Annotated in this window: 206 protein-coding genes, 7 pseudogenes, 2 riboswitches and 1 other annotated feature (2 of these 216 cut by a window edge); of the genes and pseudogenes, 178 read left to right on the plus strand and 35 right to left on the minus strand. The window is 38.5% G+C overall.

All coding sequences use genetic code 11. The features are described 5' to 3' along the window. On the minus strand, nucleotides 1–158 hold the 5' portion of the coding sequence (locus tag IGI52_RS02585; protein WP_438780384.1) for a tyrosine-type recombinase/integrase. 817 nt of this gene lie to the left of the window's left edge; 158 of the gene's 975 nt are visible here — the first part of the coding sequence; the start codon lies at nucleotides 156–158; its stop codon lies off the left edge, out of view. 470 nt (nucleotides 159–628) lie between these two features. Further along, nucleotides 629–1,752, minus strand: a pseudogene (locus IGI52_RS02590) (IS4 family transposase). A 131-nt stretch (nucleotides 1,753–1,883) separates the two neighbouring features. On the opposite strand from IGI52_RS02590, the pseudogene IGI52_RS02595 reads away from it, so the two are divergent. Beyond that, nucleotides 1,884–2,159: pseudogene (locus tag IGI52_RS02595) on the plus strand (IS110 family transposase); the annotation flags it as partial. A gap of 134 nt (nucleotides 2,160–2,293) precedes the next feature. Here IGI52_RS02595 and IGI52_RS02600 read toward each other — a convergent pair. Next, nucleotides 2,294–3,481: an IS110 family transposase gene (locus IGI52_RS02600; RefSeq protein ID WP_438780385.1), complete on the minus strand. Its 1,188-nt coding sequence runs from the start codon at nucleotides 3,479–3,481 to the stop codon at nucleotides 2,294–2,296. Nucleotides 3,482–3,783: 302 nt separating this feature from the next. On the opposite strand from IGI52_RS02600, the gene IGI52_RS02605 reads away from it, so the two are divergent. After that, nucleotides 3,784–4,758, plus strand: a complete 975-nt coding sequence (locus IGI52_RS02605) for an IS110 family transposase (protein ID WP_438782219.1) — start codon at nucleotides 3,784–3,786, stop codon at nucleotides 4,756–4,758. A gap of 104 nt (nucleotides 4,759–4,862) precedes the next feature. Here the strand turns inward: IGI52_RS02605 and IGI52_RS02610 are convergent. Beyond that, nucleotides 4,863–5,060: pseudogene (locus IGI52_RS02610) on the minus strand (tyrosine-type recombinase/integrase); the annotation flags it as partial. Nucleotides 5,061–5,258: 198 nt separating this feature from the next. On the opposite strand from IGI52_RS02610, the pseudogene IGI52_RS02615 reads away from it, so the two are divergent. The 10 genes and pseudogenes from IGI52_RS02615 (at nucleotide 5,259) to IGI52_RS02660 (ending at nucleotide 16,166) form a co-directional block, all read left to right on the plus strand. Further along, nucleotides 5,259–6,224 (plus strand): annotated as a pseudogene (locus tag IGI52_RS02615) (aldo/keto reductase). Between the two features lie 1,807 nt (nucleotides 6,225–8,031). Then, nucleotides 8,032–8,295: pseudogene (locus tag IGI52_RS02620) on the plus strand (transposase); the annotation flags it as partial. Nucleotides 8,296–9,759: 1,464 nt separating this feature from the next. Next, nucleotides 9,760–11,616: a BglG family transcription antiterminator gene (locus IGI52_RS02625; protein WP_438780386.1), complete on the plus strand. Its 1,857-nt coding sequence runs from the start codon at nucleotides 9,760–9,762 to the stop codon at nucleotides 11,614–11,616. A 63-nt stretch (nucleotides 11,617–11,679) separates the two neighbouring features. Beyond that, nucleotides 11,680–12,015: a PTS lactose/cellobiose transporter subunit IIA gene (locus IGI52_RS02630; protein WP_438780387.1), complete on the plus strand. Its 336-nt coding sequence runs from the start codon at nucleotides 11,680–11,682 to the stop codon at nucleotides 12,013–12,015. Continuing rightward, nucleotides 12,012–12,305 (plus strand): PTS sugar transporter subunit IIB, encoded by a 294-nt coding sequence (locus IGI52_RS02635; protein ID WP_438780388.1) that lies wholly within the window; start codon nucleotides 12,012–12,014, stop codon nucleotides 12,303–12,305. The genes IGI52_RS02630 and IGI52_RS02635 overlap by 4 nt, the downstream gene beginning before the upstream one ends. A 27-nt stretch (nucleotides 12,306–12,332) precedes the next feature. Then, nucleotides 12,333–12,458 carry a hypothetical protein gene (locus tag IGI52_RS02640; RefSeq protein WP_438780389.1) on the plus strand — a complete coding sequence of 42 codons (126 nt, stop codon included), beginning with the start codon at nucleotides 12,333–12,335 and terminating at the stop codon, nucleotides 12,456–12,458. A 32-nt stretch (nucleotides 12,459–12,490) separates the two neighbouring features. Then, nucleotides 12,491–13,609 (plus strand): PTS sugar transporter subunit IIC, encoded by a 1,119-nt coding sequence (locus IGI52_RS02645; RefSeq protein ID WP_438782220.1) that lies wholly within the window; start codon nucleotides 12,491–12,493, stop codon nucleotides 13,607–13,609. A 43-nt stretch (nucleotides 13,610–13,652) separates the two neighbouring features. After that, nucleotides 13,653–14,693, plus strand: coding sequence for a tyrosine-protein phosphatase (locus tag IGI52_RS02650; RefSeq protein ID WP_438780390.1), 1,041 nt, complete (start codon nucleotides 13,653–13,655; stop codon nucleotides 14,691–14,693). Nucleotides 14,694–14,715: 22 nt separating this feature from the next. Then, nucleotides 14,716–14,976 (plus strand): family 1 glycosylhydrolase, encoded by a 261-nt coding sequence (locus IGI52_RS02655; RefSeq protein ID WP_438780391.1) that lies wholly within the window; start codon nucleotides 14,716–14,718, stop codon nucleotides 14,974–14,976. Next, nucleotides 14,973–16,166, plus strand: coding sequence for a glycoside hydrolase family 1 protein (locus tag IGI52_RS02660; protein WP_438780392.1), 1,194 nt, complete (start codon nucleotides 14,973–14,975; stop codon nucleotides 16,164–16,166). The genes IGI52_RS02655 and IGI52_RS02660 overlap by 4 nt, the downstream gene beginning before the upstream one ends. Nucleotides 16,167–16,326: 160 nt before the next feature. Here IGI52_RS02660 and IGI52_RS02665 read toward each other — a convergent pair whose 3' ends face one another. After that, nucleotides 16,327–16,884, minus strand: coding sequence for a recombinase family protein (locus tag IGI52_RS02665; protein WP_438780393.1), 558 nt, complete (start codon nucleotides 16,882–16,884; stop codon nucleotides 16,327–16,329). 182 nt (nucleotides 16,885–17,066) lie between these two features. On the opposite strand from IGI52_RS02665, the pseudogene IGI52_RS02670 reads away from it, so the two are divergent. Beyond that, a pseudogene (locus IGI52_RS02670) lies at nucleotides 17,067–17,189 on the plus strand (sigma-70 family RNA polymerase sigma factor); the annotation flags it as partial. A gap of 17 nt (nucleotides 17,190–17,206) precedes the next feature. Here the strand turns inward: IGI52_RS02670 and IGI52_RS02675 are convergent. Next, a pseudogene (locus IGI52_RS02675) lies at nucleotides 17,207–18,036 on the minus strand (transposase). Between the two features lie 351 nt (nucleotides 18,037–18,387). Here IGI52_RS02675 and IGI52_RS02680 point away from each other — a divergent pair. The 9 genes from IGI52_RS02680 (at nucleotide 18,388) to IGI52_RS02720 (ending at nucleotide 27,255) form a co-directional block, all read left to right on the plus strand. Beyond that, nucleotides 18,388–18,849, plus strand: coding sequence for a PTS sugar transporter subunit IIA (locus IGI52_RS02680; protein ID WP_438780394.1), 462 nt, complete (start codon nucleotides 18,388–18,390; stop codon nucleotides 18,847–18,849). A 119-nt stretch (nucleotides 18,850–18,968) separates the two neighbouring features. Continuing rightward, complete coding sequence (locus IGI52_RS02685) at nucleotides 18,969–19,673, plus strand: FadR/GntR family transcriptional regulator (protein ID WP_438780395.1); 705 nt, start codon at nucleotides 18,969–18,971, stop codon at nucleotides 19,671–19,673. Nucleotides 19,674–19,730: 57 nt separating this feature from the next. Further along, nucleotides 19,731–20,567 carry a transketolase gene (locus IGI52_RS02690; protein ID WP_438780396.1) on the plus strand — a complete coding sequence of 279 codons (837 nt, stop codon included), beginning with the start codon at nucleotides 19,731–19,733 and terminating at the stop codon, nucleotides 20,565–20,567. Beyond that, on the plus strand, nucleotides 20,560–21,504 hold the full coding sequence (locus IGI52_RS02695; RefSeq protein WP_438780397.1) for a transketolase family protein: 945 nt from the start codon (nucleotides 20,560–20,562) through the stop codon (nucleotides 21,502–21,504). Before IGI52_RS02690 ends, IGI52_RS02695 begins: the two co-directional genes overlap by 8 nt. After that, nucleotides 21,505–22,461, plus strand: coding sequence for a D-2-hydroxyacid dehydrogenase (locus IGI52_RS02700; protein ID WP_438780398.1), 957 nt, complete (start codon nucleotides 21,505–21,507; stop codon nucleotides 22,459–22,461). It begins immediately after the preceding gene. A 32-nt stretch (nucleotides 22,462–22,493) separates the two neighbouring features. After that, nucleotides 22,494–23,150 (plus strand): aspartate/glutamate racemase family protein, encoded by a 657-nt coding sequence (locus IGI52_RS02705; RefSeq protein ID WP_438780399.1) that lies wholly within the window; start codon nucleotides 22,494–22,496, stop codon nucleotides 23,148–23,150. Between the two features lie 15 nt (nucleotides 23,151–23,165). Then, a complete protein-coding gene (locus tag IGI52_RS02710) occupies nucleotides 23,166–24,326 on the plus strand; it encodes a glycerate kinase family protein (protein ID WP_438780400.1) in 1,161 nt (386 codons plus the stop codon). Between the two features lie 123 nt (nucleotides 24,327–24,449). After that, complete coding sequence (locus tag IGI52_RS02715) at nucleotides 24,450–25,709, plus strand: hypothetical protein (RefSeq protein ID WP_438780401.1); 1,260 nt, start codon at nucleotides 24,450–24,452, stop codon at nucleotides 25,707–25,709. Between the two features lie 112 nt (nucleotides 25,710–25,821). Further along, a complete protein-coding gene (locus IGI52_RS02720; RefSeq protein ID WP_438780402.1) occupies nucleotides 25,822–27,255 on the plus strand; it encodes a PTS transporter subunit EIIC in 1,434 nt (477 codons plus the stop codon). A gap of 171 nt (nucleotides 27,256–27,426) precedes the next feature. Here IGI52_RS02720 and IGI52_RS02725 read toward each other — a convergent pair whose 3' ends face one another. The 4 genes from IGI52_RS02725 to IGI52_RS02740 all read right to left on the minus strand — a co-directional run bounded on the left by IGI52_RS02725 (nucleotide 27,427) and on the right by IGI52_RS02740 (nucleotide 30,898). Then, nucleotides 27,427–28,257: a transposase gene (locus IGI52_RS02725; protein ID WP_438780403.1), complete on the minus strand. Its 831-nt coding sequence runs from the start codon at nucleotides 28,255–28,257 to the stop codon at nucleotides 27,427–27,429. Between the two features lie 2 nt (nucleotides 28,258–28,259). Beyond that, a complete protein-coding gene (locus tag IGI52_RS02730; protein ID WP_438780404.1) occupies nucleotides 28,260–28,766 on the minus strand; it encodes an ISL3 family transposase in 507 nt (168 codons plus the stop codon). Then, complete coding sequence (locus IGI52_RS02735) at nucleotides 28,733–29,170, minus strand: transposase family protein (RefSeq protein WP_438780405.1); 438 nt, start codon at nucleotides 29,168–29,170, stop codon at nucleotides 28,733–28,735. Before IGI52_RS02735 ends, IGI52_RS02730 begins: the two co-directional genes overlap by 34 nt. 909 nt (nucleotides 29,171–30,079) lie before the next feature. After that, nucleotides 30,080–30,898 (minus strand): IS6 family transposase, encoded by an 819-nt coding sequence (locus tag IGI52_RS02740; protein ID WP_438780406.1) that lies wholly within the window; start codon nucleotides 30,896–30,898, stop codon nucleotides 30,080–30,082. A 775-nt stretch (nucleotides 30,899–31,673) separates the two neighbouring features. On the opposite strand from IGI52_RS02740, the gene IGI52_RS02745 reads away from it, so the two are divergent. The 9 genes from IGI52_RS02745 (at nucleotide 31,674) to IGI52_RS02785 (ending at nucleotide 40,191) form a co-directional block, all read left to right on the plus strand. Continuing rightward, entirely contained in the window at nucleotides 31,674–32,693 is a 1,020-nt protein-coding gene (locus tag IGI52_RS02745; RefSeq protein WP_438780407.1) for an AraC family transcriptional regulator, read from the plus strand. Between the two features lie 258 nt (nucleotides 32,694–32,951). Beyond that, nucleotides 32,952–33,875, plus strand: coding sequence for a L(+)-tartrate dehydratase subunit alpha (gene ttdA, locus IGI52_RS02750; RefSeq protein WP_438780408.1), 924 nt, complete (start codon nucleotides 32,952–32,954; stop codon nucleotides 33,873–33,875). Further along, on the plus strand, nucleotides 33,872–34,483 hold the full coding sequence (gene ttdB, locus IGI52_RS02755) for a L(+)-tartrate dehydratase subunit beta (protein WP_438780409.1): 612 nt from the start codon (nucleotides 33,872–33,874) through the stop codon (nucleotides 34,481–34,483). Before ttdA ends, ttdB begins: the two co-directional genes overlap by 4 nt. Nucleotides 34,484–34,539: 56 nt before the next feature. Further along, nucleotides 34,540–35,808: an SLC13 family permease gene (locus IGI52_RS02760; RefSeq protein WP_438780410.1), complete on the plus strand. Its 1,269-nt coding sequence runs from the start codon at nucleotides 34,540–34,542 to the stop codon at nucleotides 35,806–35,808. A 72-nt stretch (nucleotides 35,809–35,880) separates the two neighbouring features. Continuing rightward, on the plus strand, nucleotides 35,881–37,278 hold the full coding sequence (locus tag IGI52_RS02765; RefSeq protein ID WP_438780411.1) for a pyruvate carboxylase subunit B: 1,398 nt from the start codon (nucleotides 35,881–35,883) through the stop codon (nucleotides 37,276–37,278). Nucleotides 37,279–37,286: 8 nt separating this feature from the next. Beyond that, entirely contained in the window at nucleotides 37,287–37,577 is a 291-nt protein-coding gene (locus IGI52_RS02770; RefSeq protein WP_438780412.1) for an OadG family protein, read from the plus strand. Nucleotides 37,578–37,589: 12 nt separating this feature from the next. Then, nucleotides 37,590–37,931 carry a biotin/lipoyl-containing protein gene (locus IGI52_RS02775; RefSeq protein WP_438780413.1) on the plus strand — a complete coding sequence of 114 codons (342 nt, stop codon included), beginning with the start codon at nucleotides 37,590–37,592 and terminating at the stop codon, nucleotides 37,929–37,931. Between the two features lie 15 nt (nucleotides 37,932–37,946). Then, nucleotides 37,947–39,077: a sodium ion-translocating decarboxylase subunit beta gene (locus tag IGI52_RS02780; protein ID WP_438780414.1), complete on the plus strand. Its 1,131-nt coding sequence runs from the start codon at nucleotides 37,947–37,949 to the stop codon at nucleotides 39,075–39,077. A gap of 127 nt (nucleotides 39,078–39,204) precedes the next feature. Then, complete coding sequence (locus IGI52_RS02785) at nucleotides 39,205–40,191, plus strand: aromatic acid exporter family protein (RefSeq protein WP_438780415.1); 987 nt, start codon at nucleotides 39,205–39,207, stop codon at nucleotides 40,189–40,191. Nucleotides 40,192–40,467: 276 nt separating this feature from the next. On the opposite strand, the gene IGI52_RS02790 is transcribed toward IGI52_RS02785, so the two are convergent. Both IGI52_RS02790 and IGI52_RS02795 read right to left on the minus strand, forming a co-directional pair. Beyond that, nucleotides 40,468–41,151 carry an IS630 family transposase gene (locus tag IGI52_RS02790; protein ID WP_438782221.1) on the minus strand — a complete coding sequence of 228 codons (684 nt, stop codon included), beginning with the start codon at nucleotides 41,149–41,151 and terminating at the stop codon, nucleotides 40,468–40,470. Beyond that, the gene (locus tag IGI52_RS02795; protein WP_438780416.1) at nucleotides 41,133–41,582 is read right to left on the minus strand and encodes a helix-turn-helix domain-containing protein; all 450 of its coding nucleotides are present in this window, start codon (nucleotides 41,580–41,582) and stop codon (nucleotides 41,133–41,135) included. Before IGI52_RS02795 ends, IGI52_RS02790 begins: the two co-directional genes overlap by 19 nt. A 613-nt stretch (nucleotides 41,583–42,195) precedes the next feature. Between IGI52_RS02795 and IGI52_RS02800 the strand changes: the two genes are divergently transcribed. From IGI52_RS02800 to IGI52_RS02820, 5 genes are all read left to right on the plus strand, one after another. Beyond that, the gene (locus IGI52_RS02800) at nucleotides 42,196–42,897 is read left to right on the plus strand and encodes a response regulator transcription factor (RefSeq protein WP_438780417.1); all 702 of its coding nucleotides are present in this window, start codon (nucleotides 42,196–42,198) and stop codon (nucleotides 42,895–42,897) included. After that, nucleotides 42,884–43,798 (plus strand): sensor histidine kinase, encoded by a 915-nt coding sequence (locus IGI52_RS02805; RefSeq protein WP_438780418.1) that lies wholly within the window; start codon nucleotides 42,884–42,886, stop codon nucleotides 43,796–43,798. The genes IGI52_RS02800 and IGI52_RS02805 overlap by 14 nt, the downstream gene beginning before the upstream one ends. Before the next feature lie 1,022 nt (nucleotides 43,799–44,820). Then, on the plus strand, nucleotides 44,821–45,933 hold the full coding sequence (locus tag IGI52_RS02810; protein ID WP_438780419.1) for a tyrosine-type recombinase/integrase: 1,113 nt from the start codon (nucleotides 44,821–44,823) through the stop codon (nucleotides 45,931–45,933). A gap of 517 nt (nucleotides 45,934–46,450) precedes the next feature. Beyond that, a complete protein-coding gene (locus tag IGI52_RS02815; protein WP_438780420.1) occupies nucleotides 46,451–47,128 on the plus strand; it encodes a WxL domain-containing protein in 678 nt (225 codons plus the stop codon). Between the two features lie 67 nt (nucleotides 47,129–47,195). Then, nucleotides 47,196–48,284 carry a DUF916 and DUF3324 domain-containing protein gene (locus tag IGI52_RS02820; RefSeq protein ID WP_438780421.1) on the plus strand — a complete coding sequence of 363 codons (1,089 nt, stop codon included), beginning with the start codon at nucleotides 47,196–47,198 and terminating at the stop codon, nucleotides 48,282–48,284. 148 nt (nucleotides 48,285–48,432) lie between these two features. Here the strand turns inward: IGI52_RS02820 and IGI52_RS02825 are convergent, their stop codons facing one another. Then, nucleotides 48,433–49,683 carry an IS110 family transposase gene (locus IGI52_RS02825; RefSeq protein ID WP_002346915.1) on the minus strand — a complete coding sequence of 417 codons (1,251 nt, stop codon included), beginning with the start codon at nucleotides 49,681–49,683 and terminating at the stop codon, nucleotides 48,433–48,435. Nucleotides 49,684–50,079: 396 nt separating this feature from the next. Between IGI52_RS02825 and IGI52_RS02830 the strand changes: the two genes are divergently transcribed. From IGI52_RS02830 to recQ, 40 genes are all read left to right on the plus strand, one after another. Then, nucleotides 50,080–50,427, plus strand: coding sequence for an LPXTG cell wall anchor domain-containing protein (locus IGI52_RS02830; RefSeq protein ID WP_438780422.1), 348 nt, complete (start codon nucleotides 50,080–50,082; stop codon nucleotides 50,425–50,427). Continuing rightward, nucleotides 50,411–55,117 (plus strand): hypothetical protein, encoded by a 4,707-nt coding sequence (locus IGI52_RS02835; RefSeq protein WP_438780423.1) that lies wholly within the window; start codon nucleotides 50,411–50,413, stop codon nucleotides 55,115–55,117. The genes IGI52_RS02830 and IGI52_RS02835 overlap by 17 nt, the downstream gene beginning before the upstream one ends. Nucleotides 55,118–55,192: 75 nt before the next feature. Further along, nucleotides 55,193–55,423, plus strand: a complete 231-nt coding sequence (locus IGI52_RS02840; RefSeq protein ID WP_438780424.1) for a hypothetical protein — start codon at nucleotides 55,193–55,195, stop codon at nucleotides 55,421–55,423. Beyond that, nucleotides 55,424–56,185: a winged helix-turn-helix domain-containing protein gene (locus IGI52_RS02845; RefSeq protein WP_438780425.1), complete on the plus strand. Its 762-nt coding sequence runs from the start codon at nucleotides 55,424–55,426 to the stop codon at nucleotides 56,183–56,185. 224 nt (nucleotides 56,186–56,409) lie between these two features. Next, nucleotides 56,410–57,264, plus strand: coding sequence for a DUF6544 family protein (locus tag IGI52_RS02850; RefSeq protein ID WP_438780426.1), 855 nt, complete (start codon nucleotides 56,410–56,412; stop codon nucleotides 57,262–57,264). Nucleotides 57,265–57,281: 17 nt separating this feature from the next. Then, the gene (locus tag IGI52_RS02855; protein WP_438780427.1) at nucleotides 57,282–57,674 is read left to right on the plus strand and encodes an FMN-binding protein; all 393 of its coding nucleotides are present in this window, start codon (nucleotides 57,282–57,284) and stop codon (nucleotides 57,672–57,674) included. 245 nt (nucleotides 57,675–57,919) lie between these two features. Then, nucleotides 57,920–58,057, plus strand: a complete 138-nt coding sequence (locus IGI52_RS02860) for a hypothetical protein (protein WP_438780428.1) — start codon at nucleotides 57,920–57,922, stop codon at nucleotides 58,055–58,057. Nucleotides 58,058–58,200: 143 nt separating this feature from the next. Further along, a complete protein-coding gene (locus IGI52_RS02865) occupies nucleotides 58,201–59,313 on the plus strand; it encodes an alpha/beta fold hydrolase (RefSeq protein ID WP_438780429.1) in 1,113 nt (370 codons plus the stop codon). A gap of 129 nt (nucleotides 59,314–59,442) precedes the next feature. Beyond that, complete coding sequence (locus tag IGI52_RS02870; protein ID WP_438780430.1) at nucleotides 59,443–59,901, plus strand: MarR family winged helix-turn-helix transcriptional regulator; 459 nt, start codon at nucleotides 59,443–59,445, stop codon at nucleotides 59,899–59,901. A gap of 247 nt (nucleotides 59,902–60,148) precedes the next feature. Continuing rightward, nucleotides 60,149–60,829, plus strand: coding sequence for an ABC transporter ATP-binding protein (locus IGI52_RS02875; RefSeq protein WP_438780431.1), 681 nt, complete (start codon nucleotides 60,149–60,151; stop codon nucleotides 60,827–60,829). After that, nucleotides 60,830–62,110 (plus strand): ABC transporter permease, encoded by a 1,281-nt coding sequence (locus IGI52_RS02880; RefSeq protein WP_438780432.1) that lies wholly within the window; start codon nucleotides 60,830–60,832, stop codon nucleotides 62,108–62,110. 173 nt (nucleotides 62,111–62,283) lie between these two features. Further along, nucleotides 62,284–63,057 carry a CPBP family intramembrane glutamic endopeptidase gene (locus tag IGI52_RS02885; protein ID WP_438780433.1) on the plus strand — a complete coding sequence of 258 codons (774 nt, stop codon included), beginning with the start codon at nucleotides 62,284–62,286 and terminating at the stop codon, nucleotides 63,055–63,057. A 207-nt stretch (nucleotides 63,058–63,264) separates the two neighbouring features. Then, complete coding sequence (locus tag IGI52_RS02890) at nucleotides 63,265–63,990, plus strand: CPBP family intramembrane glutamic endopeptidase (RefSeq protein WP_438780434.1); 726 nt, start codon at nucleotides 63,265–63,267, stop codon at nucleotides 63,988–63,990. A 52-nt stretch (nucleotides 63,991–64,042) separates the two neighbouring features. Next, nucleotides 64,043–64,696, plus strand: a complete 654-nt coding sequence (locus IGI52_RS02895; RefSeq protein ID WP_438780435.1) for a nitroreductase family protein — start codon at nucleotides 64,043–64,045, stop codon at nucleotides 64,694–64,696. A 205-nt stretch (nucleotides 64,697–64,901) separates the two neighbouring features. Continuing rightward, a complete protein-coding gene (locus tag IGI52_RS02900; protein ID WP_438780436.1) occupies nucleotides 64,902–66,164 on the plus strand; it encodes an MFS transporter in 1,263 nt (420 codons plus the stop codon). Further along, the gene (locus IGI52_RS02905; protein ID WP_438780437.1) at nucleotides 66,165–66,542 is read left to right on the plus strand and encodes a hypothetical protein; all 378 of its coding nucleotides are present in this window, start codon (nucleotides 66,165–66,167) and stop codon (nucleotides 66,540–66,542) included. A gap of 45 nt (nucleotides 66,543–66,587) precedes the next feature. Next, a complete protein-coding gene (locus IGI52_RS02910) occupies nucleotides 66,588–67,430 on the plus strand; it encodes a lysostaphin resistance A-like protein (RefSeq protein WP_438780438.1) in 843 nt (280 codons plus the stop codon). A 23-nt stretch (nucleotides 67,431–67,453) separates the two neighbouring features. Then, the gene (locus tag IGI52_RS02915) at nucleotides 67,454–68,854 is read left to right on the plus strand and encodes a serine hydrolase domain-containing protein (RefSeq protein ID WP_438780439.1); all 1,401 of its coding nucleotides are present in this window, start codon (nucleotides 67,454–67,456) and stop codon (nucleotides 68,852–68,854) included. 228 nt (nucleotides 68,855–69,082) lie between these two features. Then, on the plus strand, nucleotides 69,083–69,637 hold the full coding sequence (locus tag IGI52_RS02920) for a MarR family winged helix-turn-helix transcriptional regulator (RefSeq protein WP_438780440.1): 555 nt from the start codon (nucleotides 69,083–69,085) through the stop codon (nucleotides 69,635–69,637). A gap of 114 nt (nucleotides 69,638–69,751) precedes the next feature. Next, nucleotides 69,752–70,429 (plus strand): ABC transporter ATP-binding protein, encoded by a 678-nt coding sequence (locus IGI52_RS02925; protein ID WP_438780441.1) that lies wholly within the window; start codon nucleotides 69,752–69,754, stop codon nucleotides 70,427–70,429. Nucleotides 70,430–70,431: 2 nt separating this feature from the next. Continuing rightward, nucleotides 70,432–71,709 (plus strand): ABC transporter permease, encoded by a 1,278-nt coding sequence (locus IGI52_RS02930; RefSeq protein WP_438780442.1) that lies wholly within the window; start codon nucleotides 70,432–70,434, stop codon nucleotides 71,707–71,709. Between the two features lie 209 nt (nucleotides 71,710–71,918). Further along, nucleotides 71,919–73,760 carry a serine hydrolase domain-containing protein gene (locus IGI52_RS02935; protein ID WP_438780443.1) on the plus strand — a complete coding sequence of 614 codons (1,842 nt, stop codon included), beginning with the start codon at nucleotides 71,919–71,921 and terminating at the stop codon, nucleotides 73,758–73,760. Nucleotides 73,761–73,777: 17 nt separating this feature from the next. Then, the gene (locus tag IGI52_RS02940; RefSeq protein WP_438780444.1) at nucleotides 73,778–74,542 is read left to right on the plus strand and encodes an ABC transporter ATP-binding protein; all 765 of its coding nucleotides are present in this window, start codon (nucleotides 73,778–73,780) and stop codon (nucleotides 74,540–74,542) included. Continuing rightward, on the plus strand, nucleotides 74,535–76,565 hold the full coding sequence (locus IGI52_RS02945; protein ID WP_438780445.1) for an ABC transporter permease: 2,031 nt from the start codon (nucleotides 74,535–74,537) through the stop codon (nucleotides 76,563–76,565). The genes IGI52_RS02940 and IGI52_RS02945 overlap by 8 nt, the downstream gene beginning before the upstream one ends. Before the next feature lie 83 nt (nucleotides 76,566–76,648). Then, nucleotides 76,649–78,010: a serine hydrolase gene (locus IGI52_RS02950; protein ID WP_438780446.1), complete on the plus strand. Its 1,362-nt coding sequence runs from the start codon at nucleotides 76,649–76,651 to the stop codon at nucleotides 78,008–78,010. 65 nt (nucleotides 78,011–78,075) lie between these two features. Then, the gene (locus IGI52_RS02955) at nucleotides 78,076–78,246 is read left to right on the plus strand and encodes a hypothetical protein (RefSeq protein WP_438780447.1); all 171 of its coding nucleotides are present in this window, start codon (nucleotides 78,076–78,078) and stop codon (nucleotides 78,244–78,246) included. Between the two features lie 226 nt (nucleotides 78,247–78,472). Further along, nucleotides 78,473–79,552, plus strand: a complete 1,080-nt coding sequence (locus IGI52_RS02960) for an alpha/beta fold hydrolase (RefSeq protein WP_438780448.1) — start codon at nucleotides 78,473–78,475, stop codon at nucleotides 79,550–79,552. A gap of 360 nt (nucleotides 79,553–79,912) precedes the next feature. Further along, a complete protein-coding gene (locus IGI52_RS02965; protein ID WP_438780449.1) occupies nucleotides 79,913–80,410 on the plus strand; it encodes a CPBP family intramembrane glutamic endopeptidase in 498 nt (165 codons plus the stop codon). A gap of 213 nt (nucleotides 80,411–80,623) precedes the next feature. Further along, nucleotides 80,624–81,400 (plus strand): CPBP family intramembrane glutamic endopeptidase, encoded by a 777-nt coding sequence (locus IGI52_RS02970; RefSeq protein WP_438780450.1) that lies wholly within the window; start codon nucleotides 80,624–80,626, stop codon nucleotides 81,398–81,400. A gap of 185 nt (nucleotides 81,401–81,585) precedes the next feature. Further along, nucleotides 81,586–81,834 carry a GNAT family N-acetyltransferase gene (locus tag IGI52_RS02975; RefSeq protein ID WP_438780451.1) on the plus strand — a complete coding sequence of 83 codons (249 nt, stop codon included), beginning with the start codon at nucleotides 81,586–81,588 and terminating at the stop codon, nucleotides 81,832–81,834. Between the two features lie 140 nt (nucleotides 81,835–81,974). Beyond that, nucleotides 81,975–83,054 carry a saccharopine dehydrogenase NADP-binding domain-containing protein gene (locus IGI52_RS02980; protein WP_438780452.1) on the plus strand — a complete coding sequence of 360 codons (1,080 nt, stop codon included), beginning with the start codon at nucleotides 81,975–81,977 and terminating at the stop codon, nucleotides 83,052–83,054. 112 nt (nucleotides 83,055–83,166) lie between these two features. Further along, nucleotides 83,167–83,949: a hypothetical protein gene (locus IGI52_RS02985; protein WP_438780453.1), complete on the plus strand. Its 783-nt coding sequence runs from the start codon at nucleotides 83,167–83,169 to the stop codon at nucleotides 83,947–83,949. 418 nt (nucleotides 83,950–84,367) lie between these two features. Beyond that, a complete protein-coding gene (locus IGI52_RS02990) occupies nucleotides 84,368–84,802 on the plus strand; it encodes a winged helix-turn-helix domain-containing protein (protein WP_438780454.1) in 435 nt (144 codons plus the stop codon). A 520-nt stretch (nucleotides 84,803–85,322) separates the two neighbouring features. Continuing rightward, nucleotides 85,323–86,114 carry a helix-turn-helix domain-containing protein gene (locus tag IGI52_RS02995; RefSeq protein ID WP_438780455.1) on the plus strand — a complete coding sequence of 264 codons (792 nt, stop codon included), beginning with the start codon at nucleotides 85,323–85,325 and terminating at the stop codon, nucleotides 86,112–86,114. Then, on the plus strand, nucleotides 86,038–86,463 hold the full coding sequence (locus IGI52_RS03000) for a hypothetical protein (protein WP_438780456.1): 426 nt from the start codon (nucleotides 86,038–86,040) through the stop codon (nucleotides 86,461–86,463). The genes IGI52_RS02995 and IGI52_RS03000 overlap by 77 nt, the downstream gene beginning before the upstream one ends. A 455-nt stretch (nucleotides 86,464–86,918) precedes the next feature. Continuing rightward, on the plus strand, nucleotides 86,919–87,113 hold the full coding sequence (locus IGI52_RS03005; RefSeq protein ID WP_438782222.1) for a DUF3173 family protein: 195 nt from the start codon (nucleotides 86,919–86,921) through the stop codon (nucleotides 87,111–87,113). Further along, entirely contained in the window at nucleotides 87,110–88,255 is a 1,146-nt protein-coding gene (locus tag IGI52_RS03010) for a tyrosine-type recombinase/integrase (protein WP_438780457.1), read from the plus strand. The genes IGI52_RS03005 and IGI52_RS03010 overlap by 4 nt, the downstream gene beginning before the upstream one ends. Before the next feature lie 285 nt (nucleotides 88,256–88,540). Then, nucleotides 88,541–89,986 (plus strand): IS1182-like element ISEfa7 family transposase, encoded by a 1,446-nt coding sequence (locus tag IGI52_RS03015; RefSeq protein ID WP_438780458.1) that lies wholly within the window; start codon nucleotides 88,541–88,543, stop codon nucleotides 89,984–89,986. Between the two features lie 320 nt (nucleotides 89,987–90,306). Continuing rightward, nucleotides 90,307–90,924, plus strand: coding sequence for a YitT family protein (locus tag IGI52_RS03020; RefSeq protein WP_016180078.1), 618 nt, complete (start codon nucleotides 90,307–90,309; stop codon nucleotides 90,922–90,924). Nucleotides 90,925–91,249: 325 nt separating this feature from the next. Beyond that, entirely contained in the window at nucleotides 91,250–93,001 is a 1,752-nt protein-coding gene (gene recQ, locus IGI52_RS03025; protein ID WP_438780459.1) for a DNA helicase RecQ, read from the plus strand. 59 nt (nucleotides 93,002–93,060) lie between these two features. Here the strand turns inward: recQ and IGI52_RS03030 are convergent, their stop codons facing one another. Continuing rightward, on the minus strand, nucleotides 93,061–93,333 hold the full coding sequence (locus IGI52_RS03030; RefSeq protein ID WP_048718997.1) for a hypothetical protein: 273 nt from the start codon (nucleotides 93,331–93,333) through the stop codon (nucleotides 93,061–93,063). Between the two features lie 182 nt (nucleotides 93,334–93,515). Here IGI52_RS03030 and IGI52_RS03035 point away from each other — a divergent pair, with 182 nt between their 5' ends. The 4 genes from IGI52_RS03035 to IGI52_RS03050 all read left to right on the plus strand — a co-directional run bounded on the left by IGI52_RS03035 (nucleotide 93,516) and on the right by IGI52_RS03050 (nucleotide 98,471). Further along, nucleotides 93,516–94,181, plus strand: coding sequence for a response regulator transcription factor (locus IGI52_RS03035; protein ID WP_438780460.1), 666 nt, complete (start codon nucleotides 93,516–93,518; stop codon nucleotides 94,179–94,181). Nucleotides 94,182–94,185: 4 nt separating this feature from the next. After that, on the plus strand, nucleotides 94,186–95,091 hold the full coding sequence (locus tag IGI52_RS03040; RefSeq protein WP_438780461.1) for a sensor histidine kinase: 906 nt from the start codon (nucleotides 94,186–94,188) through the stop codon (nucleotides 95,089–95,091). A 106-nt stretch (nucleotides 95,092–95,197) separates the two neighbouring features. Further along, on the plus strand, nucleotides 95,198–95,884 hold the full coding sequence (locus IGI52_RS03045) for an ABC transporter ATP-binding protein (protein ID WP_438780462.1): 687 nt from the start codon (nucleotides 95,198–95,200) through the stop codon (nucleotides 95,882–95,884). Next, nucleotides 95,871–98,471 (plus strand): ABC transporter permease, encoded by a 2,601-nt coding sequence (locus IGI52_RS03050; protein ID WP_438780463.1) that lies wholly within the window; start codon nucleotides 95,871–95,873, stop codon nucleotides 98,469–98,471. Before IGI52_RS03045 ends, IGI52_RS03050 begins: the two co-directional genes overlap by 14 nt. Before the next feature lie 63 nt (nucleotides 98,472–98,534). On the opposite strand, the gene IGI52_RS03055 is transcribed toward IGI52_RS03050, so the two are convergent. Both IGI52_RS03055 and IGI52_RS03060 read right to left on the minus strand, forming a co-directional pair. Beyond that, entirely contained in the window at nucleotides 98,535–99,878 is a 1,344-nt protein-coding gene (locus tag IGI52_RS03055; protein WP_438780464.1) for a DUF1576 domain-containing protein, read from the minus strand. 14 nt (nucleotides 99,879–99,892) lie between these two features. Beyond that, nucleotides 99,893–100,657 carry a DeoR/GlpR family DNA-binding transcription regulator gene (locus tag IGI52_RS03060; RefSeq protein ID WP_438780465.1) on the minus strand — a complete coding sequence of 255 codons (765 nt, stop codon included), beginning with the start codon at nucleotides 100,655–100,657 and terminating at the stop codon, nucleotides 99,893–99,895. A gap of 261 nt (nucleotides 100,658–100,918) precedes the next feature. Here IGI52_RS03060 and IGI52_RS03065 point away from each other — a divergent pair, with 261 nt between their 5' ends. The 5 genes from IGI52_RS03065 (at nucleotide 100,919) to IGI52_RS03085 (ending at nucleotide 105,554) form a co-directional block, all read left to right on the plus strand. Next, complete coding sequence (locus IGI52_RS03065) at nucleotides 100,919–101,419, plus strand: MarR family winged helix-turn-helix transcriptional regulator (protein WP_176674443.1); 501 nt, start codon at nucleotides 100,919–100,921, stop codon at nucleotides 101,417–101,419. Nucleotide 101,420: 1 nt separating this feature from the next. After that, on the plus strand, nucleotides 101,421–101,927 hold the full coding sequence (locus IGI52_RS03070; RefSeq protein WP_438780466.1) for a flavodoxin domain-containing protein: 507 nt from the start codon (nucleotides 101,421–101,423) through the stop codon (nucleotides 101,925–101,927). A gap of 31 nt (nucleotides 101,928–101,958) precedes the next feature. Continuing rightward, nucleotides 101,959–102,342: an FMN-binding protein gene (locus tag IGI52_RS03075; protein ID WP_438780467.1), complete on the plus strand. Its 384-nt coding sequence runs from the start codon at nucleotides 101,959–101,961 to the stop codon at nucleotides 102,340–102,342. A gap of 372 nt (nucleotides 102,343–102,714) precedes the next feature. Further along, nucleotides 102,715–104,064, plus strand: coding sequence for an MATE family efflux transporter (locus IGI52_RS03080; RefSeq protein WP_438780468.1), 1,350 nt, complete (start codon nucleotides 102,715–102,717; stop codon nucleotides 104,062–104,064). 173 nt (nucleotides 104,065–104,237) lie between these two features. Next, on the plus strand, nucleotides 104,238–105,554 hold the full coding sequence (locus IGI52_RS03085; RefSeq protein WP_438780469.1) for an ISL3 family transposase: 1,317 nt from the start codon (nucleotides 104,238–104,240) through the stop codon (nucleotides 105,552–105,554). A gap of 112 nt (nucleotides 105,555–105,666) precedes the next feature. On the opposite strand, the gene IGI52_RS03090 is transcribed toward IGI52_RS03085, so the two are convergent. Next, on the minus strand, nucleotides 105,667–106,374 hold the full coding sequence (locus IGI52_RS03090; protein ID WP_438780470.1) for a GntR family transcriptional regulator: 708 nt from the start codon (nucleotides 106,372–106,374) through the stop codon (nucleotides 105,667–105,669). A 167-nt stretch (nucleotides 106,375–106,541) separates the two neighbouring features. Between IGI52_RS03090 and IGI52_RS03095 the strand changes: the two genes are divergently transcribed. From IGI52_RS03095 to IGI52_RS03145, 11 genes are all read left to right on the plus strand, one after another. Then, nucleotides 106,542–107,525 carry a sugar isomerase gene (locus IGI52_RS03095; RefSeq protein WP_438780471.1) on the plus strand — a complete coding sequence of 328 codons (984 nt, stop codon included), beginning with the start codon at nucleotides 106,542–106,544 and terminating at the stop codon, nucleotides 107,523–107,525. Between the two features lie 416 nt (nucleotides 107,526–107,941). Beyond that, nucleotides 107,942–108,361 (plus strand): PTS sugar transporter subunit IIA, encoded by a 420-nt coding sequence (locus IGI52_RS03100; RefSeq protein ID WP_016180089.1) that lies wholly within the window; start codon nucleotides 107,942–107,944, stop codon nucleotides 108,359–108,361. Beyond that, entirely contained in the window at nucleotides 108,358–108,828 is a 471-nt protein-coding gene (locus tag IGI52_RS03105; RefSeq protein ID WP_048720553.1) for a PTS sugar transporter subunit IIB, read from the plus strand. Before IGI52_RS03100 ends, IGI52_RS03105 begins: the two co-directional genes overlap by 4 nt. Nucleotides 108,829–108,842: 14 nt before the next feature. Further along, the gene (locus tag IGI52_RS03110; protein WP_016180091.1) at nucleotides 108,843–109,631 is read left to right on the plus strand and encodes a PTS mannose/fructose/sorbose/N-acetylgalactosamine transporter subunit IIC; all 789 of its coding nucleotides are present in this window, start codon (nucleotides 108,843–108,845) and stop codon (nucleotides 109,629–109,631) included. Nucleotides 109,632–109,646: 15 nt separating this feature from the next. Beyond that, nucleotides 109,647–110,462: a PTS system mannose/fructose/sorbose family transporter subunit IID gene (locus IGI52_RS03115; RefSeq protein ID WP_016180092.1), complete on the plus strand. Its 816-nt coding sequence runs from the start codon at nucleotides 109,647–109,649 to the stop codon at nucleotides 110,460–110,462. A gap of 91 nt (nucleotides 110,463–110,553) precedes the next feature. Then, the gene (locus tag IGI52_RS03120) at nucleotides 110,554–111,531 is read left to right on the plus strand and encodes an SIS domain-containing protein (protein WP_102871310.1); all 978 of its coding nucleotides are present in this window, start codon (nucleotides 110,554–110,556) and stop codon (nucleotides 111,529–111,531) included. 135 nt (nucleotides 111,532–111,666) lie between these two features. Further along, on the plus strand, nucleotides 111,667–114,396 hold the full coding sequence (locus tag IGI52_RS03125; protein ID WP_304569764.1) for a sigma 54-interacting transcriptional regulator: 2,730 nt from the start codon (nucleotides 111,667–111,669) through the stop codon (nucleotides 114,394–114,396). A 9-nt stretch (nucleotides 114,397–114,405) separates the two neighbouring features. Next, nucleotides 114,406–115,038, plus strand: a complete 633-nt coding sequence (locus tag IGI52_RS03130) for an HAD family hydrolase (protein ID WP_438780472.1) — start codon at nucleotides 114,406–114,408, stop codon at nucleotides 115,036–115,038. Nucleotides 115,039–115,128: 90 nt separating this feature from the next. Further along, nucleotides 115,129–115,361 (plus strand) — a binding site (T-box leader). A 72-nt stretch (nucleotides 115,362–115,433) separates the two neighbouring features. Continuing rightward, nucleotides 115,434–116,249 (plus strand): MetQ/NlpA family ABC transporter substrate-binding protein, encoded by an 816-nt coding sequence (locus IGI52_RS03135; protein WP_438780473.1) that lies wholly within the window; start codon nucleotides 115,434–115,436, stop codon nucleotides 116,247–116,249. Between the two features lie 19 nt (nucleotides 116,250–116,268). Next, nucleotides 116,269–116,775: a peptide-methionine (S)-S-oxide reductase MsrA gene (msrA, locus tag IGI52_RS03140; protein WP_438780474.1), complete on the plus strand. Its 507-nt coding sequence runs from the start codon at nucleotides 116,269–116,271 to the stop codon at nucleotides 116,773–116,775. Nucleotides 116,776–116,879: 104 nt separating this feature from the next. Beyond that, nucleotides 116,880–117,287 (plus strand): SRPBCC family protein, encoded by a 408-nt coding sequence (locus tag IGI52_RS03145; protein ID WP_438780475.1) that lies wholly within the window; start codon nucleotides 116,880–116,882, stop codon nucleotides 117,285–117,287. A gap of 100 nt (nucleotides 117,288–117,387) precedes the next feature. Here the strand turns inward: IGI52_RS03145 and IGI52_RS03150 are convergent, their stop codons facing one another. Next, nucleotides 117,388–118,059 (minus strand): Crp/Fnr family transcriptional regulator, encoded by a 672-nt coding sequence (locus tag IGI52_RS03150; protein WP_438780476.1) that lies wholly within the window; start codon nucleotides 118,057–118,059, stop codon nucleotides 117,388–117,390. A gap of 325 nt (nucleotides 118,060–118,384) precedes the next feature. On the opposite strand from IGI52_RS03150, the gene nox reads away from it, so the two are divergent. The 7 genes from nox (at nucleotide 118,385) to IGI52_RS03185 (ending at nucleotide 126,270) form a co-directional block, all read left to right on the plus strand. Continuing rightward, on the plus strand, nucleotides 118,385–119,716 hold the full coding sequence (nox, locus tag IGI52_RS03155) for a H2O-forming NADH oxidase (protein ID WP_438780477.1): 1,332 nt from the start codon (nucleotides 118,385–118,387) through the stop codon (nucleotides 119,714–119,716). A 297-nt stretch (nucleotides 119,717–120,013) separates the two neighbouring features. Then, a complete protein-coding gene (locus IGI52_RS03160) occupies nucleotides 120,014–120,484 on the plus strand; it encodes a PTS sugar transporter subunit IIB (protein ID WP_438780478.1) in 471 nt (156 codons plus the stop codon). Nucleotides 120,485–120,538: 54 nt separating this feature from the next. Then, nucleotides 120,539–121,330 (plus strand): PTS mannose/fructose/sorbose/N-acetylgalactosamine transporter subunit IIC, encoded by a 792-nt coding sequence (locus IGI52_RS03165; protein ID WP_438780479.1) that lies wholly within the window; start codon nucleotides 120,539–120,541, stop codon nucleotides 121,328–121,330. Then, complete coding sequence (locus IGI52_RS03170) at nucleotides 121,320–122,153, plus strand: PTS system mannose/fructose/sorbose family transporter subunit IID (RefSeq protein WP_438780480.1); 834 nt, start codon at nucleotides 121,320–121,322, stop codon at nucleotides 122,151–122,153. Before IGI52_RS03165 ends, IGI52_RS03170 begins: the two co-directional genes overlap by 11 nt. A gap of 456 nt (nucleotides 122,154–122,609) precedes the next feature. Then, nucleotides 122,610–124,793 (plus strand): TIM-barrel domain-containing protein, encoded by a 2,184-nt coding sequence (locus IGI52_RS03175; protein WP_438780481.1) that lies wholly within the window; start codon nucleotides 122,610–122,612, stop codon nucleotides 124,791–124,793. Nucleotides 124,794–124,816: 23 nt separating this feature from the next. Further along, nucleotides 124,817–125,854 (plus strand): LacI family DNA-binding transcriptional regulator, encoded by a 1,038-nt coding sequence (locus IGI52_RS03180; RefSeq protein WP_216407544.1) that lies wholly within the window; start codon nucleotides 124,817–124,819, stop codon nucleotides 125,852–125,854. After that, nucleotides 125,851–126,270 (plus strand): PTS sugar transporter subunit IIA, encoded by a 420-nt coding sequence (locus tag IGI52_RS03185; RefSeq protein WP_216407542.1) that lies wholly within the window; start codon nucleotides 125,851–125,853, stop codon nucleotides 126,268–126,270. The genes IGI52_RS03180 and IGI52_RS03185 overlap by 4 nt, the downstream gene beginning before the upstream one ends. Nucleotides 126,271–126,422: 152 nt before the next feature. Here IGI52_RS03185 and IGI52_RS03190 read toward each other — a convergent pair whose 3' ends face one another. Further along, complete coding sequence (locus IGI52_RS03190) at nucleotides 126,423–127,697, minus strand: ISL3-like element IS1476 family transposase (protein WP_016252543.1); 1,275 nt, start codon at nucleotides 127,695–127,697, stop codon at nucleotides 126,423–126,425. A 201-nt stretch (nucleotides 127,698–127,898) separates the two neighbouring features. Between IGI52_RS03190 and IGI52_RS03195 the strand changes: the two genes are divergently transcribed. Continuing rightward, the gene (locus IGI52_RS03195) at nucleotides 127,899–128,933 is read left to right on the plus strand and encodes a lysylphosphatidylglycerol synthase transmembrane domain-containing protein (RefSeq protein ID WP_438780482.1); all 1,035 of its coding nucleotides are present in this window, start codon (nucleotides 127,899–127,901) and stop codon (nucleotides 128,931–128,933) included. 20 nt (nucleotides 128,934–128,953) lie between these two features. On the opposite strand, the gene IGI52_RS03200 is transcribed toward IGI52_RS03195, so the two are convergent. Then, nucleotides 128,954–129,964 (minus strand): zinc-binding alcohol dehydrogenase family protein, encoded by a 1,011-nt coding sequence (locus IGI52_RS03200; RefSeq protein ID WP_438780483.1) that lies wholly within the window; start codon nucleotides 129,962–129,964, stop codon nucleotides 128,954–128,956. Nucleotides 129,965–130,121: 157 nt separating this feature from the next. On the opposite strand from IGI52_RS03200, the gene clpB reads away from it, so the two are divergent. From clpB to tdcB, 6 genes are all read left to right on the plus strand, one after another. After that, complete coding sequence (gene clpB / locus IGI52_RS03205; RefSeq protein ID WP_102871181.1) at nucleotides 130,122–132,725, plus strand: ATP-dependent chaperone ClpB; 2,604 nt, start codon at nucleotides 130,122–130,124, stop codon at nucleotides 132,723–132,725. A 281-nt stretch (nucleotides 132,726–133,006) separates the two neighbouring features. Then, nucleotides 133,007–133,864 (plus strand): glucosaminidase domain-containing protein, encoded by an 858-nt coding sequence (locus IGI52_RS03210; RefSeq protein WP_016180347.1) that lies wholly within the window; start codon nucleotides 133,007–133,009, stop codon nucleotides 133,862–133,864. Nucleotides 133,865–134,150: 286 nt separating this feature from the next. After that, complete coding sequence (cysK, locus tag IGI52_RS03215; protein ID WP_137439955.1) at nucleotides 134,151–135,080, plus strand: cysteine synthase A; 930 nt, start codon at nucleotides 134,151–134,153, stop codon at nucleotides 135,078–135,080. Nucleotides 135,081–135,173: 93 nt separating this feature from the next. Next, nucleotides 135,174–135,611 (plus strand): Fur family transcriptional regulator, encoded by a 438-nt coding sequence (locus IGI52_RS03220; protein WP_016180345.1) that lies wholly within the window; start codon nucleotides 135,174–135,176, stop codon nucleotides 135,609–135,611. 335 nt (nucleotides 135,612–135,946) lie between these two features. Next, complete coding sequence (gene ald / locus IGI52_RS03225; protein WP_127979032.1) at nucleotides 135,947–137,056, plus strand: alanine dehydrogenase; 1,110 nt, start codon at nucleotides 135,947–135,949, stop codon at nucleotides 137,054–137,056. Next, nucleotides 137,056–138,063, plus strand: a complete 1,008-nt coding sequence (tdcB, locus tag IGI52_RS03230; RefSeq protein ID WP_016180343.1) for a bifunctional threonine ammonia-lyase/L-serine ammonia-lyase TdcB — start codon at nucleotides 137,056–137,058, stop codon at nucleotides 138,061–138,063. The genes ald and tdcB overlap by 1 nt, the downstream gene beginning before the upstream one ends. Before the next feature lie 88 nt (nucleotides 138,064–138,151). Here tdcB and IGI52_RS03235 read toward each other — a convergent pair whose 3' ends face one another. Further along, entirely contained in the window at nucleotides 138,152–139,069 is a 918-nt protein-coding gene (locus IGI52_RS03235) for a magnesium transporter CorA family protein (RefSeq protein WP_311855226.1), read from the minus strand. Between the two features lie 242 nt (nucleotides 139,070–139,311). Further along, nucleotides 139,312–139,409, plus strand: a riboswitch (purine riboswitch). Nucleotides 139,410–139,486: 77 nt separating this feature from the next. Here IGI52_RS03235 and IGI52_RS03240 point away from each other — a divergent pair. The 5 genes from IGI52_RS03240 to purB all read left to right on the plus strand — a co-directional run bounded on the left by IGI52_RS03240 (nucleotide 139,487) and on the right by purB (nucleotide 144,470). Continuing rightward, nucleotides 139,487–140,068 carry a xanthine phosphoribosyltransferase gene (locus tag IGI52_RS03240; RefSeq protein ID WP_016180341.1) on the plus strand — a complete coding sequence of 194 codons (582 nt, stop codon included), beginning with the start codon at nucleotides 139,487–139,489 and terminating at the stop codon, nucleotides 140,066–140,068. Nucleotide 140,069: 1 nt separating this feature from the next. Next, nucleotides 140,070–141,353, plus strand: coding sequence for a nucleobase:cation symporter-2 family protein (locus tag IGI52_RS03245; protein WP_227150782.1), 1,284 nt, complete (start codon nucleotides 140,070–140,072; stop codon nucleotides 141,351–141,353). A 145-nt stretch (nucleotides 141,354–141,498) separates the two neighbouring features. Further along, complete coding sequence (gene purE, locus IGI52_RS03250; RefSeq protein ID WP_127979034.1) at nucleotides 141,499–141,987, plus strand: 5-(carboxyamino)imidazole ribonucleotide mutase; 489 nt, start codon at nucleotides 141,499–141,501, stop codon at nucleotides 141,985–141,987. After that, a complete protein-coding gene (gene purK, locus IGI52_RS03255; protein WP_171030581.1) occupies nucleotides 141,980–143,101 on the plus strand; it encodes a 5-(carboxyamino)imidazole ribonucleotide synthase in 1,122 nt (373 codons plus the stop codon). The genes purE and purK overlap by 8 nt, the downstream gene beginning before the upstream one ends. Nucleotides 143,102–143,174: 73 nt before the next feature. Further along, complete coding sequence (purB, locus tag IGI52_RS03260) at nucleotides 143,175–144,470, plus strand: adenylosuccinate lyase (RefSeq protein ID WP_311895233.1); 1,296 nt, start codon at nucleotides 143,175–143,177, stop codon at nucleotides 144,468–144,470. A gap of 44 nt (nucleotides 144,471–144,514) precedes the next feature. Here purB and IGI52_RS03265 read toward each other — a convergent pair whose 3' ends face one another. After that, nucleotides 144,515–144,886, minus strand: coding sequence for a hypothetical protein (locus IGI52_RS03265; protein ID WP_171030582.1), 372 nt, complete (start codon nucleotides 144,884–144,886; stop codon nucleotides 144,515–144,517). 257 nt (nucleotides 144,887–145,143) lie between these two features. Between IGI52_RS03265 and purC the strand changes: the two genes are divergently transcribed. The 18 genes from purC to lpdA all read left to right on the plus strand — a co-directional run bounded on the left by purC (nucleotide 145,144) and on the right by lpdA (nucleotide 167,999). Beyond that, complete coding sequence (gene purC, locus IGI52_RS03270; protein WP_438780484.1) at nucleotides 145,144–145,860, plus strand: phosphoribosylaminoimidazolesuccinocarboxamide synthase; 717 nt, start codon at nucleotides 145,144–145,146, stop codon at nucleotides 145,858–145,860. A gap of 2 nt (nucleotides 145,861–145,862) precedes the next feature. Next, the gene (gene purS / locus IGI52_RS03275; RefSeq protein ID WP_016180334.1) at nucleotides 145,863–146,117 is read left to right on the plus strand and encodes a phosphoribosylformylglycinamidine synthase subunit PurS; all 255 of its coding nucleotides are present in this window, start codon (nucleotides 145,863–145,865) and stop codon (nucleotides 146,115–146,117) included. A 1-nt stretch (nucleotide 146,118) separates the two neighbouring features. After that, nucleotides 146,119–146,799, plus strand: coding sequence for a phosphoribosylformylglycinamidine synthase subunit PurQ (gene purQ, locus IGI52_RS03280; protein ID WP_016180333.1), 681 nt, complete (start codon nucleotides 146,119–146,121; stop codon nucleotides 146,797–146,799). Continuing rightward, nucleotides 146,799–149,018 carry a phosphoribosylformylglycinamidine synthase subunit PurL gene (gene purL / locus IGI52_RS03285; protein WP_438780485.1) on the plus strand — a complete coding sequence of 740 codons (2,220 nt, stop codon included), beginning with the start codon at nucleotides 146,799–146,801 and terminating at the stop codon, nucleotides 149,016–149,018. Before purQ ends, purL begins: the two co-directional genes overlap by 1 nt. Next, entirely contained in the window at nucleotides 149,003–150,442 is a 1,440-nt protein-coding gene (purF, locus tag IGI52_RS03290) for an amidophosphoribosyltransferase (RefSeq protein ID WP_016180331.1), read from the plus strand. The genes purL and purF overlap by 16 nt, the downstream gene beginning before the upstream one ends. 197 nt (nucleotides 150,443–150,639) lie before the next feature. Further along, nucleotides 150,640–151,683, plus strand: a complete 1,044-nt coding sequence (gene purM, locus IGI52_RS03295; protein WP_438780486.1) for a phosphoribosylformylglycinamidine cyclo-ligase — start codon at nucleotides 150,640–150,642, stop codon at nucleotides 151,681–151,683. Next, nucleotides 151,680–152,261: a phosphoribosylglycinamide formyltransferase gene (purN, locus tag IGI52_RS03300; protein WP_016180329.1), complete on the plus strand. Its 582-nt coding sequence runs from the start codon at nucleotides 151,680–151,682 to the stop codon at nucleotides 152,259–152,261. The genes purM and purN overlap by 4 nt, the downstream gene beginning before the upstream one ends. 76 nt (nucleotides 152,262–152,337) lie before the next feature. Next, nucleotides 152,338–153,870 carry a bifunctional phosphoribosylaminoimidazolecarboxamide formyltransferase/IMP cyclohydrolase gene (purH, locus tag IGI52_RS03305; RefSeq protein WP_438780487.1) on the plus strand — a complete coding sequence of 511 codons (1,533 nt, stop codon included), beginning with the start codon at nucleotides 152,338–152,340 and terminating at the stop codon, nucleotides 153,868–153,870. 15 nt (nucleotides 153,871–153,885) lie between these two features. Then, on the plus strand, nucleotides 153,886–155,136 hold the full coding sequence (gene purD, locus IGI52_RS03310; RefSeq protein WP_016180327.1) for a phosphoribosylamine--glycine ligase: 1,251 nt from the start codon (nucleotides 153,886–153,888) through the stop codon (nucleotides 155,134–155,136). A gap of 212 nt (nucleotides 155,137–155,348) precedes the next feature. After that, entirely contained in the window at nucleotides 155,349–155,777 is a 429-nt protein-coding gene (locus tag IGI52_RS03315) for a DUF3788 family protein (protein ID WP_016180326.1), read from the plus strand. Nucleotides 155,778–156,014: 237 nt separating this feature from the next. Further along, on the plus strand, nucleotides 156,015–156,992 hold the full coding sequence (guaC, locus tag IGI52_RS03320) for a GMP reductase (protein ID WP_016180325.1): 978 nt from the start codon (nucleotides 156,015–156,017) through the stop codon (nucleotides 156,990–156,992). A gap of 241 nt (nucleotides 156,993–157,233) precedes the next feature. Further along, complete coding sequence (locus IGI52_RS03325; protein WP_438780488.1) at nucleotides 157,234–158,655, plus strand: PLP-dependent aminotransferase family protein; 1,422 nt, start codon at nucleotides 157,234–157,236, stop codon at nucleotides 158,653–158,655. Beyond that, nucleotides 158,656–159,399, plus strand: a complete 744-nt coding sequence (locus IGI52_RS03330; RefSeq protein ID WP_438780489.1) for a nitroreductase family protein — start codon at nucleotides 158,656–158,658, stop codon at nucleotides 159,397–159,399. Between the two features lie 24 nt (nucleotides 159,400–159,423). Continuing rightward, nucleotides 159,424–159,589, plus strand: a riboswitch (M-box (ykoK) riboswitch). Nucleotides 159,590–159,761: 172 nt separating this feature from the next. Further along, entirely contained in the window at nucleotides 159,762–162,368 is a 2,607-nt protein-coding gene (gene mgtA, locus IGI52_RS03335) for a magnesium-translocating P-type ATPase (RefSeq protein WP_438782223.1), read from the plus strand. A 391-nt stretch (nucleotides 162,369–162,759) separates the two neighbouring features. Continuing rightward, nucleotides 162,760–163,869: a pyruvate dehydrogenase (acetyl-transferring) E1 component subunit alpha gene (pdhA, locus tag IGI52_RS03340; protein WP_016180321.1), complete on the plus strand. Its 1,110-nt coding sequence runs from the start codon at nucleotides 162,760–162,762 to the stop codon at nucleotides 163,867–163,869. Between the two features lie 2 nt (nucleotides 163,870–163,871). Then, a complete protein-coding gene (locus IGI52_RS03345) occupies nucleotides 163,872–164,849 on the plus strand; it encodes an alpha-ketoacid dehydrogenase subunit beta (protein WP_016180320.1) in 978 nt (325 codons plus the stop codon). Between the two features lie 77 nt (nucleotides 164,850–164,926). Further along, nucleotides 164,927–166,585, plus strand: coding sequence for a dihydrolipoyllysine-residue acetyltransferase (locus IGI52_RS03350; protein WP_127979045.1), 1,659 nt, complete (start codon nucleotides 164,927–164,929; stop codon nucleotides 166,583–166,585). Between the two features lie 7 nt (nucleotides 166,586–166,592). Then, nucleotides 166,593–167,999, plus strand: coding sequence for a dihydrolipoyl dehydrogenase (gene lpdA / locus IGI52_RS03355; RefSeq protein WP_438780490.1), 1,407 nt, complete (start codon nucleotides 166,593–166,595; stop codon nucleotides 167,997–167,999). A 352-nt stretch (nucleotides 168,000–168,351) separates the two neighbouring features. Here the strand turns inward: lpdA and IGI52_RS03360 are convergent, their stop codons facing one another. Beyond that, complete coding sequence (locus tag IGI52_RS03360) at nucleotides 168,352–168,987, minus strand: GPP34 family phosphoprotein (RefSeq protein WP_016180317.1); 636 nt, start codon at nucleotides 168,985–168,987, stop codon at nucleotides 168,352–168,354. 274 nt (nucleotides 168,988–169,261) lie between these two features. Here IGI52_RS03360 and IGI52_RS03365 point away from each other — a divergent pair, with 274 nt between their 5' ends. From IGI52_RS03365 to nifJ, 24 genes are all read left to right on the plus strand, one after another. Continuing rightward, nucleotides 169,262–170,122: an Rgg/GadR/MutR family transcriptional regulator gene (locus tag IGI52_RS03365; protein ID WP_016180316.1), complete on the plus strand. Its 861-nt coding sequence runs from the start codon at nucleotides 169,262–169,264 to the stop codon at nucleotides 170,120–170,122. A 292-nt stretch (nucleotides 170,123–170,414) separates the two neighbouring features. Beyond that, a complete protein-coding gene (locus tag IGI52_RS03370; RefSeq protein ID WP_137439944.1) occupies nucleotides 170,415–170,612 on the plus strand; it encodes a hypothetical protein in 198 nt (65 codons plus the stop codon). A 78-nt stretch (nucleotides 170,613–170,690) separates the two neighbouring features. After that, nucleotides 170,691–170,960, plus strand: coding sequence for a UPF0223 family protein (locus IGI52_RS03375; protein ID WP_016180314.1), 270 nt, complete (start codon nucleotides 170,691–170,693; stop codon nucleotides 170,958–170,960). A gap of 10 nt (nucleotides 170,961–170,970) precedes the next feature. Continuing rightward, nucleotides 170,971–171,735: an inositol monophosphatase family protein gene (locus tag IGI52_RS03380; RefSeq protein WP_016180313.1), complete on the plus strand. Its 765-nt coding sequence runs from the start codon at nucleotides 170,971–170,973 to the stop codon at nucleotides 171,733–171,735. Between the two features lie 112 nt (nucleotides 171,736–171,847). Next, entirely contained in the window at nucleotides 171,848–173,689 is a 1,842-nt protein-coding gene (typA, locus tag IGI52_RS03385) for a translational GTPase TypA (RefSeq protein ID WP_016180312.1), read from the plus strand. A 331-nt stretch (nucleotides 173,690–174,020) separates the two neighbouring features. Continuing rightward, complete coding sequence (locus IGI52_RS03390; RefSeq protein WP_438780491.1) at nucleotides 174,021–174,404, plus strand: hypothetical protein; 384 nt, start codon at nucleotides 174,021–174,023, stop codon at nucleotides 174,402–174,404. A 63-nt stretch (nucleotides 174,405–174,467) separates the two neighbouring features. Continuing rightward, nucleotides 174,468–175,145, plus strand: coding sequence for a DUF2922 family protein (locus IGI52_RS03395; protein WP_438780492.1), 678 nt, complete (start codon nucleotides 174,468–174,470; stop codon nucleotides 175,143–175,145). 426 nt (nucleotides 175,146–175,571) lie between these two features. Further along, a complete protein-coding gene (locus IGI52_RS03400) occupies nucleotides 175,572–175,874 on the plus strand; it encodes a DUF1507 family protein (RefSeq protein WP_016180309.1) in 303 nt (100 codons plus the stop codon). A 3-nt stretch (nucleotides 175,875–175,877) separates the two neighbouring features. Then, the gene (locus IGI52_RS03405) at nucleotides 175,878–177,068 is read left to right on the plus strand and encodes an FtsW/RodA/SpoVE family cell cycle protein (protein ID WP_016180308.1); all 1,191 of its coding nucleotides are present in this window, start codon (nucleotides 175,878–175,880) and stop codon (nucleotides 177,066–177,068) included. A gap of 5 nt (nucleotides 177,069–177,073) precedes the next feature. Then, entirely contained in the window at nucleotides 177,074–180,496 is a 3,423-nt protein-coding gene (locus tag IGI52_RS03410; RefSeq protein ID WP_438780493.1) for a pyruvate carboxylase, read from the plus strand. A 26-nt stretch (nucleotides 180,497–180,522) separates the two neighbouring features. Continuing rightward, entirely contained in the window at nucleotides 180,523–181,629 is a 1,107-nt protein-coding gene (locus IGI52_RS03415) for a CAP-associated domain-containing protein (protein WP_438780494.1), read from the plus strand. A 1-nt stretch (nucleotide 181,630) separates the two neighbouring features. Further along, the gene (locus IGI52_RS03420; protein ID WP_438780495.1) at nucleotides 181,631–182,056 is read left to right on the plus strand and encodes a YlbF family regulator; all 426 of its coding nucleotides are present in this window, start codon (nucleotides 181,631–181,633) and stop codon (nucleotides 182,054–182,056) included. Then, nucleotides 182,043–182,390, plus strand: coding sequence for a YlbG family protein (locus tag IGI52_RS03425; RefSeq protein WP_164872461.1), 348 nt, complete (start codon nucleotides 182,043–182,045; stop codon nucleotides 182,388–182,390). Before IGI52_RS03420 ends, IGI52_RS03425 begins: the two co-directional genes overlap by 14 nt. 123 nt (nucleotides 182,391–182,513) lie before the next feature. After that, nucleotides 182,514–183,068 carry a 16S rRNA (guanine(966)-N(2))-methyltransferase RsmD gene (gene rsmD / locus IGI52_RS03430; RefSeq protein WP_227150894.1) on the plus strand — a complete coding sequence of 185 codons (555 nt, stop codon included), beginning with the start codon at nucleotides 182,514–182,516 and terminating at the stop codon, nucleotides 183,066–183,068. A 1-nt stretch (nucleotide 183,069) separates the two neighbouring features. After that, complete coding sequence (coaD, locus tag IGI52_RS03435) at nucleotides 183,070–183,564, plus strand: pantetheine-phosphate adenylyltransferase (RefSeq protein WP_016180302.1); 495 nt, start codon at nucleotides 183,070–183,072, stop codon at nucleotides 183,562–183,564. Beyond that, the gene (locus IGI52_RS03440; RefSeq protein ID WP_102871206.1) at nucleotides 183,545–184,597 is read left to right on the plus strand and encodes a SepM family pheromone-processing serine protease; all 1,053 of its coding nucleotides are present in this window, start codon (nucleotides 183,545–183,547) and stop codon (nucleotides 184,595–184,597) included. The genes coaD and IGI52_RS03440 overlap by 20 nt, the downstream gene beginning before the upstream one ends. Before the next feature lie 108 nt (nucleotides 184,598–184,705). Then, the gene (locus IGI52_RS03445; RefSeq protein ID WP_438780496.1) at nucleotides 184,706–185,311 is read left to right on the plus strand and encodes a helix-hairpin-helix domain-containing protein; all 606 of its coding nucleotides are present in this window, start codon (nucleotides 184,706–184,708) and stop codon (nucleotides 185,309–185,311) included. 27 nt (nucleotides 185,312–185,338) lie between these two features. Beyond that, nucleotides 185,339–185,830 (plus strand): ComE operon protein 2, encoded by a 492-nt coding sequence (locus IGI52_RS03450; RefSeq protein WP_016180299.1) that lies wholly within the window; start codon nucleotides 185,339–185,341, stop codon nucleotides 185,828–185,830. Between the two features lie 239 nt (nucleotides 185,831–186,069). Then, on the plus strand, nucleotides 186,070–188,055 hold the full coding sequence (locus IGI52_RS03455; RefSeq protein WP_438780497.1) for a DNA internalization-related competence protein ComEC/Rec2: 1,986 nt from the start codon (nucleotides 186,070–186,072) through the stop codon (nucleotides 188,053–188,055). 82 nt (nucleotides 188,056–188,137) lie between these two features. Further along, a complete protein-coding gene (holA, locus tag IGI52_RS03460) occupies nucleotides 188,138–189,166 on the plus strand; it encodes a DNA polymerase III subunit delta (RefSeq protein WP_438780498.1) in 1,029 nt (342 codons plus the stop codon). Nucleotides 189,167–189,542: 376 nt separating this feature from the next. After that, a complete protein-coding gene (locus IGI52_RS03465) occupies nucleotides 189,543–189,992 on the plus strand; it encodes a flavodoxin (RefSeq protein WP_016180295.1) in 450 nt (149 codons plus the stop codon). Nucleotides 189,993–190,022: 30 nt separating this feature from the next. Further along, nucleotides 190,023–190,859 (plus strand): sulfide/dihydroorotate dehydrogenase-like FAD/NAD-binding protein, encoded by an 837-nt coding sequence (locus tag IGI52_RS03470; protein WP_438780499.1) that lies wholly within the window; start codon nucleotides 190,023–190,025, stop codon nucleotides 190,857–190,859. Next, nucleotides 190,852–192,261, plus strand: a complete 1,410-nt coding sequence (gene gltA / locus IGI52_RS03475; protein ID WP_016180293.1) for an NADPH-dependent glutamate synthase — start codon at nucleotides 190,852–190,854, stop codon at nucleotides 192,259–192,261. The genes IGI52_RS03470 and gltA overlap by 8 nt, the downstream gene beginning before the upstream one ends. Nucleotides 192,262–192,272: 11 nt before the next feature. Next, on the plus strand, nucleotides 192,273–195,806 hold the full coding sequence (gene nifJ, locus IGI52_RS03480; protein WP_438780500.1) for a pyruvate:ferredoxin (flavodoxin) oxidoreductase: 3,534 nt from the start codon (nucleotides 192,273–192,275) through the stop codon (nucleotides 195,804–195,806). Between the two features lie 169 nt (nucleotides 195,807–195,975). Here the strand turns inward: nifJ and rpsT are convergent, their stop codons facing one another. The 5 genes from rpsT to IGI52_RS03505 all read right to left on the minus strand — a co-directional run bounded on the left by rpsT (nucleotide 195,976) and on the right by IGI52_RS03505 (nucleotide 201,014). Further along, on the minus strand, nucleotides 195,976–196,230 hold the full coding sequence (gene rpsT / locus IGI52_RS03485; RefSeq protein WP_016180291.1) for a 30S ribosomal protein S20: 255 nt from the start codon (nucleotides 196,228–196,230) through the stop codon (nucleotides 195,976–195,978). Between the two features lie 212 nt (nucleotides 196,231–196,442). Continuing rightward, nucleotides 196,443–198,326: a heavy metal translocating P-type ATPase gene (locus tag IGI52_RS03490; RefSeq protein ID WP_438780501.1), complete on the minus strand. Its 1,884-nt coding sequence runs from the start codon at nucleotides 198,324–198,326 to the stop codon at nucleotides 196,443–196,445. 372 nt (nucleotides 198,327–198,698) lie between these two features. Next, nucleotides 198,699–199,532: an undecaprenyl-diphosphate phosphatase gene (locus IGI52_RS03495; protein ID WP_102871212.1), complete on the minus strand. Its 834-nt coding sequence runs from the start codon at nucleotides 199,530–199,532 to the stop codon at nucleotides 198,699–198,701. A 127-nt stretch (nucleotides 199,533–199,659) separates the two neighbouring features. Further along, complete coding sequence (locus IGI52_RS03500) at nucleotides 199,660–200,364, minus strand: histidine phosphatase family protein (protein WP_016180288.1); 705 nt, start codon at nucleotides 200,362–200,364, stop codon at nucleotides 199,660–199,662. 23 nt (nucleotides 200,365–200,387) lie between these two features. After that, complete coding sequence (locus IGI52_RS03505) at nucleotides 200,388–201,014, minus strand: MBL fold metallo-hydrolase (RefSeq protein WP_137439931.1); 627 nt, start codon at nucleotides 201,012–201,014, stop codon at nucleotides 200,388–200,390. A 366-nt stretch (nucleotides 201,015–201,380) separates the two neighbouring features. On the opposite strand from IGI52_RS03505, the gene IGI52_RS03510 reads away from it, so the two are divergent. Further along, nucleotides 201,381–203,723, plus strand: a complete 2,343-nt coding sequence (locus IGI52_RS03510; protein WP_016180286.1) for a helicase C-terminal domain-containing protein — start codon at nucleotides 201,381–201,383, stop codon at nucleotides 203,721–203,723. Nucleotides 203,724–203,966: 243 nt separating this feature from the next. Here IGI52_RS03510 and IGI52_RS03515 read toward each other — a convergent pair whose 3' ends face one another. Continuing rightward, a complete protein-coding gene (locus IGI52_RS03515; RefSeq protein WP_016180285.1) occupies nucleotides 203,967–204,458 on the minus strand; it encodes a YajQ family cyclic di-GMP-binding protein in 492 nt (163 codons plus the stop codon). Between the two features lie 213 nt (nucleotides 204,459–204,671). On the opposite strand from IGI52_RS03515, the gene IGI52_RS03520 reads away from it, so the two are divergent. The 6 genes from IGI52_RS03520 (at nucleotide 204,672) to IGI52_RS03545 (ending at nucleotide 207,939) form a co-directional block, all read left to right on the plus strand. Continuing rightward, nucleotides 204,672–205,571, plus strand: coding sequence for a YitT family protein (locus IGI52_RS03520; protein WP_048721417.1), 900 nt, complete (start codon nucleotides 204,672–204,674; stop codon nucleotides 205,569–205,571). A 96-nt stretch (nucleotides 205,572–205,667) separates the two neighbouring features. Beyond that, a complete protein-coding gene (locus tag IGI52_RS03525; protein ID WP_016180283.1) occupies nucleotides 205,668–206,009 on the plus strand; it encodes a metal-sulfur cluster assembly factor in 342 nt (113 codons plus the stop codon). A 71-nt stretch (nucleotides 206,010–206,080) separates the two neighbouring features. Beyond that, nucleotides 206,081–206,296, plus strand: coding sequence for a hypothetical protein (locus IGI52_RS03530; protein ID WP_016180282.1), 216 nt, complete (start codon nucleotides 206,081–206,083; stop codon nucleotides 206,294–206,296). Between the two features lie 108 nt (nucleotides 206,297–206,404). After that, nucleotides 206,405–207,322, plus strand: coding sequence for a helix-turn-helix transcriptional regulator (locus tag IGI52_RS03535; RefSeq protein WP_438780502.1), 918 nt, complete (start codon nucleotides 206,405–206,407; stop codon nucleotides 207,320–207,322). Beyond that, entirely contained in the window at nucleotides 207,322–207,621 is a 300-nt protein-coding gene (locus tag IGI52_RS03540) for a YciI family protein (protein WP_311895015.1), read from the plus strand. The genes IGI52_RS03535 and IGI52_RS03540 overlap by 1 nt, the downstream gene beginning before the upstream one ends. Nucleotides 207,622–207,636: 15 nt before the next feature. Next, a complete protein-coding gene (locus tag IGI52_RS03545; protein WP_127979061.1) occupies nucleotides 207,637–207,939 on the plus strand; it encodes a YciI family protein in 303 nt (100 codons plus the stop codon). A gap of 40 nt (nucleotides 207,940–207,979) precedes the next feature. Here the strand turns inward: IGI52_RS03545 and IGI52_RS03550 are convergent, their stop codons facing one another. Then, on the minus strand, nucleotides 207,980–208,546 hold the full coding sequence (locus IGI52_RS03550; RefSeq protein ID WP_016180278.1) for a hypothetical protein: 567 nt from the start codon (nucleotides 208,544–208,546) through the stop codon (nucleotides 207,980–207,982). A gap of 214 nt (nucleotides 208,547–208,760) precedes the next feature. Here IGI52_RS03550 and IGI52_RS03555 point away from each other — a divergent pair, with 214 nt between their 5' ends. The 6 genes from IGI52_RS03555 (at nucleotide 208,761) to IGI52_RS03580 (ending at nucleotide 214,978) form a co-directional block, all read left to right on the plus strand. Then, nucleotides 208,761–210,296 (plus strand): ABC transporter permease/substrate-binding protein, encoded by a 1,536-nt coding sequence (locus IGI52_RS03555; RefSeq protein WP_049221629.1) that lies wholly within the window; start codon nucleotides 208,761–208,763, stop codon nucleotides 210,294–210,296. Continuing rightward, nucleotides 210,297–211,253: an ABC transporter ATP-binding protein gene (locus IGI52_RS03560; RefSeq protein WP_016180276.1), complete on the plus strand. Its 957-nt coding sequence runs from the start codon at nucleotides 210,297–210,299 to the stop codon at nucleotides 211,251–211,253. A 73-nt stretch (nucleotides 211,254–211,326) separates the two neighbouring features. After that, entirely contained in the window at nucleotides 211,327–212,652 is a 1,326-nt protein-coding gene (locus IGI52_RS03565; RefSeq protein ID WP_438780503.1) for a dihydrolipoyl dehydrogenase family protein, read from the plus strand. Between the two features lie 74 nt (nucleotides 212,653–212,726). After that, a complete protein-coding gene (locus IGI52_RS03570) occupies nucleotides 212,727–213,413 on the plus strand; it encodes a hypothetical protein (protein ID WP_154059961.1) in 687 nt (228 codons plus the stop codon). A 4-nt stretch (nucleotides 213,414–213,417) separates the two neighbouring features. Next, a complete protein-coding gene (locus IGI52_RS03575) occupies nucleotides 213,418–214,329 on the plus strand; it encodes a sce7725 family protein (protein WP_438780504.1) in 912 nt (303 codons plus the stop codon). After that, nucleotides 214,319–214,978 carry a GNAT family N-acetyltransferase gene (locus IGI52_RS03580; protein WP_176674587.1) on the plus strand — a complete coding sequence of 220 codons (660 nt, stop codon included), beginning with the start codon at nucleotides 214,319–214,321 and terminating at the stop codon, nucleotides 214,976–214,978. The genes IGI52_RS03575 and IGI52_RS03580 overlap by 11 nt, the downstream gene beginning before the upstream one ends. On the opposite strand, the gene IGI52_RS03585 is transcribed toward IGI52_RS03580, so the two are convergent. Continuing rightward, complete coding sequence (locus tag IGI52_RS03585) at nucleotides 214,958–215,500, minus strand: guanylate kinase (protein ID WP_049221609.1); 543 nt, start codon at nucleotides 215,498–215,500, stop codon at nucleotides 214,958–214,960. The genes IGI52_RS03580 and IGI52_RS03585 overlap by 21 nt on opposite strands. A 65-nt stretch (nucleotides 215,501–215,565) precedes the next feature. Here IGI52_RS03585 and pbp4 point away from each other — a divergent pair, with 65 nt between their 5' ends. The 7 genes from pbp4 to IGI52_RS03620 all read left to right on the plus strand — a co-directional run bounded on the left by pbp4 (nucleotide 215,566) and on the right by IGI52_RS03620 (nucleotide 225,732). Next, complete coding sequence (pbp4, locus tag IGI52_RS03590) at nucleotides 215,566–217,593, plus strand: penicillin-binding protein PBP4(5) (protein ID WP_438780505.1); 2,028 nt, start codon at nucleotides 215,566–215,568, stop codon at nucleotides 217,591–217,593. A gap of 55 nt (nucleotides 217,594–217,648) precedes the next feature. Continuing rightward, nucleotides 217,649–217,831: a hypothetical protein gene (locus IGI52_RS03595; RefSeq protein WP_016180269.1), complete on the plus strand. Its 183-nt coding sequence runs from the start codon at nucleotides 217,649–217,651 to the stop codon at nucleotides 217,829–217,831. Between the two features lie 201 nt (nucleotides 217,832–218,032). Next, nucleotides 218,033–219,070 (plus strand): DUF1002 domain-containing protein, encoded by a 1,038-nt coding sequence (locus IGI52_RS03600; protein ID WP_016180268.1) that lies wholly within the window; start codon nucleotides 218,033–218,035, stop codon nucleotides 219,068–219,070. A gap of 219 nt (nucleotides 219,071–219,289) precedes the next feature. Next, on the plus strand, nucleotides 219,290–220,138 hold the full coding sequence (locus IGI52_RS03605) for a hypothetical protein (RefSeq protein ID WP_016180267.1): 849 nt from the start codon (nucleotides 219,290–219,292) through the stop codon (nucleotides 220,136–220,138). Beyond that, nucleotides 220,139–221,170 carry a hypothetical protein gene (locus IGI52_RS03610; RefSeq protein ID WP_438780506.1) on the plus strand — a complete coding sequence of 344 codons (1,032 nt, stop codon included), beginning with the start codon at nucleotides 220,139–220,141 and terminating at the stop codon, nucleotides 221,168–221,170. A gap of 335 nt (nucleotides 221,171–221,505) precedes the next feature. Beyond that, on the plus strand, nucleotides 221,506–223,386 hold the full coding sequence (gene asnB / locus IGI52_RS03615) for an asparagine synthase (glutamine-hydrolyzing) (RefSeq protein WP_438780507.1): 1,881 nt from the start codon (nucleotides 221,506–221,508) through the stop codon (nucleotides 223,384–223,386). 459 nt (nucleotides 223,387–223,845) lie between these two features. Beyond that, nucleotides 223,846–225,732 carry an endonuclease MutS2 gene (locus IGI52_RS03620; RefSeq protein ID WP_438780508.1) on the plus strand — a complete coding sequence of 629 codons (1,887 nt, stop codon included), beginning with the start codon at nucleotides 223,846–223,848 and terminating at the stop codon, nucleotides 225,730–225,732. Between the two features lie 39 nt (nucleotides 225,733–225,771). Here the strand turns inward: IGI52_RS03620 and IGI52_RS03625 are convergent, their stop codons facing one another. After that, nucleotides 225,772–227,871, minus strand: a complete 2,100-nt coding sequence (locus IGI52_RS03625) for an LTA synthase family protein (RefSeq protein WP_438780509.1) — start codon at nucleotides 227,869–227,871, stop codon at nucleotides 225,772–225,774. A 292-nt stretch (nucleotides 227,872–228,163) separates the two neighbouring features. Here IGI52_RS03625 and IGI52_RS03630 point away from each other — a divergent pair, with 292 nt between their 5' ends. Then, nucleotides 228,164–228,940 (plus strand): ankyrin repeat domain-containing protein, encoded by a 777-nt coding sequence (locus tag IGI52_RS03630; protein WP_438780510.1) that lies wholly within the window; start codon nucleotides 228,164–228,166, stop codon nucleotides 228,938–228,940. A gap of 404 nt (nucleotides 228,941–229,344) precedes the next feature. Here the strand turns inward: IGI52_RS03630 and IGI52_RS03635 are convergent, their stop codons facing one another. The 3 genes from IGI52_RS03635 to IGI52_RS03645 all read right to left on the minus strand — a co-directional run. Then, the gene (locus IGI52_RS03635; RefSeq protein WP_118367962.1) at nucleotides 229,345–229,542 is read right to left on the minus strand and encodes a hypothetical protein; all 198 of its coding nucleotides are present in this window, start codon (nucleotides 229,540–229,542) and stop codon (nucleotides 229,345–229,347) included. Nucleotides 229,543–229,668: 126 nt separating this feature from the next. Next, entirely contained in the window at nucleotides 229,669–230,331 is a 663-nt protein-coding gene (locus IGI52_RS03640; protein WP_438780511.1) for an HAD family hydrolase, read from the minus strand. Between the two features lie 118 nt (nucleotides 230,332–230,449). Next, on the minus strand, nucleotides 230,450–230,686 hold the end of the coding sequence (locus tag IGI52_RS03645) for a hypothetical protein (RefSeq protein ID WP_438780512.1). 381 nt of this gene lie beyond the right edge of the window; only the last 237 of its 618 coding nucleotides appear in the window; the start codon falls outside the window, past its right edge; its stop codon occupies nucleotides 230,450–230,452.

Genomic DNA, 230,686 nt, shown 5'->3' on the forward strand with positions numbered 1-230,686 from the left:
TTTGTATATTCAATATTTTTACAGCCATAACCATCGGCAAAACGATCGAATTTTGTTAAGAAATACTGATAGGTTTTGACAGAATAGCCAAGATTGACATTGAAATCCAAATATTTGGTAAGAATTACCTTAAAACAGCTTTGGAAAATAATGTTCATGATTATAATCCTGCCTTTCTACGAAAGGCACCAATGAGGTTATGAAAATCTCAAAGCACCTTTCTTTGTTTTATTTTCGTGATACGCTTTCCTTACAGGTCCCTGGTATACTACAGAACCCGAGGAGGTGAGTGGCGGGGCTGTATAGCGGCGACCCCGCATGATTATATGGTGTCGGTCATCCGTTAAGGCATCAATGAATGGCGCAAACCCGTAGCCCGTAAACTTATCTCTTCCGAAGTTGACTCGATTTCGCCGGATGACCAGTCCCTACCAAACCTGTAATTGGTTTTTAGAGAGGTATTCTCACTAGTGTTGCATAAATATTGTATTGTTATTATCAGAATATACTGACAATACCTTTCTGCTAAAATTTCCAAAAAAGGAAATGCTCACGCAAAGGATAACTTTTTCCAGAAATTTTTAGCCTTATTCAAGTGAAAACATGTGAGACGTCAACAATTCTAACTTCAGCCATCTAATTGATAGTGAGCGAACCAATATTCAGCGGGGGCAAACATGAGATAATGAAGAGAGCGTTTTAAAGCAAAAAGTGTGGCTGTTGTCCCCAGTTGGATCTTGATTAGAAATGTCAAAAGTGTTGCGATTAATGTAAGAATCACTTGATTGATAGCGCCTTGTTCCTTTTGCGAATAGATCCGTCGGATCATTATGTTTTGCTTCAAGTGTTTGAAGAAAAGCTCGATCTGCCACCGTGCTTGGTACATATCGGCGACTTCATTTGGAGAAACATCAAACCGATTAGTAACAAGACGCAAAAGCCGTTGTCCTTTGGTCAGAATCGTGACCAATCTGAAGCGCTCAGTACTGTAATTGATACCACCACCCAGAATTACTTGTTGATCACTGATGATTTGCCCATCTGCTGTTTTTTGATTTGTAACTTCAAGTTGATCTAAAACTGTGATTCTAGTATTCGACCTTGTGCGAGTCACAAAGAAGTAGCATCAGTATGTAGTCGATCTAACAATTTATAATCGAAATAGCCACGATCTACTACATACGTAGCTTCTGTCTTATCAACGAAGCATTCGAAGTGATTTCGATCATGTTCTTCTGCGTTTGAAATAGTGAATCTTTCAGGATACTGATGCTCTTTATCGAGATAACAGAGATTCAAATGAAGTTTGATGCCAGATTTTGTTTTTCGGAATTTCGCCCAAGGAAACCATGTTTTGTTCAATGGGATGGTTGTCGAATCAATGAGTTGAAGACTTGAAGTTTTTGAGCTTGGTTTTTGGCTGGAAATTTTCTGAACAAGTTGTACAAAAATTTCCATCAAGACTTCTGAATCAATCTGAGGCATCCTACGAGATAACGAGCTGTGACAAAGTCCATTCAATCCTAGTTCCTTGCAAAGTCGCGAATCCATAAAGGCTCGATCAATTTCCCAAAAGCTAGGCATTTCTTCATAGACTGCATAAAGCATGAGTTTTAATGATGTTTTGAAATCTAGTTTTTTACTGTAATGATCATATTTATTGATGCTATTGAGTGTTTCTTCTGGTAATTCAGTAAAATTTATGGAAGAAAACCATTTCTGAAACGAAGTTTCTGATTTATACTTATCCATGTGTGTTGTCCTTTTTATTGGTCTTGGATAAGTTATCCTAGATTCAGTATAAAGGACTTTTTGCATCTAGATAGCTTTAAATCAATGATTTAGTTAGAGTGGAGATCTTTGCAACACTAGTGAGGTATTCTATGTTCAAAATCTTTCGTAAAAATTGTTGTGGGCTCGATGTCCACAAAACTTGGATCTATGCTTGTATCGGTATCACTGATGCAAACAGTCGTACAGAGTATAAGCAGGCTCGCTTTTCTTCTTTTACCAAAGGGTTAAGGGATCTAGCTGGATGGCTTGCTAAATACAATTGTAGAGACGTTTGTATGGAATCTTCCGGCAAGTATTGGATTCCTGTCTTCAATATTCTTGAGGAAAGTTGTTTTGTCACTCTGTCCCACCCTAAGTACACAAAGCCTCAGAAAGACTAACTATATAGAGTCAAGTGGAAATTAGCTAAATCTAAAAAATATTTTATAACAATTAAGTCCAAAAAAAGAGCACAACAAACAGACCTTTCACTATTAGATTTTTTTTGCTTGTTTAATAGTTAATCGGAAACAATCTTATAAGGTTCATTTTTAGTCAAAATAGCATGAATCACATAACAAAGCTTTCGAGAAACAGCGCCTAAGGCTGTTAGATGATGCTTTCCCTCAGAAATTTTTTTCTGATAAAACGCGCGAAAAACAGGATCATATTGAGAAGCAACCAGAGCAGCTGAAAACAAGGCTTTTCGTAAGTAAGGAGATCCACGCTTGCTCATAACATTATGTGTTGCTTCATATTGCTCCGATTGGGACACAGAAGCGTCTATACCAGCATAAGCAACCAGTTTTTTCGGATTAGAAAATTTGTGAATATCTCCAATTTCACCAAGAATAGTTGCACCATTTATAGGACCTATTCCAGGGATGGTGAGAATAACAGAGTCTAAATCGTTCATTATGCGCTTAATTTCTTTTTCAGTTTCCTTTACTTGGCTTTCGATGAATTTCAATTGTTCAATCATGGAGCGTAATTGAAATGTAAAAGCTTCTTGAGCAAATTTCACTCCAAAGGAGTTAGAGGCTGCTTGCTTCAATTGATCTGCTTTCTCTGGCTTTATCCGGTTTCTGCTTAACTCCGCTAAGTATTGAGCCAACGTTTCAGCCGAAATTTCTTCTAGCTCTATAGGAGAACTAAACTCAAGCAATAGCTCTTTAGACGCTTTTCCGAAAACACCTTGTTTGGTAAAAATTGATGCATATTCAGGAAACACTTGATCTAGTACAGCTATGATTTTTCGTTTGAAGTCGCTTGCAGTACCTACTAAATAGGTTCGGTAACGTGAAAGTTGTTTTAACGAAAAAACATTTTCATCAGACAATACTGTTTCTACAAAGGAACCATAACGCATTAAGTCAGCTATCAAAACAGAATCAATAATATCATTTTTTCGTTTTCTGATTTCTGTTCCTTTGCGCCAGCCATCGGTTTGAAGAGGATTCACAACGTGAATCAAAAAGTTTGATTCGTGGAGGTATGAAAAGATGGAGAGCCAATAATGACCCGTAGCTTCCATGCCGACAACAAAGTCAGCAGGAGCCTCTGAATATTTTGAAAGCAGCTCAATCAGTGTGTCCGCTCCTTCAGTAGTGTTAGGGAAAGAAAAACCTTTCAGGATCACCTTATCTTCTTCACTCATTAAAGAAGTCACGTGAGTTCGCTTGCCGATATCAATTCCTAAGAAGTACATGCATTTGACCTTTCTAAAAAAATATATTGAATTGAAATCCACTCAACTGAAAAGCGTCACTACATTGTACGAGATACGGAGTAAAGCAAAAGCTTTCAACATCTAACTCATACGTAATCCACTTATCAGAGAGAGGTGCCAGTCTTTCGATTACGAGCTTCAGATCTCAAGGAAAAAACGGCATAGCCTCTCAATCCAATAACTATATTATCTCAAAATGAATGAGTTAATATCAAATCAAAATAACGATGGTTCATAGGGTTATCCAATAAAAACCGGAAGGTTAAAACCCTAACTCTAATATACAAGGAAATAAAACCGATCGTAAAGATGCCAAATGGATCTGCGATCTGTTTATGTGTGACATGATCAAGCCAAGTTTTATTCCAAGTCCTGAAATCCGTCATTTGCGAGATTTGATTCGTTATCGTTCGAAACTGACCAATATGAAAACAGGTGAGAAAAATCGTGCATTGAACTGTTTGACCGTTTCCAATCTGAAATTGGATGATGTCTTTAGTGATGTATTCGGAAAGTCCTCTAGCTCCATCATTTACTATCTGCTGGATCATCCCGGTGAAACATTCGATGTTCAACCGTTTATACATGGTCGGTGTAAAACGCCCATTGAAGAAATCCAAGCAGCAGTAGATGGCGCTGTTTCAGTTTCTCAAGCCATCAAGCTTCGCCAATGCCTTCAACACATTGACGAAATCGAAACACACATAAAAGAGCTCAATCAAGAGATTCAAGTTCTTACAGAACTCTTCTCACCCGTTTTAAACTTACTTCGCACCATACCTGGTTTTAACGCAAATCCCATGACCGCGATTGCGATCCTTTCTGAGATCGGACCAGATATGTCTGTGTTCCCAACGTCAAAGCACCTTGTTTCTTGGGCTGGTTGTTGTCCAAGAAATGATCATAGCGATAAACGGATGAAATCAACCCGAATCTCTCGTGCGGGTCATTGTCTAAAACCGCTTCTTGTACAAATTGCGAATGCACTTTTACGATCAAAGGAACACCCGGAGTTTAAACACCGTTATCACCGAATCAAAACCAGTCGTGGACATAAAAAGGCCATAATCGCACTTTGTAAGATGCTCCTGACCGCTATCTGGAACGTCTTATCAAAAGTGGAACCTTATTCTGCAGAAGGTTATCTGGAAGATAAACCTGTGAAAGAAGAAAAAGTTCTTACACAATCCCAAGCCTTGGCTCTCCTAAGGAAACGTGGCTATACGTTTGTAGACAGTCTTCCAAACTCAAGTTGATTTGATTCTTCTTGAATAAATCAGCGGCTTCCGTTAAAAAAATTCGAAAAACGGTAGTCTTATTTGGTGTGCCTTTGTTTAGGAATTATTGCGTATTTTTATTTTCAAACTTTTCCCTCCTGACTAATGTAATAGGGAGAAGTCATCTTAGGAATTGGCAAAGTAAGAATCCGAAGGGATTCTGTATCAATACTAAGGTAAATCTTTGTAGTTTCAGTAGATTGATGCCCTAAAATTGTACTGATGATTGGCAACGAAGTATCTTGCTTTAGTAGTTCAGACGCTAAGCTATGGCGGAGTGCATGAGGCCCATGCTTTTTTCTTTATACCCTTTAATTTCTGCTTTTCGTAAATTTTCAGCAACAATACTATGCAATGTTGGTGAAGTTAAATTCTCTGAATTGATAGCATGAGACAGGAAGACATATTCCGACTCTTTTTGTGGCCTCCCATACTTCAAATAATCAATAATCGCATTTCCAAAATGAGGAGCAAAAAAAATGAGATATAAAAAATTTGGAAATACTAACCTAGAAGTTTCTTCTGTAGCAGTAGGTACATGGGCAATGGGCGGCGAAAACTCTGCTGGGGGCAGTTTTGGAGAAGTCGATCGTAAAGAATCTATCGAGGCGATCCGAGCAATGTTAGATAAAGGTGTAAATATTATCGATACTGCTCCAATTTATGGGGAAGGAACGGCAGAAGAAATTGTTGGGGAAGCACTGAAAGGATATGATCGTAGCCGAATTTATCTTGCAACTAAATTTGGTTCATATATTAGTCATTTTGATGGTAAACCAGTTAGAAATAATAAATACGACGCGATTATGCGAGAAGTTGAGGACTCACTTCAACGTCTAGGAACCGATTATATTGATTTATATTTAATGCATTGGCCTGACGTGAACACCTCAATTGAGGAAACGATGGCCGCTTTAAAGGACCTGAAAAAATCCGGTAAGATCCGTTATACAGGTCTTTGTAATGCATCAAAAGACCTAATTGAAGAAGCCTTGAAATATGGGGAAGTAAATGTTATTCAACCACCTTTTTCGATGGTTAATCAATGACAAAAGGAACTGATGGAATGGGCTGAATCTAAAGGAATCGCTACTCTGACGTCTGGCTCGTTAGGAGCGGGAATTTTAGCGGGTACTATTCGTGAATTACCAAAATTTGATGAAAAAGATTTTCGTCTGACATTTTATCCGTTTTTTAAAGAACCAGCATTTTCAAAAATCATGGAACTTTTGCAAACATTAGACGTTGTTGCAGAGAAATATAAGAAACCAGTTGCTCAGGTTGCCATTAATTGGTCGACTCAAAAGAGTTTCGTAAGTACCGCATTACTAGGAGTTAGAAACGAAGAAGAGGCTAAGATTAATTGCGAGGCATTTGAATGGCAATTAGAAGAAACAGATATACAGAAAATTGATGATGAGTTGACTCGTCTTGCTATCGGTTAGATAAAATGATTACTACTTATCAGTTTTTATGAATGTTAGATGCTACACTTTCTCATGCAGGTGTTACATATGGAGATACGTTGGAGTTGATTGAACTTGCAAAGTATTATCATTTCAATCCGGTGATTAGTCTGTGCTGTTTTGTTCCAGTGATATCTTGGTAGAAGAAGGTGTAAAAGAAATCTATATGGACCTTAATATTGGTTATTCTGGATTTGAAAGGAAAGATACATCGAGAATCTACTCAGAACATTGTTACTATAAAATAAGTGATTTGTCCTGCTATTCCATTAAAATACATCATTGAGATCCCAGTGTTAACACCAAGTCTTAAGAAAACCTGTAAAGCTGTACATTTTTCTAAGCGTTAAGAACAGCTTTACGACAGTATTTTCAGGCGTTTCGCAATTCATTTTGCGAAGCGTCTTTTTTGGAATTGACACCACTGTTGATACCATTCTGATCTGCCACATTTTGAGAGAGTTTGCGATAGGCAATCTTACCGATCAGCATTTGAAGAACGTTTGGTGTATTCACTTAGGTTATGGAGACATTCATGTCGCTATTTGTTAATGTTTCTGAAATCTGTTCTAGACCAATCCAAAACTTCTTGACTAGTGTTGAACTAGTACGGATATCAAAAGTTAAGTATGTACATAGGTCATGATGTAAAAGATAAAACAATGACTGCACATTATACTATACACATTTAAGTTCAAAATACTTGAAAGAGATTGCAAAATTAATTGATGAGATTATCACACCAATTATTGAAACTGAAGTGTGACAATTCAAGAGTAAAAAAAGCCCACCGGTCTGCCCGATGAGCAAAAGATGAAAAATGAAAATATTAGGGTAATATTTTGGTATGTGTACATTTTAACAATCAGTTGTTAATAATGTCAATAGACAAATTTTTTTATAGGAAAGGAAAGAATAGAATGATACTACTTAAGTTAAGAATCTATACTCTAAAAAAAAGGAGCTCATCGGTGGGTGACCGATGAGCAAAGGAGTTAAAATGAAAAAGTGTTAGGGTTGTTTGTTGATACATTTGTATCTTAACAAGTAAGTATGAAAAAAGTGTGAATGGAGCTTGAATTGAATTTGATAAATATATAAAGATACCCGTGGTGCTAGTTGATTTAAAACTGAATAAAATAAAAAACTTTGCGATAGAATAAGCTCGAAACTACGGCGAAATGAGGGATTATTCTATGCAAAGCCGACCTAAATATATCGAAATTTACACAAATACTCAACTAATATTTTCTGAAATTTTGGAAATCTTCCAATCTCTGTACAGAAGATATGTGCCTGAGCAAATATAAAATTGAAAGAACGTTCACCTATTAAAACAACAACCGGATACCATCATTATTGCCTGTGTTATATGGGGAATGATGAATGGTTTAACCACTCAAAGAGCCATCTATCGTTCCGTGCGGAGCATTTTAGCATTAGAAAACTTCCCGGAGCGATCAAGGTTCACTCGATTGTGTGCCAACTTAACGCGAGCTATTAAACTCATTCGTTACCGTTTTGTGATGGAATAAGCAAATCCTAGAGAACAGCTTTTTACCATTATTGACAGCTTCCCAGCACTACATCCATCTAGAAATTAAAGTGACGTTTTTGGTATAATTTGGTAAAAAAGGATGGAGCGGATTTTGTCTCAAAAATGGAAGACATTCTCGACGTTTATCAACGCTCGTACGATCCATTATTACCCGTTGTCTGTATAGACGAGACAAACAGGCAACTAATCAAGTAAACGCGAGTTACCGGATTACTTGGTAAACCCGAACACATCTATTATGAATATGAAAGAAACGGAACAGCCAATGTGTTTATGATATTCGAGCCACTCGGTGGAAGACGAGAAAACACTGTGTCTGAACATCGGAAATCAGAAGATTTTGTTCATGTACTCAAACATACATCAGATACTCTTTATCCAATGGTGGCAGAAAAAATAATTCTTGTAACAGACAATTTGAACACTCATATACCAACATCACTTTATAAGACATTTCCACCGGAAGAAGCGCATCGGCAGAAATCGAAATAGGTATTTTGAGTCGACAAGTCGTTACGAAACCATTACCAGACTTAGAAAAGTTTCGGAAACAAGTTAGAATTTGGACAATTAAGCGAAATAGTGAAGCAGTGAAAGCAAATTGGCAGTTCACAACGCCAGATGCACGAATCAAATTAAAAAAGCTCTATCCCGCACTTTAAAAACTACGTGGATGGAGTACTAGTCCTGTGTGTAAACCCGTAAGAAATCGAAGCGTCAAAGTTTTTTCTGAAGTAGCTGATATTTGCTATAACTCAAATAAAAAGCAACATTTTATGGATTGAAAATATTGCCATGGTCACCCAAAGTGGATTTTCCTTAACTTATACGGTAACTAAAGCTTCCATTCACGATGTGAATATGGCTGAAATACTTGCTTTTGATTGTCCTATTGAGAAATTATTGGGGACAAAGGCTATATTAGCTTAAACATGCAAGAAAGACTGTTGAAGAAAGGGTTTAAGCTATTCACTCCGCTAAAAAGGATTGCAAAAAAATAGCGATAAAATTGATGATTTATTATTGGAACACCGCAAGGTGGTTAAAACAGTATTTTCGAGTTGGGGAATTTAGTGGTGTTAGGATGCAAAATTCTAAAAGTAGGTCTTTATTAGGATTTGAAAATCGATTAGGAAGTATTTTATTGGTCTACTATTTGATGCTTTCTAAAGCACAAAAGCGTTATGGAGGTACGCTAAAATACTCTTTAGGACGTTTCTAAAATCAACTAGCATCACGAGTAATGATTATTAGTATCTAATTTCATTGTTATATAAGCTCATTTCTTATATAGACTGATTATAACAATGATCCAAATAAAAAGGTAACACGCCTTACATGTCGGTTTTCGAGTTACCAAAGGTAATCCTTATACCGAACGACATTCATCACCCATCTATAGGGCATGGGCGACTTCTGCCTGAATTAAGTTAAAAAAGTTGAGTGTGAGAAAGAAATATTTGATTTTTCCTCAACCACGAGGATCTCCTACTTAAGAAAATAAGTGGGATTTTCTCCATTACATAAACAGACTATGCAGTAATGATACAGGGATGCACTTGAAATTGAGTGAGTTAAGCCTAGGAACATTGACTCATTATCTTCATTCACGAATACTCTGTTGAGCATGAACTTTTCTTTCTATGTACGAACCTCTATATCCCCGTAATTGATAATCACGTTACTACCATGGAAGTCTACATATCTTATTCAGATTCTTATCTGTAGCCGAAGTTATAGTGACTAACAAAGAATTTCTATTCATTCCGGTTCCTTTTTCTATTATTCAAACATTGTGCATATTATTTTGCAGATAATGTTCTTTTCTAAGATAAGTCTCTGTGAGAAAATTTAAACAGATAAGAGAATTAGTAAACCTACTTTTGCAAGATTTATTACTATTAGTAGGAATACAGTCGGCTAAAATATCCTGATTATCAAGAAAGGAGTTAAGAAATGAACGAAATACAGGATCTCCTGGAAATACTATTGAAAGTGGATATTGTTTCGGTAAAAAAACTTCAGGAGAAACTCAATTTTTCTGAGCGTAAGGTCCGTCAGCTTCTTCGGGAATTGAGAGGATACGAGAGAAGCTATTCTTTTAAGCTGGAAACAATCACAAAAAAAGGCTATACACTGCATATAATTGATAGAAAACGTTTTGATCAGTTTCTTGTTTTTCTAAGTAGTCAAAATAGCAGCAGATTTTCTGGAAAACAAGAGCGGGTTTATCTAATTGTCTACCTGTTACTGCAACATAAAAATTATGTTTCACTGCAGCAAGTTGCGGATGCTTTGGATGTCAGCCGCTCAACGATTCTTACCGATTTGACAGGAGTAGAAGCCCTCTTACAGGAATATGACATCCAATTACAATCTAAGCCCCACTACGGTGTGAAGCTATCTGGTTCTGAAATACAATTTCGCCGTCTATTCTCTAAAGTCATTTCGCTTGGAATTGGCGAACAGAATGAAGAAAGTAGCTATTTCGAGCATGCCGAACAACTTGATTTTTCGAATGTGGCGGAACAAATTAAGAGAACTCTGTTGGAAAACGAGATTATCTTAAGTGATAACGTGTGGGAATCCATTATCATTCACTTAAAAATTTTAGTATCGCGTGCGTTGAACCATAACGAAGTAACTGAGTTGAATGTGAATAAGGAGTTGATCACCTCTAAATTCTATGAAGTGGCCGAGTGTATCCTGAACATTTTAGCTCAAAATTTCGAGGTGCAATTCGCTTCTCAGGAAATTGATTTGCTTGCCTCTCAATTATATGGCAAAGCAACTTCCGAGAGTGTACCAGAGCAAAAGAAAACCGAGCAAACGGCCATGATTGTTGAGACCTTAAATAAGGTTGACGAGGAGTACTCCACCGACTTTTCAGAAGATGAATTGCTTTTGGAATACTTGCTTTTCCATATCTATCCGATGATTTTGCGTATTTCATTTGGGTTGGAGTTGAAAAATCCTGTATTACCAACTATTTCCATTCGATACGCCAATGCCTTTTTAGTAAGCTTGAGATTTATTGAATTTCATCGTGAACTAAGTCGGCATAAGCTGTCTCGTGACGAAATTGGCTATCTTGCTCTGCATTTTGCCGCCCATCAGGAGCGAAAAAACCAGCAGCGTTTAGCTGCGATTAAACGAATAATTTTAATTGAAAATTTGACACGTGGACAGTCCTTGCTGCTGACTACTAAAATACAGGCTGCCTTTCCAGCCGCTTCTATTCGAGTGCTTCACCCAATGGAAGTCAAGAATGTGCCCTTGGAAAGTGCCGATTTGATTTTGGCAACCACACCGATAGAGGCAGTCTTCGACAGTGCACCGTCCTTTATGATCAGTGAAACGCTCGCGGACAATGAGCTTCTGTCGCTGAAAAACAACATTTTATACAGTTTATTACAGGAGGAAAAACGTCAACCGGGATTACGTTCACTGTTTGATGAAACACTCTTTTTTATTGAAAAAGAGGAGCAGGACTATTTAGCAATTTTAGAAAAGTATAGCGAGCAGATGGTGCAGGCGGGGTATGCAGCAGAGAATTTTCCAGCACTGGTTTTGGAGAGAGAACGGCGTTTTACCACTATCTATGATTATGGTATCGCTGGTCCACACAGCATGAAGCAAAATGCAATCAAAAACAGTATCATGGTTATTTTGCTGCCGAAGGAAATTACTTATGAGAATAAAAAGGTTAAATGTATTTTCTTGATTAACATCAAAAGGAAACAGCTCTTTTTGTATCAAGAAATCAGTGAATTTTTGTTAAAAATAATGGAGCAAGATCTAGTGGAACAATAAGTCAGCTAACTGCTTTTGATGAATTTGACCGTTACATGAAAAAATATTGGTGAGGGATGAACGATGGAAGAAACAATTATGGAAATCATATTGAATGCCGGAAATGCGCGCAGTATGAGCCTTTTAGCAATCAAGGAAGCGCGTAAGGGAGAGTACGAAAAAGCCGATCACTATCTTAGTGAAGCGAAAAATGCAGCAAATTTGGCTCATAAAAGTCAGACTGCCTTAATTACAGAGGAAGTTTCTGGTAATCCCCAAGTCGTCTCATTATGGATGGTTCATGCACAAGATCATTTGATGACAGCCTTGGCGATTCGTGACCTAGCTATTGAAATCATTGGTTACGGCAAGGGATTAGAAGAAAGAATCAGCTATTTAGAAGGGAAGATGGAAAAATGAAGAAAATTTTATTAGCCTGCGCAGGTGGGTTTTCTACAAGTATGTTAGTCGCAAAAATGAAGGAAGCCGCTATACAAAAAAATTATAGCGTCGCAATTGATGCAGTCGCTGAAACAGATATTGAAGAGCATCTAGATGCAACGATTATCTTATTAGGTCCTCAAATTGCCCATCGTTTGGAGGATATTCGGAGTGAGGTTACGATTCCTGTTGAGGTGATTGATTCTTTAGACTATGGCATGATGAATGGCGAAAAAGTCTTAGAAATGGCATGGGACAAGATCAACTAGTGGTACCGAATTAAGGAGGAGAGATTAATGAGTTTTTCATCTATGAGTCAGAAAGTGGCGCCTAAATTAAATAAGGCCGTTACTGCATTTTCAAATAATGTACTAGTTAAAACAATTGCAGCTGGGATGGCACGATTGTTGGCTCGATTTTAACCTTGATTGCTAGTTTACCGATTGATTCTTATATGGAATTTTTGAATAATTCTGGTTTAGCTTCCTATATTAATCTAGGAAATACTATGACAAATGGTATTATTACGATTTATTTAGTCGCTGCTTTAGCATCAGAAATGGCCAAATTCTATAAGAAAAATCAGATGAATGCTATTCTTATTTCATTATTAGCCTTTTTCATCGTTACACCATTAACTGTTTTTGAGGTTGGTGAAGCACCGGTTGAAGCTTTTACTTTGCAATATCTAGGTTCCCGGGGGATGTTCGTTGGGATGATTGTTGCATTAATCACTACCAGAATCTATGTCTTAATGATTGACAAAGGAATCAAGATTAAAATGCCTAGTGCAGTGCCGCCAGTCATTTCCTCATCTTTTGAGTCTTTGATTTCTTTCATTTTGATTGCAGTTATTTTTATCAGCGTAAACTTTATTTTTTCTAAAACTGGCTACGGAGATATACATACTTGTATCTACACGATCTTACAACAACCTTTGGAGGGTGCAAGTGGTTCTTTAGCAACAATGCTGTTGATTTGCTTTATCGGTGAAGTCTTCTGGTGGTTTGGTATTCACGGAAGCAACGTTACCTCGACAATTATTGCTACCTTGTATATGCCATTAGCTATCGCTAATACTCAAGCCTTGGCAAGCGGCGAATCTTTGCCATTTATTTTAAATTCTTACTTCTTGAATATTTATAAAGGGCCTCGTCATTTAGCGCTGGCCTGCTTGTTACTATTCCTTGTTCGCAGTAAACAGCTGAAAGCTATCGGGAAAGTTTCAATTGTGCCAAGCTTCTTCGGAATAAGTGAACCAATGAAATTCGGAATTCCAATGGTCTTTCAACCATTGATCTTCCTGCCAATGTCATTAGCACCTGTCATCTGTATTGCCATCGCCTACTTCGCTACAGTCATTGGTTTTCTGCCAAGAGTGGCGGTTGATTTGCCGTGGTCAATGCCGCCGATTATCAGCGGATTTATTGCAGGCGGATTTGCAGGGATTATTGTGCAAGTCATTCAATTTATCGCAGTAATTCTGATCTACCTTCCATTCTTAAAGGCCTTAGATAAGCAAAAGGTTACGGAAGAAAACGAACGAGAAGAAAAACTGCAACCCACTGCATAACCGATGGAGCAATGCAGGAATTTGAGAAAGGAATGGAACACACATGTCTAAACTTTTGGAACAGCACGGAAAACTGCGCATTGAAGACCCTGAAATCCCAGCGAATGTTAAAGTGACGGTCTTTCGTGGCGAACAACCAACCTTAAGCACAACAGATAAGGAACGGATTGGTACCTTTTCTAGTCAAGAAATTGAATTTGAAAAAACGGCCACAGATAAATCGTTTCGTCACTACTACATTTATCAATATGGCGATGCGAAGAAGATTATCGCTTTTCGAAATCTTTCCTTACAGGGAACCTTTAATACAAGAGATTTAGGTGGCTACCAAACCAAGGAGGGACGAATCCTCAAGTGGGGGCAGCTATTTCGTTCTGATGCACTACATCAGCTGACCAGTCAGGACGTGAAATACTTTGAACGCCTTGGGCTACGGACAGTGGTTGATTTTCGTGGGAAAAATGAAATTGACAGTGCCCCAGATCGAAAGATCCCGGGTGTCAAGCACGTCTATCTCAATCCCAATGCCGAGGTCGCTGCCTTGGCAACTGGCAATCTTGTCGATGATCGGGAAAAAATCAGCAAACTTGTTGCCATTGCCAATAGTTCGGAAGGGGCAGCCTATTTTGCCGATCGCTTAGATGAAATGGTAGAGCAAATGAGGGAGTTGGTAGCTAGTCAAATCGCTCAACAACAGTATCGACGCTTTTTAGAGCTGTTGCTTGAGGAAAATGCAGTACCGCTTTTGGAGCATTGCAAAGGCGGAAAGGATCGGGCAGGTTTTGCATCAATCGTGTTTTTATTAGCTTTGGAAGTCCCTAAAGAAATCATTTTGCAAGATTATATGATGACAAAAGAAAACATGCGTGACCGCAACACAAGGCGAATGGACGAATATCGCGCCTATACCGATCATCCTGTCGTTCTGAATTACTTAAGAGGTCTAATGGACACCAAAGAAATTTATTTTGAGGCTGCTTTTGATGAGATGGAAAAGCTAGGGGGAGCAGACCACTATGTCAAACAAATCTTAGGAGTCTATGATAGCCAATGCACTAAATTAAAGGAAAAGTTTTTGTATTGATTTTAAAGATGGAGGCAATAAAATGAGTCATATTTTTCCAAAAAATTTCTTATGGGGTTCCGCTGTAGCTGCCAATCAATTGGAAGGTGCCTGGCAGGAAGGAGGAAAGGGGATTTCGCAAAATGATGTTGTACATTACCTTGAACTGTCGGACGCGACTGAAATTCCTAATTTTGATCAGCGAGATACTCTATTGTCAGGGATGAATGATCAGAAACGGTATTATCCCAACCGTTTTGGTATCGATTTTTACCAACGTACAGAGAAGATATTCAATTATTGAAAGAATTAGGGATTAACTCGTTTCGAACCTCGATTGCCTGGACGCGAATCTTCCCAAGTGGTGATGAGTTGCGACCTAATGAAGAAGGGCTGCAGTTTTACGATGATTTGTTTGACGAATTGCTGAAGAATGGTATTGAACCGATTATCACGATTTCCCATTACGAGCTTCCACTTAAGCTGGTGTTGGAATATGGTGGTTGGTTCAATAGAAAACTAATTACTTTTTTTGAGAATTTTGTACAGGCTATTTTTGAACGTTATCGTGATAAGGTGACTTACTGGATTACTTTCAATCAAATCAATTCAGGCTTAACTGACGCTTACTTGTCTTTAGGATTGATCAAAGAGGAACATCCTCAAATTGAAAAGGTTAAATTTCAAAGCTTGCATCACCAACTCGTGGCAAATGCTCGGGCAATCGAAATTGGCAAAGCAATCAATTCAGCATTCCAAATTGGCTCAATGAACTATGAAATGACTGCTTATCCCAAAACCTCTCGACCAGAAGATTTCTTGGCCTGCCTTGCTAATGATGATGCTCAGGCCTATCTATCAGACGTGATGGTTTTTGGGGAATATAGCACCTATATGAAACGGTACTTTTCTGAAAATAATATTCAGTTGGAGACACAGCCAGAAGATTTTTCATTACTAAAAAGAAACAAGATTGATTTTTTGGCATTCAGTTACTATCTGACAACCGTTCGCAGCAGCGAGATGCGAAGTCTGCTAGACAAGATCGCTTGGAACATGGGTGAAGACACACGAAATCCTTACTTGAAGACTTCTGAATGGGGCTGGCAAATCGACCCGATTGGGCTGCGAATTGTCCTCAGAAAGCTGGCAGTACGATACCGCAATCTGCCACTGTTCATTGCTGAAAACGGATTGGGTTATCGGGATACCCTTGAAAATGAGTGTGTTCAAGATGATTATCGTATCGCCTATCATCGAGAGCACATCCGCCAAATTGGTGAAGCAATCCTAGATGGTGTGCCTGTCATGGGGTATCAACCATGGTCCGGGCTTTATATCATTAGTGCCAGCACCTCTGAAATGGAGAAACGTTATGGCTTCATTTATATTGATCAAGATAATTTAGGATACGGGAGCAAAAGAAGGGTTAAAAAGAACAGTTTCTTCTGGTATCAGAAAGTTATTGAAAGTAATGGTGACAATTTGGAATAGGATAGAAGGAAATAAGTGTTTGTTATATCTGCATTGGTTCGAACGTACTTAATGTCTGCTGATTAATTAAAATATGTGATTATACCAGTTGTCATTTTCATTTTTAAATGGCGTGGTTTTTGATAGATAAACGGCATATCGATTTTAGTTGCTCGCCAATCTAGTTCCCATATCGTTGCTTATATCTCACAATCGTCGATTTATCAACTTCAAATAACCGAACAGTTTCTTTATAGGTATGTGTTTCTAAATAGTCTAGGATTTCTTTAATCTGTTGTGGGGTTTTCTTCGGTTTTCGACCGTCTCGATAATTCAGATTATGCAGCCGCTGATATTCTTTACCTTCTTGTGTTCTTTGAACAATCATATCACGTTCGAATTGAGCAAAAGCTAAAAACATATTCAACATTAAGCTGCCATTGGGGGATTTATCGATTCGCCCCATATTGAGAATATTTACCACAATATCCTTTTCTTGTAACTCTGAAATCAATGTTGTTCCCTGTTGAACGGAACGAGAAAGCCGGTCTAATTTAGTAACGATCAATTCGTCACCACCAGAAAGTACACGAATCAATTCATCTAATTTAGGACGATCGCGTTTTGTCCCAGTATATTTTTCGCTATAAATCTTTTCTGCTCCCGCATTTTTTAATAGTTCAATTTGACTAGCTAAATCTTGCTCGTTTGTCGAAACTCTGGCGTAACCATACTTCAAAATAGAACCTCCTTATGCACATATAAATTGCATACGTATTTAAGCTGATTTTATCACATGTGGCGCGCATGTGTAAAACTGTTAAGTTATGCGCATCTATTAAAAAAGCGCCATGTATGAAAGAAGAAAAACGCCATTTAAATATAAAAGTGACAGATAGTGATGAAAATCTCAGCAATAAAGAAAAAGTTTTTTTGATTGAAAAGTTTATATTAGGAAAAACAGACAAAGAAATTGGAAATACTCTAGGAATAACTAGACAAGGTATCACTAATATGAAGCATAGACTCTACTTAAAAATTTAAAAAGTCTATATTAATGTCTACTGATACTGAATAATTGCCAAATTTTCGTAAATCACAAAGTTCAATAATTTTGCCCCTAACCTTCTGAAATTCAAAGACCATATGAAAATTAGACGTAAAAAATCTGCCGTCAGTTTTGACAGATTTATGGCAATCACACTGAGCGCGATACTGGTAAGCGTCGTGTCCTTGCGTTTTGTTCGAATCAAACCCACACTAAAACAGCGTTTCAAGAGGCTGAAGCCGCGTTCCACTTCAACTCGGTCCGCATTGTCTTGATAGACGATTGTTTTATCTCGAATTTCATTTTTCTTTGAGCGTCCGAGAGCTGGACCTGAAAGCCGGATTCCTCGATCTTTACAATACGTAAGATTCTTCCGGTTCCGATAAATCTTATCTGCCAACACTCTTTTCGGATAACAGTCATGCCGATCATGATGGTGGCGGATGGCCGATACGAGTACTTCAGATTCGTTATAGGCATCAAAACTGGTGCGTTCAATTCGGGCAATTCCATTATCCATACTCAGATCAAATTTCGCACCGATTGATAGCCGGGTAGCCCAATGAAGAATTGCAGGTATGGATTTTCTTGAATTTGCAGAACGGTTTTTTCATCGCTGTAGCTGTACTCTTTTTGAATAAGCAAAGCGCCTAGTGCCATACGTAGAGGTTTCGCGACATTGCCCTTTTTATTACGAAAATTTTTAGCATAGCTTTTTTCAAGTTCCAGCCAAGGAATCCGTTCCGCTTTTTTTATCCAACGATTTTCAGGATTCATTTTTAAGCCAATTGGTTGATTAAAATCTTCGAATGCAAGTTGTGTGTGAATCTGTGGTTTATACATCATAGCCCTCCAAAAATTGATAAAAGTGCACGTTTTTTAATATTCCTTCGATAAAATTCTTGCACTTATTTTATCAAAAAGTAACGGTCAGTACTGGTATAATCACATATTTTAATTAATCAGTAGACATTATATAAATGTGTAGTCGTATTTGAGTGTTCTATTTATATACAGTCGGATGTTCTAGATTTATAAAACAAAAAATATAGAAAGCCCTTGCAAAAAATAGACAACTGTGATATCTTTACAAACGTAGGACGTCCTACAAAAAATCCAAAATAAGTATGTCCTTAGTTAATAAAAGTAAACATTATAATTGTAATTTTAATAAGTTGATTAAAGGAGAATGTTATGTTTTCAGTTTTTAAAGAGAAGAAATGCTACGTTTACAGTCCGACGGTTGGCAAATTGATGACATTGAGTGAAGTTGATGATCCTGTTTTTTCAACAGGTATGATGGGACCAGGATTTGCAATCGATCCTATTTCTGAAGAGGTATTTGCACCTATTGAAGGAAAAATAACATCTGTTTTCCCAACTAAACATGCTATTGGAATAAAAACTGCTCAAGGAATGGAAGTATTGATACATATTGGTATTGATACAGTAGACCTCAATGGTAAAGGCTTTGATGTGAAAGTGAACATTGGTGATGTAATAAGCAAAAAAACTTTACTAGTTAAAGTGGATCATGAATATTTAAAAAAAGAAGAGAAATCCCCCATTGTAATGGTTCTATTTCCAGAAAAAAAAGAAATACCTAGTCTAGATGTAGGAAATATGATGCTACATCAAGAAATTTTCTATTTCTAGTAATATGATTACTATTTTAGAAAAAACTTTAGATAAATATAGGTTATCACCATCTAAGTTGCCAAATGTGTTAGTATTGTCTAGTAACCAATACAAAAAAGTGTATAGGATGAGGATGGATGACAGAACATATTGGAAAAAAATTAAAACCTGTAACAAGGGGGACAATTGTAGATGAAATAATTGATTCGATTACGGATTCAATTATTAAAGGATACTATACAATAGGTACTAAATTGCCAAGTGAATTTAAGCTTATGGGCGAGTTAGGTGTTAGTAGGAATTCACTTAGGGAAGCAATGAAAATACTTGAGGCGATGGGGATTGTAGAGATTCGCAGAGGAGATGGGACGTATATCTGTTCACAAACTTCTCCTTCTCTGTTTGATAAAGTAATTTACAGTATTATTTATGATGCTAGTAGCAGTGAAGAATTATTGGAGTTGCGACAAGTATTAGACGAAGCAACAGTCCGGTTAGCGATTGAACAAGCTGATACAAAGGATATTGAAAAATTGCAACTTAACATAGAACAAATGAGGAGAGCTTTAAAAAACAAAGATATTGAAAGTATGCAGGCTATAGATATTCAATTTCATATGGTTTTAATTGACTCGTGTAAAAATATCTTTTTTATAAGAATAATGAAAGGTGTTTATACGATTTTTGAAAATTCTATAATGGAAAATGTAGCTGCTGAAACAATTGATTCAAAAGCAGCTGAATATCATCAAAACATATTAGATTGTATTTTGAATAAAGACTATAAGAGTGTGAGCAAAGCAGTATTTGATTCGCTTGAAACATGGAGAAAAAGGATTTGATAAAGTCCTTTTGATATTAAACGTAGGACGTCCTACGATAAAAGTGGGGGTATATTAATGGAAAAGTTAACAATAAAAGAATTAGAGGATGTAGCAGTAGAAATGAGAAAAACTGCAATTACGATGATTTACACTGCACAATCAGGGCATCCTGGAGGATCGTTATCTGCTGCAGATATTATGACCTCTTTATATTTTCATACTATGAATATTAACAGTAAGAACTATAAAAGTGAGAATAGGGATCGTTTTGTTTTATCAAAAGGGCATGTATGTCCGATTCTATATTCTACACTAATTTTAAAAAATATAATTCCCAAAGAAGAAATTTATAAATTAAGAAAAGAAGGTTCTATGCTACAAGGACATCCAGATATGAAACGATGTCCAGGTATAGATATTTCAACTGGTTCATTGGGACAAGGGATTTCTTGTGCTGTGGGTATGGCCTTGAGTGCAAAATTAACGAATAAAGACTATTATACTTACACACTTCTTGGAGATGGTGAGTGTAATGAAGGACAGGTATGGGAAGCAGCACAGACTGCAAGTAAATATGACTTAGATAATTTAGTAGTGATAGTAGATAATAATAATTTACAAAATGATGGATCTGCAGATGAAATTATGCCTACAAGAGATTTGAAAGCAAAATTCAATGCATTTGGTTTTGAAACACTTGAAGTTAATGGACATAAGATTGAAGAAATTGTTACGGCGTTAGATCATTTTAAATCAAATAAAGATGGACACCCTAAAGCATTGATTTGTAAGACAATTAAAGGAAAAGGTGTCTCGTTTATGGAAAATATTCCATCATGGCATGGTGTAGCACCAAATGATCAAGAGTATGAAATTGCAATGAAAGAATTGAAAGGTGATAAAGATGAATAGAATTCCAACAAGAGAAGCTTTAGGAGATGAAATTTTACAATTAGGAAAGGAAAATAGTGATATTTTTGTTATAGATTGTGACGTTTCTAAATCATGCAAGACACAACCATTTTCTAAAGAGCTTCCACTCCAACATATCAATGTGGGAATTGCGGAACAAAATGCTGTTGGAGTAGCTGCTGGTCTTGCAACTACAGGTAAGATTCCATTTGTTGTTACATATGCAGTTTTTGGAAGTATGAGAGCATTGGAACAAGTTCGGCAAGAAGTTTGTTACCCTAATTTAAATGTTAAAATGTTATGTTCTCATGGAGGGCTAACACCAGCAAATGATGGTGGTTCACATCAGTGTATTGAAGATTTAGGTATTATGCGAACAATTCCAAATATGACAGTAATTATGGCAGCAGATTATAATTCTGCTAGAAAGCTTATTCGAGAAGCTGCAAATACCTATGGGCCAGTGTATATGCGTTTTACACGAGATGGTGTAGATGAAATTTATGATAAAGACACCAAATTTGAAATTGGAAAAGCAAATTATCTTTATAAGGGAAAAGATGCAACAATTATTGCAAATGGTGATACTGTTGCAATTGCAAAAAAAGCAACTGAAAAACTAAAATCAGAAGGAATCAATGTTACTTTACTTGATATGCATACAATTAAACCGTTAGATAGGAAAGCCGTTGAAAAAGCAATTTTTGAGACGAATACTATTATTACGGTAGAGGATCATAATATCATTAATGGTTTGGGGTCAGCTGTTTCAGAAGTTATTGCAGAAGTTGGTAGTGGCCAAATCAGAAGAGTAGGAGTAAATGACAGATTTGGTGAGTCTGCACCGTACGAACGATTACTTGAGATGAATAATATAGCAGTAGAAGCAATTTGTGAACATGTTAAAGAGTTAGTAGAAACTAAGGCGGTGTTTTAATTGAAAATAGTTATTCTCGATGGCTATACTCTCAATCCTGGTGATCTTTCTTGGGAAGGATTTAAAGAAGTTGGTGAAGTAGAGGTTTATGATAGAACACCTGAAGAAATGATAGAACAAAGAATCGGTGATGCTGAGATTATTATTACCAATAAAACACCGATTAGTAAAAAAATTATATCAAATTGCTCTTCGATAAAGTATATTGGTGTGTTAGCAACAGGCTACGATGTTATTGATGTAAGTGCTGCTCATGAAAAAGGGATTATTGTTACCAATGTACCAACATACGGAACTGATACTGTAGCACAATTTACTTTTGGAATGATTCTAGAAATGTGCTTAAATATTGGCCTACATTCAGATAGTGTAAAAGAAGGAGAATGGCAAAATAATCAAGATTGGTGTTATTGGAAAAAGCCACTTATTGAATTGGCTGGTAAGACTATAGGAATTGTAGGTTTTGGTAGAATTGGTCAAAATGTTGGGAGTATTGCAAAATCATTTGGAATGAATGTCAATTTTTTTGATTTAAATACAATTAAAGGATTTGAAAATGAAGGTTTCACTCAAAAAACATTGAGCGAGCTATTAGAGACGTCTGATATTGTGACGTTACACTGTCCATTAACGGAAGAAACTTCTAAAATTATTAATGGAGAAACTTTATCACTAATGAAAACTACAGCATTCTTAGTAAACTGTTCTCGAGGAGGTCTTGTAGATGAATATGCTCTGAGAGATGCGCTAAATAATAATGAAATTGCTGGTGCAGCGGTTGATGTTGTTTCAACCGAACCAATCAAAGGGGATAATCCATTACTAAAGGCGCAAAATATTATTATCACACCTCATATTGCCTGGGGGACAAAGGAAGCTCGGGCGAGAATAATGGAAATGGCTAAAAATAATGTAATTAGTTATATCAATGGTAACATTCAAAATGAAATTAAATAGAATTTTTGAAAATTAAATTGGAGGAGAATAATTTGAAAAAACTTTATACTTTAAATACGGTTAATAATTTTATGGAAATGATTTACGAACCTTTTGGAGTTCCTTTTTTGAAGGACAATTCTGATGTTGATATTATCAATATCATGGATGATAGCTTATTGAAAGAAACCAGAGAATTTGGGAAGGTAACTCCAAATGTATCTGCAAAAATGCTAGCCTATGCTAAAGCAGCAGAAGCTTCAGGAGCAGATGGTATTATTACAACTTGTACTTCAGTTAATCAGGCGACTATGAACATCAAGCCATTTTTAAATATTCCCATTATTAATATTGAAGAACCTGTGGCTGAATTAGCAATTCAAAATGGCAAAAATATTGGAATTATTGGTACCATTCCTACTAGTCCTCTTGCGATGGATAGTATGATAAAAACGAAAGCAGAAGAACAAAATAAAGATATTACAATCCAGCACTATGTCGTTGAAGGTGCTTTTGATATTCTTGTAGCTGGTGATAGACAGAAACATGATGAAATGATAAATAACATGATTCAAAAAGTTCAAGAAGAAGTTGATGTCATTGCATTTTCCCAAATTTCCATGAGTTTGGTCCCACTGATGGAAACTAATGTACCTATTTATAAAATTGGAACATCAGGATTTGAAAAAATTTATAACATGATGAAATAATCAGTAGGTGATTTAGTGAATATTAGTAATATTTTGATAGCTTTAGATTCATTTAAAGGGAGTGGAAGTAGTAAAGAACTTGGCTCATATACAAAACAAGGTGTTCTTGAAATTTTACCTAATGCTAATATAAAAGTTATAGAAATCGCTGATGGTGGCGAAGGCACTTTGGATGCTATTATGAGTAAAAAAAAAGGTGATACTATTGAATTGAATGCTCATGATCTTTTTGGTGAACTTATTCCTGCTCGATTTGGATTGCTAGATGGTGAGATTGCAATTATTGAAGCAGCCCAAACCATAGGTCTTACGCTGAGAAAAGCGAATAAAGTATGTGCTCTAAAAGGATCTAGTTTTGGAGTTGGTGAGCAGATTATCCAGGCTTTAGATTATGGTGCAAAACATATATTTATTGGGCTTGGAGGAACTGCAACTAATGATGGTGGAATGGGAATGGCGAGAGCGTTAGGCGTAGAATTCTTTGATAAATTAGGAAATCCTGTCGAGGAAGGACTAGTAGGATTAAAAGATATTGCGAAGATCGATTTGGAAAAATTAGATCCTCGGATTAAAAATACTACATTCACGATTCTATCAGATGTAGAAAATCCTTTAGTTGGTAAAACAGGAGCAATTTATTTTTTTGGAGAACAGAAAGGTTTAGATATCAATCAATTGGACAAATATGATGAATGGATGTCAAGTTATGGAGGAATTTTAGAAATTGAATTTTCCTTTAATAAAAAAGAATCAATTGGAGCTGGAGCAGCTGGAGGACTAGGAGCTGCATTACAAACATTTTGTCAAGCTCAGCATAAGAATGGTATCGAAGAGATATTAAAATTAATAGATTTTGAAGAAAATGTAAAGCAAGCTGACCTAATTTTTACTGGGGAAGGTCGAATGGATGAGCAATCACTGTTTGGAAAGGCTCCGGTTGGAATTGGAAGAATTGCAAAAAAATACAATAAGCCAGTGATTGCATTAGTAGGAGGGAAAAATGGAAAGTTAGATAGTATTTATAACCAGGGAATATCTTGTGTCCTTCCAATAGTAACGCAACCGATGACTTTAGAAAAAGCAATTGAAAATACTAAAGCAGGTGTCATCGAGACAACAAAGACAGTTTTAAGATGTATTGATATTGGTTTTTTAATGGAGAAAAGTAATAGTTGATAATTACAATTACATGTGAAACTGATATTGATGAAATTTGAAATTGCGGAAAACGCTCGCAAAAAACTCGTAGTGATTATTATAATATTATACGTAGGACGTACTATGTAAAAAGGAGGAAATATGAAAACTAAATTAAAGATTAGGAATACGGATTTTTATATTAATGACGAAATTACGTACAGTGAAATTCATGATTGCAACTATAAAGGATTATTACTTAATGCAAGATTTGTCCAAGGTGTTTTTGATGATAAAGCTAATCCTGATTTTTATAATAGATTTGGAAAAAAATTTGATCCAGATACTAACGTAGAAGAACTAATTGAATCCTTAGATGAATGGTATGAATCTGGATTGCGAGCATTTACTCTTGGAATTCAGGGTGGGGGACCTTGTTTTAGTTTTAATGATACCCAATTAAGTAAAATGAGAAACAACCCTTTTTCTTCGGATGGTAAAACTATTGATATGGAGTACTTGAAGAGATTGAAAAGAGTCTTAAATTCAGCTGATGAAAAAGGAATGGTTGTAATTTTGAGTCTTTTCTATGCTTTTCAATCAAATTATTTATCTGATGATAATTCAGTTTTGGAAGCAACAAAAACTATCTGTACATGGCTTAGAGAACAAGAATACAAAAATATAATTATTGAAATTGCTAATGAGCATGATATTAAGGGCTATAATCAAAAAATATTTACTCAAGAACATGGAATAGTTCGATTGATTGAAGCAGCACAAGAAGCTTCTGGTGGGATGTATGTAGGTTGTAGTGGTACAGGGGGCTATTTTTCTGAAATTATCGCAGAAGCTTCGGATGTAGTAATTATTCATGGAAATGGCACGTCTAGAAATCGTTTGTATAACTTATTAAAATTAGCTAAGAATTCTCAGCCTAGAAAACCGATTTTAATAAATGAAGATTCTCAAGCGTTAAGTCAATTACCTGTGTGTTTGAGAGAACATGTTTCTTGGGGCTATTACAATAATATGACTAAACAAGAGCCTCCAATTAATTGGGGAATCACTAAAGGAGAAGACCAATTTTTTGCATTGAGAATGAAGGAAGCTCTAACTGGTGAAATGTTAACATTACCTATTGAAGATCAATTTTATTTACAGGGATTAGAGAGAAATAATCATATTGGGAATAAAAGATTTATCAGATTAGCTAGTTTGTATCCTGAAAAAATAAACTACGTAGAATTTTATAGAGATGACGTTTTGGTTGAACGTGCTTATGATGATCCTTTTATGATTAATTTTCATAATAATTGGAGACAAAAACCAGTCTTTGATGTTAAAGCAGGGGAAAACTGGAAAGCAAAAGTATATTTATCAGATGGAACACAACTGATTAAAGAAGTTACAGTAGAATAATTAGTTGATAATCTTATTTTAGTGAGTTATTTGTGAATAAAGTACTAATAAATAAAATATATAGAAAGGTAAAAAGTGCAAAAAAAATAAAAGGTGAGGAAGGTATCTTGATATGAAGTACGAAAAACAAATTAACAGTATTATGAAAAATCTAGGTTCTGAGGACAATATTATCTCTCTTGTACACTGTGTAACTAGATTACGTTTTACAGTAAAAAACAAAGATGCAGTTAATGTGAAAAATCTTGAAAACGTTAATGGGGTTCTTAAGGTTATTGAGGTAGGCAGTCAGATTCAAGTAGTTATTGGAACACAAGTTAAAGAAGTATTTAAAGAAGTTAAAGAATTATATCCTAATATAATTAAGAGTGATGAAATGGTTGCCGAGATCGATGATGAATCAGAAAAAAAGAAAAAAAATATTATTTCAGTTCTATTGGATACGATTTCAAGTATTTTTACTCCGTTTTTAGGGCTCATTAGTGGTGCTGGTATTTTAAAAGGGTTGTTGGCAGTTTGTATTAATGCAGGGTGGCTTATTTCTGATTCAGGAACGTATCAGATTTTGAATGCAGCAGCAGATGGTGTGTTTAAGTTCTTACCTGTGATTTTAGCATTTACAGCAGCTGAAAAATTTAAAACAGATAAGTTTGTTGCAGTTGGAGTTGCTTTAGCATTAGTATACCCTAATATGATAGAAGCATATACCAATGGAGATGCGTTATCATTTGTAGGAATTCCTGTGACATTAGTAAGCTACACTTCAACAGTAATTCCAATTATTTTAACAGTTTATGTATTATCAAAACTTGAGAAATTTTTAGAGAAAATTGTTCCTTCAATGATAAAAATATTTTTAATTCCTCTTTTATGTTTAGCGATATTGGTACCAGCTGCATTTTTAGTAATTGGGCCAGTTTCAGATTTGGTTGGTAATTCATTAGCATCTGGATATCAAATTTTAGTGGGTATTAATCCAATAATTGCGGGATGGGTTTTAGGAACAGTATGGCCATTTCTAATTATTTTAGGTGTTCACTGGGCATTTTTCCCAATTGTGTTTATGAATCTTGAAAAATATGGTCGAGATACATTCTTTACGATCGCAGGTCCTAATAATTTTGCTCAAGCAGGAGCAGCGTTTGGTGTATTTATGAAGACTAAAAATAAAGGTGTTAAGCAAATTGCTGGATCAGCATCTGTATCTGCTTTGATTGCTGGTATTACTGAACCAGCATTATATGGTATTAATCTAAAATATAAACGACCTTTCTTCATAGGAGTATTCTTTACTGGTATAGCAAGTGCTATAGTAGCATGGTCAGGCGCCGGAACTACTACTTATATTGGTACAAACTTACTTACACTTCCAGCCAGAATTGGAGTAGGTTTTGGTGGATTCTTGTTTGCTTGTGCCCTTGCATTCTTCGGAACTGCCATCACCACATATTTCTTTGGATTTAATGATGGAATGGTTAAGACTGAAGAGTTTGAAGAAATTGAAGAAATTGAAGAAGTTCAGGGAAGCGTAGTGGAATCAAACTAATTCTAAATATAATATTTCTTGAGAGGTTGTGACAAATACCTATGGCGGTTCCCGCCGCCAAACAGAATGAAAAAGAATCGACCTACAGATTATTTCCTGTCATACTAAAACTGACAGGAAATGATCTGTAGGTCGATTACTTAGTAAGCGCCGAACCGGTTCTTTCCAATTTCATGGAATTCGACGATTTTCCAATGATAAAATTTTTTTTCGTAATAAATTGAAACTGCACCGTCCATACATCTGTTTCTTTATGGTCTTTATCTTATTTACGCTACCTTCGGCTAAACCATTGTTATATTTATGAGTAATCACATATTTGACTGCTGGGAAATCATTTAAGAGACTACCCACAAACTTTAATAGAGAGACATCATCAAAATTTTCTTTTACAGAAGACATCCAGCTTTTAAAAGACTCTAGGTCTTGTTTTTTAAAACAATGACGAAATTTCCAAACTAATTCATAGAGTTGTTTGTATTTTGGATGCTGATTAAAAACTAATTCCAATAACTCACTATCAATGACGGGAACTTTCTCAATCGGTAAATAGAATAGTTTAATTAACCATTTTCGTTCCAATATTTCAATGGATTTCCCTTGATACTCTTCTTTAAAATGTTTATGAAGACGACGTTGCCGGGACATATATCCTCGAATAGCATCTACTGTTCCGGTATATCCTTTTTCAGAAATAATTTGAAAAATCTCTGAGTATGTTTTTCTTTCTTTACGAAGCGCAAGCACTTCTTTGCGATATTTTTCTAATTTACCAGGACGATCGATCCCATATTGTCCGTTGAGAGAAGAAGCATCTTTTCCTAAATATCTTACAATTGTTTGAGGCGTGTATCCTGTAATATCAGTTATTTCGGAAAGGGCAACTCCTTTTTTGGCAAGGGCTCTCACTTCATCAATTTGTTGTTGTTTTTCTTCCATTAGCTCATTATGATGTCGTTCCCAAAATATTGCTTTATCTTCCGGAATTTCCTCCTCCTTCATTTTTATATACTTGGAAATAGTTTTAGGTCGAAGCCTGTTTTCATTCGAATTTCTTGCTGTGTCATACCGTCGGTATGCAGCCGTTTTACATAAATAATTTTATCTCTTCGTGAAGCATATAGAAGAAGATCTTCAAATTTTTCATTGGAAATCTCGATTGGAATCCTTGGCGGGAAAGAGTGTCGCATGAATGTTTGAGCGAGTTCACAAAGACGAGCAACCAAATGAAATCTATCGGTGACTTGTATTGCATGAGGGAATGCTTTCTTAATCGCTGCAGAGTATGTACGAGAACCATCACGTGACACCAGCTCAACACATTTGAAGTTTTTAAGCCATTCGATCACATCCTCTTTTTCGCGAGATTCCAGCAGGTCAACAATTTTCCCAGTTTTGATATCTACCATAATTGTGCCATAACGTTGGCGTTTCTTCAGAGCGAAATCATCAATGCATATTTCAGCTACATCATAATCTACGTGAATTTTTTTTGCCCAAGATAATTGCATAGACTACTCTTTCTTACTATGATTCCCATTTCTTCAAGGTCTTTAGTCATACCTACAGAACTCCGATTTTCTGCAAAATCAACAATTAGTTTCATCAATCGTGTTGTTTTTCGTGCATTTCGTTCCCTAAAAGGGAACGTCTCAGAAAATGTTTTTTTAGAACAGTCAGGATTTTGACATTTGAATCTTCGTATAAGTAAATTTAAATAGACTGTCTTACTTTGAATCGGTAGATCTTGAATTTTAGTAGTATAAGAATCATGAATATTGATGGATTTGCAGTGACACGTGGGGCACTTTGCAGAGGTAGAAATGGAAGAAACATCAAAGGTGATTTTCTCTTTTGTTATTTGACAATCGTCAACATGTAAATTAACGTCCAATGATAAAAGTAATTCTTCCAAAGGAATACTTTTATCATGTAAGAGTAGCTACCACCAATCAAATTATACTACACTTAGTATATCGAATCCATGAATTTGAAAGAACCGTCAATATGACGCTTACCTAGTGGTGGGAAGTATTTATAGAATAACTGACAGCCTATGGCTTTGTGTCTTATATCACGCATTACTAAATGCTTTTACGCAATCGTTGATATTTGCTAATTTTCAGGAGCCTATCTTTATTACAGTATTAAACGTAGTCATCTCTAGTTTAATGGTGAAAGAAACTTCTTAAAAAGTGAGACATGTGATTACGGGTTAATAGTTAGCAGGAAGATACCACATCATGAAAAACTTCCGTATAGACATTTGAAAGGACTTTGATAAAATGCAGATTGAGAATCTTTGCAATACTAGTGAGGAAGTATGAAGAAGCAGACCAGTAATCAAAGAGACGAAAAACAAGAATAAAGTGATTTATGTTAAAGCTATCAGATTACTCAGATAGATAATCTGATAAAAATTGCTAGAAAAAATTATTCGGTTAGTTTTCAGAGGCGCTCTTAAGAAATATCTAGTAAAATAATATAATATGTATTTCGATACACTTTTGTGTTAAATTAACTGTGAATGATTTGATTAATATTTCACAATCAGGCAATTCAAAAGAATCTATGAAAAACAAGCTCAGATAAACTGGGTACGATCGAAAGTAGTCCTTGTTTGCCGAATAGCACCTGACTATCTTTCAAAATGGCTTGTGAGGTGGACAAGGGCGCCTAGTTGAACGAAAGAAATGCATGATAAAGCTCACCCTCGGCCAGCCAGTGTAAGCCATTTTTACAGATGGTCAAGCGTGCGCTTCGTCTATTCTAATTGGGCAACTCGTTACTGAAAGTATTAGGCAGCCTGCTTCTCTTTGATGAATTATTCTGAGAGCTGTAACAGCTTGATCCACTTCTGCGACATATCATCGCAGGAATTCAGATCCGGCAAAATGACTGGTACTCTGCCTTTTTCTAAGCTAGAATGTGGACGCAAGAAATTGAAAAACGTCATAAATAAGGTTACATAAGCCAGCGGACCTGCTTCAGAGTTAAAGCCGCCAAGTGGTTTGTAGGTTGCTTTAAACGTACGATTCAGTTGCTCAATGAGTTGTTTTAACGGTCGGTATTCCTTTGATACGGCATCTTTGTTGGTCAATCCGATGACTTGAATGACTTCAAAATCAATCTTATTTTGAGCATAAAAAGCTTCTGCCAATTTGTAGATCGGGTTGTCATCAACGATTAGTTTTAAGTCGTCTGGAACATGTTCAAATCGACGCACCACATCGTGGATCGTTTGGATGGCAGTTTGTGTATCTCGCTGACGATTGTATCGATGAGAGAGAATAATCTTCTTTTCAGCATCAAAGAAGAAGTAAATGTAGTGCCACTTGCTTTGAACACGAATATAGGTCTCATATCCGCAAAATTGATCAGATAATTCGTACGGATAATAGTCCGTCATCGGGCGCACGAGGTGCGCGACAGAGCGGGCGTAGTTCCGAATCGTTTGTCCAGAAATCTTCAGTTGGTGGATGTTATACAGTAATGCGGCAGTCTTTTCACCCGACAGACCGTAGTTGACGTGATAGGTCAAAATGAGGCCTAAAACATGCGGCGAATAGTCGATATTTTTCAGTTGGACGGGTGATTTGTAATTTGGCGTATCTTTGTTCTGCCAGAGAAAGTTCAAAATCACGGTAGATATAATGCATTTTAAAAAGTGTTTTGTTTTTCTTGAAGGCTTTCCGTTCTTTCTTGGATAATCCTTTCAGCCGCTTTCGATAGTACGGACACTCTGTGTTTCGGCATTTGTGAATACTAATCCCTTTGCGCTGTTTGGTCTTGATCAGAGTATTGTTACAACGGGGCATTTGAGTGTGATTTCTTTTAGAAACCGATTCTTATGATTAAACAAGGCCGAACAGACTTTACAACGATATTGGTTGTCATCCGCCTGACCGTTATTAAGATACAGAAAATCGGATGGGGTTTTGCAACGGGGACAATACCCGGTAGGATCAACTGTCTTTGAGGTTGTGTGTCGTTGGACAGGTTTCAATAGCTTGCCAGTTAAAATCCGATGTTCTTCCAGAAGTTTTTTATAGTCAACTTTTTCCGATTCGATTACTTTTGGGAGTTCATCGACAGTTAGTTTTGATAGTTTAAATTCGCGATATCCGTGGTTTTTGGTGCTTTCGAGTTCGAAAAAATCGAACTCAGTTGAAGCATAAGAGCCAAAATAATTTTTTGTTGGGTATTGATAATTTCAATCAAATCTGAATATAATGAAGATGACATTTGTACTTTCCTTTCACTGTTTGTGGGGTGTTGCTTGTCAACTTCATTCTACCAAACAGAAGGGGGATAAGTGTCTTTTTGTATCTAAAGATTGAACAATCAAGGTTGGGAAGACCTTTACCAACGAAATATTTTAATAGATTTTGAATTACGCACAATCAGGAGGTGACTGAATGGAAGTCCGAAAAAAGTATGAATTTAAAAATATAGATATTTCTTATGATCAATTGATTTATAAAGTTGGAAGTTATCACTACAATTGGCATTACGAAATCGAATTATTGTGGCTATTAACGGGTGAAATTGAAGTGAATGTTGAGGGGAATACCTTTGGTTTAGAAGAAGGAGACCTATTAATTATTAATTCTAATTGCGGACACGCCACTTTTGCTTCCGTTCCAAATAGTATAGCAATGCGGTTATATATATCGCCAGATTTTTTTTCATCACAAGGGTTAGACTTATCCAAAGGACGCTTTGAACTGAACGCTACAAAAGAAAGAAAGAATCCTTTATTCGATCATTTACGACAAGATCTGGCTAAATTACAACTTCTTTCTGAAAGTAATTCTACAAACGAATTAAGCCATAACGTACTAATTTTTAGTATTGCTGAAAAAATGACTAAGTTCTTTCTATCGAACACAAGTAAGAAAAGCACGTATACTGTTGGACAAAAGAAAGAATTTTTGGATTTCGCAATTCAATATATTGAAGATAATTTTAAATCGGATATCACACTTGAGTTACTTGCCCATCATTGCAATTACTCAACTCCTTATTTATCTAAAATGTTTAAATCAGAATTAGGTATAAATTTTTATGAGTATCTTACAAGATGTCGATTACAGCACTCCATTAGATCATTGGCGACTACTGAAAAAAAAATTGCCACTATCGCTCTCGAAAACGGCTTTAGTGATGTTAAAGCTTTAAACAAAATGTTTAAAAAACATTTTGGAACTACTCCTTCTGAGTATAGAAAACAAATTAGTCCTCATATTCAAGAGATTGATAAAACATTCAAGTCTGATTTAAATTTCGAAGAAAAAGATTTGATTGAAGAAAAACTTCTATCTTATCGTGAGTTTGCTTCCCAAAATGGTCAAAATCCGTGTGATATTTGTACAAGTAGAGAATACGAGCACAAATATAATAATTTGGTGGATAACATAAGAGGCATAATTCAATAAAAAAGGAAATTAATTTTTTCTATGTAAGGGAATCGCAAAAATGTGGTTACCCTTTTTTTAATATACTTACGTTTTGAAAGCGCAAACAAAACCTTATATATATCGTTTTTCTAATGTCTTATTTTATCTTTTCATTTGATGAATGTCTCAATGATCGTGGAAGAGAAGGTTAACTAGTATTCTTTGATTCGTTAATTAATGGATAGATAATCAATTTTTTTGAGGTCATAATAAAGAAAAAACTAGGAGGTATTAGGAATGCTTAAATATGCTTATGAAGCAAAGACGTTGTCTTCTGAAGCTCAAAAAATGCGAGATATTCTTGTTGAATATATTGCAGTCGTGGGGAGAAGACTTCCTGATGACGTAACAAAAAAATTGGACGAACTTTCAAAAATTGAAGTAGATCCATTACAACAATTGGTTTACGATACGATGAAAGAAAATCAAATGTTAGCAGAGGAATTAAATCGTCCTAGTTGCCAAGATACTGGGGCACTTCAATTCTTCATCAAAGTTGGATCGAAATTTCCACTACTTAGTGAACTGAAAGATATCTTAAAAGAAGCTGTTTATCTTGCAACGAAAAAGGCACCATTGAGACACAATGCTGTTCAAACATTTGATGAGTATAATACTGGATTAAATATCGGTACTGGATTACCAACTGTATTTACTGAAATTGATGGAGACAGTGATGATATAGAAATGTATGTGTATATGGCAGGTGGTGGCTGTAGCTTACCTGGCGCCGCAAAAGTTTTGATGCCGGGTGAAGGATATGAAGGTGTCGTCCGCTTTGTGATGGATCAAATGACTAGTTATGGAATCAATGCATGTCCTCCACTTTTAGTAGGGATTGGTATTGGAACTTCTGTGGAAACAGCATCCATGAACTCTAAACTTGCTTTGATGAGAGAAGTTGACAGCGTGAGCCCGAACGAAAATGCAGCGATGATGGAACGTTTGCTTGAGGAAGGGATTGACAATATCGGCTTAGGACCACAAGGTTTTGGAGGAAAAAAATCTGTTATGGGCGTCAACATTATCAATACTGGCCGCCACCCGTCTGTCATTGGTGTAGCTGTAAATGTGGGGTGCTGGTCGCATCGTCGTGGGAAAATCAATTTTGATCGTAATTTAAACTACGAATTACCATTACATGAAGGAGTAGAATTATGAAAGAATACCATTTAAAAACACCTATCAGTGCTGAGGATATTGAAAATATTAGAATTGGAGATATCGTTTATTTAGAAGGAACGTTGGTTACTTGCCGAGATGTTGCTCATCGACGAGTGGTTGAAGAAGGACGACCGTTACCGGTTGATGTCAAAGATAAAGCGATTCTACATGCTGGTCCAATTGTTAAAGATCATGGAAACAACGAATACGAAATGATTTCTGTAGGTCCTACAACGAGTATGCGTATGGAAAAATTTGAAGAGGAGTTCATCAAAGAGACTGGTGTTCGTTTAATCGTAGGAAAAGGCGGAATGGGACCTGGAACTGTAAAAGGTTGCAAAGAGAACAAGGCTCTACATTTAGTTTATCCAGCAGGAAATGCTGTCTATGCTGCTGAAAAAGTTGAGAGAATTGTCGATGCTCAGTGGAAAGATTTAGGAATGCCAGAAACATTGTGGGTAAACGAAGTAAAGAATTACGGTCCATTGATTGTTTCAATTGATACGGAAGGTTCCAATCTTTTTGAGAACAACAAGGTAGAATTCAACAGACGCAAAGAGGAAGAGATCGAACGAATCAGTAAACAAGTTGGGTTTATTAAATAGGGTTTGGAAGTCACATTGTTGACTTCAAATGAAATGAAGGAAAAGAGGGTAAGGATATGAGTCCTGCTATTATTACACTTTTGTTTTTATTATTTGCGATTGTGATGTTTGTAACAGAAAAAATTCCTTTGGCACTAACATCTATGATCGTTTGTATTGGGTTGATTTTGACTAAAGTACTGGATCCAAAAGAAGCTTTCAATGGATTTGTAAATACGAATGTTATTTTGTTTGTGGCAATGTTTGTAGTTGGCGGTGCACTTTTTGAAACAGGTATGGCCAACAAAATTGGCGCTGTAGTATCTAAATTTGCAAAATCCGAGAGACAATTAATTGTGGCTATCATGGTTATCACTGGTACAATGTCTGGTTTTCTTTCCAATACCGGAACCGCGGCTGTTTTAATTCCTGTAGTTATTGGTATTGCTTCTAAATCTGGTTTTTCAAGGGGACGTTTGTTGATGCCTCTAGCTTTTGCAGCTGCAATGGGTGGAAACTTATCCTTAATTGGTGCGCCAGGGAACTTAATTGCTCAATCTGCTCTGCAAGAGATGGGCATGAGTTTCGGATTTTTCGAATTTGGTTATGTAGGATTGCCAATTTTGATTATTGGTATCATCTTCTTTAGCGTAGTTGGGTATCGATTTTTGCCAAATGAAACAAGCATAGATGATGATGGAGCTTTTTCTGATGATGTTGATTATTCGCACATTCCAAAATGGAAGCAAATGTTGTCTCTAGTTATTTTGATAATGACTATTCTTGGTATGATTTTTGAAAATCAAACAGGTATTCCGTTATATGTTGCTGGCTGTGTAGGAGCGATTCTTTTAGTATTATGTCGTGTTATTACTGAAAAACAGGCATATAAAGCAATTGATATGCAAACGATTTTCCTTTTTGGTGGGACTTTGGCTTTGGCAAACGCCTTAGAGGTAACTGGTGCAGGGGAGCTGATTGCAGATGCGGTGATCGGATTGTTGGGTCAGAATGCTTCTCCATTCGCATTACTGACAGCTATCTTCTTGCTATCTGCAGTGTTGACAAACTTCATGTCAAATACTGCAACGACTGCGTTATTAGTTCCAATCAGTTTGTCTATTGCGACAGGAATGGGTGCTGATCCAAGAGCTGTATTGATGGCAACAGTTATCGGTGGTTCTTGTGCTTATGCTACACCAATCGGAATGCCTGCAAATACGATGGTTCTTTCTCCAGGTGGCTTCAAGTTCATGGATTATGTGAAAGCGGGACTGCCTTTGATCGTCGTGTCAACAATAGTAAGTCTAATTCTATTGCCGATCCTGTTCCCGTTTTATCCGTAAGAAGTTTTTTTGTTAGCCTCCTTTATCTGAAAATAAGGGAGGCTATATCTTTAAAAAAGAAAGGACTCAAAAATGAAAATCGAGATTACTGACACAATTTTGCGAGATGCACATCAAAGTTTAATGGCTACTCGTATGTCAATGGAAGACATGGAACCAGTGTTACCATTGTTAGATGAAATAGGTTATTCCTCTCTTGAGTGTTGGGGCGGAGCAACTTTTGACTCTTGTATACGTTACTTAAATGAAAATCCATGGGATCGTTTAAGAAAAATAAAACATTTAGTGCCTAACACACCTTTGCAAATGCTTGTAAGAGGACAGAATCTGCTGGGGTATCGACATTATGGCGATGATGTAGTTGAGAAATTTATAAAGCTTTCAGCGGAGAATGGGATTGATATTTTTCGAATTTTTGATGCATTGAATGACACAAGAAATCTGCAAACGGCGTTGAAAGCTGTAAAGAAAACAGGAAAAGAAGCTCAACTAGCTATTGCTTACACAATCAGTGATATTCATACCCTAGATTATTACGAATCCTTGGGAAAAGAATTAGCTGAAATGGGTGCTGATTCTATTTGTGTGAAAGATATGGCAGGAATCTTAACACCAAATAAATGTCGTAAATTAGTCAAACGTCTGAAAGAAGTAACCAATTTACCGATAATTGTTCATACACATTGTACAAGCGGAATCGCTCATCTAACCTATCAGGCTGCCATTGAGTCAGGTGCAGACCGTATTGATACAGCTCTTTCTCCGTTTAGCGAGGGAACGAGCCAACCAGCGACTGAGTCAATGGTACTAAGTTTGAAAGAAGACGCCTATGATGTATCTATTGATGTAGAAAAGATGGAAGAGGCGGCAAACTATTTTAGAGATATCAAAGATAAATATCTTGCAAACGGACTACTTGACCCAAAAATGTTGACCCCCGATCCAAGAGCACTCTTATATCAAGTGCCTGGTGGAATGCTTTCTAATATGTACTCTCAGTTGAAACAGGCTGACGCAACAGATCGTTATGAGGAAGTATTGAAGGAAGTGCCAAAAGTACGAGCCGATTTGGGCTTTCCACCTTTAGTTACCCCGTTAAGTCAGATGGTTGGTACCCAAGCAGCAATGAATGTATTGACAGGCGAGAGATATAAAATGGTTTCCAACGAGGTAAAATCTTATCTTTTAGGTGAATATGGCAAATCACCCGTTGCAATTGATGAAGCTTTCATTACATCGATAGTAAGGCAAAAAGAGCGAATTACAGATCGTCCAGCCAATCATCTTCAACCAGAATTTGAAGCATTGAAACAGGAGATTGGGGAACTTGCAAAGAATGATGAAGAAGTATTGATTTACGCGCTTTTCCCACAAGTAGGAAAAAAATTTTTAGAAGGATCAAAATCTTCAGAAGTAAATGTAAAGGATTCGAAGCAACTGATTAAAATATTTGCTTATACAAGGAGCTGATCAAATTAATGGAACATACAATTATGGATTCGCTGGGCTTAACTGTCGTAGCAATGTCGTTAGTCTTTCTTGTTTTATCTGGACTAATGTTTTTGATGCAAGTAACAGCAAGGATTGTCAATAAACCTAACGTGGTCGTAAAAGAATCGTCACTAAAAGTTTCCCAGACTACACAGCCAACTGTCATTCAATCTAATGCTAAATTAGAGCGTGTAGCGGTATTAGCTGCATTGGCTGAGGCAAGTGAAAACGAATCAGGCAAACACTATACGATTGAAAAAATCGAACGAGTTAGATAAGGAGAAGGTCAAATGAAACAATATGAAATCAGTGTAGATGGAGAAGTATATAAAGTGACATTACGAGAGATTGGAGAAGAAGAGGCTGCCCAAGTTTCAAAAACTTCAAGTGAGGCTTCACCAGCATCAATAGCTACAAGTAGTGGACAGGAAGTACCAGCACCAATGGCAGGAAACATTTTATCGGTTAATGTGAAGACTGGAGATACAGTCAACGTCGGAGATACTCTGGTTATTTTAGAGGCGATGAAGATGGAAAATGAAATCGTCTCACCGATAGATGGAGTTGTTTCAAGTATTCTTGTTCAATCAAATCAAACCGTCGAATCAGGTGAATTACTGATTGTGTTATAACAGTGGAGGGATACTATGTTAGAAATTTTTCAGCAGATGATTGAAACATCAGGATTTGCCAATCTATCATTCAACAATTTATTTATGATTGTATTAGCTTGTGTATTTTTGTATTTGGGAATAAAGAAAGAATATGAGCCTTATTTAATGGTACCTATTGCTTTTGGAATCTTGTTGGTCAACCTTCCGTTAGCAGGTTTGATGAGTGAGGCAGCTGCGAATAACCCTGGAGGATTGTTTTATTACTTGTATCAAGGTACTAACTTAGGGATTTATCCTCCTCTTATTTTCCTTTGTTTAGGAGCATCAACTGACTTTGGGCCGTTAATCGCTAATCCTAAAACGATTCTTTTAGGCGGGGCGGCACAGTTTGGTATTTTCGCCGCATTTTTCCTAGCAACAGCCTTAGGTATGACACCACAAGAATCAGGAGCAGTAGGAATTATTGGTGGAGCTGATGGTCCAACAGCCATTTTTGTTACAACAAGATTAGCTCCTCATTTGTTATCAGCAATCGCGCTTGCTGCATATTCTTATATGGCGCTAGTACCAATCATTCAGCCACCTATTATTCGTTTACTGACAACAGAAAAAGAACGAAAAATTCAAATGACTCAGTCTCGAACAGTTTCACAAACCGAGAAAATTCTTTTTCCAATTGTGACTACAATTTTCATCAGCTTAATCGTACCTAGCGCTACTACTTTGATTGGTTGTTTGATGCTAGGTAATCTGATTAAAGAGATTCGCATCGTACCTAAACTAACGGAAACTTTGACGAACTCGATGATGTATATCGTAACCATTCTTTTGGGAGTGACTGTTGGGGCAAAAGCGAATGGCGATCTATTCCTTTCACCAGTTACTTTAAAAATCATTATTTTAGGACTATTAGCATTTGCAGTTGGAACAGCTTCTGGCGTCTTATTGGGAAAAGTAATGTATAAGCTTTCTGGTGGAAAAATCAATCCTATGATTGGTGCTGCAGGAGTTTCAGCAGTTCCCATGGCTGCACGTGTTGTACAAAAAGTAGGACAACAGGAAAATCCCAATAATTACTTGTTGATGCACGCAATGGGACCAAATGTTGCAGGTGTAATAGGTTCTGCGGTAGCAGCAGGAGTATTATTGGCATTCTTTAGTTAATTATGTGCAATGTCGTTATAGAAACAGCTATCTTCGAAAATCGAGATTTTAATTTTTTGAGGTAGCTGTTTACCTACTTTAGGAAATTTCACCTGTTATGTAAATCGAGCAAAAAAAGGAGAGGAAGATGGAATTCATTCCTAAAATAAATCTAGATTACTGTAAAATGCATGCTTTGAGAACAGGAATCGGCAGCTCTCTTGCTATATTATTCGCAGAATTTTTCTCTTTAGAGTTCTCGTCTTCGGCTGGAATCATCACTCTACTTACTTTAGCATCTACAAAGACTGAAACCATTCAGTTAGGAATTAATCGGATAAGTACTTTTTTAATCACAATGCTTTTCACGCTAGTTTTTCACTTCTTTTTTGGAAATCATTGGTTTACCTTTGGAATCGTTTTGACAATTATCACCTTTATATTTAGTTTTAAGAATGTATTATCGACGTTATCTGTTAACGCTGTGTCAATAACACATTTGATGTTTCGTGATAGCATCACCCTACATGATCTATTGAATGAATTATATTTATTATTAATTGGCCTAGCAATTGCTATGATTGTTAATCAGTTTCAAGATTATTCTCGACAGAAGAAATTTTTAGAAAAATCAAAAAAAATCATCGAAAGAAGGTTTATTGATATCTTTGAAAAGATGGTTAAATACATAAAAGAAACTGAAAACAAAAGTGATATATGGGATGAGATCATTCAACTTGAAGGTGATCTAATGGAATTAACAAAAACTGCCGTTAAGTATCAACAGAATCGTTTACCGATAAAGGATGATTACTTTGTTGGCTATTTTGAAATGCGTTTGCAGCAATGCGGATTGTTACATAATCTCCATTACGAGATTAAGAATGTCAGGAATAATAAGGAAGCAATTCATATCATCAGTTTATTTGTTAATGAGATAAAAAAACATATCGAAGATCCATTTTTTTTTAGTGAACAAATCGATTATTTATCTGAGTTAATCGTTGAACTACAGGAAGAATATGTTCCATCATCAAAACAGGAATTTATCAATAAGGCACGACTGTATCATATTTTGAAAGATTTTGAGGATTTTCTCAAATTTAAAAAGAGATTCTATCAGTCAATCGAATGACAAAAAGTAATTTTTAATGCCAGTGCTAAGCAAGAATAAGAATCACTATCAATTACCTCTGCACAGGTGACTTTTACAAATAGGTGACTTTTCGGATTTCATTCAACCATTATATAATAAACAGAGTTTTCTAAGACCATATTGAGAACTTCAATTTTTGGCAACTCCAGTACGCCTACTGTAATCACTTAAATCACCCCCTCATTTTTACTACCATTCTAACACTAGCAACACAACGATGAAAAGAACCAAAAAAATACCCTCTATCAATTAAAGTCAAAATGACAGTGAAGGATAGAGCTTTTTTAATTTGATTCGTGCATCTGGCGTTGTGAACTGCCAATTTGCTTTCACTGCTTCACTATTTCGCTTAATTGTCCAAATTCTAACTTGTTTCCGAAACTTTTCTAAGTCTGGTAATGGTTTCGCAAGGGCTTGTCGACTCAAAATACCGATCTCGATTTCTGCCATGTCTAACCAACTGCCATGCTTTGGCGTATAGTGCCATTCAAATCGATTAACTAATCGATGCGCTTCTTCCGGTGGAAATGTCTTATAAAGTGATGTTGGTGTATGAGTGTTCAAATTGTCTGTTACAAGAATTATTTTTTCTGCCATTGGATAAAGAGTATCCGATGTATGTTTGAGTACATGAGCAAAATCGATTGCTTTTCGATGTTCAGACACGATGGTCTCTCGTCTTCCACCGAGTGGTTCAAATATCATAAAAACATTGGCTGTCCCGTTTCTTTCATATTCATAATCAACGTGTTCGGGTTTACCGAGTAATCCGGGAACTCGCGTTTGCTTGATTAATTGCCTGCTTGTCTCGTCAATACAGACAACCGGTAATAGTGGGTCATACGAGCGTTGATAAACATCGAGAATGTCTTCCATTTTTGAAACAAACTCCGCTCCAGCTTTAGGGATACACCATTCTTTTACGAGCCACGGCTTAATTTCGTTTTTTTCATCACATTACAAATAGTGCTATCTGTTACGTAATCCACGAGTTCCAAGCGAATAAGCTCATCAGCGATTGCTTGCATGGTCCAATGTGAATGCCCTTCTGGAGCTTTGGAACAAGCGATTCGACAAATTTGTGCTTCGATTTCTCCGGTTATTTTCCGATGACGATTTTCTTGCTTTTTCCGTCCTAGAGCAGCTTCTAATCCCTCTGTCACAAAACGTTTTGCGACACCTGCAATAGTCGCGGTAGAAGCGCCATATGCTTTTTGAATATCTTTATACGTCCAATCATTGGTGGGATAACAATCTAATTTAAGCAAGATTTGAGCGTGTCGAATGCGATAGCCTTTATCTCCAGATTGAATCATTTTTTTTAATAGCTTGCGTTCATCATCGGTCAAAGTTACTTTATATCTTGCCATAACCTGTTCCATCCTTTTTTACCAGATTATACCAAAAATATGACTTTAATTTCTAGGTGGATGGAGTACTAGAAACTCTGTTCTATAAATCTTTTAAATTGTTTTTGGCTTCTGAAGAAACTTAAGAAAGAAATAGATTAGACGATTCAACGATAGCATAGGACAAGAAGTGTTTCTTTGGCGCCCATTGGGTGAAAAAGCAGAAATCACTCATCAGTTGAAAGGAATTATCAAGGAGGAGTGTATGACGTATGAATAATCTAGGGTTATATAACAATTTTTATTTCATGGAATCAGGATTGTGTAAAACTTTTTCTGATCACTATTATGTATATCAAACCTTATTGTTTGAAGGTGGATCAACCAATGGCAACAACTTTTTAAATAAACAATGGAGTTGTAATAATAATAAAATTGTGAATTAATGTTCAGCTAATGTTGAACTAGTATTCAGGAAATAATTGTTAGTTATACTGTAAGAGAAATTTAACGAGAACAGGAGGGATAAAGTTCGGATCAACGGCTATTGCTGTTTAGTTAGTTTATTTGCCTATCATTTTTTTATGTGCTTGCTATATAATAATTCTTAATTAGACATTTAGAGGTGATAACAATGAAAAAAATACTAGTCGTTGATGACGAGATAGAAATTATAGAATTATTGAAGCTTTATCTAGAGACAGAGAAGTGCATAGTTCATGAGGCATTTGATGGGATGAAAGCATTAGAAAAGCTTGAAGACAATGATTATGACATGGTAATTGTTGATATCATTATGCCAAATATTAATGGGTTTGAGCTAATCAAAAAAATTCGAGAAGAAAAGAATATGCCCATCCTTGTTATTTCAGCATGCATTGATTCCTCTGATAAAATCTTTGGATTGGAGCTTGGCGCAGATGATTATGTTACAAAACCTTTTGATCCGATGGAAGTTGCTGCAAGAGTAAAAGTTCTATTTAGAAGAATACAAGATATTGAAGGGCGGAAAGCAATCGAAAAAAGTACTGAAGAGGAGTTTGTCGAAGTCAATCATCTTATATTGCATCTTCATTCGTGTAAAGTGACTAATAAAAATAATGAAACTTTTGATTTATCAGCTACTGAATTTAGAGTGTTAAAGAATTTCATGGAAAATCCTGGTAGGGTCTTCACGAAAGACCAAATATATCAATTTGGCTGGAAAGATTGTTTTGTTGATGACAACAGATTACGTGTCTTAATGAGTAAACTTAGAGAAAAAATTGGTCCTGAAAATATCAAAACGATTCGTGGATTAGGCTATCGAATGGAGCGATCAAATGAAAAAGCTTAGAAATTCAATTGTAAGACTATTCGTAGTTTCCTTTCTTTTGAGCTCAATAATCCTATCCGTTATTGATAGCTTTTTTACTCGGTATTCAGAGTCCATTTCTAGCGAAAGCAACATGATTTTAGCGTTGATTCTTTATCCGGTATTAGAAGGACTCGTAGTAATTCTTGTTTCATTTTTGTTCTATTTTGGTGTTACAAAGAGGATTAAAGAAGAATCGGAGAGAAATGTTAAACGACAAAGTTTTCTTTTCGCAAATATCTCCCATGATTTGAAAACACCTCTGACTAGTATTGTGGGATTTTCTAAAGCTATACAACAAGAATTAGTAACTGATTCTGAAGATATAAAGAGATTAACAGGCATCATCTATAAAAAGGCTATTTATGCTAATGAGCTTTTAGAGCTACAGTTTCAATACTCAAAACTCAATTCTTCTGATTTTGAGCTACAAATGAAAAATAATGATGTTGCAAGCTTATTGAGAGAATCATTGGCAGAAAATTACGACTTAATTGAAGAACGAAAGATTCAATTAACTGTTGAAATACCGTCCAAACCCTTTATTCAAAAATGCGATGACGTTGAAATGAAACGGGTATTCAACAATCTGATATCAAATGCATGTAAACATAATCCAGAAGGCACACATATTCTAGTTGAAGTATTAGAAGGGAAAAATGAAACGACTATCCTATTTGCTGATAATGGGAATGATATTGCATTAGAAGACAGAAAACGAATTTTCGAGCCATTTACAGCTAATTCGGAGTTACAAAAAGTGGGTCAAAGTAGCGGATTGGGTCTTGCAATAACAAAGTTAATAGTGAAAAAACATGGATATATGCTTAAGTTAACTGAGAGCGAGTCACCTTATACTAAACAATTTGAATTAACAATGTAAAAAAGAATCAAGCGGAAATACAAATATTCAAAGTGTTTTCATTTTTTTGATTAATAACTACTGTGTACCTTACTATCTTCTGATAGCTGAAAAAGTATACTCATAGTACGGAAACTATGTAATTAGATACTATTACAATTTCTACTTGAGTGCGTATCAAAGGAAACAAGGAACAAAAGACTCACTTTTTTTGAGAGTATCAATAATTGGAAATGAAAATGATGCTGACTGAGAAAATCTTTTTGGAGAACCCAAATAGGCAGAATAGAGGTTCTCCCCTTTTTCTTAGTATTTGGAAAAGAGTATCCAAGTGATTAACAGATTTCGTAAGATTTCATTCCAAGTTTGTTTAAATAGAAAAAGTTGATTTTTTAAGAATTTCGAATGGAGATTCTTAGTGCAACACTTAGGATCCTCTCGAAAAGTAAATATATACCATTGTAAGCGCTTTCTTAAGCGATGCTTATTTTTTTTGCCGATTTTACAAAAGTTCTAAACTATCAGCACAAGAAGAATTACTATGATGACTTGTGTGTCATTTTAGCAGTACTTGCATTCGGCTTAACAGGGTCAAGGTATGGCGCATTTTCTCAATACTCCATAAGCGATCAATTTTAACGAGTAAAGAAAGGTTTCAAAAGTAGATGAAAAAAGAAAACAGAAGTACTTAGTGAGACAAAGAAAAAAAGCTAAGGAGTTCCTAGCGGTGTAATGATTTCATTCTAATTGGAAAAGTAAATAAATTATGCTTTTGAAATAAAAAATTTAACTTATTTTAAGCAAAAATAAGTTAAATACCTTTTAAATAACTAGTATTCTTTTCTAATTCTCATTATGTTTCTGATTTCATTACAAATTATAAAATACTTGATTGGTAAATGCAATAATAATTTAGAATTAATTTTGTTTTTTTAGTTAATACGCGAATAGTTCTAAAAATCGATTAATTCAAACTATTTTTAATAAATTTTCCTGAGCCGTCAGCTTTGCCCGTCAAGTCAAATTGAAAGAGTGGTTATTTTATGTGCGAGACAATCAGTAAAGGAAAAAATATTTATTTAAGAAAAGACGGTCGTTGGGAAGGACGCTACGTCAAAGGTAGAAAAAACAATGGGCGTCTGAAATATGGCTATGTGTATGGAAAAAGTTATGAAGAAGTGAACAGAAAATTGATCCCATTACGGCAAGCATCTGAAAAAATGGTTTTGTTGTATGGAAAAAGCTTGATGAACTATGAAGAATGGATCAACGAATGGAAAATGGAAGTTAAAGGAACAATAAAAGCTTCTACTTTTTCCGACTACAATTACAAAATCAATAAGTACCTAATCCCATTTCTGGGTCATTTTTCTCTTTATCAGTTGAATATTGATACGATCCATGAACTGATTACCCACCTCCAAGAAGACGATCTTTCACCGAGTAGTATCAAAGTTATTGCTCGCCTTTTAAGTCAAACGCTAAGACGAGCACTACAAAAAGGATTAATTACAAGAAATCCATGTGAAGGAGTTCAGTTACCAAAGAGTACACCAAAAAAAGTTCGTGCGCTTACTTTGGAACAGCAGCAAGCCTTAGTTAAGGCTGTTAATACAATGAATAATGATAAAGGACAAGCTGTCATTCTTGGGTTGAACACAGGTATGAGAATTGGTGAGATAGCTGCATTAACTTGGAAGAATATCGATTTTCAACAGGAGATCATTCATGTGACTCAAACATGTCACCGTCTAGCTATAGAAACAAACGGGAAGTCTTGTTTGTACTATGACGCAGTAAAGAGTCTCGCTTCCCATCGTATTATTCCAATGAATCAAAGTACAAAGGAGATATTACTGAAGCTGAAAAAGAGTAGTGTCAGTCCCTTTGTCTTTTCTGTGGGAGAAAAGGGTTGTGAACCACGACTATTAACCTATCACTTTCATAAAATACGAAAACTGGCAAAAGTTGAAGGTATTCATTTTCATCAACTCCGACATACTTTTGCTACGCGTTGTTTAGAAGCCAATATTAGTGTACCTTCTGTAAGTGCGCTGTTAGGACATTCTTCTACTAAGATGACTTTGGATGTCTATTCTGATTCAATGCTGAAAGAACGAGTTTTAGCTGTTCATGCAATAGAAAAGATAGCTTGATTAGAAAAATAAGCCTTCCTTAAATTCCTTTTCAAAATCAATGAAAGAGGACTTTAGGTGAAGTCTTTTTTGTTTTTTTGATGTAAGCGCCAACTATTAACCTGTAGAGTACGCCATTTTACTTTTTTCACTAGAATCAATTATTCAAAAAAATCATTGGTAACAGAATCGATCAATTTTCAGTGCGCGTTATTTTATAAAGAGTATCATTCTACAGATAATAGTCAATCAAACCCGTCAGGGATCCATAGCCGTATCGTACCGGGCTTTTTTTTCACTATCCTATTTTTGCTTAAAACAAGAAATGTTTTGAATGATTCAAAAAAATCTCACTGAGTAATTATAACACTTCTCTGATTTTATGTAAGTTAATTAATCAAGTTCTCAAAGGAAGTAAATTTCAACAAGGTGTTGGGATAGGAGAGATTTTTTTGACAATCACTGAAACCTGCTAAAACAACTTCCTATCTAATAGGTCGTTTTTTAGAAATATAAGAGAAAAGGGAGAGAACAACAAATGAAAGGTTTAAAAGGAAAAGTATTAGTCAGTGTAGCAAGTCTATCGATGTTAGGGGTTGCGGCGTTAGGGAGTGTGAGCGCGTTTGCGAATGATATGGAGACAGGTACAACGGTCTATTTCAATGGAGATAACATTATTCAACCTCCAACTCCAAGTACATTAGAATTGAGAGCTGTACCCGGTTTTAGTGATTTTGGAGAAATGGCTGCAGCGACAAGTGGTGTACAAACAGCTACGATTACACCAACGGGTAGTGGGTTTGTCAAATTAGTTGATGATCGTACTAATGCTGACACAGATTGGTCTTTGAGTGTAAGTGCCTCTGAATTAACAAGTACAGATAATACGTTAACAACTTCAAATGGTAGCATCCGTTTAGATACATCAGGTGATGTAAGAGATTGGATTCCTGGACCTTCATCCTCACCATTGCATCCAGGGACAGTTAGTCCGGGAGCTACAGCAGTCACAGTTGCTCGTCATACTACTCCGGCTACGATTGACTTAGATTTGGCTGGCGCTTCTGAAGTCGTTGCCTCATCTACTGCAGGTGCTCGTCAAGGATTTGCAGTTCCAATCAACACCATGATGTTAAGTGTGAATGATGCCCCAGCTAGTTTCGCCGATAAAACATTCGAAGGCGTTGTTACTTGGTCGTTAAGCGATACAATTTAATTCGGATTATTTTGAAAGGGAGAAGAGATGTTTTTTCTCTTCTCCTTCGTTAATTAAGGAGTTTGCTATGAAAGTAAAATTAACAAAGTGGAAATGTCTGTTGCTTCTGCTATCAATACTAACAAATATCTTTTTTTCCGGGATAGTGTATGGGGATTCAACGGAACCTTCTGTTGGGAAAAAGGAGATTCCCCAAGCGAAAAAGCAGGAGAAGGATGAAGGAACAGGTTTTACGGTTTCTCCAGAAATTCCAGAGAATCAAGTGGATCCAATGAAAGGTTTCTTCTTTATAAAAGTGACTCCTAAAAAAGAGCAACAGTTGAAAGTGAAGATTCGAAGCACTAGCAAAGAACCACACACAGTGACTGTTCGTGTGAAAAATGCCTACACGAGTCAAAATGGACAGATTGATTACGACGGAAACAACTTCAAAAGAGATAAAACGTTGAATCATTCTCTAGAGGAAATGACCACTGTATCAGATAAAAAGGTAACAGTGAAGAATTTTGAAACGAAGGAAGTCACGATTACCTTGAAGCCACCTGCGAATTCTTTCAAAGGGATCAAAGCAGCGGCGATATGTATCATGAAAAGTGAAGAGAAAGGGAAGAAAGCAGGAATCTCTTCTTCCTTTGGCTATCGAGTGGGCTTAGTCGTCACTGAAGAAGAAAATGAAGATTTTGACTACTCCACTGCCAAATCACTCAACTTCCTAAAGGTCAAGCCAACGGTTCACCAGGGAAAGCGGGTCATCCAAGCACGGCTACAAAACCCAGAGCCAAAAATTCTCGATGATTTCTCTGTTGAGACGAAGCTTCGGGAAAAGGGCAGTGCGGAGGTTCTGCGGAAACGGACAACTAATGATATGCGAATGGCACCGAATTCTCAGTTTGACTTTGCGACGAATTGGGGACTGGATCCGATCCAACCAGGCACCTATGTCCTATCGGTGAGAGCGACTTCTAAGAATGAATCTTGGAAGTGGGAGAAGGAATTCACCATTGGCGAGGAACAGGCGAAGAAGATCAATGAAGAAGCTTCGTACACTCTGACGTATCCGAAATGGGTACCAATAGTGGTCATTTTATTAGGCGTTGTGACATTAGTCGTTATTGGCACACTCTATGTTCGCAGAAAACGCTGGGAAACAAGCTAAGTTCATAGAAAGTCTAGTGGTAATAAGTCAAGATAATTTTTCAAAAGATTTTTAAAGGTAGTTAATTTTTGAAGCGCACTGAACTAAACCCGACCAAAATTAAAAATTTTTTCGGGTACTTCCAAGGATTAGCGTCAATAACATACTGTTATTTATCTATCACGCTCCTTGGTGGCATATAGAGTTGATGGTTACGTAGTAGCGTATCCACCAGACGCGTAAATTTTCTTGCGGTTAGTACGATGGCTCGTTTGTGTTTATGCTTGGGTGTTTCAGCGTATTTTTTCTTATAATACGCATGGTACTCAGGCTCGTATCTCCTTACGGAGTTGGTGGCTTCAACTAGATAATAACGGAGATAACGATTGCCTCGTTTGGCCATAGGAGTATTTTCATACTCAGAGTTACCTGATTGGTTCTGTCGCCAATATAAACCGGCATATTTAGCCAATTTGCTTTCATCTGAAAAGCGATTGATAGGGCCAATTTCAGCGAGTATACCCGCAGCATAAACAGGACCGATTCCTGGAATACTGGTTAAACATTGATATTCAGGTAGCACAACGACTAAATCGTCAATGGCTTTGTCTAAGTCTTTAATTAACTTTTCAAGACTACGAATTTCTTTGGCTAGAACACCCAAAACAATATCTACAGAGTCCTGATGGACTTTTCCTAACCGGTAGGAACTACGTATGGCTTTAGAAATTGCCTTTGCAATTCCTTCGGGATTTTTAAAACGATACTTCCCTAGTTTTTGAATTAGGTTCGCAAACTCTTCTAATGACAGTTCGGCAAGTTGGTCCATTGTGTAATCTTCCGTCATTAGAGTTACTAATGTGGCACTTAAAACGGATCCACCTTCTGCTTTTAGTTCTTTAGAAAGCGTGTTGCATTTATAATAAATGTTTTCGATAAAGTGTTGCTTTGTACGAACCAGCTGTTTAATTAGCTGATAACGCGTTCTAGTTAAGTGTTGGAGGGCAAGGTATTCTTCCTCTTTAATGATGGAGTTGACTTGCCTTTGGATGCGAAAATAGTCAGCGATATAAAAAGCATCAATTTGATCGTTTTTGTTTTCTTCAAAAATATCACGATACTTTTTAATTTTATTTGGTTGTTCAACTGAAACCATAAGGTTCAATTGATTTAACTCAAGATCTTCTTTAAAAAACATAGCTGGATGAAAGCTATATAAAGATGTGGCCTCCATTCCAATCACTAAGCTCTCTATCTCAAATTTTTGAGAAAATTCGAGAATGTATTCTTTGATCTGGCTTGCGCCAAGTTGACTATTTCCATAAGATGCTTCTTTTAAAACAGAGCAAGTTGAATCGTCTGTCATAAAGCAAGCATCTAATTTTTCAGAACTAACGTCTAAACCGACAAATAGTTTCATGTGGAAGGACCTCCTTTCATTGATTATTCGGAAATTGCTTGGGTACTGTGGGATATCCCAGAATCACGTTGTCTAACGACAGCCTCGCATAATAGAGTTTCATTCATTAAACCTCTAAGCCACCCAATCTCTACTAGGATTGGTAGAGGTCAATGGACTCAGCTAGTGTGTTGGAGGTTATACCAACGGTTCGGGTCACAGACTTTCTGTCGCAGTAAAACTGCAGAAGGTGATAGCGTCTTCCCGTAAGTCCTTTCCAAGACTTATTATTCAGGAATATCCTACAGTATCCAAGTAGTAATCGTTATTTTATTTAAACATATTAGGAATAGCCCCTAAGGGCGATTGAAGGAATGAAAGTTTCTTCAAAATATATATTACGAGGAAGGTGGACTTATGTACAAAAAATTAGCCAAGTCACTGGTCTTCACAGGACTTCTGTGGGGAATGGCTTGGATGCCTTCATCGGTTCATGCCGATTCGATGGAGACCGGGGTCGCAGTGACCTTTACTGCTGATCCGGAAAAACAACCGCCAGCCGATGATGGTGGCAGTGGCGTATTACCTGTAACGAAAAAGGCCAGTGGCTTTGGTGTGACACCCTTGTCTAACAAACGGCTGCCTTCTACAGGGGAGGAGTATCAAGCGGTGCTGGCACAGCTAGGCTATCTGGCAGTATTGATCGCGCTGATAGCGTTCTTATTAACGAGAAGGTGGGAGAAAGCAGATGAAGAGAAACAATAAAAAAATCTTACACGGCTTACTCGCAGCGAGTCTGTTACTGAGCGCATTGGCACCAAGTCTGGTAATAGCGAGAACGATAACGTCAGAAGAACCAGCGACCAGCACCACTAGTCCGACCACTTCCAGTGCGCCTGTGGAAGCAACTTCGTCCTCTGTACCTGAGGTAAGTTCGGAAGAAGCGCCAGAAGTAAGTCCAGAAGAAGTCACCGTGGAGCAAAACTATGAGGATAGACTTTTAAAAGACACTAAGGAAGCAACGTCACCACATCCGTCTATTACTATAGAAGAAAAAAAGATAGTAGCCGACCAATTGACCCTCAAAGGAAAAATCAAAGCTGGTGGTGAAGCTACTTCTCAAACTGAACTAAAAGCACTGAACCTCCAACAAAAGAACGGCGATACTTGGGAAGCGGTCAAGGCATTTTCGTTAGAACAGGAACGGGAATATCTGCTTAATGAAGAGTCCTTGGACTTTGATTTATCAAGTCAAATAGACTCATCAGATACTGAGTATCGGATCGTCGCAGATTATGACGTGACAGCGTTGGTGGATGGGAAGCCAAGGAAGAAAGAAAAGCATAAGGGACATTTTCCAGTGGAAGAAGTGGAGCGGGTGACGATGGAGAGTACTTTAGAAGAGGATACGGATTCAGAGGAAGAAGTTTGTCTGAAAGAGACAACCATAGACTCACGAGAATCGTCAAAAGATTCATCAGAGACTGCCACTGAGGAATCAATTCAATCGACTAGGGATGCTTCTGATACTCCAACCGTAAGTATGCCCAATAGAGATGCAAATCCAGTAGTCTTGCCTCCTGCCCCCATACAAAAAATATTAGAACTGACAAGTGATACCAGAGATGTTCCAACATTGAGGAGTGGAAACCCACTTTTACGTTCGACTATTGTTGCTGGAGATGGGCAAGGCTCCTACACAATAGGCACAGATTCTACGCAGCCTTCAATGACGATCGATATCAGTAGCATTACTAATACTAGTTTTGACTTTTCACTTGGTTGGCGAGGTCGATACGATTCCACTGAGGAAAACTGGGATGCTTCACCTAAAGGCGGTCTTGCAGTTTTTGTATCCACAGAAAGCGTATGCCCATCACTACCTAATGACCTTATCTCAGCGAATCTATTCTATATTGCTTCTGACTTCGCTAATGATGGTGGTAGTAGTCATAGTGGTTCATGGGCTAATGGACTAGGCAAGGCTACTGGACTTGCTCCTGGGAGAAAGTATTATGCGCATTGTTTGTATCAAAGAGTAGCAAATGAGCAATGGTACCTTATGGGGACATATGGCAGAGTAATAACGACAGGATACCAAGAGATCTATAATGTTTCCACACCAACAGTCGATGTAGTATCGCCTACTGCTATTAGGCTGAAAAAGGGTAAGTATTGGGGAGATATTTCCCAAAACGAAAACGATGGAGAGTATCTACTGAGAAAATATGGAGGAACCTGGGATACCGTCAGAAGTAATCTAATTCATGAGAAAAAAAGGAACGGGGAGTATGGAACAGGAACTGACCCAAACAATCGCTTGCTAAACAATCTCGAACCGGGAACGAAATATGAGGCGCGTGTCAGGTTGAAAAATGCAATAGGAGCGTACACAGAAGGGGGGCTGTCCCCTATAAATGATACGCTCGTTACCCCTGTCTCTCTAAATGAGATTAGCGTAACAGAGAAGAATACCCCGACCACAGCAATTAATGCAGAGGTGAAACTTGAATCTACTTTCAATATGGGAAATGGAGAGGCACAAGCACGACCTAAGCGACTTGATGATGGCGGTGCGGAGGTAGTACTTAAGAAGGGAAGTGGTAGTTGGACGTCAGTAGATAGATCAGCTATCGCTTTCCCTTCAGATGGAAAGATAACTTTTTCCTTTAAAAATCTAGATGCAGCAGAGAGCTATACAATGCGTTACAGATTGAATAATGGCGAGTATTCTGAGTGGAAAGAATATAGCTTTAAGACCGAAGGAATTTCGCCCGTAATACACAACTCAGACGATCCAGCAAAAGCAAAACTGATAGAATTTGAGCAAGCCATAGCAACCGCCACCTCGATAAAACTGAAAGAAGGAAAATATAAAGGGAATGTGAGCCGAGACCAAGGGAAGCTGACTCTTCAATCTGGACATGTCACATCAGGAACGGAATGGAAATGGGAGACGAAAACAACCGAACTTCCGACCAACCACGGTGGGAATGGGAAATATGGTAGTTATGAGATCACGGGTCTAACGCCCGGAACAAAGTATGGGGCGCATGTGTATCTGAAGAAATGGGGACGGGAAAAAACACAAACCGCAGATACTGACTATGGTGAAAGCTCGGCGTATGCTAGCTTTGTTACGGCGAACAAGCTTGGTGATTTTACAAATAGCAATAATCCCGACTCCACGACTGTCGGAGATACTACTACCTCTGCGGAAGCATCTTTTTCGACTTCTTATGAAGCGGCTAATGGCACGACAGCAGCATCAGGAAAAGCGCATCCTAATATGATCTTTGTCCAAGTATCAACAGACGGTGGCAACGTGTGGAGTGAAGTGAAGACTACTGCTTCTGCTGGAGAACCAAAGCTAGAGACATCAACTATCGATAAAGCGAACCAGAAAATTAGTTTCAAGATCACGCAGTTGAAGTCAAGAACCAACTACATGGTTCGAGTAGCCGCTAAGACAGAAGGCGTAGTATGGACAGAGTTTCAAGAATCAGAGTTGTTCACGACTAAGGCTACTGATCCTAAGGCAGATACGCCAACTCTTGAGCAAAGCGATGCAAAGACTACAGAAATCCAAATGAACCATGGAAGATACACCGGTGATGCAAGCAAAAACCAAGGCCAACTAAATCTAAAAGTTGGTGCTGATTCTTCGAGCTGGACGACCTTAACCACAGAGTTAGGCTCCATCGTTACTAGCAGCCTATATACTGGCTATACTATTACTGGCTTAAAAGCGGGGACTAAGTATGGTGTTAATTTAAGGTTAAAAAAATGGGGTAAAACAACGACTGATCTTACTGAGAGTGATTATGGTCCATGGTCGGGCATGGGGTATTTTGTTACGCCCAACGAATTGAATGGATTTAGTAATTCGAATAAACCCGCAGAACTGGGTATTGGTTTGACAGAGACCTCTGCGACAGCTTCTTTTGAGCTGACCTATAAAGCTGCAGAAGAGTTCGCGCCAGAAGCATTGGCTAAAGCGCATCCAAAAGAAATATCTGTAGAAGTAAAAGAAGCCGGTGGTACATGGAAAATAGCGAAGCCTAATGCTCCTGCTGGTGAACCTAAATTGGAAACTTCACGAATAGATGAAGGCAGTAAGAAGATCATATTCAAAGTAACTCAGCTGAAAGCAAAGAAAGAGTACGAGGTTCGAGTAAAAGGGAAGACCGAAAACGTGGTGTGGACAGCTCTTCAAGGATCAGACAAGTTCACGACCAGAGCGGTTCGGCCGATTCTAAGTCCGCCGACTGTTGATCAAAATACAGCAACGCCAAATTCGATCGAGATGAATCCAGGATCTTATACTGGAGAAATCTATTCAGTACCGAATCAGGGGCGCGTAGCTACGGAGTCTTATAACAATGATGGAGGAGATAAAGATTGGGCTTTACCAGTGGATGATCTGAATCATAACGATGTTGCGAAAACTTACGAAGGCAGGAAGCTAACCGGTCTTACCCCAGGAACAAGATATACCGGCTGGGTCTCTTTCAAAAATTATGAAGGGGATGACTGGATAGATCGCGAATTCGCTAAGAAATTCTATACAACGAATGAGATAGAACGCAATCTACCTACTCCGAACTTAGCAGTTCCGCTCTCCAAATTTGAAGCAACAGCGGAATTTACTGGAATGAGCTATCAAGCCGCAGAGGGAAAGCCTGCTCAAGTAGCAGCACATCCGAATCGAGTGAAGGTACAAATTAGTACGGATGGCGGTACGAGCTGGGACACGCTATCAGTTGGCGGGTCGGGGCCACGATTAGACTCAGCTTCAGCTATCGAGATAGGAACAAAAAAAGTCAACTTCAAGATTCTAGGTTTGACGGAGAATACTTATTATGCTGTGAAATACAGTGTCATCAATCAAGGTGGCGAATCGCCAGTGTCTAATGTATCAGGATTTACTACTCAATCTAGGGCTGCTGGCTTCTACATCAACGAAGCATCAAATTTTGACTTTGGCACGGTGGAGTATTCAGAGAGTAACTCGACCCATCCGTTGACAGAGCCGACAGGTGAGGCGTTTGTAGACTTTGAGAATATCGATGTGAATCAGAACTGGACGTTGAGTGCCAAGATGGAGAAGCTAAAATCAACGGCGGATGCGAATTATACCTTGCCAGGTAGTAAGATCGTAATCGATAAGCAGCTGGTCGAAACCGAGGATGATGGTGCGACATGGAACCCTGCGAACAGTAGTAAGTTCAATTCGACACTGGGGATCAGTAATGGGGGGACACCCATTGAATTACCCGCAGATGGTGAGACGAGTGTGAACTTGTTCAAGACTATAGATCCTACGTATGGACAAAGGCGCTTTAGAAGTATCATGGATCGTAGTGAAATCAAGCTCGTCATCCCCGGCGGTATTGGCCGTCGAGGGGATAGCTATGAAGGGAAACTTGTCTGGCTGATGGATGATCTTCCTTAGAGGATCAAAGAAGTATGAACAGTGAGAAGGGCTTCAACTCCGTCCTTCTCACTGCTATTGAAGGGATGAAGATGAATGGAACGCTACAGCTGGATGATTATCCTCGCAGTAATCGCTGGGATTGCCTTGATCGCGTTCTTTGCCTTCTTGTTCAAGGACATGGAGCTGGCAAAGAAGAAGACCGGGCGAAGGAAAGGGCTGTTGTTGAATGGGGCACTGTTACTGATTGCAGGCATCTGTATTGTCCTGTCGATCTATCTGTACTTTGACATTCAAGAACAGCTGAGAATTTTAGGAAATATTTAGATGAAAGAAACGATAAGAAGAATGAGGAAAGAGGACGGTGAAGGAATGCGACCAATATTGATATTAACCAAGAATTTATTGGTAGAGCAGCGACTGCAGGAGGTCTTGCAGCTATTGGATTATGAAGTCTTTTGTTCAGTAGAGGTATTGAACTTTCTAAAGCATGGACACATGAACGAACAGGACCGGAAACAGGCGTTATTGAACTATCAGATGATTATCCTTAGTGAGACCCTCTCGGATCATGAGATCGAGGTTCTGTTACCACAGCTTTGTTCAAAGAAGCAGGTGGTCGTCCGAAAGTATGCGGAGGAGCCAACCGCTAAGGACAAGGAGCTACTGTCAGAGTTGGGGATTCATGAGTGGCTATTGACGGATGAATCAATTGATCAGCTGCGAGAGAAGCTTTCGATCAGCTTAGCCGATTATCAAAAGGATACGTCGAACATTGTCTTTCTGTACCGAAAAGAGAACGAAGAGAAGAGCGCTGCTCAGCTCGTCTCGCGTAGTCTCTCGAAGCGAGAATGGGCGACACTGCAATGTCTTGTGAATGCCAAAGAAAAAGTCGTATCCAGAGAGGCGCTCTGTAATCATCTATGGGGAGAAGCACCGAACAATTCTCACTTATCCCAATTATCCGTCCTAATTAAAAGGCTCAAGGATAAGTTGGAGTGTGCAGGTTTTGAGGAATCTATCACGACAGTCTGGGGCAAGGGATATCATTTCTCCAATGAGAGTATTGAAAAAGAGATGTTCATATAAATGAATCCAGCGGGGAATCATACACAAATAATTGAATAAAGTGAGATGACCAAGGAATGTGGGCATCTCCTTTTTATTCGGGTAACTTCTCTTTTTATAAAATAGGTCTTTCGGCTGATATCGAACAGAGATACCCTATGATATGATTTTTTATAGGTAACTAGTTACCTATATTGAAGAGTTGTTTCTTATCAGAACGATCACTTACTACTTTTGGAGGAGCTATGAAGAAGAAAATGCGAATATTTATTGGACTGTTACTTGTGATTATAGGTGTATTCGTTATTTACGAGAGTATCAGCTATTCACCGGTGAAAAATGAGTTTGCACAAAATAAGGAACGACTTCTTGAAAACGAAAAGCCTCGTTCACCAGGAAAGTTTTCTGAGAATGAATTGAAGAAGTACCCAGAGGCATTAAGAAAGTATTTTAGTGTTTGCGGCTTTATTGATAAGCCCAAAATGTCCTACTCTTTGGCGAAGTACAAGGATGTTGATTTTGTCTTGAATACCAAGCAAAAACCTTTGAAAACTACATACGAAAGAGTAAATGCGGGATTCCATCCGAATGTTTTAGCATTTATTGATACGAAGTTTTACGGCATTCCGTTTCAGGGGATTGATTCGTATTTCAACGAAAAAGGTTCAATGAAAGGGGTATTAGGAAAGCATTTGACTCTTTTTGATGAATCTGGTGAAGAGTTTTATACAGGAAGTTTAGTGACTTATTTATCAGAGAGCTTGCTAGTACCGACAGCTGCGCTTCAGCTATTCATTACCTGGAAGGAAATCGATGACCGAACACTTGAGGGAACCTTGAACTATTCTGGCTACGAAGTAAAAGGAATGTTCTATTTTAACGAAAATGGGGAATTGGATAAGTTTACCACAAATGATAGGGTCTCAATCGATTCATCTGGCAATCGAGTAAAAGCACCGTGGAGTGCACTTTTTTCGGATTATACTTCTGAAAATGGGATGCGACATCCAAGACATCTCAAAGCAATTTGGCATTACAAAGCTGGCGATTCTGTCTACTTTGATGGCAAAATGACGTCGCTAGAATATGGTTATAAATAGAAGATGGAGGGCAACGAATGATGAAGAAGGCACGAAAAAGAATAATCATTGTTTTAGCGACACTAATCACGATAGGTGTCTGTATTTATGGCGGCGCATACTTGTATTCGAAATGGGCAGTATCGAAAATAGAAATAGTGGAAGTCGATCTATCTAAGGTTGCGGATGGGGTGCATACAGGGTCAGCAGCTGTAACGCCTGTGAAGGTTCGCATGTCAGTCAATGTGAGGGACGGAAAAATCGAGGACATCAAGCTATTGGAACATCAAACGGGATTGGGGAAAAAAGGGAAAGCCGTTTTATCCGATATCGTAAACAAACAATCGTTGGATGTAGATACAGTCAGTGGCGCCACGCAAAGTAGCAAGACACTGATTAAAGCTGTTGAGAATGCATTATTGGAAAAATAATTTGAATAGTGAAGGGTGGCAGGCCAGCCATAAGAATGATGCAAGACAATAATAACACTAGGTGAAGAATGGATAGTCAGGAGTTTGCGGAAAACAGCTGTATGAAGAAGTCTAATGTCTGTTCTTCACAACATACCATCGGTTAGATGGGGCAGTATATATGATGCTGCAAGAAGTTGTGAAAGCCATAGCTAGTGCCGTAAGGAGCGCCACCAGCTGTGTTTGCCAATCAGGAAAACACGTCCATGCACAAGAAGACTTTTGACCAGATGGCGCAGGAACAGGTGGATTTTTTAAACGAGAGATTAGCAGGTGTTGATCAAGGGGAGTTATGGAAGTTTTGGGGATTATTACAATATTGGCTAGTACTTGGCGAAAAGTGAGCATTGGTTCGTCAGACGTAGCTCCTCTTTGACAGTTAATATTCAGTTAATGTTCACGAGACATTCCAGAAAACTTCCTAGCGTACAATTAGCTGGGAAATAAACTGTGTAGCTAATCCAGTTACACCAAGATGGAGGAAAAAATGAAGCGGATGATTTTAAAAGTTTTATTAGTTTTGCTAATTCTATTAGCTGTATTTGTTCTGGGGTTGTTGGGATATAGAGAGGTTAAGAAGCATAGTGTTCGTTCAACCAACACTGAAATTGTAAATAAAGGTGGGATTAGTGAACATCGTGAAGTGAAAATCAATGGCATGAAACAACACATCGCTATTGAGGGACAGAAAAAGGATACACCGGTTGTACTCTTCTTGCATGGCGGACCTGGAATGCCTATTCCATTTGGTGTAAGTTCGCGTGGGGCTTATACGAAGGCTACCAAGGACATTACGGCGGTTTATTGGGATCAACGAGGAGCGGGAAAATCATACGCAGATGCGAAAGCGAGTGATTTGACCATTGATCAAATGGTCGCAGACACGATTACTTTAACGAATTATCTAAGAAAAGAATTCAAACAAGAGAAAATATACTTGATGGGTGTCTCATGGGGGACGATTCCTGGGCTATTGGCAGTTTCACAAGAACCGCAATTATATCATTCCTATTTTTCGTATGCACAAGTAGTAAATCCGAAGAAGGGTGAGAGGATCGTCTACGATTGGCTATCTGGAGCTATTGATGATCCTGACCAAGAGCATTTGAAGTTTTCGGAGCAGGACCAAAAAAGGCTAAAGGAACTAGGAGCACCACCGTATAACAAAAAAGAGGATAAAGAATATTCTGAAATTATGAATCAAACACTAGGGAAAAAAGAAATGAAAACGGAAATGAGTGCTTACTTAAAGCCGTTACTATTTTCTCCGGATTATTCTCTAGTGGAAATCTATGCAACCATGATTAAAGGGCCAGAATTGTCGATGGACAATTCAAAATTGGCTGATGAAGTGAAAGAAATAGATATTCCTTCAATGGTTAAAAAAGTGGCTATTCCGATTTATTTTCTTAGTGGGCGATATGACCGAGTCATTCCAGTATCACAGGTCCGAGACTTCATGAACGATCTGGATGCGCCAAAGAAAGACCTGACCATCTTTGAGCATTCTTCCCACCAGCCATGCTTAAGGGACTTAACCAGTGTATTTAATCGAGTCAACTCTATCATCGAGGACGATCAGGATGACCGAAAGAATTAATATCTCTTGGTCATTCAGTTCGCTAGTACCAAACATATCCTTTTGCAAAAAATTTTCTGAGGCTATCTCAGGAAAAGATCACTGATGTTAAAAATAAAATAATCAAATGAAGCTTTTGTTAGGTGAATTATGGATAAACAGAATATGACTGAAAATCAGTTGCGTGAAGAGGTCTATCGTCTGTTCTTTACAACGTATCATAGATTAAGCCATCCAAGAGAAAGTGGCATATCCGTTGAACAATATATGGTGCTGCAGGAGATCGAGCGAGCTGTCGATGCGGGTGTGTCTGTACTTGACATTGTTAGACAAACAGGGATGCCGATTCGAAAAACGCGTCAAGCACTGACCGTCTTGAAGCAATACGACTGCGTGAAAAGTGTGGTATGCGCTCATGATAAAAGAGAGCGGCGAATCCATTTGACAGACGTGGGAGCCGAGTTCTTTCAGCAGCTGGTACAGGAGCAACAGGATTTTCTAAGAGAAAATTTTTCTCGTATTGATAAAGAAGAGCTTGGGCATCTTTTAAGATTATTTCAGTCGATGAATGCATCCAATACGATTTTGAGCCAAGAAGAAGAAGCCTAGAACGTCCATTTTTTGAACGAACAAATAGGGCATCCGTCTGAAGGAAGATACATCTTCGGACGGATGCCGACTATTACTATGTTATACACAATATAAGGTATAGTAGCGTATTCGAAAAGAGAGAGAAGGAGATTAATGTTGAGATAATGTTCAAAACATTTTCAAGAAAGCATTGGTTGGTACAATTTAGCTAAGTCGTAAATGATGCAATATTGTAGAAAATTAGAAAAAAGAGAAGAGGAAACATATGTCAGTTATTGAGGCAGTAAATTTAGAAAAAACCTATGGACGTGGAGACACCAGATTCGAGGCGTTAAAAAATATCAACTTGACCATTGAGGCGGGGGAATCAGTAGCGATTATTGGAAAGAGTGGTTCGGGGAAGTCAACCTTGATGCACATTCTAGCATTATTGGATCAACCAACCTCAGGTACGGTCTTGCTGAATCAGCAAGGTGTCGGAACGATCAAGAAATCAGAATTGAATCACATTCGAAATGACCGATTTGGATTTGTATTTCAACAGTTCTTCATGAATGCGAAGGATACAGTATTAAACAATGTGATGCTGCCACTAAAAATCGCTGGAGTATCTGGCGCAAAACGGAAGAAACTAGCAATGAATGCGCTACGAGCAGTAGAGCTAGATGATAAGAGTACAAACAAAGCGAGCGATTTATCAGGGGGACAGAAGCAGCGTGTTTGTATCGCGCGAGCCTTGGTAAACAATCCACAAATTTTGTTTGCGGATGAACCCACAGGAAATCTAGATTCAAACACCGGTGATAAGATCGAGAAGCTGTTGTTTGATTTGAATAAAGAAAAGGGAATCACATTGATCGTAGTGACCCATGATGATGACTTGGCGGAAAGATGTGATCGTCAGATTCGGATCAAAGACGGCGTAATTTTAGAGGGAGTGCAGTAGATGAAAGTAAAAGATGTGTTGGGTTCAGCTTGTGCGAATTTATTACGGAACAAAGGACGTACACTATTAACGATTATCGCCATTTTTATTGGGGCGTTTACGATTTCCTTAACTACAGGGGTTAAAACTGGGGCAACAAATTACATGAATAAACAAATTAGCGGCATAGGTGCGAAGGAACAAATGGCCATCCAACCATCGGGAGCAGGCGGTGGCCTCGGTCTCAGTGCAAAAGCAAAGCCGAAGAAGTTCAATCCGAAGAAAAAAGCGAATGAGTTAGTCTCTTTATCGGATAAGGATATTGAAAAAATCAAAAAAATGGACGGAATCGATAAGGTTGAGGCGTACCCAAATTTGACTACTGACTATATTGAGGGAAAAAACGGCAAAAAATTTCTTTTAACGGCAAGACCGCCGAGTGATGTTCATGTTGACTTAGAAAGAGGACGACAAGTTGCTACGAAAGGTGACGCCTATGAGATTAATTTGGCACAGGAGTATTTAAAGAGTCTGGGCTATTCATCTGCTAAGAGCGCTGTTGGCAAGACAGTCAAGGTGAGGGTGAGTGCACAGGCAAATGGAGAACAAGAAATTATTGAAGCGAAGATTGTTGGTGTACGGAATCCGAGTATCGTTCAAGGAGGTACTTCCATCATTAGTAAAGCGATGAGTGATAAGGTCGTTGAGATTAATGAGCGTGGGCTGCCGGACACTATGCAGCATCAATATGGTGCGCTGACAGCCATGATGGATAAGGGCATTAGTAAGTCTGAGGAGAAGTGTCTGAAAAAAGAATTGAGTGACAATGATTTTTCAGGGGCAACGACGGAAGATGAGATCGAGATGATCCGTAATATTATCAATGCGATTACAGGAGTTCTAACGATGTTCGGCGCGATTGCCTTACTTGCGGCAAGCTTCGGGATTATCAATACGCTCTATATGTCCGTGCAGGAACGGACAAGAGAGATTGGGCTGATGAAGGCGATGGGTCTGAGTAGCGGCAAAGTCTTCACGATATTTAGTGTAGAAGCAGCGTTAATTGGATTCTTCGGATCGCTCTTAGGCGTACTCGCGGCAGTAGGTGTGAGTAAAATTATCAATGACTTAGCTACAACATCTTTCTTAACTGGTTTAGATGGTTTCAAACTTGTGCAATTTTCTATGCTGTCTATCGGTGGCGTGGTCTTGATAATCATGTTGATCGCCTTTTTAGCTGGGACGTTACCCGCAAGACGGGCAGCGAGATTAGACCCGATTAGTTCGCTGAGGTATGAATAGAAGCATTGATAAACATCTAGCATACAATACTTTTTCAGTTCCACAGTGATTTATGCTTCGGACTACAGCTAAGAGAACGACGAGTATTGAAGAAGTACGTTAAGAGCAAAGCAGCCCAACAACAGGGAAGAAGGTTTCTTTGCTCTTACTGCTAAGAAGGGAAGTGAATGTCTATGAGAAGGAAAAAAACTGTTTTTGAACTGTCGATGGTGATCGTTTTGTATGTTCTTTTCTTAATCGGCACGGGACTTACTCAACTCTTTCCATTGAAGGAACAGGCTGTTTTGAGTTGGCTCATACTTTTTGGGATAAGTGCAGGGATTGCAATCATTTGTTACGGAATTGTCAGAACAACGAAGGTATCTAGGATGAAAATAAGGTCCGATCGAACCACCAACATTTGGCTCGCGATATTAGGAGTGATGATGGTTCTGTTCTTGCTGGTAGTGATTGATGTTTCTACGAATATCGGCACTCTTTTGAGCAGTGATTTTGATCTATTAATTACCTCTTTTCTTAGTGCAGCTTCGGCAGGCATCTTTGAGGAATTTCTGGTGAGAGTGCTGGTCTTTTCAGCGTTTTTGAAAGTCTTCGAAAAAAGTGCCTTTTCCTTGGTTTGGGCATCGGTTCTATCGTCACTCCTTTTCGGCTTGCTGCATTTTCCCAATTTGACCACACAGTCTTTGGACGCAACACTGCAACAGATTTTCTATGCGACTGTCTTAGGATTTGTATTCTCGGTTCTTCGGATTCGAAGTAACGGAATTATCTGGGCAGTACTTTTGCACTTTCTGATTGATTTTGCACCGACGATTGCCAGTAGCAGTGGCGAATCCGCTGTTTCGTGGGGATTACTACTTATTGTGTTCATCCCGATAGCGGTAGTATCCATCATTTGCCTGTTTCGATTGAACAAGAATAATACAGGCTTTGGGTTCGCGTTGTGAGGGAGAGGAGAAGGATGAATGACGATCATTGAAGCAATGGAAAATACGACTTATCAATGCAACTAATTCTGAATGATCCCTAGATATTTGAAGGAACCGTTATTAGGATTGCTATAGGCGTAGGAGTATTGCCTAGCTTATTGAATAGCGTCCTAATGAATTAAGGTTGGCACTCAAAATGAAATCTACATTGGAAGGAGCTAGAAAATGAGTAAGTTGGAGCAGGCACAGTTCAATCTTTTACAGATTATCTTACTACATTTACTACCTGGATTACCGATACTATTCTTGGTTACTTATCTTGCAAATCCTAATTGGGGAGCTGGGCTTCCGATGATTACTGCACTATATATAGGGATCACTTTTGGTGTGATTCCTATACAGTTGCTAATCATTTTTTATTTTGCAAAACGTGAGCGGAGAAAACTATCTGAGGTAATTTCTTTTACTAAGCAAGACCCCGTCTTATCGACTATTTTCTGGATCATTCTCCTTTTTATATGGTCTGGTATTATGTTCACTTTAATTTCTGAAGCTGAACAATCAATCTTGGGCTTCTACAAATACATTCCAAATTGGTTTCAATCCAACTATGAGTCGGTTCAACATAGTTCAAAAACAATTATCGTTCTGACAGCAATTATGGGACCACTCATTAACGGTCTATTAGGCCCGATTACTGAAGAAGTGTATTTCAGAGGATTTCTTTTACCAAGGATGAAGGGATTAGGGAAGGCTGCACCTATGGTTAATACGCTGCTATTTTCTCTCTATCATTTCTTTTCTCCATGGCAAAACTTCACTCGAATCTTGGCGCTTTTTCCATATGTATATGTTGTATGGAAAAAGGAGAATATCCGCATTGGTATATATGTTCATTGTTTAACTAATCTGATGGGTTCTGTTGCAGGTGCCATCTTATTACTAGGCTAAATTTGTAGGTTTTTAGAATCGGCTTGAAAATAGAAAAACGAGGAGAAAATGAATGACAATCATAGAAGCAATGGAACAGCGACATGCTGTGAGAAGGTATGAGAAGAAAGTATTGGAGGAGTCGGTAATTGAGGAACTAGAAATGGAGGTCGCTACTTGCAACGAAAAATACGACTTATCGATTCAGTTAATTCTGAATGATCCACAGGTATTTAAAGGATTCATGCCTTATTTTGTTGGGTTCCGTAATGCATCAAATTATCTTGCATTGGTAGGACGAGAAGACAGTGACACAGAGGAGTTTCTAGGGTACTGCGGACAGCATCTTGCACTAAAAGCCCAACAATTAGGGTTAAACACGGCATGGGTCGGAGCAACTTTTAGAAAAGAGAAATGTAAAGCCTTCGTCAAACCAAATGAAGCATTAATCTGTGTTATTGCCATAGGCTATGGACAGACACAAGGCGAACCGCACCAATCAAAACCACTAACTGAGCTATGCCATGTGAATCGTGAGATGCCAGATTGGTTTTGCAAAGGGATGGAAGCTGTCATGTTGGCACCAACGGCAAATAATAAACAGGATATTCTAGTGACGCTGAAGAATGAAAAGGTCATTATTACCACAGAAGAAGGTCCGTTCAAACAGGTGAATACTGGGATCGTGAAATATCATTTTGAAAAAGGAGCGGAGATGGTGTTGTGACAAACGATGAGAGGAATTTCAGGATATGACCATACTTGATTTGGGAAATAATGCTATTGATATACGAAAATCAATAAACCTTGAATGAAACACTTTTGGCAGAGACGACGTTTGATTTTTAGAATTTGTTTATTGAAGTAATTGCGGTCAGATCTCCAATCAAGAAAAAACAAAAGATCAACCAAAAGAGAAAGTAGGAAAAATGATGAGTGATAATCGTAGAAATATTCTCTATTTAATATTAGGTCAGTTCATTTCCGTATTTGGTGGAGCCATTCTGCGTTTTGCATTGTCTTTACATGTTTTAGATATAACTGGAAGGGCGGATGTTTTTGCGACTGTTTTGGCGATTTCCAATATTCCTTTGCTATTTGCACCCATCGGTGGAGTAATAGCGGATCGGTTTAATCGAAAAGTGTTAATGGTATTAATGGATGCGGGGAATGCGGTACTAGCGCTTCTTTTATTCCTAGTGGTTGGGTCAACTGAATCTATTTTAGGCATTGTCATTTTGGTCTTCATTTTATCGACCGTGGGAAGTTTGGATACACCTGTTGCGGCGGCTAGTATCCCGTTATTAGTGGAAGAGGATGAACTTGAGAAGGTGAATGGACTATCCAATGGGATTTTGCAGCTATCAAATGTTATTGCCCCGATTATTGGTGGCGTTTGTTATGGATTAGTTGGAGCAGAGATGCTTATTGCAAGTAGTGTTGTTTTCTTTCTCGTTGCAGCAGTCGTCGAAAGCTTCCTAAGAATTCCATTTGAGAAACGTGAAGGAACACCTGGAACAATGCTAGAAATTTTAACTGCGGACTTAAAAGAGGGCTTCAAAGAAGTAAAAAATAATGAGGTCATATTCAAATCAATCATTATTGCGGCGGTGGTTAACTTTGTACTGGTATCATTCTTTATTGTCGGACTTCCAATTGTCTTACGGATGACTCTACAGGTCAATGATACGTTGTATGGTGTAGGGATGGCTGTCTTTAGTCTTGCTAGTATCGTCGGAGCCATATTTGCTGGACAGCTCACGAAAAATTTGAAATTTAATAATCTATATCGTGTTTTCTTCTATTCTGCATTGATATTGTTATTCACGAATATTTTGTTGAATTTCACTGATAAGGGTATTGGATTTTTGATCATCCTTTTAATGGAGATCGTGATTGGCATGTTGCTCAGTGCTATTTCAGTCTACCTCATTTCGTTAGTTCAGAGACTTACACCTAAAGAAAACCTAGGAAAAGTAATGGCAACGATCGTAGCCGTTTCTCAATGTGCAGTACCATTAGGACAATTACTGATGGGCTTGATTTTTAGGAATACGATTGCCAGTGTCTTTGTTCCGTTACTAATCATCAGTGTATTGGTTTTCTTGGCTTCTGGCGTGTGTTTCCTGATGTTCAGAGAGACGAAGGAAAGCGATGTCTATGCGGAAAAAAATGATTTTGAAGGGGAGAGCTAAATGACCATTATGGGAATCCTATTTCTAATCGGTTCAATCGGACTAAATTTCTTATTAGTACTAGGAGCGCCATTGGGCGAATTTGCAATGGGCGGAAAATATAAGGTTCTACCTGACATGATGCGAATGATATGTATCGGAAATGTGGTTTTTGGACTGTTCGCATTGTTTATCTATCTTCATTTGACGGAAGTCATTTCTATCATTCAATCCGAAAAGCTGATCATCGTTTTTGGAAGAATTTTTTCAATCTTCTTTCTATTGAATACTGTGATGAATCTATTTTCAGAGAGCAATAAAGAGCGACTCATCATGGCACCAATATCTTTAATAGTGGCTGTCCTCTTTTTCAAGTTTTCAAAGGATTATGGGTTGTAGTAGACAGTTGACAAGTTCAACATAAAAAATCTAAGGGGGAAAATAATGAAAAAAGTATTGAGAATCGTAGCAGCTATCGTAGCTGTGTTTGGCACTAATTTTTTAGGACTGTTCGTATTTAACATCCTATCATCCAATTTAGGAAATGGACTATTCGCTAATTTCTTAGGAGTAGTAGCTCAGATAGCGACTTTCATCGCAGGATTAGCATTTGCAGCCAAAGTCGAAGGAAAGCAGATGCAAGACTATGGAATCATTTGGAGTAAAACGGATCCACGCAATATGGCTACTGGGTTGGCCTTAGGGATTGTGACCTTCATTTTAGTTAGTGCACCTATTTATTTTACAGGTGCCTATAAGCTGAATAATACAAGCTATTCATGGAAAAAAATTATGATACAGCTAGTGGTATTTATTGGCGTAGGCTTCATAGAAGAATACTTTTGCCGAGGCTTTCTTCAGCATCAACTTCTGCGATTTGGTCCTTATGTAGCGCTGATAGCTACTGCAATCATTTTTAGTTTATTGCATTTGAGCAATCCTGGAATGACGTTAATGGCATTCGTGAATCTTGTTTTAGCAGCTTGCTTTATGGGGAGTGTTATGTATGCCTTCAATAGTATACATGCTGCTATAGGTGTTCATATTACGTGGAATTGGGTGCAAGGCTCCATTTTTGGTATTCCTGTTAGTGGGACGACTTCGTCAGGGTATTTTTTGACGACTGTCGTAGGTAAGAATGATCTGGTTACTGGTGGGCGATTTGGAGCGGAGGCGTCTATTTCTTGCACGGCTGTTTTACTCATTCTGACCGTAGTGCTCCTATTTATAGCAAAGAGAAATGGGAACTTAGATCAGTTTTCTCAGAGAAGAAAGATGAGTGTGTAGAAAAAAGGTGAAGGAGTGATCAAATGAAGAGCTATTTTTTTAAGTTGGCTATATCTTCAATCTTGCTAATCATCGGGATAGGTATGCCAGTAATGGCACTTGCTGCGACAGAGCAGGCAGACATGGATCGCTATCTAGAGAGTGAGTTCAAAAAGACGCACATTCCCGGAATGAGTGTCGAGATTGTGAGCCAGGATCAGGTGGCATTTGCGAAGGGCTATGGAGACTGTATAGGTGCGGATCAGCCCTTTATTATCGGCTCCTTAAGTAAGTCGATCACAGCGGTGGCGATCATGCAGCTGGTAGAGTCGGATCGGGTTGAGCTTGATTCACCTGTTGCTAGGTACCTGGAGGACATCTCGCCCAAGTCGAAAACGACCGTGAAGCAGTTATTGACGCATACGAGTGGCATTCGTACCTATGACAAGGTAACCGAGTTTCGTTCAAACGATAAGGTCACAGAGTACGAGTATGCAAACACCAACTATACGTTATTAGGTCGTATCATTGAGCGCGTCACAGGCATGACGTATAGCGACTATGTGCAAGCAAATATTTTTGAGCCCTTAGCGATGGAGAAAAGTGGCAGCTCGTTGAAGTTTGACAAGGGGCACGGCTTGATCGCTGGTCATCAGTCGTTCTTTGGTTCTATGCGGGAGGTTGAAGAGGCTTATCCAGCGGACAATAGTGAACGGTGGCTCACTCTTCCGGCAGGCTATCTCATCTCTAGCTCTGAGGATATGGGGAAATATATGCAGCTGTTTTTGCTTGGAGCGAATGTGGGGATTTTAAGTCCAGAATCACTGGAGGAAATGCAGAAAAGTAGCGTAGCGGTCACCGAGAATTACGGCTATGGCTATGGTCTGGGGATCGATAGTCGCTCAGGTTCAAAACGAATCGTTCATGGCGGGAATGTCGAGAATTATACGACGTATATGATTATGGATCCAGAGAAAAAGGTTGGGATTATTACTATGTTCAATGGTGCGGACTTTCTTGGTGGTGGAAATGAATTAGTGATCGAGTTGACGGAGAATGCTCTGGATTATTATTTAGGCGATTCGCCGAAAAAAATAGATGCGACTAGCTATAAGACGCAACATCGCTGGATGAATCTGATCTTTGTGGCGATTCTAGTGGTAGCCATTTTGCCAGTAGTCTTTCTAAGGAAGTGGATTCAAAGGAATAAGAACGGAATAACGGTTTTACGAAGTATGGTATTGGGCTGCGGCCATATTATCTTGCCAACAGCTCTTCTATTTTGGGTTCCGCATATTATTCAAGCACCGTTAGGAATTATAAGGAGCTGGGGAACGGATGTTTACTTGGTACTCGTCTTGAGTAGCTCGTTCCTGTATGTCACTGGATTAGTGAAATTGGCTTATTTGATCCGACCAACACGAGAGAAAAGAGGGTATCGATGAAAAAAATCGGGCTATTCAGTTTGTCAGTGGGTGTACTAGCGATAATGGCAGGGGGAATAGTAAAAAAGGATTTGGAAATCCCAATATGTAGAACACTAAAGAAAGTCCTAGCAATCATTGCCTGCTCAGGGAGGAAATAGTCCCAGTCTGCTGGAAGCTTCAGAGTGTCAAGGGTTAAAAGAATTTGGGTAGATTTTGAAGAACCGTTTCAGGATGGGGAGAGAATAAATGGAAGACGAAGTAAGCGAGTTCGTGTTAGTACACCGAGTCATAAGCACATTATTTACAGCAAGTAAGAAGGTGCAAAACAGTGGAGAAGAGATTTTAGAGATACTTTCTTATCCTCAGCTTATGCTGATTATCGTTACGACGTATTTATCAGATGAGGATATTTCGATGCATGATCTAGCGAATAAAATGGGGCTCACAATAGCTGAAGTTCGGCACATATTGGGCACACTGAGAAAACATGGGTTAGCCGAAAATGAAGTCATCAACCAGGATAGACGAAAAAGAAGAATAAAGGTCACAGAAAAAGGCTACGAAGCATTAGACAGAGAAAGCAAAAACGTCAATGCGTTTATTGCTCCGTTATTTGTGGATTTTTCTTACGATGAATTGAAGCAATTATTACGACTATTAGAAAAATTGAATTCCTTTAGCGGAGAAGGTACCCCATTTTGGAAACGCAAGGATACGAATGATCGCCTGCGATATTTAGAAAATTCCGAATTAGAAAAAGAGATTACAAACGATTTTTATAGAAAGCGAAATGGGCAATAGCTTCTGGATTATTCGAAAGTCAAAATAGCGCCACTTTTCGGACTTAAGCTGTATTATCAACTATTTTCATTTAAGAGATGATAGAGCTGTAATAAAAAAAGAGGAGTGAGTGAAATGAATGTTATTGAAGCAAAGAGTGTCACGAAAACGTATGGAGAAGGTAGATCTACCTTCGAGGCACTAAAAGGAGTCAGCTTTGAAATAAAAAAAGGAGAGTCTATTGCAATTATTGGAAAAAGTGGGTCAGGGAAATCCACATTGATGCATATTTTAGCTAATTTGGATACGCCATCAGGCGGTACAGTCAGCTTGTTAGGCCAAGACATGCGATCAATGAGTACGTCAGAGCTGAATAAGTTAAGAAATCATACGTTTGGTTTTGTTTTTCAACAATTTTTTATGAATTCGAAAGACACGGTTTTAACAAATGTCCTACTTCCTTTAAAGATTGCAGGTATCCCTAGACGAAAGCGTGAAGCATTGGCCTCGCGTGCATTAGAAGCGGTTGAACTAAAGGACAAAGCGAATAATAAAGCCACGGATTTATCGGGAGGTCAAAAGCAGCGGGTTTGTATTACTAGGGCATTGGTGAATAATCCAGAGATCATTTTTGCGGATGAACCCACCGGTAATTTGGACTCTACCACAGGAGATAAAATTGAAAAATTACTATTTGATCTAAATAAAGACAGAAATATCACCTTAATCATTGTAACCCACGACCCAGACCTAGCAGAACGATGTGACCGTCAACTCTTTATTAAAGATGGACACTTGATGGGAGGGGAATAGCAATGAACGTATTAGATATTATTAATTCAGGAAGCTCTAATTTGTGGAGAAATAAAGGGAGAACTTTTTTGACCATCATCGCTGTCTTTATAGGAACGTTCACCATCGCCATCACCTCAGGGATTAGTGATGGTGCAAATGCTTATTTGAATCGGCAGTACAATATCGGAGGTGAAGATCTATTATTGATCTCTCCGGGAACAGCAGGTTCACAAGGCGGCATGGGAGCAAGCAAAGTCGTCAAATACAACCCAAAGAAAAACTCTGGAGCCGAGTCGGGCTTTATCACACCTGACAACCTGACTCAGATTGAAAAACTAGATGGCATAAAGGCAGTGGACCCAGCATATACCATGAAAACAGAGTATGTCCAAGGGTCGAATGATACGAAGTACCTGTTCTCAGTTGCTGATACAGCGAACTTGACCTTTGGATTAGATAGCGGAAGACAGGTCAGTCAGAAAACCAGCAACTACGAGATCGTACTTGCCTCAGAATATGTGAAACCATTAGGGTATTCAGATGCCAAGGATGCCGTAGGCAAAACAATCAATATCGCTGTAACTAGCCAAGGAACAGGCGAGATTCAGTCGGTTGAAGCGAAAATAGTTGGGGTCAGATACTTCACCTTTATGCAGGGTGGACAGTCTATTATGAATAAGTCATTAAGAAATAAGATCGTCGCAATCAATGAGGAAGGACTTCCAGATGCGATGAAGAATAAGTATTCTTATGTGGCTGGAACGATGAAAAGTGAGATTACTCAAAGCGAAATCACTGAACTTAAATCAAAATTGAAGAAAAAGGGATTCACTGCTAGTACGTTGGCAGATTCAATGGATCAAATGAAGACGATCATTACTGCCATTACAGGGACTTTGACTCTGTTTGGCGCCATCTCATTGCTCGCTGCAAGCTTCGGTATCGTCAATACCCTCTATATGTCTGTGCAAGATAGAGTTCGGGAAATCGGACTGATGAAAGCACTGGGGATGAGTCGAACAAAGATATTCCTAATGTTCAGTAGTGAAGCGTTAATGATTGGATTTTGGGGTGGCATCCTTGGTGCAGGAAGTGCGTTAATCGCGGGTCACTTCTTAAATGACCTCGCGACAAGCTCCTTTACCAGTGGGTTACCGGGATATGTTTTTGTACAGTATTCAATTGTGAGAATTAATCTGATTGTTCTTATGATCATGCTGATCTCATTCTTAGCAGGAACACTTCCAGCGTATCGTGCCTCTCGATTAGACCCGATCAATGCGTTAAGACATGAGTAATAATTAATTAAGCGAAAGCACATTTATCATCGAACTGGATCGGGAAGCCGATCCAGCTTTCGGTGCTAGTTCAAGACATCGCGGAGGAAGAAATTTGGATTACTAAGCTTGTTAATTGGTGCATGAGCGATGACAGGATAAATGTCAAGAATGCGCCTAGCAATGAAACAGAATTATAAGTAAAATAAATGGATTTTTGGAGGGACAGAATGAAAAAAGTAGTGTCTTTTTTACTAGTAGTTATCGCACTACTGAGCGCGGTACCTGTATCAGCGATAGACAGTGGCTCAGATGCGAATGCTCTAGAGGATTTGGACAAACGAATGGATCACTATATTTCAAAAAGAAGGAAATACACGGCGTCAGTCGCTATTTCTGTCGTAAAGGATGGGAAGACCGAAATTGAAAAATACGTTGGTCATTCAAATATTAAGGAGAACATCAAAGCAGATGAAGACACTGTCTATGAGTGGGGCTCTACCACGAAGCTGCTCGTGTGGACGAGTGTGATGCAGCTGCATGAACAAGGAAAAATCAATCTGAATGAAGATATTTCTAACTATTTGCCAAAGGATTTTTTGAGCAAGTTAAGTTATTCAGAACCGATTACGATGATGCATCTGATGAATCATAACGCAGGGTTTCAGGAGCTGCTTTATGGAATCGAGACCACGGAGAAGAAGGAGATCGTGAGTCTTGAGGAGGCATTGAAGAATTCAGAACCTGCACAGATCTATCGACCAGGAGAAGTTTGCTCCTACTCGAACTGGGGCACTGCTCTCGCCGCACTTATTGTAGAACGAGTGAGTAGGCAGCCCTTTTATGAGTATGTCAATGATCACATCTTCACACCACTTGGTATGACCAGGAGCTCTACAAAGGCAGATCGATCGGATAATCCTTGGGTAGAGAAGAAACGCAAGGAGCTGCGGGCGTACTCGATCTATGAAGGTGGGAGTGAGTCCTTTGGTGAGGCATTAGTTTATGTTCAACTCTATCCTGCGGGGGCTGCTGCGGGGACTTTGAGCGATTTCACAAAATTTCTTACAGCCTTGATGCCAGATGATGATGGGAAAAGTCCGCTTTTCAAAAAGAAGGCAACGTATTCTAAGATGATTACTCCTAGCCTAAGATATGAGAATTCTGATTATCCTCGGGTGATGCATGGACTATGGTACTTGCCCTATGGTGGCGGAATCATTGGACATAATGGAAATACACAAGCCTGCACGTCAAGTATGTACTTTGATCCTGAGAAAAAAATGGGTGTTGCTATTATGACGAATGAGCTAGGTGAAACGAGCTACAATTATGGTCTGCTGGATGTTGTGTTTGGCGACTATACCAAAGGAAGCAAGACTGATTTTCCAGAGGCGGAAAATACCAGTGGGATATACACTTCCTCAAGGATGAACTTCAAACATGGCGTGTATAAGATAAACAAATACTTCAGCCCTTCCTGGTGGAAGAAAGTAGATCGCGTGAATTACAAGTTTGCAGGCATCATGAAGATGAAGCAGATCAATCAGGATGTGTTCTTATCAAACAATGGAGATGGTGCTCGCTTCATAAATGCGATTCAAAAAAAGAATGGGAAGGTTACTGGATTACAAGGCTTTACTCAGGACGATCGAAAAGAAAATAGTTTCCTGTTTTTCGCGCACATTTTCTTATTCCTATTGTTTCTGTTTGCGATTGTCATTTCTTTAGTGAGAGTCCTATTTGTGGCACTAAAGAAACTGTATTGTTTCCTATTTAAAAAGAAGAAGTATCGTCCACACCTAATGTTAAGTACGATTTGTATGGTACTTGTTGGTGTACTCGTGTTATGGATTGTGTTATTACCTGGTGATATTCACTTCTGGGGAACGGCTGTTAAGTCAATCGGAATCGGCCTGCTGAGCATCTATCTGCTCTATGCTTTGTTTAGCAAAATTAAGCAAAGAAAAGAAGTGACGCTTACACGCTTTGATTGGTTCACACTGTTTCTTTCACTAATGGTGGTTGTGAATGTCATTTTCTGGGAATGGTTCAATTTTTGGACGTTTTAGATGAAAGGGAGAAAAAAATGCGCGCACTTATTCAAGTAAAAAAGGTAGTGAAGAATTATGGCAGTGGAGAGAACATCACCAGAGCGTTGGATCAGGTTGATTTTGAGATCAAATCAGGAGAGTTTACTGGAATAATGGGAGCTTCAGGTTCTGGTAAAAGTACGTTGTTGAACGTTCTATCGACGATTGATACGGTGACTGGCGGACAAGTCTATTTTGATGGCACAGACATCAGCACACTGGATGAAGTTGAGGTTGCGGCATTTCGTAAGAAAAACATAGGCTTTGTCTTTCAGGATTTCAATCTATTGGATACCCTGACCATCGAAGAAAATATCACTCTGGCGATGAGTCTGCAGAATCACTCAAAGGATAAAATTATTCGTCGAGTGGATCAATTATTGTCAGAACTAGGGATCGAGAAAATTCGGAATAAGTTCCCTTACGAAGTCTCTGGCGGACAAAAGCAGCGTTGTGCCTGTGCACGAGCAATTGCCAACAAGCCGATGGTCATTATGGCAGATGAACCGACAGGCGCCTTGGATTCGAAGTCTGCTCAGATGTTGCTGGAGACATTTGTCACGATGAATGAGAAGTTACTGTCAACGATCCTGATGGTGACGCATGATGCGTTCTCTGCTAGCTACTGCAAACGCATCTTGTTTCTTAAGGATGGCCAGATTTCTCATGAGCTGATTCGTGGGGAACGCTCACGACGAGATTTTCTGAACAGCATTTTAGATGTTTTGGCAGTCTTTGGCGGAGGTGGAAGCCGTGTTTAGGACGCTTATTCGAAGAAATGCCAGACGATCCTTCAAGGATTATTTAATCTATATTGCTACGATGACGATTATCTCCACGTTGATGTTTTCTTTTCACGGCATGATCTTCTCAAAGGACATGCGCAGGTTGTTTCGTGAGATGGGGATTTTTGCGGTCTTAATTGGAATGGCATCCTTCTTTATCATCGGGATCGTGATCTGGCTGGTGAACTATATCGTCACCTTCATGATGGAGAAGCGCAGCAAGGAGTTCGGCACTTATCTATTATTGGGGATGACAAAGAAGCAGATCATTACACTCTTTCGAAGGGAAAACTATCTTTTGGGAATGATTGCGACATTGCTTGGTATTCTTCCCGGCTATCTCTTTCAGCTGCTATTCATAAAAATTTTTTTTTGGGTGTTGGAGATGGACTATCGAATCACACCAGATGTTAACCTGCTCTATCTACTTGTGACGTTTGGTGTGCTGGGTGTCGCGTATGTCATCGCTTTAGGTAGTATCAAGCGAAAAATGAAATGGATGACGATTCGTGATTTTGTCTCCTTCGATCAGAAGAATGAGGCGATTGTTCATGAGAAAAGTGCAAGAAAAGGCATTTTTGTGTTTCTTTCGATTGGGTATATCCTTTTTTTCAATTTTATGGTGATGGCAGTAGGCATGTCATTGATCGTCGCGATCGTTCTTACAATGTTGTTGATCGTCGCGATTTATCTACTGTATATTGGATTATCTGCGTTCTTTGTCCAGTTCATCCAACGAAAATCTCCGCTTATTTATCAGAAGGAAGCGTTGTTTGTTTTACGTCAGTTGTCCTCCAAGATCAAAACGATGCGGTTTACTCTAGGCACACTGACCGTGCTGTTCACAGGAGCTTTATTTAGCTGGATGGTCGTGATGATGTTTGCGGATTTTCAACAAACACAAATAAAGCAGGAGTTGCCCTTTGATGCGATTATGGCTAGTCCAAAAAAGAAGGATACGTTTGAAAAGGAACTTGCGACAATTTCGGCGGAGGCACCGATCAAGAGAAATCTTCACTACACCATATATCAAAATCAGACCAACGCGATGAATGAGTTTTTATATAAGCATGTGGACGGAACTAGCCGAGGGAAAAAGATCAAGAAACGCTGGACCCATGGGACATATTTTGGTCAGGATACCTATATGAAGCTAAGTGATTACAATCAACTGCGAAAAATGCTGGGCTACGATGCTGTATCAGTCAAGCAAGGGCACTACATCCTACATGGAAAGAAGCGACTAGAAAAACAATGGCAGGAAGTTGGTAAAGCTGTTCCTATAAAGGCTGCTGGGAAGAAGCTTCATTTACAAGAAACACATATGGAGCCTTTTTCGCAAAATGGCTTGAATGGCGCGGATTATTTACTCGTGGTATCGGATGAAGTAGCCGCACAGTTGAACCCTTATTATAGTCTGTTAGCAGTTGACTTAGAGAAGACTGCGCCATCAGGTTTGCAGGAGAAATTGGATAAGCAGGACAAGAACTTTGTGGAGGATGAGGAGGAAGGGGATCTTTATAAGATTCAATACGGCATTGGCAGCAACCAAATCATTGCAGCTACAGGAACTGTTTTAGTGCGAGACAATCTTTATAAAGAGGCCAGTTTTGTCGTTATCTCTATCTGTTTTATGATGGCGTATCTTGGAGTGGTCTTCTTATGTGCGGCATTGACCATTTTGGCGATTCAACAGCTCAGTGATTCTTCTAAACATAAGAAACGGTATGAAATCCTACAGCAGCTAGGTGTCAATAAGCAGGAAATACATCGGATTGTTTTGAAGCAACTGAGCATGTATTACCTCTGTCCGCTTTGTGTATCCGTTGTTCTAAGCCTCTTCATCGGGATGTTCGCGGGAGAACGCTTTGTGTATTATACAGGCGTTCAAGGAACACCTGTTAAATTTTATGGTGCTGCGTTATTGTTGTTTTTGGTGATCTATCTCGGTTATTTCATTGCGACTTATGTAGGATTTACTCGGAATTTGGAGAAGTGACAAAGGATAGATGGTCTTACGAATACAACGAGGTCACTAGAACTTGTTTAAAGTTGAATTGGCTTAGCGGAAGAGAAGATTTTATGTATAGAAAACAAATGAAAGGTTTGATTTTATTCCTATTTTTTAGTTGCATCTTGTTCGTTTCGGATAATGTGAACGCTCTTAGTAAAGAAACGCAAACGATGGAAAATATCGAAAAGTACACAGATCCCATCCCAAAAACGATCCCTGTCAAAAATATGTCTATTGCGATTACAAAGAAAGACAAGCGAATTTTTTCTAAACAATATGGCGAGAATATTACGGAAAATTCTAATTTTATCCTTGGATCAACCAGTAAGTCCTTTACAGTATCTGCGGTAATGGAGTTAGTTTCTAAAAATCGTATTCACTTGGAGGATGTAGCAAAGAGCTATCTACCCAATCGGAAACTATCTAATAGAGTCACGATTCTAGATTTATTAAATCATACCAGTGGAATTTCTGTTGGAGATAAGCCTGACAACGACAATTTTAGTGGCATTTATGGGGAGTTTGAGTATTCAAATACGAATTACAATTTTTTAGGAGAAATCGTGGGGGCAGTAAGTGGAAAGGATTTTTCGAGATACATGGAAGAAACTGCCTTTCCAGCTTTAAGTATGTCGAATAGTTTTCCTTTGACAAGACAGACTAGCGGAGACATTGTCCAAGGGTATAATTCCATATTTGGATTTCCTACAGCGATTGATCCTAGATTGCCGACTAAGAATAGTTTGATTCAACCTGCTTCTGGTTATCTGTGTTCCAATACTGCGGATATGACAACGTATATGCGTCATTGTCTGGCTGATGATGAACTGCTCCCGAGGGTCAAAAAGCAAGGTGTCGAAGTTTCAGATGATCCTGCGATTGAAGGGATGTTTTCAAACAAGGGAACCTATGGATTTGGCTGGATATGCAAGGTCGTTGATGGAAAGGAGATACTGTATCATACGGGGAAAACAGCGACGTTCAATAGCTTAGTGGTGTTGATTCCGGAGGAAAAGATCGGGGTGACGATGCTCTATAGTTATGGTGATTTTCTCGTAGGAACACCAATGATCGAGCAGGCGAATGAAGCGGTTGTTTCGCTATTGTTAGGAAAGAAACTTACTAAGGAGCCCGGTTCGTACTTGCTGAAACATGTATTGATTGATTTCGTATTGCTTATCCTAGTAATAATTTCTACATTATTTGCTTTAAAGCAAGGGAAAAGAGGGCATAAAATTAAACGGATTTTGAAGATTGTTTGTGGGTTTATTGTTCCGATATTGTTTTTCTTGGCAATTGAGTTGCTCGGAACACCGATAGAAGATTTGTTTGAGTTCATTCCGTCCACGATGGTTACACTTGCTTATTGTTCTATTATGTTTTTAGTTTCAAGTGGGCTAGGAATATATACACTTTTGTGGAAGCGTTAAGAAAGGGCTTGCAATGACCTATCGTGAGAGAAAGAATTATTGTGTATATGTGACTACAGCTTTTTTTGACTGGGATTGTCCTTTATTTACTATTGGGAATTCTACTGACAGGGTCAGCAAATGATTTGTCGGATTTTCGAAAGGTTGGCTGGGTGTTGCTGACCGCTTTGGCAGGTGGCTATTTACTAGGTTCAGTGATGACAGGTGTACTGCTTTTTACTCGTTGGATTAAGTAGCGAGAGATGAAAACGAAGATTTTGCTGACTGTTTTCTTTTTTGTTCCGTTTCTTGGAAGATTCTATGCTGGTCTTCTACTGAGTATCCCTTATTACATCTATAACCTGAAACAAATGATGAATCGACGGTATTCAATAAAGCTGTGACTAGAAAAAAAGAATCATGCATACGACGGATCGAAATGATAGCACTCGTTTCAAATAACTGTTGAAGGAGGCGTTGATAATGAAAAGAATTATTTATGTCGATTTAAGCCTATTCCTTTTTCTGATCTTAATAGGAAATATAGTGATGCCTTTTAGTTCTGGAAAGGCCCAGCCAATTCGTACTTCTAAGAATAAGGAAGTCAAAAATAGTATTTCTGAAAAGAAACATATAGCTATTGATGGTGAATCCATTGGGATGTTCATTCGAGGAAAGGATAAGGAGAAACCTGTTCTGCTTTTTCTAGGAGGGGGACCAGGAATTCCACAGATGTTTGTGGAAGATTCGATGCCAAGTGGAATAGAAGATAAGTTTGTCGTTTGTTATCCAGAATATCGTGGAACGTCTCTTTCTTATCATTCTGATATCTCCCCCAAGGAGCTAACGACTCAAAGATATCTAGAAGACGTGAAGAAAATAACCTCTTACCTTAGTCAGCGATTTCATCAGAAAAAAATATATCTGATGGGGCACTCTTTTGGCACATACATTGGCTTACTTGCGGCATCAGAATCCCCCGAATCCTATCTTAGCTTTCTCTCAATGAGTCAAGTCACTGATTCAGAAAAATCAGAGAAGCTGGCTTATCAGTATATGGTGGATCAATACCGGTCACAAAAAAACGAAAAGATGTTGAAAAAAATGGAGGATTGCCCCATTTTAACTTCAAAGGCTGCTTATAATGACTATTTTTCATCGGATTTAAGGGATGAGGCGATGCACGATTTGGGCGTCGGGACAACTAGAAAGATGAAGTCAGTATTTTCCGGTATTTTCTTTCCAAGTTTACGATGCAAGCTTTACAATCCGATCGAGCGTATTAATATTTGGCGAGGGAAAAAGCTTCTAAATGACGCTCCTGTTCTGAAGGATGTAGCGAAATTCAATGCTTTTACCGATGTTCCAAAGTTGACGATTCCGATTTATTTTTTTGGCGGCAAGTATGATTACACATGTGCATACTCCTTACAAAAGGATTATTTTCAAGCGATACAAGCACCCAAAAAGAAATTCTACACCTTCCAAAATTCTGCGCATAGTCCGTTGTATGAGGAATCCGATAGAGCTATTGGGATTATTGAAAGGGATGTAGTTGAATGAAAAGGCAAAGTTAACAGTGATGAAATAGAAACAACGATTGATTCATAATGTTAGTGGCTCAATCTAAAGAGGTGTTCAATGAAGAATAGACAAAGGGTATATCAACCTATAAAATTTATCTGCTTAACTTTTTTAATTACATGGATTTGTATTCTATTTTCCAATTATCAGCACATCTTTTCATACAGCACGGTGCTGGGACGAATTATTCTTCCATGTATTGATTTTATTGAAAGCGCGGCTCCGTTGATCGTATGTGTTTTGCTAATCAGACGTTTCTTTTCTAAGAAAGACTTTCTCACTTTTTTTCTAGGCTCCAGCTTTCATTGGGAACCTTGCCTGATCATCGTAGGAGTGTTCGTGTATCAATTTTTGACATTCTATTTGTTCAAAACGGACTCAATTTCTGGAAATACGCTCAATCCGCTGGCTTTTCTACCTATCTGGTTCAGCCAGATCATGCTAGGTGGGGGCTTAGAGGAAGCAGGCTGGCGAGGCTATCTTCAACCTGCGCTTGAAGAGCGATTTCACACAGTTCTTTCCACTCTTTTTGTAGGAATGATTTGGTCGTTCTGGCATCTTCCTTATTTTCTGATTCAAGGAAATAGCCATACTGAAGGGAATTTCATTTTTTACTCTATAACAGCTATTGCGACAGCCTATACGTTGACCGCATTATACAAGCTTTCAAATAGTGTGCTGATCTGTACATTGTTTCATGGTTGGCAAAATGCGATCGTGATGACTGTTCCAGCCAATATGGGAAATGTAGGATTCATAGGAATGTTTGTTGTTCAGATTATTTTTTCTGTATTCTTGTGTGTCTATTTAACGAAACGTGGAAAATTTGAGCGTTGAAAAAAGATTAAGCAGCAAAGTCGCGATTCCTTTCCTCTCATACAAACAAAGCGATTTCAAAAACGATAATTTTGCAGATTTGTAGCCTTTTAGTGAGATGTGCGACATTGACCAGTCAATGTCCGTCTAAGGTATGATCTGTCGTGTTTTAGTTTATGATAACTCAGGGTAGTAAGCATAATGACTAAAAAGCACGAGAAAGGATGAATAGAGATGGGAATAAAGAAAAACGTTATTAGCTATTTAGGAATTACATTTGGTATTACATGGATTTGTTGGGGGATTGTCGCATGCTTGACGCATTTCATGAATCTAGCGCTGTTTTCTCCGATAGTTTTGCCGATATACAGCTTAGGTGCGGCAGGTCCGATGATTGGTGCGTGTATCGTTATGAAAAGAACCGTCGGAAAAACTGGATTTAAACGATTTGTCAGAAATATCTTTAACTTGAAGCAGCCAATTACTGCCTACCTAGTTGTTCTTGGTCTGGCTTGGGGATTTTGTTTGTTTCCAACTTTGTTTGGGGCTAGTGAGCAGCAGGCACCGATCTACACAGCATTGTTTCAACTACCAGTCATGATTTTCTTCGGTGGTGGGTTAGAGGAAGTAGGCTGGCGAGGCTTTCTACTGCCTCAGCTTCAAAAGAAGTTTTCTAGTTTTATCTCTACGTGTATCATTGCGGTGATTTGGACTGTTTGGCATTTACCCTTGTGGTTGGTCAAAGGTTCTGGACAAGATGCGAGTTCCTTTATTGGCTTTATGATAATGGTTCTTAGCTTTGCCTTTTTACTCACGTTACTTTGGGATCGGTATCAAAGTATTGCGTTGTGTATCTTGTTACATGCTGGTTTTAATTCTTTTGCCGATGTTTACCCACCAAACTATGGCAATTTATCAACGGCACTACCTTTGTTGGGGCTATGTTGCCTGATTTTTCTAGTGGCTTCTCTTTTGAGTAGAGGAAGCTTGGCAGACCATGCTGAGAAATAGTGTTTTGGCTCTATTGTTTGCTAACGAGCAAAAAGTTACTCATATGAGACTTTATGCACAAACAGCGCTCAATGCAAGATCCTATGAAAAGAACGAGTGGTCAAAAATTGATCAGCAGGAATGACCAAGTGATTACAAACTAGGGCTTTGAAAAGAACCTGCGATCCGAACGGAACAGCTACGATGTGCATACGGTTAGGTTGCAAAGAATGGCGGTACTTAAAAACTACCGTGGACGCGGATTGGCTAGTAAACTCTTAAATGAGATTGAACAGGAGCTTGTAAAAGAAGGCTATAGTAGGATGATTTTTGATTCTGCCAGTAGTGCAAAAGACTTCTATAAAAAGAATGGGTATGAAATCATTTCGTCTGAGTTTTATGAAGATAACAGACCGCATATTACTATGAGCAAGTCTTTCCTGGAAAGCGATTGACCACACCACTATATTTTCAGAGTTGACGGAAGTTATTGAACGTTTAGATCATTCCATTCTCAGAAATGATTTTTTGGGTTGGTCAGTTCGTCGACCTTAGATATACATTTTTTAAAATAGATTCTTGGAGAAAAGGTAAAATGATGAGTGAAAAAAGAGTATTAATCGTAGGTGGCTATGGAGATGTAGGGAAACACGTCGTTGATGAGCTTCTTTCAAAACAGAGTAGCACTCTAATAATTGGTGGGAGAAGTGAAGAAAAGGCAAGACAAGTAATTGATCAATACGGATCATCAAATGTAGAATATCTCCATTTAGACATATATGGCAAAAAAACCTATGAAAATAGACTAGCGAATGTTCGCATGGTAGTCATGTGCCTGAATCCCAATAACACTGAGTTTGCACATTATTGTTTGAGTGAGGGGATTCATTATCTTGATACTTCGCCGTCCAATCATGTGGTAAATGAACTAGAGAAGTTTGATGGCTATTTCAAGCAAAAAGGAGCAGCTTGCATTTTGGGTGTGGGGATATGTCCGGGATTATCAACCTTAGCAGCTTCTGAACTCATGAGAAAGTTTGATACTATTGAGGATTCGAGCCTTTCATTACTGCTTGGATTAGGAGAAAGCTATGGGAATGATGCGATTCATTGGTTGTTCGCCAATCTAAAGCAACCTTTTTGCTGGAATACGAAAGAAGGCTCAATAGACATTGTTCCATTTGTAGAAGGGACAACAGCCCATTTTCCAAAAGAGATAGGAAAAAGATCGGTGTATGCGTTCAATTTGTCTGATCAGCAAATTCTCACTAGAACAATGGAAGGAAATCCAACAGTGTCGACTTATTTCTGTTATGATTCAAGATTTCTAACAGGAGTGATGCATTTGATGTCAAGTATACGACTCACGTCATTGTTAAAGTTTTCAAAGTTAGAAAATCTCATGACTCACATGGTCAGCTTTGGTATGAAACAGAAAAAACTTGGTTCAGATAGCTTCTCCATTCATGTGAGTTGTCTTGGGCAAATAAATAATGAACAGATTGAAAAGTCTATCAGCATCATTGGCGAAAATTCAAATCTAATCACAGGAAAAGTGATTGCCCAAACGGTGATGAAGGTTTCAAATAAATCAATTGAAAGTGGTGTCCATTATCTGAATCAACTATTTCAATTGGCAGATTATGACATTGAAGATTTTGAAGTTATTGATTAGCTAGTAATGAGATCAATAAGAGAGGTTTCAAGAATAATTAGGTTCAAGAATTTCCACTAGGCTTTATGAGTGGATCGTTAAAAGCAAAATCTGAATAAAGAGGAATGTTTATATGAAAGTATTTCTAAAATTATTAGTTGTTGGATTGATTGCTACGGTCGTTCGGATTATCTGTCAATTATTGATGCCTAGCAGCACTAATCAGACGATTCTAGCACCGAGTGTGTTTATAGAAAGTAACACATTGCCACTGGCGTTTAGTGTTTTATCATTGTTTGCTTACATGATTATTGGGGCCTTTATTTTGGCGATACGTACTAAGAAGGGACAAGGTATAAAGCTTGCCTTGTCTTTTTGCTTCCTTTGGTCAATCTATCTATTTGAACCGTTGCCACATGTGACATCGATCTTATCAGACAGTATTGTCTATGTGTTGGCGGATAGTCTAGCCCTTTTGGTTATAGGTGGACTGATTGAGAAGTTCTTTCCAACAGAAAGTCGAGGAAGAAGTGGAGATGCAACAGGTATCCCAATGTTGAGTTTAGTCCTGCCAACGCTATTGTTTGTCTTAGGTAGGTTGAGTCTGTATAAAGTCGTCGGGATTTATTCATTCTTTGATACTCATCCATTACGGACGCTGTTGTGGTGTTTCGTTACCGGACTTATTTCAAGTGTTGTTGCGCTTTGGTTAGTTAGACAGTCGAAAGAAAATAGTCGGCTTCATCGACCAGTACTGGTTGGCTTACTGCTTTATGGAATAAACTATTCCTTTTTCAATAGTTTTATGTTGCTCGTTTTTCATTTTGACGTGATTGATCTAGCCTTGCGAACAGTGGTGGATATTTTTGCTGTTTCGATTGGTGTGTTGTTAGTGTTGAGTAGGAAAAAAGAGTAGACCGCCCACTATGTAATGATAGTAAAAGAAAGAAGGAGATTCGATGAAGTGGAATACAGAGCAGTATGACGAGCAACATGATTTCATTTTCAGTATAGGGAATATCAGTTGTTTTTAATGTCTAAATCAGTAGGTTTTGTTTTTGATATTGGGTGTGACTCAGTTTTTCTAACCTATAATATTCATGATTTTGGTTATGAAATTGTCAGAATTGATTAATTGTTTCAAAGTTAGTGTATGACGATCATAAATGAGTTACAAATATGTTTGAGTTTAATGGTTTAGTTTACACTAAAGGTTTTATGGAAACTATTGTTCTAGAAAATATTTTCTTTAAATGCGTTAAATAATTATTGTATCAGGATAGTAGAATGGTGCTTCCACAATTTTTTAATACTGTACAGGACGGAGTAGTTAAATGGTAAAAGCAATACTTATTACAATTCAAGATAGTGAAGAAGAGAAACTTTTTCAGGATTTAGTAAACGTCTTAGATGAATTTGGTGTTGTGATTCAAGAATATAAGGAGATAAATGAAACAATAACTATTGGGGAGCTCTACTTGAATCCATCCAATCTTTGTGTTCGACAGAAAAATAAACCAATTGAGTTTACTTATCGTGAATTTTATTTGCTATACCATCTTGCTAAGTATCCGGGAGTAGTATTCTCAAAAGATCATTTATATGAGATTTTATGGCAACAGTATTCTTTCCCTGACACAATTAATAGTTCAGTATCTGCTTTAGTAAGTAAAGTTAGGAAAAAACTAAGTAATAAGCAGAATCAAATTGAGTATATTCAAACGGTTAGAGATGTAGGCTATCGCTTTAATCCCAATATATCTACCTAAACAATTTACACAAAACTTTTTATCCATCTAACGCCAACTGTGCTAAGAGATAAAAGGTTTTTTCGTTTTTCACATTTCGGGTATGTAAAAATGTGACCGCCGATTAGGCATTCACATTTTAACCTTAAGTAAGAATGATAAAAAAAGATAAATATTTTGAATCCGATTTTTGAATTGAACGAAAGCGAGAGGAATAAAACGAGGTTTCAAGAGCAAAATAGAATTAACCTGTCATTGGCGGGTTAACCAAAGAGTATGTGAATGGAAATCCGTTCATGTGCTCTTTTTTCGTTCAAAAAAGATGATAAACGAGTTTAATCAAAAATTTAACTAGATATTTTATTCTATAAATTCTTTCAAATCATTGTTGGGTTCTGAAAAACTTAAGAAAAAAATTAGAAAGGGTTTCAATTCCCTTTAAAGAGGTTTCTGATTTCATCAAAAGGGTTACAAAGCGTTCTAGTAACTGTCTTCAGATGATAAAACTATGTTAGCAGGGATGGAAAGGTGGGATGTGAGAATGATATCGATTCAGAGAGTTAATTATTTCAACCATCTACGTTTTCCGGAACAAACCATTCTGCATTCAGGTCTGTCTCTGATTATTCGAAATCAAGATTCATCAATCAATCGAAATTTTCCTGCATTCTTTCTTCTCCAAAAAAGTTGTAAATCAAAATTGAATCCAAATGATAGGGTCTTAGGAGTGCTTCAGATTTTGTTGGATTTCTCACACGTTTTGAAAAAAACAGAATTCTTGGTTCCATTAAAATCGACGAGAGAAATTGATCAAATTATTTGTTTACTTTTTACGTATTATCTTCAAGAAAAGACAAATTATTCAGTTGATCAAATAATCATACTATTAGTTAATCGTGTATTTAAGGCGAATTCAGAAATTTTGAATAACGACCACACGTTTAATAAGCTTTTAAAATTTATGGAAGAAAATATTTGTGAATCATTACAAGTTACTGATTTTTGCTCAAAGGTTCATTTAAGTGAATCTAGCTTAAACAGACTGTGCAAAAAGCAAATTGGAATGACTGCTACTAAACTATTTAGAAAAATTCAATGTCAAGAGGCTGGACGGCTGCTAATGGATACGTCATTAACTATTCAGGAAATCAGCGAAAAACTTGGTTTCAAAAATAGCAAGCATTTCTCAACTATGTTTAAGAAAAACGAAGGAATCTCGCCAATCGAAAAAAGAAAAAATTTGGAGGAAATCAACTATGAACGAGCAAGAACAAATTTATCATCAAATGACATTAATTTTGAACGAAATCAATTTGTTATTGGAAAATTATGAATTTTGGCGACTACGATTGGTCGGTTCAACTCTATCAAGTGAAGATGATAATTTTGAAGAGTCTGTTTCATATTTTGGAAATGAAGTAGAAAATCAAAAATATCTATTAGCTAAGAAAAGACAGAAGAATGGGTATGATTATCAAACTCTAGCTTTAGATATAGCTTCGCTCTTGAAAGAAAGTGAGGTACCATTATCAACCCAACAGATTTATCAAAAATTAACTGATATGGACTATGTATTATCTAAATCAAATCTCTCACACAATATCATGCAAAAAATCAATTCTGATTCAAAGATAAATGTAGAAAGAGCTTATCGAGGTTTTTGGCAATATCGAATGAAGTAGTATTCATCTATTCCTTGAAGTATCTTATTAATTTGGATGATTCAAGGAGTAAGTGACCTTACTTCATGAAGAGATTTACTAAAAAGTCCATTGAAAACTGAATAATTTTGCTAGGTACGTTTATTTTTGGAGAGAGCTATCGCAAGCAAGCGCCACGATTTGTTAAATGAGCGAAAAATTGTTATGCGAAACTGATTTGCTACGATTAGAAGCGAAGACATCCAAAGAGATAATGATACTTCTGTGTAAGCTCGGCATAAACTGCGGAGAGGTTAAATTCCTATGTGTCCAGTGTAGTGAGGGCAACCTAGTAAAATGTACGATAAATAACCGAAAAAAATAAAAAACAAAAAATCTATGATGTAAATTGTATCAAGTAGAGTAGAAATCTAATAAAAGGAAAATCCTAGGAATTTCATAAAATAGGGCTCAAATAAATGAAGGAAGATGATATAATGAGAACAGCAACGAAACAAGATTTAATAGGCTTGGGTTATTCTCATTACTACTCAAATAAGATTTTCAAGATGTGTAAAGAACAATTAATCAAAGATGGGTTTGATTTTTACAAAAATAGCAAAATCAAACGAATTCCTATATCAACTATTGAAAAAGTTCTGAGCATTTCTTGGGAGGAAACGAACAAATGAGAAGAGTATCAAATGTATACAAAGATGAAAAACGAGGAACATGGTTTTATGCAGCCACTTTAGGAATGGACCGATTTGGAAGAAGAGTGCAACGTTCAAAAAAAGGATTTAAGACCCAAACGGAAGCAAAAAAGGCTCTAGAAGAAGCAAGAACGAACTATAAAGAATCGGGTTGTTGTAGTCTTGAAGGGATTAAATTCAAGACGTATTACGAAAAGTATTTTTTCCCGTGGTACAAACTGGGCACTGCTGAAAAAACGTATGCAAAAACAGACAATGCATTAAGCCGTGCAGTCAAATTTTTTGGTGAGATGCGAGTTGAAAATATTCGACCAATCCATATTCAAGATTTTCAACAATACCTTGCAACAGAATGTTTTGTTGTAGGTAAAAATGGGGTTAAAAGAAACCTATCTAATAACTACATCAAACAAATATTCAATAAATTGCGTGTCGTCTTTCAACGTGCGAAAGTATTGGAGATAATTGAAGAAAGCCCAGTAGACTCGATTGGAAAGCTTCGAACAGATAAACCAGATGTACAATTTTGGACGTATGAAGAATTTTTGAAAGTCTATCAAACTAATTATATGTGTGACTTTTATGAGGGTTTTTACAAACGGATGATGCGGTTTACTTTTGTTACGGGTTTACGTTGCGAGGAATTATTGGCTTTGCAATGGGGTGATTTTGACTTCAAACAAAAAGTTTGTAACATTAATAAGTCTATTTATATTCGAACCAGAACGGATTTTGTTTTTGCTGAACCAAAGTCAAAATCGAGTGTTCGTTCGGTTTCGATTGATGACCAAACTATTTTGGATTTGAAGAAATGGCAGTTGGAGCAGAAGAAAGCTGGAGATATTGACTTTGTTTTTTCTTATGATGGGTTACCACCTTCTCCGAAAACTTTCCTCAATCGTCTGCAAAAACTCGCTGAAGTCGCTGGAGTGAAGAGGATTCATATCCATGGATTGCGACACTCTCATGTGGCATTTTTGATAGAACATAACAAGAACATCTATGGGATATCAAAACGATTAGGTCACTCAAGTGTTAAGACGACCTTAGATAAGTATGGTCATCTGTATCCAGATTCCGATAAAAAGATTGCTGAATTATTTGTTGATATCGCAGTATAATAATAATCTTATTTTTTTAAGGATTTATGCTGTCAAATAGCTGTCACGAGGCTTTTTCTAAAAAAAGTTGTTGTCATATCAACGTTTTAAGCCGGTTGTCTTCATCGAAAATGGACGAAGATGAACCTAAGAAGAAATAGCTTTTTTGAACTACGATTAAAGTTATGAGGCGTTGGATCAGTGATCCTACGCCTCAGACTGTAGACAAAGTCCATTTTATGGATGATGTCTACAGTCTTTTCTTTTATAATAGATTTATGAAAACGAATGCAAGGAGTGATAGTTATGATGTCTAAAAACAATACGAACGGTAGAAATCAATTTGCGATGCTCACGATTGATGATTTGGTTCCTCAAGATCATCTCGTTCGAAAGATTGATGCTGCGCTTGATTTTGAATTTATTTATCCAATCGTTGAAGCCACTTACTCCGATTTAGGTCGCCCAAGTATCGATCCAGTGATTCTGATCAAATTGGTGTTTATTCAGTATTTATTCGGTATCCGTTCCATGCGGCAAACCATTAAGGAAGTCGATACCAATGTCGCTTACCGCTGGTTTTTAGGCTATTCCTTCGAGGAGAAAATCCCCCATTTCTCAACTTTTGGAAAGAATTATGTCCGCCGATTTAGAGAAACGACGGTGTTTGAGGATATTTTTGCCTATATTTTAGAACAAGCAGTTAAAGCAGGTTTTGTAACAGAGGATCATTTGTATCTTGATTCTACCCACATCAAAGCTAACGCCAATAAACATAAGTTTACGAAAGAAATGACCCATGATGAAGCGAAAGCCTATCAGGATGAATTAGAAGATGAGATCAATCGTCAACGAATAGAGGCTGGAAAACGCCCTTTTACTTTGGACTTAGAAAAGGAAGTGAAGCTGAAAGAAAGAAAAATAAGTAAAGCTGATCCGGAAAGCGGCTACTACGTCAAAGGCGAACGAGAAAAACAATTTGCTTATTCTGCCCATACTTCATGCGACGACAACGGATTTATTCTTAGCACAATCATCACTCCTGGAAATATTCATGACAGTCAAGTCGCCTTTCAGCTCGTCAAACAATCGAAGAGACTTTTTCCTGAAATCAATTGTGTTGTCGCTGATGCTGGGTATAAGACACCTAAGTTTGTTCACTTTTTGACTCATTTGAACCTTCGACCTTGTTTGCCTTATTCAAGGCCCAAAGGGAAAAAGGGGCTATTATCAAAAAATGAGTTTCTCTACGACGAGTATTTTGATTGTTATATTTGTCCGCAAGATCAAATGCTCGCTTTTTCAACGGTTACTCGAGAAGGGTACCGAGAATACAAATCCAATCCAAAAGAATGTGTGAACTGTCCTCTGCTAAACCAATGTACCAAAAGTAAAAATCATCAACGAGTCATCACGAGACATGTTTGGGGAGATCTGATGGATGAAGTGGAACATCTTCGCCTAACGGATCTGAATAAATCAATTTACAAAAAACGGAAACAAACGATTGAACGAATATTTGCGGATGCAAAAGAAAAGCATGGGATGCGTTGGACCAAGTATCGAGGCTTGGAAAAAGTCGCGACGCATACGATGCTAGTGTTTGCTGCAATGAATTTAAAGAAATTAGCCACCTGGCTATGGAAAGGCAAGGAGCCTTTATTTTTTTGTTCAAAAATTCGAAACGAAGTAGATAAAAAGCTGTTCCAAGCTCGAGTTACGAGCTTGGAACAGCTTTTGTCTACAGTCTGAGGCGTTGGATCAGTGATCCTACGCCTTTTTATATGTTCATATAGTTGGAACTGGCAAGTAGATGAGTCTGATTCTTGATTGAAAAAGAAGCTCCAACTTGAAAATTTAGCTATATTTAATTAATTACATAAAAATAAGAAAAGCATCACAGGATATACCAAGTAAAAATGTCTTAGCGGATTAATCGAATAATTATCTATTTCTTCAAAAGCTTGAATTTACTAACTACTGGCAATAAAAATTTCATAGCTTACTGAAAAAAATGACCATCATTTTAATAATTGCAATGATACGATTGGAGCACTATTAAAAAGAAGGTGATGGTCATTAATAAAGTCGTATATCTATTCAAAATTTCTTTCGGATTAGCAATTATCTCTTTAGCCTTGAATTTCTTTTTATTACCGCATAATATCGCTTCCGCAGGGGTTGGAGCGATTGGTCATTTACTTGAACTGAGATGGTCTGTCAGTAGCATTTATACAGTTTGGTTCATTAATCTGTTCATGCTCGTATTGACCTATATTATGTTGGACAGACAAGTTTTTTCTAAAATATTTTTAGGCAGTCTGCTTTTTCCTATTTTTTTAAAGGTTATTCCAGCGAACCAAGTATTATTTTCTCATATGGCTTCCTTAATTATAGGTAGTACATTGTTTAGTTTGGGAGTATTTTTTCTTTATAAATCCAACTCGTCAAATGGAGGAATTACTATCCCTCCCATTATACTCGAACGCTATTTTAGAATACCTACTCATCGAGGATTGTTGTTAACTAATCTAGTCATTATTTTTTTGAATTTCTATATTTTGAGACCGGTAGATGGACTTTTTGCAGTGTTATCGATTCTAATTATGACCTTCTCTATGAAATTATACACAGCTATTGATAATAAATGGCTGATACGAGAAGCAGGTAATATAAATATCAATGAGTAGAGTACCAAGCTGTCAATAGGATATTGGCAGTTTTTTTTTAGACAAAATTAGTTATCATTTTATGTGTCGATTCGATGCGTTGCTGTACTTTATTATCATGTTAGTTGATTTATTCTGAAACAGATGACTGAGAATAAACTCTTTGTAATCACAGCTTGCTACGTAATAGTCATTTGAGTATACTGGTTAAATGATGTCTCATTCTAGCTGTATTTCTATTTTGCTAATGTATTCTAAATAAGAAAAAATCACAGCTTCGAATTTTTTATCAAATAAATATGATTTTTGGATTTTAGGACAAATACAATCAAGAAAGGGCATATTTATGGAACGAATTAAAGCTCTATTATCAGAAAAATATGGTTATACGCAATTTCGGAATGGGCAAGAGGAGATCATTCAAAAGGTATTGCAGAAGCAGAATGTTTTAGGGATTATGCCGACCGGTGGCGGAAAGTCGATTTGTTACCAATTACCGGCACTTGTTCTGGAAGGTTTAACTTTGGTCATCTCTCCATTGATTTCCTTAATGAAAGATCAGGTTGATAGTTTGAATGAAGTGGGTATTCCTGCTGCGTTCATTAATAGTACTTTGTCCAATCTTGAGATGAATGAACGCGTGCGAAAGGCAGCGCGCGGCGAGATCAAATTGCTGTATGTGGCACCGGAGCGCTTAGAATCAGCGGATTTTCGCGAATTGTTGCGTTATGTTCCGATTGAACTTTTAGCAGTCGATGAAGCTCATTGTATTTCTCAGTGGGGACATGATTTTCGCCCAAGCTATTTAAAATTAGCGGAAACCATTGCGAATTTCGATCAACAGCCGACAATTATCGCGTTGACCGCGACCGCAACTCCACAAGTTGCAGATGATATTTCAAATCTATTACATATTTCAAAAGAAAATGAAATTAAAACGGGCTTTGCGCGAGAAAATTTGGCGTTTCAGGTAGTGAAGGATCAAAAAGATCTGTATTTGACGGAGTATTTAAAGTTAAATCAGGGACAATCAGGTATTATCTATGCTTCTACCCGCAAAGAGGTGGAGCGTTTGTATCATTTATTGAAGCACCAGCAATTTTCTGTCGGTAAATATCATGGTGGTTTGAATGATGCCGAGCGTATGCAGAATCAAGAGGATTTTTTATTTGACCGCATTGAAGTGATGATTGCCACTAATGCTTTTGGTATGGGGATCAATAAAAGTAATGTTCGTTTTGTGATTCACGCGCAAATTCCGGGGAATCTGGAATCCTATTATCAAGAAGCCGGTCGTGCTGGTCGTGATGGATTGCCAAGTGAGGCTGTCTTATTATATGCGCCGCAGGATCTTCAGGTTCAGAAATTTTTTATTGAACAATCCCAGTCAGAAAGCTTGTATCAACAAAATGAATATACGAAATTGCGAGAAATGAATCAATATGGGCATACTCAAATGTGCTTGCAGCGCTATATTTTAAATTACTTTGGTGAGGATCAGCCGGATTGTGGAAAATGCAGCAATTGTTTGGATGATAGAGAGCTGGTGGATATAACCACCGATACGCAAAAAGTGTTATCTTGTGTAAAGCGGATGGGGGAAAAATTTGGGAAGGCCCTAGTTGCGAAAGTTTTAACTGGATCGAACGATCAAAAAATTAAACAATGGCGATTTGAGCAGCTGCCAACCTATGGCTTGATGAAGGAGTATTCGCAAAAAGAAGTGTCTGGCTTGATCGACTACTTGACGGCTGAGCACTATTTAGTGCCTTCTGAAGGACAATATCCTCTACTCACTGTTTCCGAGCAGGGAATTTCGGTTCTTTTAGGCAAACAGGAGGTCTATCGTAAGCAGGCACCGGTGAAACAATTAGTTGCAGATGATGTACTTTTTGAAGAGCTACGAAGCTTGCGTTCTCAACTGGCGCAAGAAAAAAATTTACCGCCATATGTGATTTTCTCTGATAAAACATTGATGGAGCTAGCAGAAAAGCAGCCACAAACTTCTCTAGAATTTTTGCAAATCAAAGGGGTCGGCAAAAGTAAGCTGGATAATTATGGCGAGCAATTTTTAGCGCTTTTGAAAAAGGAAAATTAATCGTTATAAAAAACACGTTCTCACTTTGGCTGAGAGCGTGTTTTTTTGATCAGTGAGTATTAGTTTGTTTCAAAGATTCGCGGGATGATTGTATCGATTCGCAACAATTCATCCTCAGAAAGCGTCTTTCCATCTTTTTTCCAGACGTTGATTCGACGATGCTCCTTTTCAAGAGCATAGTTTTCTGTCACATATTTTGCTCGCGGATTATTCAGCAGTTCTTTAATAAATTGAGCACGCAATTGGCTAAGCGACAGCCCATGCTCTCCTTGTTTTAAAAAAGGTGATTCATAGTGGTAAACACGTTGGTCAGTTGAAACTGTTCCTCGCATAGTAGTCTCCTTTTCTTAGTGTATAGCCTCTATTTTAACAGTGATTGATGGGTTAAAAAATAGTATTTCAAAAGTTAATAAAAAATTTCTTATTATTTTTTCGAAAAAAATGAACTTCTTTATCTGCTGCCTTGCCCGTATAATATTAAGTGAAGAGGTAAGCGCTCGGTTAGGAGGCAGAAATGAAAAGAATACTGATTTTAGAAGATGATACTGACTTAAATGATGGGATCAAAATGGCATTAGATCAAGAGGATAAGGTTTTCTATCAGTGCAAAAAGATTAGTGAAGCAAAGCAGATTTTAAATAACTTTGCGATAGATTTGATGTTATTGGATTTAAACCTTCCTGATGGTCACGGGATGTTATTTTTAAAAGAAATTCGTCAAACGAGCAAAGTTCCAATCATCATTATCACAGCAAATGATTTGGAATCGGATATCATCCTTGGACTGGAGGCAGGGGCGAATGACTATCTGGTGAAACCATTTAGCTTGATGATTCTTCGTGCTCGCGTAGCTGTTCAGTTAAGACAGATCACACCGCAACGAAAGTTTGTCATTGATCATCTCGTGTTTGATTTTGAAGCGATGGCGTTTTACGTTTCTGAAAGTTTAATTGAATTAAGTAAAACGGAACAGCGTTTGCTTTACTTGTTATTGAATAATCAAGGAGCAACATTGAAGCGCTGTTATTTAATAGATAAGGTTTGGTCTGGTAATAGTGAATTTGTGGATGAGCACGCGTTGACGGTGGTTATTCAACGTTTGCGGAAAAAAATCGGTGATGATCCAAGTCATCCTAAATATATAAAAACTGTTTACGGGATTGGTTATAGTTGGAGGTGACGGAATGGATTGGGGAATTATGGTTGTTGTATTTTTGTTTGGCGTTGTTTGCTGTAGCACCATTTGTCTGATTTACTTTAGGCGAAAGCAGAAAAGGGTGATTGATTTCCTTCAGGAAATGGTTGCCGCTGCAGCAAACGGCAATTTGAAATTAACCAATTATGAAGAGTCGCAGCTATCATCATTGGAAAATGATCTATATAACTATTTATCAAGTACCCTTGTGACTGCTGAGAGTCTCACAGAGCAAAAGCAGGTGATCCAAACATTAACCTCTGATATTTCACATCAATGTGTGACGCCTATTGCTAATATCCTATTGTACGCACAATTATTAGCGGAAAAGGATCAACAGGAATCCCCTGAGATTAAGTTGATTTCTCAACAATCAGAAAAATTAGATTTTTTGATTAAAGCACTAGTAAAAATGTCTCGACTTGAAACTGGAACGATTGCTCCAGTTGTCAAGAACCAGCCGGTAGCCCCGATGCTTGTTTCAGTGAAAAAGCAATTTCAAACAAATCTGCTGGAAAAAGAAATCACTCTAACGATAGAGGAGTCAGAGGAATCTGCTCTTTATGATCGGAAATGGACGAGCGAGGCGTTGTCTAATATTTTAGATAATGCGATTAAGTATAGCCCCGCTGGCAGCAATATCCAAATGACGGTTGAAAGCACACCTATGTTTACTAAGATCCGTGTTCAGGATGAAGGCAACGGTATTTCTGAAAATGAACAAAATAGAATTTTTCAGCGATTTTACCGCAGTGAAGACGTTGCGGATCAGCCAGGTATCGGCGTTGGTCTGTATCTTGCACGACAAATTATTGAGGCTCAGAGCGGTTATATTAAATTGACTTCAGAAATGGGACAAGGCAGCTCATTTTCCATTTATCTTCCCGCAGAATAGAATCTCTCAAAACTGATACTTTTGAGAGACAACCTGGAGATATTTTCTTGCTATAGTTTGGATTGTAGAGATACGATGCAAACTTTTTTCTTGGAGGTGAGTAGAAATGGAAATCATACAAACAATCGGAGTTGAAAAAACCTATGGTCAAGGCGATGCAAAAGTACTAGCACTAAGAGGAATCGACTTAACAATCAATCGCGAGGAATTTTTAGCGATCGTAGGAACTAGTGGCAGCGGAAAATCTACGTTGCTGCATATTCTTGGTGGCTTGGATCAACCAACAAAAGGGGAAGTAAAGGTTCATGGCAAGAATATTGAAAATTTGAATGATGAAGCCTTGACGATTTTCCGCAGAAGGAATATCGGTTTCGTGTTTCAGAAATACAATTTAGTTCCTATGTTGACTGTGTGGGAAAATATCGTTGTTCCGATTCTATTAGATGGAAAGAGGATTGATAAGGAGTATATTTCTGAGCTGATTACTCTTTTACGGCTAACGGATAAGGTAAATAGTCATCCAAATGAGTTATCAGGAGGGCAGCAGCAACGTGTCGCAATTGCCAGAGCATTAGCGACCAAACCAGTGATTATTTTTGCAGATGAGCCGACGGGGAATTTGGATTCTAAAACCGAGCAGGATGTGCTTGGACTACTAAGAATTACCAGTAAGAAATTTAAACAAACGATGGTAATCATTACTCATGATGAGGAAGTTGCACAATTGGCTGATCGAATCATTCGAATGGAAGACGGCATCTTAGTATCGGAGGTGCGTGATGGAAAAAATTGAAACGAGAAGTACGTTATTAGGACTAACAATCCGCTTTGTTAAGGATTATCGAAAAAACTCCTTCGCACTTATCTTTAGTCTGCTGCTATCAATCACATTGATTTTCAGTATATTGACGCTCTTGCACACGAATTATCGCGTGATCGCCAAACAAAATTTGTTTATCTACACGGCAATTGATTATGAAATTAACGGCTTGGATGCTGAACAGATATATCTGCTCAAGCAAAATTCTGAAATCAAGCACTTAGGCATTGGAAAGCAGTTAGGAAATATTCAAACAAAAGATTCACAAAGAGGCATACTGCGTGCCTCGAATTCCGAAGAGATACTTGCGGTAGCAAAACTCCTAAAAGGAAGGATGCCGAAAAAGCCTCAAGAAATTGTTGCAGAAAAATGGGCATTGTTAAATCTAGGAATCAATCCGATTCTTGATCAGGAAGTAGCTGTACCGGTCAGCTATGATAATTCTACAAATAAGGTAGTGACGGAAAAATTTAAGCTGGTTGGAATCATTAGCGATCAGGCTTTTCATAAAAGAGCTGCAGTGGTCACCCTGTATACAGACTTGGACATGAGAAACGATCATGACAAGGATCTAACGGCTTCAATCGCGTTTGGTGAAGGCGGTAATAAGCAGAAACTAACGAAAATAAAACAGCAATTGAACCTTAGAGATAAGCAAATTAGAGAAAATGTTTGGAAAGAAAATACAGAAGATTTACTGCTGCTGGATGTTCAAATGGGGGCACTGATGATTGCTATTTGTGCAATTGTTATTTTTGGAATCCATCGAATCGCTTTAATGGTAAGAAAAGATCAGTTCGGTATTTTACGCGCCTTAGGATTAACCAAAAAACAAATAAGGAAAATGATTCTTATGGAACTCAGCGGCCTGACTTTAGTCTGTTTGCCAATTGGGATCGTAGCAGGTTACGGCTGTTCTTATCTTGTCACGCTTCTTTCTAAGGATCAGAATATCGAGATTTATTTCTGGGGTAAGGCAGATCATTTTGATTTGATTATTCCGGTTTTACCGATTGCCATTTGCCTTCTTTGTTTCTTTTTGACAATTCTGATAGTGGGCTATCTTGGTGCGAATGCGATAAATGCCGGTTCAGTAACCGACACCATCTTTGGTAATGATAGTAGTGGGAAATCAGATTTGCATTTCTTCCGATTAACAGACACCTCTAAAAAACCAGCATTCTACCAGCAGTTGGGGCTAAAATATATTTTTAGAGATGTAAAAACTTCTCTTTTTATTGTTATGTCCTTAATTTTGGCTTCAACGTTATTTATTAGCTTGTTCTATCAAGCAATTTTAGCAAAAGAAAATCAACAAATTAGAAAAACTACGAGTTTTTATAACAGTGATTATTTACTGACTACTTATGATGATCTGGATGCTCGTCTAGGTATCAAGCCGGAGGTCTTTTCAAAGATTGAGAAGATTAAGGGGATAAAGGAAATAGAGACGCAAAGCGCTTTGCCGGTTAAAGTTATTGATTCTGGTGTTGATCGCAATGAGCAATTTTTGAAGGAAAAAGACGAGATCGTTTTAAGGAATTATGGCTTTTCTTTGACCGGTAAGCTTCAGGGAGAAGCAGTTTATCATACAAAATTAAAGGGCTATAATTCAAATGCTCTAAAGAAGTTAAAAAAATATTTGAAGGCTGGTAATTTTGACCCTGAAAATCTGAGTGAAAATGAAGTGATTCTTACCATGCCTACAACTAGTACTTCCGGACCATCAAAAGGGTCAGTGGGTTATTTTAAAAACGGGGAACAGCTGATGAGTTATCAGCTAGGTCAGACTCTTACAGTGAGGTACGCCTCGAACTTTGAAACTAAAAGCGAAGATTACTGGAAAATGACTGACAATCAGACAGACTATTCACAAAAGAAAATGAAGATCCTTGCAATTGCCTATTATCCTTATATGCAAGAAGTATCATTAGTAGAACAGGGATATCCATTAATAATAATGAGTGACCAGGCTTATCAAAAAATCGTCTCTAGGTACACCTATGAAACAATCAATGTCAATGCAAATGCTGAGCTAACTAACGTCCAGAAGGAGTCGATTGAAGAACAGCTTATCCGCTTGGCTGTGATAAATCAGCAAGTCACTGCCAGAAGTTTGATCGCTGAAAAGAAACAGCTTTATTCTATCTATCGGAAAGAAATCGTCTATGTTTTTGGGATAGCGCTTGTTGTTCTATTGTTAGTCATCATTAATCTAATCAATAATCTGAAGTATCGTATCGAAACGCGAAAGCGAGAACTTTATTTGTTTAAAGCATTGGGCTTAACCTTTAAAGAGTTAGAGAAAATGATTGCTTTTGAAAGCACCTTATTTGTCTTCGTTTCAATCGCTATATCGACCGCAGTCTCAATCATAATTACAAAGCTTCAATATAATTATTCTCAGATCTATTTGCTAGGGCTAAGGTTTGACTATCCTGTATTGCCGGTTGTTGGACTCAACTTTTGTATTTTCGGCTTGTGCTATCTCATCAGCGTTTATTTAGCTAGAGGACTCCGGAGCAGTAACATTATTGAAGAATTTAATAAGCTAGAATGAAAAAGACCTGTCTTCGAAAAGAATCGAAGGCAGGTTTGTTCTTTATGAAAAGCCTATTTCACGCTACAATTGATCATCCTTCATCGTTGTAATTTTGAAAAGAAAGGTTTGAGAAAATGCTAGAAATCTGGCAATCAACTTTTTCTCAATTTCAATGATTCGAAGATGCCAAGTTTGAAAATAGGCTTTGATTTTGCTGTGCTTATAAAATTGCAACCGAACGAAATCCATTAATAATACAGTAATCCCCCCAGCAAATCCGCAGTTGTATAAATTGATCCCAGCAGTAAGATAGTGTGTGTTACGAGTAATCAATGAAAAGATGCCGCCAGAAAGCGCGCCTGTTACCAACCCATATTTACGAGTCATCGGAGAAAGTGTGCTGGCAAAAAGCATAATCACAATATTATTCGTTGTCGCGGTATCTTGATAGAAGAATAGCGCAGTGAGAAACACACCTAATGCAGGGAAAAAGAAGTAGCGAAATTTGAAATTATACATACTAAAGCCAGCGAAAGTCAAAATAGCTCCGACTAGAATCCCACTTAGGGGGACTTTTAAGATGAGAGTAAAGATCACAGCTAGATAGCCGTAAAGTGAAAAGCGGGCGATTTTCTTTAAATCCAAAAGCAAATGCTTCGTTCGGGTGATGTTTCGTTTATAAAAGGACAAAAAGATAAGAAATGGGACAGTAAATAAAGCAACTAAAAAGGAAAGTAACGCGTAGTGGTGATCAAAGGAAAGGGCGTGAGGTACGATTTTTATTGCTAAAACGTTCCTCGTGGCCAAGTTTCCAAGAACCCCAATAAAGCCAGCGGAAAAGCCCATGTTATAAAGGTTTAACTCTTTTGTGTGGACCTTTAAAAATTCGAAGATCGGCAGAATTGTGTAGCCGATAAATAACCCTGCTGCCAAGGCTATGAACGTATTTGAAATGAAAAAATGATCCGGCGCACAATAAATCGTGCTAACAATCGGCGAGAGACAAGTACTTAAAAGCCCCATGACCAATAAATCCTGTCTGCCAGAATGATGAATCCGCAAATACAGCAGACACCCCAAAATGATCGGCGCAGAGTTGATGATGTTTTTTCCGAAAAAGGAAAAACCAGAAAGCATCATAATGACCGAAACAGTCAGGGAGCAAAAATGGTGCTTATGCTTTCGCAAAAGGAACAGACTGCTTAAGGTTAATAGCCCGCTGTTTAAAAATGCGGGGCCAACTCCTGCGATATGAACATAATCTGTAATCAAATTACTGGGGGACTTTATGATCCGCAGCATTCCCATAGTCAGTTCATTCGGACTAGCAAGAAAAAATGCAGATAGCGTAAGCGCCAATCCATAAGAAAGCAAAAAAATAAAAATAATATTTGTCGAAAATAACACGTGTTTTGTTTTTTCCAAAGCTTCACACTCCTTTAGTTGACCTGAACGACTGTTACACCCATTTTTCGAATCTCTTCTAACATTTCTTCGGAACTAAATTGATCGGTGATGAAATAATCAAAAGCGGAGATATCACACATTTTGAACTTCGAGGTTATTCCAACTTTGCGATGATCAGCCACAAGAATTTTACATCTGGTGGTGCGTTTGATCATTATCTCGTTAATTGTTGCTTCACTCATGGTTTTCGTTGTTACCCCATTTTCTAAATCTATGCCACTGCAACCGACAACACAGACATCTGCATTAATGACAGATAGGGTATTGATGGCGACATCGCCAACTAATGCTTCTTTGGGATAACGCATTTCTCCGCCGGTCAGGACGTAATTGTAATTGGCATGATGTAGGGAATAATTGATTTTTAAGTTATTGGTTATGACTGTTAAATGATCGACATGTAAAAAATCAATCGTTTTTAACGCAGTCGAGCTGGCATTAATGAAGATCGTGTCGCAATCATGAATAAATTTGCTAGCCTCCTTGGCGAGTGCCTGTTTGATGCGAACGGGTCCTGAATGATCGTCATCAGGTTTGTTTTCATAATTAAACATGCAGTAGCCAAACTTGCGAATAATGTCGTTTTTTTCTTCTAGTAAATGCAAGTCACGTCTGACTGTACTGAGGGAAACATCCAAAGCTTCGGCTAACTCCAAAGTAGTCATGTGTTCCTTCTTTTCCAGAATATCTAAAATATCTTTATGACGTTTATCGATGTTCATGATCGAGTTTTTCACTAAAAAGCCTCCTATATAAACCATACAAATAGCGAACCAATAAAAAGAAAGCGATTTTATATGAGTTTATTATACATTTTTTAATGGTGAAAAGATATAAAAAGTCATAAAAAAATCATTCGAGCATATAAATTTTTCGAGTGTTAAGATCGAATAGAGCAAAGAAGAAGTTGAGACTTAAGACCTATAGCAGCGACTATATTTTTCCGTTAGAATATAGGTAACAAGTTACTTATTTTTAAAGTTATCGAGGTGGTCCACATGAACATTGAAAGTTTAACAGAAGCCTACAAAAGCGGGCGTGATAATCAACAGCGAGCGATTTTTGCTAGTTTATTCATTTTGGGCAATCGTCTGCAAACATCCTTCGACAAAGTAGATCCAGTCATAACAGTGAAGCAGTTCATGGTGCTTATCATGATCAAACAGGTGCCAGAAAAAATCTTGGATTTGACCAGCTGCGGTGAGCTTTTGGGATGTTCAAGACAAAATATCAAAAAGCTGGCGGTTGCCTTGGAAAAGAAAGAACTAATCACGATCAGTCGAAATAAAAAAGACAGACGAAGAACGGATTTGTGCCTGACAGAAAAAGGAGAATCTTACTTTCAGTCAGTCGCAAAGCTGCATGACGAGGCCCTTTATTCAATTTTTGAAGGTTATTCTGATGATGAATTAACGAATTTTTTTATCATTTTAATGAAATTGTACTCAGGTGTCGAAAATCTGGAAGAATTAGCGGCAAAAAAACAGGGAGGAAACTAGTATGAACACGATTGTGATTTATGCAACAAAAAAAGGAAGTTCAGAATTATATGCGAAGACCTTTGCGAAAAATAACAAGTATCAGATTTTTAAGCAGGAACAGGTTTCTTCAGAAGAGCTGGCAAAGGCTGACGAAGTTTATTATTTCGGCAGTGTCTATGCTGGAAAAGTAATAGGATTAGAAGAACTGAAAAAGAAACTATCTGGTAATAGTCATTTGACAATCATTTCTGTTGGCTTGACAGCTGTTGAGGATCAAGAAAAACTAACGGAAATTCGTGAGGGTGTTTCCAAGGAGTTTCCTCAGGCGAGCTTTTACCATCTAAGAGGGCGGTTAATCAAGCAGCAGCTAAATATGCCGGAAAAAATCATTTTAAAAATGATTAGTAAAAGCAGCAAGAAGAAACCTCTCCAAGAGAAATTGGAGATTGAAAAAGCAATTGAACAAGCAGTAGATGAGGGAAGTGTCGATTGTATCGATTTGTCTGAATTAGAGAAGATTGGGTAACTGTTAAAAAGTAGAAGGGATTGAAGGAGTTATGGGAAGACGAATAATGATTATTTTGATTGTTGCCATTTTACTCGTGGTTTGTGTGAAAGTAGGCGCTGATTTTTTGACGAAGCGTACGTTAAAGAAAGTTAAAATCAATGAAGTGCCGATTTCTCAAGTAGCAGATGGAAAATATGTGGGAGAAGCACAAATCAAACCAGTCTCGGCAAAGGTTAACGTGCAGGTTGAAAATGGAAAAATTACCGATATTGAAATCAAAGATCATATGACTGGTTTAGGAAAGAATGGCGAGAAAATTATTGATCAGATTATTAATAAACAGAGCTTGGAAGTTGACGCAATCAGCGGTGCAACCCAAAGCAGCGTCACAATTACGAAGGCGGTAGAAAACGCACTGACACAAGAAAATTAATTTTTCTCTATCTTTTTTCTCCATGTTGAATTTGGTTCTAGCGCTAGATATAATAGACGTATCAAATAGGAAAGCAGTCGATTGATATGTTCTATATCATTTACAATAAAGTGTGCATTGAAATTTGCTCCGCACAATCGAATACGATGAAACATTGTACGGAGCCTAATCGAAATAAATCTTCATCAGTCAGCTAGAGTGATCAGAAATTAGCTAATTTCTGGTTTATTCGAGATGTCTACAAGATTTTACAAGGCCATTGACAGTGTTTTTGTCAATGGCCTTTTTTTGCAATTTCATGTGCGTAAAAGAAGGTCATGTCATCGGTGACCTTCTTTTATTTTTTGTAAAAAAATGAAAAGGGATGAGAACATGAGTAACTTTCATGATTTAACAACAGGCAGTGTCACAAAACAATTAATTCGTTTTGCGATTCCACTTTTTTTAGCTAATTTATTGCAGTCACTCTATAATATCGCCGATATGCTGGTGGTTGGAAGGGTCGTTGGAAGTACGGGCGTAGCCGCAATTAGTAATGCGTCCTCCTTAGTTTTTATTGTCAACGCGATTTGCATGGGGATTACGATTGGAGGTACCGTGCTCATTGCTCAATATCGAGGTGCGAAGGATGAGCTTGGACAAAAAAAGACAATTGGAACAATTTACGCTATGACAGCAGTTATTGCTATCCTAATCACCTGCGCGGGTATTTTCTTTTATAAGCAGATCCTAACGTGGATGAATGTTCCAAAGGAGGCCTATCAAGACGCATGTGATTACATGCTGGTGATTTTTATCGGAACTATTTTTGTATTCGGTTATAATGCTACCTGCTCGATTTTGCGAGGCTTCGGCGATTCACGAAGTCCTTTATATTTTGTCATGATTGCAGCGGGAATAAATGTCTTGCTAGATTATTTATTGGTAGGCGTATTTAGTTTTGGCACTGTCGGAGCGGCTTATGCGACGATTGTCTCACAAGCCATTTCGTTTGGTATTGCGATTCTTTATTTAAGAAGACAGAATTTTATTTTTGAATTTCAACTATCAAGTTTTAGGCTTGAAAAAGCCATTTTGTCAAAACTTGTACAGGTAAGTTTGCCAACAGCAATCCAAATGACCGTGGTCAATATTTCGTATTTACTGATTGCAGTCATGATCAATAAGTACGGAGTAGTCATTGCGGCAGCAGCGGGAATCGGTTTGAAGATCAATACCTTTGCTGGCATGCCGTGTTGGGCAATCGGTCAAGCAGTAACGACAATGGTTGGCCAAAATATGGGGGCGAAGCTTTTAAAGCGAACGAAAAAAATCGTCCAGATTGGATTTTTCGCAAGCATTCTTGTTTCTTTGATAGCTATTTTGTTCATTCAAGTATTTGCCGAACCGCTGATTCGCTTTTTTGATCCAGAAAATCAAGCGGTACTAAAGGCGGGCGTGGTATATTTGAGAATCTGTTGCTGTTGGAATAGTTTGTTTTATGCAACGATGTACAACTTTGACTCTTTTGCAGTGGGGGTTGGATTTGCCAATCTTGGCATGATTAACGCACTGTTAGATGCATTGGTCATTCGTTTACCGCTGTGCTGGCTTTTAGGAACACTGCTGGAGTTTGGTGTTAGAGGGATTTACTGGGCACAAGCACTATCACCGATTATTCCGGCTTGTATCGGAATGCTCTACTTCTTCAGTAGAAAGTGGCAGCAACGAAAACTAATTTAAAAAAATAGCGTGTCTGCTTCTGCTGATCAGAAACAGTCACGCTATTCTGTGGTTCTATAATATTTGGTGTTGTTACTCTTTTTGAGCGAGAACACCAAGTATTTTTTTATACAAAAAGACATTTGGTTGTCCTATAATTAAATCGCTGAACCCAATCATAGGAGGCGAACCAAATGTCCAGTATTAAGAATATCAAATATAAAGATAATTGCCTAGACAAAACCATCAAACAAATCCTAAATATTCACGATTCCAACATTACTTTTTCTAAAGACGCCGTTTCAAAAGAAAAAGTCCATGACAGAATGGCCACCGTCTTTACTGGTCGACTGAGCTATCCGTCTCCTCAATGTGAGTGTTGCGGCTACGACTCCGTCATCCATCATGGCTACAAAGATAGCTGGATTCAATTACTCCCTTATCAAGAGGTGTCTACCTATCTTCATCTCTATAAACAACGGTTTTATTGTAAACAGTGTCACCATACCTTTTCAGCTAAAACCTATTATGTCGCAGAAAACTGTTATCTCTCCCAAGCACTCAAGTTTGCGATCGCTGTTGATTTAAAGAAGAAAATTTCGATGAAAGATATCGCTCAGCGTTATTTGGTTTCCGCTAAAACGGTCGAACGGGTCTTGGATTCTTTTTTTGAAGAACCACGACTGAAGCCCAATTACTTACCCAAACATCTATTGATTGATGAATTCAAAGGAACTAAGGACTGTCAGGGCGCCATGTGTTTTATTCTCAGTGACGCGGATACGGGGAAAATCTTTGATATTTTAGAGGATCGAAGAAGCTTCAAGCTGATCGCTTATTTTATGCGCTTTACTTATCACGCACGGAAAAACGTTTCTCATGTCGTGATGGATATGAATGCGGGCTATGATTCTGTGACAAAGGTCGTTTTCCCAAATGCTCGGGTTTCCATTGATCGGTTCCATGTGATCCAACAACTCAATCGTGCGTTTAACAAACAACGGATAAAAACCATGAATCACTTGAAAAAGAGCGACCCGCAAGCCATGAAAAAGTATCGCAAGCTTAAGAAATATTGGCGAACCATTCTGAAGAAAAATAGAAAAATCAATTATTCTTCGCTCAAACAATACCCGCTTTTCCAACGGAAATACCTGACGGAATCGGAAGTATTGGACTATTTATTATCGATTGACGAGCACTTACGGACAAGCTATGATGTGTATCAAAATTTGTTGGATGCCTTTGATGCCAAAGATTATAAAGACTTTTACGAACGCATTGATCACTTACCCACGATGCTTGATCCAGCATTTAAAAAAGCGATTCTTTACTTAAACAAACACAAACAAGCGATTATCAATGCATTAAAATACCCCTATTCGAACGGAAAACTTGAAGGGAAGAATAACTTGATTAAAGTGATCAAGAGAGTGGCATTCGGTTTTAGAACCTTTCGCCACCTTCGTATGCGAATTCTAATTCAACAGAACCTTTGCGACATTATTTGAACAAGAAAACAAAAAGAAAAAAGGAAACGCCGAAGCATTTCCTTTCAGTGATTTAATGAAAACAACACGATTTGACTTAGAGCCTATTCTGTTGGCCAAAGAATCATGTGCGTTATAAATAATACTTAAACAGGTCTGGTAGATCTACACGAACAAGTTCCTCGGAAGCTAGCACCAGTTGATTTTTCGTATCATAGACGGTTCCCTTATGCTGAATCACTGATAGGCCGCTTTGAACATTGAATAATGCTGCTTGCTGATTCGTTAATTGTTTGATACCCACTTGGTTCATTCCTTTAACTTTGGGCTCTATTTCATGCTTTGCCAGTGCTTCATAAAGCGATCCGGAAAGGTCACATTCATGTAAAAATGTAAAATCTGTAGGTAAATAATTTTTTTCCAGCATGATTGCCACCCCATCGACCTTACGAAGACGCTCGACCATAATACTTTTATCTGAGCCAAAAAGGGTAGTAAAATCCGCTGGGACAAGCGTTTCTTTCACTGCAAGTACTTCTGAAGTAAGCTTTTTTCCCTGATCAAGACAAACTTGAGTCAAGGATAAGCTTTTCTGCATTTCCTGATTCTGATTTTTTACAAAGGTTCCTTTTCCTTGAAGGCGGGTTAAATAACCTTCCTCAACCAACTCATCAATCGCTTTTCGTACGGTAATTCGACTGACATGAAAGCTCTTTTGGAATTGTGCTTCAGAGAGGAGCTTATCTCCTGCGACCAACTCTTTTTTCTTAATCTGCTGAAGGATCGCTTCTTTAATCTGTAAGTAGAGTGGTTTATGTTCATCAATTATCTTTCGAACCATTGTTACACCGCCTTTTTCTCAATTATAAGCAAAAAATCATAATAGTTCAACTATAGGACAAGTTTTATAATTAGTTCTATACATGTATTGACATGTATCTTAACTTGTATTAAACTCGTTATATAGATAGGCAGATAAGTATTTTGATAATGAAAGGAAGAAACAGTATGATAATCAAAGAAATGATCCAAACGATTCATGAAGAGAAGCAGTCAATCGGAGGCATCCAGCAGGTGATTTGGTTAGCGGCAGGAGGAAGCTACGGCGGTTTTTATCCAGGCCATTATTTTTTAGATCAGGAATCATCGAAGCTGCGCTCAAAAAATATCACCAGCAATGAATTTGTCAAAGCACCGCCAGCCTTTGTTAACGAAACGACTTTAGCAGTTATTTGTTCTATGCGAGGAACTCCAGAAACGATTGAAGCATCCAAGGTAGCGAAAAAGCGCGGTGCAGCAACAATTGCGTTGTATATTGACGAATCTGAATTAACCGAGGTTTGTGACTATAAGATTCATTATGATTCTGTTGCGGTGGATGAGAGTGATTTTTCTAAGACAAATGCTGCTTATGGGTTGAAGCTAGCTATGACAGTGATGGACGTTGTGGAGGGCTACGAGCACATGACTACTGCCATGAAGAGTTTTGAAGAAATCGACGCGCTTTACAAACAAGCGGTCAAGGATATTCGGACAAAAGCAATCAAATGGGCGCTTCAAAATCGCGACTCTAAATCCATTCATGTCATGGGCAGTGGCGCCGCTTATGGAGCAGCCTACATTTTCTCGATTTGCAACATTATGGAAATGCTACAAATTGATTCACCAACCGTCAACAGCTGTGATTTCTTCCATGGACCTTTTGAAGTGATTAATGAAGAAACCTCTGTTTTTCTTCTAATTGGAGAAGGCGGTAGTCGACCAAACGATGAACGGGCGGCGCGCTTTTTACGAGAGTTTGGTGGAAAGAAAGTCTTCGTGCTAGACTCACATGAGCTAGGATTAAGACAAATTGATTCAAAGGTTTCAGAGCACTTTAATCATCTGATTTTTTCTCCGATTTTAAATAATGTCTTCATGCGAGAACTCGCTTACCAAATAAAAAAAGATTACACTCAACGTACCTATATGTGGAAAGCCTCGTACAACTAGAAAAGAGGAGCTCAGCGAATCATAAATCGCTGAGCTTTTTTATTTCATCGTCCTTTTTCTAGAACAATTGTAATAGTAGAAAAGCATCTTCTCTCGCATTGTTGAGAAACTTCAAAAACAATTCTCTCGAAGACTACTTTATCATTTCTCAAAAAAAACGTTCATCAACACTCTCTCCACACAATCTCTAAAAGTCCTCCGTAAGTGTTGGGAGAAGCTGGAGATCCTTGTGATAGAAGCATTTATAGGATGTAACAAAAGTTGGCACGCCAGTTGCTTATATAAAAGTGAGAACAGTTATAAGAATGTCAGTTCAACTTCTCGTAGTTCGTGAAGAAGGCCATTTGGTAAAAAGGTTGAGTACTCTTCAACAAGAAACGACATTCGCAACGAACGAATAAGTAGGAGGATAGGGAATGAACAAGATTATTTTAGCCAGTCACGGAGATTTTTCGCAGGGATTAAAACAAACATCATCGATGATCATCGGAGATGAAGGCAACATCTTTGCTTTGTCCGCATTTCGTGATGAAGATGAGCCAATTAAACGTCAGGTAGAACATCTACTTGAAAAAATCGGGTATGAGGATGTCTATATTTTAACGGACATTTTTGGAGGGAGTGTGAATAATGATTTGTTAGCGATCCAACAAGAACATCCAGAAGTTCATTTGTTTGCAGGGATGAATTTACCACTGGTAATTTCAATTGCCACACAATCTGGGAAAATCACTTCAGAACAAATGAACATGATTCTTGAGGAAAGTCGTCAAGGAATGATCGACTGCAAACAATTATTAACAGCAAAAATAAATACTGGAGGTGATGATTTATGATTAAGCTAGTACGAATTGATTATCGGCTGCTACACGGACAAGTGGTCTTTTCTTGGACCAAATCGCAAGGAATCAATCGCATCATCGTGATCAATAACGAAGCAGCGACAGACGAGTTCAAGAAAATGTCTTTAAATTTGGCGAAACCCACAGGCGTGAAGCTAAACATTTTCACAGTTGAGGAAGCTCTCTCTAAAATGGCGAAGGTGGAAACATTGAAGGAAAATATTATGTTGATTTTTGGCAATACGAAAGAAACACTCGCTTTTTGCGAAGCCTACCCGAAAATCAAAGAAATCAATTATGGCGGGATACCAAAGACCAATAACGGCAAGCAATTTGGCAGTGCGATTTTCTTGAATGAGGAAGAGCAGATGGAAGCGAAAAAGTTGAAGGAGATGGGAGTCAAGCAGTATATGCAGCAGATACCAACCTCTAAATCAGAGGATTTAAATAAACTAATTTAAAAGGAGGGCTTTAAATGTTGGTTCAATCAATAGTTTTAGGATTGATTGGTGTGTTCGTCATGTTGGATTCCCGTTTATTGGGCCGGTTGAACTTCGAACGTCCCTTGATTGTTGGGACTTTGGTGGGTTTAGCATTAGGGGATTTGGAGAAAGGATTACTGGTTGGTGCATCAATCGAATTGATCTCTTTAGGGGTTGTTCAGGTCGGAGCAGCCGTCCCTGCAGATATGACATTAGGAGCAGTTATCGCAACAGCTTTTGCAATTTTATCTGGTTCAAATGCAGAGACAGCTTTGACAATTGCCATTCCAATCGCTATTTTAGGACAACTATTAGGGATTTTGATGCGAACAGTTTTAGCAAGTTTAACTCACCGAGCCGATGCACTAATTGAAGAAGGCAAGTTTAAGCGAGTCCAGCATATTCACATTGTCTGGGGAACCATTCTTTACTCACTAATGTATTTTGTTCCGATCTTCTTAGCGATTTACTTTGGAACAGACCTAGTAAAATCAATCGTTGACGCGATTCCAGAATGGATCACCGATGGATTGAACTTAGCAAGTAAGTTACTGCCAGCTTACGGGTTTGCTTTATTGCTGCAAACGATGCTGTCTAAAAAAATGATGCCGTTCTTGGTTTTAGGCTTCTTGATTACTGCTTATTCAGGCTTAGGGATTACTGGTGTAGCCTTATTTGCGGGAATCGTGGCCTTTGTTATGTACCAAATTGAGGCAAACAAATCTGGCGGCAGTGGTGGCAGCGGACCGGATCAAGAGCCTGATGCATTGGATGATCTATAAAAGGAGGGTAACAAAATGGCACAAGAAAAAGATCAAAACCGTCGTAAATATTGGCAATTTTTCTGGCGCTCATGGGCAATTCAGGATTCTTGGAATTATGAGCGTGCGATGAATATGGGATTTCTTTATGGAATAGCTCCAACCTTAGACCGGATCTATAAAGATCCAAAAGATGATGCGTTGAAAAAGGAAGCCTATCAACGGCATATGCTGTATTACAATTGTACACCGCAAACCAGTGCATTTGTTTTAGGGCTAACAGCGTCAATGGAAGAACAATACTATGAAGATCAAGAAGGCTTTAATCCAGATACGATCAATTCAGTAAAAACGTCACTAATGGGGCCGCTATCTGGAATCGGCGACTCCTTTTTCCAAGGGACCGTTCGAGTTTTAGCCTTTGGTTTAGGAATTAATTTAGCACAACAGGGCAGTATTTTAGGTCCGATTTTAGCAATGGTCATCTCCTTTGTTCCTTCTTTTCTAGTGACTTATTATGGCGGGAAATTCGGCTATAATATGGGGAATAAATATTTGACTAAGTTATACGAAGGCGGATTGATGGATCGTGTGATGTATGTCTGCTCGATCATTGGTCTGATGGTTATCGGTGCGATGATTGCCAGTATGATCGGGATCACCACACCAATCAAATTCGGTAAAACCTTTGTGCTGCAAGATGTTTTAGACAGTATCATGCCGCAAATGCTGCCGTTTGCATTAACGATGTTCATGTATTGGCTGCTGCAAAAGAAAGTAAATACAAGTATCATGCTTTTGATCTGTATTGTCGGCGGTTTGATTTTAAGCGCTTTAGGGATTTTTGTTTAATCTGGTAGTTGGAACTGAATGATGAAGGTAGAAATACCGAATCGTCTGTTTCTCTAAATAAAAAAGAAAAAACTGAGGAGGAATTCAGAAAATGAATTCAACGATGGAAGCAAAAGAAATTATCAAAGAGATTGTAGGCAAGCATGAGGTAAAACACGTTGTTTTCGTCGGCTGTGGCGCATCAAAAGCAGATTTGTATCCAGCAAAATACTTTTTAGACCAAAATGCGAAACAATTACGCATTAGTCACTACACAGCCAACGAATTCAACTACGCGACACCTACTTCAATCGATGAGACCACAGTTGTGATCTCGGCTTCACTTGGAGGGGCAACTCCAGAAACAGTAGAAGCCAACGCGATTGCCAAAGATAAAGGTGCTACAGTTATTAGTTTAACACGAATAATTGACGCGCCGTTAACAAAAGATGCAGATTACGTAATTTATCATGGATTTGCTGAAAACTATGCGACAAAGCTTGAAAAAACAGGCTATTGCTTATTATTAGCTGTAGAGCTTCTAAACCAAGTTGAAGGCTATGAACATTATAACAAAATGATGGATGGCTTTGCTAAAATCTATGATTTGGCACAAGAAAGTGCGGAATCTGCTCGTAAGGCTGCAAAACAATTCGCACAACGCTTCAAAGACGAAAAAGTCATTTATATCATGAGCAGCGGTGCCACTCACGAAGTTGCTTACTCATCTTCTGTTTGCTTAATGATGGAAATGCAATGGATCAATTCAGGAACCTTCCATGCTGGTGAATTTTTCCATGGTCCGTTTGAAATCGTCGACAAAGATGTCCCATTCATTTTATTGATGAACGATGGCAAGACTCGTGCGATTGACTCTCGTGCATTGGCTTTCTTAGATCGTTTTGATGCGAAAACAGAAGTTGTAGATGCCTTAGATTATGGCTTGTCCGCTTTCATTGAAAAAGAAGTGTTAGATTATTTCAACCCATTCGTGATTACTGCGGTATTCAGAGTGTATGCAGAAGAATTGTCCTATGCCAGAGAACATCCGCTTACTAAACGTCGCTATATGTGGAAACTCTCTTATTAGTTGCAAACTAATTGGCGGAAAAACTGAGATATTTGTCTCGGTTTTTTCGCATTAAAAAAAGTAATCCTTATGATCAAAGAAATGCTTTACAATAGAAGCAAAGGTACAAGAAATCGATTAAAGCAGGTGATGAAAATGAAAAAGGAATTAGACGATTACTTATATGAACTTACTATGAATCTAAAGGCTGGCTCCGATGAACGTTTTTCGGCTTATCAAATCGCTGAGTCTCTGCAATTAAATCGAAGTACCATTAGCAGCTATTTGAATCAAGCATTTCGTGACGGAGAGCTAGTAAAAATCAAAAGTTACCCAGTTTTATTTTTACATAGAAAAGCCTTAGAGGATGCGTCTGTCCAAATTTCTAAAGTTGAATATGATTCACTAGAGGAACTATTTTCCCAGGACAAAGGAAGCGCGCTAGAAAAAATTATTGGTGCGAATGGAAGCTTGAAGGAAGCAATCGACCAAATAAAGACGGCCGTTTTGTATCCCCATCATGGCTTACCAATCTTACTAATGGGTGTGAGCGGATCTGGAAAGACTTTTTTAGCGGAAAAAATTTATGAATATGCCAAAGAACAACAGGTAATTGATGCGAAAGCACCATTTATCGCCTATAACTGTGCGCAGTATTATAACAATCCTGAGTTATTATCCTCGGCTTTGTTTGGACATACCAAAGGCGCTTTTACAGGTGCAGATCATGAGCACAGCGGATTGATCGAAAAGGCCGATGGGGGAATTCTCTTCTTAGATGAAGTTCATCGCTTATCAGAAGAAGGGCAAGAAAAATTATTTACCTTCATGGATACTGGCGAGTTTTCTCCGATGGGTGATACAAGTATTCGGCGAAAGGCGAATGTCCGTTTAGTCTTCGCTACTACTGAAAATGTCTATTCCACCTTTTTGCCTACTTTTTTGAGGCGTCTGCCGGTAATTGTGACATTGCCTAAATTTCAAAATCGACCACAATCAGAACGCCTGCGTTTAATTGATTCCTTTTTCATTGCGGAGAGCAGCATTTTAGAAAAGGAGCTGCAGGTATCCTATCAAATGATCGACTTTTTATTGAATAGCGATCTGGAGGGAAATGTTGGGAAAATCAAGAATATCATCAAATATGCCTGTGGCAACGCTTATGTTCATCAGAAGAAAAATCAAACAATCACCGTCCGTTTAAAGGATCTACCATTAGAGTATAATCTGAAATTTAAAGAACAGTTCAGTAAACCAAAAAAGAAAATGTCTGATCGTACGTACCTGCCGAATACAGCACAGCAAATTTACCTAGAAAGCAAGGAAACACAGCTTTTACGGAACTTTTTTGCTGAGGTATTGAATGATTTTAAAAAAGTTCAGCAAAAAGAAAACCTGACGCAAGAGTTCATTGATAATAATGTGGCACGAGTTACTCAAATGATGGATGAGTTCATTTTTCAAGGAACTTACGAGAAGGAAGAATCGTTGTATTCCGTCCTGACCTACCATATTCGCCAAACACTGGATATGATGTATGAAAATTATGGCTTCGAGCAGGATGGCAATCGTGTGGTTTCCTTAGCCAGTTACCTTTATTTAAAAGATAATACAGATATTTTAAGCAGTCATTATGAATGGCAGGAGCAAAAAAATGAACTGCTGGAATTTTTGGATTCATTCTTGGAAACCCCTTTTTGGTATGCTAAGAAGTTGCTAACGTATTTATCGCAGCAATTGGACCAGCAAATATTGGAAGAAGATATTGTATTTGTCACCTTCTATTTTTATAGTTTGCAGATCAGCGACCTGCCAAATGATGTGAAATGTATTGTCTTAGCTCATGGCTATTCAACAGCTAGCAGTTTGGCAAATGTAGTTAATCGAATGCTGGGAAAAAATGTCTTTCAAGCCTACGATATGCCGATTAATATCACCCTTGATAAGGTGGAGGCGCAGATTATCCGTTATATCAACGATTATCGGACTGATTCGGGATTGATTCTGTTAGTAGATATGGGCTCCTTTAATCAATTAGGAGAACGGTTGTCTAATCATATCAAAAGCCCGTTGGTAATTATTGATAACGTCAGTACGCCACTTGTTCTGGAAGTGGGGCAGCATATCATCAGTGGCGACAGTGTGACCGAGGTTTATGAGGCGATTAATGTGGAGAATCGAATCCAGAAGCAGCTGATTATTCCTGAACTAAATAAGAAAAAGGCGATTATCACATGCTGTTATACTGGTATCGGAAGTGCGACACAAATCCAAGAAATCCTACTAAAATGTTTAGGGGATTCTGCGAAGGAATTAACCATTCTTCCCTATGACTATCATAAATTATCAGAGAATAAAATGTATGAAACACCTTTCCAGTTGTATGATGTATTAATGATTGTCGGCACAGAAAATCCTAAAATTAATCAGGTACCATACATCGGTCTGGACCAGTTGATAAATGGCGAGGCTGTTGGTGAATTCGCCGAACTATTGCACGAACAGGTAGACATTGATAGTGAAGCCTTTAAAAATCAATTGATTTTCAACTTCTCAATCAATAAAATCGTCGAAAACTTAACGATCCTAGACGCCACTAAAGTCCTGCGTTTAGTCCAAAAGGCTGTGCAGGAATTGGAACGGTTGATGGCTATCGAGTTTTCAAACAATCAGCTATTTTTACTTTATATGCATTGCTGTTCCATGATCGAACGGATTTTACGCAAGGAAAGTGTCGATGAGCAGGCGGATATAGAGGAGTATGTGCAAAAGGAAGGACACAATATGGAGTTGATTCATCAAGCATTCCAAGAGGTCGAAAAGGAATATACAATTGAATTACCCTTATTAGAGCTTCGTTTATTAAATGACATTGTAAAGGATTAAGGTGAAGGTATGGATAAAGCAGTTATTTTTGATATGGATGGAGTATTGATCGATAGTGAGCCTTACTATTTTGAGCGACGAATGGACTTTTTTAAAGCGAAAGGAATTCAACCAGGTTCAGATAAATTTGAAGACTATGTTGGCAATTCTGAAAAACAAACCTGGAAGTTACTGGTTTCTGAAAATGAGACAAAACGTGAAAAACTTCATCAAGAATATCTTGAGTATAAAAAGCATCATGGTATTGATTTTAAAAAAGCTTTGAGAAGTTCGGTACCGCAAGTATTAACAAAACTATCAGAGAAGGGACTCTCAATTGGCTTGGCCTCTTCTTCTCCACGCAAAGAAATCAATCAAATGTTATCCGATTGCCAGCTTGAGAAATACTTTTCATTTACGATCAGTGGTGAAGAGGTGAAAGAAAGTAAGCCAAATCCAGAAATCTATAGGATTAGTCGTAAAATGCTCAATTGTTCCGACTGTTTGGCTGTGGAGGATTCAACTTTAGGGATTGCCTCAGCTAAAGCCGCGGGTATTTACACTGTAGCTCTAAAACAAGCTTTCTTAATGGATCAACGAGAGGCAGATGTAGTAATCAATGAGCTAGAGGAACTTTTAAGCCTGCCACAACTAATCAAGTAACCATAAAGAAATTCTCCAATAAAAAATGCTGGAGAATTTCTTATTTTGTTGCAAATCTAAATTTTTTATATTAGAATAACTTCAATCAATAATCACGCATTGAAGAGAAGAGTAGTTGATCGCGAAACGTTTAAAAGAGACCCTCGGCTGGTGAAAAGAGGGATCGTGGAAAATCAATGAAGATGAGCTCTGAGCATTCAGTTTGTTCACGCAAGCTGTACGGGAAGCGACCGTTATATCGCCGGGTATGTCTGTACCGTTGAGGTATTATCTGCGAGGATAATACGAATAAGGGTGGTAACGCGAAAATATTCGTCCCTTTATTTATCAGTAGTCTGGTAAATAAAGGGATGGATATTTTTTTATTTGTCAAAAATTAATAGGAGTGTGTCGATATGAAAAAGTTTAGTCTGGTTTTAATGATTTTAGGAAGCATCATATTTTTAACAGCCTGCGGTTCAAGCTCAGCAAAAACAACAAATAAAATCAAGATTGGCGCTTCGCCAACCCCCCACGCGGAAATTCTGGAACATATCAAACCAGAATTAAAAAAAGAGGGAATTGATTTAGAAATCGTCAAGTTCGATGATTATGTTCTACCCAATAAAGCATTAGAAAACGGCGACATTGATGCTAATTATTTTTCAACAGTTCCGTATTTTAATCTACAGAAAAAAGAAAATGGCTATAAATTTTCGAATGTAGGAGCAATCCATTTAGAACCTATGGGGATTTACTCACATAACATAAAAAAGGTCAGTGAGATACCGAACGGTGCAAAGGTGATTGTTTCGAATGTGCCTTCTGAATGGGGGCGGATTTTAACTATTTTTGCGAAAAACAAGTTAATAAAACTTAAACCAGGTGTGGCGATTGATCAAGCTTCTTTCGATGATATTATTGAAAATCCCAAAAATTTGGTTTTTGAACATACTGTTGATCCAACACTTTTAACGTCAGCGTATGAAAATAACGAAGGCGATCTAGTAGCGATCAACTCTAATTTCGCCTATGAAAAAGGTTTGAACCCCGTCAAAGATTCATTAATGATCGAACAAAACGACTCACCCTATGTCAATATTGTAGCTACGAGAACCGATGATAAGAATAAAAAAGAAATCAAAAAAATCGTAGAAGCATTACATGAACCCAAAGTCCAAAAATGGATCGAGAAAAAATGGGGCGGCTCAGTTGTCCCTGTCAACGAATAAGAAAGAATAGGTGATGTAAATGGAAAGAGCAATTTTTGCAGGGGGATGTTTCTGGTGTATGGTCAAACCTTTTGATAGTCTGCCAGGTATTGAGTCAGTTATTTCAGGTTATACCGGCGGAGAAACAGAAAATCCTAGCTATTTGGAAGTAAAAAGCGGAAAAACTGGACATACAGAGGCAGTTGAAATTATTTTTGATCCTGAATTGATATCCTATGAAGAATTAGTAGAGATCTATTGGCAGCAAACCGATCCAACCGATGCCTTTGGTCAGTTTGAAGATCGCGGAAGTAGCTATCGCCCAGTGATTTATTATTTTAATGAGCAGCAAAAGAAAGTCGCTGAAGCGAGTCACACTGCTCTTCAAAATAGCGGACATTTTGACCAACCAATCGTGACTCAAATTGAGGAAGCCTCAACCTTTTATCCGGCAGAAGCAGAACATCAGGATTACTATCAAAGAAATCCAGAGAACTATCATAAAAATGCTGAGCGAAGAGAACAGTTCATTAAAGAGTTCTGGTAAAATTTTTTTCCACTCCTTTTTAGAAAAGCTCGTCATTTTGGACACAGATTGAGAGGTTCTTTTCTTTCAAAAAAGTTAAAATGAACTGAGAGGGGTGGATAATCATGGTGAAAACAACAATTGAAGCTGTCTTTAATGAACCGATTGAAACAATTTGGCATATTGTAACAGATTTGACAAATGCAGACTGGCGTAGTGATCTTAGCAAAATTGAGGTTTTAGAAGATAAAAAGGTGTTTATTGAATATACGAATCAAGGCTTTCCAACAAAATTTGTAATAACAACCTATGAACCGCTAAAATTGTACGCTTTTACAATGGATAATGAGAATATTAGCGGAAAATGGATTGGAGAGTTTCAATCATTGTCAAAGACAAAGACTAAAATTCATTTCCTTGAGGATGTCTCTCCAAAAAAAATTTATATGAGGCCTTTTGTGAAAAGCTATTTAACTAAGCAACAGAAACGATATGTAGATGATTTGACTAATTATTTAGCAAATAAAGAATAAGCAATGTTTTTTGAAGAAAAGCTCGCAATAAATTACTGAAAAACAGTAGTGAATAAGCCATTCGACTCATAACAGGAGAGACGAATGGCTAATTTTTTTATCAGTGATTCTTTGTAAAATATTCTGCTTCTGATGAGCGCTGAACAAGCTGATCTTTATCAAGTATTTGAAATCTGCGTTTTTCTCGTTTTAAAATAGCGTCATCACATAATTTATTCAGTAGGCGCAGCAAATGACGATAGCTAATCCCTATCGTGGCGGCCACATCAGTCAAATTATCAAAGAAGTAATTTTTATAGGCTCCTTGTAAAATATAAGTACAAAGACGCTGCTCTCCAGAATAAAGAGCATTCGAAGTGTAATTGTAAGAACTGCTGATTAGGTTTTCTGATAAGCCTTTTGCTAGTGTAGTCATAAAAGTCAGATTTTTAAACATCGAATCTTGATTGTCTTGAAAGGGAACAATAATACACTCAAAGGCTGAGAGAGTGATAACCGATGCGGTCGCGTAAGTGGTATCGGACATCAGTTCAACATCACCAATCAATCCGCTAGAAAGATAATAGGCTAAGACCAAATCTTTTCCACTAGGAGCACTAGTGCACACCTTTGCTTTTCCAGAAACAACGATCATAATATATTTATACTCCACACCTTGAGCAAAAATGGTTTCTCCTGAATCGAATTGTTGAACTCTACAAACAGATTGGTGATCTAATAAACCATATTTGTCCAGTAAATCAAGGTGGTGCTTTTCCAAGCCAGTCTCCATCTATTTCGCCTCATTTCTTTCAGATAAAAAGATTTCACTCTCATTTTACTATTAATCTTGATTTAAAGCTTTAAAAGAGAAAACGCAATTCCAAAAATCTAATAGATGTACCTGTTTCTTACTTTAGAGTATAGAAAGAGTAAAAACGTATTTCCTCTAAGAAAGTATTTCTGTTGTTAAAAAGACGATTTAGCTGTTCAAATCAATATTAATACCTTTTTGAAAATTATTTTAAATTATTTGCATTTTTTTAAATGCCATTCGTGAAGTATGTTACAATCATAATTGTAATGTAAATGCTTTCAAAAATTAGGAGGTAGAATGAATGACAAAAACAGTAATTGTAGGTACAAATCATGCTGGAATTGCAGCAGCAAACACACTTTTGGATAATTTTCCAGATCAAGAAGTAGTAATGATTGACCGAAACAACAATCTTAGCTATTTAGGTTGTGGAACAGCACTGTGGGTAGGACGTCAAATTGATTCTTATGAGGGCTTATTTTATACAAAACGTGAAGATTTCGAAAGTAAAGGCGCTCGAATCTCAATGGAAACAACTGTCGATCGAATTGACTATGAAAAAAAAGAGGTGCATTGCGTAGCAAAATCTGGTGAAACCTTTGTTGAAGACTACGATAAATTGATTTTGGCAACCGGCTCCGTACCAATTTCTCCCAAAGTTCCTGGACGTGATTTAGAAAATATTCATTTCTTAAAACGTTTCCAAGACGGAAAAGCTGTTGATGAAATTTTAAGCGCAGATAATATTCAAAATGTTGCAGTAATCGGGGCAGGCTATATCGGTGTAGAAATAGCTGAGGCAGCTAAGCGTCGCGGTAAAAATGTATTACTTTTTGATGCGATGGAGCGCTCATTACCGAGTTATTACGATAAATGGTTTACTGATGATATGGATACGATTTTAAGCGAGCACGGAATTGACCTGCACTTTGGGGAATTAGCTAAAGAATATAAAGGCGAAGTAAAAGTTGAATCAATCGTAACAGATAAAGGTGAATACAGTGTTGACCTAGTGATCAATGCGATCGGCTTCTTACCAAATAACGAACTGGGTAAAGACCATTTAGAACTATTTAAAAACGGCGCTTATTTGGTTGACCTTCACCAGCAAACTAGTGATCCGAATGTCTATGCTGTAGGTGATTGCGCAACGATTTACTCTAATGCCCTACAAGACACGACCTATATCGCACTAGCAACCAACGCTGTACGTTCAGGTATTGTGGCGGGGTACAATGTTGGAGGTGTGGCGCTAGAATCGACTGGTGTACAGGGCTCAAATGGAATCTCGATTTTCGGCTTGCATATGGTTTCAACGGGCTTGTCAGTAGAAGCAGCGGCTAAAAATGGCATTGCTGTGAAGTATACAGACTTTGAAGATCTGCAGCGGCCAGGTTTTATGAAACAAAATGCAAAAGTTAAAATACGGATTGTCTATGAAGAAAGCTCTCGTCGTGTAGTTGGTGCACAATTATCATCAACAGAAGATATCTCAGGTGTGATCCATATGTTCTCACTTGCTATTGAAGAGCAAGTAACCATCGATAAGCTGAAACTATTAGATATTTTCTTCTTGCCACACTTTAATCAGCCATACAATTACATCACAATGGCTGCATTAAGCGCAGAATAAAAATAGTATCCATCAGTCATTAAGATTGATGGATATTATTTTTTTTGCTCAGAATTCCTAATAATCCAAGTTTTACGTTAAACTTAGATTTTGAATTTTACAATTTGAATAAATCCATTTGTTTAAGAATATTTTCGCTTAAAACATTAAATCCTCTTGATGTAAATACTGATATATCAGCGGATTTAAGCTTATTTTAAAAAAATAAAAAATTCTCTTGATAAAAGGGCTTTCATATTCTATAATAAGTTCATATTCAAGTTTAACGTTAAACTTAAAAATTAAGGAGGAATTGTTATGCCGATTGCTGTTGCTAGAATTGATCAGAGGATGATTCACGGAATTGTTGTTAATCAATGGTTTGCACACATCCAACCTAAGCGATATATGGTTGTTGATGATTTAGTCAGCCAAGACGAGGTACAAAAAGCTGCGATGCGCTTATCTAAACCGACTGGAACTGGAATGAGTATCATTGATACAGAAAAGGCGATTCATAATTTTAAAAATGGAAATTACGATAACCAAAAAGTTTTTCTGATTGTTAGAGAACCAGATATTTTAATTAAATTTATTGAAGCGGGAATTGAGATTCCGCGAGTCGATTTAGGAATCATGTTTGATGCTGAAGGAAAAGAAAAAATTTCAAAATTCATTTCATTAACGGACCAAGAAAAGACAGATATTGAAAAACTCAAGAATCTAGGAGTTCCTGTATTTATTAAATACGTACCTGATGATCAAGATGAACCATATAACTCTAATTAAGAAATTGAAAACGCTTCTTTATAAGGATATAAACGAAAAGAGAGGAAGTTAATAATGCCGGATTTATTACAAAATATTTTGATTATACTATTGGCGGTTATTATGACGTTAGATGTTCAAGGAATCGCTGTGATGACTGGTTTTCCTGCGATTGTTGGTTTGTTTGCAGGTTTGATTATGGGTGATATGCAAACAGCGATGATCATAGCAGGGACATTTCAATTGATGAATCTTGGAGTCGCCGGACTAGGTGGATCATCGGTTCCAGATTATGGATTAGCTACAATTATCGGAACTTTCGTAGCAGTGCGAGCTGGTGTTGGAACAGGTGCCGCATTAGCGGTTGGCCTACCAGTAGGAATGCTGGCGATCCAATTGGATGTGTTAGTGAAAATGGTTAACACGGTCTTTGCGATGAAAGCAAAAGAAGCTGCGAACGCAGGGCAATTCAGAAAAATGAACTTATGGTTGTGTGTTGGCCCCATCTGTTTTGCTTTAAAACAAATTATACCAACTACACTCATGGTATTTTTCGGGACAGATGCTGTTGAACTTATTTTAGAGGTTATTCCAAAATGGATGACGGAGGGACTAAATATCGCTGGCGGGATGCTCCCTGTGGTCGGAGTCGCTTTGTTACTTCATTACATGCCGGCAAAAAAATATCTGACCTTTTTAGTTGTAGGTTTTGTCTTTTCAGCGTATTTGAATTTGCCTGTTCTAGCAATCGGTCTATTGGGTTTTAGTGCAGCATATTTCATTTTTAATATAGAACTGAATAAAGCGACAACTGTATCCAATGGAATGCTTAATACCCAGATGGAAGGCGATGACTATGATGAATAATATTAAAGGAAACCAATCGAATGAATCGGTTCTGACAAAAAGAGACCGTCACAAGGCCGCGCTGCGTTATATGTTTATGGGGGTTAACAACTTCAATTACGAAACACAGCAAGGACCGGCTGTCGTTTTTTCACTCAACAAAGCTTTACGAAAGATTTATCCAAATGATCTCGAATACATCGAATCTTTAAATAATCATTTTAAATATTTTAATACTACAACGGCGATGGCTAATATTATTTTAGGTGCCAGCTTAGCCATCGAGGAACGAGATGGCGGAAAATCCATTGATTCAGTTCAATCATTAAAAACTTCCTTAATGGGTCCCTTTGCCGGTATTGGAGATACCTTGATCTGGATCTTGATTCCAACTATTTTAGGGTCGATCTCTGGCTATATGGCACTGGAAGGAAACCCTATCGGTGCAGTTATTTGGTTAGTATTCAATCTGATTTTTGCTTTTGTAAAATTAAAACTTTGGGATCTAGGATACTCTTCTGGAGTAAAACTGGTGACGACCTTGGGTGAAAAACTGACGATTTTTACTGAAGCGGCTTCGGTAATGGGCTTAACTGTCGTAGGTGCTTTAATCTCAACAGCGGTCAAAGTTCAAACAGGCTTGACCTTTAAGACAGGTGCGGTAAAACTCCCACTTCAGACAGATGTGTTAGATAAGATTATGCCCGCACTGCTGCCGGTTTTGTTAACAATCATGGTTTATAAATTGATTGGCAATAAAAAATGGACAACTACAAAAATCATCGTTTTGCTGATTGCAGTTTCAATGCTGGGAGCGTTTTTCGGAATTTTGAAACCAGCGTAAAAATGAACGAAATTGAATTAATCAGGATTGATCTAAAAGGTGTGCTATCAAATTTAAAAGAATAGGTTTCTTCATAAAATATTCGTGCCGTTCTAAAGGCTTCCACAAAGGGATTTAAGGGCGCAATTGCTCAGACCGTCTCTACTTTAAATGCTGTGGGATTAGAAAAATTTTCGATGTTCAAACAAATAAATACTTTTTGAAGGTGCCAATCAATGCATCTATAAATATGAAGCAATCAAGCAGATCGCAAAATATTAAGTGTTCTCACGGAAAATTTACTAGCAGTTGGGGATCAAGTAAGCGATTTAAAAATGAAGCAAAACGTCTGGCATATCGCAGTATTAGAAAATTCAATGTCGTCTGTTAAGTAAGCAACTAACTATCTTACAAAATAAATGATCATAATGGAGTAACACAAATCATTAAGGATTTGGTGCTTAAGGAGGATGAAGCATGAACGTTGTTCAAGGGGCAGACTATCGTTTTACGATAATTACTAATAAACTATGCCGTCTAGAATATTCAAAAACAGGAAAGTTTGAAGATCGTCCAACTCAATTTGTTCAAAATCGAGATCTTGGTGAAGTAGACTACACAGTTAAAGAAAACAATGGTGGACATCTAATAGAAATCGAAACGGATTCTTTTCATCTTTATTATGATGGTGGAAAGTTTACGGCATCAAATTTGTATATTGATGCAAAATATAATTACGGCACCTATTTTTCGAGATGGCACTTTGGTGAAAAAGATAAAAATAATTTACTGGGAACAACTGAAACATTAGACGGTATTGATGGTGCTGTTCCATTAGAAACAGGGATTCAAAGCAAGGATGGATTCAGTTATATTGATGATACGGATTCTTTTGTTCTCTTAGAGGATGAATTTATTTCTCGTAATCAGCAGGCAGTTGATGGCTATTACTTTGCTTATGGGCGTGATTATCGTCAGGCGTTAAAAGATTACTATCGATTGTCTGGAAAAACTCCTTTGATTCCTAGATATGCGTTAGGAAACTGGTGGAGCCGATACTATAAATATACCCAAGAAAGTTATTTACAACTGATGGATCGTTTTGAGAAGGAGGATATTCCGATCAGTGTTTCAGTAATTGATATGGACTGGCACAAAACTGATATCCCTGTACGTTTTGGTTCGGCCTGGACTGGTTATTCCTGGAATAAAGACTTGTTTCCAGAGCCAGAAAAATTATTGAAAGAACTTCATGAGAGAGGCAAACACGTTACCTTGAATGTTCATCCAGCCGCAGGGATTCGTGCTTTCGAGGACAGCTATCCAGCTGTAGCCGAAAGGATGAAGCTGGATCAAAATGCAGAAGAACCAGCTATTTTTAATTTTGATAATCCAATCTTCAGAGAAAGCTATTTCAAAGATGTCCATCACCCAATCGAAGATCAGGGGGTCGATTTCTGGTGGGTGGATTGGCAGCAGGGGACCAGTCGTGATAAATCAAAAATCGAACCCTTATGGGCCTTGAATCATTATCATTTTCTAGATAATAGTAAAAGAAATCATAATGATGGGTTGCTGCTTTCACGATACGCCGGGCCAGGTTCTCATCGTTATCCCCTTGGCTTTTCAGGAGATTCGATAATTACTTGGGATTCCTTAGCTTTCCAACCGTATTTTACTGCAACAGCTACGAATATTGGTTATACTTGGTGGAGCCACGATATTGGAGGGCATTATAAAGGTTCCTATGATGCAGAGTTGTCACTAAGATGGCTTCAGTTCGGAGTGTTTAGCCCCATCAATCGTTTGCATAGCTATGACAATCCTTTTGTTGGCAAAGAGCCTTGGAATTTCCCGGTACAAATCGAGCGATCAATGAGCGATTTCATGCGGTTGCGTGGAAAGTTAATCCCTTATCTTGATACGGCAAATTATCACACCAGTGTTTCAGGTCGGGCCTTGATCGAGCCCATGTATTATCAATATCCAGATGAACGAGAAGCTTATAATTTTCCAAACCAATATCTTTTCGGCAGTGAAATGTTCGTTGCACCAATAACTACGCCGACTATTGCTGATATTGACATGAGTACAGAGGATGTTTGGCTTCCTGAAGGGGTATGGTATGATTTCTTCAGCGACTTAAGATATCAAGGCGGAACAAAGATCAAAGTTTGCCGTGATATAAATTCCATTCCAGTTTTTGTTAAAGCAGGCGGAATCGTTCCTTTAAGCGGAGATTACATGGAAGATCCTGAGACTTTACCTAATAAAATCGTTGTTCATGTTTTTCCTGGTGAAAATAATCGCTATTCTATGTTTGAACACGTAGGCGAGGATATTGCAGAAACAATTTTTGAATATGATGAAAAAAACAGACAGTTGACTTATACTGTAAATGATCCAAAAAAGATCGTTCCGTTAGATAGAGAAATCGAGATAATCATTCATAACGCTGAAGCTAACCAAAATGTTTTGGTAGAAGGTGAAATTATAAAGCGATTGCAAAATACAAGGATGAGTTATGATACGAAAAAAGAAATTTTCCGTTTCTTACCAACTGCTTTTTCTGATTCAAGAAAATTCTCAAGTTATATAGAAACGCTTGAAAATTCAGCTATTCGGGCGATGTTAACGGAAATGTGTTATTTGATCGAATGATGCAAACTAGGAAGGTAAAAGGGATGAAAGTAACAATAAAACAAATCGCAGAAGAAGCAGGGGTTTCGGTTACAACTGTTTCAAATGTAATCAATAACCGTTCTCACCGAGTGAGTAAAGAGAAGCTTTCCATGATAAATTCAATCATAAAAAAGTACAACTACACACCGAATTTAAATGCTCGTTCATTAGTTAAAGCCCCAAGTAAGCTGATTGGCTTGATCTATTATTCTAAACGCCATAGTAAAAGCATTATGAATCCTTTTGTTTCTGAAGTTTTGGCTGGTGTTGAATATGAGGCAAAAGGTCAGGATTACTTTGTGCTGTTTCATAATGTTCAAACTGCTGAAGACTTAATCAAAATCCAAACGAATTGGAAATTTGCTGGTTTCGTTATTGTAGGGGTACCTTCTGGAATGTTTAAAGAAATTGATGAATTGCTAGAGGTTCCCGTTGTTTATATTGATACAGTCTTGGATGGGCCTGATTTGCGAAAGGCTTTATCAAATCCCAATACTATGTTTGTAAATACTGAAGATACGGAATTAGAAGCAGCAGCAACAAGATACTTAATTGAAAAAGGACACAAAAAAATCGGTTTTGTTTCTCGAGGATTTGATGAAAATGAACCTAGTGTCAACGAGCAGCGGTATGGTGGTTATAAAAAAGCAATGCTGGAAAACAATCTTTCTGAGCTGTGTAAAATCGAGCGATCTCAAAATGTGGAATTTACGGATTATCTAAATGAACTCAAAGCGTTGACAGCTGTCGTTGTTTCAGAAGACTTATTAGCAATCGAGCTGATCAAATTTTTAAAAGAACAAGCAATCGATTTATCCGTAGTCGGTATGGATGATATCATTTTTGCTTCATTAGTTGAGCCGCCGCTGACCACTGTTCGGATTGATCATATCGAAAAAGGTTCGATCGCAATCAATAAGTTGATCGCTAATATTTCTGAGACTTTTGCCGGGCAGTATACCAGTGTTGATGGAGAATTGATCGAACGCGAATCTGTTAAAGATATTACTAATACTAGCGAAGAAAAGGAGGAGTCATGAGAAAAATCATTTTTGCCAGTCATTTAAATTTTGCAAAAGGACTTGAGGAAACGGTAAGGTTCATCATGCCAAACACAGCCGAGATTATTGTCATTAATGCCTATACGCAGAATGTTCCAGTTGAGGAAGAAATTGGCGCCGTGCTAAATGACTTGGCGGCTGAGGATGAAGCACTCATCTTTACTGATTTGCTCGGCGGATCGGTAAATCAAGCATTTGTTCCTTATCTGGCACATCCGCATATCCACCTGATTACCGGGATGAATTTGCCAGTGATTATGACTGTTCTATTAGGATTATCTGATGAATACATTGATGCCAACTTTTTAGAAAAGGCTCTCTCTGAGGGGCGAGAACAAATGCTTTATGTTAATACGTATTTGCTCAATCAAGAATCGGATGCAGAAGATGAATAAAATAAAGGGATTTGTTGTGCTTGTGCAACAAATCCCTTTTTGTATTTAAACTAATCTGCTTTTTTCGGCTCTTCGTCAAATCGTGTTGGTGAAGACAAATTTGAATAAAACTTAGTCCGATATGCGGCGCGTTCTGTGCGCCGCATATTTTTTTAGTTTTCAAAGATCAGACCTTGTTGTAAATAGATCCGTGCCCGAAAGTTATAAAAGTTGCGATAACCAAACGCAATTCGTTTAATCAGCTTGATCTTGTTATTCAGCCCCTCCGTGACACCGTTTGAGTGGGACACTTTAAAGGCATTTGAAATGCCCGATTGGTAGCGATGGAAGATCGTGAATTTCTTTTTAAACGACTGAGGTAACGTAGATGAAATTGTTTTAAGGGTTTCTTGAAAGCCTTCCGTATCTCGTTTAACGAAATAATAGCGTAATAATTGACAAAAATGATACGCTGTTCGCAATTCTTCGTTGTAGCTTAACAGTTCATCGACGATTTCTGTTTGACTAATTGGTCGTTTAAACAGTCGATGATAATGCCGTTTGAGTGGCTCCAATGTCGTGGAATCTTTGAGTAAGAGTTTCCAATATCGCTTGAGCCGACGGTACTTCTTCTGATTTTCAGAGTGTGAGGTTCGAAAACGATTCATGATCTGGACACGTAATTGATTGAAGCTGCGATTGATGTGTTGGACAATATGAAAGCGGTCAGTTACGATCTCCGCATTTGGAAAGACCGTTTTAAGCAACTGACAATAGCTGGCATTCATGTCCATCACTAGGTACTTGACCTTTAAACGGGCCTTTCTAGGAAAGCGCAGGAAGTATTGAGTTAGTTTGTAAAGTCTGCGATCTTCAAGGATCGTAAATAGCTGATTGGTTGTCCCATCAACACAAATAAAACTCATGGAACCAGAAACAGACTTCATTGATTTGAACTCATCCATACACAACACCGTCGGAAGGAAGTTCATACGTGGCTGGTAATGCTTCGTTGCTTCACGCAAGATCCGTGTCACCGTCCCATCCGAGACGAAGTACTTCTTAGCGATTAGTTTACGTGATTGATTTTCGTACAGTTCCATGAGAATCGCCTGCTTCAGTTCCTTTGTTAGTTGATGATGTTCATCAACTAAGTCCGTTTTCGCAGAAAAGGTCCGTCCACAATCATGGCAGAGAAAACGGGTACGTTTTAATTCTAAAATAGTTAACTTTTCTTTGACTTTCAACATCTGAGTGCGTGTCGTATAGGAACCGTTGCGGATAATACGAACCGATCGACAGTGTTCACAACAGGAAGGAGAGTCATCCAATTTTCCTTTAATAAACTGCGCTTGAACGCCTTTATATTCTTTTTCAATCAGCCATTCTTCATCAAAAAATAAATGTTTATCTGTTAATCCGAGTAATTTTCTAGTATGATTATCCATTGAGAGACTCCTTTGGTAGGGTGACGTTTTGGTCGACTAAATTTTACCAAAAGTGAGTCTCTTTTTGAGTTGAAACGAAGAAAAAAGTGTTAGTAGAAAATCGCCTTCGATTTTCCACCAACACAAAATATTATAGAACCCTTTTTTTGCTCATTCGCATGTGGTAGGCTATAGCAATAAAGAAAAAAATGAGGCAAAAAAATGAACTTATCAATCAATCGTAAATTGATTCTAAATATCCTTATATTTATAGTAATGATCGGCGTTATTATCTTCGTTATTCGTGACTCTCTAAGTGATATTTTCACCGAGCTGGGTAGAACTTCTTTACCGGTCCTTTTAGGTGTGACAGGACTCGGTTTAATTAGTCAAGTAATCGAAGGGTACACGATTAAAAATATTGCGGGTGAATTCAACCCAGAATTTACCATTCGAGACGGATTCTTTGCATCCGCATATGCAACTTTCTATCGTGTTATCACATTCGGTACAGGATCAATTGTATCTGAGGTTATTTACTATCATAAAAAGGATCTGAGATATTCTGAAGGAACGGGCACGAGTGCCTTGAGAATGGTCACCTATAAAATCGCCTTAATGGTTTGGGCGCTGGTCTTTTTAATTGTGAAAAGCGATGCGATTCAAGAACATATCTCAAACGGGATCTTTTTAGTGCTTGCTGGAATTTTGGTAACATTACTAATTATTTCGAGTTTATTGGTATTAAGTCTTAATATCAATGCACAGGTAGTATTAGTAATCATTTGCAACCGTTTGTTCAAACGACAAAAATTAAGAGATATCGTTGATCAGGTGAATAATCAAGTTTATTCTTTACGTGGTGCTATCAAATCATTCATCCGTGATCGTCGTTCTGTTATTCGAGTATTTTGCTCAAATATGGCAAAATTAGTTGTTTGGTATTCGTTACCCTATTTCATTTTGGTCCAAGATTATCCTGATATTGATCTTTGGCTGACAGTAGCCTTTATCAGCTTTACGGTGATTATTGGTGGTGTTTTGCCAGCGCCAGGGGGAATCGGCGGCTTTGAGTTTGTTTATGTTTTATTATTTCGAAATGTTGTTGGAAGAGTAGATGCCGTGTCTTCCTTGCTATTGTATCGTTACGCGACATACTTGCTGCCGTTCTTGATAGGGATGATTTATGTACTATTCAATAAGCAGCGACAGATCAATCATGAAATCAAAGAAGCTAAAAAGGAAGTTAACGAATAAGCGTTAACTTCCTTTTTGGTTTAAAAATGGACAACCAATTTTCCAATCATGTCATCTTCTTCAATAATTTGATGAGCCTGATAGAAAACCTCAGGCGTGAACCCCGGAATGATTTTTGTCAAGGTACTTTTGATCTTTTTTTCTTGCAGCAGTCGTACCAAGAGCTCCAAAATGGTCCCTTGTGAAGCTATATTATGGTTATAATCGGTTTTAGCAAACATATACTCCCAATCAAAGCTACCGGATTTATTTTTGAGTTTTGCTAAATTTAAGTCTTTGCTGGATTCTACGATGGAACCAAGATGACCGAATGGTTCTAATAATTCGCTCATTTCTTCAAAATAACGATCAGTAGAATGAAGAATCAGAATGTAAGGTAGTGAATGATAGCCGATCTTTTTAAGTTGTTTAGTCAAATCCTTATGATGATTGATAATATGGTCGGCGCCCATCTTTTCTGACCATTCCTTGCTTTCTTTGCGAGAAGCAGTCGTAATAACGGTTAGGCCCGCCCATTTTGCAAGTTGGGTGGCAATAGAACCAACCCCGCCAGCACCATTGATGATTAGGATTGCGCCGCTATTTTGATTCTCTTTGGGCACCAAATCCATTTTTTCAAAAAGCATTTCATATGCGGTGATAAAGGTTAATGGCATAGCAGCAGCTTCATCGGCCGAAACGTCATGAGGTAATTTTGCGACGATCCGAGAATCGACAACCTGACTTTCGCTATAGCTGCCGTATCTTTTAGTAGTACCTGCGAAAAGGACGCGGTCCCCGACTTCAAGATACTTTACTTCGCTGCCTAATTGGGTCACCACGCCAACACTGTCAAAGCCTAAGACATGAGGCTGGGGTGTTCCTTTACCTGTTTGTCTTAATTTTGTGTCAACTGGGTTGATAGAAGTAGCCATATTTTTAACGACAAGATCCGTTTTATTTAATTTAGGAAGCATGACTTCATATGTTTCAAAATGGTTTCCACTCGAAAGTTTGAACCCTTTTTCGAAGCCAATCACGCGTGAAATCATTGAATCACTCTCTTTCTATTAATGAAAGAATTGTAGCATTATTTTGTTTTTCTTCATAATAATAAACTTTAATATTGAAGGACAATTCGTTTGACCTTTACTGACCAAAGTTATATACTAATGAATGTAAACTACTATTAATGTCGGAGGTATGCTTATGAATATCGAGAAAATGACGACAACGTTACAAGAAGCAATCGCTGAAGCTCAGCAAATTGCAGTGACAAGACATCATCAAGAAATTGATATTGCTCATGTTTGGAAAATATTTTTACAGCCAAATCACTTTGGACGCAATTTTTATACAGATGCTGGAATTGATGTGGATCAGTTCGAACGTGAAGTTGATAAAGTATTAGATGAATATCCGACCGTTAGCGGTGGAAATGTTCAATATGGTCAAAATATCAGCCAGAACCTTTTCAATCTATTAAATGAAGCTGACCAGTTACGTGAAAAATTTAATGATGATTTCTTATCAACGGAGATCGTTATTCTAGCCTTAATGAAATTAAAAAATTACTCCTTGACGAAATATTTGAATCAGCAAGGATTAAATGAAAAAGAAGTACAAAAAAATATTGAAGATATGCGAGGAGGGGATCGAGTGACCTCACAGAATCAAGAAGAAACATATAAAGCTTTAGAGAAATATGGCGTGGACTTAGTTCAACAGGTTAAAAACGGCAAACAAGATCCGATTATTGGTCGCGATGAGGAAATTCGTGACGTTATCCGCATCCTTTCGCGGAAGACTAAGAACAATCCTGTATTAATCGGAGAACCTGGTGTTGGTAAAACAGCGATCGTCGAAGGTCTAGCGCAACGGATCGTACGTAAAGATGTACCAGAAAATCTAAAAGACAAAACAGTCTTTTCCTTAGACATGGGTTCATTGATTGCAGGAGCCAAATTCCGCGGAGAATTTGAAGAACGACTTAAAGCCGTTTTAAAGGAAGTCAAAAAATCAGATGGACGAATTCTACTGTTTATTGACGAAATTCATAACATCGTAGGTGCCGGTAAAACAGAAGGCAGCATGGACGCCGGAAATCTTTTAAAACCAATGCTGGCTCGTGGAGAATTGCACTTAATCGGTGCTACGACACTAGATGAGTACCGTCAATATATGGAAAAGGATAAAGCATTGGAGCGTCGTTTCCAAAAGGTGCTAGTTAAGGAGCCGACCGTTGAGGATACGATTAGTATTTTGCGTGGATTGAAAGAGCGTTTTGAAATTCATCATGGAGTAAATATTCATGACAATGCTCTAGTAGCAGCGGCAACATTGTCAGATCGCTACATTACTGACCGCTTTTTGCCAGATAAGGCGATTGATTTAGTCGACGAAGCCAGCGCTAGCATTCGCGTGGAAATGAATTCGATGCCGACTGAGCTGGATCAAGTGACTCGTCGATTGATGCAGTTGGAAATTGAAGAGGCGGCTTTGAAGAAGGAAAGCGATGATGCAAGCAAGAAGCGTCTAGAAAACTTGCAGGAAGAATTGGCGGACCTTCGGGAAGAAACCAATGCGATGAAGTTGCAATGGGAAACGGAGAAGGAAGAAGTCAATGTTGTTTCAAATAAACGGGCTGAGCTCGACCAAGCAAAACATGAGTTAGAAGACGCAGAAAATAATTATGACTTAGAGCGAGCTGCTGTTCTTCGACATGGCACGATTCCAAAGTTAGAAAAGGAATTAGCTGATTTAGAAGAAAAAAATAAAAAGAGTGACATCAAGATGGTACAGGAATCCGTAACAGAAAACGAGATTGCTCAAGTAGTAGGACGTCTAACTGGAATTCCCGTAACCAAGCTGGTAGAAGGTGAACGTGAAAAACTTTTAAGTTTAAACAGCACACTCCATAAACGTGTAATCGGTCAAGATGAGGCTGTGGATGCAGTAAGTGATGCAGTGTTACGTTCGCGTGCTGGTCTGCAGGATCCAAATCGTCCGCTCGGATCATTTCTATTTTTAGGACCAACTGGTGTTGGTAAAACTGAACTGGCAAAAGCGTTGGCGGAAAATCTATTCGATTCTGAGGATCATATGGTACGGATCGATATGAGTGAATATATGGAGAAACATTCAGTGTCGCGACTTGTTGGAGCGCCTCCAGGTTACGTAGGCTATGAAGAAGGTGGTCAATTAACAGAAGCTGTTCGAAGAAATCCTTACACGATCATTTTACTAGATGAAATTGAAAAAGCGCATCCAGATGTTTTTAATATTTTACTGCAGGTCCTTGATGATGGTCGATTGACAGACTCTAAGGGTCGATTGGTTGATTTTAAGAACACAGTTTTGATTATGACGAGCAATATTGGCTCTCAAGTGCTATTGGATGGTGTGACCTCAGAAGGTAAAATCCCTGAAGCGACTAAAGAACAGGTATTAAGCATGTTAAGAGGTCATTTTAAACCGGAATTCTTAAATAGAATTGACGATACAATTCTATTTACACCATTGAGTTTAGAAGATGTGAAGGGAATCGTCGAGAAAATCGTGCAGCATTTATCTCATCGATTAGAGGAACAGGAAATCCAACTAGATATCACTGAAGACGCCAAAAGCTGGATTGCAGAGAAGGCTTATGAACCACAATATGGTGCACGGCCGTTGAAGCGTTTCATTACACGTGAGGTAGAAACACCACTGGCAAAAGAGATTATTGCTGGTCGAGTAATGCCGAAAACCAAGGTATCCATTGAATTGTTTGATGATCAATTAGTATTTCAGAATCAAGCAATAGACGAATAAAATAATTATGTAAACAAAAATAATCAAAAATTAAGAACGAAACAGTGAGAGTATTTTTCAACACTGTTTCGTTTTTTCTTAATTTCTAAAGTTCATTTCATTGATATAAAAAAATCAAGTGCAATTAAACAGAAACATAACAACTTTTACGTTACGCATGTTACGATATAATGACAAATTAGTGAATTTACGGTGTTTAAATTGTTTGTTATTTGTTCTTGGATTATACTTTTAAAGTAACTAAAAATGAAAAGCTCGCGAAGGTTTCTTGGAGGTATATAATGAATCAATTTAAAACCCGCATCGAAAAATATAATTATATAAGAACACAGCAAAAGGCAAAACGAATGAAAGCCGCAAAAAGGACGCTTCCTATAGTCGGAACAGCAATGATACTTTCGCCAGCTGTTTTGACGATGAATAATGTGAAGGTAAGTGCAGCTGAAATGGGACAGACGCAAAATCAATCTGCATTTATTGAACAATTAGGCGCTTCTGCAATGCAGGTTTCAGCTTCAAATGATCTTTATGCATCTATTATGGTTGCTCAGGCTTTGGTTGAGACTGGTTTTGGAACATCTCAATTGTCGGCCGCACCGTATTACAATTTGTTTGGTGTCAAAGAATACAATGGTGGACCTTCAGTGTCAATGAGCACACAGGAATATTTGGATGGACAATGGGTTACGATGAATGAACCATTTGCCGTTTACAACAGTTACGCAGAATCATTTCAAGCACATGCTAATCTTTTAACTGGTTCTTATTATGCTGGTGCGCGGAAAAGCCATACTTATAGCTACCAAGACGCGGCGATTTACTTAACAGGACGTTATGCGACAGATCCTGGTTATGCAGGAAAGTTGATTTCTTTGATCCAAACCTATAATTTGACTCGCTTCGATACACCAGGAGCAGGTACAGCAGTGCAAACAGCGAATCAAACACAAAATACTACTGCTAGTCAAGATAGTCAATCAGCAACAGCTTCTGCTAGCGGTCAATCCTATACAGTCCAATCAGGAGACTCAATTTGGGGAATTGCTGAAAAATTCGGTATCAGTGTTGATCAATTATTGGCTGATAATGGCTGGAGTTCGGATTCAACAATTATGCCTGGGGATACAATTGTCATTTAATCTTTCAAAGATGGAGCAATTTGCTCCATCTTTTTAATGGTCTGTAGTTAATCTGTTTGGTAGTTTAATACCAAGCGATAAATATAGGTAGTTAGGATATTTAAAATGAAGCAGCTTTCGTTATCATGATGAGATTACTGAGGTGTTTTACTGAATATCTTTATTAGAACCAAGAGAATTTGTTTAGAAAAGTGTTATTATGTGAAATTTAAAGTCGAAATTCTCGCATCTTCTGCCATTATTCGTTAAGATAACTTACATAAGGTAAGGAATGGAGCGAAGAAAGATGACAAAAATTTATCATTCAATTTTGGACACAATTGGCGAGACCCCTATCGTGAAGCTTAAGAACATGACAACGGATGAAATGGCTCAGATTTACGTGAAGCTAGAATCCTTCAATCCTGGCGGCAGTGTAAAAGATAGAATTGCTTTAAGAATGATCGAGGATGCGGAAAAAAACGGCAAGTTGAAGCCTGGAATGATGATCATCGAACCAACATCAGGGAATACTGGTATTGGTTTGGCAATGGTAGGCGCCGCAAAAGGCTATCCTGTAACGCTAGTTATGCCCGAGACAATGAGTATTGAGCGTCGCAAGCTCATGCAGGCTTATGGAGCGAATCTAGTTCTTACTCCGGGTGCAGATGGGATGAAAGGCGCGATCGCTGAGGCTAACAGATTGGCTGAAGAAAAGGATGGATTCGTTCCAGCACAATTTGATAACCCAGCAAATCCCAAGGTTCATGAAGAAACAACTGCAAAGGAAATTGTGAATGCCTTTGAAAAAAATGGCTTAGATGCGTTTGTTGCAGGAGTCGGCACAGGCGGTACAATTACCGGAGTAGGAAATGAACTGAAACGCATGTATTCGAATATTAAGATTTATGCAGTAGAGCCTGAAGAATCACCAGTTTTAGAAGGTGGTCAATCCGGTCCGCATAAAATTCAAGGAATCGGCGCTGGATTTGTGCCAAGTATTTTAAATATTAACATTTATGATGAAGTTTTACCGGTTAAAAGTAATGATGCTATGGAAACAGCTAGAGAAATTGCAAAAAAAGAAGGAATTTTAGTTGGTATATCTTCTGGAGCCGCATTGTTTGCAGCGATAGAAGTGGCTAAAAAGATGACTTCTGATCAAAAAGTATTGGTTTTACTACCGGATAATGGCGAACGTTACCTATCTACTGAATTGTTCCAATTTAACCAATAAGTTTATGAAAAATATTAATTTTTGAATCAAGCTAGTATTTCCCCTCAGATAATAGTATCATTTTAATATAGAATCAAAACAGGAGGGGCTTATATGGTAAATGAGGCAGTTGATCAAGCGGTCAAAGAATTAAAGGCCGGCGGAGTTCGCATTACCCCACAGCGTTATGCCATTTTAGAATATTTAATCGAGTACCGCAATCACCCAACGGCTGATGAGATTTTCCGTTCGTTAGAGGGCCGCTTCCCGAATATGAGTGTGGCGACCGTCTACAACAATTTGAGAAAATTCGTTGAAATTGGAATCGTCCAAGAAATGAACTATGGTGATGCGGCGAGTCGCTTTGATTTCACGAACAAGCAGCACTATCATGCAATTTGCACAGAATGTGGGAAGATTGTTGACTTTTTCTATCCTGGATTAGAAGACGTCGAAATGGCATCTAGTAAGCTGACAGGATATCAAATCAATAAACATCGGTTGGAAGTTTATGGGTTATGTCCAGATTGTCAAACAAAAGCTGAGGAATAAATCCTCAGCTTTTTTGTTTTATCAAAAATAACAGATTTCTTGATTCTTCAAATGAGAAAAATCACATAAAAAAATTGACTGCGCTTGCACTATTTATATTAAAAGAACTATTTGAAGAGAATATAAATATTTAAAATGAAAGTGTTCTTATTTTAAAAAGGCCTTATAACAACATTCCTTGTTGTTTTTTTTATTTTAAATGAAGAGAACACTGTAGATAATGAGATATCAATAACACTTAGTACATGATTGTTGCTTCTAAAATGCATTGTGATATATTAAACATGTTCCGAAGTTAAAGAACTTCAATAATAATCCATTAGGAGTGATTTACCATGAAAATTGGCGTAATTAAAGATCCAAAACAAGGTGAGGCACGTGTCGGTATGACACCTGAAAATGTGAGAATTTTAGTAGAAGCTGGAAATGAAGTGCTAGTTGATGATAATGCTGGTGCAGGTTCAGGTTTTACTAATGAACAATATATTGAGGCTGGCGGAAAAATTGTCGATACTGACGAAGCATGGACAGCTGAACTGATCGTAAAAGTAAAGGAACCAATGGAAAGTGAATATCACTATTTCAAAAAAGGTCAAATTATTTGGGGCTTCTTGCATTTAGCAGCCAACAAAGCTTGTGTTGAAAAAATGATGGAAGTTGGCGTTACGGCATTATCTGGAGAAAATATCTCAATTAATGGTGTTCTAGAATTATTAAAACCAATGAGTGCCATCGCTGGGCGTCGCGCAGTGAATTTAGGTCAATACTATCTGGAAAAACAACATGGCGGAGAAGGTATTTTACTTCCAGGAATTGATGGCGTTGAAGCTGGAACTGTAGTTATTTTAGGCGGAGGAAATGCCGCTGAAAATGCAGCAGACATGGCTGTCGGCATTGGCTGTCACGTAATCATTCTTGAAGTGAATGAAAATCGTATCAAACAATTGAAGGATCGTTACAAAGATCATAACGTTGATGTACTCGTTTCAAATACTGAAAACTTAGAAGAAAAGATCAAAGAAGCAGATGTCTTCATTTCAACTGTCTTGATTCCAGGAGCAAAGCCACCAAAATTAGTGAAAGAATATATGGTTGAATCAATGAAACCAGGTTCTGTAATTGTCGATATCGCGATTGATCAGGGCGGTACAGTAGAAACGATTGATAAACCAACGAACCATGCAGATCCAGTATTCACAAAACATGGTGTGATTCATTACGCTGTTCCGAATATGCCAGGTGCAACTCCAAGAACAGCAACAATTGCTTTAGCAAAAGGGAATATTTCATTCCTAAAAGAAGTTAGTGTCAAAGGCCTAGATGATGCACTGAAATCTGACGAATCACTATTATCCGGATTAAGTGTCTACAATGGTAAAGTTGTTTCGAAAGCTTTAGCAGACTCAATTGATGTTCCTTATACTGAAATAGGAGATGTTCTGTAATGACTAGCACAATGACAAAGCTTCCTGTCACTATTGAAGATATTCATGAAGCAAAAAATGTGGTCAAACAGTATGGACGTGTAACACCGTTAATCCAATCAATGTTTCTAACCGCTAAAACCGGTGGGCAAGTGTTCTTAAAATTGGAAAACATGCAACTAACTGGTTCATTCAAATTTCGTGGAGCATTCAATAAAATCGCTCACTTAACCCAAGCGGAAAAAGACAAGGGCGTTATCGCAGTATCCGCTGGTAACCATGCGCAAGGAGTAGCGTTGACTTCAAAATTGTTGGGTATTCAGAGTACGATCGTTATGCCTGAAACGGCTCCGAAAGCTAAAGTGGAGGCAACTGAAGGCTATGGTTCAAAAGTTATTTTACATGGTGCTGGATTTGATGAAGCAAAGGCTTATTGTGAAAAAATCGTTGAAGAAACAGGAGTAACGTATATTCCTCCTTATGACGATGAGTTTGTAATGGCTGGACAAGGAACAATTGGCCTTGAAATCTTGGATTCCATCTGGGATGTTGACACTGTTATTGTGCCTGTCGGCGGCGGCGGACTAATTGCTGGAATCGCAGTGGCAATGAAAACTTTCAATCCAAACATCAATATTATCGGTGTTCAGGCTGAAAACATCCATGGGATGACAGCTTCATTCCGCGAAGGAAAAAAAGTGGGTTACAAAAAAGCAGCAACGATTGCTGATGGCTGCGCGGTAGAATTTCCGGGAAACCTTACCTTCGAAGTAGTTGAAGAACTTGTTGACGATATGGTAACTGTATCTGAACAGGAAATCGAACTTGCGATGAAAGATTTGATTCAGCGGACAAAAATCGTAGTTGAAGGTGCTGGTGCTCTTGCAACAGCAGCTATTTTAGCAGGAAAAGTAGACAAGTATGTAAACGGTAAGAAAGTCGTTGCCGTTGTATCTGGCGGTAATGTGGATCTGAACCGAATCACCGATGTTATCGGTCATTTCTCAGTAGCAAACGAATTAAAATAGATAAGATAAAAAATGCTTCAAGGCCGAATTACGAGCTTGGAGCATTTTTTGTTTACAGTTTGAGTAACGGGTAATTGCTACTGCTTTTTTAAGCATTGTAATCTTTTCTGAAAAGATAAATACCGCTGACGATCGAAACAATCAACGCTAAAAGAACGACCATGATTGATCCGACTTCTGAGTCTTTCCAGAGTAGCCCGCCAGTATTGATTCCCCATAGACTGAAAATTAGTGTCGGTAAGGCTAGTAAGAGAGAGGCGGTATTTAAAAACTTCATCAATTGATTTAAACGGTTATCCATCATGCTGTTTATCAGACCGCTAATGGAACTCAACATCTCGCGATAAATTTGAACGGAGGTTGTTGCTTGCTTTGTTTGTAGTTCGATCTCGATAGCCAAATCACGATCGGAAGATACCAAATCAGAATCTAAAAGAGAATGAATCGTTTTGTGTTGTTCTTTTAATAAATTATCAATATAAACGAGTGTTTTCTCGGTATCCGTCGTTTTTTCTAAGATATTCCGATTCGAGCCATTTGATGCCTCTTGGCTGATTTCTTCAATCTTTTCACGTTGTAGATGTAAAAAGTTTAAGTAATGCTCATTGATGACTTGGATGGTGTGCAAAATCAGACCAGCTTCGGAAGAAATCTCTGATCCAAATTTATTTAATACTTCATCAATCAATGACTTTTCACTTATAGTAATCACAACATCATTCGTTAAAAAGACAGTGACAGTCGAAGATAAAGATTCTGGTTCATCCATTGATTTAAGGTCGATAAAAAGCATTATGCACACTGATTTTTCGTCTTCGGTCAAGTAATTTTTAAAAAATGAGACATTTGAATAGTTTTTGCCTATCGAAAAAATTCTTGAGGGCAGCTTATAGGCTTTACAAAGCTCTTCCTTTTCCTTATCTGTTGGATCGGAAGCAGCTATCCAATTCCCTTCGCTAGTCCTTTTTTGTATACCATTGTTTGAAATAGAAAAAAATTCTATCAACAGAAAATCCTCCTTACCTTAATTTCATTACTCTTATCATCTCAAAACAATTCTTGCTTGCCAATTAAAATGAATCGCTAAATTTGTAGAGAAAGCTTTCATCCTTTATAATAGAAGAAATTTTCGAATAAAGTTAGACAATCATGTCATTCACCTATAAATCTTCTCATTTAAAATAATTCTAGTTTACAGGCGAATTGTATCTGATATAATAAATTTCATATTTCATAAACTTCAATGAAAATTTTCATTAGAAGTGAACTTATATATCGTCATAATATGGTTGACAGTTTCTACCTTGTGCCGTAAACGCAAGACTATAAGTAAAAATCGTACGGTGACGTACCTTTTTTGCTTTGCAGATGAGGTGCGTTTTTTGTAGTAATCAAAAAACGACAAGAAAAGGGGAAAGTATTAATGAAAGAATTGACAGATCGCATTAGAGATAATGGCCGTGTTTTAGGTGAAGGTGTCTTAAAAGTTGATGAATTTATCACTCACCAAGTAGATCCTGAATTGATGGATGCTATGGGTAAACGATTAGCGGAAGTATTTGCAGATAAAAAAATCACTAAAGTAGTGACGATCGAAGCTTCTGGAATCGCACCTGCGCTTTATGCTGCCCAAGCATTAAAGGTGCCAATGATTTTCGCTCGTAAGTCAAAGAGCTTGACGATGGATGAAGAATTATTGACGGCTTCTGTTTATTCATTTACCAAACAGGTGACTAGTACTATTTCAATTTCTCGAAAATTCCTTTCTGCAGAGGACAATGTCTTATTAGTCGATGACTTTTTAGCGAATGGCCAGGCCGCTAAGGGATTGATCGAATTGTGTCAACAAGCTGGAGCAAGTGTTGCTGGAATTGGGATATTGATTGAAAAATCTTTCCAAGATGGCCGACAATTGATTGAAGACATGGATATTCCAGTCGTTTCCCTAGCAAGAATTTCTTCCTTACATGACGGTAAAGTGACATTTATCGAGGAGGACGCATAGAGTGACAAGTGAAACAGGAAATGGAAAATCAGCAGTATTAGGTTTACAGCATCTTTTAGCAATGTATGCTGGAGCAGTAGCCGTACCCCTTTTGATTGGGACAGGGCTAGGATTCAACGAAGCGCAAATGACGTATTTGATTTCAATTGATATATTTATGTGCGGAGTAGCAACATTGTTACAATTGACAGTCAATAAGTTTTTCGGAATCGGGTTACCAGTGGTTTTGGGATGTGCTATTCAAGCGGTGGCTCCATTGATTTTGATTGGACAAACGCATGGAGTAGGCACAGTTTACGGTTCAATTATTGCTGCAGGTGTTTTCGTGGTGCTGATTTCGGGTTTCTTTTCTAAGGTAGAAAAATTATTTCCACCTATTGTAACAGGTACTGTTATTACGACTATTGGCTTGACGTTGATTCCGGTTGCAGTTACAAAAATGGGCGGTGGAGATGCTGCGGCTAAAACGTTTGGAGAGCCTACAAATTTAATCTTGGCTTTCGTGACGATCATCTTGATCTTAGCTGTTCAAGTTTTTGGACGTGGATTCATTCGTTCAATCGCTGTTTTAGTCGGGTTAGTCGGCGGAACAGTGTTAGCTGCGCTTTTGGGTCAAGTTGATTTAGCGGCGATCGGTCATGCGCCGATGTTCCATGTACCGCAACCATTTTATTTTGGAACACCAAAATTTGAGCCATTTTCTATTTTGCTAATGATCATTATTTCTATTGTAAGTATGGTGGAGTCAACGGGTGTTTATTTTGCTTTAGGCGATATTGTTGGAAAACAAGTAAAAGAAGATGATTTAAAACGCGGCTATCGTGCAGAAGGTTTAGCGGTTATTCTAGGGGGATTATTCAATACGTTTCCATATACTGGTTTTTCTCAAAATGTTGGCCTAGTACAATTATCTGGGATTAAAACTCGTCGTCCGATTTACTTTTCAGCAATCTTTTTAATTATCTTAGGGCTGTTTCCAAAGGTTGGGGCATTAGCTCAGATTATTCCAGAACCTGTTTTGGGTGGCGGAATGCTGGTAATGTTCGGCATGGTAGCTGTCCAAGGAATGAAAATGTTGTCGAAAGTTGATTACAATGATGAAAAAAATCTATTAATCATTGCCATTTCTATTGGCTTTGGTTTAGGATTTAATGCAACGCCGACTCTATTTGCTAAACTACCTGAAACCGTTCAAATGTTTACTGGTAACGGAATTGTTATGAGTAGTTTATCGGCGATTATTTTGAATCTATTATTTCATGGCTATAAAAGAGAAGGAAAATAGAAAGAAACGCGGCAGAGGCTGCGTTTCTTTTTATTTTAGTAAAAAACGAACAATAGGTTAGAAATATCTATTAATATTCGAATTACGTTTTGACTTACGAAAGTCTACTTGCTAAAATAGGCTTGAATAATGAAAGGGGTAAATTATGAATCCAGAAGTTGCAGTTATTATGGGCAGTACCTCCGATTGGGAGACAATGAAGTTTGCATGCGAAAGTCTTGATGAACTAGGTGTAGCATATGAAAAACGAGTAGTTTCTGCTCATCGCACACCAGACTTAATGTTCGACTTTGCCGAACAAGCTCGCGGCCGAGGAATTAAAGTAATTATCGCAGGAGCAGGAGGAGCAGCTCATTTACCAGGCATGGTAGCAGCCAAGACAACTCTACCAGTAATCGGTGTTCCTGTTCAATCGAAGGCTTTGAACGGTTTGGACTCATTATTATCTATTGTACAAATGCCAGGTGGTATCCCTGTAGCCACTACCGCAATTGGAAAAGCTGGAGCAACCAACGCAGGACTACTTGCGGCACAGATGCTTTCAATGTATGATAACAAAGTAGCTGAGCGTCTGGAAAAGAAGCGGCAGCAAATGACAGAAACTGTATTGGAAAGTAGTGAACAACTTGGTTAAATCGTTAAAACCAGGCTCTACGATTGGTATCGTAGGCGGAGGACAACTAGGCCGCATGATGGCCATTAGTGCAAAGGAAATGGGATTTCGTACGGGTGTGATTGATCCAACGGAAGATTGTCCGGCTGCGCAGGTTTCGGATTGGCATATTGTTGCTGATTATGATGATCAAATGGCTTTAGAAGAAATGGCTCGCAGATCGCAGGTGATCACTTATGAGTTCGAAAATGTGGATGTTGATACAATCAACCATATTCAACATTTTGCCAATATACCTCAAGGAACTGACCTATTAGCTATCAGTCAGGATCGCTTGATGGAAAAGTCCTTTTTAGAAAACAATAATATCGTGATTGCTCCTTATGCAACGATCATTAGCCCAACAGATATTCAAGATGCGATCGAGGGGATCGGCTATCCGTGTGTCTTGAAGACAACGCGTGGGGGATATGATGGACATGGACAATATGTTTTGAACAGTACGGCTGACTTGGCACCTTCGATGAATCTTTTGCGTCAAGGTACTTGCGTGTTGGAAGCTTGGATTCCATTTGAAAAAGAGTTATCGGTTCAAGTGGCAGGAAATAACATTGGCGATTATGTAACATTTCCAGTAGTGGAAAATGTTCACCGCAATAATATTCTGCATGAAACGATCGTACCAGCTGGGATTGATGCCGCAGTGGCAAAAGAGGCGAGTCGCATCGCTAAAGTAATTGCTCAAGGAGTCGATTTAGTCGGTACTCTCTGTGTGGAGTTTTTCCTAACTAAAGCTGGCGCCTTATATGTTAATGAGATCGCTCCACGACCACATAATTCTGGTCATTACACGATTGAAGCTTGCAGCATGAGCCAATTTGATGCGCATATTCGTGGTATTTGCGGTTGGCCGCTGAGTGAGCCAAAATTATTGTCAAATGCGGTAATGGTTAATGTTTTGGGCGAGAATCTGTTGAAGACTTACGAACTTATTGATTTATGGCCGGAATGGCATTTTCATTATTACGGTAAAGCCATGCCGAAAAAGGGACGCAAAATGGGTCATATTACAATTTTGACGGATAGTATTCAACGAACATTAGATGATATTAAGAAAACTGAAACATGGGACTAATCACTGTATTTGATGATGTGTTTTTGAGTTTATATTTAAAAAAATTAAATGATTTTTACGAGGGAGAAAATTAATGATACCTAGATATTCAAGAGACGAAATGGGAAACATCTGGAGCGATGAAAATCGTTATAAAGCTTGGCTGGAGGTTGAAATCCTGGCTGATGAGGCATGGGCTGAGCTAGGTGAGATTCCTAAAGAGGATGTTGAAAAGATTCGTGCGAACGCTGGTTTCGATATCGATCGTATCTTAGAAATCGAACAATCAACAAAGCATGATGTTGTAGCCTTTACACGTGCGGTTTCTGAAACATTAGGTGAGGAACGTAAATGGGTTCATTATGGTTTGACCAGTACAGATGTCGTTGACACTGCCTATGGATATTTATATAAACAAGCAAATGATATTTTGCGTCAGGATTTACAGGATTTTCTAACGATCATTGGTGAAAAAGCTTTAGAGCACAAGGATACAGTTATGATGGGACGGACGCATGGTGTTCATGCAGAGCCTACGACCTTTGGCTTGAAATTAGCTACTTGGTACTCAGAAATGAAACGTAATATCGATCGTTTCGAACATGCAGCAAAGGGTGTGGAAGCTGGAAAAATTTCTGGTGCAGTCGGTACATTTGCTAATATCCCACCATTTGTTGAAGAATTTGTCTGTGAAAAATTAGGTATTCGCCCGCAGGAAATCTCAACACAAGTCTTACCACGGGATTTACATGCCGAATACTTCTCAAGTCTGGCTTTGATTGCGACATCAATTGAACGTTTTGCAACGGAAATTCGCGGGTTACAAAAATCTGAAACGCGTGAGGTTGAAGAATTTTTCGCAAAAGGACAGAAAGGTTCCTCTGCGATGCCTCATAAACGAAATCCAATCGGTTCAGAAAATATGACTGGTTTGGCTCGTGTTGTACGTGGGCATTTAATTACTGCTTTTGAAGATGTTGCTTTGTGGCACGAGCGTGATATCTCTCATTCCTCTGCGGAACGGATTATTACACCAGATACCACGATTCTAGTTGATTACATGCTGCATCGCTTTGGAAACATTGTGAAGAATCTGACCGTGTTCCCAGATAATATGAAACGCAACATGGAAGCAACATTTGGTTTGATCTATAGTCAGCGAGTGATGCTGAAGTTGATTGATAAAGGCATGACTCGTGAAGAAGCGTATGATTTAGTCCAACCAAAAACAGCCTATGCATGGGATAATCAAACGCAATTTCGTCCGCTTTTGGATGCAGATGAAAAAATTACGAATGTTTTATCCAAAGCTGACCTGGACGATGCTTTTGATTATAACTATCACCTTAAAAATGTCGATACAGTCTTTGAACGTGTCGGAATCAAATAAAAAAAACTCTTACCGCATTTTTTTGCGGTAAGAGTTTTTTTGAATTAAGCATAGGAATATACGTCTACAAAGCAACTTTCATGAAGACGTTCCAATAAACAGCTGATCAGTTGATAATCATAAGTTTGTGAATTCAAACGAATTTCAATCCGATAGGAATTCTTCAAGAAGGAGTGATCCTTTAGCTGCCTGATGATCAACTCATCCTGAGACTGATTGGAAAAATGTAAAGACTGCATGGCTTGAGATTGTCTTGGATGCAGTATTTTTTTTAGATTACGATAGGAATAAAAGCTGGTATTGCAGTTAATACTATGAGTTGTGTCTAGTCCTAATAATGCGTTTAATAAATGTTGTTTGTCTGTTTCTAGCATTGAATCAAGAAATTTTTTAGCTGCTGCCGGCGCATCTAACATAAGCGATTCCCCCATATATATCATTCGAATTAAATATAGCACCATTTTCACAAAATGTAAACGCTGTCTTTGTGTAGCTTCTAAAAAAGAAATGGAACCGCCTGTGATAAACACGAACATTAACAGACTTCTTTTATTATAATATCCGATAAAATATTGAAAAATTCAAATTCAATTGTTACACTGAATAAGAAATTAAGAAACGAACGATTGTTGGAGATCGTTTATAAATGTTCATAAAAAGGGAGCGTTTTGACGTGGAAAAAGGAACTTTAATCTATGAAGGTAAAGCAAAACAATTGTTTCAAACAGATGATCCAGCCATTATATGGGTCGAATATTTGAATCAAGCAACTGCTTTAAATGGGGCAAAGAAGGATCAAATTAGTGGTAAAGGCGAACTTAATAATCAAATCACCGGATTGATCTTTGATTTCTTAAAAAGTAAAGGAATTACTAATCACTATATTAAACAGCTTTCTGAAACAGAACAACTGATTCAAAATGTTGAAATCATTCCTTTAGAGGTAGTCGTACGAAATATAGCTGCCGGCAGCTTTTCAAAGCGATTAGCGATTCCAGAAGGGACGCCTTTAAAATCACCGATTGTTGAGTTCTATTATAAAAACGATGAACTAGATGATCCAATGGTCATTGACGCTCATATTCTTACTTTAGAACTTGCTACTGCTGAAGAGCTCACTCAGCTGCGTCAGAAGGCTTTAGCAGTTGGTGAGGCACTAACAGAACTATTTGATTCAATAGATATCACATTGGTTGACTTCAAGTTAGAGCTCGGTCGTCAAAAAGATGGCTCGATTTTATTGGCAGATGAGGTTTCTCCTGATACTTGTCGTTTATGGGACAAACAGACAAATGAACATTTAGATAAAGATATTTATCGTCGTGACTTAGGTGACATTATTCCGGTATATCAAGAAGTACTAAATAGATTAGAAAAGCGAGGAGAATAAGAATGTATTTTGTAAAAGTTTATGTAACGTATAAGGATTCTGTATTGGACCCACAAGGAGAAGCTGTAAAAGGGGCTGTGCACCGTATGGGATACAATGAGATCGAGGATGTTCGGATTGGTAAGTATTTTGAAATTAAAGTTGCCAAAAGTGATCGTCCAGTGGAGGAAATGATCGAAGAGGTTTGTGACAAATTATTAGCAAACGTCAATATGGAAACATATCGTTACGAAATTTTGACATCGGAGGAAGTGTAGCATGAAATTTGCGGTCATTGTATTTCCTGGTTCTAACTGTGACTTGGACATGTATTGGGCGATGAAGGAAATCATGGGAGCCGATTGTGAGTATGTTCGGTATGATGCAGACAGCCTTGAAGGATTTGACGGTGTATTATTGCCGGGTGGTTTTTCATACGGTGACTATTTACGTTGCGGTGCGATTGCTCGCTTTGCAAACATTATGTCAGAAGTGATTCGTTTTGCTGAAGAAGGCAAGCCAGTTTTCGGTACGTGTAATGGATTTCAGATTTTAACGGAGGCGGGACTTTTACCAGGAGCTTTACGTCGTAATGAATCCTTGAAATTTATCAGTAAAATTACGCCGCTTAGAGTTGTGAACAATCAAACAAAATTTACATCTGAATATCAAGCAGATGAAGTAATTCAAATCCCAGTCGCCCACGGTGAGGGTAACTACTACTGTGATGATGAAACATTAGCTGAGTTAAAAGCGAACAATCAAATCGTCTTCACTTATGAAGGTGAAAATATTAATGGAAGTATCGAGAATATTGCCGGCATTACGAACAAAGCTGGTAACGTCTTAGGTATGATGCCTCACCCAGAGCGAGCAATGGAAAAACTGCTAGGTTCTGATGACGGTAAGAAGTTTTTTGCTTCTATTTTAACTAATTTTGGAAAGGTGACTGCAAACTAATGATGAAATTAGAACCGACGGCGCAAGAAATCAAGGATCAGCGTATTTACGCTGGTTGGGGACTGACTGATGAAGAATATCGTTTGATTTCAGAAGACATTCTTGGACGTTTGCCAAATTATACAGAAACAGGACTTTTCTCTGTTATGTGGAGTGAGCATTGTTCATATAAAAACTCGAAGCCAGTTCTGCGTAAATTCCCAACGGAGGGACCGCAAGTATTACAAGGACCAGGAGAAGGTGCCGGAATTGTTGATATCGGTGACAATCAAGCTGTGGTTTTCAAAGCAGAAAGTCATAACCATCCTTCAGCTGTTGAACCTTATGAAGGTGCTGCAACAGGTGTTGGTGGAATCATCCGCGATATTTTCAGTATGGGGGCACGTCCGATAGCAGTTTTAGATTCTTTACGTTTTGGCGAATTAACAACGGAAAGAACGAAATATTTATTAGAAGAGATTGTTGCTGGCATCAGTGGCTACGGAAATTGTATTGGTATCCCGACAGTTGGCGGAGAAGTAGCCTTTGATCCTTGTTATGAAGGCAATCCTTTAGTCAATGCGATGTGTGTTGGTTTGATTGATCATAAGGACATCCAAAAAGGACAAGCCAAAGGTGTTGGCAATTCCATTATGTATGTCGGCGCAAAAACGGGACGTGATGGGATTCATGGAGCGACATTTGCTTCAGAGGAATTTGTTGAAGGTGAAGAACAGCAGCGTTCTGCCGTTCAGGTTGGCGATCCTTTCATGGAAAAATTATTGTTAGAGGCCTGTTTGGAATTAATTTTAGATCATTCAGAAATCTTAGTAGGTATTCAAGATATGGGGGCTGCTGGATTAGTCTCTTCTAGTTCAGAAATGGCTTCAAAAGCTGGATCTGGATTGAAGCTTTATTTAGATGATGTGCCACAACGGGAAACGCATATGACGCCGTATGAAATGATGTTATCTGAATCACAAGAACGGATGCTCATTTGTGTGGAACAAGGGCATGAAGATGAAGTTGTTGAACTATTTAAACGTTATGAGTTAGATGCGGTTACGATTGGCGAGGTAACAGATGATGGATTATATCGTTTGTACCATCATGGAGAAGAAGTAGCTAACTTACCAGTTGATGCGCTTGCTGAAGACGCTCCTGTTTACGAAAATGAGAAACGTGAACCAGTACGGATTCAAGAATTTGCCAATATGGAAGATTTCAAACCAGAAGTGGCAGACGCTTCTGAAACATTATTAGCATTATTGCAACAACCGACGATCGCCTCAAAGAGAATGATCTATGAAACCTATGACTCGCAAGTACGAACGAATACAGTTGTTCGACCAGGAAGCGACGCGGCTGTCTTACGGGTTCGCGGAACAAACAAGGCATTGGCGATGACAACAGATTGTAATGCACGCTATTTATATTTAAATCCTGAAATCGGTGGACAGATTGCAGTGGCTGAAGCAGCGCGGAATATTGTTGCATCTGGAGGACAGCCGTTAGCGATCACGGACTGTTTAAACTATGGCTCGCCAGAAAAACCAGAGGGATTCTGGGAATTATGGACCTCAGCCGATGGTATTTCAGAAGCTTGCAGTACGTTGAACACCCCGGTTATCTCAGGAAATGTTTCGATGTATAACGAAACTAACGGTAAAGCTATTTATCCAACACCGATGATCGGTATGGTTGGTTTGATCGAAGACCTGTCACATATTACGACGCAGGAATTCAAAGCTGCTGGTGATTTGGTTTATCTCGTTGGTGAAACTAAAGCAGACTTTAATGGTACCGAGATTCAAAAAATGCAAAAAGGCTTGATTGAAGGGAAATTAATGGACTTTGATTTAGCTGTTGAGAAGGCAAATCAAGACTTAGTCCTTTCAGCAATCAAAGCGGACTTAGTAGCAAGTGCTCATGATTGTGCGGAAGGTGGTCTGGCAGTGGCAGTCGCAGAATCAGCATTTACTAATCAGCTTGGCGTTGACATCACTGTGGAAACGCCTGTCGAAAATCTGTTTGCAGAAACACAATCACGTTTTGTTTTATCTGTAAAACCAGAGAAACAAGCAGAATTCGAAGCTTTAGCAGGTGATAAAGCAGTGAAAATCGGTGAAGTAACTAATACAGGCGACTTGAAGCTGACTGCACTTGGCGGTGAAATCAACGTCGCTACTAAGAAAGCTGAAGAATTATGGGAGGAAGCCATTCCATGTTTAATGAAGTAAAAAGTTTAAATGAAGAGTGTGGCGTTTTTGGCATCTGGGGACACCCAGATGCTGCGCGCGTCACTTATTTTGGCTTACACAGCTTACAGCATCGCGGACAAGAAGGTGCTGGAATTGTCAGCAACGATGCAGGAAAATTAAATGGACATCGTGGGCTAGGCCTTCTTTCAGAGGTATTTAAAAATGAGCGTCAATTGAGTCGCTTGACTGGTCAAGCAGCGATTGGGCATGTTCGTTATGCTACGGCGGGAACAAGCAGTGTCGATAATATTCAACCTTTTTTATTCAATTTTTATGATGGTGCCTTTGCTTTGGCTCACAATGGGAATTTGACGAATGCGAAAAGCTTGCGAAAAGAACTAGAAATTGATGGGGCGATCTTCCATTCGAATTCCGATACAGAAATCTTGATGCATTTGATTCGCCGCAGTCAAAAGGAAACTTTGTGTGAACGCATGAAGGAAGCATTGAACACTGTCAAAGGCGGTTTTGCCTACTTGATGCTAACAGAAGATTCCATGGTAGCCGCACTTGACCCGAATGGTTTTCGGCCATTGTCAATCGGTCAAATGGTCAACGGCGCCTATGTAGTTGCGTCAGAAACCTGTGCGTTAGAAGTCGTAGGTGCGAAATTTATTCAAGATGTTAATCCAGGCGAGATTATCACCATCAATGATGAAGGGTTAAAAGTCGAAAGCTTTACTGAAAATACCCAACACGCGATTTGTTCGATGGAATATATTTACTTTGCACGGCCAGACTCGAATATCGCAGGCGTAAATGTCCATAGTGCTCGTAAAAATATGGGGCGCATCTTGGCAAATGAGGCTGAAATAGAAGCTGATATGGTCGTTGGTGTACCAAATTCTTCTTTATCTGCTGCCAGCGGGTATGCAGAGGAATCCGGTATTCCTTATGAAATGGGATTAGTAAAAAATCAGTATGTCGCACGAACCTTCATTCAGCCAACGCAAGAGTTACGTGAGCAAGGAGTACGAATGAAGCTTTCAGCTGTGCGAGGCGTTGTAGAAGGAAAACGCGTCATCATGGTCGATGATTCGATTGTGCGGGGAACGACTAGTCGACGGATCGTCAACCTTTTAAAAGAAGCTGGTGCGAAAGAGGTCCATGTAAGGATTGCTTCACCGCCATTACGTTACCCGTGTTTTTATGGGATTGATATTCAAACTCGTAAAGAATTGATTGCAGCGAATCATTCAATTGAAGAAATTCGCGAAATGATCGGTGCAGATTCGTTGTCATTTTTAAGTGAAGATGGATTAATCAATGCTATTGGATTAGATTTTGATGCACCTTATTCCGGGTTATGTATGGCGTATTTTAATGGAGACTATCCAACACCGCTTTATGATTATGAAGAGCATTATCAAGCAACTTTGAAGGAAAAAATTTCATTCTATTAAAAATAAACGGTTGAAGAAATTACAAAAATTAAACAAATGAAGATTTTAGTTCCACTTTTCTCAGGACACGCCGTTGAAATAAGAAAACTCACTTCTATTTAAAAAGGTATGAATGTTTATTGGAATGGTATGTAGCATGAAAAAATCATTTTCGTTTTTTGAAGAATAGACACAATAATAATTAGGGAGCGGATCTAGTGGGAAATGCATATTCTAGAGCTGGCGTTGATGTAGAAGCTGGTTACGAGGTAGTAGAACGAATTAAAAAGCACGTAAAAAGAACCGAACGTTTAGGTGTTATGGGAGCAATCGGTGGTTTTGGAGGCTGTTTCGACCTTAGTCAATTTGATTTAAAGGAGCCCGTTTTAGTTTCTGGAACGGATGGTGTAGGGACAAAGCTGATGGTCGCAATTCAAGCAGATAAGCATGATACGATTGGAATCGATTGTGTAGCAATGTGCGTCAACGATATCGTGGCTCAAGGAGCTGAACCGCTTTATTTTCTAGATTACATCGCTACAGGTAAAAATGTGCCAGCACGTTTAGAGCAAGTAGTTGCAGGAGTTGCAGAAGGCTGCGTTCAAGCAGGAGCTGCGTTGATCGGTGGCGAAACAGCAGAAATGCCAGGGATGTATGGTGAAGATGATTACGATCTAGCTGGTTTTACCGTTGGTATCGCTGAAAAAAGACAAATGATTACCGGGGAAAAAATTCAAGCTGGGGATGTCTTAGTAGGTTTACCATCGTCAGGAATTCATTCAAACGGGTATTCGTTAGTTCGTAAAGTTTTCTTTGAAACAAACAACTTTGCACTTGATGAAAAATTAACAGAACTATCTGGGAAACTTAGTGATGAGATTTTAACACCGACTAGAATTTACGTAGAAGCAGTGCTTCCTTTAGTTAAAAAAGAATTAGTGAACGGTATCGCCCATGTGACTGGTGGCGGCTTTGTGGAGAATTTACCACGCATGCTACCAGAAAAATTAGCTTGTGAAATTGAAATGGGTTCTTGGCCGGTGTTACCGATTTTTGAAGCACTGGCAAAATATGGTGAGATTCCTGAAATGGAAATGTATGAGATTTTCAACATGGGAATTGGCATGGTATTGGCTGTTGCACCAGAAAAATTAGCAGAGTTGCAAGCTGATTTGAAGGAGCGAAATGAAGCTTCTTTTGTAATCGGTAAAGTAACAGAAAAGAAAGATACTGCGATTGTTTTTAAAGGGGCAAAGGCATGAGAATAGCTGTTTTAGCTTCAGGAAATGGATCGAATTTCGAAGTGATCGCTCAAGCAATTAAGGATAAAGAGATTGACGCTGAGTTAGTTCTGCTTTTTTCAGATCATCATGATGCGTACGTGCTAGAACGTGGAAAAAAATTCGGTGTTCCTTGTGAAAGCTTTGAGCTAAAAGAGTTTTCTGATAAGAAAAACTATGAAGCTGCACTGTTAGAACTACTGAAGCGTTATAAAGCGGAGTTAGTCGTATTGGCAGGCTATATGCGAATCATCGGAAAAGAGTTACTAGAAGCTTTTCCTAATCGGATCGTTAATATTCATCCAGCTTTGCTTCCTAATTTTCCGGGCTTGCACGGAATTAAAGACGCTTATGAAGCCGGAGTAAAGGAAACGGGCGTTACGATCCATTTTGTGGATAGCGGGGTAGATACCGGTCCAATTATTGCACAAGGAAAGGTGCAAGTTGCTGAATCGGACCGTTTGGAGGATTTAGAGAAAAAAATCCATCAAGTAGAGCACCAGCTGTATCCGCAGGTTTTAGCGGAAATTGTCAAAGAATTTCATCGAGATAAAGAGTAAAAGTGTTAAGCCATTTCTTTGCAGACTTAACAAATGTTAAGCAAAAAGTGAAAAAACTTTCTAAAGGAGAGTCATCATGACAAGAGCATTGATTAGTGTTTCAGATAAAACCGGAATTGTAGAATTTACTAAAGGTTTGGTTCAAGCAGGAATCGAGATTATTTCTACTGGCGGGACTAAAAAAGTTTTAGACGAAGCGGGGATTTCAACGTTAAGTATTGATGAAGTAACCGGCTTTCCTGAAATGATGGATGGTCGAGTAAAAACGTTGCATCCAAAAATTCATGGTGGATTGTTAGGCCGTCGAGATTTGACAACACACATGGAGGCGATGGATGAGCACGGTATTCAGCCAATTGATTTTGTTTGTGTAAATCTATACCCATTTAAAGAAACGATTTCCAAGCCGGAGGTAACTGAAGCAGAAGCGATTGAAAATATTGATATCGGTGGCCCAAGTATGCTGCGTTCTGCCGCTAAAAACTTTGCATCAGTCACAGTGGTTGTTGATCCTAAAGATTATGCGCTTGTTTTAGCCGAGATCAAAAGTGATCAAGTGACTTCATTAGCGACACGCAAACGTTTAGCTGCGAAGGTTTTCCGTCATACAGCAGCTTATGACGCATTAATTGCGGATTACTTAACAAAGAGTGTGGGTGAAGTTGAACCAGAAAAAATGACATTGACTTATGAATTGAAGCAGCCTTTGCGTTATGGGGAGAATAGTCATCAAACTGCAGCTTTTTACCAAAATGCTCTACCTGTTTCTTATTCAATTGCGAGTGCCCATCAATTACACGGAAAAGAATTGTCCTACAATAATATTAAGGATGCAGATGCGGCTATCCGAATTGCTAGAGAATTTACTGAGCCAACAGTTGTCGCATTAAAACACATGAATCCATGCGGGATCGGTAGTGGACGGACAATTGCGGAAGCCTATCAATTCGCTTATGAAGCAGATCCAACTTCTATTTTCGGAGGGATTTTGGTAGCAAATCGTGAAATTGATTTAGAAACGGCAGAGGAAATGCATAAGTTATTCTTAGAGATTATCATCGCTCCAAGCTTTAGCAAAGAGGCCTTTGACGTGCTGTCAGGTAAGAAGAACTTACGACTAATGACCTTAGATTTCAGCGACCAAGCAAGTAATCAACCAGAAGTTGTATCTGTTTTAGGGGGATTATTGGTTCAGGATCAAGATGTTGTCGAAGAAATTCCTGAGGAGTGGGAAGTTGCAACGGATCGCAAACCTACAGCGGAAGAATTGAGAGCTTTAGCTTTTGCATGGAAAGCTGTTAAGCACGTAAAATCGAATGCAATTGTTGTAGCAAATGAACATCAAACAGTGGGTGTTGGTGCAGGACAAATGAATCGTGTTGGTTCTGTCAAAATTGCTTTAGAAGAAGCAAAAGGACGGATGGATGGCGCTGTTTTAGCAAGCGACGCGTATTTCCCGATGGATGATAGTGTAGAATACGCTGCACAGCACGGAATTAAAGCAATCGTTCAGCCGGGTGGAAGTATTCGTGACAAGGATTCGATCGCAATGGCTAATAAATATGGCGTAGCGATGGTCTTCACTGGCGTTCGTCATTTCAGACACTAATTTGAGGAGGACTCAATGAAAATACTAATTATTGGTAGCGGTGGTCGTGAGCACGCCATCGCCAAAAAAATGTTGGAGAGTTCGCATGTAACGGATATTTTTTGTGCTAAGGGAAACCCAGGCATGAAGAAGGACGGTATTCAACTAGTGGATATCGCAGAGGATAAGCATGAAGAGTTGATCTCTTTTGCTAAAGATCAGGAGATTGATTGGACATTCGTTGGGCCAGAGATTCCTTTATTGAATGGCATCGTGGACGATTTTCAAGCAGCGGGTCTTCGTATCTTCGGACCGAATAAAGCAGCCGCAATGATCGAAGGATCAAAGGAATTTGCTAAAAAAATCATGGTAGACAATCAGATTCCTACGGCTGATTATGAGGCGTTCACCGACTACGAAGCCGCTTGCGCGTACGTGAAGGAAAAAGGTGCGCCAATCGTGATCAAAGCAGATGGATTAGCAGCGGGCAAGGGCGTTACGGTTGCTATGACATTAGATGAAGCGCTGCAGGCTTTAAAGGAAATGATGACGGATCATCGTTTTGGTGAAAGCGGAGATAAAGTTGTTGTTGAAGAATTTTTAGCTGGTGAAGAATTTTCATTGCTTGCTTTTGTAAAAAATGAAAAAGTTTATCCAATGGTCATTGCACAGGATCACAAACGGGCTTATGATAACGACCTGGGACCAAATACTGGGGGAATGGGCGCCTACTCGCCGGTACCGCAAATCCCTTCAGAAATGGTCGATACTGCTGTTGAGAAAATTTTGAAGGCCGCTGCATTGGGAATGGTGAAAAACGGGACATCATTTACAGGTATTTTATATGCAGGATTGATTGCTACAGATGCTGGTCCGAAAGTGATTGAATTCAACGCTCGCTTTGGCGACCCCGAAACACAAGTGGTTCTACCAAGATTAACCAGTGATCTTGCACAAGTGATTGATGATATTTTAAACGATCAAGAACCAGAATTGGTTTGGAGTGATCAGGCATCTGTCGGCGTTGTACTAGCGGCTGAAGGTTATCCTAATGCGTATCAAAAAGGAATGCCTACTCCAAGTTTTGATGATCAGGTTACGATTTATTATGCAGGAGTTGTTGATGATCAAGGAGAAATACGGGCATCAGGCGGACGCGTACTCCTAGTAGAAGCAGAAGCAGAAACGATTGAGGCGGCACAAACGAAGGTTTATCAAGCTTTGGATCATGCAAAGACTGAGGGTTATTTCTACCGAAAAGATATTGGAGCAAAATCATTAAAATAAATAAAAAACGGCCAGTCGGTCGTTTTTTTTGTTCAAAAGGGTAGCGGATTAAAAAAATGACAGTTTTAATTAAAAGTGGTAAACTGAATATGAAAAAAGCGTTAAAAAAATATATGAATTTGAAGAAAAATAAAAAGAATTTAACTCATAGAGGCAATTGCATTCGTTAGAATTATTTTTCATTCCAAAGCGTATTGAAAGAGGCGAGGACTATGGAAAGGAAACGATCCAAAGCTGATGATGAGAACCACGAGTTGCAGATGATTTTATCCGGACTACCCAATTCTCAGTATTTAAAAATTTTATTAGCTCAAATCATGAGACATTATGAGCCAACGATCAAATATATTTTCCAAAAACAAATAGGATGGAAACTGGTAATCGAGCAATATGATGGGGTGCTTTGCTGCATCCAGATTCATGAAACCTATTTCTCAGTAATGACACCTTTTCCAGATTTTGGAATCAGCTATTTAACACCGATGGTAAAAGTGATGTCGGAGGAGTTCAAAGAAAAGTTCGAAGATGTATCAAAAAATACGCAGCAGATCGAAATGAAAGTAACTAATGAAGAGGAAATGGAAGACGTTATCTTCTTAGTTAGTTTACAAGCGAAAAAATTAAGGAATGCCTTAGTTTGAAAACTAAATGTTCGTGTTTTTTGTAATAAATTTCAAAATCAGCTTGCTTTTCAGGTGGATATGTTGTAAATTACATAGGGCGATACTGCCCTATGTTTTTTTATGGTTCATACTTTTCATAGTGAACAGTATAAAAATAGGTGTTTGGAAAAGGAAATTACTTTATCCTATTTGATGCAATGAAATGTATGAAAAAAAAATAAAATGAGATAGTGATCTTATTCATTGGAGGCCCATATGAAAGTATTTGATTATGAAGATATTCAGTTAATTCCTAATAAGTGTATTGTGAACAGTCGATCAGAATGTGATACAACCGTTCAATTAGGAAAGTTTAGTTTCAAGATGCCTGTCGTACCAGCCAATATGCAAACGATTATTGATGAAAGTATTGCGGAATTTTTGGCTGAAAATGGGTACTTCTATATTATGCATCGTTTTTATGAAGAGGAACGAATCCCATTCATCAAGAAAATGCAGTCTCGCGGCCTGTTTACTTCCATCAGTGTGGGGGTAAAAGGATATGAATATGATTTTGTGAAGCAGTTGGCAGAGGAAAAGTTGAATCCAGACTATATTACCATCGACATTGCTCATGGTCATTCTGATCCGGTAATCAATATGATTAAGCACATTAAAAAATATTTGCCGGAAACCTTTGTGATTGCTGGCAACGTTGGTACGCCTGAAGCTGTTCGTGAATTAGAAAATGCAGGAGCTGATGCAACCAAGCTTGGAATCGGACCTGGAAAAGTATGTATTACTAAGATTAAGACTGGATTTGGAACTGGCGGCTGGCAATTAGCAGCATTGAGTTGGTGTGCCAAGGCAGCACGCAAACCGATTATTGCTGACGGTGGAATTCGAACTCATGGAGACATTGCCAAATCAATTCGTTTTGGCGCGACAATGGTTATGATTGGTTCATTATTTGCCGGTCATGAAGAATCTCCTGGCGAGACTAAGGTAGAAGACGGTGTCGTTTATAAAGAATATTTTGGCAGTGCCTCTGAATTCCAAAAGGGCGAGAAGAAAAACGTGGAAGGTAAAAAGATCTGGATTCCTTATAAAGGTTCTTTAAAGGATACTTTAGTAGAGATGCAGCAAGATCTTCAGTCGTCGATTTCTTATGCTGGAGGCAACGATTTAGAAGCCTTGCAAAAAGTTGACTATGTAGTGGTTAAGAATTCAATCTTTAATGGCGATACGATTTAATGGTTTTTAGAAAACTTTTAAAAATGGTTCAATAGTCTTTAAAGAATTAGGTTAATAAAGCATGTGCGGACGTGTAACCTACTATCTATTACGGATAGTAGGTTACACGTCCGATTTTTTCATATTTTCTGACGAATTACAAAATGCATTTGATAATTCCTTTCAGGAGCTTTTTGTACGTTTGACAGTAAAGTATAATTGGTTTAGTTTTAAGTCATCCAATAATAAGTGAGGAAAACGTATGTGGCAATTAGCAGAGAAAAAGACGACACCAATCTATCAACAAATTATCGAACAGATTATCTCTTATATTCAAGACGGCACGTTGGAACCAGGGGATAAGCTACCCGCAGAACGCAAACTAGCAGAATATTATCAAGTGAATCGTTCAACCGTTGTTCACGCATTGGAGGAACTGGCTAGTCTTGGCTGGGTATTGCGGCGACAAGGCAGCGGAACCATTGTGAACGAAGGAAACTGGGGACGAAGCACTATTCCCAGAGTGGATTGGCGCAGCTTATTTACGCAGGAGACTCTTCCAAAGGAGCCATTTGTAGAAAAAGCTTATCCATTGCTGAAGAATCCTGATGCTATTGATCTATACTCAGGGGAACTGCCGTTAAGTATGATTCCAGATTTTCGTTTTCCTTCCTATACATGGGAAGAGTTATTGCTTGAAGAAAAAAAGCAAAGTCCATTAGGCTATCGTCCTTTGCAGCAAGTAATCTGTCAGCGAATCAAGTTAGAACAGAAAATCGATGTCTCTTCGAATCAAGTCCTAATTACTTCAGGCGCACAACAAGCAATGTTTTTATTATTGCAGGTGATGCTTCAAAGTGGAGATAGTGTAGCAATTGAAGACCCTTCGTTTTTATATTCCTTACCAATTTTTGCTAGCGCCGGGGTCAGACTCTATGGCGTAGAAATGGATCGGGAAGGAATGAGGATTGATAAATTGGAACAATTGATTCTGACTAAAAAAATCAAACTGATTATTCTCAATCCGACTTTTCAAAATCCAACTGGGACAACGATGTCGGAGAAACGCAGAAATGAACTAATCGAACTCAGTCTTAAATACCAGCTGCCGATCGTAGAAGATGAAGTGTTCAGCGAGATGAATTTCGGGAAAACGCCGCCGTCTTTGAAAGAACTTGCTCCCCACCAAGTCATTCATCTAGGTTCCCTTTCAAAGATATTTGGTTCCTCAATCAAAATTGGCTGGGTCGTGGCTGATCAAAATTTAATTCAACGCTTATCTGAAGCCAAACAAATGATGGATTTTTCTATTAGTGTCTTTCCGCAGGTCATCGCACATACTGCCTTAACAGATCCACAATTCGAGCAGAACCAAGCAGAATTAGTTATTGCTTTAAAGCAGAAGGCCAAAGATTTTATTGATCATGCAAAATCAATTGCTGAGGATTGGCATATATCGTCTATCGAGGGTGGCATTTATGTATATCTGACTTGGCGTCATCAGCGCTTAACCCGAAAAGATTGGGATATTTTTCTGCGAGAAAAATTAGTGATTGCCCCCGCATTTTTATTTAGTAATGATACAATGGCAATGAGAGTGAATTATACTCGAATGACGGATCAAACACGACAAGAATTTTTTTCTAAGTTGTTTGTAATTTCAAAGGAATTAAGGAGGAGTTAAATGGAAGCGTTAGAAGTGATGAATCAGCACAGAACATATCGGAATTTTGATGAAACCTACCAATTATCAGAAGCAGAGCTGCAAAAGATTCTGCAAGCTAGTCGTCAAGCTCCCAGCTGGATGAACGGTCAAATGTACAGCATCATTGTCGTAAGGGATACGGAGATTCGCCGGCAGCTCGTGGCGATGAATCCTGGAAATTCTCATATGCTGCATAGTTCAGTATTTTTAGTATTTGTAGCGGATTTGAAACGGACGCAAAAGGTAGCTGAGCAGTATGAGATGGATTATCGAATTAACGAAGGATTTGATCCATTGATCACGGCTGTTACCGATACAGCGTTAGCGTTGGAAAATGCAGTAATTGCGACTGAAGCATTGGGATTAGGTTCTGTAGTTGTGGGGTCTATTCGCAAAGATATTGCAGAAGTAAGCAAACTATTAAAACTGCCCGATTATGTGCTGCCGCTCGCAGGCTTGAGTATTGGAAAGCCTAATGTGGATATGCGAATAAAACCAAGATTGCCAGAAGAAGCAGTGATTCATTATGACACATATAAGGATTACGATTATTCTTTGATTGAAGAGTATGATGATACGATGGAAAAATTTGCTGAGGCTCGTGAAACGAAATTATGGAGCAAAAAGTTTGCAGATTATTTCAGCAGTTCACCAAACAAAAAAGTTGATGAATTTCTGAAAATCAATCAATTTTTCAGTGTTACGTTTGACACCGATAAGTAAGTGACTTATAGTAAGGATGAAAATTAAATTAATTGTTAGGTGAGGCTCCTATACGGACACAGGCTACTGCCCAAAAATGTCGAGAGACGCCAATGGGTATAACAGGGATTATCGTGAAGGTGATTCATAACGTAGCTGACAGATTCTGTCTACGCCCTATAGTGCTAAAGCTCGACGATGAACATGAATGAAACTTTCGCGCGTGCTCATTTTCGAGTGCGCGCTTTATTTGTGTCCTAAAGCGCCTAGACAGTTAACGAAATGAAAGGATGTGAGGAAGATGGATTATGAAGATAGTCGACCGAAAAGTAATTACTCGCGGACGACTGCGGTTGTCCTGAATTTTAGGAGGAACCATTATGATGAACAAAAAAAGCCTTCTTGCTCGCAAAGTCAACAAAGACCAAGAGCTAAAGAAATTAGCGATTTTATCTGATCGTGATCTTTTTCTAAACCTGAGAACCTCTTTACAGGGATTATCTGAAGAAGATGCACAAAGCCGATTGGAAGAATATGGTCCAAATGAAGTCTCAGCACAGAAGCCAACACCAGGAATTTTGCTGTTTTTACAAGCATTTAATGATCCGTTCGTGTATGTCTTAGCTGCATTAGCAATTGTTTCCTTATTAACCAATGACATAGAAGCGGCGGTTGTTATGACGATCATGATTTTGGCTAGTGTGCTGATTACCTTTATTCAAGAATACCGTTCGCAAAAGGCAAGCATCGAATTAAAGGAAATGATCGAAAATACTGCGGCAATTACCCGTAATGGAGAAACGAAAGAAATTCCGATGGATGAAGTCGTCCCTGGTGATATTTTGACGTTAGCAACTGGTGATATGATTCCAGCAGATGCCGTATTGATTTGGACAAAAGACCTTTTTGTTAACCAATCGTCGTTAACAGGAGAATCGATGCCTGTTGAAAAATTTCTAGTAAAAGACAAGGAATTGACGGAAGAAGCCACAGCATTAGACTTAACAAATCTGGTTTTTATGGGAACGGATGTGCTAAGTGGTCAAGGAAAAGCCATTATTTTAAAAACGGGTCAGCAAACATTTTTCGGAGATATCGCCAAAAATGCCACATCCAAACGGGGGAAAACGTCATTTGATTTAGGATTAGCTAGAGTCAGCAAATTATTACTGCGAATGGTTATGATTCTTTTTCCATTAGTTTTTCTGATAAACGGCTTAACGAAGGGTGATTGGAGCAGTGCCTTCTTCTTCGCCATTGCAGTTGCAGTCGGCTTGACGCCTGAAATGCTGCCGATGATTGTGAGCTCTAACTTGGCAAAAGGAGCATTGACATTATCGAAACACAAAGTGATTGTGAAAGAGTTGGCTTCAATCCAAAATCTAGGTGGAATGGATGTCCTCTGTACAGATAAAACTGGGACAATTACGGAAGATCGAGTTGTTTTGGTTCAACATTTGGATCCTTTAGGAAAGGAAAACGAGCAAGTATTAGACCTTGCATTCATGAATTCTACCTATCAAACGGGCTGGAAGAATTTGATGGATATTGCCGTAATCAATTATTTTGAAGAACAAGATCGACATTTGCCCTATCAAATGGTTCAAAAAATTGATGAGATTCCCTTTGATTTTTCTCGTCGCCGTTTAACTGTCGTGATGAAAACAGACGAGCATCAATTGATGATCACTAAGGGTGCGGTTGAAGAAATGGCAGCAATTTGTAAATATGTGGAGATTGATGGAGAGATTCTAGAGTTAACCCCAGAAATTCGCCAACAGCTACAAACCGTCAATGAAAAAATGAATCGTCAAGGCATGCGTGTCATTACAGTAGCTGTTCGTCGTGACGCTCATGATGAAGCCATCTATTCAACAGATGATGAAAAAGATATGACCTTGGTGGGCTTCATGGGCTTCCTTGATCCTGCCAAGGCATCAGCTAAACCAGCAATTAAATCCTTGCAGCAGCACGGAGTAGCGGTAAAAGTTCTAACAGGTGACAATGCGATCGTGGCACAAAAAGTTTGTCAGGATGTGGGAATCCCTGCAGATCAATATGTGTTAGGTAATCAAATCGATGAAATGTCAGACGATGAACTGTATCAAGCAGCTGAAACTACAAATCTGTTTGCAAAACTAAATCCGATGCAAAAATCACGAATCATTGAAGCTTTGCAAAATAAGGGACACACTGTTGGCTTTATGGGTGATGGCATCAATGATGCACCTGCTTTAAGAAAAGCAGATGTCGGAATTTCGGTTGATACAGCAGCCGACATCACAAAGGATGCTAGTTCCATTATTTTATTAGAAAAAAGCCTAGGCGTTCTAGAAAATGGTGTGATTGAAGGACGACGAGTATTCAGCAATATGATGAAATACATTAAGATCACCATCAGCTCAAATTTTGGGAATGTTTTCTCGATTCTAATTGCTAGTGCATTTCTACCATTTTTACCTATGCTATCACTTCAATTGTTATTGCAAAATTTAATTTATGATTTCGCTCAACTAACAATTCCATGGGACAATGTGGATGATGAAGAATTGCAGGTGCCAACAAAATGGGAAACAAAAGGGTTGTTAAAATTTACCCTGTGTATTGGACCTATCAGTTCTGTGTTTGATATCATTACGTTTTTAGTCATGTGGTTTGTATTCGGAGCGAATACGGTTGGTGCGCAAAATCTATTTCAAACAGGCTGGTTTATGATTGGATTAACCACACAAGCGTTGGTAGTTTTAATGGTAAGAACAAAGAAAATTCCTTTTATCCAAAGTCGTCCAGCTCCGCAGGTATTTGTCAGCTTATTAATGGCAGTAGTAGTAGGAGCATTAGTCGTACTAACACCGTTAGCTGAGCAATTTGATTTTGTTCATTTGCCAAATAGTTATTGGCTATGGTATGCAGGAATTGTTCTTGCTTACATGCTGGCAACACAATTAGGAAAAGTATTGTATATAAAAATTGCAAAAGAATGGATCTGAACTATAACAGAAGGACCTGTGTTGTCCTTCTGTTTCTTTTTTGTGAAAATACTTAACAAATTCCGGTCTAAACGTGTTGTTAATCCATCTATTTTAATCTTTTTTCTCCTTGATGATGAGGGGGATTATGGCAAATTTATGATTTTTCAAGATCACAAACTTACCTGTTCTAATCTAGATGTTTGTTATTATTAGAAAAAAGCTGCAGATGATTTCACAAGGTTGAAAAGTGAAACGCTTCAATTCGTTCAGAATTGCTGAGCAAGTTTGTTGTCAATTGAATACAAAAATGCTAATTTAGAGAAGAAGGAGCAATAGCAATAATACAGGTTGATTTGCTGTTGCACTGAAAACAAGATTTAATTTACTTAAGAGAGGAAAGTGTGACACCATGGCAGAAAAAGAGTTAACGATTGATTTTGAAGCCTTACTAAAAGATGTAAACGCGGATTTCCCCGTGTACCAGGCACTGGATGAAGATGGAAAGATTATTAATGAAAATCTCGTTCCAGAATTATCTGATGAAGAACTTGTTGAATTGATGACTTCAATGGTTTGGTCTCGTGTATTGGACCAACGTTCAACTGCATTGAATCGTCAAGGACGTTTAGGATTCTTCGCACCAACAGCTGGCCAGGAAGCTAGCCAATTAGCCAGTCAATTTGCGTTTGAAAAGGAAGACGTTTTACTACCGGGCTATCGTGATGTTCCACAATTGATTAAACATGGCTTGCCTTTAGCGGAAGCGTTCTTATGGTCACGCGGACATGTTGCCGGAAACAACTATCCTGCAGATTTACAGGCTTTACCTCCTCAAATCATTATCGGAGCTCAATATGTACAAGCTGCCGGTGTGGCATTAGGTTTGAAGAAACGTAATAGTAAAAATGTTGTCTTTACCTATACAGGCGATGGTGGTTCATCTCAGGGGGATTTCTACGAAGCGATCAACTTTGCTGGTGCCTATCATGCAAACGCTGTATTTTATATTCAAAATAATGGATTTGCGATTTCAACACCGCGTGAAAAGCAATCAGCAGCTAAAACGTTAGCACAAAAAGCAGTCGCTGCTGGAATTCCAGGTATTCAGGTTGATGGAATGGATCCTCTAGCTGTTTATTATGTCTCTAAAAAGGCACGTGAATGGGCAGCAAATGGCAATGGTCCAGTCTTAATCGAAACATTAACGTACCGTTACGGTCCACATACGTTATCTGGGGATGACCCAACACGTTACCGTTCAAAAGAAATGGACGACGAATGGACGAAAAAGGATCCATTAGTACGTTTCCGTAAATACTTAACGGAAAAAGGCTTATGGTCAGAAGAACAAGAAGAAAAAGTGATTGAAGCAACAAAAGAAGAAATCAAGCAGGCCATCACTGATGCTGACCGCGTACCTAAACAAAAGGTGTCTGATTTCTTGAAAAATATGTACGAAGTGCAACCACAAAACATTAAAGAACAAATTGAATTCTATGAAGCGAAGGAGTCGAAATAATCATGGCACAAAAAACGATGATCCAAGCAATTACAGATGCCTTAGCTCTGATGCTTGAAAAAGATAAAGAAGTTTTAATTTTCGGTGAAGACGTTGGTAAGAACGGCGGCGTATTCCGTGCCACTGAAGGTCTTCAAGAAAAATTCGGTGAAGATCAAGTTTTTGATACACCATTAGCTGAATCTGGTATTGCTGGACTTGCTTTTGGGTTAGCCTTGCAAGGCTTCCGACCTGTTCCTGAAATTCAATTCTTTGGTTTCGTATTCGAGGCAATGGATGAAATTGTTGGACAAATGGCTCGTACTCGTTACCGTATGGGAAATACAAGAAACTTACCGATCACGATTCGGGCACCATTTGGTGGCGGTGTGCATACACCTGAGCTTCATTCCGATAATTTAGAAGGATTAATGGCTCAATCTCCAGGCTTGCGCGTGGTGATTCCGTCAAATCCGTATGATGCAAAAGGTTTGTTGATTGCATCAATCCGTAACAATGACCCAGTAGTCTTTTTAGAACACATGAAATTGTATCGTTCATTCCGTGAAGAAGTTCCTGAAGGAATCTACGAAGTGCCATTGGATAAAGCGGCTGTTACAAAAGAAGGTTCTGATGTTTCAATCATCACTTACGGCGCAATGGTTCGTGAAGCGATCAAAGCAGCAGATAACTTAGCGAAAGAAAACATCAATGCAGAAATCATTGATTTGCGTACTGTTGCACCACTTGATGTTGAAACGATCATTAAGTCCGTTGAAAAAACTGGTCGTGTAGTCGTTGTTCAAGAAGCGCAAAAACAAGCAGGTGTTTCTGCACAAGTTATCTCAGAAATTTCTGAACGAGCTATTCTTTCACTAGAAGCACCGATCGGACGAGTTTCTGCTCCAGATACGATTTTCCCATTCGGACAAGCAGAAGGAATCTGGTTGCCAAATGCAGCAGATATTGAAGCAAAAGTAAAAGAAATCGTAGAATTTTAAATCTACGTTACAAACAGCAGACTTATTTTTTCGGATCTTAGAAAAAATAAATACATTAGTATAAGGAGCGAAAAAACATGGCTTACCAATTTAAATTGCCCGACATCGGTGAAGGCATTGCAGAAGGTGAGATCGTTAAATGGTTTGTCAAAGCTGGCGACACAATTAACGAAGATGATACTTTACTAGAAGTACAAAATGATAAATCAGTGGAAGAAATTCCATCACCTGTAACAGGAACAATCAAAAAAATTATCGTAGACGAAGGAACAGTAGCAAATGTTGGCGATGTTCTCGTTGAAATTGATGCACCAGGACATGAAGATAATGAAGGTGATTCAGGTGTAGCTGCTGAATCACAAACACCTGCTGCTCCGGCGGCTGAACCAACTACTGACAGCGATAAAGCTGAAAGCGACAGTTCCAATGCTGGCGGCGGAGTCTACCAATTCAAATTGCCAGATATTGGTGAAGGTATTGCAGAAGGCGAAATCGTTAAGTGGTTCGTGAAGTCTGGGGACAAGATCGAAGAAGACGACACGTTACTAGAAGTACAAAATGATAAATCAGTGGAAGAAATTCCATCACCTGTAACAGGAACAATCAAAAAGATCATCGTAGACGAAGGAACAGTAGCAAATGTTGGCGATGTCTTAGTAGAAATCGATGCACCTGGGCACAATGATTCTAGCGCATCTTCAAGTGAATCCTCTGCACCAGCAGAGGCAGCAAAAACAGAAGCAAAAGCGGATTCTTCAGTTGTTGAAGCAAGCAATCCAGACAAGCGCGTATTGGCGATGCCATCTGTTCGTCAATATGCACGTGAAAAGGATGTCGACATCACACAAGTAACTGCTACAGGTAAAGGCGGACGTATTACCAAAGAAGATATTGACACATTCGTTTCAGGTGGAGGACAAGCAGCACCAGCGAAATCAGAAGCTCAATCAACTGATACAGCAGCGTCCACTGCAAGTGCTCCAGCCGCAAAAACAGAAAAACCTGCGCAACCATTTACTTCTAACATGGGCGAAATGGAAACTCGTGAGAAGATGACACCAACACGTAAAGCAATTGCTAAAGCAATGGTAAATAGCAAACATACGGCACCACATGTAACCTTGCATGATGAAGTTGAAGTGTCTAAACTTTGGGATCATCGTAAGAAGTTCAAACAAGTGGCTTTGGACAATGGTACGAAATTAACCTTCTTGCCATATGTGGTTAAAGCATTGACTGCAACAGTCAAAAAATACCCAGTCTTGAATGCATCAATTGATGATGCTGCGCAAGAAATTGTGTATAAAAATTACTATAACATCGGTATCGCAACGGATACAGATCATGGCTTGTACGTACCAAACGTTAAAAATGCTGATACAAAAGGCATGTTCAAGATCGCCGATGAAATCAATGAAAAAGCTGCTTTGGCTCATGATGGAAAATTGGCTGCAGATGACATGCGTAATGGAACAATCACGATTTCTAATATCGGTTCCGTTGGCGGCGGCTGGTTCACTCCAGTAATCAACTACCCTGAAGTTGCCATTCTTGGTGTTGGAACGATTGCGCAACAGCCAATCGTGAACGATGAAGGCGAATTAGCGGTTGGTCGTGTAATGAAACTTTCATTAAGCTTCGATCATCGTATCGTCGATGGGGCGACAGCACAAAAAGCGATGAACAATATTAAACGTTTATTAGCTGATCCAGAATTACTATTAATGGAAGGATGATAAAATCATGGTAGTTGGAGATTTTGCCATTGAATTAGATACAGTTGTAATCGGTGCTGGACCTGGCGGCTATGTTGCCGCCATCCGTGCCGCAGAAATGGGACAAAAGGTAGCGATCATTGAGCGGGAATACATCGGCGGCGTTTGTTTAAATGTCGGCTGTGTTCCTTCAAAAGCATTGATTTCTGCTGGTCATCATTATCAAGATTCACTAGATTCCTCCATGTTTGGTGTAACTAGTGAAAATGTAAAGCTAGACTTTGCGAAAACCCAAGAGTGGAAAGAAAACGGCGTGGTTAATAAGTTAACGTCAGGTGTTAAATTCTTGTTGAAAAAACACAAAGTAGAAATCATTGAAGGGGAAGCTTTCTTTGTTGATGATAAAAACTTGCGTGTGATTCATCCAGATTCAGCCCAAACGTATTCTTTCAACAATGCCATCGTAGCGACGGGATCTCGTCCAATTGAGATTCCAGGCTTCAAATTTGGCGGACGTGTGATTGATTCTACTGGCGGATTGGCTTTAGAAGAAGTACCGGAAAAATTAGTCATCATCGGCGGTGGTGTAATTGGTGCCGAATTAGGCGGAGCTTATGCTAATTTAGGCGCTGAAGTGACGATTATCGAAGGGACGGCACAGATTTTACCGACCTACGAAAAAGACATGGTGCAGCTTGTTGAGAAAGATTTTAAAGAAAAGGGTATTAAAGCGGTTACCTCTGCGATGGCTCGCGAAGCGGTTGATAACGGCGACAGCGTAACCGTTCGTTATGAAGTTGATGGCAAGGAAGAAAGTGTCGATGCAGATTACGTGATGGTAACTGTAGGCCGTCGTCCAAATACGAATGACATGGGCTTAGAACAAGCAGGTGTCGAAATGACTGACCGTGGTTTGATCAAGGTAGACAAACAAGGTCGCACAAACGTACCAAGCATCTACGCAATCGGCGACATCGTTCCTGGTGCAGCTTTAGCTCATAAAGCCAGCTATGAAGCAAAAATTGCGGCTGAAGCCATTTCAGGCAAGAAAGTAGCCGTTGATTATAAAGCAATGCCCGCTGTAGCGTTTACTGATCCAGAATTGGCTACAGTAGGAATGACAATTAAAGAAGCCAAAGAAGCAGGACTTGAAGCGAAAGCCTTCAAATTCCCATTCTCTGGTAACGGTCGCGCCTTGTCATTAGGCAAGACAGAAGGCTTCATTCGTTTAGTAACTACCGTGGAAGACAATGTTATCATTGGTGGTCAAATCGCTGGTGTTGGAGCAAGTGATATGGTTTCAGAACTTGCTTTAGCGATTGAATCTGGTATGAATGCAGAAGATATCGCATTGACGATTCATCCGCATCCATCATTAGGCGAAATCGTGATGGACGCATCAGAATTAGCATTAGGCTTACCAATCCACATTTAAACGTTAAAACAAAGAGGTTGTGACAGAAGTGGTCAGCTTCAAGAAATAAGAAGGAATTTCTGAAAATTGTTTCTCAAATTTTAGTGAAATTCCGGCTTATTTCCGAATGCTAGTTCTGCTTAGTGAAACTTAGCAGTAACTGTATGCGGAGCTTGCGTAGAAGAAGCTACCTCTGGAACACCGTTTATTCGGAAAAAGGAGTTATGACAAGTCTTTTGTCACAGCTCCTTTTTTATAGCCTATTTAAGACTATATTTCTTCCTGAAGTTTAGACTGAATTATTGGAAAAACTGTTAAGCAGAATTGTCTGAAGTGACCTATAAAATAATTAAGCTGATTTTATTTCCCTCATTTAAACAATGGTTATTGTAGCCATTGCCCCCACTAGCCAATCAAGCTGAGAGATCATTGTGTTGGTTTGTTTCGAAACAGGCTCATTTTTGGCTTCTCTAATTTTTGCCTCAAGTATTTTTCGATTTTCTTTTTCAATGTACTTCTTCAAGATGCTCGATTTTTTAAGCAAAATAGCTAAGGTTAATCCGTCACGATCCAATGGATTCATGTTTTCTAAACGAAAGACCAATTTTGCGACTGTTTCTTCTTTAGCGATATAGGCAAGTGCATGCGAATCTTTTTTTATTGACACTTCTTCGGCTTCAATAAGTGAATCACGGATCTGGGAAACTAATTGTTTGATATCTTTTTCAAAGAATGTCGTACCGTACGCATTGGCAATAGCTTCGATGCGTTTCTTTTTTAGTCCCGTGATTTTTTCCAAAAGGCAGTCGAGGTATTGTAAATCTTCAGGCAGCTCATTTGATAGGAGAATCACTTCCTTATTATTTAATTCGAGTACATTCGCTTTTTGCAGATCCAGAAGACCTGCCATAACGAGGCACATACCAACGTAGTAATTGAGTGAAGAGATTTTTCCTTGGCGATTCATGGTAAAAAGCAGATACTGTTGAGATAAACTAAGGTTGTTCATTTTATTTGCTCCTTTATTCGTTTGACTAAAGTATAACTGTTCGTGAAAAAATCCGCCTTTTTAGAAACAATCTTTTCGATAATTTTATTTTCTTGTTGTTTTTTCATGGTATTCTAAGGTGGTAGAAACAATTGTTTCGTTCAACTAATTTTATGAGCTGCTGAATTGTCAACTTCATTGCTTTAGCGCGTCGGTAAAAGGGAGAATGATTTAGATAATAGAATTTTTTATATCCATTCATTGACGCGAATCTGACAAAGGAGGATGAAAAATAGTGACGGGAAAATTTTTTCAAGAATTTCGAGAAAAGAAAAATCAATCGATTATGAACACTTCCGAGGGAATCGTGACGCCGCAATTTTTACGAAAATACGAACGGGAAAATGGAGATATTCGATTTTCTAATTTGCTTCAATTATTAGGTCGGTTAAATATAACGTTCGATGAGTTTGTTTTTGAAATTGACGATAGCATGGATGTTTGGTTGTATAAAATCGAGGAAGAGATTGATCAAGCTTATCATGCCGGAAATTCTTTTTTATTAAAAAAATTCGTGGAAAATCAAGAAAAATTGTATCGGCAAACTAACGAAGAACGATTTCTTTTTGCTGCACTTATTGGAAAACGATTTTACAATTATATATTCTTGCCTAGTTATACAGTTGATTTAGCACCGATCGCTGACTATTTGAGGGAAACCGAAACCTGGGGGAAGTTCGAGTTCTTTTTGATTACCTATAACGGGGATCTTTTTAAACCAGAGGAAGCTTATTTTTATACCAGGCGCTTAGTCAAGCAGTATGACGGCAGCTTTGAAATGCGAAAGTGGCGTTATGATGCCCTGCTTCATCTAACACGTTATTTGATTGAGGAGAATTATTTGGATCAGGCGGAAAAAATTCTTTCAGAATATATGGAAAAAATAACGCCGAATCGTGATTTAAAGTATATTCACCATGATTTATACGCGAAGTTTGTTTATGGTTTGCTGCTGGTTAAAAAGAAGAACCCCAAAGGACAGCGGCAATGTGAACGGATTATCGACATTTTTGTAGAAGATTGTGGTTATGTGAATTACGGTAATCGACTAAATATTCTTTATCAGTCAACGCTTGCAAAGGTTAAAGAAGCATAATAATGATGTATAAGGATATCAGTTAAATTATCTCAGCAAAAATATGTTTTAAAGAATGGAGTTAAAAGATGAATAATTCACTTGGCTTCAGCGCTTCAAAATCAGGAGAAATTATTTTGAACCCGATTTTCGTTGCAAGTTTGATAAAAACATTCATATCAGGCTCGTTTCTTCGCGTTTTTTTAATTGTATTTTATTAGATGACGGTGAGATTTATATTGGTGATGATATTCTTTTTGGACCATGTGCAGGAAATCATGCGATTATATCATGCGATCATCCAGAAGAACGAATGACAGGGAGCTATTCCAAAAAAGTCGTGATTGAAGACAATGTTTGGATAGGTGCGAATGTCACGTTTGGTAAAAATACGATCATCGGCTCAGGGAGTGTCGTGACTAAAAATATTCCAGAAAATGTTATTGCGGTTGTAAATCCTTGGAGTGTTTTAAGAGAAATTGCTGAAGAAGATAAGATTATCTCTTTATAAGAAATTCGTTTCAGAGAAGCTTTAAATAAAAGCTTTTGATTTTCTATGGTAAACTATTTCCGAATGGAGTGTGAATCAATGGCAAATTATGGTTACCCAATTGATGAGGATTGGACACACGAGGAGATTGTGACAGTCATCAATTTTCTGAATCTTGTTGAAGCAGCGAATGAATCTGGTATTGAGACAGAAGCTTTTTTGACTGGATATAAAAAATTCAAAACAGTTATAAAAAGTATCGGTGAGGAAAAGCGGATCGGGCGCGAATTCCAAGAAGTCAGTGGTTATTCTTTATATCGAACATTACAAAAGGCGAAAGCTGCGACAACTAAACGATTTAAGATGTAGGAGGACTAAAATGGAACAAGAAATCATTAGCTGGATTTATGAAGCAGCAGAAAGAATTAAGGCGGGATTAGGCGATGCCTTAAAGGTTGATCAAAAAAGCGGACGTACTGATCTAGTTACGAACGTTGATAAGGAGACGCAGGATTTTATCGTCAGCAAAATCAAGGCCTTTGATCCAGAAGCAAAAATTTTAGGTGAGGAAAATGGTCAGGATGAGACTCCGATCGACCATGGCCGGGTGTTCGTTATTGATCCGATTGACGGAACGTTGAACTTTGTGATGCAGCAAGAAAATTTCTGTATCATGATCGCGGTTTACGAAGAAGGTGTCGGACAGCTAGGCTTTATCTATGATGTCATGAGAGATGAGCTTTTTTGGGGCGGTCCAAAGGTAGGAAAAGTCTTCTATAATAATGAAGAGCTTTCTGCGCCAGAGAACAAATCCTTAAATCAAGGTCTGCTTGGCATGAATCTAGCTCTGTATCGTAAAAATATCTATCATGCACAGGAAATCGGAAATCAATCCATGGGAGTACGGGTCTTAGGATGCGCGGGATTAGATTTTATCGCGATTTTAAAAGGAACTCAGATCGGCTATGTCAGTTCTTTGAGTCCATGGGATTATGCGGCGGGTAAAATCATGATGGAGCTATTGGGAATGCTGACATGCGGAGCAGACCAAAAGCCATTAAGCTTCAAAGGTCGTGAGTTCTTTATCGGTGCTACGCAAGCGGCGATGCAGGAAATTCAAGCGTTTGATGAAGAGAAAAATTAAGAAAAAGACTTTTTCTGAAAAAATGAAAATGTTTTACTAACACTCTTAATGATTTTCTGTTATAATTGTCAATCGAGTGAGTCTCGCGTTACAAGAAAAGGAGCAATTAAAATTGAATTACAGAGAAGATATCCGCAACGTGGCAATTATCGCCCACGTCGACCATGGTAAAACAACACTAGTTGATGAAATGCTTAAACAATCAGATACCCTTGATAGCCACGTTAACTTACAAGAACGGGCAATGGATTCAAATGCATTAGAAAAAGAACGTGGAATCACGATCTTAGCGAAAAATACAGCTGTAAACTACAAAGACTACAAAATCAACATCATGGATACACCTGGACACGCCGATTTTGGTGGAGAAGTAGAACGTATCATGAAAATGGTTGATGGTGTATTGTTAGTTGTAGATGCTTATGAAGGCACAATGCCGCAAACACGTTTTGTATTGAAAAAAGCGTTAGAACAACATTTGACACCAATTGTTGTGGTGAATAAAATCGATAAACCATCTGCTCGTCCAGAAGAAGTTGTCGATGAAGTGTTAGAATTATTTATCGAATTAGGTGCAGACGATGATCAATTAGATTTTCCAGTAATCTATGCTTCAGCAATCAACGGAACTTCTAGCTTATCAGATAATCCTGAAGAACAAGAACCAACAATGGCTCCTGTATTCGATACCATTATTGAAAAAATTCCTGCTCCCGTTGACAACAGCGATGAGCCATTGCAATTCCAAGTTTCTCTACTAGATTATAATGATTATGTAGGCCGTATCGGTATCGGTCGTATTTTCCGCGGAAAAATGAAGGTTGGCGACCAAGTTTCGGTTATGAAGCTTGACGGTTCGATTAAAAATTTCCGTGTAACGAAAATCTTTGGTTTCTTTGGTTTGCAACGTTTAGAAGTCCAAGAAGCAAAGGCTGGCGATTTGATTGCTGTTTCTGGGATGGAGGATATCTTCGTCGGGGAAACAGTGACACCTGTTGACCATCAAGAAGCATTACCAATCTTGCATATTGATGAACCAACATTACAAATGACTTTCTTAGTGAATAATTCACCGTTTGCCGGACGTGAGGGGAAATATGTAACGTCTCGTAAAATCGAAGAACGCTTGATGTCAGAACTACACACAGACGTTTCATTGCGGGTTGAAAACACTGATTCACCAGATGCGTGGACTGTTTCAGGTCGTGGTGAATTGCACTTGTCAATTCTGATCGAAAACATGCGTCGTGAAGGGTACGAATTACAGGTTTCACGTCCAGAGGTAATCGAAAGAGTTGTTGATGGTGTGAAATGCGAACCATTTGAACGAGTTCAAATTGATACTCCAGAAGAATACATGGGCAGCGTAATCGAAGCTCTTGGTCAACGTAAAGCAGAAATGCAAGACATGATTCATTCAGGAAATGGTCAAGTTCGTTTAGTTTTCTTAGCTCCAGCTCGCGGTTTGATCGGATTTACAACAGAATTCTTATCAATGACTCGTGGCTACGGTATTATGAACCATACCTTTGATCAATATTTACCCTTGATTCAAGGCGTTATCGGTGGTCGTCGTAACGGTGCATTAGTTTCTGTAGATAACGGAAAAGCAACGATGTACTCAATCATGAGTGTCGAAGAACGCGGAACGGTCTTCGTTGAACCTGGTACTGAAATTTATGAAGGTATGATCGTCGGCGAAAACAGCCGTGATAAAGACCTAGGCGTAAATATCACGAAAGCTAAACAAATGACAAACGTTCGTTCAGCAACGAAGGACCAAACGTCAGTCATTAAAAAGCCACGTATCTTAACATTGGAAGAATCTTTAGAATTCTTGAATGATGATGAATACTGTGAAATCACACCAGAAACGATTCGTCTACGTAAACAAATTCTAAACAAATCTGAACGTGAAAAAGCAGCGAAGAAACGTAAATTAGCTGTTGAATAAGTAAATGATTGAAGGCTGCGCTTTTTAGCGTGGTCTTTTTTTGTTAAAAACTCGTTATTTTAGAGAGTCGAAATGGTCATAGATAGGTTTTAAACGCTAGTGTTTAAGTGTTTTGAAAACAAAAACTTAATAAATCATCTTAAAGTGGGATTATTTCTATATTTTTCAAAAAAAGTTGATATTGAAAGAATTTCAAAAAAGGATTATGTTTTGCTCAGGGACAAAAAAGCATTGTTTTGGGTTTCAAGTTGGTGATTGGGTGTCACCAGATTCGGATTTAGTGGGTTAAAAAAGGAGTTACAAGTATTATTTTGAAAAAGGAGATAAATCAATGAAAAATTATGGCTTAAGTGAGTCTCAGCTATTCACTTTAACACGTAAGAATTTAGAAAAACGTATTAGTCAGTATTATCGTGACACGAATGATGGCGATGGCGCGCTCGAATGTTTGATAGCGCTTCAAGTACGAGAAGAATTAACAGAGGCGGATTTCGCTTTTGTACTAGCCGATCTTGTGTGTCACATTTTTATGCGGACACGTTCGAATCGTTCACTGCGCCGCTACTATCTGTTTTTTACAGAATACTTCGAGAAGAAGGAATGGCGCTTATTAGAAATCAAATTGTTTCCAGCAAAGACCTATGTTGTGGAAAAGCTGAAGACCTTGTTTACACAATTTATTAAAGAACCTTTGGCAGGATTGGTCGGCTCATGACGAGAACTTGCGGAGAAAATGGAGAAAATAGCGAGATGAAAGAAACTAGAAAGGACTAAAAACATGCAAACAACCTATACATTAGCAGCAGAATTCGGCAAAAGCGATGGCAAATCCCATCGACTGCGCATAAAGGATGTTGATTTATCCAAATCAGCAGAAGAGATCAAAGCTTCATTAACAAAATTGACGAAACTAAAACTATTTGAAAAAAATGGCGTTGAATTATTTCAGGAAGTCCGCCATGCCAAAATCATCAAAAAAACAGAAAGAACCATTTTTAATGATGGAAAAGCTGCCAAAAAATCAGCACAGTCTCAAACGGACCAAACAGCAGCTGTCCAAACAATGGAAGAACCAATAAAACAGGCGAAGACACCTGATAATAATCGAGAAGTTCCGGAAACGATTCGGATTCCGGAGGATTTAACCATTACCGAAGAATGGCCGCAGCCGAATCGCTTCGTCCAAACAATTGAGCTGCCAAGTGGCTACCATTCGTGGGATTTAAATGAGAGTCAAGCATTCATGCTGATCAATGCGTGTTTTCCCGCGGGAATCGAACCATTGACTATCGAGGCAGACGATCAATCCGTCCCAGCGAAGCTGATTGTCACCGGAAAACGTACGAAAGAGGCTCCACAGGAAACGATCGTCGCTGCGGTGAACAAGGAATCTCCACCTGCAAAACCTAAGAAAAAACGAAAGCGGTTACTCGAGCGAATCCGTAAACGAGAGTAATCATTGTGTTCAGCTCATCAAAAAATCCAACGTTGGTATGAGGTGGATGATAACTTGCATCTTTTCATACAAATAGAATTTTTAGCCTGCTAACCAGCGGGCTATTTGTCGTGGAGAATCAAGCTTCCGAAAGAAATAATTGAGAATTTTTTTTAATCCTACTAAGAAAATATGAACGGGTAAAATGATAAAAAACTGTTATGTTTCATATTGCTTATTTGTTTCACAAGAGGAAAACAAAAAAGAATTGATTTTTCGCGTTTTTCGCTTAAGTTTTTAGTTTGTAATCTTTATGTAATATTAGATTGGCTGTGTAAAACTCAAAATCCGAACAAAGAGTTTAGAAAAAGCTTAGTCTCACTTATTTTTTTCCTTTTTAAAATTTTTCTATGTTATAATGTTGAATCAAGATAGGAGGGAAGCAAAATGGAAAATATTTCTTCTGATTTTGCCATTAAAGTATTACAAGAGGATGCTGACCGAATCAAATTGTTGATTCGCAATCAAACAAATAGCCTTTGTATCTCTCAATGTAAAGCCTTCGAGGAAGTCGTTGATACACAAATGTATGGCTTTTCCCGTCAGGTCTTCTTTGCTGAAAAGGTTGGTATATTAAAGCGAGGAGAAGGACAGAAGATGCTTAGTGAATTGGAAGCAGAGCTGAATCGTTTATATACGGAATTGTACGAGAATCGTCAAGATATGACGGATGCCGGCTGGGAGGCTTAACTCTTGCCTAAGAAGATAAAGAAACGTCATTTTTTAGACTATAGTATTTTGATACCTTATTTAATTTTGACTGTGATCGGTTTGATTTTTGTTTATAGTTCAACTTCCTATTTATTGATTACGAATAATGCGAACCCGACAAGTCTGGTAATGAACCAAGGGATTTTCTGGGTATTAAGTTTAGTTGTGATTAGTTTGATGTACAAGATGAAGACAGACGTGCTGAAAAGTCAGCAGCTGATCATTTTTGTTACGTATTTGATCTTTATATTACTGATTGTCGTTCTTTTTTTTGGTGATGAACGAAATGGGGCCAAAGGCTGGATCGATATCGGGGGCTTCACTATGCAGCCAGCTGAATACTTGAAGATCATGGTCATTTGGTATCTTTCATATATTTTATCGAAGCGTCAGGAAACGATTCAAGACAATTTCATCAATGATATGAAACGCCCATTGATCTTAGTTTTTGCTATGATCTTTTTAGTAGCTATTCAACCCGATATGGGGAATGCAGCTATCATCACTTTATTGGCCTTGATTTTGTTATTAGCCAGTGGAGTCAACTGGGTTTACAGCTTAATTATTGGTGGTGTTGGGATTACCGGAAGTTTTCTAGTCATCGAATTTTTAACTCATTTTGGTGATAAGGTTCTTCCTGGGAAATTAAAATACATTGCCAGTCGATTTGAAAGCTTCAAAAATCCATTCAAATTCGAGTTGGATACCGGTCATCAAATGGTCAACGGCTATTATGCGATGTTTAATGGTGGTTGGTTTGGCCGTGGTCTTGGTAATAGTATTGAGAAAAAAGGTTTTTTAAGTGAAGCTCATACTGACTTTATCTTTTCTATTGTAATAGAAGAAGTTGGTTTGATCGGCGCTTTTGTTATATTAGCAATTTTGATTTTTATGATCGCACGAATTTACTTGGTTGGAATTCGTTCGAAGAAGCCTTTCAATTCTTTGATTTGTATTGGAATTGGAAGTTTGTTGTTATTACAAGTTTTTATTAATCTTGGTGGTATTTTGGGAATTATTCCTTTGACTGGGATCACGTTCCCGTTTTTGAGTCAAGGAGGAAATAGCTTACTCGTGTTGTCAGTGGGCGTAGCATTTGCATTGAATATCAGTGCGGATGAAAAACGAACGAAGCTTGCGATCGAGTATGAATACTTAAAAAGTCAGGAGTGAAGTGCATGAAAAAGGTATTGGTAGCAAATAGAGGAGAAATTGCAACGCGGGTCTTTCGCGCGTGTAGCGAATTAAACATTAAAACGGTGGCGATCTTCGCAGAAGAGGATCAATATTCGGTCCATCGCTTTAAATCAGATGAGGCATATTTAGTCGGTAAAGGGAAAAAACCGATTGATGCTTATCTAGATATTGAGGATATTATCCGAGTAGCGAAAGAAGCAAAGGTGGATGCCATTCACCCAGGCTATGGCTTCCTTTCAGAAAACTTGGAGTTCGCGAAACGTTGTCGTGAGGAGGGACTTATTTTTGTTGGTCCTGAGTTGCATCATTTAGATATTTTCGGCGATAAAATCAAAGCGAAGACGGCTGCATTAGAGGCTGGAATTCCGTCAATTCCTGGTTCTGATGGTCCGGTGGACACGATTGAGGGCGTCTTGGAATTTGCTGAATCACATGGTTATCCGATCATGATCAAGGCAGCGCTAGGCGGCGGTGGTCGCGGGATGCGCGTGGCTCATGATGAAAAAGAGGCTCGCGAAGGCTATGATCGTGCTAAAAGTGAAGCGAAAGCAGCTTTTGGGAATGATGAAATCTACGTTGAAAAATATGTTGCCAATCCTAAACATATTGAAGTTCAAATTTTAGGGGATACTCATGGAAATGTTTTGCATTTATTTGAACGTGATTGCTCGGTACAACGCCGTCATCAAAAGGTTGTCGAAGTAGCACCATGTATCTCCTTGAACACCGAACAGCGAGAAAAAATCTGCCAAGCGGCTGTTCAATTAATGAAGCACGTTGGCTATGTCAATGCTGGAACGGTTGAATTCTTAGTTGAAGGCGATAACTTCTACTTTATTGAAGTAAATCCGCGGGTCCAAGTTGAACATACGATTACTGAATTAATTACCGGAGTGGATATCGTTACTTCGCAATTGATGATCGCACAAGGGAAAGACTTGCATAAAGAAATCGGCTTGCCTAAACAAGAGGATGTCCAAATGTCTGGTGCGGCGATCCAATGTCGTGTGACGACTGAAGATCCTTTGAATGGCTTTATGCCGGATACTGGGAAAATTGATACGTATCGCTCACCAGGTGGTTTTGGAGTGCGTTTAGACGTGGGAAATGCCTATGCTGGAGCAACAGTGACGCCATACTTTGATTCTTTATTAGTAAAAGTATGTACCCATGCCTTGAACTTCGATCAAGCAATCGAAAAAATGCAACGTTGTTTAATTGAGTTCCGGATTCGTGGAGTGAAGACCAATATTCCTTTCATGCACAATGTGATTAGCCATCCTGTTTTTCAAAGTGGTGACGCGAAGACGACCTTTATTGATAATACGCCTGAATTATTTGAGTTTCCACGCGTTCGTGACCGTGGAAATAAAACGATGCGCTATATTTCTGAAATTACAGTTAACGGGTTTCCTGGAATCGAAAAACAAGAAAAACGCTATTTTGAAACACCACGGGCACCAAAAATTGAGAAAAGAGAAATCGTTACTGCGAAAAATATCTTGGATCAATCTGGTCCAGAAGCAGTTGCTAAATGGGTCAAAGAACAAGATTCTGTCTTATTAACGGATACAACTTTCCGAGATGCCCATCAAAGCTTATTAGCTACGCGAGTTCGTACACATGACCTTCTAAATGTAGCTCAAGCGACGGGAGAAGGTATTCCTGAATTGTTCTCAAGCGAGATGTGGGGCGGGGCGACTTTTGACGTTGCTTATCGCTTCTTGACGGAAGATCCTTGGAAGCGTCTGAAATTATTACGTAAAGCAATGCCGAATACATTGCTGCAAATGCTGTTCCGTGGCTCAAATGCAGTCGGCTATTCTAATTATCCAGACAATGTATTAGAAGAATTTATTAAAGAAGCGGCTCATAACGGCATAGATGTTTTCCGTATCTTTGATAGCTTAAACTGGGTTCCGCAAATGGAAAAAAGCATTCAATATGTTCGGGATGCGGGCAAAATCGCTGAAGCAGCGATTTGTTATACGGGTGATATCCTAGATCCTAACCGTACGAAGTATAACGTTGACTACTATAAAGGTATGGCGAAGGAATTGGAATCAATCGGTGCTCATATGATTGCAATCAAGGATATGGCTGGTCTATTGAAACCGCAGGCTGCCTTCCGTTTAATCAGTGAGCTGAAAGAAACAACTGATTTACCGATTCATCTGCATACACATGATACTTCTGGAAATGGACTTATTACACTTTCTGCGGCTGTTAAGGCGGGAGTGGATGTTGTTGACGTTGCAACCAGCGCGATGAGCGGAGCAACCAGTCAGCCAAGTATGAGCAGTTTGTATTTCGCTCTGCAATACGGAGATCGTACGCCTGAGTTAAATTTAAAGAACGTTCGTCAAATCAATCATTATTGGGAAGACGTTCGTCCCTACTATGCAAGCTTTGAAAATGGTATTATGGCTGCTCAAACAGAAGTTTATAATCATGAAATGCCTGGTGGACAATACTCAAATCTGCAACAGCAAGCTAAAGCTGTCGGTTTAGGCGATAAATGGGATGAGATCAAAGAAATGTACCAAACTGTTAATTTGATGTTTGGTGATATTGTAAAAGTTACGCCGTCTTCCAAAGTGGTTGGTGACATGGCATTATTTATGGTGCAAAACGAGCTGACAGAAGAAGATATCTATGATCATGGAGATGAGTTAAGTTATCCTGAGTCAGTTGTCAGCTTCTTCCAAGGGGAACTTGGTCAACCTGTTGGCGGCTTCCCTGAAAAACTGCAGCGCATCATTTTACAAGGGCGTCCAGCAATGCAAGAACGCCCGGGAAAATTTGCTGAACCTGTGAACTTTGAAAAAGTGAAGCAAGAATTACAAGAGTTAATCGGCTTTGAGCCAAGTAAGACAGATGTATTAAGTTATCTAATGTATCCGCAGGTCTTCTTGGATTATCAAAAATCCTATGGACAATTTGCAGATGTTACGTTGTTAGATACACCGACGTTCTTTACTGGCATGCGTCTTGGTGAAACAATCAATGTTCAAATTGAAAAAGGGAAAACACTGATTATTCGTTTAGATGAAATCGGAGAAGCAGATGTAGAAGGAAATCGGACACTCTTCTTCAACTTAAACGGTCAACGTCGTGAAATTCTTGTTAAGGATGCGTCAATCAAGAGTGCCGTCCAAACGAAACGTAAAGTTGAACCAACAAATCGTGAACAAATCGGCGCGACAATGACCGGATCGGTCTTGAAGGTCTTAGTGAAAAAAGGCGATCATGTTGAGAAGGGTCAACCATTGCTGATTACCGAAGCGATGAAGATGGAGACTTCCATTGATGCACGTTTTGCAGGCGAGGTATCACATTTATACGTTGAAGAGGGCGAAAGCATTTCTTCCGGCGATTTATTAATTGAAGTAAAAGAAAAATAAGCAGTATCAATTAGGAGCGTTGTTGTGTGAAAAGAGTGATTGGTTTTTTTAGTATTTTATGTATCGTTTTGATTGGTTACTATTTACAGCCAGTCCTCTTTCCGCCTACGCAAAAGCAAGTACCGGTTGAGCAAAAAAATCAAGTGGTACGTCATAAGGCGTTGAAGCATCAAACAATCAAAACAGAAGGCTATGCTCAATATATTTCTCAGCCCATTGATACCTTTGAACAAAAATTTGGTCGTCCGACGAAGATAGAAGATAGCGGATTTTTCTTTCAAACTCGGGATTATGAGCTTGAGCGTGGTATTCTGGAAGTGAATGTAGAAGCTGGTAAAGTTAGTACAATCAAAGTGATGGCTAAAAAAGCGGCTATTGAACCATTTAAGTTTGGAATGACCAGCAGTCAGCTATCTGATCAAATCAATTTATCGGCAGATTTTGCTCTGACCTATGACGAGGAACCCGTGGCGATCGAATTGAGCGAGAATGACATGCGTTTCCGTCCATTGATTGCGTTTGAAAATAACACGTTTGCGATGCTTTTTTTCAACAGCGACAATGAAAAACTGATAGGCGCGGTCTTCTTAGACTTAGAAAATCTATTACGCTTGATGCCTTATCAGATCAACAGTGGGAATCCTCTAGCAAATCGAATACAAGAAAGTAATCTTGATTGGACTGTGTTGAATGCACAAAAGCAGTCGAGGACGATTGAAGCAATCAATCAGTATCGCAATTTAAATAAATTGCCTAAATTAACGGCACCTGATCAATCAATGGAGGATAGTAAAAAGCTTTTAAAAAGCTTCTTAACAACACCAAAAAGAGTGCTGTCTAATGAGCGTTTAGAAGAGTGGCAGACTGATCAAGGGGCACATTTAAGTAATTTGTCTTTTGAATTATCAGCAGCTGAATTTAAGGATTTAGCTAAACATGACAAAATCGACTACCAAAGCGGCTTGTTCTATTCACCAATGGTCGATCCTTTATTCAATCTGTTTAATTGGATTAGTCGAGAGCATTTGAATGAAGTATTTCGTACACCTGATGCGGATCTTGGCGTTGCAATTAATCAAGAAAGTGTGCTAGTCTTGTTACAGGAACCAGAAAAAACAAAGGATAGTGAATAAGTTGATTATTAATGATGCTTTCTTTCAGCTAGAGGATCAGAATCAATTGCTGATTCAGGAAATACTAGCGAGTCAAAGCTATAAAAACTATCTGCTAAAAAGAACAGAGATGAACACGAGTCCAGAAGTTGCAAAGCTCAAAAAGGCTTTTCAAAAAGAGAAAGATAAATTCGAACAAATTGCAAGCTATGGTGAGTATGCACATGACTACCGCCAACTGCAGCGAAGCGTTCGATTGAGTAAACGCGCCCTTGATCTTAACGAGAAAGTGGCAGCCTTTCGTTTAGCAGAAACGGATCTTCAACAATTATTAGATGAAGTTGGTCAACGTATCGCACAGACGATTTCAGCGGAGATCAAGGTTGATGCTGGAAATCCTTTTTTTGAAACAGGGAATCATAGTTGTAAGGGGAATTGTCATGGATAATACTGAATTTATAATGCAAAAAAGACGAGGAATAATTGTTTGGGTCTATTCCTTGAAGCAATTAAAAACTTTAAAGCGATACGGCTTGGTTCATTTTGTCTCAAGAAAGATGAAATATGTGGTATTGTATGTGAATGAAGAGACAGTCGAGGAAGTGGAAGAAAAACTTCAGACGCTGCATTTTGTGCGTCAAGTGGAACGGTCTTATCGCCCAGATATCGAAATGAATTTTGCAGATCGGATTGGAACGAAGGCTGCTTATCAAGTGAAAGATGATGATGAGTTGGATGTAGTAGAAGCCAATACAAAGATTCGATTAGCAGAAACAGTCTAAGTAAGGTGAAAAATGTCTGATTTTTTCAAACATTTTTCATCTTTTTCTTTGATAATATGATTATTCCATCGGGCTTTATTAAATTAGTAGAGATATTTTAGCAGGAAAGAGAGGCATGGGATCATGCGTGTAGTTGCAGGTGAATTTGGCGGTCGGAAGTTAAAAACATTAACGGGAAACAACACACGACCCACGACAGATAAAGTGAAGGGGGCAATGTTTAATATGATTGGTCCTTACTTTGAAGGTGGTGCTGCATTAGACCTGTTCTCCGGCAGCGGTTCGCTTGGAATAGAGGCAGTTTCTCGCGGAATGGAACAAGCGGTTCTAGTCGAAAAAAACTATCGTGCCATGGAAATTATTCGTGAAAATGTCTCAATGACTAAACGTGATGCGTCCTTTCAGTTAATGAAAATGCCGGCAAATCAAGCCATTAAGCAATTGGCAGATGGTGATTTGAGATTTGATCTGGTGCTTTTAGACCCACCTTACGCGAAGCAGGAAATTGTGAAGCAAATTGAAATGCTGCTGGATAATGAGCTATTAACAAATCAGGCGATAGTTGTTTGTGAGACGGATAAAGATGTTATACTGCCACAGACGATTGGTCAATTAAAAGAACGCAAGCGCCATGATTATGGCATTACTGCTGTAACTATCTATGATTGGGAGGATTAAGATGAAACGAATCGCGCTTTTTCCCGGTAGCTTTGATCCATTGACAATGGGACATATGGATACAATTGAGCGAGGTGCGAAATTATTTGATGAGTTAATCATCGGCATTTTCGTGAATACAAGTAAAAAGAGTTACTTTACTTCGGAAGAAAAACTTGCTATCGTAAAGGAATCTGTCAAACACATCCCGAATGTGCGTGTGATCACTCAAGAGAACGAATTAACCGTGTCTGTAGCCGAAAAGCTTGGGGCAAAATTCCTATTGCGAGGAATCCGCAGTATAAAAGATTATGAGTATGAAAAAGAGATCGCATTGATGAATCGACATCTTGATCAAGAACTAGAAACAGTCTTTTTACTAGCGGAGCCAAAATATAGTCATATTAGTTCGTCAATTTTAAAAGAAGTATGGACATTTAATGGAGATGTCAAAGAATATTTGCCTGAGGCAGTTTATCAGGCGTTGGAAGAGAAGCGTGAGAATAGTGAAAAATAATAAACTTGTCAAACGATTAGCCCTTATTTTCTTAGCCTTAGTAGTAGTAGCATGTGTGATTGTACCGATACCTTACTACATCGAAGAGCCTGGAGAGACAATCGACCTGAAAGAATTGATTACTGTTAATGATAAAAAAGATGAAGATAAGGGTTCCTTCAGTTTAACTTCTGTCGGAATTCGTCGAGCCACCGTTTTTACTGCGATCAAATCAAAGATCGAACCATTCCATGAAATTATTTCTGCGGATGAACTGACTGGCGGAGCCAGCGATGATGAATATATGCAGATTCAAAAATTTAATATGGAAACCTCTCAAAACTTTGCCATTGAGCAGGCATTAAAATTAGCAAATAAACCTTATGAGATGAAGTATAAAGGGGTTTATGTGCTGGGTGTTGAAAAGAACTCAAACTTTTCTGGAAAGATCAGTGTTGGAGATACTGTCACTAAGGCCGATGGAAAAACCTTTACCAGCAGCGAAGATTTCATGAAATATGTAAAATCGCAAAAAGTTGGTCAGAAAATGAAGGTGACCTACACACATGATGGGGAAACAAAGGAAGCTACAGAAAAATTGATTAAGCTTCCCACCGATAAAAAACCGGGAATTGGCATTACATTGACTGACCACACAGAGATCGATTCACAGGAGAAAGTGAAAGTTGATGCCGGAGACATTGGCGGCCCTTCAGCTGGTTTAATGTTTACATTGGAAATCTATGAACAACTCGTTGATAAAGATTTACGTCATGGGAAGAAGATCGCTGGAACCGGAACGATCAATTCAGAGGGAGAAGTTGGCAGAATCGGTGGCATCGATAAGAAAGTTGCCAGTGCCGCTGCCAGCAATAATAAGGTATTTTTTGCACCAGATGATGAGATTACCAAAGAGATGAAAAAAGCGCAGCCTGGCATCAAGTCAAATTATGAAGAAGCCAAAGCGGCCGCTAAAGAATTAAAGACCGATATGAAGATTGTACCGGTCAAAACGGTACAGGATGCGTTAGACTATTTAGAAAAAATGAAATAACTATTATAAAGGTGTTGGACAATGCGTCCAGCACTTTTTTTGTTAAAAAAGATTGTCTGATAAACATTTTTTAGAAAAATTGCGTATTTTATTTTAAAGGAGGGTGTTATGAAAGACTATCTCAAGAAGTATCCGTATCTGTTTGCGGTTCCCGTGGTTTTAATGATTGCTGTCTTTTTCTTTTTAGCTAGAGAGCCTGAGGAGGAAACCGTTGATCCAGCACTCTTTTCAACGGAAAGCAGCATAGGGAAAACAACTGAATCAAGCAGTCAGGAGTGGTACGTTGATGTTAAGGGCGCAGTCAAAAAAACTGGCATGTATCGCATCAGACAAGGTATGCGTTTAATGGATGCGATTGATTTGGCAGGTGGATTTACAGAGGATGCGGATCAAAACCAAATGAATTTTTCAAAATTATTAGCAGATCAAGAAATTATTTATGTGCCAAAAATCGGAGAAGAAGTCCCTGTAATCAACGAGGTTAGCCCAACTGGAGGTGGGACAGGCTCAAACTCAGAAACAGCAAAAATCAATATCAACACAGCTAACGCAGCTGAATTACAGCAGTTATCAGGAATCGGTGAAAAGCGTGCTGCGGACATCATAAAATACCGCGAGGAAAATGGCAGTTTTCATGCGGTAGAAGATTTGACCAAAGTATCCGGAATTGGCGAAAAGACGCTTGAAAATTTAAGGGACTCGATTACAATATAAGAAAGATCGAAAGAGAGGACGACAAAATTGACAACAGAAAGAATTCCTTGGGACCAATATTTTATGGCGCAGGCCGTTTTACTATCATTAAGAAGCACGTGTACTCGTTTGGAGGTTGGTGCAACGATTGTGCGAGACAAGCGAATCATTGCCGGAGGGTACAATGGTTCAGTCAGCGGCGATGTCCACTGTATAGATGAAGGATGTTATGTTGTTGACGGACATTGTTTACGAACGATTCATGCGGAAATGAACGCGTTGCTGCAGTGTGCTAAATTGGGAATCGCAACAGATCAAGCGGAAGTTTATGTGACGCATTTTCCATGTCTGGCCTGTACTAAAGCATTATTGCAGGCTGGAATCAAAAAGATTCATTACTTAAAGGATTATCGCAATGATCCATATGCAATCGAGTTAATCAATCAAGTTGGTGCCAGTGCACATCAGGTTCACTTGGAAAGCAAATACTTTACAAAATTGCAATTAGGAGAAGATGCTGCCACATTACCAAAAGGATAGACTCCCTGCGCAATTATTTAATCTTACCGATTCTGAGCGCTATTTTAGTGGCGAGTTTGTTTTATCAGTTTCATTTATTGCTATTGTTGCTATTAAGTAGTTTAATTATTCGAATGATCTGCATGAAAAATTGTTGGCTATGGCTGATGGTCTTTTTGTGCAGTTTTTTTCTTAGTTTACGAACGTATTATTATGTAAACAAAATAGAGAATGAGCCTCAGAGGATAACAAATGGGTATTTGAAAATTCAAACGGATTCGATAAAGGTTGATGGGAATTCCCTAAAGTTCACAGGAAAAATACAAGGGAAAAAATATTTCGTTTATAATACCTTGAAGTCTCCAGCAGAGAAGGCGATTTGGCAAGGAAAAGCGTTGCCTAATATGGCTATAGTAAATGGCGATACCGAAGATTTTGACAATGCCAGAAATCTAAATGGATTTGATGCAAAAAAATACTATCAAAGCCTTGGATTTACTCAAGTTTTGCAAGCAAAGGCAATAAAGCCTGTAAAAATACAGCGATTTTCAATCAGTGATGTGCGGCAACGCTTGATTTGGAGGATTGACCGGCGTTATTCTACGCGATTGGCTAGTTATATCAAAGCACTGATAATTGGCTATAAAGATGCTCAATTTGCTGATTATACCTCTGCCTACAAGACAACAGGACTCTTGCATTTGTTTACGCTATCAGGGATGCATATCCAGTTTTACTTAGGCGGGGTTCATTTACTTCTGAAGAGAGCTGGGCTGGTCAGAGAGACGCGGCTTCTTTTGTTGAGTGCAGTTGGACTTCTATTGATCATTTTGACTGGTAGCGGTTTTAGTACAATTCGGGCAGTTGTGAGTTTTCTCATTGCTTTTGCTTGTTTGACCCTCGAAATCCAGCTTTCAAAACTTGATCAGTGGAGTATTATGCTATTTTTACTAATCCTTTGTTTTCCATTAGTATTTTGGTCAGTTGGTGCACAGCTAAGCTTATATTTTGCGTTGATACTGTCCTATCTTAATGATTTGCGACTAAAAAAATGGCAACAGCTAGTTTTATTTTCTGCTTTTGCCTTGCCGATTATGATCTATAGCTTTAGTGAATGGACAATTATCGGCGGGTTATTTACGATCCTACTGTTTCCTCTTTTCGAATGGTTGATCTTACCAGGGTGTATCGTTCTCTTTTTGGGCTGCTTTTTGCCAATCCCGCAATTTTTAAGTTTTTTACTAGAGCAGTTCTTTCGATTACTTGAAAAAGTATTAGCGTTAGCAGCTTTTCCAAATCTAACGATAGGTCGTCCAACGTTTACGATCCTCTTATTTCTCATTCTGATTGTTCTTTTATTAATTGATCGTTTGAAATATCAGCGAAAAACATATTGGTTATTGGGGATTGCCTTCTTGCTAATAGCTTCTGTCTCTTTTTCAGCAAAGGGTATGGTCGCTTTTGTGGATGTGGGTCAGGGAGATAGTATCTTTATCAAGCTGCCCTTCAAGCAGGAGACCTTTTTGATTGATACAGGTGGTCGCTTAACCTTCAGACAAAAGAAGTGGCAGAGGCGTCAACAAAAGCACCTTTCGGATTACAATCTGCTGCCGTTTTTGAAATCTTTAGGTTGTACAAAAATTGATCATTTATTAATTACTCATAATGATGCCGATCATATGGGAGAATTGGTGAACGTGATAGATAACGTTAAGGTAAAAAATCTCTATCTAGCAAAAGGGTCTCAGATAGAGCTAAAGAAGCTTATTCAATCAATCAAGGGCACTAAGATCCATTTAGTGAAAAAGGGAGATACAGTCGGTAATAAGCTTAAGGTACAGATACTTTCACCTGAAAAGAGCACAGGTGAAAACGATGATTCACTGGTCACTTATTTTACAATAAATCATCAACATTTCTTATTGACTGGCGATTTAGAAACCACAGGAGAAGAAACGCTGATTCGACATTATCCGCAGCTGAAAACAGACTTTCTAAAGGTTGGTCATCATGGCAGCAATACGTCAACTGGAAAAGAGTTGTTAGAAAAAGTCCGGCCGAAATACGCGATCATTTCTGCTGGTAAAAAGAACCGTTACGGTCATCCGACTCAAGAGACCTTAACAAAATTAAACAAGCAGAAAATTCGCGTTTTTCGAACAGATCAACAAGGGATGATTTATTATTACTGGTCCGCTATTACAAAATGGGGAGAAATCAAACTCCTAATAGATTTTCTGGAATAATCGTGGTAGCATAAATAGTCAGGTCTTTCGTTTATCGATAAAGATCATATGAAGAACAACAGTTTGAATTAGGAGTAATGACATGAATACACAAGAAGCCCTTCAGCAAATCAGAAATGCGCCATTGAAACCGGTCTATCTTGTAACCGGTACGGAAGATTATTTGATTCAGGAAATTCGTCAGGCGTTTTTAGATCGAATGAAGAAGGATGATTTAGAGGAATTGAACTTCATGTCTTTTGATATGGAAGAAAATGGCTTAGGAGCAGTGATTGACGAGGCTGAAACATTACCGTTTTTCGGTGATTATCGGTTGATTTTTGTTGAAAAGCCTTATTTTTTAACTGGTGAGAAGAAAAGCAATGTTCCCGAGCAAGATACTGATAGTTTAGTAGATTATTTAAAACAACCACTGGATACTTCGATCGTTGTTTTTTGGGCAACCTACCCCAAGCTGGATGCCCGCAAAAAAATCACGAAGGCCTTGAAAAAGACCACGGTGATTGATGCAGCACCATTACAAGAAAGAGATTTGCGCAATTTTTTACAGCGTTACATTAGTAATGAACAAGTAAAGATTTCAAAAGAAGCCTTTGATTTATTCTTGCGCTTAACTGATTTTGATCTTTCAAAGGCAATGAACGAAATTGAAAAGCTGCTATTGCTTGCAGGCGAAGGCGGAACAATCACCCTTCAATTGGTCCAAGATTTGGTACCTAAAACGTTGGAACACAATATTTTTGAACTGACTGAACAGATTTTAAAAGGGGATACAGCAAAAGCCTATCAAACCTACGAAGAGCTCCATCTTCAGGGGGAGGAGACTATCAAATTGACCGCCATCTTGATTGGTCAGATCCGATTGCTCTTACAAACAAAAATTTTGCAAAAAATCGGTTATCAGCAGTCCAATATCGCTGAGACCTTAGGGGTACATCCTTATCGTGTGAAGCTGGCGATGCAGCAGGTAGCCAAATTTCCTTTGGATTTACTCGTGTCTATGTACGATGAATTGGTGGAAAATGATTACGAGGTAAAAACGGGACAAGCTGAGAAAGAATTGAGTTTTCAGTTGTTTATTTTAAAATCAACAGAGCGTATTAAAAATTAGAATTTTTTCTCAATTGGATTCTATAATTATCCAATTTATTAAACCAGTAGGTCAATTTTGACAGGCTGGTTTTTTCGTATTTTTAGCAGTCGATAATAAAAATATACCGCTAAATGAAAAGCTTTCTCAATTAGAGTCTTGAGAACTCAAAAAACCAGCGAAAAACAGGTTTTATTAAAAAAATAACGAATAAAAATCCCAATGAGATGTTCATTAATTCACGGTTTTGAGTTATGATTAAAGTGGCAAACTTCTAATATTTATTTTGAGGTTTCTTTCCAAAATGCAAAAAAGGGCTTTCATTATTTAAGGAATAATAGCCAAATCTTATTGGCTTTATTTATCCAAAATCAGATAAGAAGGAAGGATGAACAAAATGACACTAGCAAAGATCGTTTATGCAACTAACACAGGAAACACAGAAGGAATCTCTGAAATTCTGGAGGATGCTTTCGAAGCGAACGGTATTGACGTTGAACGCGTTGACGCTGATGATGCGGAAGCAGATTTTTATGAAGATGCGGATATCTGTGTCCTAGCTACCTATACTGATGGAGATGGCGAGATCCCGTTTGATTTGGAAGACTTCCACGAAGAACTGCAAGAGGAAGATCTATCAGGAAAAGTTTATGGTGTTGTAGGAAGCGGAGACAGCGAATTATATCCAGATTATTTCTGTCATGCAGCGATTGCATTCGATGAAGCCTTTGCTAAAACTGGGGCGAAAAAAGCAGCAGAAACTGTGAAAATCGAAAATGAAGCAGACGATGATGATGAAGAAGTATTGAAGGCTTTCGTAAAAACGCTGATTGAAGCAGCGGAATAAGGAATCACATTGAAAGAACGGAGTGAGGATTTGTTTAAAGTATTAGAACGCAAGGAACTGGCACCAACTGAGTTTGAAATTTTAGTTGATGCACCACGAATTGCCAGTAAAGCGCAACCAGGGCAGTTTGTGATCTTGCGAATCGACGAAAATGGTGAGCGTATTCCGCTGACTGTCGTTGATACGGACAAAGAAGCGGGTTGGGTACGCTTAATCTTTCAAGTGATCGGCAAATCGACAGCCCAGCTCGCGAATGTTATGGCTGGTGAAGCTTTAACGGATATTGTAGGGCCCTTAGGAAAAGCGACAGATATTGAGAATTATGGTACCGTTCTCTTGGTAGGAGGCGGTGTTGGGATAGCAGCATTATTCCCGATCGTAAAAGGGCTAAAGGAAGCCGGCAATCGGGTAATTACAGTTCTTGGAGCGAAAAACAAGGATTTATTGATTCTTCAAGAAGATTGCGGAAAGTATTCCGACGAGTTGATTCTGATGACGGATGATGGTTCAGTTGGACAAAAAGGGCTAGTTACGGATGCCATGGAAGAAGTTTTCAAACGTGAAAAAATTTCGATGGCCTGGGCGATTGGACCAAGTATTATGATGAAGTTTTGTACACTTACGGCAAAAAAATACGAGGTGCCGATCTATGTTTCATTAAATCCAATTATGATTGATGGAACGGGTATGTGCGGCGGTTGTCGTGTAACCGTTGATAATTCGATTAAATTCGCTTGTGTTGACGGGCCGGAATTTTTAGGCGAAGAAGTTGATTGGGATGAGTTTGTCAATCGAATGCAGCAATATCGTCCAGAAGAATTACTGGCTAACGAAAGATATGAAAAGCAGGTGAGTTCAAATGGCTAAACGCAGTTATACAAAAACGCCAATGAAGGAGCAAGCCCCTGAGATTCGCAATCAAAACTTTGATGAAGTGGCATTAGGCTATACCTTGGAAGAAGGACAACTTGAGGCGAGTCGTTGTTTGCAATGTAAAAATGCTCCCTGTATTACGGGATGTCCTGTAATGATCGATATTCCTGGTTTTATCAAAGCAATCGAAGAAGGAAATATGCCGCTGGCTTACGAAATTCTAGGTCGGTATACGAATTTACCTGCGATCTGCGGGCGCGTTTGCCCACAGGAAAAACAATGTGAAATGGTTTGTCGATTAGGGCGCTCGAAGAAGTTTGAGCCCGTAGCCATCGGGAAGCTAGAACGTTTAGTTGCCGATTGGGCCTTGGAGCAACCATTAGAATACAAAGAAATCAATAGTGATAAGGGCCGTGTGGCAGTGATTGGCTCAGGACCTTCCGGACTTACTACTGCTGGTGATTTAGCGAAATTAGGCTACGATGTAACTGTCTATGAAGCGCTACATGCTCCAGGTGGAGTTTTGACATACGGAATTCCAGAATTCCGGCTGCCAAAACGAATCGTTAAGCAGGAAATCGAGCGAATTGTCGCACAAGGGGTAAAAATTGAAACAAACGTCGTCGTAGGAAAAACGATTACTATGGACGAGATCATTGATGAGTTCGATGCCTGTTATCTATCTGTTGGAGCCGGCGCTCCAAGATTCCAAGGCATCAAAGGGACCTCGTTAAACGGAGTCTACTCATCTAGTGAATACTTAACTCGAGTAAATTTGATGCATGGCTATCAATTTCCTGAATACGATACCCCTGTTCAAAAATCAAAAAATGTCGTTGTTATCGGTGGCGGAAATGTTGCGATGGATGCAGCACGGTCAGCAAAACGTTTAGGTGCAGATAAAGTATCCATTGTTTATCGACGCTCGTTAGAAGAATTACCAGCTCGTGAGGAAGAGTATCACCATTCAGTCGAAGAAGGAATTGAATACCATTGGTTAAGCAATCCAATCGAATACATAGATGATGGCAATGGACGATTACAAGCCGTCAAATGTGTTCAAATGGAGTTAGGCGAACCAGATGAATCTGGCCGTCGGCGACCGATCGTTATTCCAGGCAGTGAATTCATTATTGAAGCAGATACTGCTATCGAAGCAATCGGACAAGGGGCGAATAAGGTTTTATTAGATACGTTCCCTGAGCTTTCACTGAATAAATGGGGATACATCGATGCTGATGAAGAAACCTGTGCAACCTCGATCCCAGGTGTTTTCGCTGGAGGAGATATTGTGACAGGAGCAGCCACTGTTATCTTAGCAATGGGTGCTGGAAAAATCGCAGCAAATGAGATTGATCAATACATTCAAAAGACAAAGCAGGAGCAATTGGTTTAAGCGAGGTGCAAATGATGAAAACTATGAAAACAATGGATGGAAATACAGCAGCGGCGCATATATCCTACGCATTTACTGAAGTTGCAGGAATCTATCCAATCACTCCTAGTTCAACGATGGCGGAAGTCGTTGATGAGTGGGCAGAACAGGGTCGCAAGAATATTTTCAATGAGACAGTTAAAGTAGTAGAAATGCAATCAGAAGCCGGTGCTGCTGGAACGGTCCATGGTTCCTTGAAAACAGGAGTTCTAACCACGACTTATACAGCTTCGCAAGGTTTGCTGTTGATGATTCCAAACATGTTTAAAATCGCTGGTGAGTTATTACCGACCGTTTTCCATGTAGCGGCGCGGGCAGTATCTACCAATGCATTAAGTATCTTCGGTGATCACAGTGATGTAATGGCGGCTCGTCAAACGGGCTTTTGTATGCTGGCTGAAGGCAGTGTCCAAGAAGTTATGGATCTATCTGCAGTGGCACACTTAGCAAGTATCGAAGGCAGACTGCCCTTCATGAACTTTTTTGATGGATTTAGAACAAGTCATGAGCTCCAAAAAATCGAAGTCATTGACTACGATGATTTGAAGGCGATGATGAACTGGGAAGCTTTAGCTAATTTTAGAAGATTAGGAATGAACCCTAATCGTCCAAATGTCTCGGGTACAGCTCAAAATCCCGATATTCATTTCCAACAAAGAGAAACGGTCAATCGCTATTATGATGAAATGCCTGCGATTGTGCAAAAGTATATGAAAAAGATCAACAATCTGCGTGGTACGAATTATGATCTGACGAATTATTACGGTGATCCTGAAGCAACAGAAGTGATCATCGCGATGGGATCGGCTTCACCAACGATTCAGCAAACGGTTGATTATTTGAATGCTAACGGTCGTAAAGTTGGTTTCCTGGATATTCATTTATATCGTCCATTCCCAGCAGAAAACTTGTTAGAGAAATTACCAGATACGGTTGAAAAAGTAGCGGTTCTAGATCGGACGAAGGAACCTGGTTCAGACGGCGAACCTTTATTGCTGGATGTACAAAGTGTTCTTTATCGTCATACCAATCGACCAATCGTTATCGGCGGTCGTTACGGAATTGCTTCTAAAGATGTGACACCCGATCAAATCGTCGCTGTTTTCAATCATTTGTTATTCCCAGCTGCTGAGCTGAAACAACGGTTTACGATCGGAATCATTGATGATGTGACAAATCTATCCTTGCCAATGAGCGAAGTGCTAGATTTGACACCAAAATCCACCTTCCAAGCGAAATTCTGGGGACTTGGATCAGATGGTACTGTTGGAGCGAATAAGCAAGCGATCAAGATTATCGGGAACAATACCGATTATTATGCACAAGCCTATTTCTCTTACGATTCGAAGAAGTCAGGCGGATTGACGAATTCTCATTTACGTTTCGGGAAAGAACCAATTCTTTCTACTTACAATGTAGAAGCGGCTGACTTTGTCGGTTGTCACAATAGCGCTTATATCCATCAATATGATTTATTAAAGGGCTTAAAAGATGGCGGTACTTTCTTACTGAACACTGTTTGGGATGAAGAGAAGGTCAAGCAATTATTGCCAAACCGTCTCAAACGCTATTTAGCTGACCACAATATTAATTTCTATATTATCAATGCGATGGACATCGCTCAAAAAACGGGCTTAGGCGGACGGATCAATCAAGTGATGTCAACAGCTTTCTTTGAGCTGACGGATATCATGGATCACGAGACCTATTTGCCACTGCTTAAGGCAGAAGTAGATGCAGCCTATGGGAAGAAATCTAGGACGATCGTTGAACGAAATTGGCAGGCGATTGATGCGACTGTCGCTGAATTGAAGAAGATCGAGATTCCAGATGAATGGGCTGAAGTTGAAGGCAAGGCGCTATTTAGCGGCGGTGATCAAACCAAACCTGCCTACATTCGCAATATTCTTGAACCAGTCAATCGTCAGGAAGGAAATCAGCTTTCTGTCAATAACCTGATCGAAAACGGCATGCTAGGTGGTGTAATGCCATCTGGTACAGCGGCTTATGAAAAACGCGGAATTGCTTTGGAAGTTCCTGAATGGATTCCTGAAGCATGTACAATGTGTAATGAATGCGCCTTTATCTGTCCGCATGCGGCAATTCGGCCATTTCTTGCTGATGATGAGGAAATGGCAGCAGCTCCTGAAGGCTTCATTACCCGTGATATGCGCGGAAAAGACGGCTTAAAATACCGTATCCAAGTTTCTTTGGAGGACTGTACTGGTTGCGGCCTTTGCGTAGAAATTTGTCCTGCTAAAGAAAAGGCTTTAGTGATGAGATCATATGAGGAACAAAAAGAACAAGCGATGAATTGGGCATTCGCAATGACTCTGCGTCAAAAAGAGAATCCAGCGAAGAAATTCTCAGTTAAGGGTTCTCAATTCGAACAGCCGTTGCTTGAGTTTTCTGGAGCGTGCGCAGGCTGTGGTGAAACACCATATGTGAAGCTATTGACTCAGTTGTTCGGAGATCGGATGATGGTCGCAAATACGACTGGCTGTTCTTCTATCTGGGGCGGTTCAGCACCAGCGACACCATATACAGTTAATCAAGACGGCCGTGGTCCGGCTTGGAGTAACTCGCTATTTGAAGACAATGCTGAATATGGCTTAGGAATGCATATGGCGAATGAAACTAAACGAAATCGAGTAGCAAATAAAATTACCTCAGCCTTAGCAAAAGGTCTTGGTTCTGAAGATACAAAAGCACAGCTGCAGGACTGGCTGGATCATATGTTAGAAGGCGAAGGCAGTCAGCAACGTGCTGCTAAATTGAGCGCAGTATTAAGTGAAGAAACAGATCCTGAGTTGCAGTCTATTTTAGCTGACAGAGAAATGTTTGCTAAACCTAGTCAATGGATCATTGGCGGAGACGGTTGGGCATACGATATCGGCTTTAGCGGAATCGACCATGTTCTTGCTTCTGGCGAAGATGTGAACATTTTGGTAATGGATAATGAAGTTTATGCCAATACCGGTGGTCAAATGTCGAAAGCAACACCATCAGCAGCTATTGCAAAATTCGCTGCCGGCGGTAAGAAGACAAAGAAAAAGGATCTTGGGATGATTGCAATGACTTATCGCGATGTTTATGTCGCGCAAATCGCGATCGAGGCCAATCCAACACAGGCTTTAAAAGCAATTCAAGAGGCGGAGGCTTATCCCGGACCTTCATTAGTTATCGGATACACACCTTGTATCAATCACGGTATCCGCGGTGGTATGAGTAAATCAATCGAAGAATCTAAAAAAGCCGTGGAATCAGGCTATTGGCCGCTTTATCGCTACGACCCTATTCGTGCACAAAAAGGGAAAGATCCAATGCGCATCGACTTCAAGAAAACGGACTTCAGCAAGATGAATGACTTCTTAGAAGGTCAGACTCGCTTCTCTGCTTTGCATAACATAAAGAAAGATGAAACGTTAGTAGCAGAGATGTTGAATCAAACAGTTGAAGATATGGAAGAACGCGTGAAAAGTTATGAAGAACTAACGAATAAATAAAGCATGGAGCTGTGACAAAAGACTTGTCATAGCTCCTTTTTCCGAATAAACGGTGTTCCAGAAGTAGCTTCTTCGGAAATAAGCCGAAATTTCTTGAAGCTGACCACTTCTGTCACAACCTCATCTTTATAAGAACAAATAAAAAAACCGATCAAACGATCGGTTTTTATTATTTAGCTAATTTTTTAGCAAGACGTGCTTTATCACGGTTTGCTTTGTTTTTGTGGATCAAACCTTTTGATTCAGCCATATCGATTGCTTTAGCAGCTTCTTTGTAAAGGTCGTTCATATTTTCAGCGCCAGCAGCAACAGCTTCTTCGAATTTCTTAACAGTAGTACGCATTGCGCTCATTTGTGATGAGTTTTTAGCGTTAGCAGCTTCGCTAGTGCGGACACGTTTGATTGCAGATTCAATGTTTGGCATGGATTTCACCTCCGAATTCAGTCTTATACGGTTAATACCGTACAATTCAACATTACTCATTATACATAAAGCCGCTTTTTAATGCAATAAAATCGTGACAAGTTTTTTTCCTTAACAGAAAATAAAGGAAATTGTTTTATGCTAGTTTCTGGTCATGATTTACAAAGTGCAAGGCTCAAAAGAAGCAGAATCGATTCCGATTCTGCTTCTTTCTAATGTTCAGCCTTATAAAGCGGGCAAGAGCTGCATCTTGTTTCATCCAAGCTGACAGGTTCCTTTAATGGCATCAGCATTCGTAGTCCATTTAGAATCACTAAAATGGTGCTTCCTTCATGTCCCACGACTCCTAAAGGAAGGGTGAGAAATTGAAGAAAATTACTAGCAATTAACAAGACGATTACACATAAAGAGAAGATAATATTCTGCCGAACGATTCGTCTCATTTTCTTCGCTAAACGATGACTGTACATCAGTTTAGTCAAATCATTTTTCATTAAAACCATGTCAGAAACTTCCATTGCCACATCTGTTCCTTCTCCCATGGCAATTCCTATACTAGCAGTGGCGAGAGCAGGGGCATCATTAATCCCATCGCCAACCATCGCATTGATGGTATATTCTTTCTGCTGCTGCTTTACAAGCTGGGTTTTATCAGCAGGGAGACAGCCGCCGTGACAATCATTTAAGCCTAACTGTTGAGCTACATATTTTGCTGCTCCAAGATTATCACCAGTAAGCATTACTGTTTCGACTGCTTGTTCCTGAAAGTAGGAGATTACTTCAGAGGTAAATGGTTTAGGCAAATCCATCAAGGCCAGAAGCGCAACGATTTCTTCATTTTTACTAAGAACAACGACTGTTTTACCTTCGTTGTGCCATTGTTCAACGAGGGGATGCTGCTGATTCTTCATTGGTTTTCCTAATTGCCAGGTCTCGCCGCGATAGGTAGTTTGTAACCCGAAACCGGCCTTTTCTTCCACCTGTAGTTCCAGCGTTTTTTCATCCTTAAAGAAATTGGTAATTGCAACGGCTAATGGATGAGTAGATTGTCGTTCCATCGAGTAAAATAATTGTGGGATGACAGGTTCATCAGAAAATGTTTTGTAATCTGTTACTCTTGGTTTTCCTTGGGTCAATGTTCCCGTCTTATCAAAGGAGATTGCTCGCAATTCAGCTAATTTTTCAAGGGTTTTTCCGGATTTGAACAGGATGCCTTTTTTTGCACCATTGGAGATCGCTGCAAGTGTCGCCGGAGTAGCAGAGGCTACCAAAGCACAAGGTGAAGCAACCACTAACAGCACCATTCCGCGATAGAAGCTTTCTGTAAAACTCCAACCAAGCGCAAAGTGAGTCAATAGAATCATTAAAGGAACTGCGATCAGAACGATCTTCACATAAACGTTCTCAATTTTTTCAATGAACGTTGCAGTAGCACTTTGTTCATTTTGAGCGTTTTCAACTAATTTCAGAATCTGGGCAAACAAGGTATCATCGCTGGTTTTGGTCACTTCTAATGTAAAAGCCTGACCTAGATTAATCGTTCCGCTGAAGGCATCATCATTTACGGATTTTTCTACGGGAACAGATTCTCCCGAAATTGCTGACTCGTCAATTGAAGAAGAAGATAGCATGCGACCGTCTATCGGGATTGCTTGGCCCTTTGGTACGAAAACAAAATCACCAATGGCTAATTCTTCGACAGGAATCGTAATGTGTTTTTCATCGACGATTTTTATCGCCTCATTTGGAGCTACATTCATCAAAGCTGTGATTTCCTTAGTACTTTTGTTAGTAGCGTATTCCTCCAAAGCACCGCTTAAACAGAAGATAAAGGTCAGCATCGCTCCTTCAAACCAGTTTCCAATTAAACAGGCACCGATTGCTGCTAACGCCATTAATAAATCGACATTCAACGTACGTTCATGAATTAATTCACTGAGTCCTTCATAGGTCTGTTTCCAACCACCGCTAATGATCGCCAAGACAAAAAAGAGCGGATAGATTGATTGGGAAAGCGCAATTAGCATTTTTCCAATAATTAAAAAAACTAAACAGAAAAGGGTAGAGAGAAAAGCATTTCGTTCTTTTTTACTCATCACTTTTCCTCCTTTCGTATTTGTAAGCTGTGAAATTAATTCACTAGCTATCCTCACCATTATAGTAACACAGCAGCTTAGATAAATGATAATAAAATCCGCTAATTGAGAACGAAAGTAATTATCAATTAGATTTGAGAATGACTATCATTAGTAATTAAGCTAGTGAAAGCTATCATATCAACGATGTGAAGAAAATTTTCTTTTTGTTTCCAATTTATAATTAGTATTATTAACCTTGTTGAGAAATCACTATGCAAATAGAAATAGGCAAATGATTTCACATTAAATACGATGTTTAATTAATAAATCAAAAAAAGTTCCAAGCTCAATGTTTCAAGCCTGGAACTTTTTTTGTATTCATTTTAGATACTACATAGCAATCAGCCAATAGCCGATCAAGATGATTCCTAGAACGATTCGATACCAGCCAAAAGCGGTAAAATCATTTCGTTTAATATAATCCAACAAGAATTTGATAGCAATGATCGAAACAACAAAGGCAGTCACCATACCGACTAATAAAACAACGATTTCTGAAATACCAAAGCTATTTCCATTCAACAAGAATTTGACGATTTTTAATCCACTAGCACCAAACATTACTGGAATACCTAAGAAGAAAGAAAATTCCGTGGCTACAAAGCGTGAGCTTCCGATAATGATAGCCCCTAAAATCGTTGCTCCAGAACGTGAAGTTCCGGGAATCAAGGATAGCAGCTGAAAGGCTCCAACAATCAATGCGGCTTTATAGGTAAAATCATTTAAATTGGTACATTTAGGTGTTTTTGTTTTATTGTGTCTTTCAACAACAATAAAGGCGATCCCATAAACGATCAGCATGATCGCTACTGGTAAGAATTTGTGAAAATGGGCCTCTAAAAAATCATCTAGCGGCAATCCAATCACCGCAGCAGGCAAACAGGCGATAATTACTTTGAACCATAATGTCCAAGTATCATTTCTTTCCTGATGCGATTTACTAGATGAGAAGGGGTTGAGTTTATTGAAATATAAAACCACCACAGCTAAAATAGCGCCCAACTGAATTACAACATTGAACATTTCAGTAAAAGCAGCGCTCATATTCATCTTGATGAACTCATCTGCTAAAATCAAATGACCCGTGGAAGAAATTGGCAACCATTCGGTAATCCCTTCGACGATCCCAAGAATAATTGCTTTAAAAATATTGGCAATAAGCATAGTTTACGTCCTTTCAAATTGATAACAATCATTAGTATACCGTTTCACCTTTAAAAAGACCATCGAAAAAAGGCTAAGCTTTTTATAAGAAAAAAAACTGCTGATAAGATATCGACAGTTCCAATTTCTATTCGTCAATTTGATCTGAGATGGTTTTTCCGCGTTCCATATAACTGATATCATTGATTGCGCGGATGGAGAATTCTCCATTCTCGTAACGCAAACGATTGATACTGCCGTTAAGCAGGTTTGCACGAACCGGCTGCTTTGAATCGATTAAGCTCAATAAGAAAGCAATCGTCAATCCATGAGAAACAATGAGGACATTTCCGCCACCTTGCTTTTCCCGATGTTGAGCAATGTCTTCAAAACCTTGCCATACACGATCACGCAGCTTTTCATAAGGCTCTGCCCAGTTTGCTGTATCAGCAGCGAAAACGGCATTGGCGATTTCCTCAAAAGTTACTTCAGTTGCAAAAAGCTCATCTTCAGTCTTGAAGTTCAATACTCGTGGTAAAACACCCCACATCTCTGCATCAAAACCACCTTCTAAAGAACCAAAGCACCATTCCCGAATACGGGGATCAACGTGATAAGGAATATCTTTTCCGTCAGGATGTTCGCTCAAAAGAATGCGCATGGTTTCGATTGCTCGACCCGAATCGCTGGAATAAGCTTCTTCAAACTTCGTGTCTTGCAAGCCCAAACCAACATAGTGAATGCCGTCACGCCCGCTCTGAGTAAGGGGAGTGTCACACCAGCCCTGCACTCGAGCCAACGTATTGAACATTGTTTTACCATGTCGAACAATATAAAGATTTGTTTCTGCCATATTTAAAACCTCCAAAAAGTTGATTAGTTAAAGAAAGGATTCGTATCGATCTCATGACCGATCGTCGTTGCAGGCCCATGCCCTGGATAAGCTGGCAATTCCCGCGGAAGAGTGAAGAGATATGTTTTGATACTGTAGAGCAATTGCTGCATATCGCCGGTATAAAGATCCGTTCGTCCAATGCTTCCCTTGAACAGCGCGTCACCAACTACCACGAAATCATCAAAAATGAAGCTAACGCTGCCAATCGAATGTCCTGGTGTCGGTACAACCTGAAAAGTCATATCGCCAATTGTATACTCCTTCATTTCAAATTCGTATTCCGCTGGTTGAACGATCAGGTCGGGCATATTATCATGGCGCCCAAGTCCAGAAAGATTTAAGATTGGATCGCCTAGCCATTGTTGTTCCAGTGGACTCACATATACTGGTATCTCATAGTTATTTCGCAGCTGTTCAACCGCACCAATATGGTCATAATGCGTATGCGTCAAAAGAATAGCTTGCGGAGTTTTTCCAATGCGTTTGATTTCTTGAATCAAGCGATCCCCCTCTGAGCCAGGATCAACAATCAATAAATTGTGTTCGTTATGAATCAAGTAGCAATTTTCTTGCGCGATTCCAGTAACAAAACCTTCGATTTGAATCATTATTTTTATTTTCCCCCTGAAAACTAAAAGTATATTTCTTGATTCGATTCACTATTGCTGACTCAAAATGAGTGTCAATAAACTTAGAATCACGAATTCCTTCTTCATTATACCTTAAAAGTAAAAAAAATGCGGCTCCTCTGACCGATTTTGACATTTCAATCAGGTTTTTTGTGAATCATTTTAATGAGAGTGACGAGTATGGATTTAAATCAAGAGCCTCCAATATTCATTTCTATCCATATAAAGCGATCGATAAAAAAAGAAGTATCAATAAAACTTGACGAGTGATTGAAAATCTTCTATGGTGAAACAGCAAAATGATTTTGAGAATCATTGAATAGAAACGAAGAATGAGGTAAGTGTATGGTAGTCAAAAAAATAGCGATTCGCGAACTCGTTGAATTTATCTTGCGTCGCGGTAGTATTGATGAAGGAAAAAACAGTAATCATACACCTCAAGAAGGCGCCCGAATTCATCGTCAATTGCAAAAAGAAGCGGGCGAAGGCTACCAAAAAGAGGTTTGGTTGAAAAAGCCACTTGAGATTGCTGAAACTGCCGTTCAAATCGAAGGACGAGCAGATGGTATCTATTTAGAAGATGATAAAATAATTATTGATGAAATTAAAACTTCGGAAACGCCCTTTGAAGAGCTTGAGACGGGAATTATCGATCTCTATTTCTATCAAGCGATGGTTTATGCCTATATTTATAGTGAGCAAGAAGAATTAACGGAAATCGGTACGCGTTTGACCTATTTTCAAACAACGGAAGAAAAGATCACGCGTCAGCTTCGGACCTTTAGCTTTGAAGAACTGACAGATTTTTTCAATGACTTGATTGAGCGATATGAGAACTGGCTAGTTTTTCAAATGCAATGGCGAGAAACACGTAATAACTCGTTAAAGTCACTAGCATTTCCATTCGATACCTATCGAGCAGGTCAAAGAGAGTTGGCCGCGGCTGTCTATAAAACGATTCATGCCCAGCAAAAACTGTATGTGGAAGCACCGACGGGAACTGGCAAAACTATGTCTACTCTTTTCCCAACGTTTAAGGCAATGGGGGAAGAATTAGGTGAGCGAATTTTTTACCTAACTGCCAAAACTATTACCCGTCAGGTAGCAGAAGAAACAGTCACGAAAATCACGAAAAAAGATGCCCGGGTTAAAAGTGTCACATTGACGGCCAAGGACAAGATTTGTTTTTTAACAGAACGCAACTGTACACCAGAGCATTGCCCCTTCGCGAAGGGATATTATGATCGGGTCAACGACGGCCTTTGGGATATGTTAAACAATGATGATCAATATACACGTCCAGTCATTGAAAAATACGCCCGAAAGCATGAGCTGTGTCCTTTTGAATTGTCATTAGATATTAGTCGTTTTTGTGACTTGGTCATTGGTGATTATAATTATCTATTCGATCCAACGGTTTATTTGCGCCGTTTCTTTGAAGAAGAGAATAAAACAAATTTAGTGTTAGTTGATGAAGCTCATAATCTAGTCAATCGTTCAAAAGAAATGTACTCGGCTAGTATTTCTAGGGAAAATATCGCGCAGATGCAAAAAGACTTAGATAAATCCTTTAAAAAATTGAACAGAGCATTTACCAGAGTTGATAATGAGTTTGAACTAATCCATCAATCGCTAGAGGGCAAGGCCTATCACCATCAGCAGGCTGCTCCTGAAAGTTTGATCAATAGTTTGTTTAAATTACAAGAACAGATCAAGGAATGGCTGGCAGAAAACCCCGATCATCCAGCGCAGCAGAAAATGCTGCCAGTCTATTTTGAAATTATCCGTTTCACGCGGATGAGCGAATTCTATGACGATCACTATCAAACAACCGTTGAACATAAGAGCTATGATTTGATTGTAAAAGAGTATTGTATTGATCCTTCTTGGTTTTTAGAGCAAACAATGGAGAAGGTCGGTAGCAGTATCTTATTTTCTGCTAGTTTTTCACCTCTAGATTATTATCAAGAGGTTTTAGGCGGAGGTGAGGATAGTTTAACCTATCGTTTGCCAAGTCCTTTTCCAAATGAAAATCGTTTAGTTTTGGTAGATGCCAGTATCCAAACGACCTATCAAATGCGCACTCAAAGTATTCCCAAAATTGCCGCGTCTATAGAACGATTGGTAAAAACAAAAACAGGCAACTATCTTGTTTTCTTTCCATCCTTTCAATACTTAGACCAGGTGGCAGATTATTTCCACGACGTTTATCCAGAATATGCGATTCAGATTCAGGGTTCAAAGTTGAATGAGGCGGAAAGAGAGGATTTTTTGGCCGCATTTGTCGATCAGCCTGAGAGAACGCTGATTGGATTTTGCGTGTTAGGCGGGATTTTTTCAGAGGGAATTGACTTAGTTGGCGAACGATTGATTGGAACCGTGGTAGTCGGTGTAGGACTGCCACAAGTCAACCATGAACAAGAATTGATCAAAGAATACTACGATGAGAAACGCAATCAAGGATTTAGCTATGCGTACCAGTTACCAGGTATGAACAAGGTTATTCAAGCTGCTGGTCGTGTGATTCGAACAATGGAAGATCAAGGAATTATTTTGTTACTCGATCAGCGTTATACCAATCCACACTATCAAAAGCTGTTGCCAGTTAGCTGGTCAGATCGAAAAATAGTATACGGAGCAACAGAGGTAGAACATGCGTCACGCGAATTTTGGCAAGAAAGGGAATAAAAATTCTAGCGATAAATTTATTCTCTTCAATCTTGATCATTGATAAAAATATCGCAAACGAAATACCAAACAATTCCCTAACAACCATCAATTAGCTTCAAATAAGGCAAAGGAGCTGTGACAAAAGACTTGTCACAGCTCCTTTTTCTGAATAAGCGGTATTTTGAGGTATGTTCCAGAAATAGTTTCTTTGAAAAATAAGTCGAAATTTCGTGAAGCTGACCCCATCTGTCACAACCGTTTTTAACGGTAATTAATGAATTGTACGTCAATCGGCAGTTCGATATCCTTTACTAATGCAATGACCTGTTGCAGATCATCACGGCTTTTTCCAGTCACTCGCAGTCGGTCTTCTTGTATTTGTGCTTTTACTTTGATTTTGCTGTTTTTGATCGCTGTCGTGATTTTTTTAGCACTTTCTCTATCGATTCCATTTACTAATTCTGCTGCTTGGCGAGCATTTCCGCCTAACGCGTGTTCTGAAGCAGAAAACTGAATGTTCTTCAAAGGAACACCGCGTTTAATTAATTTGCTGAAAAGTACGTCCTTGACTTGCTCCACTTTGTATTCGTCTTCAGCCTTTATGACTAACTGATTTCCTTCTAGCTTAATGTCAAAGAGACTACCTTTAAAATCAAAGCGATTCTTTAATTCTTTTAGCGCAATTTGCACACCATTTTTGACTTCCTCTTTATTCAGTTCCGAAACAATATCAAAGCTTGCATCTTTAGCCATAGACATCCTCCTTGTTTGCTTTAGCTACTTATTTTTCCTAAGGATTCGAATGCCGTGTATCCTACATTTGGACATTCCAATCCATTTCTTATAGTTTATCAAAAATTGCTAAGAAAGCCATAATTATTCTCCAATCTATTATGGAAAAAGATTGATTATTGATGAGAGAACCTGTTATTCTATTAGAGGTTTTAAATGAAAGGGGAATCATGGATGCAGAAGGTTATTAATTATACATCAAAGGATTTAACAAAAAAAATCCTTGTCATATTATTTACAGGTCTGACCGGTGCTGTTGGACTAAATTATTTCTTAATTCCAGCAAATGTTTTTTCTGCGGGTATGACTGGGATTGCCCAAATCGTAGAGCATTTGCTCTCAAATGTTGGTTTATCCATTGATACTGGGATTTTAATCTTTCTTCTAAATGTTCCGGTATTCATTTTAGGGTTTATTAAATTAGGAAAGTCAGCAATGATTTTAAGTTTCGCCAATGTGATTGCGATGTCGTTCTTTACGACGATTGTTCCTACTGGTCAAGTCACGGATAATGTATTGATGAATGCGATCACTGGTGGTGTATTGTTGGGAATCGGCGCTGGACTATCGTTAAAATTTGGTTTTACAACAGGCGGACTGGATATCGTTTCATTGCTTTTATCAAAAACGACTGGCCGAACTGTCGGAAATTATATGATGCTTTTAAATGGAGTCATCGTGGTTGTTGCAGGCTTCTTTTTCACCTGGGAAAGCGCCTTATATACGATCATTACGATTTTTACTATGAGTACAGTTGTCGATTATGTTCATACTAGTCACCAAAAAATGACTGCTTTTATTACAACAAGTAAAAGCGCTGACATGCGGGCGGCTTTAAATACTGAACTTCTACGAGGAATGACTGTCATTCAAGCACGTGGAGGGTTCAGTTCTAGTGAACGAGAAATGATTATGATTGTTTTTACACGTTATGAATTATATGCATTGAAGCAGGTAGTTGCAGATGTTGACCCTCAGTCCTTCACTAATATCGTAGCTACAGATTCGGTTGTCGGGACTTTCTTAACACAAGATGAACAACTTCAATTGAAGAAGTCACAAAATAGTAAGTAACAATTCTTAAATGAGAATGAACAGGCTTCAATTCTCATTTACAAAAGCATCAAGATAGAGTAAAATACTTCTTGAAACTCGAAAGGAGTGGAGCAGGTGGAAGAGAACACACAAAAATGGACCGATGCAGAAATAGCTGAAATTAAAGAAACTATTTTGACTGCTTTAGAGTCAGTGATTGACCCTGAGTTAGGTATCGATATCGTTAACCTTGGCTTGATCTATGAAGTAGATTTCGAACAGACTGGGAATACTGTCATCAAGATGACTTTGACCACTATGGGCTGTCCGTTAGCAGATATCCTGACTGACAATATCCAATCAGCATTGGCTGAGATTCCTGAAGTTACCAATGTAGAAGTAAAACTTGTTTGGTACCCAGCGTGGACAACGGATAAAATGAGTCGTTACGCGCGAATTGCACTAGGCATCCGTTAATATATCTAGAAATTTGTCTCCTCTTTTCTTGAGAGGAGATTTTTTTTGCTATAATTGAACTAAGGAGGCGAATGCACTTGGAAGATTATGAATTGGCCGATTATTTGGCTGCGAAGAAGTCGCTAGCTTCAACACTGCATAAAATTGAGCAGGCAATCATTTCATTAGAGGAAAAGCAAACTGCAGGTAAAAATGTGAAAGCCCAAATTACGCTGTCAAAGGAACGAGTTAAAGCCTTAAAACTTTCCCTTGCACTGATTGAGCGCGAGATTATTCGATTGAAATAAAACAGAAAAAACATGATTGAAAGTGTTTTTTCTGTTTTTTTATTTTTAATATGACAGCTTATTGTCTCATTAGTATTAGTATAGTTTTAAGCGAAAGGAAGGAGCAATATGCAGATTGAACGATTAGTACGAATGATTTTTTATATCGTTAATCGAAAACAAGTTACTGCAAAAGAATTGGCGGATTACTTTGGTGTCTCTAGGCGAACGATTTATCGTGATATTACAACTCTGAGCTTGTCTGACATTCCTATTATTTCGAAAAAGGGCGCAGGAGGCGGTATTTCATTGATGGATGGATACAGCTTAAATGAATCGTTTTTGACGACCGAGGAACAATTACAGATTTATCAAGGTCTACAGATTTTACAAGCATCAAATTACCCTGACGCGGATCAAGTGCTAACGAAAATCGGTGCACTTTTTAATCAGGTGCCAGCTGATGACTGGCTAGAAATTGATTTTAGTTATTGGGGAAGCAGTGAGGACGAGAAAATCACGATTTCTGAATTACGTCGAGCGATTACTCAAAAATATATTCTAGCCTTCGATTATTTCAATTCTGAATTGCAACGATCTGAAAGAAACGTGGAACCGCTTCGTTTAAGCTTTAAGTCCCATGCTTGGTATATTATTGGCTATTGTCACGTTAAACAGGACATACGAATTTTTCGATTGTCCCGGATGAAAAGAATACATGTTTTAGAACAAAATTTTGACCGAACGCTACCTGAAGATTTTTCTTTAGCTCATTCTGACTGCAATACTGAATACGTATTTTTCAAGCTTCGATTTTTACCAGAAATGGCTTATCGTTTATTTGATGAGTTTCATGAAGATGAAGTGAAGCGATGTTCGGATGATAGCTATTTAGTGACAGTTATGTATCCACTGAACGAATGGACGTATCATCGTTTACTTTCATTCGGACCTCATGTAGAAATACTTGAACCATTAAAAGCGCGAGAAGAAGTTAAAAAACGAGCATTGAAAATTGCTCAGCAATATAACAAGGAGGAGAACTAATGGAGGAATGGCTATATGTCATGTTGATTAAGAAAACCAAAGAATATCGCCGTTTAAATAAGGCAGGAGTTACTGAGCATATCGAAAACTTAAGAAAACTGGATGAAGAAGGCACAATCGAACTAGCTGGAGCGTTTAAGGGTTACCCAGGAATGGCTGGAATGTTTATTCTGAAGGCAAACAGCTATGAAGAAGCCGAAGCAATCTGTCAAAAAGAACCTTTAATTATTAACGGTTATGCTACATACGAGCTCCACCGATTGCAGGCAGCCAATAAAGAAAATAACTATTTATTATAGAAAGGGGATAATAAAATGAAATCGGGAAAGACGTTATTTGTTCGGATTGACTTTAAAAATGGTGAGGATGAAGTCAGTGAAAAGGTAGCGATAGATTCTGCGGCTTACTTAAAACAACTATCGGAGGAACGTTATCTAACTGCTGGAGTATTTGGCGATATGACGACGGAGATAATTGATGGAGCCATGATAGTGTTTGAAGCTGAAAATTTAGCAGAGGCGCAAGCCATTTCAGACGCGGATCCAGTCATTCAGAGTGGACTTTATCACTATGAGCTGAAACAGTGGCATGTGATGATAGCTTCGGCAGAAAAGTAAGCAAAAAGAAACGACCAGTCACACGTCGTTTCTTTTTGCTTTAGAAGCTTCGAAAAAGTTTTAGAGCGGCCGTAGTTCTTATTTTAGTAGGATCATTTAATGATGAAAGTTCAGTCTGAACGTCTTTTTCCGAAGCTTCTTTTAATAAAAGCAGCCGATAAATCAAGCGCAAATCCTGTCGCCGAACTTTTGGAAGATGCTGCATCAAGACTTGGTTTAGATCTGCATTCATTTGATTGATTCCAATCAAGGGGTCTTTTTGAATAGTGTATTGTTTCAAATAACGATCAAGGTCCTGCATCGCTGCTTCAGCATTTTCAGGAACAAAACCATTTGCCCAGGAGGCGGTCACCAGAACAAAACTATCCGAATCAGACAAATTTTGTTTAAAGCTCGTAATTGTCGCATTCAGTACTTTTTCCTGTAATTCCTCAAAAATTTCTGGTTCATTTTGTTTGATTCGTAAAAAATAATTGGTGAAGCCATCGCTATTCAATAAATTCAAATCTATTGCTTTAAACCAATTATAATGGTGAGAATTCAGATAAGAATAAGTTTTTTCTTGGGTTGTACGCTGAATTTGTTTTAATTCATCAATTGATTTCATTTTTCTCCTTCTTTCTTTTTCAAATTATTCAGTTACAGTTATTAAACATCATTCCTTGTGCCAAATCTTAGGCACTCTCTCGTTTAATCAGAACTATTATTTCCTGAATAATTTCCAATCATTATTATACTACTTTTTGAGCGAGCCAATCTTTTTGTCTCCGTTTTTGATTAAGTTATAATGAGAACAAGTCATAAATTTGAAAGGATATTTTATGAATGAATTAATTAATACCTTTAGTGAAAGAAAAGACGATCTGCTATCGGCGATCTTTGAGCATTTAGCCATCTCTTTAAGCGCTCTGTTGATTGCCATAGTGATCGCGATTCCGTTGGCGATATTATTGAGTCAACGAAAAAAATTAGCCGAAGTCGTTTTACAAATTACTAGTATTTTACAGACAATTCCGTCATTGGCATTACTAGGTTTGCTGATTCCCTTCGTTGGAATTGGTACAGTTCCCGCCTTGATCGCCTTAGTAGTTTATGCATTATTGCCGATTTTCCAAAATACTTATATTGGATTGGCTGAGATTGATCCATCAATTGAAGAGGCGGCTGATGCTTTCGGGATGTCACGCATGCGAAAATTGATGCGAGTTGAATTACCTATGGCGATGCCAGTCATTATTTCCGGAGTTCGGACTGCCTTGGTCTTAATCATCGGTACTGCAACATTGGCAGCCTTGATTGGAGCAGGCGGCCTTGGTACTTTCATTTTGCTGGGAATCGACCGTAACGATCCAAACTTGACGTTAATTGGGGCCATCAGCTCCGCTTTACTAGCCATCATTTTCAGTACCTTGATCCGTTTTCTACAAAATCGAAGCGGGAAAGTAACGCTGATCACTCTTGGAGTTATTTGTTTAAGCATTGGCGGAATCTTTTTTGCTCAAAACAACCCAATTGGCAGTGAGACAGTAACAATTGCCGGGAAATTAGGTTCTGAACCAGACATTTTAATCAATATGTATAAGGAAGTTATCAAGGATGAAGATTCCTCGATCAATGTGGAATTAAAGCCTAATTTTGGAAAAACCAGTTTCTTATTTAGCGCGGTGAAAAGTGATCAAATCGATATTTATCCTGAATTTACAGGTACCGTTTTAGAAAGCTTAGTCAAGGTTCCTAAAAGCACGCCGGATAATTTATCACCAGAAAAGACGTACAAAGAAGCAAACAAATTACTAGCTTCGCAATTTGATATGCGTTTATTAAAACCCATGGATTATGAAAACACGTATGCTTTAGCGATGAAGAAAAGTGAAGCAGAAAAACGTGGAATCACTAAAATTTCTCAATTGCAGGGACAACAAGATCAATTGAAAGCTGGCTTTACTTTGGAATTTATTGATCGTCAAGACGGTTATCGTGGAATTCAAGATAAATATGGCGTGAAATTAAGTTCGGTTCAAAGTATGGAACCTGCCCTGCGTTATCAAGCAATCAATAATGGTGACGTCGATGTGATTGATGCATACTCAACGGATAGTGAGATCAAGCAATATGATCTGGTGACCTTAGAGGATGATCTTCATCTTTTCCCACCATACCAAGGTGCTGCATTAATGAAGAAGGAGTTTGCTGATAAACATCCCGACATTGTCAAAGCCTTGAATCGTTTGGCAGGCAAGATTACTGAAGATCAAATGATCGAAATGAACTATCTAGTGAATGTGAAAAAGGAACAGCCAGCTAAAGTTGCTCATGACTTCTTGGTGAAAGAAAAAATCATTGGGGAGGAGAAATAAATGGAATCAATTATTGAATTTAAAGATGTAAGCAAGGAGTTCGAAGGCAATGTAGTCTTAAAGGATTTGAACTTCCAAGTGAAAAAAGGAGAAATTTTTGTCTTAGTTGGTCCTTCAGGAAGTGGAAAAACGACTTCGCTAAAAATGATCAATGGTTTGATTGAACCGACCGATGGGAATCTCTACTTTAAAGAAAAACGAATCAAAGATTACAATATTCAGAAGCTACGCTGGCAGATTGGCTATGTTTTACAGCAGATTGCTTTATTTCCTACCATGAGCGTTAAGGAAAACATTGAAGTCATTCCTGACATGCTCGGCTGGGATAAGGAACGACGCAATAAACGTGTTGACCAACTATTGAGGGAGGTCGATATGGATCCTGATCAATTTAGAGATCGGATGCCAAGCGAGCTCTCAGGCGGTCAACAACAGCGGATCGGAATCATTCGTGCGCTGGCATCAGAGCCGGACATTGTCTTAATGGATGAACCGTTTAGCGCCCTTGATCCAATTTCACGCGCAAGTCTTCAAGACCTTGTATTAGAATTGCATCAAAAGTTAGGTAATACCGTAATCTTCGTGACTCATAATATGAAGGAAGCAATGAAGATCGGCAGTCGAATCGCGGTCATGCACGAAGGAAAATTAATTCAGTGTGATACACCTGAAGAGATTCAAAAACATCCAGCCAATCAATTTGTGGAAGAATTCTTTGATGAAACGACGGATGAAGTGTATACACACACATTAGAAGTCTTATATAATGGTGGCTTTTATCAAAAATCAGAAACAGCAGCCTCTGAGTTATTAGCATTATCTATTAATACCAGCTTGAGCGAAGTCTTTGATCTATTAGCCGAGCATGATGCTTTTGCAATGAAGCAAAATGGCAAAATAATTGGCATCATTAATCGGAGCGATGTGTTCCGTTATTTAAGTCAAGAAGCCGGCTAATAATATATTACGGCACCTTTTAAGTTTGAGTGAAACAAAATGGTATGCGGCATGAGAATATGGAGGACTAACAATGGAAAAATATGATGTGATTGTAATTGGCAGCGGTCCTGCTGGAAATTCCGCTGCTTACGGTTTCAAGGAGCAGGGAAGAAAAGTAGCAATTATTGAATCGGATCTATGGGGCGGTACTTGCCCTAATCGTGGTTGTGATCCTAAAAAAATGCTGATGAGCGGAGTAGAGGCGCAAAAACGAATCGAGACAATGGTTGGCAAAGGCTTTGAACAAACACCTAAAATCATTTGGGAAGATTTGATGACCTTTAAGCGAAGCTATACAGACAGTGTTCCGCAAAATACTAAAGATGGCATAGATGCAGCTGAAATTGATCGTTATACAGGTCAGGCCAGTTTTATTGATGCTCATCAAATCATCGTTAATGATAAAATTTTAGCATCTGATCAATTTTTGATTGCAACAGGCCAACGGCCATCCGTGTTGCCGATTGATGGACAGGACTTGCTGCAAAGCAGTACGGATTTTTTAGCTTTAGAACACTTACCTGAAAAAATTGCTTTTATCGGTGCAGGGTATATTGCTTTCGAATTGGCCGTGATTGCTAGTGCCGCTGGATCAGAGGTTCATATTATTCATCACAATGATCGTCCATTGAAAGAATTTGATCAAGAACTGGTGACAGCTTTAGTAGAGCATATGAAATCAGAGGGCGTTCATTTTCACTTTAATGTAAATACAAAAGCAATTGAATTGAATCACCCGCAATATCGTATCACGGGTGAAGATTTTGAACTGATCACTGACAGAGTTTTCGGTGCCACTGGTCGAATACCAAACGTGGAGGCTTTGAATTTAGAAAAAGCCGGTGTTACTTATGATAAAAAAGGAATAAAAGTTGATGATCATTTACGTACCACACAAAAAAATATTTTTGCTTGCGGAGATGTTGTAGCGAAGAGTCAACCAAAACTGACTCCTGTAGCAAGTTTTGAAGCAGGTTATGTTGTCAAAGCTATGGCGGACTCCGCTGAAGCGATCAAATATCCATTGATTCCGACGATCGTTTTTGGAGATCAACGTCTTGCAAGATTAGGGATAAGTGAAAGAGAGCTTACTGCTCATCCGGAAAAATACCATTCACAAACAATGGATTTGTCCTGCTGGTACACTTATAAGCGAATCAACGATCAAGGGGCAAAAATCAAATTTGTCTATGATGAAGAAGATAAAATCGCTGCTATAACTTGTTTAAGTCAATTAGCAGATGAAGTCATCAATTATCTCTTGATCGCTTTAACAAAGAAAATGACACATGAAGAAATTGAAAAATTTATCTTCGCCTATCCAAGTCCTGCTAGTGATCTTTCATATTTTATTTAAAACAGAGGGCAACCTCTGTTTTTTTTAGTACAATTATGCTAAAGTTTACGAAAATACGTTCCCATGGTGAGAAGATGAAAACAACATTAACACAAGAAATCGAGAAGGCACTTTATTATTATTGTATTGAACTTGGTGGCATCGTCGTTGAAGAAGTCACAATGCCGGATGATCAAGGAATTGTCGATACACTAGCTTGTTTTTTTAAACCAGATACTACAGAGTGGCGTTGCTATGAGCTTAAGGTGACAAGAGCTGATTTTTATTCAAAGGCAAAGCTTTCTTTTATTGGGCATTACAATTATTTTGTTTTAACGGAAGAATTGTATTTGAAGGTACTGGAGGACATTCCAAGTGAGATTGGAGTCTTAGTTTACCGACCATACACACAGGCGGATGAACTTCCTGCTGATGGCACGTTCTTTGTTGCAAAGAAACCAGTAAAAAGAGCCTTGCAAGTTGAAGAAACAGCTCTTACTCAACGGTTCATGGCTTCGCTGTTTCGCGAGGTCCAAAAAGCGAAGCGCATGTCATATGGCACAAGCTTTTTTTCGACAGAACAGCTTTATAAAGAGTTGCGGCGACGCTTGGATGAAAAGGACAGCCTACAGGAAAATAATTACTATCAGCGCTTCATTGAAGATGTGCAAGCAGCTCGCATCGAAAGTTTAGAAGAAGAATTACGAGCATTAGAGCAAGATTATGACTTTTTACGTCAGCAAAGACAGGTTCGGCGTCGTTCGACAGAGCCATTGGAGTGAGCCTATGTATTATCCTTATTTACGTGGCAAGCAATTTGACCTGCTTGCGGTTAATACTTTAATTAAAGAAGTACGCTGGTCGAAAAAAATTCGGCCGATTATCGAACCTGTTCGTGATTCACCTACATTAAAAAAGACGATTGAATTGTTTGATCAAAAGAAGCTTGTTTGCTATTTGATCACAAATCCTCAAGTAGGCACAGCCAAGCTTTTTACTGAAAAACGTTTTGAATGGAAAGTGAGTACGGATTCCAGCGTAAAAATGGCGGAAATCGTGGCAAAAGAAGCTCCTTTTGAGGCTGAACTTTATATATTTAACGCACATTCTTCGCGTAAAGTGAAAGATTTAGCCATCCCAAACAGTGCACTGACAGTCATCCCAGATCAGGGAAGATTCAGAGTTTTAGATGTACCTAATAAAATTTTGCTTAGAGAAGCTTTTCAAGCGAAAAAAAATGTTGCTAATTATGCTGAAAAGATAGATGATTTTTATAGCGATGAGCATCTTTATTTAGCACCTGATTCAAAGGGATTTAGCGATTACACAATTGAGGGCAGTCATTATTTTGATAAAGGTGGTCCAAGTCGCGCGATTGCCATTCATATTAGCTATTTTGATGCGTACTTTAATCTTAGAGTGAAACATTTTGTATCTGATAGTAATGAATCCGCGCAGGATCAAAGTGGGAAATTTTTCGTAGCATTAGAAAAATTGTCTGAATGGTATTTTCGTAATCAGGATCAGCTATTACTGACTCTTGGTTTAAAAGAATTACTACACTACCAAGAAACGCGAAAATTTCCCGGATTGGGGACAATCAAGAAATGGTCATTGGCACATCATTTGGAGTTGGTTGGAGCCTTTTTAGAACATGGGGATCATTGGCAGAGAGGATGGAAAAATAATGGGATATGAAGATGAAGATTTTATTGTCAGACAAGCCAAACAAATGGGGGAAGTCTTAGGAGGCATTCTGGGTAAAAAAGATGCGGAAACGATCTTAACCTTTGGCAATGAAGCAAAAACTAGCGATCTGAAGGAACAGGATTTTGATTTTCGGTTGAGCACCTATGAGGATATTCCAGAGATTGGTACCATTATCAATCAGGCTAAACAATATTTGAAGGATCAAGGATCACCCCAGTGGCAAAATGGTCACGAGCCTCACGAAGCGGTGATTCGCGAAGATATACAAAAAAAAGCCAGCTATGTGCTGACTCTTAAAGGTGAGATCGTCGGAACGGTTGCGCTGATTGCTGAAAAAGATCCTGTCTATGAAGCAATTGATGGGACATGGCAGAGTAATGGACCTTATGTAGCATTGCATCATGTCGCAGTCAGTCAAAATTATCGTGGACTGGGATTAGGGGGAAAATTGCTAAATTCAGCCATTCAGCAGGCTTTGCTTTTAGGCTTTGAAGACATTCGGATCGATACCTATCCCGCTAATCAGCCAATGTTGCATTTGATCAAAAAATTAGGGTTTGTTTATTGTGGAATGATCTGTTTCCCATTTGAGCACGGAGAACGCAAAGCATTTCAATTAATCCAGAGCTTGACGTAATTGAAGCAGCATTTCCTCTAGTGTAGCTTCACCATTGATGATAATCAGATTGGGAAATTTTTTTAATCGTTCAAGACTTTCTACATCCTCTTGAAAAATTGCTAAACGGCGCTCTAATTCTTCAGGTGTTGCTCTTTTTTCAAGACGGGCGATCATTGTTTCCTGCGAAATATTGATCCAAATAGGAACCATTTGATCACCAAAAATCCGATGTAGATTGATAAAGCCGGTTGTGGTTATCGGATCATAGCAATTACCGGCAGTTAGGGCTTCTCGCAAAGTTGATTTAGCAATGCCGTAAAATTCTTCATCATAAACATCATATTCCGCAAATTGGTCATCATTGACCATTTGCTTGAATTTCTTTTTTGATACAAAATAGTAGTCACGACCATGTTCCTCACCTTCACGTGGGGGGCGCGTCGTATACGAAATAACTTTTTGTTCAGGAGCGAAGGCTTTTTCAGCCAAGCTGGTTTTTCCTGAACCACTTGGTCCGATGAATAGGTAACAATGATTCATAATTAACACGTCCTTTTTTATAGTATAAAGAAACTGGACGAAAGAAGCTAGGGAGGGAATCCTGTATGGAGAGAAGTACACGTACAAAAAAACAAACTAATAAGCAACTGCCAATTATTATTGTTGGAATTATAATTTTGCTGGTGGCTGGTTTCTTTGGTGTTCGCGCTTATCAAGCGAGTCAAGTAAAAAAACAAGGAGAGGCAACCGTCAAGGCCTTTGTCAAAAGCTTGCAAAAAGAGAACTATCAAGATATCACCAAAAATCTAAATGCTGATTCAGTGAAGGCGAGCGGCTATTCAAAAAAACAAGTAGCCGAAAAGTATCAATCAATCTTCTCTGGTATCAGTGCGTCGAATATCAAAATGACTGATTTGACGGTAGATAAGAAAGACGGCACCTATCGATTTAGCTACAAGTTATCAGTGAATACGGGCTTTGGGAAAATAAGTAACCAAAAATACTCTGGCACATTAACAGATGCTGGAAAAGAGATCAATTGGAAACCGAATTTGATTTTTCCTGGAATGTCTGGAAAGGATAAGGTCAACTACAAGGTTGATCCAGCGACTCGCGGGGAGATTTTAGATCGTAGCGGTCAAGGTATTGCCACGAATGGAACAGTTTACCAATCGGGAATCGTTCCCAAAAATCTTGGCACTGGAGAAGTACGGACGGCTAAAGTCGAGGCAATTGCTAAAAGTTTAGATATTACTGCTAAAGATGTGGATTCCGCTTTAGCACAGGGATGGGTCCAAGATGATTTCTTTGTACCATTAAAAACTACCGCAGATGCACCGAAGGAAACGCCAGAAGGGTTAGAAGTCAAAGAAGTAACTGGTCGTACGTATCCTCTAAAAGAAGCAGCAGCACAACTAATTGGATATGTAGGCAAAGTGACTGCCGAGGATATGAAGAAAAACAGTGAACTTGCTAGCGATAGCTTGATTGGTCGTAGCGGATTAGAAATGGCTCTGGATAAGCAGCTACGAGGTAAAGATGGCGGATCACTAGCTATTACTGATAGTAAAGGAAATGAGAAAAAGGTCTTGCAGAAGATCGACAAAAAAGATGGTGAAAATGTCAAATTAACAATTGACAGTCGCGCTCAGCAAATCGCTTATAACAGTTTGAACGGACAAGCTGGTTCAAGTGTGGTGATGGCTCCAAAAACTGGTGAGCTATTAGTGGCAGCAAGTTCACCAAGTTTTGATCCAAATAAAATGACGAATGGTATTAGTCAGTCTGAGTACGAAGCTTATAGCAATGATAAAAATCAGCCCTTTATGAGTCGTTTCGCAAATGGGTATGCGCCAGGCTCAACCTTTAAAACGATTACTGCTGCGATTGGCTTGGATGGCGGTACACTGAATCCGAACGAGGAGTTGGCAATTAACGGTTTGAAATGGCAAAAGGATAGCTCTTGGGGTTCCTATCAGGTGACGCGTGTCTCAGATGTTAGTCCAGTCAACTTAAGGACTGCATTAGTCTATTCTGACAATATTTATATGGCGCAAGAGACATTGAAAATGGGTGAAAAAACTTTCCGAGATGGATTAAACAAATTTATTTTTGGTAAGGAACTGGATCTACCGATTGCAATGAATAAAGCACAAATTTCTAGCAAGGACAGTTTTGACTCAGAAATCTTATTAGCGGATACCGGCTATGGACAAGGACAATTATTACTTAATCCAATCCAACAGATCACTGCCTATTCCGTCTTTCCTAATAAAGGAACGATGGTTTATCCTAAGTTGATTGCTGACAGAGAGACAAAGAATGAAAAAGAAGTTATTAAAGCCAGCTCAGCTGAAACGATTACTGCTGATATGCAGGCGGTGGTCAGTGATGAAAATGGAACGGCCCACAGCCTGGCTGAGCTAAATATTCCTTTAGCTGCAAAAACAGGCACCGCAGAAATCAAACAAAAGCAAGATGAAAAGGGACAAGAAAATAGTTTCTTATATGCTTTTGATTCCGAGAAACAGAATTACTCAGTGGTTGAGTTCCTTGAGAATAAGCCTGAAGGAACCTCCGCAACAGATCTATCCAAAGAGTTATTGACCTATTTAAGTCAAACATATCAATAAAATACTTGTCTGAAAAGCCGTAGATTGGTAAGATAACCAAGAAGGACGGTGTCTTATGAACAAGCGACAACGAAAAAAGCAAGCATACAAACAATACATTCGAGCAATTTTTGAAGGTTACGAGACGATGTTGGAGGATAACAGCATCAAAGAACTACATTTCAGCTACCTAAAGGAAGTAACTTACTTGGAACGTGATGATCAAGGTAAGATCCATTTTACGACAAAAGAAAAGTAATTCTCAAAAACTTCTCAACAGCTTTTGTTGGGAAGTTTTTTCTATATCATGTAAAATTCACGTTTACCTCCAACTTAAGACTGATAAAAAGCTTAAGAGATTCTTAGTTTGGTAAATTATTATTTAAACAAAAGGGTTCTGAGTTAGTAAACAGAAGTAAATCAGCTAAAATAAGACTATCAAGAAACAGGAGGCATTGTTATGAAATTTCATAAATATATTTTATTAGCAGGTATAGGACTCTCAATAGGTGCTGGATTGATCGGCAGTTCTAAAGTCCACGCGGAGGCTAATGATGGAGCAATTAATGAGCGTTGGGGAAAACCAACATTTGTTGCCGGGGCAGGCTTGAATCAGCAACAATTAAACGAAACGATGGATAAATTGGGAATCAATCAAGACAGCGTAAAGATGGAAAAAGCAACTGGTGCTGATTTAGTAAAATATTTAGGCTATGGCAGCGGTGATGATAGTGTCATGTTGAGTTCAGTGGTTGTGAATCGAGAAGATCAGGGAAAAGGGATCAATGTCAACATCTTAACTCCGCAAAATATTACGCAAATTACCGCAGATCAATATAAAAATCCTTTAGTTACAGCGGGTATTACTGATGCGACAGTTAAAGTTGCTAGTGTGGTAAAAGTGACAGGGGAAAGTGCTTTGACAGGTGTGTATAAAGCGTTTGAGTCAAATGGCGAGACTGTTGATCCTGAAAGAGCTCAATTAGCACAGACCGAATTAGACACAACTTCTGATGTTTCACAATCGGTTGTCAATAAAGCCAATGAGCAAAGTCAAAATCAAAACCTGTCGGACAGCGAAAAAGAAAAGGCTGATGAAGCCTATAAGGCACAATTGAACCAGACGTTAGTAGATATTAAAAAGGAATTGGCTGAGCTTAAGGAAAAACAAAATGAGTTGGCGACGAAAGAAGATGTTGAAAAAATTGTCAATGATGCATTGGAAAAAAATAATCTTTCCCAATATGTAACGAAAGATGATGTCAACAAATTAGTAGCTCTTGCACAACAGTATCAAACAACCGACGGCGTATTAGACAAGGAATCCATTCAACAACTAGATAAAATTAGCGATGATTTTAAAGGAACGGTCAATAAAGTCTCTGATCAACTAGGAAAGTTTGGTGATTCACTCAAAGGTACATTGGAAGATAATCAAGGATTTTTTGCAAATTTATGGCAGCAAATTAAAGATTTCTTCAGCGGATTAACAAATTAATTAAAAAGATTGTGTCATTTTTTAAGTCTGACACAATCTTTTTTTACGTACGTCAACAGTTTATGCTTATCATTATCTCTCGGCTAGGGTAAAATAGAGGAGTGGTTTCTGATTCTAAAGGAAATATTTAGATATTTTCTCTCACAATGAATAGTATCAATAATAATTATGGTAATATTTATTATATAGTTAACTATTAAAAATGAAGGAGGGTCTTAGATGGAGACTCCAGAGAAACAGGAAGAACTTCAAACTGAAACATCATTTGATTCAGTGAAGGAATCTGCTTCCGATGTGTTAGGTGGGTTGATGGGGCAGATCAAACGGTTGGAAGAAGCTATGAAAGAAGAACGTATGGGCGATGTTTACCAGATCTATTGGAATGAATTGCCAGCTTCAATTCAACAATCCAGTAACGCAAATCATGAAATCGATAATTTTTTGACAAGCAAATTGGATCAAGAAATTCAGAGGACGTTCCCATTTATGATCATGCGAGATGTCGTCTCACCGATTTTGATAAATTATCAGATTGGCAGTTACTATCGAGACAGGTCGGTGCTGCAAGTCGATGCTACACAACCAACTATTAAAATATTGCCTGAGATTCGTGAACAATGGGAAAAGGTCATGAATGGTGAATATAAAGAACAACTATTGCAACTTCAAAACCAACAGGATGATTTTGATGCAAAAACAATTGCCGCTCAATCAGAGCTTCGTGAGATAAATGGCAAGATTGCACATCAGGAAAAACTCAAGGCTGAGCTTGAAGAAACGAAAAGCTTTATGAATCGCAAAAAAATCGAAGAAGAAATCGAAGTAATCGATGACAAGCTAAAGGAACTAAAAAGACAGCGAAGCGAATGGACTCCTTTTGTTGGCGATCAGCTATCTGGAGAGTCACAAAAGATTGCGTTAGAGAACAAAATTGCCAGAATCGAGCTAGAACAAGCAATTGCATTGAAAGAGCTGCGCTTGATTAAAAAAAGGTTCGGCGGTTTGGAAGAAATGGATGCCGCACTTGAAATTTTTATCAAGGATTTCTTAAACAGGGGGGCAGAATAAATGACTGAAGAAAAAAATAAAATCAATCAGATTTACGATGCACTGGTCGAGTCTGAAGAACCAGGCTTGAATATTCGCGAGAAAGAAATTCTTCACCCCGATGATGAGCCGACCGAGGAATCCGTTGAAACCTTTAAGGCAACGCCTCAAAACAAACCTGTTAGTGATTCTTCCCTAAATTATTATGATAATCGCAGTGAAAACTATCAGGATTTACTTCGCTTAATCGATGATGCGGAAAAAGAAATTGCTGATTTAAAATTCCGAAAGGTGTTAATGGAATCAGATTTTCCGACATTGTTGGATTACTTCCGTAAAATCTATTTGAAGGAAGAGTTTTCGATTTCAGCGATCGCAAAGGGCGCTTTATTGGAATACATTACCTTTGAGTTGATTAAGCCATTAGAAAATTATGGACTTTACCTTTCAACAAATGATTTTTCAACTTGGGAAAGCAAGCATTTCAATCTTTCGTATCGCTTAACTAATGAGAATGTTATCAACTTTAGTTTCATGATGCCGACCTCTGACGGTAAATTCCGCAATGAAAAGATCAAACTAATGCAAGTTTATCCAGAAACGATGAAAGTCACTGTTTTAGATGAAGCTGTTTTGACGTTATTAAGAGATTGCTATAACAAGCATATTTACACTAGCGGACAAAATTCAATGTTCAGTCGTGAAATGAATGATGTCATGACACATATGAAAGAGCTGGGATTCGAATTTGATGACAATCTTTTAGATAATAGCAAGCCACTAGATCTGACAGTAGATCTTCATCATAAGACACCAGTTGATGTGCTGGACAGAATCTTTATCACTACTATGAATAACGAAAACTATGACTTCAAAAAAATTGATGAAAATAGTTACCTGATCGCTTTAGACGGCAATCAGACGGTGACAATCGAACAGAATTTACAAGATGAGTCAAGTAGTCTGAAGCTAAATACCGATCGTAAAAATAAATCGTTGATCGAATTTTTTGGCAGCTATCCATTCTTAGTACCATTGACTATTACTGAATAATGAAACAACACGTGTTGCTCCAAAGTCTTTTGGTGAAATGCGTGTTTTTTTACTTGTGGAAAGGATTAAATTTTTACATGAATAAGCAGCTATATCCATGTTCAGCCTCATGATTTAGCTTTTGAGCAATAAGCAAAAGCTGGCGAGTTCGCGAAGTCTTTCCAAATCTGACTCGTTTTAAAACCCTGCTCTTTTCCCTTTGAAAAAAATTAAATTTTCGAGCTTTTTTTATAGGAAATCACGTTCACTCGTGAAAGTCCGTAAATCCTATGATATACTTTGAAAGTTGATATGAAAGAGTATCAGTTTACCATGTTTGAAAGAGGGTAGAGATTGTGTGTGGAATTGTAGGATTTATTGACCGTTCAGATACAACGCAAAAAGAACAAATTGTTAAAAATATGATGGATACAATCGTTCACCGCGGACCTAATAGCGCTGGACAATTTATTGATGAAGGTGCTGCTTTAGGTTTCCGTCGTTTAAGTATTATTGACCTTGAGGGCGGTACACAGCCAATCAAAAATGAAGACGGTACAAAAATTATCACCTTTAACGGAGAAATTTATAACTACCAAAGTATTCGCGAAGATTTGATCGCAAAAGGCCATGTGTTTACAACACATGCAGATACTGAAGTGCTATTACATGGTTATGAAGAATATGGAATTGACTTATTACAAAAAATTCGCGGCATGTTTGCTTTCGTGATCTGGGATACGAAAAAACAAGAATTATTTGGCGCTCGTGATCATTTTGGAATTAAGCCGCTTTATTACACCATAATGAATGGAACGTTTATGTACGGCTCAGAAATCAAGAGCTTCTTGCAGCATCCAAACTTTGTTAAAGAACTAAATAAGGAAGCTTTGAAGCCTTATATGACCTTCCAATATTCAGCACTGGATGAAACCTTCTTCAAAAATGTTTATCGGATCAAAGAAGGCCATTATTTTATCTACAAAGATGGCAAATTAGACATTCAGCAATATTGGGATGTGAAAGAGCAAGAAACCAATATGACTTTAGAAGAAACGGTTGATTTAATCGATGATACCGTGGTGAAATCAGTTGAAGCGCATCGAATTGCCGATGTAGAGGTTGGTTCGTTCTTGTCATCTGGTGTGGATTCAAGCTACGTAACAGCTGTCTTACGCCCAGAACATTCCTATTCGATTGGTTTCGGGGACAAATCTTATAACGAATCGATTGAAGCCAAAAAATTGGCTGATTTAATTGATTTAAACAATACTTCTCGTGTCGTTACCGGCGATGAAGCCTTCGAATACTTCCCGTTGATCCAATACCATTTGGATGAACCAGATTCTAACCCTTCATGTGTGCCGCTGTATTTCTTAACTGAACTTGCTAGCCGTGATGTACGGGTGGCGTTGAGTGGTGAAGGCGCTGATGAATTGTTTGCTGGGTACCAAGCTTATGGGATGAATACAAAGTCAAAAGCAGTTAAGGTTGTAGCTGAAGGTCTTAAAAAATTACCAAAGGGTATGCGTTACTCGATCGCTAAAGGATTGAAGGGCAAAACCTTTAAAGGTGCATTGCATTTGTACACTTCTTTAGCACCAGCGGAAGAGTTCTTTATTGGTCAAGCGAAGGTCTTTGAAGAAGATGAAGCAGTTGACTATTTACAGCCTGAATACCAACAAAGTCCAACGATCAAAGACATTGTTGATGTTCACTACGAAAAAGTTCAAGATATGTCTGAAATCAAAAAAATGCAGTATTTGGACATGCACCAATGGATGCCGAAAGATATTCTCTTGAAGGCTGACAAATTGGCAATGGCTAATTCATTAGAAGTTCGGGTACCATTACTAGACAAAGAAATGATGAAGGTCTCTGAAATTGTACCAACGAAATATTTGATCAATGCTGAAAATACGAAATTTGCCTTCCGTCAAGCGGCCGCGCGTCATTTGCCAGAGGAATGGTACAATCGTGAAAAACTGGGCTTCCCAGTGCCGATCAAAGATTGGTTGCGTGAGGAGAAATTTTATCAAATCGTGCGGAATGTCTTTACGCAAGACTTTGTCAAAGAGTTCTTTGATCAAGAGAAAATTGTGAAACTACTAGACGATAATTTCGCTGGAACAGCAGACGGTCGTCGTAAAATCTGGACAATCTACACATTTTTGACTTGGTACCAAGTGTACTTTATCAATGATGGCGTAAAACCAGTTCCAGCCACAATCGCGTAATTGTTTAACTGGATTTGACAAAAATATTCAGTCAGGTTAGACTAGGAATAAGGAAACTTAACAAAAATTATGAGGTGTCTTGGTGAGTGTAGTTATTTAATTTGGAGTAACTTGATAGCGAAAAAAAGACTGTTTTAACAGGTTTATTTCGCATGCCAAATTAGATGATACCTATCAAAGCTGATGAACTCGAATTCAAGCTGTGAAGAGGAATCTTCACAGCTTTTTTTGCGACTTCCACCGTGCACTTTAGCGCATCTAGTGGAATCGTATGCATACGAAGATAGGATTATTTTTCCGCTTTTTGGAAAAATAATTCATTATAAGTGAGCTAACTGAGTGTCTGTTTATCCGACTCCCATAGCTGATAAAATCATATGTATACGAAATTCATAATGACATTACTGCTAAGTTTCCCAAAGCCTCGATAGGTGTCTTTTCAATCGAAAGGAAGAGACCATGAATAACGAAACATATACAAAAACCCAATTTAATGAAATCAAACAACAACTAAGCAGCTATGCAATTAGCAGTTTTGGTAAGAAACTTATAGAAGGGACACAGCCACATTCTAAGCTTTCAGTTGTTAAAAAAAGGCTGACAGAAACAACCGAAGCCAAAAACTTACTTGATAGCAATCTGCATGTACCATTTATGGGGCTGCAAAGCATCGAACATATCACCAATCAACTAGAAAAAGGGTTTGTCCTAACCCCTCAAGAATTATTAGAATATGCAGACTTCTTACGTAGTCTACGTTTGATTCAGCAATTTTTCGAGAAGAACCAAAGTATTGCTCCAACATTGAATCGTTATGCTCTAGGGTTAAATGATTTCAATGAAATTGAGGCAGAAATTTACCAGGTGATCCGTAATGGTCGGATTGTTGATGATGCCAGTCGTGAACTGCGCCGTGCACGGCGAGATATTGCAGAAACACAAGATAAAATTCAAGAATTATTGAAGAAATTTATTCGTCAAAATAAAGAGAAAATGCAAGAGGCGATCATCACTAAACGAAATGATATTTTTACGGTACCTATTAAGGCAGCCTATAAGAAACAAGTCAAAGGAACGATCGTGGAGCTTTCAAGTAAAGGAACAACTGCTTATATCGAACCTAGCAGCGTCAGTCGTTGGAACGAGCAATTGACCTATCATAAACTTGTTGAAGAGTCAGAAGTTTATCAAATTCTTGCAACTTTGACGGGTTTGCTAGCTGAAGCATTACCATTAATTCAACAAAATATTGAAATTATTGCTGAGTTTGATCATATTTTTGCTCGGGGAAAGTTCAGTCGTGAATTAAAGGGCATAACACCAGAGATAAATACTGATGGGTATATTCACTTGGTATCTGCCACCCATCCGCTAATTGAAAAAGCTGTACCGCTTGATTTAACCATCGGTGAAGAGTATCGCGGCTTAACCATCACCGGACCAAACGCCGGTGGGAAGACCGTCGTTTTAAAAACCGTTGCTTTAATGACGCTGATGACGATGATTGGCTTACAAATCCCGGCCAAAGATGGAACAGAGATCGCCATTTTCGATCAGATCTTTGTTGATATCGGTGATGCACAGAGTATCGAGAATGCTTTGAGTACTTTTTCTGGTCATATGCAAAATATTTCCGAAATTCTCCGACAAACGCATAAGAACAGCTTGATTTTATTAGATGAATTAGGGAGTGGGACCGAACCGAATGAGGGCGCTGCCCTAGCGATTGCGATCATGGAAGAGTTCTACCAAAAAGGGAGTATTCTAATAACTACTACACATTACGGTGAGATTAAGCGTTTTGCTGAACAGCATCCGGACTTCATTACCGCAGCTATGGATTTTGATGCTGAGCATTTGACGCCGAAGTATCGTTTATTAATTGGACAAACGGGAGAAAGTAACGCTCTGTGGATTGCTAAAAAAATGGCGATCTCTGATCAGATTATCGCTAAAGCACAGAATTATTTTACAGATCGTAACTATAGTCTTGAAAAGAAAAGCTTTAAAAAGAAAGCTAAAAAGCAGATATCTGAATCTATTGAAATAACTTATTATAAAGGCGATAAAGTTTTCTTGTTAGAACAGCAAGAATCAGCCCTTGTTTATCAGGAAGTTCCATTTACGGATAATGTAACAGTCTTTTTAAATGAACAGTTTGTCGAAGTTCCTAAGCGCCGAATCAAGCTCGAGTTCCGGGCTAGTGAACTTTACCCAGCAGATTATGAGCTTGAAAACCTATTCGAAGACTTCCATACGCGTAAGGAGCGTCGTGATATTGATCGCGGTTCGAAGAAAGCTCAACGCAAATTAAAAAAAGAAGCTCTACAAAGAAGACAAGGCTAAAAAAATCCTCCAGTTTTTTTGACTGGAGGATTTTTTATTTTACTCATATTGTTGATAGGATTTCGTTTTATATAGCCCAACTGTTGATCGTTGATTGTTCTCACTATACAAGCTAGAAGACTGCGCTCCTTTTTGTCGTTCGATTTCTTCCAAACGTTCTTTCTGGTTGCGGTAATCATATGAACTTGGATCAATTGAATTCAAGCCACTATCTTGATAATACCTCAGCAAGTCGCCGTTTGTGATTTTATCAGAGGTGATCAATTGCTCGTCAACAGCCTGATTCAATTCAATAAAGGTTTTTTCCTGTTCTGGTGTTGGTTCATCAACTACTTGAGCTGTTTGATTGTCATACATTTTTCCGCCGTAGAAAGTATATTGCGGTGTAACAAAATCCCCATCGCGAAACGCGACAACCTGTTTGTGGTCAGCTGAAAATAGATCCTGTCCCAACTGCAGATATTTCTTCGAATCAATCCCTAATAAATGCAGCAGAGTAGGGAGAGCATCGACCTGTCCGCCGTAGGTGTGGTTAATGCCGCCGTTTGTCGTGCCAGGAACATGAATCATAAACGGAACTCGTTGCAGTTGAGCATTGTCAAAATCGGTCCAGCTATCTGAATCCTTTCCAAGCAGAGAAGCCAATTCTTTATTACGTGTGTTTGAGATGCCGTAGTGATCGCCATACAAAACAAAAATGGATTTGTCATATAGACCACTAGCTTTCATATAATCAAAGAACTCTTTGAGAGCGGTATCCAAGTAATTCGCTGTGGCAAAGTAACCATTAATTGTTTCGTCTTTAGTGTTTGCCAAAGGGAATCCATCTTCGTCATTCTTGAAACTAGAATAAGGGTAATGATTAGACACAGTTATGAACTTCGTATAAAACGGTTGCTGTAAATGCTCCAAATATTGAACCGACTGACTTAAGAAGGGCTTATCATGCATTCCGTATTGGAAGGAATTGTCATCATTCACATCATAATAAGAAGAATCAAAGAAATAATCAAAGCCTAAATGCTTATAGGTCTTATCACGATTCCAAAAAGACGCAGAATGTCCGTGGAATACAGCAGATGTATAGCCAGCTTTTTGGTTTAAGATATTCGGTGCTGCTTCAAAGGTATTTTTATCCCCTAATTGTGTGAATAATGCACCTTGATTCAATCCAAATAAAGAATTTTCCATCAGGGTTTCCGCGTCTGAAGTTTTCCCAGCCTTCACTTGATGGAAGAAGTTATCGAAACTATAAGTGCTTTCCCCATGATACAGACTATTTAGAAACGGCGTCACCGTATGATTGACACCATTTTCATCAGTTAATTGATAGTCAATTAGAAATTGCTGGAAGCTTTCCAAATGAATGTAGACCACATTTTTCCCTTTAGCAATACCGAACATAGAATCATTAGGTTCAGCATAATGTTCTCTGATATAACTTTTAACTTCCTTCAAATCGTTTGGACTTGCTTCTGCTCGGATTTGGTTATTTTGAAAGGTTTGATAACTATCATATACAGTAAAAGCATTGACACCAAGGTATTTAACTAAATATTCACGAGAAAATTGTCGACTCAAAAGTCCGGAACGATCAATTTCAGCCAGAAAAATATTTCCGCTACAGATTAGTAAGGAGAGGGCAGAAAGAGCCGCCGCTTTACGAAAACGCGGATGTTTTTCCTCAATGATAATTTTCTTTTTAAAAAGCAGAACAGGTAAAGCAAATAAATCTAAGATGTAAAAAATATCGTACCAGCGAAAAAGACGAACGGCACTTTCACCTAAACCAGTCGAAACTTGACCCGCACCAAGCATCGTATTGATCGTAATAAAATCAGTAAACTCACGATAATAGACAGCATTAGAAAAGAGCCAGATTGTCAAAATCCCATAAATGATAAATAAAGTCGTATAAGCGACCTTTGAACGTTTAATAAAAAGACCAATGCTGATTAACAGCATCGAAACACTTAATGGATTGATTAATAAAATAAATAATTGCATCGGGTTTTGAATACTTAAATGAAAATCAACTACATAAGCAAACATATTTTTCAGCCAAAGCAAACCGATCAGCAGGCTGAAAAAGCCAACTCTAGTATTTATAAACTCATTATATTTTTTTAAACGAGACATTTTCATGCTCCTCATCATTATTTTCCATTTCCTTAAATAGTTTATCGGTTTTTTAATCGAAGGTCAAACCAAGTACCGTAAAATGCCTTGATACATCAGCATTTATATTTGCTGCCTTAAAGAACATAAGCAAATCTTAATAAACATGATTTATGAATTAGAATGATTCTTTTATCGAAGCATTCTATAGGAATGATTTATCTCATGAATGCTATAATGTGCAAAAAAGTAAGAGAAGTTATCTGAAACACAGATTGTGAATATAGAAAATAATTACGGGAGGAGAGATAGTGTGAAAAAAATCATTATTATGATGCTTTTTCTATTTATTTTAGCGGGCTGTCAGTTTGGTTCATCAAATAAAAAAACGAGTAGCTCTTCAAGTGATGAATCGATTCCCAAGACTTCTTCGAAAAACTCGGAAAGCAAATTATCCAGTACACAAAAAACAAAGGAGGAGAAGACATTGACTTATGCTTCAGGAAGTTTGCTACAGGCAGTTTCAGCTAATAATCTTGATGAAGTAACAGAGATTCTTAAATCACCATCGTACCCAATCAACGAAGTGAATGAAAAAGCAGAAACACCGTTAATGATTGCGGTTCATAATAATCAAGTAGAAATAGCCAAAAAATTGATTAGCGCCGGAGCAAATGTCAATCAACAAGATACTATTCAGGACAGTCCATATCTGTATGCAGGTGCAGAAGGCAGAACAGAGATTTTAGCTTATATGTTGTCTAATAGCATGCCAGATCAAACGATTACGAATCGTTTTGGTGGAAACGCATTAATTCCGGCTGCAGAAAAAGGCCATCTAGAAAATGTAAAAATCCTTTTAAATGATGGTCATGTGAATGTCAATCATCAAAATGATTATGGATATACAGCGTTGATTGAAGCCGTTGCATTAAGAGACGGTTCACAGGTTTACCAAGATATTGTTGCTGAACTGTTAAAACATGGCGCAGATCCCAACATTGTCGATAATTTTGGTAAAACAGCTAAAGACTACGCAAATGAACTAGGTTATGGGAATATTTCTAAGCTACTGCAAACAAATACTTAGATAAAATTGAGAAACAAAAAATTTGTTATTGAGTAATAGATAAAGGAGCATAAGCAAGAGCTCCTTTAAATTTTTTATTTTAGTTTACATAATATACATTAAACAAAGTTAAATTAAAACTATTCTAGGATTTATTTGCTGATTCTGACTAAATTATGACTTAATAGCTTTTGTTGTTTATTAATCTGATGACTATATCTTTTCTAACTTGTTTATCAACTGATTTTCCATTTAACCAGTAAAACTAAAATTTTTTTCCTTTTCCAACTATAATAACAACAAAATAAAATCAGAAACTAAAAATAATCACATTAAGATGAATTGCTGACCTAAAAATTTACAAAAACGATTTGCAAAAAAATCCAAAAAAAAACGCTGCATTTTTTACAGCGTCTTAAAACACTCTATCTTTCTACACCAGTGAAAACCTGTTCAACATAAAAGGCTTTCACTCCTTGTTTATCGTACATATATTTTGTCTTAGGATCGTAATACATTAATCCATCTAATTCTAGATAATACTCGAATAGCGATTCCTCAAAAAGGTCTGTAAAATCCAATCCGGCTTTTAAAAATTCCTCTTTAGAAATAAAATCAATCATGAAAATCACCTCTATAGCTGTTTTGAGTACAAGGTACCATAATGAAATTCGTTTGTACCGTCATTAATAGTTGGTGTATCATATTAAATTGATTGTTTATTTCTATTTTATTTGCCTCCCTCTCTCCTATTTATTTAATGTCTGAATAATCTCATAGGCTTCCGTCATGTCTTCAGCTAAATAATCTGCCGCACTTTGGTCAATAGCAGCTCTTGTTTCCTTATAGGCGATCGTGGTGATACCCGCAGCTTTTGCTGCGCTGATGCCATAATAAGAATCTTCAATGGTGATCGCTTGATTTGCTGAGACATTTAGTTTTTCTAATGTATTTAAATAAATCGCTGGATTTGGCTTGCTTTCTTCGACAAATTCGCCGCTATAAATCACGTCAAAATAATCCTTGATGTTACAAGAATTCAACACTTCGATGATGTGTTCATAGGTTGAAGATGATGCAACTGCCAGCAAAACTCCTTTTGATTTGGCCCATTTTAAAATTGGAAGAAGCTCTTTCCGGAACAGTTGTTGGTAGTTAATTGATTCATACGCAATGGCATTGTATGCTTCAAAACGACGCTTAATTTCATTTAAAGAATCGTTGCTGCCGATAAATTTTCTTAACGTTTCATAAAGCATATTGTAAGACTGACCAATCAATTCGTCGAAATTGGTTTTCACTTGATTGATCGCTGGATTTTCTTTTTTGATGAATTCCTGCTGAATGCGAAAATCTTGAAACTCAGTATCGACAATCACACCATCCATATCAAATATTATCGCCTTAATCATTCATTTGCCTCCTTAATCTCTTTAATGGGAATTATTGCAAACCTTTTCATAAAAAGCAAATTGATTTAAGATTTAAACCACAAAAATAGCCAATTACGTAGTTCCTTCACGTAGTCGGCTATTTCTTCATTTTCCCTCGAAGGGCTTTTATTTTTTCAAGTGTAATAATTTTCGATTGCGGCTCAGTATTTTTTTCGTCTTCTACTTTGCGTTCTTCTACTAACGTCAGACCACGATGCTCCGCTCGAAAAATATTTCGCTTGATTTCTTCTACCTTTTGCAATTTCCTTGATGCTTCAGATCTGTCTCGTAAAAGCTTTTTAATTTTTTTTTCATGAATTCGTTCTGTTACTTT

This window comes from Enterococcus sp. DIV0187, from assembly GCF_051713785.1.
Classification (GTDB): domain Bacteria; phylum Bacillota; class Bacilli; order Lactobacillales; family Enterococcaceae; genus Enterococcus_A; species Enterococcus_A avium.

Bases quoted from the DNA above. Each gene is read 5' to 3' on its own strand.
- IGI52_RS02600 (WP_438780385.1), bottom strand. From the start codon at position 3,481: ATGTACTTCTTAGGAATTGATATCGGCAAGCGAACTCACGTGACTTCT.
- IGI52_RS02625 (WP_438780386.1), top strand. From the start codon at position 9,760: ATGAACGAAATACAGGATCTCCTGGAAATACTATTGAAAGTGGATATT.
- IGI52_RS02630 (WP_438780387.1), top strand. From the start codon at position 11,680: ATGGAAGAAACAATTATGGAAATCATATTGAATGCCGGAAATGCGCGC.
- IGI52_RS02635 (WP_438780388.1), top strand. From the start codon at position 12,012: ATGAAGAAAATTTTATTAGCCTGCGCAGGTGGGTTTTCTACAAGTATG.
- IGI52_RS02640 (WP_438780389.1), top strand. From the start codon at position 12,333: ATGAGTTTTTCATCTATGAGTCAGAAAGTGGCGCCTAAATTAAATAAG.
- IGI52_RS02645 (WP_438782220.1), top strand. From the start codon at position 12,491: ATGGAATTTTTGAATAATTCTGGTTTAGCTTCCTATATTAATCTAGGA.
- IGI52_RS02650 (WP_438780390.1), top strand. From the start codon at position 13,653: ATGTCTAAACTTTTGGAACAGCACGGAAAACTGCGCATTGAAGACCCT.
- IGI52_RS02655 (WP_438780391.1), top strand. From the start codon at position 14,716: ATGAGTCATATTTTTCCAAAAAATTTCTTATGGGGTTCCGCTGTAGCT.
- IGI52_RS02680 (WP_438780394.1), top strand. From the start codon at position 18,388: ATGTTTTCAGTTTTTAAAGAGAAGAAATGCTACGTTTACAGTCCGACG.
- IGI52_RS02685 (WP_438780395.1), top strand. From the start codon at position 18,969: ATGACAGAACATATTGGAAAAAAATTAAAACCTGTAACAAGGGGGACA.
- IGI52_RS02690 (WP_438780396.1), top strand. From the start codon at position 19,731: ATGGAAAAGTTAACAATAAAAGAATTAGAGGATGTAGCAGTAGAAATG.
- IGI52_RS02695 (WP_438780397.1), top strand. From the start codon at position 20,560: ATGAATAGAATTCCAACAAGAGAAGCTTTAGGAGATGAAATTTTACAA.
- IGI52_RS02715 (WP_438780401.1), top strand. From the start codon at position 24,450: ATGAAAACTAAATTAAAGATTAGGAATACGGATTTTTATATTAATGAC.
- IGI52_RS02720 (WP_438780402.1), top strand. From the start codon at position 25,822: ATGAAGTACGAAAAACAAATTAACAGTATTATGAAAAATCTAGGTTCT.
- IGI52_RS02725 (WP_438780403.1), bottom strand. From the start codon at position 28,257: ATGAAGGAGGAGGAAATTCCGGAAGATAAAGCAATATTTTGGGAACGA.
- IGI52_RS02730 (WP_438780404.1), bottom strand. From the start codon at position 28,766: ATGCAATTATCTTGGGCAAAAAAAATTCACGTAGATTATGATGTAGCT.
- IGI52_RS02745 (WP_438780407.1), top strand. From the start codon at position 31,674: ATGGAAGTCCGAAAAAAGTATGAATTTAAAAATATAGATATTTCTTAT.
- ttdA (WP_438780408.1), top strand. From the start codon at position 32,952: ATGCTTAAATATGCTTATGAAGCAAAGACGTTGTCTTCTGAAGCTCAA.
- ttdB (WP_438780409.1), top strand. From the start codon at position 33,872: ATGAAAGAATACCATTTAAAAACACCTATCAGTGCTGAGGATATTGAA.
- IGI52_RS02760 (WP_438780410.1), top strand. From the start codon at position 34,540: ATGAGTCCTGCTATTATTACACTTTTGTTTTTATTATTTGCGATTGTG.
- IGI52_RS02765 (WP_438780411.1), top strand. From the start codon at position 35,881: ATGAAAATCGAGATTACTGACACAATTTTGCGAGATGCACATCAAAGT.
- IGI52_RS02770 (WP_438780412.1), top strand. From the start codon at position 37,287: ATGGAACATACAATTATGGATTCGCTGGGCTTAACTGTCGTAGCAATG.
- IGI52_RS02775 (WP_438780413.1), top strand. From the start codon at position 37,590: ATGAAACAATATGAAATCAGTGTAGATGGAGAAGTATATAAAGTGACA.
- IGI52_RS02780 (WP_438780414.1), top strand. From the start codon at position 37,947: ATGTTAGAAATTTTTCAGCAGATGATTGAAACATCAGGATTTGCCAAT.
- IGI52_RS02785 (WP_438780415.1), top strand. From the start codon at position 39,205: ATGGAATTCATTCCTAAAATAAATCTAGATTACTGTAAAATGCATGCT.
- IGI52_RS02795 (WP_438780416.1), bottom strand. From the start codon at position 41,582: ATGGCAAGATATAAAGTAACTTTGACCGATGATGAACGCAAGCTATTA.
- IGI52_RS02800 (WP_438780417.1), top strand. From the start codon at position 42,196: ATGAAAAAAATACTAGTCGTTGATGACGAGATAGAAATTATAGAATTA.
- IGI52_RS02805 (WP_438780418.1), top strand. From the start codon at position 42,884: ATGAAAAAGCTTAGAAATTCAATTGTAAGACTATTCGTAGTTTCCTTT.
- IGI52_RS02810 (WP_438780419.1), top strand. From the start codon at position 44,821: ATGTGCGAGACAATCAGTAAAGGAAAAAATATTTATTTAAGAAAAGAC.
- IGI52_RS02815 (WP_438780420.1), top strand. From the start codon at position 46,451: ATGAAAGGTTTAAAAGGAAAAGTATTAGTCAGTGTAGCAAGTCTATCG.
- IGI52_RS02820 (WP_438780421.1), top strand. From the start codon at position 47,196: ATGAAAGTAAAATTAACAAAGTGGAAATGTCTGTTGCTTCTGCTATCA.
- IGI52_RS02825 (WP_002346915.1), bottom strand. From the start codon at position 49,683: ATGAAACTATTTGTCGGTTTAGACGTTAGTTCTGAAAAATTAGATGCT.
- IGI52_RS02830 (WP_438780422.1), top strand. From the start codon at position 50,080: ATGTACAAAAAATTAGCCAAGTCACTGGTCTTCACAGGACTTCTGTGG.
- IGI52_RS02835 (WP_438780423.1), top strand. From the start codon at position 50,411: ATGAAGAGAAACAATAAAAAAATCTTACACGGCTTACTCGCAGCGAGT.
- IGI52_RS02840 (WP_438780424.1), top strand. From the start codon at position 55,193: ATGGAACGCTACAGCTGGATGATTATCCTCGCAGTAATCGCTGGGATT.
- IGI52_RS02845 (WP_438780425.1), top strand. From the start codon at position 55,424: ATGAAAGAAACGATAAGAAGAATGAGGAAAGAGGACGGTGAAGGAATG.
- IGI52_RS02850 (WP_438780426.1), top strand. From the start codon at position 56,410: ATGAAGAAGAAAATGCGAATATTTATTGGACTGTTACTTGTGATTATA.
- IGI52_RS02855 (WP_438780427.1), top strand. From the start codon at position 57,282: ATGATGAAGAAGGCACGAAAAAGAATAATCATTGTTTTAGCGACACTA.
- IGI52_RS02860 (WP_438780428.1), top strand. From the start codon at position 57,920: ATGCACAAGAAGACTTTTGACCAGATGGCGCAGGAACAGGTGGATTTT.
- IGI52_RS02865 (WP_438780429.1), top strand. From the start codon at position 58,201: ATGAAGCGGATGATTTTAAAAGTTTTATTAGTTTTGCTAATTCTATTA.
- IGI52_RS02870 (WP_438780430.1), top strand. From the start codon at position 59,443: ATGGATAAACAGAATATGACTGAAAATCAGTTGCGTGAAGAGGTCTAT.
- IGI52_RS02875 (WP_438780431.1), top strand. From the start codon at position 60,149: ATGTCAGTTATTGAGGCAGTAAATTTAGAAAAAACCTATGGACGTGGA.
- IGI52_RS02880 (WP_438780432.1), top strand. From the start codon at position 60,830: ATGAAAGTAAAAGATGTGTTGGGTTCAGCTTGTGCGAATTTATTACGG.
- IGI52_RS02885 (WP_438780433.1), top strand. From the start codon at position 62,284: ATGAGAAGGAAAAAAACTGTTTTTGAACTGTCGATGGTGATCGTTTTG.
- IGI52_RS02890 (WP_438780434.1), top strand. From the start codon at position 63,265: ATGAGTAAGTTGGAGCAGGCACAGTTCAATCTTTTACAGATTATCTTA.
- IGI52_RS02895 (WP_438780435.1), top strand. From the start codon at position 64,043: ATGACAATCATAGAAGCAATGGAACAGCGACATGCTGTGAGAAGGTAT.
- IGI52_RS02900 (WP_438780436.1), top strand. From the start codon at position 64,902: ATGAGTGATAATCGTAGAAATATTCTCTATTTAATATTAGGTCAGTTC.
- IGI52_RS02905 (WP_438780437.1), top strand. From the start codon at position 66,165: ATGACCATTATGGGAATCCTATTTCTAATCGGTTCAATCGGACTAAAT.
- IGI52_RS02910 (WP_438780438.1), top strand. From the start codon at position 66,588: ATGAAAAAAGTATTGAGAATCGTAGCAGCTATCGTAGCTGTGTTTGGC.
- IGI52_RS02915 (WP_438780439.1), top strand. From the start codon at position 67,454: ATGAAGAGCTATTTTTTTAAGTTGGCTATATCTTCAATCTTGCTAATC.
- IGI52_RS02920 (WP_438780440.1), top strand. From the start codon at position 69,083: ATGGAAGACGAAGTAAGCGAGTTCGTGTTAGTACACCGAGTCATAAGC.
- IGI52_RS02925 (WP_438780441.1), top strand. From the start codon at position 69,752: ATGAATGTTATTGAAGCAAAGAGTGTCACGAAAACGTATGGAGAAGGT.
- IGI52_RS02930 (WP_438780442.1), top strand. From the start codon at position 70,432: ATGAACGTATTAGATATTATTAATTCAGGAAGCTCTAATTTGTGGAGA.
- IGI52_RS02935 (WP_438780443.1), top strand. From the start codon at position 71,919: ATGAAAAAAGTAGTGTCTTTTTTACTAGTAGTTATCGCACTACTGAGC.
- IGI52_RS02940 (WP_438780444.1), top strand. From the start codon at position 73,778: ATGCGCGCACTTATTCAAGTAAAAAAGGTAGTGAAGAATTATGGCAGT.
- IGI52_RS02950 (WP_438780446.1), top strand. From the start codon at position 76,649: ATGTATAGAAAACAAATGAAAGGTTTGATTTTATTCCTATTTTTTAGT.
- IGI52_RS02960 (WP_438780448.1), top strand. From the start codon at position 78,473: ATGAAAAGAATTATTTATGTCGATTTAAGCCTATTCCTTTTTCTGATC.
- IGI52_RS02970 (WP_438780450.1), top strand. From the start codon at position 80,624: ATGGGAATAAAGAAAAACGTTATTAGCTATTTAGGAATTACATTTGGT.
- IGI52_RS02980 (WP_438780452.1), top strand. From the start codon at position 81,975: ATGATGAGTGAAAAAAGAGTATTAATCGTAGGTGGCTATGGAGATGTA.
- IGI52_RS02985 (WP_438780453.1), top strand. From the start codon at position 83,167: ATGAAAGTATTTCTAAAATTATTAGTTGTTGGATTGATTGCTACGGTC.
- IGI52_RS02990 (WP_438780454.1), top strand. From the start codon at position 84,368: ATGGTAAAAGCAATACTTATTACAATTCAAGATAGTGAAGAAGAGAAA.
- IGI52_RS02995 (WP_438780455.1), top strand. From the start codon at position 85,323: ATGATATCGATTCAGAGAGTTAATTATTTCAACCATCTACGTTTTCCG.
- IGI52_RS03000 (WP_438780456.1), top strand. From the start codon at position 86,038: ATGAACGAGCAAGAACAAATTTATCATCAAATGACATTAATTTTGAAC.
- IGI52_RS03005 (WP_438782222.1), top strand. From the start codon at position 86,919: ATGAGAACAGCAACGAAACAAGATTTAATAGGCTTGGGTTATTCTCAT.
- IGI52_RS03010 (WP_438780457.1), top strand. From the start codon at position 87,110: ATGAGAAGAGTATCAAATGTATACAAAGATGAAAAACGAGGAACATGG.
- IGI52_RS03015 (WP_438780458.1), top strand. From the start codon at position 88,541: ATGATGTCTAAAAACAATACGAACGGTAGAAATCAATTTGCGATGCTC.
- IGI52_RS03020 (WP_016180078.1), top strand. From the start codon at position 90,307: ATGGTCATTAATAAAGTCGTATATCTATTCAAAATTTCTTTCGGATTA.
- recQ (WP_438780459.1), top strand. From the start codon at position 91,250: ATGGAACGAATTAAAGCTCTATTATCAGAAAAATATGGTTATACGCAA.
- IGI52_RS03030 (WP_048718997.1), bottom strand. From the start codon at position 93,333: ATGCGAGGAACAGTTTCAACTGACCAACGTGTTTACCACTATGAATCA.
- IGI52_RS03035 (WP_438780460.1), top strand. From the start codon at position 93,516: ATGAAAAGAATACTGATTTTAGAAGATGATACTGACTTAAATGATGGG.
- IGI52_RS03040 (WP_438780461.1), top strand. From the start codon at position 94,186: ATGGATTGGGGAATTATGGTTGTTGTATTTTTGTTTGGCGTTGTTTGC.
- IGI52_RS03045 (WP_438780462.1), top strand. From the start codon at position 95,198: ATGGAAATCATACAAACAATCGGAGTTGAAAAAACCTATGGTCAAGGC.
- IGI52_RS03050 (WP_438780463.1), top strand. From the start codon at position 95,871: ATGGAAAAAATTGAAACGAGAAGTACGTTATTAGGACTAACAATCCGC.
- IGI52_RS03065 (WP_176674443.1), top strand. From the start codon at position 100,919: ATGAACATTGAAAGTTTAACAGAAGCCTACAAAAGCGGGCGTGATAAT.
- IGI52_RS03070 (WP_438780466.1), top strand. From the start codon at position 101,421: ATGAACACGATTGTGATTTATGCAACAAAAAAAGGAAGTTCAGAATTA.
- IGI52_RS03075 (WP_438780467.1), top strand. From the start codon at position 101,959: ATGGGAAGACGAATAATGATTATTTTGATTGTTGCCATTTTACTCGTG.
- IGI52_RS03080 (WP_438780468.1), top strand. From the start codon at position 102,715: ATGAGTAACTTTCATGATTTAACAACAGGCAGTGTCACAAAACAATTA.
- IGI52_RS03085 (WP_438780469.1), top strand. From the start codon at position 104,238: ATGTCCAGTATTAAGAATATCAAATATAAAGATAATTGCCTAGACAAA.
- IGI52_RS03090 (WP_438780470.1), bottom strand. From the start codon at position 106,374: ATGGTTCGAAAGATAATTGATGAACATAAACCACTCTACTTACAGATT.
- IGI52_RS03095 (WP_438780471.1), top strand. From the start codon at position 106,542: ATGATAATCAAAGAAATGATCCAAACGATTCATGAAGAGAAGCAGTCA.
- IGI52_RS03100 (WP_016180089.1), top strand. From the start codon at position 107,942: ATGAACAAGATTATTTTAGCCAGTCACGGAGATTTTTCGCAGGGATTA.
- IGI52_RS03105 (WP_048720553.1), top strand. From the start codon at position 108,358: ATGATTAAGCTAGTACGAATTGATTATCGGCTGCTACACGGACAAGTG.
- IGI52_RS03110 (WP_016180091.1), top strand. From the start codon at position 108,843: ATGTTGGTTCAATCAATAGTTTTAGGATTGATTGGTGTGTTCGTCATG.
- IGI52_RS03115 (WP_016180092.1), top strand. From the start codon at position 109,647: ATGGCACAAGAAAAAGATCAAAACCGTCGTAAATATTGGCAATTTTTC.
- IGI52_RS03120 (WP_102871310.1), top strand. From the start codon at position 110,554: ATGAATTCAACGATGGAAGCAAAAGAAATTATCAAAGAGATTGTAGGC.
- IGI52_RS03125 (WP_304569764.1), top strand. From the start codon at position 111,667: ATGAAAAAGGAATTAGACGATTACTTATATGAACTTACTATGAATCTA.
- IGI52_RS03130 (WP_438780472.1), top strand. From the start codon at position 114,406: ATGGATAAAGCAGTTATTTTTGATATGGATGGAGTATTGATCGATAGT.
- IGI52_RS03135 (WP_438780473.1), top strand. From the start codon at position 115,434: ATGAAAAAGTTTAGTCTGGTTTTAATGATTTTAGGAAGCATCATATTT.
- msrA (WP_438780474.1), top strand. From the start codon at position 116,269: ATGGAAAGAGCAATTTTTGCAGGGGGATGTTTCTGGTGTATGGTCAAA.
- IGI52_RS03145 (WP_438780475.1), top strand. From the start codon at position 116,880: ATGGTGAAAACAACAATTGAAGCTGTCTTTAATGAACCGATTGAAACA.
- IGI52_RS03150 (WP_438780476.1), bottom strand. From the start codon at position 118,059: ATGGAGACTGGCTTGGAAAAGCACCACCTTGATTTACTGGACAAATAT.
- nox (WP_438780477.1), top strand. From the start codon at position 118,385: ATGACAAAAACAGTAATTGTAGGTACAAATCATGCTGGAATTGCAGCA.
- IGI52_RS03160 (WP_438780478.1), top strand. From the start codon at position 120,014: ATGCCGATTGCTGTTGCTAGAATTGATCAGAGGATGATTCACGGAATT.
- IGI52_RS03165 (WP_438780479.1), top strand. From the start codon at position 120,539: ATGCCGGATTTATTACAAAATATTTTGATTATACTATTGGCGGTTATT.
- IGI52_RS03170 (WP_438780480.1), top strand. From the start codon at position 121,320: ATGATGAATAATATTAAAGGAAACCAATCGAATGAATCGGTTCTGACA.
- IGI52_RS03175 (WP_438780481.1), top strand. From the start codon at position 122,610: ATGAACGTTGTTCAAGGGGCAGACTATCGTTTTACGATAATTACTAAT.
- IGI52_RS03180 (WP_216407544.1), top strand. From the start codon at position 124,817: ATGAAAGTAACAATAAAACAAATCGCAGAAGAAGCAGGGGTTTCGGTT.
- IGI52_RS03185 (WP_216407542.1), top strand. From the start codon at position 125,851: ATGAGAAAAATCATTTTTGCCAGTCATTTAAATTTTGCAAAAGGACTT.
- IGI52_RS03190 (WP_016252543.1), bottom strand. From the start codon at position 127,697: ATGGATAATCATACTAGAAAATTACTCGGATTAACAGATAAACATTTA.
- IGI52_RS03195 (WP_438780482.1), top strand. From the start codon at position 127,899: ATGAACTTATCAATCAATCGTAAATTGATTCTAAATATCCTTATATTT.
- IGI52_RS03200 (WP_438780483.1), bottom strand. From the start codon at position 129,964: ATGATTTCACGCGTGATTGGCTTCGAAAAAGGGTTCAAACTTTCGAGT.
- clpB (WP_102871181.1), top strand. From the start codon at position 130,122: ATGAATATCGAGAAAATGACGACAACGTTACAAGAAGCAATCGCTGAA.
- IGI52_RS03210 (WP_016180347.1), top strand. From the start codon at position 133,007: ATGAATCAATTTAAAACCCGCATCGAAAAATATAATTATATAAGAACA.
- cysK (WP_137439955.1), top strand. From the start codon at position 134,151: ATGACAAAAATTTATCATTCAATTTTGGACACAATTGGCGAGACCCCT.
- IGI52_RS03220 (WP_016180345.1), top strand. From the start codon at position 135,174: ATGGTAAATGAGGCAGTTGATCAAGCGGTCAAAGAATTAAAGGCCGGC.
- ald (WP_127979032.1), top strand. From the start codon at position 135,947: ATGAAAATTGGCGTAATTAAAGATCCAAAACAAGGTGAGGCACGTGTC.
- tdcB (WP_016180343.1), top strand. From the start codon at position 137,056: ATGACTAGCACAATGACAAAGCTTCCTGTCACTATTGAAGATATTCAT.
- IGI52_RS03240 (WP_016180341.1), top strand. From the start codon at position 139,487: ATGAAAGAATTGACAGATCGCATTAGAGATAATGGCCGTGTTTTAGGT.
- purE (WP_127979034.1), top strand. From the start codon at position 141,499: ATGAATCCAGAAGTTGCAGTTATTATGGGCAGTACCTCCGATTGGGAG.
- purB (WP_311895233.1), top strand. From the start codon at position 143,175: ATGATACCTAGATATTCAAGAGACGAAATGGGAAACATCTGGAGCGAT.
- IGI52_RS03265 (WP_171030582.1), bottom strand. From the start codon at position 144,886: ATGTTAGATGCGCCGGCAGCAGCTAAAAAATTTCTTGATTCAATGCTA.
- purS (WP_016180334.1), top strand. From the start codon at position 145,863: ATGTATTTTGTAAAAGTTTATGTAACGTATAAGGATTCTGTATTGGAC.
- purQ (WP_016180333.1), top strand. From the start codon at position 146,119: ATGAAATTTGCGGTCATTGTATTTCCTGGTTCTAACTGTGACTTGGAC.
- purL (WP_438780485.1), top strand. From the start codon at position 146,799: ATGATGAAATTAGAACCGACGGCGCAAGAAATCAAGGATCAGCGTATT.
- purF (WP_016180331.1), top strand. From the start codon at position 149,003: ATGTTTAATGAAGTAAAAAGTTTAAATGAAGAGTGTGGCGTTTTTGGC.
- purN (WP_016180329.1), top strand. From the start codon at position 151,680: ATGAGAATAGCTGTTTTAGCTTCAGGAAATGGATCGAATTTCGAAGTG.
- purH (WP_438780487.1), top strand. From the start codon at position 152,338: ATGACAAGAGCATTGATTAGTGTTTCAGATAAAACCGGAATTGTAGAA.
- purD (WP_016180327.1), top strand. From the start codon at position 153,886: ATGAAAATACTAATTATTGGTAGCGGTGGTCGTGAGCACGCCATCGCC.
- IGI52_RS03315 (WP_016180326.1), top strand. From the start codon at position 155,349: ATGGAAAGGAAACGATCCAAAGCTGATGATGAGAACCACGAGTTGCAG.
- guaC (WP_016180325.1), top strand. From the start codon at position 156,015: ATGAAAGTATTTGATTATGAAGATATTCAGTTAATTCCTAATAAGTGT.
- IGI52_RS03325 (WP_438780488.1), top strand. From the start codon at position 157,234: ATGTGGCAATTAGCAGAGAAAAAGACGACACCAATCTATCAACAAATT.
- IGI52_RS03330 (WP_438780489.1), top strand. From the start codon at position 158,656: ATGGAAGCGTTAGAAGTGATGAATCAGCACAGAACATATCGGAATTTT.
- mgtA (WP_438782223.1), top strand. From the start codon at position 159,762: ATGAACAAAAAAAGCCTTCTTGCTCGCAAAGTCAACAAAGACCAAGAG.
- pdhA (WP_016180321.1), top strand. From the start codon at position 162,760: ATGGCAGAAAAAGAGTTAACGATTGATTTTGAAGCCTTACTAAAAGAT.
- IGI52_RS03345 (WP_016180320.1), top strand. From the start codon at position 163,872: ATGGCACAAAAAACGATGATCCAAGCAATTACAGATGCCTTAGCTCTG.
- IGI52_RS03350 (WP_127979045.1), top strand. From the start codon at position 164,927: ATGGCTTACCAATTTAAATTGCCCGACATCGGTGAAGGCATTGCAGAA.
- lpdA (WP_438780490.1), top strand. From the start codon at position 166,593: ATGGTAGTTGGAGATTTTGCCATTGAATTAGATACAGTTGTAATCGGT.
- IGI52_RS03360 (WP_016180317.1), bottom strand. From the start codon at position 168,987: ATGAACAACCTTAGTTTATCTCAACAGTATCTGCTTTTTACCATGAAT.
- IGI52_RS03370 (WP_137439944.1), top strand. From the start codon at position 170,415: ATGACAGGGAGCTATTCCAAAAAAGTCGTGATTGAAGACAATGTTTGG.
- IGI52_RS03375 (WP_016180314.1), top strand. From the start codon at position 170,691: ATGGCAAATTATGGTTACCCAATTGATGAGGATTGGACACACGAGGAG.
- IGI52_RS03380 (WP_016180313.1), top strand. From the start codon at position 170,971: ATGGAACAAGAAATCATTAGCTGGATTTATGAAGCAGCAGAAAGAATT.
- IGI52_RS03390 (WP_438780491.1), top strand. From the start codon at position 174,021: ATGAAAAATTATGGCTTAAGTGAGTCTCAGCTATTCACTTTAACACGT.
- IGI52_RS03395 (WP_438780492.1), top strand. From the start codon at position 174,468: ATGCAAACAACCTATACATTAGCAGCAGAATTCGGCAAAAGCGATGGC.
- IGI52_RS03400 (WP_016180309.1), top strand. From the start codon at position 175,572: ATGGAAAATATTTCTTCTGATTTTGCCATTAAAGTATTACAAGAGGAT.
- IGI52_RS03410 (WP_438780493.1), top strand. From the start codon at position 177,074: ATGAAAAAGGTATTGGTAGCAAATAGAGGAGAAATTGCAACGCGGGTC.
- rsmD (WP_227150894.1), top strand. From the start codon at position 182,514: ATGCGTGTAGTTGCAGGTGAATTTGGCGGTCGGAAGTTAAAAACATTA.
- coaD (WP_016180302.1), top strand. From the start codon at position 183,070: ATGAAACGAATCGCGCTTTTTCCCGGTAGCTTTGATCCATTGACAATG.
- IGI52_RS03445 (WP_438780496.1), top strand. From the start codon at position 184,706: ATGAAAGACTATCTCAAGAAGTATCCGTATCTGTTTGCGGTTCCCGTG.
- holA (WP_438780498.1), top strand. From the start codon at position 188,138: ATGAATACACAAGAAGCCCTTCAGCAAATCAGAAATGCGCCATTGAAA.
- IGI52_RS03465 (WP_016180295.1), top strand. From the start codon at position 189,543: ATGACACTAGCAAAGATCGTTTATGCAACTAACACAGGAAACACAGAA.
- gltA (WP_016180293.1), top strand. From the start codon at position 190,852: ATGGCTAAACGCAGTTATACAAAAACGCCAATGAAGGAGCAAGCCCCT.
- nifJ (WP_438780500.1), top strand. From the start codon at position 192,273: ATGATGAAAACTATGAAAACAATGGATGGAAATACAGCAGCGGCGCAT.
- rpsT (WP_016180291.1), bottom strand. From the start codon at position 196,230: ATGCCAAACATTGAATCTGCAATCAAACGTGTCCGCACTAGCGAAGCT.
- IGI52_RS03490 (WP_438780501.1), bottom strand. From the start codon at position 198,326: ATGAGTAAAAAAGAACGAAATGCTTTTCTCTCTACCCTTTTCTGTTTA.
- IGI52_RS03495 (WP_102871212.1), bottom strand. From the start codon at position 199,532: ATGCTTATTGCCAATATTTTTAAAGCAATTATTCTTGGGATCGTCGAA.
- IGI52_RS03500 (WP_016180288.1), bottom strand. From the start codon at position 200,364: ATGGCAGAAACAAATCTTTATATTGTTCGACATGGTAAAACAATGTTC.
- IGI52_RS03505 (WP_137439931.1), bottom strand. From the start codon at position 201,014: ATGATTCAAATCGAAGGTTTTGTTACTGGAATCGCGCAAGAAAATTGC.
- IGI52_RS03510 (WP_016180286.1), top strand. From the start codon at position 201,381: ATGGTAGTCAAAAAAATAGCGATTCGCGAACTCGTTGAATTTATCTTG.
- IGI52_RS03515 (WP_016180285.1), bottom strand. From the start codon at position 204,458: ATGGCTAAAGATGCAAGCTTTGATATTGTTTCGGAACTGAATAAAGAG.
- IGI52_RS03520 (WP_048721417.1), top strand. From the start codon at position 204,672: ATGCAGAAGGTTATTAATTATACATCAAAGGATTTAACAAAAAAAATC.
- IGI52_RS03530 (WP_016180282.1), top strand. From the start codon at position 206,081: ATGCACTTGGAAGATTATGAATTGGCCGATTATTTGGCTGCGAAGAAG.
- IGI52_RS03535 (WP_438780502.1), top strand. From the start codon at position 206,405: ATGCAGATTGAACGATTAGTACGAATGATTTTTTATATCGTTAATCGA.
- IGI52_RS03540 (WP_311895015.1), top strand. From the start codon at position 207,322: ATGGAGGAATGGCTATATGTCATGTTGATTAAGAAAACCAAAGAATAT.
- IGI52_RS03545 (WP_127979061.1), top strand. From the start codon at position 207,637: ATGAAATCGGGAAAGACGTTATTTGTTCGGATTGACTTTAAAAATGGT.
- IGI52_RS03550 (WP_016180278.1), bottom strand. From the start codon at position 208,546: ATGAAATCAATTGATGAATTAAAACAAATTCAGCGTACAACCCAAGAA.
- IGI52_RS03555 (WP_049221629.1), top strand. From the start codon at position 208,761: ATGAATGAATTAATTAATACCTTTAGTGAAAGAAAAGACGATCTGCTA.
- IGI52_RS03560 (WP_016180276.1), top strand. From the start codon at position 210,297: ATGGAATCAATTATTGAATTTAAAGATGTAAGCAAGGAGTTCGAAGGC.
- IGI52_RS03565 (WP_438780503.1), top strand. From the start codon at position 211,327: ATGGAAAAATATGATGTGATTGTAATTGGCAGCGGTCCTGCTGGAAAT.
- IGI52_RS03570 (WP_154059961.1), top strand. From the start codon at position 212,727: ATGAAAACAACATTAACACAAGAAATCGAGAAGGCACTTTATTATTAT.
- IGI52_RS03575 (WP_438780504.1), top strand. From the start codon at position 213,418: ATGTATTATCCTTATTTACGTGGCAAGCAATTTGACCTGCTTGCGGTT.
- IGI52_RS03580 (WP_176674587.1), top strand. From the start codon at position 214,319: ATGGGATATGAAGATGAAGATTTTATTGTCAGACAAGCCAAACAAATG.
- IGI52_RS03585 (WP_049221609.1), bottom strand. From the start codon at position 215,500: ATGAATCATTGTTACCTATTCATCGGACCAAGTGGTTCAGGAAAAACC.
- pbp4 (WP_438780505.1), top strand. From the start codon at position 215,566: ATGGAGAGAAGTACACGTACAAAAAAACAAACTAATAAGCAACTGCCA.
- IGI52_RS03595 (WP_016180269.1), top strand. From the start codon at position 217,649: ATGAACAAGCGACAACGAAAAAAGCAAGCATACAAACAATACATTCGA.
- IGI52_RS03600 (WP_016180268.1), top strand. From the start codon at position 218,033: ATGAAATTTCATAAATATATTTTATTAGCAGGTATAGGACTCTCAATA.
- IGI52_RS03605 (WP_016180267.1), top strand. From the start codon at position 219,290: ATGGAGACTCCAGAGAAACAGGAAGAACTTCAAACTGAAACATCATTT.
- IGI52_RS03610 (WP_438780506.1), top strand. From the start codon at position 220,139: ATGACTGAAGAAAAAAATAAAATCAATCAGATTTACGATGCACTGGTC.
- IGI52_RS03620 (WP_438780508.1), top strand. From the start codon at position 223,846: ATGAATAACGAAACATATACAAAAACCCAATTTAATGAAATCAAACAA.
- IGI52_RS03625 (WP_438780509.1), bottom strand. From the start codon at position 227,871: ATGTCTCGTTTAAAAAAATATAATGAGTTTATAAATACTAGAGTTGGC.
- IGI52_RS03635 (WP_118367962.1), bottom strand. From the start codon at position 229,542: ATGATTGATTTTATTTCTAAAGAGGAATTTTTAAAAGCCGGATTGGAT.
- IGI52_RS03640 (WP_438780511.1), bottom strand. From the start codon at position 230,331: ATGATTAAGGCGATAATATTTGATATGGATGGTGTGATTGTCGATACT.